This is a genomic window from Synechococcus sp. JA-2-3B'a(2-13) (assembly GCF_000013225.1).
Classification (GTDB): domain Bacteria; phylum Cyanobacteriota; class Cyanobacteriia; order Thermostichales; family Thermostichaceae; genus Thermostichus.
In genome coordinates this window covers 2393168-2617368 of sequence record NC_007776.1, presented here as the reverse complement: position 1 = coordinate 2617368, position 224201 = coordinate 2393168, and the positions used below count along the sequence as shown (strand labels likewise).

217 protein-coding genes, 5 tRNA genes, 6 pseudogenes and 1 riboswitch are annotated in these 224201 nt (G+C 58.8%); of the genes and pseudogenes, 101 read left to right on the top strand and 127 right to left on the bottom strand.

Features of this window, described 5'->3' with window-relative positions:
- The first annotated feature begins 109 nt into the window (after nucleotides 1–109).
- Together CYB_RS15725 and CYB_RS11970 are read left to right on the top strand one after the other, a co-directional pair.
- The gene (locus tag CYB_RS15725; protein WP_083757663.1) at nucleotides 110–406 is read left to right on the top strand and encodes an IS630 transposase-related protein; all 297 of its coding nucleotides are present in this window, start codon (nucleotides 110–112) and stop codon (nucleotides 404–406) included.
- 161 nt (nucleotides 407–567) lie between these two features.
- On the top strand, nucleotides 568–1491 hold the full coding sequence (locus CYB_RS11970; protein WP_011434078.1) for a fructosamine kinase family protein: 924 nt from the start codon (nucleotides 568–570) through the stop codon (nucleotides 1489–1491).
- A 72-nt stretch (nucleotides 1492–1563) separates the two neighbouring features.
- Here the strand turns inward: CYB_RS11970 and glyS are convergent, their stop codons facing one another.
- Nucleotides 1564–3756 carry a glycine--tRNA ligase subunit beta gene (glyS, locus tag CYB_RS11965; protein WP_011434077.1) on the bottom strand — a complete coding sequence of 731 codons (2193 nt, stop codon included), beginning with the start codon at nucleotides 3754–3756 and terminating at the stop codon, nucleotides 1564–1566.
- 179 nt (nucleotides 3757–3935) lie between these two features.
- The gene (locus CYB_RS11960) at nucleotides 3936–6014 is read right to left on the bottom strand and encodes a cation:proton antiporter (protein WP_011434076.1); all 2079 of its coding nucleotides are present in this window, start codon (nucleotides 6012–6014) and stop codon (nucleotides 3936–3938) included.
- Nucleotides 6015–6276: 262 nt separating this feature from the next.
- Between CYB_RS11960 and CYB_RS11955 the strand changes: the two genes are divergently transcribed.
- Nucleotides 6277–7920: a serine/threonine-protein kinase gene (locus CYB_RS11955; protein WP_011434075.1), complete on the top strand. Its 1644-nt coding sequence runs from the start codon at nucleotides 6277–6279 to the stop codon at nucleotides 7918–7920.
- A gap of 97 nt (nucleotides 7921–8017) precedes the next feature.
- Here CYB_RS11955 and CYB_RS11950 read toward each other — a convergent pair whose 3' ends face one another.
- From CYB_RS11950 to CYB_RS11940, 3 genes are all read right to left on the bottom strand, one after another.
- Nucleotides 8018–8617, bottom strand: a complete 600-nt coding sequence (locus tag CYB_RS11950) for a superoxide dismutase (RefSeq protein WP_011434074.1) — start codon at nucleotides 8615–8617, stop codon at nucleotides 8018–8020.
- 263 nt (nucleotides 8618–8880) lie between these two features.
- Nucleotides 8881–9240: a hypothetical protein gene (locus tag CYB_RS11945; protein WP_011434073.1), complete on the bottom strand. Its 360-nt coding sequence runs from the start codon at nucleotides 9238–9240 to the stop codon at nucleotides 8881–8883.
- The gene (locus tag CYB_RS11940; protein ID WP_148202768.1) at nucleotides 9237–11225 is read right to left on the bottom strand and encodes a transglycosylase domain-containing protein; all 1989 of its coding nucleotides are present in this window, start codon (nucleotides 11223–11225) and stop codon (nucleotides 9237–9239) included. Before CYB_RS11940 ends, CYB_RS11945 begins: the two co-directional genes overlap by 4 nt.
- Nucleotides 11226–11472: 247 nt before the next feature.
- Between CYB_RS11940 and tyrS the strand changes: the two genes are divergently transcribed.
- Nucleotides 11473–12669, top strand: a complete 1197-nt coding sequence (tyrS, locus tag CYB_RS11935; RefSeq protein WP_369791775.1) for a tyrosine--tRNA ligase — start codon at nucleotides 11473–11475, stop codon at nucleotides 12667–12669.
- 39 nt (nucleotides 12670–12708) lie between these two features.
- Here tyrS and CYB_RS11930 read toward each other — a convergent pair whose 3' ends face one another.
- Nucleotides 12709–13419: a hypothetical protein gene (locus CYB_RS11930; RefSeq protein ID WP_011434070.1), complete on the bottom strand. Its 711-nt coding sequence runs from the start codon at nucleotides 13417–13419 to the stop codon at nucleotides 12709–12711.
- A gap of 447 nt (nucleotides 13420–13866) precedes the next feature.
- Here CYB_RS11930 and CYB_RS11925 point away from each other — a divergent pair, with 447 nt between their 5' ends.
- Together CYB_RS11925 and CYB_RS11920 are read left to right on the top strand one after the other, a co-directional pair.
- On the top strand, nucleotides 13867–14745 hold the full coding sequence (locus CYB_RS11925) for a vWA domain-containing protein (protein WP_187147239.1): 879 nt from the start codon (nucleotides 13867–13869) through the stop codon (nucleotides 14743–14745).
- An 891-nt stretch (nucleotides 14746–15636) separates the two neighbouring features.
- A complete protein-coding gene (locus tag CYB_RS11920; protein ID WP_011434067.1) occupies nucleotides 15637–16743 on the top strand; it encodes a peptidylprolyl isomerase in 1107 nt (368 codons plus the stop codon).
- On the opposite strand, the gene CYB_RS11915 is transcribed toward CYB_RS11920, so the two are convergent.
- The 3 genes from CYB_RS11915 to CYB_RS14135 form a co-directional block, all read right to left on the bottom strand.
- Nucleotides 16740–17771, bottom strand: coding sequence for a succinate dehydrogenase/fumarate reductase iron-sulfur subunit (locus CYB_RS11915; protein ID WP_011434066.1), 1032 nt, complete (start codon nucleotides 17769–17771; stop codon nucleotides 16740–16742). The genes CYB_RS11920 and CYB_RS11915 overlap by 4 nt on opposite strands.
- A gap of 86 nt (nucleotides 17772–17857) precedes the next feature.
- Nucleotides 17858–18625: an MlaE family lipid ABC transporter permease subunit gene (locus CYB_RS11910; RefSeq protein WP_041436771.1), complete on the bottom strand. Its 768-nt coding sequence runs from the start codon at nucleotides 18623–18625 to the stop codon at nucleotides 17858–17860.
- A gap of 10 nt (nucleotides 18626–18635) precedes the next feature.
- Nucleotides 18636–19298, bottom strand: a complete 663-nt coding sequence (locus CYB_RS14135) for a GerMN domain-containing protein (protein WP_011434063.1) — start codon at nucleotides 19296–19298, stop codon at nucleotides 18636–18638.
- Between the two features lie 184 nt (nucleotides 19299–19482).
- Between CYB_RS14135 and atpD the strand changes: the two genes are divergently transcribed.
- On the top strand, nucleotides 19483–20916 hold the full coding sequence (gene atpD / locus CYB_RS11900; protein WP_011434062.1) for a F0F1 ATP synthase subunit beta: 1434 nt from the start codon (nucleotides 19483–19485) through the stop codon (nucleotides 20914–20916).
- Between the two features lie 184 nt (nucleotides 20917–21100).
- On the opposite strand, the gene rppA is transcribed toward atpD, so the two are convergent.
- Both rppA and rsmI read right to left on the bottom strand, forming a co-directional pair.
- Nucleotides 21101–21802 (bottom strand): two-component system response regulator RppA, encoded by a 702-nt coding sequence (gene rppA / locus CYB_RS11895; protein WP_011434061.1) that lies wholly within the window; start codon nucleotides 21800–21802, stop codon nucleotides 21101–21103.
- 28 nt (nucleotides 21803–21830) lie between these two features.
- Nucleotides 21831–22820, bottom strand: coding sequence for a 16S rRNA (cytidine(1402)-2'-O)-methyltransferase (gene rsmI / locus CYB_RS11890; RefSeq protein ID WP_011434060.1), 990 nt, complete (start codon nucleotides 22818–22820; stop codon nucleotides 21831–21833).
- A gap of 278 nt (nucleotides 22821–23098) precedes the next feature.
- Here rsmI and CYB_RS11885 point away from each other — a divergent pair, with 278 nt between their 5' ends.
- From CYB_RS11885 to CYB_RS11870, 4 genes are all read left to right on the top strand, one after another.
- A complete protein-coding gene (locus CYB_RS11885) occupies nucleotides 23099–23554 on the top strand; it encodes an Rrf2 family transcriptional regulator (RefSeq protein ID WP_011434059.1) in 456 nt (151 codons plus the stop codon).
- Nucleotides 23544–24572, top strand: coding sequence for an adenosylcobinamide-phosphate synthase CbiB (gene cbiB / locus CYB_RS11880; protein ID WP_238376790.1), 1029 nt, complete (start codon nucleotides 23544–23546; stop codon nucleotides 24570–24572). The genes CYB_RS11885 and cbiB overlap by 11 nt, the downstream gene beginning before the upstream one ends.
- Nucleotides 24573–24896: 324 nt before the next feature.
- Nucleotides 24897–25091, top strand: a complete 195-nt coding sequence (locus tag CYB_RS15720) for an IS630 transposase-related protein (protein ID WP_071818172.1) — start codon at nucleotides 24897–24899, stop codon at nucleotides 25089–25091.
- Between the two features lie 338 nt (nucleotides 25092–25429).
- Entirely contained in the window at nucleotides 25430–25954 is a 525-nt protein-coding gene (locus CYB_RS11870; RefSeq protein WP_041436767.1) for a YIP1 family protein, read from the top strand.
- Nucleotides 25955–26152: 198 nt separating this feature from the next.
- On the opposite strand, the gene CYB_RS11865 is transcribed toward CYB_RS11870, so the two are convergent.
- The 4 genes from CYB_RS11865 to CYB_RS11845 all read right to left on the bottom strand — a co-directional run bounded on the left by CYB_RS11865 (nucleotide 26153) and on the right by CYB_RS11845 (nucleotide 29239).
- The gene (locus CYB_RS11865) at nucleotides 26153–26380 is read right to left on the bottom strand and encodes an indolepyruvate ferredoxin oxidoreductase subunit alpha (protein WP_011434056.1); all 228 of its coding nucleotides are present in this window, start codon (nucleotides 26378–26380) and stop codon (nucleotides 26153–26155) included.
- 388 nt (nucleotides 26381–26768) lie between these two features.
- Nucleotides 26769–27413 (bottom strand): rod shape-determining protein MreD, encoded by a 645-nt coding sequence (gene mreD, locus CYB_RS11855; protein ID WP_011434054.1) that lies wholly within the window; start codon nucleotides 27411–27413, stop codon nucleotides 26769–26771.
- The gene (mreC, locus tag CYB_RS11850) at nucleotides 27391–28143 is read right to left on the bottom strand and encodes a rod shape-determining protein MreC (RefSeq protein WP_011434053.1); all 753 of its coding nucleotides are present in this window, start codon (nucleotides 28141–28143) and stop codon (nucleotides 27391–27393) included. The genes mreD and mreC overlap by 23 nt, the downstream gene beginning before the upstream one ends.
- A 67-nt stretch (nucleotides 28144–28210) precedes the next feature.
- Nucleotides 28211–29239, bottom strand: coding sequence for a rod shape-determining protein (locus CYB_RS11845; RefSeq protein WP_011434052.1), 1029 nt, complete (start codon nucleotides 29237–29239; stop codon nucleotides 28211–28213).
- A gap of 456 nt (nucleotides 29240–29695) precedes the next feature.
- On the opposite strand from CYB_RS11845, the gene CYB_RS11840 reads away from it, so the two are divergent.
- On the top strand, nucleotides 29696–30109 hold the full coding sequence (locus tag CYB_RS11840) for a VOC family protein (protein ID WP_041436762.1): 414 nt from the start codon (nucleotides 29696–29698) through the stop codon (nucleotides 30107–30109).
- On the opposite strand, the gene CYB_RS11835 is transcribed toward CYB_RS11840, so the two are convergent.
- The 8 genes from CYB_RS11835 to CYB_RS15555 form a co-directional block, all read right to left on the bottom strand.
- Entirely contained in the window at nucleotides 30106–30699 is a 594-nt protein-coding gene (locus tag CYB_RS11835) for an SAM-dependent methyltransferase (protein ID WP_011434050.1), read from the bottom strand. The genes CYB_RS11840 and CYB_RS11835 overlap by 4 nt on opposite strands.
- Before the next feature lie 367 nt (nucleotides 30700–31066).
- Entirely contained in the window at nucleotides 31067–31834 is a 768-nt protein-coding gene (locus tag CYB_RS11830) for an RNA polymerase sigma factor SigF (RefSeq protein WP_041436760.1), read from the bottom strand.
- The gene (locus tag CYB_RS15565) at nucleotides 31824–31958 is read right to left on the bottom strand and encodes a hypothetical protein (protein WP_255344540.1); all 135 of its coding nucleotides are present in this window, start codon (nucleotides 31956–31958) and stop codon (nucleotides 31824–31826) included. Before CYB_RS15565 ends, CYB_RS11830 begins: the two co-directional genes overlap by 11 nt.
- A gap of 440 nt (nucleotides 31959–32398) precedes the next feature.
- Nucleotides 32399–33577 (bottom strand): tetratricopeptide repeat protein, encoded by a 1179-nt coding sequence (locus CYB_RS11820; RefSeq protein ID WP_011434048.1) that lies wholly within the window; start codon nucleotides 33575–33577, stop codon nucleotides 32399–32401.
- Nucleotides 33578–33604: 27 nt separating this feature from the next.
- Nucleotides 33605–33910, bottom strand: a complete 306-nt coding sequence (locus CYB_RS11815) for a hypothetical protein (protein ID WP_011434047.1) — start codon at nucleotides 33908–33910, stop codon at nucleotides 33605–33607.
- Between the two features lie 28 nt (nucleotides 33911–33938).
- A complete protein-coding gene (locus tag CYB_RS11810; protein WP_187147238.1) occupies nucleotides 33939–34796 on the bottom strand; it encodes a hypothetical protein in 858 nt (285 codons plus the stop codon).
- A 38-nt stretch (nucleotides 34797–34834) separates the two neighbouring features.
- Entirely contained in the window at nucleotides 34835–35188 is a 354-nt protein-coding gene (locus CYB_RS15560) for an RNA-guided endonuclease InsQ/TnpB family protein (RefSeq protein WP_255344553.1), read from the bottom strand.
- A 101-nt stretch (nucleotides 35189–35289) separates the two neighbouring features.
- On the bottom strand, nucleotides 35290–36063 hold the full coding sequence (locus CYB_RS15555; RefSeq protein WP_011434044.1) for an RNA-guided endonuclease InsQ/TnpB family protein: 774 nt from the start codon (nucleotides 36061–36063) through the stop codon (nucleotides 35290–35292).
- Between the two features lie 174 nt (nucleotides 36064–36237).
- Here CYB_RS15555 and nadC point away from each other — a divergent pair, with 174 nt between their 5' ends.
- From nadC to CYB_RS11790, 3 genes are all read left to right on the top strand, one after another.
- Nucleotides 36238–37095 carry a carboxylating nicotinate-nucleotide diphosphorylase gene (gene nadC / locus CYB_RS11800; RefSeq protein WP_011434043.1) on the top strand — a complete coding sequence of 286 codons (858 nt, stop codon included), beginning with the start codon at nucleotides 36238–36240 and terminating at the stop codon, nucleotides 37093–37095.
- Between the two features lie 198 nt (nucleotides 37096–37293).
- Entirely contained in the window at nucleotides 37294–38382 is a 1089-nt protein-coding gene (gene nadA, locus CYB_RS11795) for a quinolinate synthase NadA (protein ID WP_011434042.1), read from the top strand.
- A gap of 29 nt (nucleotides 38383–38411) precedes the next feature.
- Nucleotides 38412–39905, top strand: coding sequence for an L-aspartate oxidase (locus CYB_RS11790; protein ID WP_011434041.1), 1494 nt, complete (start codon nucleotides 38412–38414; stop codon nucleotides 39903–39905).
- On the opposite strand, the gene gndA is transcribed toward CYB_RS11790, so the two are convergent.
- The 4 genes from gndA to CYB_RS11770 all read right to left on the bottom strand — a co-directional run bounded on the left by gndA (nucleotide 39902) and on the right by CYB_RS11770 (nucleotide 44693).
- Entirely contained in the window at nucleotides 39902–41320 is a 1419-nt protein-coding gene (gene gndA / locus CYB_RS11785; RefSeq protein ID WP_011434040.1) for an NADP-dependent phosphogluconate dehydrogenase, read from the bottom strand. The two genes, CYB_RS11790 and gndA, sit on opposite strands and share 4 nt — an antisense overlap.
- Nucleotides 41321–41413: 93 nt before the next feature.
- Entirely contained in the window at nucleotides 41414–41935 is a 522-nt protein-coding gene (locus tag CYB_RS11780) for a pentapeptide repeat-containing protein (RefSeq protein WP_011434039.1), read from the bottom strand.
- 91 nt (nucleotides 41936–42026) lie between these two features.
- Nucleotides 42027–43229, bottom strand: a complete 1203-nt coding sequence (locus CYB_RS11775) for a carbohydrate ABC transporter permease (RefSeq protein ID WP_238376789.1) — start codon at nucleotides 43227–43229, stop codon at nucleotides 42027–42029.
- A 111-nt stretch (nucleotides 43230–43340) separates the two neighbouring features.
- Nucleotides 43341–44693, bottom strand: coding sequence for an ABC transporter substrate-binding protein (locus CYB_RS11770; RefSeq protein WP_011434037.1), 1353 nt, complete (start codon nucleotides 44691–44693; stop codon nucleotides 43341–43343).
- 190 nt (nucleotides 44694–44883) lie between these two features.
- Between CYB_RS11770 and CYB_RS11765 the strand changes: the two genes are divergently transcribed.
- On the top strand, nucleotides 44884–45570 hold the full coding sequence (locus CYB_RS11765) for a hypothetical protein (protein WP_041436756.1): 687 nt from the start codon (nucleotides 44884–44886) through the stop codon (nucleotides 45568–45570).
- 50 nt (nucleotides 45571–45620) lie between these two features.
- On the opposite strand, the gene CYB_RS14575 is transcribed toward CYB_RS11765, so the two are convergent.
- The 3 genes from CYB_RS14575 to CYB_RS11745 form a co-directional block, all read right to left on the bottom strand.
- A protein-coding gene (locus tag CYB_RS14575) for an IS5-like element ISSoc13 family transposase (protein WP_148202668.1) occupies nucleotides 45621–46363 on the bottom strand; the annotation gives its coding sequence in 2 pieces (ribosomal slippage) (nucleotides 45621–46045 and nucleotides 46045–46363; 744 coding nt in all).
- Between the two features lie 71 nt (nucleotides 46364–46434).
- Nucleotides 46435–46505 (bottom strand) — tRNA-Gly (locus tag CYB_RS11750).
- A 120-nt stretch (nucleotides 46506–46625) separates the two neighbouring features.
- Nucleotides 46626–47069 (bottom strand): 2TM domain-containing protein, encoded by a 444-nt coding sequence (locus tag CYB_RS11745; protein WP_011434035.1) that lies wholly within the window; start codon nucleotides 47067–47069, stop codon nucleotides 46626–46628.
- A gap of 185 nt (nucleotides 47070–47254) precedes the next feature.
- On the opposite strand from CYB_RS11745, the pseudogene CYB_RS15425 reads away from it, so the two are divergent.
- Both CYB_RS15425 and CYB_RS11740 read left to right on the top strand, forming a co-directional pair.
- Nucleotides 47255–47647 (top strand): annotated as a pseudogene (locus CYB_RS15425) (DICT sensory domain-containing protein); the annotation flags it as partial.
- A gap of 18 nt (nucleotides 47648–47665) precedes the next feature.
- A complete protein-coding gene (locus tag CYB_RS11740; RefSeq protein WP_369791774.1) occupies nucleotides 47666–49243 on the top strand; it encodes a sensor histidine kinase in 1578 nt (525 codons plus the stop codon).
- A 192-nt stretch (nucleotides 49244–49435) separates the two neighbouring features.
- On the opposite strand, the gene CYB_RS11735 is transcribed toward CYB_RS11740, so the two are convergent.
- The 3 genes from CYB_RS11735 to CYB_RS11725 form a co-directional block, all read right to left on the bottom strand.
- A complete protein-coding gene (locus tag CYB_RS11735; RefSeq protein WP_011434033.1) occupies nucleotides 49436–50020 on the bottom strand; it encodes an SRPBCC family protein in 585 nt (194 codons plus the stop codon).
- A gap of 154 nt (nucleotides 50021–50174) precedes the next feature.
- On the bottom strand, nucleotides 50175–50420 hold the full coding sequence (locus CYB_RS11730) for a hypothetical protein (RefSeq protein WP_049749597.1): 246 nt from the start codon (nucleotides 50418–50420) through the stop codon (nucleotides 50175–50177).
- 65 nt (nucleotides 50421–50485) lie between these two features.
- Complete coding sequence (locus tag CYB_RS11725; RefSeq protein WP_011434031.1) at nucleotides 50486–51679, bottom strand: RNA-guided endonuclease InsQ/TnpB family protein; 1194 nt, start codon at nucleotides 51677–51679, stop codon at nucleotides 50486–50488.
- A gap of 170 nt (nucleotides 51680–51849) precedes the next feature.
- On the opposite strand from CYB_RS11725, the gene CYB_RS11720 reads away from it, so the two are divergent.
- Both CYB_RS11720 and CYB_RS14985 read left to right on the top strand, forming a co-directional pair.
- On the top strand, nucleotides 51850–51939 hold the full coding sequence (locus tag CYB_RS11720; RefSeq protein WP_041436753.1) for a cytochrome b6-f complex subunit PetN: 90 nt from the start codon (nucleotides 51850–51852) through the stop codon (nucleotides 51937–51939).
- Nucleotides 51940–52030: 91 nt separating this feature from the next.
- Nucleotides 52031–52192: a hypothetical protein gene (locus CYB_RS14985; RefSeq protein WP_011434030.1), complete on the top strand. Its 162-nt coding sequence runs from the start codon at nucleotides 52031–52033 to the stop codon at nucleotides 52190–52192.
- A gap of 23 nt (nucleotides 52193–52215) precedes the next feature.
- Here the strand turns inward: CYB_RS14985 and CYB_RS11715 are convergent, their stop codons facing one another.
- The 3 genes from CYB_RS11715 to CYB_RS11705 all read right to left on the bottom strand — a co-directional run bounded on the left by CYB_RS11715 (nucleotide 52216) and on the right by CYB_RS11705 (nucleotide 56124).
- Nucleotides 52216–52587: a DUF309 domain-containing protein gene (locus CYB_RS11715; protein WP_011434029.1), complete on the bottom strand. Its 372-nt coding sequence runs from the start codon at nucleotides 52585–52587 to the stop codon at nucleotides 52216–52218.
- A gap of 4 nt (nucleotides 52588–52591) precedes the next feature.
- On the bottom strand, nucleotides 52592–55096 hold the full coding sequence (locus CYB_RS11710; RefSeq protein ID WP_011434028.1) for a sensor histidine kinase: 2505 nt from the start codon (nucleotides 55094–55096) through the stop codon (nucleotides 52592–52594).
- 215 nt (nucleotides 55097–55311) lie between these two features.
- The gene (locus tag CYB_RS11705; protein WP_238376788.1) at nucleotides 55312–56124 is read right to left on the bottom strand and encodes a TatD family hydrolase; all 813 of its coding nucleotides are present in this window, start codon (nucleotides 56122–56124) and stop codon (nucleotides 55312–55314) included.
- 442 nt (nucleotides 56125–56566) lie between these two features.
- On the opposite strand from CYB_RS11705, the gene CYB_RS11700 reads away from it, so the two are divergent.
- The gene (locus tag CYB_RS11700) at nucleotides 56567–57154 is read left to right on the top strand and encodes a thioredoxin family protein (protein WP_041437584.1); all 588 of its coding nucleotides are present in this window, start codon (nucleotides 56567–56569) and stop codon (nucleotides 57152–57154) included.
- Here CYB_RS11700 and CYB_RS11695 read toward each other — a convergent pair.
- Nucleotides 57139–57987 carry an inositol monophosphatase family protein gene (locus CYB_RS11695; RefSeq protein ID WP_011434024.1) on the bottom strand — a complete coding sequence of 283 codons (849 nt, stop codon included), beginning with the start codon at nucleotides 57985–57987 and terminating at the stop codon, nucleotides 57139–57141. The genes CYB_RS11700 and CYB_RS11695 overlap by 16 nt on opposite strands.
- Nucleotides 57988–58010: 23 nt before the next feature.
- Here CYB_RS11695 and CYB_RS11690 point away from each other — a divergent pair, with 23 nt between their 5' ends.
- Nucleotides 58011–58655 carry a biotin transporter BioY gene (locus tag CYB_RS11690; RefSeq protein WP_011434023.1) on the top strand — a complete coding sequence of 215 codons (645 nt, stop codon included), beginning with the start codon at nucleotides 58011–58013 and terminating at the stop codon, nucleotides 58653–58655.
- A gap of 180 nt (nucleotides 58656–58835) precedes the next feature.
- On the top strand, nucleotides 58836–59276 hold the full coding sequence (locus CYB_RS11685; RefSeq protein ID WP_049749596.1) for a hypothetical protein: 441 nt from the start codon (nucleotides 58836–58838) through the stop codon (nucleotides 59274–59276).
- Between the two features lie 293 nt (nucleotides 59277–59569).
- Here CYB_RS11685 and CYB_RS11680 read toward each other — a convergent pair whose 3' ends face one another.
- On the bottom strand, nucleotides 59570–59686 hold the full coding sequence (locus CYB_RS11680) for a photosystem II reaction center protein I (RefSeq protein ID WP_011434021.1): 117 nt from the start codon (nucleotides 59684–59686) through the stop codon (nucleotides 59570–59572).
- 385 nt (nucleotides 59687–60071) lie between these two features.
- On the opposite strand from CYB_RS11680, the gene CYB_RS11675 reads away from it, so the two are divergent.
- Nucleotides 60072–61031 carry an alpha/beta hydrolase gene (locus CYB_RS11675; protein ID WP_148202764.1) on the top strand — a complete coding sequence of 320 codons (960 nt, stop codon included), beginning with the start codon at nucleotides 60072–60074 and terminating at the stop codon, nucleotides 61029–61031.
- A gap of 25 nt (nucleotides 61032–61056) precedes the next feature.
- Nucleotides 61057–62043 carry a porphobilinogen synthase gene (hemB, locus tag CYB_RS11670; protein WP_011434019.1) on the top strand — a complete coding sequence of 329 codons (987 nt, stop codon included), beginning with the start codon at nucleotides 61057–61059 and terminating at the stop codon, nucleotides 62041–62043.
- A gap of 11 nt (nucleotides 62044–62054) precedes the next feature.
- Here the strand turns inward: hemB and CYB_RS11665 are convergent, their stop codons facing one another.
- Nucleotides 62055–62591 (bottom strand): hypothetical protein, encoded by a 537-nt coding sequence (locus tag CYB_RS11665; RefSeq protein WP_238376986.1) that lies wholly within the window; start codon nucleotides 62589–62591, stop codon nucleotides 62055–62057.
- 220 nt (nucleotides 62592–62811) lie between these two features.
- On the opposite strand from CYB_RS11665, the gene CYB_RS11660 reads away from it, so the two are divergent.
- Entirely contained in the window at nucleotides 62812–64005 is a 1194-nt protein-coding gene (locus CYB_RS11660; protein ID WP_011434017.1) for an RNA-guided endonuclease InsQ/TnpB family protein, read from the top strand.
- Between the two features lie 229 nt (nucleotides 64006–64234).
- Nucleotides 64235–65161, top strand: coding sequence for a thylakoid membrane protein ThyD (locus CYB_RS11655; protein WP_011434015.1), 927 nt, complete (start codon nucleotides 64235–64237; stop codon nucleotides 65159–65161).
- Between the two features lie 289 nt (nucleotides 65162–65450).
- Here CYB_RS11655 and secA read toward each other — a convergent pair whose 3' ends face one another.
- A complete protein-coding gene (gene secA, locus CYB_RS11645; RefSeq protein WP_011434014.1) occupies nucleotides 65451–68324 on the bottom strand; it encodes a preprotein translocase subunit SecA in 2874 nt (957 codons plus the stop codon).
- 216 nt (nucleotides 68325–68540) lie between these two features.
- Here secA and CYB_RS11640 point away from each other — a divergent pair, with 216 nt between their 5' ends.
- The 3 genes from CYB_RS11640 to purU all read left to right on the top strand — a co-directional run bounded on the left by CYB_RS11640 (nucleotide 68541) and on the right by purU (nucleotide 70062).
- A complete protein-coding gene (locus CYB_RS11640; RefSeq protein WP_011434012.1) occupies nucleotides 68541–68885 on the top strand; it encodes a TatA/E family twin arginine-targeting protein translocase in 345 nt (114 codons plus the stop codon).
- Nucleotides 68886–68888: 3 nt separating this feature from the next.
- A complete protein-coding gene (locus CYB_RS11635; protein ID WP_011434011.1) occupies nucleotides 68889–69149 on the top strand; it encodes a hypothetical protein in 261 nt (86 codons plus the stop codon).
- Between the two features lie 64 nt (nucleotides 69150–69213).
- Nucleotides 69214–70062 (top strand): formyltetrahydrofolate deformylase, encoded by an 849-nt coding sequence (gene purU, locus CYB_RS11630; protein ID WP_011434010.1) that lies wholly within the window; start codon nucleotides 69214–69216, stop codon nucleotides 70060–70062.
- Here purU and CYB_RS11625 read toward each other — a convergent pair.
- Together CYB_RS11625 and CYB_RS11620 are read right to left on the bottom strand one after the other, a co-directional pair.
- Nucleotides 70063–70497: pseudogene (locus tag CYB_RS11625) on the bottom strand (ABC transporter ATP-binding protein); the annotation flags it as partial.
- 201 nt (nucleotides 70498–70698) lie between these two features.
- Complete coding sequence (locus CYB_RS11620; RefSeq protein ID WP_238376787.1) at nucleotides 70699–71007, bottom strand: gas vesicle protein GvpV; 309 nt, start codon at nucleotides 71005–71007, stop codon at nucleotides 70699–70701.
- Nucleotides 71008–71107: 100 nt separating this feature from the next.
- On the opposite strand from CYB_RS11620, the gene CYB_RS11615 reads away from it, so the two are divergent.
- Nucleotides 71108–71602, top strand: a complete 495-nt coding sequence (locus tag CYB_RS11615; RefSeq protein WP_041436747.1) for a pentapeptide repeat-containing protein — start codon at nucleotides 71108–71110, stop codon at nucleotides 71600–71602.
- A gap of 14 nt (nucleotides 71603–71616) precedes the next feature.
- Here the strand turns inward: CYB_RS11615 and CYB_RS11610 are convergent, their stop codons facing one another.
- Nucleotides 71617–71925 (bottom strand): hypothetical protein, encoded by a 309-nt coding sequence (locus CYB_RS11610; RefSeq protein WP_011434006.1) that lies wholly within the window; start codon nucleotides 71923–71925, stop codon nucleotides 71617–71619.
- 194 nt (nucleotides 71926–72119) lie between these two features.
- On the opposite strand from CYB_RS11610, the gene CYB_RS11605 reads away from it, so the two are divergent.
- From CYB_RS11605 to tenA, 3 genes are all read left to right on the top strand, one after another.
- Nucleotides 72120–72851 carry an aldehyde oxygenase (deformylating) gene (locus CYB_RS11605; protein ID WP_041436745.1) on the top strand — a complete coding sequence of 244 codons (732 nt, stop codon included), beginning with the start codon at nucleotides 72120–72122 and terminating at the stop codon, nucleotides 72849–72851.
- 110 nt (nucleotides 72852–72961) lie between these two features.
- Nucleotides 72962–73987, top strand: a complete 1026-nt coding sequence (locus tag CYB_RS11600) for a long-chain acyl-[acyl-carrier-protein] reductase (RefSeq protein ID WP_011434004.1) — start codon at nucleotides 72962–72964, stop codon at nucleotides 73985–73987.
- Between the two features lie 320 nt (nucleotides 73988–74307).
- Complete coding sequence (tenA, locus tag CYB_RS11595; protein ID WP_011434003.1) at nucleotides 74308–74967, top strand: thiaminase II; 660 nt, start codon at nucleotides 74308–74310, stop codon at nucleotides 74965–74967.
- Here the strand turns inward: tenA and CYB_RS11590 are convergent.
- The 4 genes from CYB_RS11590 to rpoB all read right to left on the bottom strand — a co-directional run bounded on the left by CYB_RS11590 (nucleotide 74964) and on the right by rpoB (nucleotide 85053).
- Nucleotides 74964–75686, bottom strand: coding sequence for a uracil-DNA glycosylase (locus CYB_RS11590; RefSeq protein ID WP_011434002.1), 723 nt, complete (start codon nucleotides 75684–75686; stop codon nucleotides 74964–74966). The genes tenA and CYB_RS11590 overlap by 4 nt on opposite strands.
- Nucleotides 75667–79500 carry a DNA-directed RNA polymerase subunit beta' gene (locus CYB_RS11585; RefSeq protein WP_238376985.1) on the bottom strand — a complete coding sequence of 1278 codons (3834 nt, stop codon included), beginning with the start codon at nucleotides 79498–79500 and terminating at the stop codon, nucleotides 75667–75669. The genes CYB_RS11590 and CYB_RS11585 overlap by 20 nt, the downstream gene beginning before the upstream one ends.
- A gap of 134 nt (nucleotides 79501–79634) precedes the next feature.
- Nucleotides 79635–81518: a DNA-directed RNA polymerase subunit gamma gene (locus CYB_RS11580; protein ID WP_011434000.1), complete on the bottom strand. Its 1884-nt coding sequence runs from the start codon at nucleotides 81516–81518 to the stop codon at nucleotides 79635–79637.
- A 115-nt stretch (nucleotides 81519–81633) separates the two neighbouring features.
- Nucleotides 81634–85053: a DNA-directed RNA polymerase subunit beta gene (gene rpoB / locus CYB_RS11575; RefSeq protein ID WP_011433999.1), complete on the bottom strand. Its 3420-nt coding sequence runs from the start codon at nucleotides 85051–85053 to the stop codon at nucleotides 81634–81636.
- 593 nt (nucleotides 85054–85646) lie between these two features.
- Between rpoB and CYB_RS11570 the strand changes: the two genes are divergently transcribed.
- Nucleotides 85647–86360 (top strand): heme oxygenase (biliverdin-producing), encoded by a 714-nt coding sequence (locus CYB_RS11570; protein WP_011433998.1) that lies wholly within the window; start codon nucleotides 85647–85649, stop codon nucleotides 86358–86360.
- A gap of 84 nt (nucleotides 86361–86444) precedes the next feature.
- Here CYB_RS11570 and CYB_RS11565 read toward each other — a convergent pair whose 3' ends face one another.
- Nucleotides 86445–86975 (bottom strand): pentapeptide repeat-containing protein, encoded by a 531-nt coding sequence (locus CYB_RS11565; RefSeq protein ID WP_011433997.1) that lies wholly within the window; start codon nucleotides 86973–86975, stop codon nucleotides 86445–86447.
- 160 nt (nucleotides 86976–87135) lie between these two features.
- On the opposite strand from CYB_RS11565, the gene pyrR reads away from it, so the two are divergent.
- From pyrR to CYB_RS11550, 3 genes are all read left to right on the top strand, one after another.
- A complete protein-coding gene (gene pyrR / locus CYB_RS11560) occupies nucleotides 87136–87684 on the top strand; it encodes a bifunctional pyr operon transcriptional regulator/uracil phosphoribosyltransferase PyrR (RefSeq protein ID WP_011433996.1) in 549 nt (182 codons plus the stop codon).
- 12 nt (nucleotides 87685–87696) lie between these two features.
- On the top strand, nucleotides 87697–88707 hold the full coding sequence (locus CYB_RS11555; protein ID WP_238376785.1) for a putative 2-dehydropantoate 2-reductase: 1011 nt from the start codon (nucleotides 87697–87699) through the stop codon (nucleotides 88705–88707).
- 100 nt (nucleotides 88708–88807) lie between these two features.
- Entirely contained in the window at nucleotides 88808–89356 is a 549-nt protein-coding gene (locus tag CYB_RS11550; RefSeq protein WP_011433994.1) for a metal-binding protein, read from the top strand.
- A gap of 1158 nt (nucleotides 89357–90514) precedes the next feature.
- Here the strand turns inward: CYB_RS11550 and CYB_RS11545 are convergent.
- Nucleotides 90515–91270 (bottom strand): ankyrin repeat domain-containing protein, encoded by a 756-nt coding sequence (locus tag CYB_RS11545; RefSeq protein ID WP_011433993.1) that lies wholly within the window; start codon nucleotides 91268–91270, stop codon nucleotides 90515–90517.
- A 199-nt stretch (nucleotides 91271–91469) separates the two neighbouring features.
- Between CYB_RS11545 and CYB_RS11540 the strand changes: the two genes are divergently transcribed.
- On the top strand, nucleotides 91470–92105 hold the full coding sequence (locus CYB_RS11540) for a J domain-containing protein (protein WP_238376784.1): 636 nt from the start codon (nucleotides 91470–91472) through the stop codon (nucleotides 92103–92105).
- Here CYB_RS11540 and CYB_RS11535 read toward each other — a convergent pair.
- A complete protein-coding gene (locus CYB_RS11535; protein WP_011433990.1) occupies nucleotides 92102–93505 on the bottom strand; it encodes a 2-succinylbenzoate--CoA ligase in 1404 nt (467 codons plus the stop codon). The two genes, CYB_RS11540 and CYB_RS11535, sit on opposite strands and share 4 nt — an antisense overlap.
- A 146-nt stretch (nucleotides 93506–93651) precedes the next feature.
- On the opposite strand from CYB_RS11535, the gene petG reads away from it, so the two are divergent.
- From petG to CYB_RS11520, 4 genes are all read left to right on the top strand, one after another.
- Nucleotides 93652–93765 carry a cytochrome b6-f complex subunit V gene (petG, locus tag CYB_RS11530; protein WP_011433989.1) on the top strand — a complete coding sequence of 38 codons (114 nt, stop codon included), beginning with the start codon at nucleotides 93652–93654 and terminating at the stop codon, nucleotides 93763–93765.
- 63 nt (nucleotides 93766–93828) lie between these two features.
- Nucleotides 93829–95457, top strand: coding sequence for a bifunctional pantoate--beta-alanine ligase/(d)CMP kinase (locus tag CYB_RS11525; RefSeq protein WP_011433988.1), 1629 nt, complete (start codon nucleotides 93829–93831; stop codon nucleotides 95455–95457).
- 144 nt (nucleotides 95458–95601) lie between these two features.
- On the top strand, nucleotides 95602–95766 hold the full coding sequence (locus tag CYB_RS15235) for a hypothetical protein (protein ID WP_187147237.1): 165 nt from the start codon (nucleotides 95602–95604) through the stop codon (nucleotides 95764–95766).
- Nucleotides 95759–96796: a hemolysin family protein gene (locus CYB_RS11520; RefSeq protein WP_011433987.1), complete on the top strand. Its 1038-nt coding sequence runs from the start codon at nucleotides 95759–95761 to the stop codon at nucleotides 96794–96796. Before CYB_RS15235 ends, CYB_RS11520 begins: the two co-directional genes overlap by 8 nt.
- Before the next feature lie 35 nt (nucleotides 96797–96831).
- Here CYB_RS11520 and CYB_RS11515 read toward each other — a convergent pair whose 3' ends face one another.
- The 3 genes and pseudogenes from CYB_RS11515 to CYB_RS11505 all read right to left on the bottom strand — a co-directional run bounded on the left by CYB_RS11515 (nucleotide 96832) and on the right by CYB_RS11505 (nucleotide 99750).
- The gene (locus CYB_RS11515) at nucleotides 96832–97149 is read right to left on the bottom strand and encodes a hypothetical protein (RefSeq protein WP_011433986.1); all 318 of its coding nucleotides are present in this window, start codon (nucleotides 97147–97149) and stop codon (nucleotides 96832–96834) included.
- A gap of 15 nt (nucleotides 97150–97164) precedes the next feature.
- A pseudogene (locus CYB_RS11510) lies at nucleotides 97165–97434 on the bottom strand (DUF4126 family protein); the annotation flags it as partial.
- A gap of 315 nt (nucleotides 97435–97749) precedes the next feature.
- Nucleotides 97750–99750, bottom strand: coding sequence for a HAMP domain-containing sensor histidine kinase (locus CYB_RS11505; RefSeq protein WP_041437572.1), 2001 nt, complete (start codon nucleotides 99748–99750; stop codon nucleotides 97750–97752).
- A 369-nt stretch (nucleotides 99751–100119) separates the two neighbouring features.
- On the opposite strand from CYB_RS11505, the gene CYB_RS11500 reads away from it, so the two are divergent.
- Nucleotides 100120–101097, top strand: coding sequence for a deoxyhypusine synthase family protein (locus CYB_RS11500; RefSeq protein WP_041437570.1), 978 nt, complete (start codon nucleotides 100120–100122; stop codon nucleotides 101095–101097).
- 10 nt (nucleotides 101098–101107) lie between these two features.
- Here CYB_RS11500 and CYB_RS11495 read toward each other — a convergent pair whose 3' ends face one another.
- Genes CYB_RS11495 through CYB_RS11485 form a run of 3 tightly spaced genes read right to left on the bottom strand, consistent with a single transcriptional unit; the run spans nucleotide 101108 to nucleotide 103147 of the window.
- Complete coding sequence (locus CYB_RS11495; RefSeq protein WP_011433982.1) at nucleotides 101108–101674, bottom strand: ankyrin repeat domain-containing protein; 567 nt, start codon at nucleotides 101672–101674, stop codon at nucleotides 101108–101110.
- A 4-nt stretch (nucleotides 101675–101678) separates the two neighbouring features.
- On the bottom strand, nucleotides 101679–102497 hold the full coding sequence (locus CYB_RS11490; protein ID WP_041436742.1) for an MBL fold metallo-hydrolase: 819 nt from the start codon (nucleotides 102495–102497) through the stop codon (nucleotides 101679–101681).
- On the bottom strand, nucleotides 102494–103147 hold the full coding sequence (locus CYB_RS11485; protein WP_011433980.1) for an anthranilate synthase component II: 654 nt from the start codon (nucleotides 103145–103147) through the stop codon (nucleotides 102494–102496). Before CYB_RS11485 ends, CYB_RS11490 begins: the two co-directional genes overlap by 4 nt.
- A gap of 195 nt (nucleotides 103148–103342) precedes the next feature.
- On the opposite strand from CYB_RS11485, the gene CYB_RS11480 reads away from it, so the two are divergent.
- Complete coding sequence (locus CYB_RS11480) at nucleotides 103343–105751, top strand: DEAD/DEAH box helicase (protein WP_011433979.1); 2409 nt, start codon at nucleotides 103343–103345, stop codon at nucleotides 105749–105751.
- Nucleotides 105752–105791: 40 nt separating this feature from the next.
- Complete coding sequence (locus tag CYB_RS14125; RefSeq protein WP_011433978.1) at nucleotides 105792–106172, top strand: hypothetical protein; 381 nt, start codon at nucleotides 105792–105794, stop codon at nucleotides 106170–106172.
- Between the two features lie 346 nt (nucleotides 106173–106518).
- Here the strand turns inward: CYB_RS14125 and CYB_RS11470 are convergent.
- From CYB_RS11470 to CYB_RS11425, 9 genes and pseudogenes are all read right to left on the bottom strand, one after another.
- Nucleotides 106519–106603 (bottom strand) — tRNA-Ser (locus CYB_RS11470).
- A gap of 74 nt (nucleotides 106604–106677) precedes the next feature.
- Nucleotides 106678–107106 (bottom strand): DUF2358 domain-containing protein, encoded by a 429-nt coding sequence (locus CYB_RS11465; RefSeq protein WP_011433977.1) that lies wholly within the window; start codon nucleotides 107104–107106, stop codon nucleotides 106678–106680.
- A complete protein-coding gene (locus CYB_RS11460) occupies nucleotides 107103–107900 on the bottom strand; it encodes an MBL fold metallo-hydrolase (protein ID WP_011433976.1) in 798 nt (265 codons plus the stop codon). Before CYB_RS11460 ends, CYB_RS11465 begins: the two co-directional genes overlap by 4 nt.
- 15 nt (nucleotides 107901–107915) lie before the next feature.
- Complete coding sequence (locus CYB_RS11455; protein WP_011433975.1) at nucleotides 107916–109256, bottom strand: TldD/PmbA family protein; 1341 nt, start codon at nucleotides 109254–109256, stop codon at nucleotides 107916–107918.
- Between the two features lie 54 nt (nucleotides 109257–109310).
- Nucleotides 109311–110660, bottom strand: a pseudogene (locus CYB_RS11450) (RNA-guided endonuclease InsQ/TnpB family protein).
- A 4-nt stretch (nucleotides 110661–110664) separates the two neighbouring features.
- Nucleotides 110665–111078, bottom strand: coding sequence for a DUF4351 domain-containing protein (locus tag CYB_RS11445; RefSeq protein WP_238376783.1), 414 nt, complete (start codon nucleotides 111076–111078; stop codon nucleotides 110665–110667).
- A 47-nt stretch (nucleotides 111079–111125) separates the two neighbouring features.
- Nucleotides 111126–111868, bottom strand: a protein-coding gene (locus CYB_RS14570) for an IS5-like element ISSoc13 family transposase (protein WP_076611515.1) whose coding sequence is annotated in 2 segments (ribosomal slippage) — nucleotides 111126–111550 and nucleotides 111550–111868 — 744 coding nt in all. Because the reading frame shifts where the segments join, the coding sequence is not laid out codon by codon here.
- A 26-nt stretch (nucleotides 111869–111894) separates the two neighbouring features.
- Nucleotides 111895–112344: a hypothetical protein gene (locus CYB_RS11430; RefSeq protein ID WP_011433972.1), complete on the bottom strand. Its 450-nt coding sequence runs from the start codon at nucleotides 112342–112344 to the stop codon at nucleotides 111895–111897.
- 20 nt (nucleotides 112345–112364) lie between these two features.
- Nucleotides 112365–113825, bottom strand: coding sequence for a TldD/PmbA family protein (locus tag CYB_RS11425; protein WP_011433971.1), 1461 nt, complete (start codon nucleotides 113823–113825; stop codon nucleotides 112365–112367).
- Between the two features lie 280 nt (nucleotides 113826–114105).
- On the opposite strand from CYB_RS11425, the gene CYB_RS11420 reads away from it, so the two are divergent.
- The gene (locus tag CYB_RS11420) at nucleotides 114106–114726 is read left to right on the top strand and encodes a uracil-DNA glycosylase (RefSeq protein WP_011433970.1); all 621 of its coding nucleotides are present in this window, start codon (nucleotides 114106–114108) and stop codon (nucleotides 114724–114726) included.
- A 47-nt stretch (nucleotides 114727–114773) separates the two neighbouring features.
- Here CYB_RS11420 and CYB_RS11415 read toward each other — a convergent pair whose 3' ends face one another.
- A complete protein-coding gene (locus CYB_RS11415) occupies nucleotides 114774–115631 on the bottom strand; it encodes a methyltransferase domain-containing protein (protein ID WP_011433969.1) in 858 nt (285 codons plus the stop codon).
- A gap of 126 nt (nucleotides 115632–115757) precedes the next feature.
- The gene (locus CYB_RS11410; protein WP_202943701.1) at nucleotides 115758–116552 is read right to left on the bottom strand and encodes a CDP-alcohol phosphatidyltransferase family protein; all 795 of its coding nucleotides are present in this window, start codon (nucleotides 116550–116552) and stop codon (nucleotides 115758–115760) included.
- A gap of 16 nt (nucleotides 116553–116568) precedes the next feature.
- Between CYB_RS11410 and CYB_RS15230 the strand changes: the two genes are divergently transcribed.
- Nucleotides 116569–116718: a hypothetical protein gene (locus CYB_RS15230; RefSeq protein ID WP_187147236.1), complete on the top strand. Its 150-nt coding sequence runs from the start codon at nucleotides 116569–116571 to the stop codon at nucleotides 116716–116718.
- Between the two features lie 132 nt (nucleotides 116719–116850).
- Nucleotides 116851–117834: an ABC transporter ATP-binding protein gene (locus CYB_RS11405; protein ID WP_011433966.1), complete on the top strand. Its 984-nt coding sequence runs from the start codon at nucleotides 116851–116853 to the stop codon at nucleotides 117832–117834.
- Between the two features lie 95 nt (nucleotides 117835–117929).
- Here CYB_RS11405 and CYB_RS11400 read toward each other — a convergent pair whose 3' ends face one another.
- The 3 genes from CYB_RS11400 to CYB_RS11395 all read right to left on the bottom strand — a co-directional run bounded on the left by CYB_RS11400 (nucleotide 117930) and on the right by CYB_RS11395 (nucleotide 120188).
- Nucleotides 117930–119045, bottom strand: a complete 1116-nt coding sequence (locus CYB_RS11400; RefSeq protein WP_011433965.1) for a glycosyltransferase family 4 protein — start codon at nucleotides 119043–119045, stop codon at nucleotides 117930–117932.
- Nucleotides 119046–119184: 139 nt separating this feature from the next.
- Entirely contained in the window at nucleotides 119185–119325 is a 141-nt protein-coding gene (locus tag CYB_RS15225; RefSeq protein WP_011433964.1) for a hypothetical protein, read from the bottom strand.
- Between the two features lie 131 nt (nucleotides 119326–119456).
- Entirely contained in the window at nucleotides 119457–120188 is a 732-nt protein-coding gene (locus tag CYB_RS11395) for a M50 family metallopeptidase (RefSeq protein ID WP_041436739.1), read from the bottom strand.
- A gap of 176 nt (nucleotides 120189–120364) precedes the next feature.
- Here CYB_RS11395 and CYB_RS11390 point away from each other — a divergent pair, with 176 nt between their 5' ends.
- The gene (locus tag CYB_RS11390; protein ID WP_011433962.1) at nucleotides 120365–120997 is read left to right on the top strand and encodes a class I SAM-dependent methyltransferase; all 633 of its coding nucleotides are present in this window, start codon (nucleotides 120365–120367) and stop codon (nucleotides 120995–120997) included.
- Nucleotides 120998–121019: 22 nt separating this feature from the next.
- Here the strand turns inward: CYB_RS11390 and CYB_RS11385 are convergent, their stop codons facing one another.
- From CYB_RS11385 to CYB_RS11370, 4 genes are all read right to left on the bottom strand, one after another.
- Nucleotides 121020–121847 carry a thiazole synthase gene (locus CYB_RS11385; protein ID WP_041436737.1) on the bottom strand — a complete coding sequence of 276 codons (828 nt, stop codon included), beginning with the start codon at nucleotides 121845–121847 and terminating at the stop codon, nucleotides 121020–121022.
- Nucleotides 121848–121879: 32 nt separating this feature from the next.
- Nucleotides 121880–122077 carry a sulfur carrier protein ThiS gene (gene thiS / locus CYB_RS11380; protein WP_011433960.1) on the bottom strand — a complete coding sequence of 66 codons (198 nt, stop codon included), beginning with the start codon at nucleotides 122075–122077 and terminating at the stop codon, nucleotides 121880–121882.
- Nucleotides 122065–123333 (bottom strand): FAD-dependent oxidoreductase, encoded by a 1269-nt coding sequence (locus CYB_RS11375; protein ID WP_238376781.1) that lies wholly within the window; start codon nucleotides 123331–123333, stop codon nucleotides 122065–122067. The genes thiS and CYB_RS11375 overlap by 13 nt, the downstream gene beginning before the upstream one ends.
- A gap of 416 nt (nucleotides 123334–123749) precedes the next feature.
- On the bottom strand, nucleotides 123750–124826 hold the full coding sequence (locus tag CYB_RS11370) for an ABC transporter substrate-binding protein (RefSeq protein ID WP_011433957.1): 1077 nt from the start codon (nucleotides 124824–124826) through the stop codon (nucleotides 123750–123752).
- Between the two features lie 571 nt (nucleotides 124827–125397).
- Between CYB_RS11370 and upp the strand changes: the two genes are divergently transcribed.
- The 3 genes from upp to CYB_RS11355 all read left to right on the top strand — a co-directional run bounded on the left by upp (nucleotide 125398) and on the right by CYB_RS11355 (nucleotide 127936).
- A complete protein-coding gene (gene upp, locus CYB_RS11365; RefSeq protein ID WP_011433955.1) occupies nucleotides 125398–126087 on the top strand; it encodes a uracil phosphoribosyltransferase in 690 nt (229 codons plus the stop codon).
- Between the two features lie 270 nt (nucleotides 126088–126357).
- On the top strand, nucleotides 126358–127242 hold the full coding sequence (locus CYB_RS11360; protein WP_011433954.1) for a mannosyl-3-phosphoglycerate phosphatase: 885 nt from the start codon (nucleotides 126358–126360) through the stop codon (nucleotides 127240–127242).
- Nucleotides 127229–127936, top strand: a complete 708-nt coding sequence (locus tag CYB_RS11355) for a tetratricopeptide repeat protein (protein ID WP_238376780.1) — start codon at nucleotides 127229–127231, stop codon at nucleotides 127934–127936. The genes CYB_RS11360 and CYB_RS11355 overlap by 14 nt, the downstream gene beginning before the upstream one ends.
- Before the next feature lie 82 nt (nucleotides 127937–128018).
- Here CYB_RS11355 and CYB_RS15220 read toward each other — a convergent pair whose 3' ends face one another.
- Complete coding sequence (locus CYB_RS15220; protein ID WP_187147235.1) at nucleotides 128019–128165, bottom strand: hypothetical protein; 147 nt, start codon at nucleotides 128163–128165, stop codon at nucleotides 128019–128021.
- A gap of 63 nt (nucleotides 128166–128228) precedes the next feature.
- The gene (locus CYB_RS11350) at nucleotides 128229–129350 is read right to left on the bottom strand and encodes an LptF/LptG family permease (RefSeq protein ID WP_238376779.1); all 1122 of its coding nucleotides are present in this window, start codon (nucleotides 129348–129350) and stop codon (nucleotides 128229–128231) included.
- Nucleotides 129351–129604: 254 nt separating this feature from the next.
- Between CYB_RS11350 and CYB_RS11345 the strand changes: the two genes are divergently transcribed.
- Nucleotides 129605–131074 (top strand): pyruvate kinase, encoded by a 1470-nt coding sequence (locus CYB_RS11345; protein WP_041436732.1) that lies wholly within the window; start codon nucleotides 129605–129607, stop codon nucleotides 131072–131074.
- A gap of 12 nt (nucleotides 131075–131086) precedes the next feature.
- Here the strand turns inward: CYB_RS11345 and lptB are convergent, their stop codons facing one another.
- On the bottom strand, nucleotides 131087–131815 hold the full coding sequence (gene lptB, locus CYB_RS11340; RefSeq protein ID WP_011433949.1) for an LPS export ABC transporter ATP-binding protein: 729 nt from the start codon (nucleotides 131813–131815) through the stop codon (nucleotides 131087–131089).
- Between the two features lie 25 nt (nucleotides 131816–131840).
- Here lptB and CYB_RS15215 point away from each other — a divergent pair, with 25 nt between their 5' ends.
- From CYB_RS15215 to CYB_RS11330, 3 genes are all read left to right on the top strand, one after another.
- Nucleotides 131841–132014 (top strand): hypothetical protein, encoded by a 174-nt coding sequence (locus CYB_RS15215; protein WP_011433948.1) that lies wholly within the window; start codon nucleotides 131841–131843, stop codon nucleotides 132012–132014.
- A gap of 64 nt (nucleotides 132015–132078) precedes the next feature.
- Nucleotides 132079–132375: a hypothetical protein gene (locus CYB_RS11335; protein WP_011433947.1), complete on the top strand. Its 297-nt coding sequence runs from the start codon at nucleotides 132079–132081 to the stop codon at nucleotides 132373–132375.
- Nucleotides 132376–132542: 167 nt separating this feature from the next.
- Nucleotides 132543–133034, top strand: a complete 492-nt coding sequence (locus CYB_RS11330) for a pentapeptide repeat-containing protein (protein WP_041436730.1) — start codon at nucleotides 132543–132545, stop codon at nucleotides 133032–133034.
- A 76-nt stretch (nucleotides 133035–133110) separates the two neighbouring features.
- On the opposite strand, the gene CYB_RS11325 is transcribed toward CYB_RS11330, so the two are convergent.
- The 6 genes from CYB_RS11325 to CYB_RS11300 all read right to left on the bottom strand — a co-directional run bounded on the left by CYB_RS11325 (nucleotide 133111) and on the right by CYB_RS11300 (nucleotide 136420).
- Nucleotides 133111–133191 (bottom strand) — tRNA-Leu (locus CYB_RS11325).
- 90 nt (nucleotides 133192–133281) lie between these two features.
- Nucleotides 133282–134205 carry an NAD(+) kinase gene (locus tag CYB_RS11320; protein WP_011433945.1) on the bottom strand — a complete coding sequence of 308 codons (924 nt, stop codon included), beginning with the start codon at nucleotides 134203–134205 and terminating at the stop codon, nucleotides 133282–133284.
- 273 nt (nucleotides 134206–134478) lie between these two features.
- Nucleotides 134479–135051 carry a response regulator gene (locus tag CYB_RS11315; protein WP_187147234.1) on the bottom strand — a complete coding sequence of 191 codons (573 nt, stop codon included), beginning with the start codon at nucleotides 135049–135051 and terminating at the stop codon, nucleotides 134479–134481.
- A 266-nt stretch (nucleotides 135052–135317) separates the two neighbouring features.
- Complete coding sequence (locus CYB_RS11310) at nucleotides 135318–135653, bottom strand: DUF3007 family protein (protein WP_011433943.1); 336 nt, start codon at nucleotides 135651–135653, stop codon at nucleotides 135318–135320.
- A gap of 28 nt (nucleotides 135654–135681) precedes the next feature.
- Entirely contained in the window at nucleotides 135682–135903 is a 222-nt protein-coding gene (gene ndhL / locus CYB_RS11305) for an NAD(P)H-quinone oxidoreductase subunit L (protein WP_011433942.1), read from the bottom strand.
- 112 nt (nucleotides 135904–136015) lie between these two features.
- Nucleotides 136016–136420 (bottom strand): NIL domain-containing protein, encoded by a 405-nt coding sequence (locus tag CYB_RS11300; protein ID WP_011433941.1) that lies wholly within the window; start codon nucleotides 136418–136420, stop codon nucleotides 136016–136018.
- Between the two features lie 295 nt (nucleotides 136421–136715).
- On the opposite strand from CYB_RS11300, the gene CYB_RS15210 reads away from it, so the two are divergent.
- On the top strand, nucleotides 136716–136886 hold the full coding sequence (locus CYB_RS15210) for a hypothetical protein (RefSeq protein WP_187147233.1): 171 nt from the start codon (nucleotides 136716–136718) through the stop codon (nucleotides 136884–136886).
- A gap of 7 nt (nucleotides 136887–136893) precedes the next feature.
- A complete protein-coding gene (locus tag CYB_RS11295; protein ID WP_083757661.1) occupies nucleotides 136894–139329 on the top strand; it encodes an endonuclease MutS2 in 2436 nt (811 codons plus the stop codon).
- A gap of 95 nt (nucleotides 139330–139424) precedes the next feature.
- Here CYB_RS11295 and CYB_RS11290 read toward each other — a convergent pair whose 3' ends face one another.
- From CYB_RS11290 to CYB_RS11280, 3 genes are all read right to left on the bottom strand, one after another.
- Entirely contained in the window at nucleotides 139425–139679 is a 255-nt protein-coding gene (locus CYB_RS11290) for a hypothetical protein (RefSeq protein WP_011433939.1), read from the bottom strand.
- 121 nt (nucleotides 139680–139800) lie between these two features.
- On the bottom strand, nucleotides 139801–140175 hold the full coding sequence (locus CYB_RS11285; RefSeq protein WP_041437555.1) for an urease subunit beta: 375 nt from the start codon (nucleotides 140173–140175) through the stop codon (nucleotides 139801–139803).
- A gap of 97 nt (nucleotides 140176–140272) precedes the next feature.
- Nucleotides 140273–140575, bottom strand: coding sequence for an urease subunit gamma (locus CYB_RS11280; protein ID WP_011433938.1), 303 nt, complete (start codon nucleotides 140573–140575; stop codon nucleotides 140273–140275).
- Nucleotides 140576–141002: 427 nt separating this feature from the next.
- Here CYB_RS11280 and CYB_RS11275 point away from each other — a divergent pair, with 427 nt between their 5' ends.
- From CYB_RS11275 to CYB_RS14420, 3 genes are all read left to right on the top strand, one after another.
- Nucleotides 141003–142172, top strand: a complete 1170-nt coding sequence (locus CYB_RS11275; protein WP_011433937.1) for an HrcA family transcriptional regulator — start codon at nucleotides 141003–141005, stop codon at nucleotides 142170–142172.
- A gap of 53 nt (nucleotides 142173–142225) precedes the next feature.
- Complete coding sequence (tilS, locus tag CYB_RS11270; protein WP_011433936.1) at nucleotides 142226–143209, top strand: tRNA lysidine(34) synthetase TilS; 984 nt, start codon at nucleotides 142226–142228, stop codon at nucleotides 143207–143209.
- 215 nt (nucleotides 143210–143424) lie between these two features.
- Complete coding sequence (locus tag CYB_RS14420; protein ID WP_083757659.1) at nucleotides 143425–144321, top strand: T9SS type A sorting domain-containing protein; 897 nt, start codon at nucleotides 143425–143427, stop codon at nucleotides 144319–144321.
- 51 nt (nucleotides 144322–144372) lie between these two features.
- On the opposite strand, the gene CYB_RS14415 is transcribed toward CYB_RS14420, so the two are convergent.
- Both CYB_RS14415 and arsB read right to left on the bottom strand, forming a co-directional pair.
- Nucleotides 144373–144789, bottom strand: coding sequence for an arsenate reductase ArsC (locus tag CYB_RS14415; protein WP_011433934.1), 417 nt, complete (start codon nucleotides 144787–144789; stop codon nucleotides 144373–144375).
- Nucleotides 144790–145800, bottom strand: coding sequence for an ACR3 family arsenite efflux transporter (arsB, locus tag CYB_RS11260; RefSeq protein WP_011433933.1), 1011 nt, complete (start codon nucleotides 145798–145800; stop codon nucleotides 144790–144792).
- A gap of 504 nt (nucleotides 145801–146304) precedes the next feature.
- On the opposite strand from arsB, the gene grxD reads away from it, so the two are divergent.
- The 6 genes from grxD (at nucleotide 146305) to CYB_RS15205 (ending at nucleotide 150665) form a co-directional block, all read left to right on the top strand.
- Complete coding sequence (gene grxD / locus CYB_RS11255; RefSeq protein WP_041437553.1) at nucleotides 146305–146643, top strand: Grx4 family monothiol glutaredoxin; 339 nt, start codon at nucleotides 146305–146307, stop codon at nucleotides 146641–146643.
- Nucleotides 146644–146672: 29 nt separating this feature from the next.
- A complete protein-coding gene (locus CYB_RS11250; RefSeq protein ID WP_011433931.1) occupies nucleotides 146673–146963 on the top strand; it encodes a BolA family protein in 291 nt (96 codons plus the stop codon).
- A 44-nt stretch (nucleotides 146964–147007) separates the two neighbouring features.
- The gene (locus CYB_RS11245; protein ID WP_011433930.1) at nucleotides 147008–147364 is read left to right on the top strand and encodes a phage holin family protein; all 357 of its coding nucleotides are present in this window, start codon (nucleotides 147008–147010) and stop codon (nucleotides 147362–147364) included.
- 327 nt (nucleotides 147365–147691) lie between these two features.
- Nucleotides 147692–149248: a B12-binding domain-containing radical SAM protein gene (locus CYB_RS11240; RefSeq protein ID WP_011433929.1), complete on the top strand. Its 1557-nt coding sequence runs from the start codon at nucleotides 147692–147694 to the stop codon at nucleotides 149246–149248.
- Between the two features lie 51 nt (nucleotides 149249–149299).
- The gene (locus CYB_RS11235; protein ID WP_011433928.1) at nucleotides 149300–150460 is read left to right on the top strand and encodes a SpoIID/LytB domain-containing protein; all 1161 of its coding nucleotides are present in this window, start codon (nucleotides 149300–149302) and stop codon (nucleotides 150458–150460) included.
- Between the two features lie 37 nt (nucleotides 150461–150497).
- Nucleotides 150498–150665 carry a hypothetical protein gene (locus CYB_RS15205; RefSeq protein WP_011433927.1) on the top strand — a complete coding sequence of 56 codons (168 nt, stop codon included), beginning with the start codon at nucleotides 150498–150500 and terminating at the stop codon, nucleotides 150663–150665.
- Nucleotides 150666–150754: 89 nt separating this feature from the next.
- Here CYB_RS15205 and topA read toward each other — a convergent pair whose 3' ends face one another.
- Nucleotides 150755–153556 carry a type I DNA topoisomerase gene (topA, locus tag CYB_RS11230; protein ID WP_011433926.1) on the bottom strand — a complete coding sequence of 934 codons (2802 nt, stop codon included), beginning with the start codon at nucleotides 153554–153556 and terminating at the stop codon, nucleotides 150755–150757.
- A gap of 195 nt (nucleotides 153557–153751) precedes the next feature.
- On the opposite strand from topA, the gene CYB_RS11225 reads away from it, so the two are divergent.
- The 3 genes from CYB_RS11225 to CYB_RS15200 all read left to right on the top strand — a co-directional run bounded on the left by CYB_RS11225 (nucleotide 153752) and on the right by CYB_RS15200 (nucleotide 156284).
- Nucleotides 153752–154210 carry a VOC family protein gene (locus CYB_RS11225; RefSeq protein WP_011433925.1) on the top strand — a complete coding sequence of 153 codons (459 nt, stop codon included), beginning with the start codon at nucleotides 153752–153754 and terminating at the stop codon, nucleotides 154208–154210.
- Between the two features lie 166 nt (nucleotides 154211–154376).
- On the top strand, nucleotides 154377–155345 hold the full coding sequence (locus CYB_RS11220) for a CobW family GTP-binding protein (protein ID WP_011433924.1): 969 nt from the start codon (nucleotides 154377–154379) through the stop codon (nucleotides 155343–155345).
- Between the two features lie 54 nt (nucleotides 155346–155399).
- Nucleotides 155400–156284, top strand: coding sequence for a hypothetical protein (locus CYB_RS15200; RefSeq protein WP_011433922.1), 885 nt, complete (start codon nucleotides 155400–155402; stop codon nucleotides 156282–156284).
- A gap of 330 nt (nucleotides 156285–156614) precedes the next feature.
- Here CYB_RS15200 and CYB_RS11210 read toward each other — a convergent pair whose 3' ends face one another.
- A complete protein-coding gene (locus tag CYB_RS11210; RefSeq protein ID WP_011433921.1) occupies nucleotides 156615–157583 on the bottom strand; it encodes a 30S ribosomal protein S1 in 969 nt (322 codons plus the stop codon).
- A gap of 195 nt (nucleotides 157584–157778) precedes the next feature.
- Here CYB_RS11210 and obgE point away from each other — a divergent pair, with 195 nt between their 5' ends.
- The 4 genes from obgE to CYB_RS11190 are packed head-to-tail and all read left to right on the top strand — an operon-like array spanning nucleotide 157779 to nucleotide 160662.
- Complete coding sequence (gene obgE, locus CYB_RS11205; protein ID WP_011433920.1) at nucleotides 157779–158822, top strand: GTPase ObgE; 1044 nt, start codon at nucleotides 157779–157781, stop codon at nucleotides 158820–158822.
- Between the two features lie 60 nt (nucleotides 158823–158882).
- Nucleotides 158883–159257, top strand: coding sequence for a hypothetical protein (locus CYB_RS11200; RefSeq protein ID WP_238376778.1), 375 nt, complete (start codon nucleotides 158883–158885; stop codon nucleotides 159255–159257).
- An 18-nt stretch (nucleotides 159258–159275) separates the two neighbouring features.
- A complete protein-coding gene (locus CYB_RS11195) occupies nucleotides 159276–159989 on the top strand; it encodes an L-threonylcarbamoyladenylate synthase (RefSeq protein ID WP_011433918.1) in 714 nt (237 codons plus the stop codon).
- A 55-nt stretch (nucleotides 159990–160044) separates the two neighbouring features.
- Entirely contained in the window at nucleotides 160045–160662 is a 618-nt protein-coding gene (locus CYB_RS11190) for a PAP/fibrillin family protein (protein ID WP_011433917.1), read from the top strand.
- On the opposite strand, the gene CYB_RS11185 is transcribed toward CYB_RS11190, so the two are convergent.
- From CYB_RS11185 to trpC, 6 genes are all read right to left on the bottom strand, one after another.
- Nucleotides 160659–161558, bottom strand: a complete 900-nt coding sequence (locus tag CYB_RS11185; RefSeq protein ID WP_238376777.1) for a hypothetical protein — start codon at nucleotides 161556–161558, stop codon at nucleotides 160659–160661. The two genes, CYB_RS11190 and CYB_RS11185, sit on opposite strands and share 4 nt — an antisense overlap.
- A gap of 97 nt (nucleotides 161559–161655) precedes the next feature.
- On the bottom strand, nucleotides 161656–162696 hold the full coding sequence (locus tag CYB_RS11180) for a sirohydrochlorin chelatase (protein ID WP_369791773.1): 1041 nt from the start codon (nucleotides 162694–162696) through the stop codon (nucleotides 161656–161658).
- A gap of 32 nt (nucleotides 162697–162728) precedes the next feature.
- A riboswitch (cobalamin riboswitch) is annotated at nucleotides 162729–162865 on the bottom strand.
- Nucleotides 162866–162993: 128 nt separating this feature from the next.
- Nucleotides 162994–165309: a heavy metal translocating P-type ATPase gene (locus tag CYB_RS11175; protein WP_011433914.1), complete on the bottom strand. Its 2316-nt coding sequence runs from the start codon at nucleotides 165307–165309 to the stop codon at nucleotides 162994–162996.
- 112 nt (nucleotides 165310–165421) lie between these two features.
- Nucleotides 165422–165616, bottom strand: a complete 195-nt coding sequence (locus CYB_RS11170; RefSeq protein WP_011433913.1) for a heavy-metal-associated domain-containing protein — start codon at nucleotides 165614–165616, stop codon at nucleotides 165422–165424.
- Nucleotides 165617–165675: 59 nt separating this feature from the next.
- A complete protein-coding gene (locus tag CYB_RS11165) occupies nucleotides 165676–165915 on the bottom strand; it encodes a DUF5340 domain-containing protein (RefSeq protein ID WP_041436722.1) in 240 nt (79 codons plus the stop codon).
- A gap of 63 nt (nucleotides 165916–165978) precedes the next feature.
- Entirely contained in the window at nucleotides 165979–166899 is a 921-nt protein-coding gene (trpC, locus tag CYB_RS11160; protein WP_011433911.1) for an indole-3-glycerol phosphate synthase TrpC, read from the bottom strand.
- 263 nt (nucleotides 166900–167162) lie between these two features.
- Here trpC and hmpF point away from each other — a divergent pair, with 263 nt between their 5' ends.
- The 5 genes and pseudogenes from hmpF to CYB_RS15715 form a co-directional block, all read left to right on the top strand.
- On the top strand, nucleotides 167163–168890 hold the full coding sequence (gene hmpF / locus CYB_RS11155) for a pilus motility taxis protein HmpF (protein WP_011433910.1): 1728 nt from the start codon (nucleotides 167163–167165) through the stop codon (nucleotides 168888–168890).
- Between the two features lie 229 nt (nucleotides 168891–169119).
- Entirely contained in the window at nucleotides 169120–170223 is a 1104-nt protein-coding gene (gene plsX, locus CYB_RS11150; protein WP_238376983.1) for a phosphate acyltransferase PlsX, read from the top strand.
- Nucleotides 170210–171211: a beta-ketoacyl-ACP synthase III gene (locus CYB_RS11145; protein ID WP_011433908.1), complete on the top strand. Its 1002-nt coding sequence runs from the start codon at nucleotides 170210–170212 to the stop codon at nucleotides 171209–171211. The genes plsX and CYB_RS11145 overlap by 14 nt, the downstream gene beginning before the upstream one ends.
- Nucleotides 171212–171215: 4 nt before the next feature.
- A complete protein-coding gene (fabD, locus tag CYB_RS11140) occupies nucleotides 171216–172082 on the top strand; it encodes an ACP S-malonyltransferase (protein ID WP_011433907.1) in 867 nt (288 codons plus the stop codon).
- Nucleotides 172083–172151: 69 nt separating this feature from the next.
- A pseudogene (locus CYB_RS15715) lies at nucleotides 172152–172335 on the top strand (hypothetical protein); the annotation flags it as partial.
- A 47-nt stretch (nucleotides 172336–172382) separates the two neighbouring features.
- Here CYB_RS15715 and CYB_RS11135 read toward each other — a convergent pair.
- Nucleotides 172383–173885, bottom strand: a complete 1503-nt coding sequence (locus tag CYB_RS11135) for a glycoside hydrolase family 3 protein (RefSeq protein WP_049749595.1) — start codon at nucleotides 173883–173885, stop codon at nucleotides 172383–172385.
- Nucleotides 173886–174460: 575 nt separating this feature from the next.
- On the opposite strand from CYB_RS11135, the gene CYB_RS11130 reads away from it, so the two are divergent.
- Nucleotides 174461–175360, top strand: a complete 900-nt coding sequence (locus CYB_RS11130; RefSeq protein WP_238376776.1) for a hypothetical protein — start codon at nucleotides 174461–174463, stop codon at nucleotides 175358–175360.
- Between the two features lie 35 nt (nucleotides 175361–175395).
- On the opposite strand, the gene CYB_RS11125 is transcribed toward CYB_RS11130, so the two are convergent.
- The 6 genes from CYB_RS11125 to CYB_RS11105 form a co-directional block, all read right to left on the bottom strand.
- Nucleotides 175396–176679 (bottom strand): class I SAM-dependent methyltransferase, encoded by a 1284-nt coding sequence (locus CYB_RS11125; protein WP_238376775.1) that lies wholly within the window; start codon nucleotides 176677–176679, stop codon nucleotides 175396–175398.
- 7 nt (nucleotides 176680–176686) lie between these two features.
- Nucleotides 176687–176860, bottom strand: coding sequence for a hypothetical protein (locus CYB_RS15195; RefSeq protein WP_011433903.1), 174 nt, complete (start codon nucleotides 176858–176860; stop codon nucleotides 176687–176689).
- A 47-nt stretch (nucleotides 176861–176907) separates the two neighbouring features.
- The gene (locus CYB_RS11120; protein WP_011433902.1) at nucleotides 176908–177459 is read right to left on the bottom strand and encodes an NAD(P)H-quinone oxidoreductase subunit J; all 552 of its coding nucleotides are present in this window, start codon (nucleotides 177457–177459) and stop codon (nucleotides 176908–176910) included.
- Nucleotide 177460: 1 nt separating this feature from the next.
- Complete coding sequence (locus CYB_RS11115) at nucleotides 177461–178201, bottom strand: NADH dehydrogenase subunit K (protein WP_041436717.1); 741 nt, start codon at nucleotides 178199–178201, stop codon at nucleotides 177461–177463.
- Entirely contained in the window at nucleotides 178192–178554 is a 363-nt protein-coding gene (gene ndhC, locus CYB_RS11110) for a photosynthetic/respiratory NAD(P)H-quinone oxidoreductase subunit C (protein WP_011433900.1), read from the bottom strand. The genes CYB_RS11115 and ndhC overlap by 10 nt, the downstream gene beginning before the upstream one ends.
- A 100-nt stretch (nucleotides 178555–178654) precedes the next feature.
- On the bottom strand, nucleotides 178655–178903 hold the full coding sequence (locus CYB_RS11105) for a hypothetical protein (RefSeq protein WP_011433899.1): 249 nt from the start codon (nucleotides 178901–178903) through the stop codon (nucleotides 178655–178657).
- 642 nt (nucleotides 178904–179545) lie between these two features.
- Here CYB_RS11105 and CYB_RS11100 point away from each other — a divergent pair.
- The 3 genes from CYB_RS11100 (at nucleotide 179546) to CYB_RS11090 (ending at nucleotide 181804) form a co-directional block, all read left to right on the top strand.
- On the top strand, nucleotides 179546–180205 hold the full coding sequence (locus CYB_RS11100) for an XRE family transcriptional regulator (RefSeq protein ID WP_011433898.1): 660 nt from the start codon (nucleotides 179546–179548) through the stop codon (nucleotides 180203–180205).
- Between the two features lie 151 nt (nucleotides 180206–180356).
- Nucleotides 180357–181172 carry an OmpA family protein gene (locus CYB_RS11095; protein ID WP_083757656.1) on the top strand — a complete coding sequence of 272 codons (816 nt, stop codon included), beginning with the start codon at nucleotides 180357–180359 and terminating at the stop codon, nucleotides 181170–181172.
- A 119-nt stretch (nucleotides 181173–181291) separates the two neighbouring features.
- The gene (locus CYB_RS11090) at nucleotides 181292–181804 is read left to right on the top strand and encodes an ATP-binding protein (protein ID WP_011433896.1); all 513 of its coding nucleotides are present in this window, start codon (nucleotides 181292–181294) and stop codon (nucleotides 181802–181804) included.
- Here CYB_RS11090 and CYB_RS11085 read toward each other — a convergent pair.
- Nucleotides 181781–182911, bottom strand: coding sequence for a geranylgeranyl reductase family protein (locus tag CYB_RS11085; RefSeq protein WP_011433895.1), 1131 nt, complete (start codon nucleotides 182909–182911; stop codon nucleotides 181781–181783). The genes CYB_RS11090 and CYB_RS11085 overlap by 24 nt on opposite strands.
- A 110-nt stretch (nucleotides 182912–183021) precedes the next feature.
- Between CYB_RS11085 and CYB_RS11080 the strand changes: the two genes are divergently transcribed.
- The 3 genes from CYB_RS11080 to CYB_RS11070 all read left to right on the top strand — a co-directional run bounded on the left by CYB_RS11080 (nucleotide 183022) and on the right by CYB_RS11070 (nucleotide 184254).
- The gene (locus CYB_RS11080; protein WP_041436713.1) at nucleotides 183022–183342 is read left to right on the top strand and encodes a hypothetical protein; all 321 of its coding nucleotides are present in this window, start codon (nucleotides 183022–183024) and stop codon (nucleotides 183340–183342) included.
- 130 nt (nucleotides 183343–183472) lie between these two features.
- Entirely contained in the window at nucleotides 183473–183760 is a 288-nt protein-coding gene (locus tag CYB_RS11075) for a hypothetical protein (protein WP_011433893.1), read from the top strand.
- 182 nt (nucleotides 183761–183942) lie between these two features.
- Nucleotides 183943–184254, top strand: coding sequence for a hypothetical protein (locus CYB_RS11070; RefSeq protein ID WP_011433892.1), 312 nt, complete (start codon nucleotides 183943–183945; stop codon nucleotides 184252–184254).
- Nucleotides 184255–184477: 223 nt separating this feature from the next.
- On the opposite strand, the gene CYB_RS11065 is transcribed toward CYB_RS11070, so the two are convergent.
- Together CYB_RS11065 and CYB_RS11060 are read right to left on the bottom strand one after the other, a co-directional pair.
- Nucleotides 184478–184568: transfer RNA gene (locus CYB_RS11065), tRNA-Ser, on the bottom strand.
- Between the two features lie 155 nt (nucleotides 184569–184723).
- A complete protein-coding gene (locus CYB_RS11060) occupies nucleotides 184724–185272 on the bottom strand; it encodes a hypothetical protein (RefSeq protein ID WP_011433891.1) in 549 nt (182 codons plus the stop codon).
- A 555-nt stretch (nucleotides 185273–185827) separates the two neighbouring features.
- On the opposite strand from CYB_RS11060, the gene CYB_RS11055 reads away from it, so the two are divergent.
- Together CYB_RS11055 and CYB_RS11050 are read left to right on the top strand one after the other, a co-directional pair.
- Complete coding sequence (locus CYB_RS11055; RefSeq protein ID WP_011433889.1) at nucleotides 185828–186811, top strand: PhoH family protein; 984 nt, start codon at nucleotides 185828–185830, stop codon at nucleotides 186809–186811.
- Nucleotides 186808–187533 carry an HAD-IA family hydrolase gene (locus tag CYB_RS11050; protein WP_011433888.1) on the top strand — a complete coding sequence of 242 codons (726 nt, stop codon included), beginning with the start codon at nucleotides 186808–186810 and terminating at the stop codon, nucleotides 187531–187533. The genes CYB_RS11055 and CYB_RS11050 overlap by 4 nt, the downstream gene beginning before the upstream one ends.
- On the opposite strand, the gene CYB_RS11045 is transcribed toward CYB_RS11050, so the two are convergent.
- From CYB_RS11045 to CYB_RS11035, 3 genes are read right to left on the bottom strand one after another with little or no spacing between them, the layout of a single operon-like run.
- Nucleotides 187511–188326, bottom strand: coding sequence for an alpha/beta fold hydrolase (locus CYB_RS11045; protein ID WP_049749594.1), 816 nt, complete (start codon nucleotides 188324–188326; stop codon nucleotides 187511–187513). The two genes, CYB_RS11050 and CYB_RS11045, sit on opposite strands and share 23 nt — an antisense overlap.
- Complete coding sequence (locus CYB_RS11040) at nucleotides 188323–189072, bottom strand: lysophospholipid acyltransferase family protein (RefSeq protein ID WP_011433886.1); 750 nt, start codon at nucleotides 189070–189072, stop codon at nucleotides 188323–188325. Before CYB_RS11040 ends, CYB_RS11045 begins: the two co-directional genes overlap by 4 nt.
- The gene (locus tag CYB_RS11035) at nucleotides 189072–190220 is read right to left on the bottom strand and encodes a cob(I)yrinic acid a,c-diamide adenosyltransferase (RefSeq protein WP_041436711.1); all 1149 of its coding nucleotides are present in this window, start codon (nucleotides 190218–190220) and stop codon (nucleotides 189072–189074) included. The genes CYB_RS11040 and CYB_RS11035 overlap by 1 nt, the downstream gene beginning before the upstream one ends.
- A 168-nt stretch (nucleotides 190221–190388) precedes the next feature.
- On the opposite strand from CYB_RS11035, the gene CYB_RS11030 reads away from it, so the two are divergent.
- Nucleotides 190389–191333, top strand: coding sequence for a PLP-dependent cysteine synthase family protein (locus CYB_RS11030; RefSeq protein ID WP_148202762.1), 945 nt, complete (start codon nucleotides 190389–190391; stop codon nucleotides 191331–191333).
- A gap of 1031 nt (nucleotides 191334–192364) precedes the next feature.
- Here the strand turns inward: CYB_RS11030 and CYB_RS15710 are convergent.
- A pseudogene (locus CYB_RS15710) lies at nucleotides 192365–192484 on the bottom strand (IS200/IS605 family transposase); the annotation flags it as partial.
- Nucleotides 192485–192497: 13 nt separating this feature from the next.
- Here CYB_RS15710 and CYB_RS15550 point away from each other — a divergent pair.
- From CYB_RS15550 to CYB_RS11010, 5 genes are all read left to right on the top strand, one after another.
- A complete protein-coding gene (locus tag CYB_RS15550; RefSeq protein ID WP_011433882.1) occupies nucleotides 192498–193271 on the top strand; it encodes an RNA-guided endonuclease InsQ/TnpB family protein in 774 nt (257 codons plus the stop codon).
- A gap of 80 nt (nucleotides 193272–193351) precedes the next feature.
- Nucleotides 193352–193726, top strand: a complete 375-nt coding sequence (locus CYB_RS15545) for an RNA-guided endonuclease InsQ/TnpB family protein (RefSeq protein WP_083757655.1) — start codon at nucleotides 193352–193354, stop codon at nucleotides 193724–193726.
- Between the two features lie 76 nt (nucleotides 193727–193802).
- Nucleotides 193803–194573, top strand: coding sequence for a hypothetical protein (locus CYB_RS11020; protein ID WP_011433880.1), 771 nt, complete (start codon nucleotides 193803–193805; stop codon nucleotides 194571–194573).
- 215 nt (nucleotides 194574–194788) lie between these two features.
- Nucleotides 194789–195907, top strand: a complete 1119-nt coding sequence (cax, locus tag CYB_RS11015) for a calcium/proton exchanger (protein WP_011433879.1) — start codon at nucleotides 194789–194791, stop codon at nucleotides 195905–195907.
- A gap of 119 nt (nucleotides 195908–196026) precedes the next feature.
- Nucleotides 196027–197820 carry a mechanosensitive ion channel family protein gene (locus tag CYB_RS11010; RefSeq protein ID WP_049749593.1) on the top strand — a complete coding sequence of 598 codons (1794 nt, stop codon included), beginning with the start codon at nucleotides 196027–196029 and terminating at the stop codon, nucleotides 197818–197820.
- A 96-nt stretch (nucleotides 197821–197916) separates the two neighbouring features.
- Here CYB_RS11010 and CYB_RS11005 read toward each other — a convergent pair whose 3' ends face one another.
- Both CYB_RS11005 and CYB_RS11000 read right to left on the bottom strand, forming a co-directional pair.
- The gene (locus CYB_RS11005) at nucleotides 197917–198156 is read right to left on the bottom strand and encodes a DNA-directed RNA polymerase subunit omega (protein ID WP_011433877.1); all 240 of its coding nucleotides are present in this window, start codon (nucleotides 198154–198156) and stop codon (nucleotides 197917–197919) included.
- A 229-nt stretch (nucleotides 198157–198385) separates the two neighbouring features.
- Nucleotides 198386–199069, bottom strand: coding sequence for a DUF2232 domain-containing protein (locus tag CYB_RS11000; RefSeq protein WP_011433876.1), 684 nt, complete (start codon nucleotides 199067–199069; stop codon nucleotides 198386–198388).
- 226 nt (nucleotides 199070–199295) lie between these two features.
- Between CYB_RS11000 and CYB_RS10995 the strand changes: the two genes are divergently transcribed.
- From CYB_RS10995 to CYB_RS10985, 3 genes are all read left to right on the top strand, one after another.
- Nucleotides 199296–200306, top strand: coding sequence for an ArsJ-associated glyceraldehyde-3-phosphate dehydrogenase (locus tag CYB_RS10995; protein WP_011433875.1), 1011 nt, complete (start codon nucleotides 199296–199298; stop codon nucleotides 200304–200306).
- 25 nt (nucleotides 200307–200331) lie between these two features.
- Entirely contained in the window at nucleotides 200332–201618 is a 1287-nt protein-coding gene (arsJ, locus tag CYB_RS10990; RefSeq protein ID WP_011433874.1) for an organoarsenical effux MFS transporter ArsJ, read from the top strand.
- 139 nt (nucleotides 201619–201757) lie between these two features.
- Nucleotides 201758–203389 (top strand): alpha-D-glucose phosphate-specific phosphoglucomutase, encoded by a 1632-nt coding sequence (locus tag CYB_RS10985; protein WP_011433873.1) that lies wholly within the window; start codon nucleotides 201758–201760, stop codon nucleotides 203387–203389.
- 44 nt (nucleotides 203390–203433) lie between these two features.
- On the opposite strand, the gene CYB_RS10980 is transcribed toward CYB_RS10985, so the two are convergent.
- From CYB_RS10980 to menA, 4 genes are all read right to left on the bottom strand, one after another.
- Nucleotides 203434–206826, bottom strand: a complete 3393-nt coding sequence (locus CYB_RS10980) for a hypothetical protein (protein WP_238376774.1) — start codon at nucleotides 206824–206826, stop codon at nucleotides 203434–203436.
- A 44-nt stretch (nucleotides 206827–206870) separates the two neighbouring features.
- Nucleotides 206871–208049 (bottom strand): LptF/LptG family permease, encoded by a 1179-nt coding sequence (locus CYB_RS10975; protein ID WP_071818204.1) that lies wholly within the window; start codon nucleotides 208047–208049, stop codon nucleotides 206871–206873.
- A gap of 77 nt (nucleotides 208050–208126) precedes the next feature.
- Nucleotides 208127–209920 (bottom strand): LptA/OstA family protein, encoded by a 1794-nt coding sequence (locus tag CYB_RS10970; protein ID WP_011433870.1) that lies wholly within the window; start codon nucleotides 209918–209920, stop codon nucleotides 208127–208129.
- Nucleotides 209921–210074: 154 nt separating this feature from the next.
- Entirely contained in the window at nucleotides 210075–210941 is an 867-nt protein-coding gene (menA, locus tag CYB_RS10965) for a 2-carboxy-1,4-naphthoquinone phytyltransferase (RefSeq protein ID WP_049749652.1), read from the bottom strand.
- Nucleotides 210942–211287: 346 nt separating this feature from the next.
- Between menA and CYB_RS10960 the strand changes: the two genes are divergently transcribed.
- Together CYB_RS10960 and thrC are read left to right on the top strand one after the other, a co-directional pair.
- Nucleotides 211288–212934 (top strand): isochorismate synthase, encoded by a 1647-nt coding sequence (locus tag CYB_RS10960; RefSeq protein WP_011433868.1) that lies wholly within the window; start codon nucleotides 211288–211290, stop codon nucleotides 212932–212934.
- Between the two features lie 170 nt (nucleotides 212935–213104).
- Nucleotides 213105–214163: a threonine synthase gene (gene thrC, locus CYB_RS10955; RefSeq protein WP_011433867.1), complete on the top strand. Its 1059-nt coding sequence runs from the start codon at nucleotides 213105–213107 to the stop codon at nucleotides 214161–214163.
- A gap of 117 nt (nucleotides 214164–214280) precedes the next feature.
- Here the strand turns inward: thrC and CYB_RS10950 are convergent, their stop codons facing one another.
- The 9 genes from CYB_RS10950 to CYB_RS15705 all read right to left on the bottom strand — a co-directional run bounded on the left by CYB_RS10950 (nucleotide 214281) and on the right by CYB_RS15705 (nucleotide 222096).
- The gene (locus CYB_RS10950) at nucleotides 214281–215195 is read right to left on the bottom strand and encodes an alpha/beta fold hydrolase (RefSeq protein ID WP_238376773.1); all 915 of its coding nucleotides are present in this window, start codon (nucleotides 215193–215195) and stop codon (nucleotides 214281–214283) included.
- Between the two features lie 184 nt (nucleotides 215196–215379).
- The gene (locus tag CYB_RS10945) at nucleotides 215380–216330 is read right to left on the bottom strand and encodes a LysR substrate-binding domain-containing protein (RefSeq protein ID WP_011433865.1); all 951 of its coding nucleotides are present in this window, start codon (nucleotides 216328–216330) and stop codon (nucleotides 215380–215382) included.
- A 621-nt stretch (nucleotides 216331–216951) separates the two neighbouring features.
- Nucleotides 216952–217599 carry a thermonuclease family protein gene (locus tag CYB_RS10940; protein ID WP_011433864.1) on the bottom strand — a complete coding sequence of 216 codons (648 nt, stop codon included), beginning with the start codon at nucleotides 217597–217599 and terminating at the stop codon, nucleotides 216952–216954.
- Between the two features lie 450 nt (nucleotides 217600–218049).
- Entirely contained in the window at nucleotides 218050–218523 is a 474-nt protein-coding gene (locus CYB_RS10935) for a YqeG family HAD IIIA-type phosphatase (RefSeq protein WP_011433863.1), read from the bottom strand.
- An 11-nt stretch (nucleotides 218524–218534) separates the two neighbouring features.
- Nucleotides 218535–219782, bottom strand: a complete 1248-nt coding sequence (gene mltG, locus CYB_RS10930) for an endolytic transglycosylase MltG (protein ID WP_011433862.1) — start codon at nucleotides 219780–219782, stop codon at nucleotides 218535–218537.
- Nucleotides 219783–220038: 256 nt separating this feature from the next.
- Entirely contained in the window at nucleotides 220039–220800 is a 762-nt protein-coding gene (gene pyrH, locus CYB_RS10925; protein ID WP_011433861.1) for a UMP kinase, read from the bottom strand.
- 98 nt (nucleotides 220801–220898) lie between these two features.
- On the bottom strand, nucleotides 220899–221048 hold the full coding sequence (locus CYB_RS15190; protein WP_011433860.1) for a hypothetical protein: 150 nt from the start codon (nucleotides 221046–221048) through the stop codon (nucleotides 220899–220901).
- A 115-nt stretch (nucleotides 221049–221163) separates the two neighbouring features.
- Nucleotides 221164–221499: a TMEM165/GDT1 family protein gene (locus CYB_RS10920; RefSeq protein ID WP_011433859.1), complete on the bottom strand. Its 336-nt coding sequence runs from the start codon at nucleotides 221497–221499 to the stop codon at nucleotides 221164–221166.
- Between the two features lie 57 nt (nucleotides 221500–221556).
- Entirely contained in the window at nucleotides 221557–222096 is a 540-nt protein-coding gene (locus tag CYB_RS15705) for a TMEM165/GDT1 family protein (RefSeq protein ID WP_148202759.1), read from the bottom strand.
- A 98-nt stretch (nucleotides 222097–222194) separates the two neighbouring features.
- Between CYB_RS15705 and CYB_RS10910 the strand changes: the two genes are divergently transcribed.
- Nucleotides 222195–222267: transfer RNA gene (locus tag CYB_RS10910), tRNA-Ile, on the top strand.
- A gap of 56 nt (nucleotides 222268–222323) precedes the next feature.
- Here the strand turns inward: CYB_RS10910 and CYB_RS10905 are convergent.
- Nucleotides 222324–223538, bottom strand: a complete 1215-nt coding sequence (locus CYB_RS10905; RefSeq protein WP_238376771.1) for a D-alanyl-D-alanine carboxypeptidase — start codon at nucleotides 223536–223538, stop codon at nucleotides 222324–222326.
- Between the two features lie 189 nt (nucleotides 223539–223727).
- Nucleotides 223728–224108, bottom strand: coding sequence for a hypothetical protein (locus tag CYB_RS10900; RefSeq protein ID WP_011433856.1), 381 nt, complete (start codon nucleotides 224106–224108; stop codon nucleotides 223728–223730).
- Nucleotides 224109–224201: the final 93 nt, after the last annotated feature.

The window sequence follows — 224201 nt, the reverse complement described above, 5'->3', positions numbered from 1 at the left end:
CAGGTTAGGAACAGGGTCAATTCATTTAAGAATGAGACGGCCCTGCAGCTAAGAAGGCATGGAGGTAGACCTCAGGAGGAAGCTTAGACCTGAGAGAGAGTCATAGGGTATGTCCAGGAAGGGAGCAGTTGCACGGATGAACAAGGTTAGTCGTGCAACAGTTTATCGCTGGCTGAACCGAGAAGACCTGAGGCCGACAACAGTCAAGACCCGCAAGCGCAAGATAGACTCGGCTGCCCTGCAGCAAGACGGAGACCAGTACCCAGAAGCTCGACTGAAGGATAGAGCCCGGTCTGGCGTCCAACCCGTCCTGCCAGCGGGACGGAGTCCTCGCGCTATTGACTGTGCTCTTGAGAATGAGAAGGTGAAAGTAGCACAAAAAAAGAGTTATGGTCATTTCAATTAAACCAGGAGACTGCGCCCACACCTAAAACTTTGAATGCACGGGGCCATAGGGCTTTTCTCAATGGCCCAGGCAATGGCTCAGGCGTCTCACCCTAACCTGAAATGACTACCCGAAATGACCATAAGTACCTGTTTTTCTCCGACAATTGACTTTTGCTGCTGATGCAAACTCTTTGGCAGACCATCGCCCAGCACCTTTCAGAAGCAACAGGGGATCCCATCCAGCCCCTACAGTATCGTTCTGTGGGCGGAGGCAGCATCAACGTCACCTATCGGTTTTCCTGCGCTTCCCAAAGCCCTCTTGCAGAAGGGGTAAAAGACTACTTCGTCAAATTGGCCCGTGGGGGAGAAAGGGCGCTGGAGATGTTTGCAGCGGAAGCTGCGGGCTTGCAAACCCTAGCGGCTGCCCAGGCCATTCGCGTGCCCCAGCCCATCATCTGGGGATCCGTAGGAGAGCAGGCCTACTTGGTGCTGGAATACCTGGAGCTAACCTCGCCCCGTCCGCAGACTGCGGGTTTGTTGGGATCCCAGTTGGCCCAGTTGCACCGCACCCTATCCCCCAACGGCAGCTACGGTTGGGAGCGCGACAACACCATCGGCTCTACGCCTCAGATCAACAGTTGGCGGCAGAGCTGGCTGGACTTCTACCGGGATCAACGGCTGCTCTACCAGGTCAGGCTGGCTTGTCAGCGAGGCTACCGGGGTGAGTGGGTGGCTCACGCAGAGCGGGTGATGGCGGAGCTAGAAGCTTTTTTTCAGGATTACAGGCCAGAACCCGCTCTGTTGCATGGAGATCTGTGGGGCGGCAACTACGGGGCCTTGGCCGATGGATCCCCGGTGATTTTCGATCCGGCCACCTACTACGGGGATCGAGAGACGGATCTGGCGATGACAGAACTGTTTGGCGGCTTTCCGCCGGAGTTCTATCGGGCTTATCAGCAGACCTATCCTTTGGATAAGGGATATCCTCACCGCAAGCCCCTCTACCAGCTCTACCACTGGCTCAACCATCTCAACCTGTTTGGAGAGGGCTACCTAGGCTCGGTGCAGCGGGCTTTGCGGCAATGTCTGCGCTTCCTTGGATAATAGGTTGCATGTCCATTCCCAAGCTCCCGAGGGGCCGGGAGTGAGGGTTCCAAGCGTGTCTGGATTGGCCAGCTAGGAGGTCTTCTCCGGCGACGACTCCCCTGCCATGACCACAGCCCCCATGTCCCCCAACAGGCGCGACTGGTTGCGCAATACCCCCAGCAAATTGAGCCGGCTGGCCCGCCGACCAGGATCCGGATCCATCACCAGAACGGCTTCAAAAAACTGAGCTACCTGAGGGGCTGCTGCTTGCAGAGCTTCCACCAAGGGGACAAAGTCTCCCTGAAGGGCTGGCTCCACCCCCAGGCGATAGACCTTCTGGCAAGCCTCGTACAACTCCCTTTCTGCCGCCTCCTGCAACTGGTCGGGATCCACGGCGGCTGCCGGATCCACCACGGCGTAGTCCAAGTCCCCTTGGGCTGCTAGGCGGGCACAGCGATTGAGGGTGGGATAGAGATCCGCCAATTCCCCGGTGGCCCGCAGGTGTTGCAGGTACTCCGCCCGCAGCAAAGTCAAGGGCAGGTTGCCCAGGGCCCGCATGGTGAGCTCGGCCTTCTGGGGATCCTCGGTTTTGACGGACTCTGGATCCCCCACTACGGCCCTGACCAAGTCGTAATCAATCCGCTTTTCCTCCTGCAAAAGGGTCTGTATCCGTTGGGCCAAAAACTCCTGCAAGGCTCGCAAGGTGTGGACATCGCCAAAGGCATAGTCCTGCACCACGCTCTGCAACAGCAAGTTGAAGTCAAAAGTCCAGCCGGCATCCCAGGCAACCAGCACCAGGCTGTTGGCGGCCCGCCGCAGGGCAAAGCGATCCGAGGAGCCGGTGGGGATCCGCCCCAAGCGAAACATGCCCACCAAGGTATCCAGGCGATCTGCCCAGCCCACCACCCGCCCCGTCAGTGCTGTGGGCAAAGCGTCCCCCGCTCCCAAAGGCCAGTAGTGTTGCTCAATCCCCTCGGCTACCGCCTCCGGTTCCCCATCCTGCCGAGCGTAGTCGGCCCCCATGATCCCCTGCAGCTCGGGGAATTCGTACACCATTTGGGTAACCAGATCCGCCTTGCACAGGTAAGCCGTGCGCTCCACCAGCGCTTGTTCCTGGGCATCCAAGTTCAAGGCAGCAGCAATGAGGCGGCTGATGTGGCGGATGCGCTCCACCTTGTCCCGCATGGATCCCAGCCCTTCGGCAAAAGTAACCGCCTGCAGGCGTTCCACCCGCTGCGCCAAGGGGATCCGCCGATCCTCTTCGTAGAAAAAGCGGGCATCCGACAGGCGCGCCCGTACCACCCGGCTGTTGCCTGCCCCGATCCGCTCCGATTGCCCAGGGTCGCCATTGGAAATGGTGATGAAATAGGGCAGCAATTTCTGGGGATCCCGGCCATCCCGTACCGGGAAATAGCGTTGGTGGATGATCATCACCGTCTCAATCACCGCCGGCGGCAGGCGCAAAAATTCCGGCTCAAAACGCCCCAAAACCGCCGTCGGCCACTCCACCAACTGCACCACCTCCCGCAGCAGAGGGGCAGGGATCTGCGCTTCCCCATTCACCTGCCTGGCCAGCTTGGTTACCTCGGCCTGAATGTACGCTTCCCGCACTGCCGGATCGGGGCTGACCCCGGCCTCTTGCATTTGCTGAACGTAGCTCTCGGCCCGCTCCAGAGTGACCTGCTGGGATCCCAAAACGCGGTGCCCCCGGCTAACCCGCCCGGCCACCAAGCCCGGCATGGTATTGCCCTCGTGGGTCGGCAGCAGCAAAGGCAGCACCTGATCATCCCAAAGGGAAACCAGCCAGCGAATGGGGCGCGGAAACTTCAGATCCCCGCAGGCCCAGCGCATCAGCCGTTCCCCACTCAAGTTGGTAATCCAGGCGGGTGCCAATTCTTGGAGCACGGCTGCCGTCGGTCGGCCCCGCACCCGCTGCACCGCAAACACAAAGGATCCCTTGCCCACTTGCCGGATTTCCAGGCTGCCGGGATCCACCCCTTGTTTTTGGGCAAATTTTTCCCCGGCAGGGGTGAGCTGGCCATCTTGGTAGGCGACCTGAACCGGCGGCCCCTTCACCTCCAAAGTGCGATCCGGCTGCTGGGTGGGCAACCCCTGCAACAGAACCGCCAGGCGGCGCGGCGTACCGAAAAGCTGCATCTGCTCCGCTTGCAAATGGGCCTCCGCCAAAGAGGCCGGGATCCCGGTTCGCCACTGCTCCAGAGCCGAATCCACAAAACTGGCTGGGAGCTCTTCACAGCCGACTTCTAGCAAATAGGCAACCATACTCCTGTGCTCCGCAGGGCACTATCCCCACTTCCTCAATCAACATAGTCTATGGCTCTGGGCCTCCCTTCTGGCTCACGACTGCTCCGAACCTGGGGTATCCCAGTTTACCAGGGGAGCCGGGGCGTCGTTGAGACAAGAGCTCCAGTCCGCCAGACAACACCCCAATGCCATCCCTGTCAAGTGGGCTCTGCGGCCGCCAGAACCCCATCTCCTTGGCGCAAGGGATGAGCTGAATCCCGTGGCAAATGCACCACGATGATGGGAAGGCTGGGTCGGTTGCGGGCGATGGTCTCCGGCTCTCGGCCCAGACGCGACCGGTTGCCGGTTTCGCTGGGAACCAATACCAACACATCTCCTGGCTGCAGCGCTTTGAAGGCTTCCGCCACCACCCCCCCCTGCACCCGCTGAACCGGCAGGTGAGCATAGCTTTCTGCCGGCAAGGCTGGGGAGCTTTTCCGCCCAGGTCGGGTTTGCACCAGCAGGATCTGCAAACCCGCTTTCAATTCGCCGGCCAGCGTTTGCGCCAGCCCAATGGTCTGCTGCAGGGATCCGGGAGAGACCTCCGGCTCCGGTGCAACCAAGAGGATGCGGCGCGCCGTCTCGATGGGTACCGGAAACCGCGTAATCAAGACTGGGATCCCCACCTGCCGCACCACCGCGTCGATGATGCTGCCGAAAAAGTTCTCCGCATAGGTGGAGTAGCCCTTCCAGCCCAGGATCACCAAGGTTGCCTGCCGTTCCGCCGCCGAGCGAATGATCCCTTTTTCCACCGAGTCATCCACCCGCCGAATCGGCTCCACTCGGGTCACGGCGCTGTGGGCCAGAGCTTCTGCAAAGGTCAACAACTGCTCTTGCCGAGCCAGGGCTGCCGGCGAGATCCCAGCACGGTCAGACAAAACATGCAGCGGCAGCAGCGTTCCCCCATCTTTTTTGGCCAAAATCAACGCCAACTGCAGCAGGTTGCTTTCGGTATCCGGGTTGGCCACCGGCACCAAGACGCGAGCTCCCCAATCCGGCTTGGGCAATTCGGTGGACTCTGCGGCCACCTCGGTGGGCTGCATTTGCTCTCCCCAGCGGGCCACAATCCAAGGCGAGGCAACACAGGTCACGAGGATCATGGCAATGGTGCCGTTCACCGTCAGCTCATCCACCAACTCCACCTGAAAGGCCACCGTGATCGCCGCCAGGGTAGCCGCCGCCTGAGCCATCGACAAACCGAACATGATCATCGTGCTGGCAAAGCGCCAGCCAAACAGTTGGGCCGGGATCCAAGCGGCCAGAAACTTGCTCACCACCTCCGCTGCGATCATCACTCCGCCCACCAGCAGCGTGCGCGGCTCCCCCAAGAGAATACCGGGATTGATCAGCATCCCCACCGAGATCAAGAAGAAAGGCACAAACAGGGTGTTGCCGATAAACTGAATCCGGTTCATCAGGGGGCTGAGCTGGGGGATGATAGGGGTGATGGCCGTCCCGGCCAGAAAGGCTCCCACCACCGGCTCAATGCCGATCAACCCCGCTCCGTAGGCCACCACAAACAAAGTGGCGATCACGAAAGTAAACTCTGCTCCCTCGTCGTGACCAAAGCGTTGAAAGAACCAACTGCCCAGCTTAGGCACCCCCCACAGGGTGGCAAAGGTGTAGAGGGCAATGGAAGGGATCAACGTCAGCCAAAAGCGCAGCGACAGCTCCCCTTGGTGGGCGCGCACCACCACCGCCAGCACCAACAAAGCCAGGACATTCGTGATAAGGGTGGCCCCCAAAGTTGCCGTCACCGTCTGCAGGCGCATCAACCCCAGCTTCGAGATGATGGGCAGACCGATCAGGGTGTGAGAGGCAAAACAAGAGGCCACCAGCACCGCCGCCAGAAAGCCATACCCAATGGCCAACATGGCTGCTGTGCCGATGAGCATGGGCAACAGAAAGGTGAGCGCCCCGAAGAGGGTGGCCTTCCCGGCATTGAGCTTCAAATCTTCCAGACTGGTCTCCAGCCCCGCCATGAACATGAGAAACAACAGCCCCACCGTGCCCAGCAGGATGATGGTCTCGTCCCGCCGCAAGATGCCCAAGCCGTAGGGCCCCACCACCAGCCCAGCCAAGATTAACCCGATGATCCCCGGCAGGCGCAGCCGCTCAAATAGCAAGGGAGCCACCAGCATGATGGTCAGGATGATCAAAAACACCAGCACCGGATTCTCAACAGGGCCGATCAGGGCTAGAGGGATCCCCGAAATTTGCAGCCAGTTAGCCAGCATAAATCACCCGACAGACAGCTAATGAACAGACCCGGCAAAGCGCCCGCATGAGTCTATCAGATCCCTCCAGATCCAAGTAGCTCTCGATGCCCCACAGACTTTGTCCGGCCTTCAATTACTGGCAGGGCGTTTAATAAGTACTTAAAAGCACATCAAATACATTGGGAATGAAGACTGCTGGGCAGGGATGGCCGGAGAAAGGCAAGAGAAACTCCCGAGAAACACGCATTAGAATCAGAGGGTACATGCTCCTAGGCTGCCTATGCACCAGCTTGCTCCTGGAAAAGTAATCGGCCAGCGCTATCAACTGGTTCACAGCATTGCAGCAGGTGGCATGGGGCGGGTGTTCAAGGCTGTCGATACGCGCCTGTTCAACCGTCCGGTGGCGGTCAAGCTGTTGCACCAAAACTTAGCAGGCGATGACAACACCCGACGCCAGTTGCACAAACGTTTTCAGCAGGAAATTCGCATCAGCACGCTGCTGGGGGAGCACCCTGCCATTGTCAAGGTATTGGACTATGGCCTAGAGAACGACCAACCTTACCTGGTGATGGAATACCTGACGGGGCGCAGTTTGGGGGAGCTGATGCTCAAGCAGCCGGTGCTGCCGCCTCAACAGGTGGTGAGGATTGCCCGCCAAGTGTGTGCCGGTCTCTATTACGCCCACAACCTAGAGACCGAGCAGGATGGCCATCTCATCAAGGGGGTGATCCATCGCGACATCAAACCCAGCAACCTCTTCGTCCTGAAAGATGAAACCCTGGGGGAAACCGTCAAAATCTTGGATTTCGGCATTGCTAAGCTGCTCAGCGAGGTTTCCCTTGCCCTTGGCACCCAGACCACCGGCTTTTTGGGTACGGTGCGCTACGCCTCTCCCGAACAGGTGCGCGGGGAAGCCCTGGATGCCCGCTCGGATATCTACTCGTTTGGCGTGGTGCTCTACCGCATGTTGACCGGGCAACAACCTCTGCGACCCAAGAGCGATTCTTTCCCCGGCTGGTACGAGGCCCACAATTACCAACAGCCTCAGCCCTTCGATCGCTCGAATTTGCCCTATGAGATTCCGCTGGAGCTGGAACAGGTGGTGCTCTCCTGTCTGGCCAAAGATCCCGACCAGCGGCCCCAAGATATGAAGGTTCTCAGCGCCCAATTGGAGGGATCCCTGCACTCCCAGAGCGCTGCCAGCTCTTCCCTCGCGCCCCCCCCAACCGCACCCATCTTCTCCGAGCGCACCCTGGCGGCGGTGGATGCAGGGCAGTCGGGCACACACCTGCTCAGTACCCAGGCAGAGCCCGAGGCCAAGCCGTTTCCCCTCTGGGCTGGGATAGCCCTTTTTGTTGTCATTGCGGGGAGCACCTTCTGGGGCCTGCGTCTGCTGTTGGATCCGGGCCCAGGCAGCGAAAGACCGCCTGCTGCCCCCGAACGCCCCCTTCCAGTCGGCGGTGCAGAGCACCCTGAGCGGGATCCCTCAGCCACTCCTGAACCCCTGCTGGACTGGCTGCCGCGGGATCCGGAGGGCAAACCGGTGTTTGAGGATGATCCCGCCCCAGATCTGGGAATCGGTGAGTCCGCAAGCGAGCCCACACCCAGGCCAGCGGCAACTCCAGAGGCAGTGTCCTCTACCCCTCAGCCCCCTGCTCCAACTCAGCAGGTGTCACCTCCTCCTCCAGCCCCTGCTGTGCCTCCACCCCGACCGGTTGCAGTGCCCACACCCCCTGCTCCACCTTCTCCAGCCCCTGTCCCAGCCAAACCTCTCCCGCCGCAGCCCATCAATCAACCTTTGTTTCCCCAAGTGAACCGGGTTGCTCCAACTTCTGCTCCCCTTGCAGCCCCTCCAACCCAACCTCCCACCCCTGGCTTTCTGGAGCGATTGCGCGAGGAGCGAGAACGCTTGGGGAAAGACTAGGCGCAAAAAAGGGATCCCCAAGGATCCCTTCGCAAACAGAGACATAGGGCTAGTCTTCGATGGGATCCCCCGTCAAGGGATCCCAGAACAGGTGGAGTCAGGCGGCAGCCAGCCGGGCATTGGCGGCATCCCAGTTCACCAAGTGCTCCAGGTAGGCATTGATGAAGTCAGGCCGCCGGTTTTGGTAATCCAGGTAGTAGGCGTGCTCCCACACATCCAAGGTGAGCAGGGGCGTTTGACCGTGAACCAGCGGATTTTCGGCATTGGGGGTTTTGGTAACCTTCAGCGTGCCATCCTCCAGCACCAGCCAAGCCCAACCACTGCCAAACTGGGTGGCAGCCGCCGTCTTGAAAGCCTCGACAAACTTGTCGTAGCTGCCGAAATCGGCGTTGATCTTGTCGGCGATAGGCCCGGTAGGCGCACCTCCCCCGCCCGGCTTCATGGATTCCCAGAAAAAGGTGTGGTTCCAAACTTGGGCGGCATTGTTGAAGATACCCACTTTGTCAGGATCCCCAAAGGTGGCTTTGATGATCTCCTCCAGAGACTTGTTGGCCAGATCGGTGCCCTCGATGAGCTTGTTCAGGTTGGCTACGTAGGCCGCGTGGTGCTTGCCGTGGTGGAAGGAAAACGTTTCTGCCGACATGTAGGGCTTCAGCGCGTCGGCAGGATAGGGCAGAGCCGGGAGTTCAAAAGCCATAATCGTCTGTCCTCTGTGTCTTGTGCAAGGAATGCAAGAAAGAACGCGGTGAAGGGTCAGGAGAACCAGAAAAAGGCGTTACCTTTCTTTGCAGTTTTAGTGTAACTCAGAATCAGTACGCGCTGGGATCCCTTGGACACCTCGATTCCGGTTGGAACCCTGCTCGACCCCAGAGAGGTGGAATCGCGGCTGTCTCAGCGCAATTGCCGATAACCACTTGTTGGCCAGCGGTTGGAAAAGCGAGATGTCCCAGCTACAGAGGGCTAACGGGATCCCTCCCGCAGCAGCTCGATCAGCAGGGGAGCGACATCCCTGAGCAGGGGGATCAAAACAGCCGTGATGGCGGCGATGGTCACTACATTGCGGGTGAAGTTGAGGGTATCGCGGCTGAGCTGGAAAAACCGCTCGTCCCACCGTTTGACCTCGGCCTCCAGACGTTCTTCGGCGCCAGCAATGCGTTCCTCGGCTCTGGCAATGCGCTCCTCGGCCCTGGCAATGCGCTCCTCGGTGCCGGCAATGGTTTGCAGCACCTCTTGGTTCTGTCGGGTCAGTTGGGCGATGGCCTGGGCATTGGCCTCCACCGTGCGCTCGATACGCGCCAGCCGCTCTTCGCTGTAGGTCATGGTCGGGGAGGGGGAAATTGATGCGGGCTGGGGAAGTCCTGAGGTGGGATCCCTTGCAGAGCCTCGGTCATAAAGCGCTTCCAGGTGGGGGCAACAAAGGCCCCGCCGGCGGTGCCGGGCAGCATGGGAGAGTTGTTGTCGTTGCCGATCCAAATGGCGGTGGACAGTTGCGGCACGTAGCCGATGAACCAAGCGTCGCGGAAATCGGAGGTGGTGCCGGTTTTACCGGCCACGGGTCGCCCGTCATCCAAACGAGCCGCCGTCCCGGTGCCTTGGGTCACTACCCCTTTGAGGATTTGGTTGAGCGTAGCCACCGCCCAGGGATCCAAAACCCGCTGCGGCTGAGGCCTGGCCTCGAAGAGGATTTGGCCGTTGCGATCCACCACCTGGGCCAAGAGGGTCGGCTCCACCCGATATCCGCCATTGGCAAAGACCGCATAGCTGGCCGCCATCTCCAGGGGGCTGACGCTGGCCGAGCCCAGAGCTGTAGCCAAGTTGGGGAACATCTCGGCAGTAATACCCGTGGCCTGAGCCGCTGCAATGACGTTGCGGATCCCGACATCATCGGCCAACTTGACCGTGGGCACGTTGCGGGAGAGCTCCAAAGCCCGAGCAAAGGTGAGGGGGCCATAGAAGGTGTTGTCGTAGTTTTTCGGGCTGTAGGGTGGCGAGCCGGGATAGGTGACGGGGGTATCTTCCAAGATGCTGCCGGGTGAATAGCGCCCGCTGGCCAGAGCCGCGTAGTACACATAGGGCTTAAAGGTGGATCCCGTTTGGCGAAACGCCTGGGTGGCGCGGTTAAATTGGCCCCGCTGAGCGTTGATCCCGCCCACAATGGCTTTCACATAGCCGGTACGGGGATCCACTGCCGCCAAAGCCATTTGATCGGCACGACGAGCTGCCCCAATGCGGGGGCCATCTTCATTGACAATGCGCTGGGCAAGGCGCTGCAGACGCAGATCGATGGTGGACTGAACCCGCAGACCTCCTTGCATTAGAGCTTGTTCCCCATAGCGGCGCCGCAGCTCCGCCTCAATGGCGTCGGTAACTGCTGGGGCGTTACTTTGAAAGGAGGTAATGCGGCCTAAGGTCAGCTTTTGCTCCCGCGCCGCCTGGGCTTCCTCGGGGGTAATCCACTTCAGCTCCACCAGACGATCCAGCACCAGGTGTTGCCGCCGTTTGGCTCCCTCCAGGTTGCGAAAGGGGCTGAGGGTTTCCGGGGCCGGCAGGATCCCAGCCAACATCGCCGCTTCAGCCAAGTTCAGTTCAGACGCATCCTTGTTGAAGTAGCTGCGGGCCGCCGCCTGGATGCCGTAGAGATTGTGCCCCCAGTACACCTGGTTGAGGTACATCTCCAGGATCTCGTCTTTGCTGAAGACCTGTTCTAGGCGCACCGCCAACACGATCTCGGCGACTTTACGGCTGAGGGTACGCTCCGGCCTCAAAAACAGGTTCTTGACCAACTGCATTGTCAGGGTGGATCCCCCCCCCGCCGAGCCTATACCCCCCTCCACACTGCCTAGGATCGCCCGGCCCAAGCTGACCGGATTAATGCCTGGATGGGTGTAAAAGTGGCTGTCTTCAATGGCCAGCAAGGCCTTTTTCATCTCCGGCGAGACCTGTTCAAGGGAGATCACTTCCCGGTTGGCCTCCCCGTGTAGGCTGGCAATGGGCTCGCCCCGAATATCGACAATGTGGGTGGTGGCAATGGGCACGTAATCCCGCAATTGATGCACGTCCGGCAAGTTGCGAAAGCTAATGGCCAGCCCCACCAATCCGGCAGCCGTTGCCGTGGATCCCAAGAGCAGGGATCCCAGCAACAGATTGCCCACCACACCGGCAACCTGGGCAATCCGGGAGGGGCGGGTGGGTGGGGTATAGTCGGCATGCTCGTCAAACCCCGATCGGGAAAAGGGGGAATTGGAGAAACGCTCCAACCCCGGCTTTCTCGCCCGGCGGGCCAATGGTCTGCGACCGTAGGTCACGTCAAAAACCCTGTCACGTCCGTGTTGCAAAGCAACAACAAGCCAGACCCATTATAGGGCGGCGTCTATTGGGGCAGCAGGATGGCCAACCCTGCCCATCGACAACTCCAACCGGGCTAGGGGGAGAAGATCTTGAGTTGAGAATCGAGCATCTTTTGCGTGGGCTTAAAATGGCTCATGGGTTCAGCCGGAGGAGCAGGATTTGAGTATATCGTCAGCCTCAGTTTCGCCAGCGTACCGGGATCCGTTGATAGCCCAAATTGTTGAGCGGGGAGTGGCCGAGATCTTTCCAGGAGGAGCTGCTGCCCTGGCGGAGCGCTTGGCGCAAGCGGATCGTCCCCTGCGGGTGAAGCTGGGCATCGATCCCACCCGACCGGATCTGCACCTGGGGCATTCGGTGGTGTTGCGCAAGCTGCGGCAGTTTCAGGATGCGGGCCATGTGGCCATTTTGCTCATTGGGGACTTCACAGCTCTGGTAGGGGATCCCACCGGCCAATCGGAGGCCCGTCCCCGCCTCACCCCGGCAGAAGTGGAGGAAAACGCCCGCACCTACTTGGAGCAGGCCGGCAAGATCTTGGATTTTGAGACCCCTGGCCGGCTGGAGGTGCGCCGCAACAGCGAGTGGCTGGCCCACCTGACTCTCAGCGAGCTGATCGAACTCCAGGCCCAGATGACGGTGGGGCAGATGCTGGCCAAAGAAGACTTTGCCCAGCGCTACCAAGCCGGGACGCCGGTATACTTGCACGAATTTCTCTATCCCCTCCTGCAGGGCTACGACTCGGTGGCTCTGGCAGCCGACGTAGAACTGGGGGGAACCGACCAGCGCTTTAACCTGCTCACCGGTCGGGATCTGCAAATTTGGAAGGGCCAAGCGCCGCAGTTTTGCCTGACGGTGCCGCTTTTGGAGGGGCTGGACGGGTACCAGAAAATGTCCAAGTCCAAAAACAACTACGTGGGGCTGACTGAGGATCCCCTCACCATGTACTCCAAGCTGGAGAAGGTGCCGGATCACCTGGTGGAGCGCTACTTTGAGTTGCTCACCTCAGTGCCCCTTGCCGAGCTGCCGCAGGATCCCCGCCAGCGGCAGATCCTCCTAGCCAAGACCCTAGTGGCCCAGTTTCACTCCCCTGCAGCGGCAGAAGAGGCCCAGCGCACCGCCCAAGCCCTGGTGCTAGACGGTATTCTTGCCGAAACGGGATCCATCCCCACCTTTGCCATCGATGGGTTGTCTTACCCTGTTAAACTCAGCTACATCCTGCGTGAGTGTGGCCTGTGCAAGAGTGCCGCCGAGGCCCGTCGGCAGATTCAAGGGGGCGCCGTGCGGCTGGATGGGCAAAAGGTGGAGGATCCCGACCTGGAGTTTGCCCATGCCTCGGAGCTGGCCGGGCGGATTTTGCAGGTGGGCAAAAAGGCCTTTCGTCGGCTAGTGAAAGGCGCAGATTAGTCTTCCCCTCTCCCTGCGGGAAAGGGGTGAGGGGATCCATCAACGGGCAGGCTTGAAGCCGAGTCCGGTTTTTTTCTGCCTGGTCTTGGCTGGGGGATCGGACAGAGGAGAAGCTGACGAAGTTGGCGGGAAAACGGGCTCCGGTTTGGGCCGGATCGAGCCCGCCTCGGCTACTGCCTCAGAGAGCTTTTGCCGCACCAGCTCCTGAGTCTCCAAAATGTTGGGATCCGCCGCCCATTCCGGGGCCTCTCGAACGGGATCATCCTCGGAGGTGAACTCCAGATCGTAGGTCTCGGCGCGGTAATCGGGGCTGAAGCATTCCCAAGCTCGCAAACTGTAAAAATAGGGGAACAAACGCACAATGCGCTCAATATCCAGGTGCTCGGCAAAGCGACGAAAAGCCTCTTCTTCAGACACCGGAAAAGGGGCGTAATGTTCTGAAACAAACCACCGCAAGAACTTCCGCGCCTCTGGGATGATCTGCTGGGCAGGCAGGGATCCCAGTGCTCCTGCATTAAAACAGTTCACCAGCAGATGCTCCAGCATTACCGCGTTGTACTCGGCAAAGCAGGTTTGCTCGCGGCTTTCCACCGGCTGCCAGGGCATGTTGCCGTTGGCGGCAATGAGCAGGTGAACCAGGTCATGGGAGGGGTTGGTTTGGATGTAGCCGTGCCCCTCCAACTTGGCGCCATCGCAGCTAAAGAGCTGGTGTTGGGGGCTCCAATAGAACTTGAGTTGCTTTGCCGCCATGTTCAGTTCTCCTCCTCACCCAGGGGATCCTTTTAGAGCTTACACCTGCACTGATGAGCTGCTATGAACTATAGGCCACGGAGGAGAGCGCCGGCTTATTTGACAATTGGTCAGCGAGAACGCTTGCCACAAGTGGCAAAACAAAGGGGTCTTTATCTCGAAGCAATTCTCGGAGCAGACAGGCTTTAGCCGCCCTACTAGGCTCAAAGCTGAGACCCGCTGTGCTCGCATTGTGAAAAAAGATGAACTCGAGATCCTCTAACTGCAGTAAAAATCTCTACGCCTACACCAAGCGCTACAGTAGCTTTCGGAATTACTGGGTGGTATTGTAACTCCCTACTTTCATGCCACCCCACTATGCTTGCACTGGCAGCTGCAATGACTGTAAAAATACAGCCCGGTCAAGTAAAAAGCCAAAAAGCTGGTTGGCTGCTTCTCCTGGTGCTCGTGGGAAGCTGCCTTGTCGGCTGTGGCTCTTCCGGCGGTACAGGCATTGATCCGTCTGCTGTGGGATCCCAAGCTCGCCTGACGTTCAATGGGGCTCTGACCCGCTCCTTTTCTGGCACACAAGGGGAAATGGAGTTCAACATCGCCCTCTTGCAAGGCGGGGATCCGCCCCAACCAATAACCCAGCTCTCTGCCAGTCAGGTCAGCCTGCAGGTAAACCGGGTAACCGATTTGCTAGGGATCCCGCAGCCGGTAACCTTGACCCTGACACCCACCCGGATCGAGAACCCCCCGCCGGATCTGCCTCAGCGGCCTTTGCTCATGGCAGTGCTGATGGATGGCTCAGGCAGCTTGCTGGTTTTGGATCCCCAATCTCGGCGCTTCCTGGCTGTTTTTCGGCTCTTGGATCAATTTCGCCCTGCACCCCTGGATCTGGGCGCCATTCTGCGCTTTGACAACCGGGGGGCAGGTTTTGGCCTTACAGCCCTGGGGCAGCCTCTGCGCACAGCTCAGCTATTGCAGGACTTCACCGGCGACAAAGAGCTGCTGAGACGAGGCGTTTTGCGCGCTGTTCCGGGGGGGAACACTGCCCTCTACGATGCCACGGTAGAAGCCGGGCGTTTCTTGAGCGACTTTCGGCCCACCGAGCGTTTCAACCGCCGCTTGGTGGTATTCACCGATGGGATTGACAACGAAAGCACCCGCTCCATCAACCAAGCTACTCAGGAGCTGACAACTTTGGCCAGAGAGCGAGGACAAAAACTCACCGTGTATGTGGTTGGGTTGGGGGTCGATTTGAATCTTCTGGAGTTACAGCGTCTGGCTGCAGCTACTGAGGGGACTTTTGTGCTGGCACGGTTTGCGGATCAACTTAGCTAAACCGCCGGGAAGCCCCGCACTCTCTGCAACAGCAGGAGGGTCGGGATGAAAGGCGTATATATCCTGTGCCATAATCAACATGGCTGTACAAAACGGCGTTGCCGGAATCTGGTACAGCTACGCGGTGGGACATCCCGTGTCTGCGCGTGGAGGGTTCTTGCAGTAGCTCCCCGATGAAGCGCGAAGCCCACGCTGTACCTGTAGGGTCAGTGATGGGAGTATGTCACTTTTAATCAGCTTCGCTTTGTGGAAGATCTCATTCGCGTTTGCTATGCCCCAGAAGGCGATCAATCGGATCAACCCTGCCGCCTCCGCATTCCGGTGCCTCTACCTCCTGCACCGACGGACTTTCCGACACCTCGACCCACTCCTGCCTCTACCCCGACACTAACACCGACGCCAACACCGACGCCAACCAACTAGGTAGGAGCATGCCTCTAACCCCCAAAACCCTGAACTTTGCTGAATTTACTGAGCTTTAGGCGGTTTGGCAAAAGTCATTGAGAGGGATATAGTAGACCAAGTTTCCCCCTGATCCTTGAGTCCACCGCAACGGTTGCCGGGAAGTGAAGGGGGAAAGCGCTCGGGGGGTATTCCTCAGGGCTTTGCGGGATACCGCCTTCCTGCTCAGAGATAGGCAGGATGCGATCGCTTCTTTCCTGAACCATGTTCAGGGGAGTTCAGCGTGAATGTATCAGAGCCGTGTAGCCATGCCCTTGGAGAAGTTGGTCCCGCTATTGCGGTCGCAAAAGCGTTGCGTAGCGATGACGGCTTTCCCCCAGGTGGAGTGAGCCAGTCGTGGAGATATCTATCGAGGTTTGACAGCGCTTGCCGCCTGTGACGGTGGGATGTCAGGCTGAGACAGGAGTGGTTTTGCAGTCGGTAGGAACCATGACGCAGCGTGCCCAAGGATTTTGGCAATGGGGATCCCTTTGCCGGATTGGCCTCTACGTAGCTGCTCTGCTCTGCGGGGTGGCGCTCTGGGGGATCCCGGCCTTGGCTCTGCCCCAGGGGGATGCCATTACCGATCCACGTACCCTCTTGCGGCGGGCGCTACCCATCTCAGAAACGAAGCTGCTGGAGGTTGATGAAGCCATCTCCAAAATCGACGCCGACCTGAAGTACAACCGCTGGTCGGCAGTGCGGGGAGATGTGCGCCAGGTAGAGCACCTCTTGGATCGCCATGGAGATTCCCTGCTGGCCAGCTTGCCTCCGGATCGGGTGACCCCAGCCTCTGAACAGATGGCTGCGCTGCGGGAGCAGTTGCGGGTGATCGGCCAAGCCAGCGAGCGCAAATCCAAAGGCAAAGAAGAGGCCCGCGCTGCCTACGACCGTCTAGTGGACGAGTTGGGATCCCTCGAAAACAACTGGGTGGGGGCTTTCCCCTACACAGTGCCTGCTGAGTATGCCGACAAACCTCAGCTCTTGGGGCGGGCAGAGGTGGAGCTAAACACCACCGCTGGGCGCATGGTGATCACCTTGGATGGCTACAGCGCCCCCCTCACTGCCGGCAACTTCGCCGACTTGGTGCAGCGGGGCTTCTACGATGGCCTGACCTTTGACCGGGTGGAGACCTTCTTCCTGGCGCAGGCCGGGGATCCCCCTGGCCCTGCCGATGGCTATGTGGATCCCGCCACCGGAAAAATTCGCACCATTCCTATGGAGATTCGCGCCAAAGGCGAGGTGATGCCCCGCTACGGCCAAACTTTTGATCAGATGGGCCTGTGGGATGTGGAGCCGGCCTTGCCTTTTTCTGCCGAAGGGACGGTGGCCATGGCCCGCTATCCCGACGATCCCAACAGCGCTTCTTCCCAGTTTTTCATCTTCATGGCCGAACCGGATCTCACCCCCGCTGGGCTCAACCTGATGGATGGCCGCTATGCGGTGTTCGGCTACGTTACCGAGGGAACGGAGGTGCTGCGCCACATCAAAGTGGGGGATCGGATTTTGAGTGCCAGATTGATTTCCGGCCAAGACAACCTCAAAACTGGAGCCTAGAGGGGATCCCTTCCTTCCTGCCTAACTGTGTCGATAAGCCGCCGTACCGTCGCCGCCCCTGAAGAGGGCTGGAAGCGAAAGGGAAATTTGCCCCTGACCAACAGGCGCAGCCCCAGAGGCACCAAGCTGAGCAGCCCTTTGGGATCCCGGCCCACCACCTGCAGGGCAAAGCGGCGCTCATCTATCCAACCACCGGAGCGCACCAGTTGCACCAGAGTCTTGCGGTGGCGGATGGCTATGGGCAAGGACTCCGTCCGAATAGCGCGAACAGCGTGCTGGCGGGAACGGTCGGTGGGCAGAGCAGCGGTCTTGTCTACAGGGCGGGAGAGGATCCCCTGTTTGAGTTCGGTGATTTGATCCAGAGGTGCCACGCCCATCGGGCAGACGCTGTTGCAGTTCCAGCAGCGGGTACAGCCCCAGACACCAGCCAAGCTATCCAGAGCCTGCAGGCGTTGTTCCCGTTGGCTGTCGCGGCTGTCTTGGACGAGGCGGTTGGCTCTGGCCAGAGCATGGGGGCCGACAAACTCTGGGTTCACCTCTTTGGCATTGCAATCGGAATAGCAGGCTCCGCAGAGAATACAGCCACCGGCAGCGTTGAGATGCTCCCGTTCGGCAGGCAGCTGTAAAAACTCTCGCTCCGGGATGCGTCGCCCCGCCGTGCTGACAAAGGGATCCACCCGGCTGAGATCGTTCCAGAAGGGCTGCATATCCACCACCAGATCCCGCAGAACGGGCAGGTTTCCCAGAGGGCCGATGCGAATAGGCTGCGGCTGGGGGCTGCGGGGATCCAGCTCTTCGCCCACATGTCGGCCACAAGCCAAGGCTGCCCTACCGTTGATGCGCATGGCGCAACTGCCACAGATGGTGTTGCGGCAGTTTTTGCGGAAGGCCAAGCTGCCATCCTGCTCCCACTTGATCTGGTTGAGGCAATCGAGAATGGTGGCGCCAGGGGATGTCTCCAGCCAGAAGGACTGCCAGCGGGGCGGCTCCGGCGGCAACTGTCGGAAAATCTGAAATTCTACTCGCAAAGTGCTCTGCACCGCTGAAGGGAAAGGGGATCCCATCCTAGCTCTCTCCCTATTGCTCCGCAACGCTAACGGGACAGCAGAAGTGGCTACAACGCGCGGCTGAGGGCGCTCCCCGGCCCCTGAAACAACAGCCAAGAAATAAGGAAGTTGGTGACAAACACGCCCAGCAGCGCCGTAACCACTGCATCGGTGGTGGAGCGACCCACCCCCTTGGCTCCCCCGCTGGTGGAAAGGCCCCAGTTGGAGCCGACAATGGCGATCAAAGACCCAAACACCATCGCCTTCAAACAACAGACGAGCAAATCCCAGGAGCTCAGAAGGGTTTGCGCCGAGTTGAGAAACACTGCAGGAGAGATGTTGTAGGCCGAAGCGCAGATGATCATCCCCCCCACCAGCCCCGTCAGCAGGGAGAGGATGGTGAGCACCGGCAGCATCAGCCCCGCAGCCAGCACCCGCGGGATCACCAGATAATCCACCGGATCGGTGCGTAACAACAGCAGAGCGTCGATCTGCTCCGTGACCTTCATGGTGCCCAGCTCGGCGGCAAAGGCGGATCCCACCCGTCCGGCCAAGATCACGGCCGTCACCACCGGTGTCAGCTCGCGGGCAAGGGCAATCGCCAAAACCCCCCCAATTAGCGAGGAAGCGCCAAAGTTGATGAACTCCCGCGCCAACTGGATGGTGAAAACACCGCTGATCACCACCGCCGTAATCAAAACAATCAGCAGCGACTCCAGACCCACCGCCGAAAGCTGATCCAGGGTGTTGCGGCGATGGATACGACCCCGCATCAGATGCAAAATCACCTGGCCGGCCAGGAGAAAACTGCTGCCCACCCGCTGCAACCAGCTCATGGTTTCCGTCTCAAGAAGCCGTTATCGCTAGGCGACGCTTTGGCGACCCCGTTAGGGGGGCGGAGTCCTTCGGGGTTGCCGGCTCCGCTGGCAGCTGAAAGCTGGGCACAAACGAGGCCCGTGTCAGGGGTTGATCCAGGATCAGCCCCTCTCCCCCCAGCACTTCTAGGGCACGGCCTTCCACCGAGATCCAAACCCGGGCGCCGGGGTTTTGGCTGGTGGCGGTGTAGAGCACCTGCGTGACCCGGCTCATCATTGCCGTGGCTCCCCCCCCCTGGGTAAACTCTGGGGAAAAATTGAGAAAAATATCGTCACCTTCCACCCGCACATCCAACACCCGCGTCTGGGGTGGAATGGCGCTGGTAAGGTGGGGATCCCTGGGGCCGGCAATCAGCTCCTCCAGAGCCAGGCGGATGGCTTCCTGAGCGTCGAAGGCGCGAACCGTGCGCTCTTGCTGCACATAGTAAATGGAGTTGTCGGCACTGGTCAGCCAATACAAGGAAAGCGTCTGCCGCGGCCCAATGGTGTACCACCAGGCTGCCCCCATCGCCCCCAGCCCCAGCAAAAAGCCGAGGATCCCCAGTTGTAGGGCCCGGCCCCGACGCGGGCGGGAACGCCGTCCTCCCAACCTAACGGAGCTGAGCTGTGCAATACGGCCTCCGTAGTGGCTCATCGCTGGCAACCCCCTGTCTTACCTAGCTCTAGGGTAGCGAAGAAAAGCCCACTCTGCCGGGGATCCCCCATAGGCTGGACAGGCAAAAGTGCGGCAGCAACTGGGATCCCTTGTATGATGATAATGATTTACACCCGGCATTGCTGAGTCGATAACTGAGCACACAAGGAGCTGAGCCTCAATCATGGTTACTGCCACCGCTACTGCCACCAATGTTGGCTACATCACTCAGGTCATTGGGCCTGTGATCGACGCCGAGTTTCCCAGCGGCAAGCTGCCCGAAATCTACAATGCCCTCAAGGTGGAGGGCACAACCGAAAGCGGCCTGAAGGTTAACGTCACCTTTGAGGTGCAGCAGCTTTTGGGGGATAACCGCGTGCGTGCGGTGGCCATGTCCTCGACCGACGGCCTGGTGCGGGGCATGCCGGTGGTGGATACGGGCGCTCCGATTACTGTGCCGGTCGGGCAGCCCACCCTGGGGCGCATTTTCAATGTGCTGGGAGAGCCGGTTGACCAAGGAGAGCCCGTTCAAGCCCAAGAATTTGCCCCCATCCACCGCAGTGCGCCTCCACTTGTCGATTTGACGATTAAGCCAGAGCCCTTTGAAACCGGCATCAAGGTGATTGACCTGCTGGCCCCCTTCAAAAAGGGGGGCAAGGTGGGCCTGTTTGGCGGTGCCGGCGTCGGCAAGACGGTGCTCATCCAGGAGCTGATCCACAACATCGCTGAGGAGCACTCTGGCCTATCGGTGTTTGCGGGCGTGGGAGAGCGCACCCGCGAGGGCAATGACCTCTACAACGAGATGAAAGAATCCGGCGTGCTGGATAAGGTGGCGCTGGTCTATGGCCAGATGAACGAGCCACCGGGTGCCCGCATGCGGGTTGGCCTGACTGCCCTGACCATGGCAGAGTACTTCCGCGACGTTAACAAGCAGGACGTGCTGCTGTTCATCGACAATATCTTCCGCTTTGTGCAGGCCGGGTCGGAAGTGTCGGCGCTGTTGGGCCGCATGCCCTCGGCGGTGGGTTACCAGCCCACCTTGGCTACCGAAATGGGCAACCTGCAAGAGCGCATCACCTCTACCAAGCAGGGATCCATCACCTCGGTGCAGGCGGTGTATGTGCCTGCTGACGACTTGACGGATCCGGCCCCAGCAACCACCTTTGCCCACCTTGACTCGACGGTGGTATTGTCCCGCAGCTTGGCAGCCAAGGGTATCTATCCGGCGGTGGATCCCCTGGATTCCTCTTCCACCATCCTGCAGGCGGACATTGTGGGCGAAGAGCACTACAACACCGCCCGGGCAGTGAAGCAAACGCTGCAGCGCTACAAAGAGCTGCAAGATATCATCGCCATCCTGGGGCTGGACGAGCTGTCGGAAGAGGACAAGCTGGTGGTGGCCCGCGCCCGCCGCATCGAGCGTTTCCTGTCCCAGCCGTTCTTCGTGGCGGAGGTATTCACTGGCTCCCCCGGCAAGTATGTGAAATTGGCAGACACCATCAAGGGCTTCCAGCGCATTTTGTCGGGGGAATTGGACAATCTGCCGGAGCAAGCCTTCTACTTGGTGGGCACCATCGAAGAGGCCATCGAGAAAGCGGAGAAGCTCAAGTCCAAGTGATCCCTCACCCCCAGCCCCTTTCCCACAGGAGGAGAGGGGAGTTGCCGATAGCGCGGCGACTGGGCTCCCCAGGGTTGAAGGGGGGAACGCCCTGGTGGCATTGCTGACTGAAAGCGCTCCCCAGACCCGGCAGGGCTCCTTCTTTTCGGGGGAGCCTTGGTTTTATCTACAGGTGGGACGGCTGCTAGGGATCCCCGGCGACAGGCCCGAAGCGATAGCCCTTGCCGTAGACGGCGTGGATCAATTCTGCTGCCCCGGGCAACCTGAGGCGGCGCCGCAGCAGGCGCACCTGGGCTGCCAAGACGTTGCTGCTGGGGGGATCCTCTCCGGCCCACACCTGCTCGTAGATCTGGTCGTGGGTGAGCAACTGGCCGGGGTGGGTCATGAAGTACTCCAGCAGGCGAAACTCTTTTTGGGAGAGGTGGATCATCCGCCCCTGCCGGTAGGCCACCTGGTTCTCCCGATCCAGCTCCAAATCCCCTATCTGTAGGCGAGGGATCCCTTCTCCAGTACCTGTGGTTCGCCGCAAGAGGGCCCGCACCCGCGCCAGCAGTTCCCGCAGCTCGAACGGCTTCACCAAGTAATCATCTGCCCCGGCATCCAGCCCTTCCACCCGGTCGTCTAGGGTATCTTTGGCCGTCAGAAACAGGATAGGGGTGGTGCAATCCACCTGCCGTACCCGCTGACAGAGGGAAAGCCCGGAGAGCTCCGGCAACATCCAATCCAAGACCAGCAGATTGTAGGGCAGGGATCCCGTCTTTTGCAGCAGTTCCCAGGCTCGCCCCCCCGTGTAGGCCACGTCCACCGTGTAGCCCTCTCGCCTCAGTTGCTGGGCCAGAGAATCGGCCAACTCCACTTCATCGTCCACCAATAAAATCCGTGCCATAGGACTCCGTCCCGCTAACGCGAACACCTCAGGACTCGGTCTCGCTGTTGTCTTGGAAACAATGTGGAGCGCTGACGTACTCAGAAAAGGACTCCGTCCCGCCAGAACTGGGGAGCGGCTCAAGCTGCAAGGATAGATTGTAAAGGCGGCGCCGCGTCCAGATGGGGGATCCCTGCAGACGCTGGGCCAACCGGCGGCTGGCTGCAGACCGGGACAGGCCTTCGGCCAGCAATCGGGCCATTTCTTGACGAATTTCCGCTTCCGATTCACTGTCTCCCCGCCCATTCAAGGACTCCGTCCCGCCTCTGGCAGGGTTAGGGCTGGGAACGGCACCCACATATCCCTCAAGCAAGAGGGTGAACTCCCCTCGGGGCGGCTGAGCAGCGCAGTGCTCCAGAGCTGCTGCCAGGGATCCCCGCCAGAAGGACTCATACAGCTTGGTCAGCTCCCGCGCCAGCACGATCTGCCGCTCTGGGCCGCAGTGATCCAGCAGATCCTGCAGAGTTTGGCGCAGGCGATGGGGGGCTTCATAGAGAACGACGGTGCGCTCTTCTTGGGCCAACTGCCGCAGGCGGGCTTGTCGTTGGCTGGGTTTAAGAGGTAAAAATCCCTCGAACACGAATCGTCCTGTAGGCAGGCCCGAAGCGGTCAAGGCGGCAACAGCAGCTACCGGCCCCGGCACAGGGATCACCGGGATCCCGGCTTGAATGCAGGCACGCACCAGCTCTTCTCCCGGATCGGAAATGGCGGGGGTGCCGGCATCGCTGATCAGGGCCACCGACTGGCCCGCCGACAGATACTTCAGGAGTTGCGGGATCCGCTGGGCAGCGTTGTGCTCGTGATAGCTGATGAGGCGGGCGGAGATTTGAAAATGTTTAAGAAGCTGGCCGGAGTGGCGAGTATCTTCTGCCGCCACCCAGTCCACTTCCCGCAAAACCCGCAGCGCCCGCAGGGTGATGTCTTCGCGGTTGCCGATGGGGGTAGCCACCAAATAAAGGCTGGCGGTGGGGTGTTCCATCCCGAGCTCCAAGGCTGAGCTGCCGATAACCAGACAATAGCCAATTAGAGCAATTAGAGATCGCCTCGGATCCCCAGATTAACCTCTCTTGGCCGGTGCCCCGATACCCAAGCATCTGCCTTTCGCGGTAGCGGGACGGAGTCCTTTCGCGGTAGCGGGACGGAGTCCTTTCGCGGTAGCGGGACGGAGTCCTTTCGCGGTAGCGGGACGGAGTCCTTTCGCGGTAGCGGGACGGAGTCCTATGGCAGGATCGAGAAGTGCTGCGGAGAGGGATCCCGGTGCGCTTGACAACGCGGGCCACCTATAGCATCAAAGCTTTGTTGGATCTGGCGATGCTCGGCTCCGGGCAAATGGCTTCGGTGCGGGCCATTGCTCAGCGACAGGGGATCCCAGCTCCCTACCTGGAAAAGTTGCTGATTGAGTTGCGCCAGGCCGGCTTGGTTTGTTCCCAACGGGGGGCCCAGGGAGGCTACCGGTTGGCACGGGCGCCGCGGCGGATCCCGATCAGCGCCATTTTGGCGGCAGTGGGAGAATCCTTGGATCCTCTTGTGGAGAGTTCTGACGCCACAGCCGTGTATTCGGCGGAGCGGCTGGACTGGGTGACGGAAGCCCTGTGGAAGCGGATCGCTCGGCAAGTGCAGCAGGTGCTGGAGGAAACCACCTTGGAAGATCTGTATTTTGATGTTCGGAGCTGGCAGGCGGCTCAGGATCAGGAGAGTGGATTTGTGGTTTGAGCCTGCTGGCGGGATGGAGTCATCGCTGTTTTTCCCGGCCCAACCGACTGCCGGGCTGGTGCTGGCGGCAGCTTTGGCTTTGGATTATCTGCTGGCGGATCCCTGGGGTTGGCCTCATCCAGTGCGGGTGATGGGGGCTGTTATTGCCTGGGGGCAAGGCTATATCCTCAAGCACTGCTCAACTCCGCGAGCACAACAGTGGGGCGGGGCAGTTCTCACCCTAACTTTGGTGGGGGGATCCTACGGCATAGGCTGGGGGCTGGTCGCCATCGGCAATGCCATCCATCCCTGGGCAGGGATCCTCATGCAGGTAACCCTCATGGCCAGTTGTCTGGGAGGGCGCAGCCTGCGCTTTGCTACGTTGGAGGTGTTGGATCCCTTGGAAAAAGAGGATCTGCCGGAGGCCCGTCAACGTCTCAGCCGCTACGTGGGGCGGGATACAGAGCACCTGACGGCATCGGAGATTTTGCGGGCGCTGATTGAGACGGTGGCCGAAAATACTCCCGACGGAGCAACTGCCCCTCTGTTCTACGCCTTCTTGGGAGGGGCGCCCTTGGCCCTAGCCTACAAGGCCAGCAGCACGCTGGATTCTATGGTGGGCTACCGCCACCCCCCTTTCACCCATTTGGGCACGGTGCCGGCCCGCTGTGAGGATGGGCTGACTTGGCTGCCCTGCCGCCTGACGGTGCTCACGCTGGCGCTGCTCAGCCGGGATCCTTGGGGGTTCTGGCAGCGGTGTCGTCAGGACGCGCAAGCGGATCCCAGCCCCAATTCCGGGTGGAGCGAAGCGGCTTTTGCCTGGCGGCTGCAGATCCAATTGGGGGGAACCAATTTCTATCAGGGGATCCCGAAGGTGAAACCCAAATTGGGGATCCCAGCTCGCCCCTTGACCCCGCAAGTGGTGCGGGAAAGCTTGGGACTGCTGCGACAGGTTGTATGGATTTGGGGGAGTTTGATGGTGGGAGCAACTCTCCTGTTGACCGTTCTGCAACTCATGGTCGTTTATTTCACCCCCTAGGATGAACTAAACAACCGGTTGCTTCCTGCTTCTACGACCCTTACCTAGCTGAGCTTTTGACTCAACCCCGGCAGAGGAATCTCCACAGGCGCAACTTCCCCCAGAACTTGAGGTAGAGTTAGCAAAGCTAACTAGATCGGCGGCAACAAAAACCGTAGCTGCTGTCAACCTGCCGTGAACCTAGAACCGCTGAAATAAACGATGATAAAAACAGCAGCTGCTACAGATATCAAGCACAGGGCGGTGGGGCATCCCGTCCTTTTCGCGTCAGCGGGACGGAGTCCTTGAAGCTCGCACTCTCTCGCTTTAGCGGCGCGGAGCGCTTTGCGTCAGCATGAGTGCGGGAGTTATGTCACTTGTGCAACCGTTTATCGCTGGCTGAGCCGAGCAGACCTCACGACAACAAAAGTCAAGACCCGCAAGCGAAAGACAGACTTGGCTGCCCTGCAGCAAGACGTAGACCAGTGCCCAGAAGCTCGACTAAAGGATGGAGCCCAGCGCCAGAGCAATACCCATTAACTGCAGCATTGACAATATCCGACAATATCCAAACAACAAAAAGGCCCCCTTTCGAGGGCTTTTTTGAGGATACTGTTGCGCCGTTTTACCGTGGTTTTCGACCTGGAAAATCCAGTATAGGATACCGGGGATGATTGTCGATAGTTTCCAAATCAAGTTTGGCCTACTGCTCTCACATCCACTTCCCATCCTAATTGTCGAAGGGTATAGATCGCAAAAACATAACGGCAGTCACCAACGCCGCAGAATCCTCTCCCAATCATACCCCATTTTTGGGGTGTGCCCGTCAAGTGCTCACCAAGGGCTAGGATAAAAGACAGCTTGACGGGTTGCTGGCCATGCTTGGTTCCTGGTTAGACAACATCTACGGCGCTTGGTTTCTGCCGGAGCGCACCTTTCGGGCGTTGCGGGAACAGCCTGTTCTCTGGCAAGCCTTTGGGGTGGTGGGGCTGCTCAACGTCCTGGATGCGATTCGCCGCTCTGGGGTAAGCCTGCCGAGCATGGTGCTGGCGGTGCTGATGGGATCCCTGGGCTGGGTGGGTTTGGCGGCTGTGTTGCAATTGCTGGCCTTTTGTTTGGGTCGGGCTGTCCCTTCCTTTTCAGCGCTGCTGTGCTTGACGGGGTTTGCCGGTTTGCCGTGGCTGCTGCTGGGGCCTGCTCAATCGTTGGGTGGGGTGGTGGGATCCCTGCTGGGCTTGTCAGCTCTGCTGTGGTTTGTGGTTTGGCAGGTGCGGGCAGTAGCTGTAGCGCTGGATTTGGAGTGGTGGCGGCTGCTGGGCCTGATCCCATTGGCTTTCCTGGGGGGGATCTTGGCCCTGAGCTGGCTGACCAGCAGCGTCGTTGCTTTGGCTTCCTTGGGCTAAAGCTTATAGTTGTTTCAGGTTAGGGTGAGACGCCTGGGCTACCAAGAAAAGCCTTCTGGTTCTGCGTATTGTTGCTCCGCAACGCTGACGCGACGATGCGACCAGGGCTTTAGGTGTGGGTGCAGCGTCCTGGTTGGAATTGAAATGATTGTAATTCTCGTTGAATCCCGGCGTGTGGCCAGGGATGCTTCCCTGGAATTAGCGGGGCACTCGCTGCAGATGCGGCTTTTCCTCCGGCAGAATAGCGCCCTCTACGGGGCAGACCTGTAAACAGATGCCACAGTCGATGCAGGTGGAAAACTCAATCCAAAAGTAGTCGGTGCCTTTGGCATTTTTGGTATCGCCGGGGTGGATGCAGGCAACAGGGCAAGCCTCTACACAGTCGGCCACACCTTCACAGATATCGGTGACAATTGTATGCGGCATGGATCCCTCCCAATGATTGCTCTAAGTCAAATTCTAAGTGCAGTTGCCACAAGGTCAGCCTTGACGTCGCCTGCGCTTCCTATGCTTTTGACTTTTTGATTGAGATGCGCGACATTAGCCCAAAGCTGTCTGAAAAAGATGGGGCTTATATCCCAGTCCTGGGGTTCATTTTAGGCCAAAATTGCTCCCCCCCGACGAGAAGTTTTCCAGATCGTCGCTTTTTCTGACCAGCGCAGCGCCAATGCAAAAGAAGTAGAATGCCGGAGCGAGCCGGCAAATGGGCTCCCACCGCCTCGAGAGTTCTCTCTTGCCAAAAATGGCAAGGGACATACTCTGCTGTGACCTGGGTTTTAACCGAAAGATAGGATGATTTGGCATAAAACAGGGGCTAAATCTCTCTGGGATCCCGCTCTTGAGACTGCCACCAACGGCTGAGGGGCCAATACAAAGCGGGTGCCCAGAGGCTACTTAAAATAGCAGACGTGAGGGCATTGCGTTGATGGTTCCACCAGATGCTCTCCAGAGAACGGGGGCCATCGCCACCAATGTTGCCGAAAAACCGAAGGGAGTTCTCCAATCCATCCAGCAAGGTTTGCGTTCCTGCTGGATCCAGGTCATCGGATCCCTGCGAGGCCACGAGCCACATCCATTGCAGTGCCATCAAGGTTTCGGCGATCACCACCATACCAAAAACGATCAAGGCCACCGAGATAAAGTCTTCTTGCATGTAGCGTTGTTTTTGCAACTTGGCGGTGAGGATCCCGACTACGGCCAGCCCCAGCGCATGGGTAGGACAAGGGCTGGTCAGCGCATCTTGCAGAAAACCCAGGGTGACCCCGGCAACAGCTCCCTGCCAAGCTTTACGCCGCACACTCCAGCACACCACCCAGATCAAGGGCCAATCTGGGGTTAAGCCTGCCAGCTCCAAGCCCGGCCCGCGCCACCAAGGGGCCACTGCTGCCAGCAATCCTGATAGGGCAGTCACCACCCAGTTGAGGTGAGACTTGAGCTTAAGAATCAGAGGGTTGAGCATAGCGGTAGATCAAGGCCCATTCCAAGAGGCCCAGCGGCGCCGACAGTTCGACAGTGGCTTGGGGGGCAGGGCTGGCATCCAAGTTGACCGCTCGAACCGTTCCCACCACCACCCCGGCTGGGTAAAAGCTGCTCAGGCCCGAGGTCACCACCACATCCCCCACCTCTACTTTGGGAGCCTTGTCGAAAAAATCCAAAATGGCGCTCTGGGTGCCCGTACCCCTCAGGATGCCCATGTGTCGGCTGCGACTCAACATCACCCCAACACGGCTGGTGGGATCGCTGATCAGGAGCACTCGGCTGGTGTTGGGCGTGACCGACTCGACTCGCCCGATCAACCCGCCCGGCGCCATGACTACATCTCCCACCCTGACTCCATGCCGGCTGCCGCGGCTGAGGGTGAGCTGTTGCCACCAGTGATCGGCGCTGCGACCCACCACGGCTGCCGGGATCCCCGCTTGGGGCATTTGCTCGGTAAATTGCAGCAGTCGCTTCAGCTCGCGGTTTTGGTACTGCAACTCGGCTACCAGGGCTTGCAGCTCACGGTTAGCGGCCTGGCTGAGCACCGCAGCGGGATCCACAGGCGGACGGGCTGGAGCAGTGATCCAACTGTACAATTCCACCAATAGGGATCCCTGGGTTTGGCGCAGGCCCAATGCTACCCCCATCGCCAAAGCAGACAGGAGTAACCCCAAGCCGTAGCGCCTCCACCATTGGCGTAGCCGATTCAAGCAATACCTCTCCGACCCACTCGACTCACACCTCAAATCAGGAAATCAGGGAGAGGGAGAAGCGCCTCTAGCCCTTGAAGCTGCCGCTCAACACTCGACCCAAGGTTTTGAAATCCTCTAGAACTCGCCCTGTACCCAGCACCACACAACTGAGGGGATCCGGGGCAATGTGAACCAAGATCCCGGTTTCATGGCTGATCAGGGCATCCAGACCCTTGAGCAAGGCTCCTCCCCCGGCCAGCATGATGCCTCGGTCGATGATGTCGGCAGCCAATTCCGGTGGAGTGCGCTCCAGGGTGCGCTTAATGGCTTCCACAATCACCGAGAGGGGCTCGGCCATGCTCTCGCGAATTTCGGTGCTCTTCACCGTGACGGTACGGGGTAAACCCGAGAGCAGGTGTAACCCGCGCACTTCCATGGTCAGTTCCTCTTGAATTGGGTAGGCGGAGCCAATCCGAATCTTGATCTCTTCAGCGGTGCGCTCCCCGATGGTGAGGTTGTGAACCTTTTTCATGTACTGGGCGATGGCCTCGCTCAGCTCATCTCCCGCTACCCGCACGGACTCGCTCAGCACGATCCCCTGCAAACTGAGGACGGCTACCTCAGTGGTGCCGCCGCCAATGTCGATGATCATGTTCCCAGTGGGCTCTTGCACCGGCAGCCCGGCCCCGATTGCTGCTGCCACCGGCTCATCCACCAAATACACCTCCCGCGACCCAGCTTGGAGAGCGGCTTCCATCACCGCCCGTCGCTCCACCCCGGTCACACCGCTGGGGATCCCAATCACAATGCGGGGAGCAATCAGGTACCGGCCCTCGTGTACGCGGTGGATGAAGTGTTTTAGCATCATCTCCGCCGTGTCGAAATCGGCAATCACCCCATCTCGCAGAGGACGCACCGCTACAATGTTGCCGGGGGTACGGCCCAACATTTTTTTGGCATCTTCCCCCACAGCCAGGGGTTGCTTGGTGTTTTGGTCGATGGCGACCACAGAGGGCTCTTGCAGGACAATGCCTCGCCCGGCCACGTAGACCAGCGTGTTGGCAGTGCCCAAATCAATGCCCATATCACGGGAAAATCGGCTGAAGAACCCCACGGTAAGTCGCTCCAGTCTTGATTTGGGAAGAAGCAGCAAGCTTTGGTACCTACTATAGTCTAGTTCTGCAAGAGAATCTCCCCCGAAGAGTGGGAATCTGCTCCAGAGAAACCGGCTATGGCTGTATCCCAGCCAGCTGTGGAAGATCGAATTCGCCGCTAAGGTGCAATCCTGTTGTGATTCGGGATCCCTCGTGCCTAAGGTTGCCATTGCTCCAGCCGGCTATCCGGCCATCGCCCCCTATTCTCCCGGCGTGAAGGTGGGCAAAATACCCTCTACATCTCGGGCACATTGGCCCTGGATCCGGAGGGCAAGACGGTGGATCCGACATCGCCACCCAGACTCGCGTGGTGTTGGAGCTGAGTGACATCCTCCCGACGCTCACCCTGCGGGTACAGCGCGGGGCTTCTCGGCAGTTTAGCTAAGATAGACCAACCCGGTCTTTTGGCGGTTGCGATGCAGCTCTCTGGTGCCTTGGTTAGCGTGGCTACCCTGGACTTGCCTCGTCTACAACGCTTCTATCGGGATCTCTTGGGGATCTCTCCCCAAGTCCAGCTCCCGACAGAGGGGGATCCGGTGTACGTAGAGTTTCGTCTGCCGGGGTTGCGGCTGGGCCTCTATCGCAGCCGTCATCTCGATGGTGGTGCCCAAGCCGCAGCGGTGAGCCTCTGCCTGCAGGTGCAAGATTTACAGGGATCCCTGACAACACTGGAGGGGTTGGCGGAAGCTTATCAGATCTCCATTTCCCCTCTGCGACAAGCCTTTCACGGACAGGAGGTGGATTTTCGGGATCCCGATGGCAACCGGATTGTACTGCACCAGCCTTCTGCTGCTTTTGGGGAAGCGACAGCCTGGGATCCCCAGGGTTAGATCCGCCAAAGGTAGATGGTGTAGGTGTTGATGACATCCGATACGGTGGTGGTGGCGGTGGGGGGCCAATCCCCCATGTCGAAGGAGTGGGTGACCAGACGAGCGCCGGGCCGAAGCTGGGAGCGCAACTTGTCTCGGATCAGCAGGTGGGAGCTGGGCAGCAAATAACAACTCACCACCGTCGCCGGGGTTAAGTCCAGAGTGAGCAGATCCTGCTGGAGAAAGGTGACTCGATCCTGAACTTGGGCTTCTTGGGCCCGCTGTTGGGCTTCCAGGATGCGCTCCGGGTCGATATCCACCCCCACGCCCCGCGTGCCAAAGCGCTGTGCCGCCCGGATGAGAATGCGGCCATCCCCACAGCCCAAGTCGTAGAGAGTATCCTCGCTCCCCACCTGGGCCAAATCCAGCATGGCATCCACAACCAAGGGCAAGGTGCGCACATAGGGGGCTAAGCGGATTCCCTCTGGACTTTGCCGGTTGGACTGGCGTTGGAAGAAGGGATCCCTGCCCACCGAGTTCTGACCCAGCTTAGGTTTGAAACCGCGGGGCACCAAGGGTTGATTCCGAGAAGAGCGGTTTTCTCTGTTCATCAAATATTCTCATCAATTTCCCATCAGTCTATCAACCTGTCGCAGTACAGAGCCCCTGCCGTTCTACTGGGTGGAAAGTCACCGCCAATTGCGTCGGCTCAAGTACAGTCTACTAAGGGGTTATGGGATACACCTGTATGGTCATTTTCAACAGGAATGAAACATCTCCGTTCCATTGCTCTCTAACTCCCCTCTCCCTCTGGAGGGGCTGGGGGAAGCGGCGCGGAGCGTCTGGGCAGCGGCGGGAGTATCTCAATCGAGTCTGGAATGACTATGAACCTGCTTGTTCTAAACCTCACTGGGGTCAAGCCTCGGAAACACGATTTTTATACCCTTTTATATCCCTTAATTTGTAACGGGCTGTATCTCAAAAAATATCTTGATTCAACAACTTAGCCAGGCGTTCCAGCCCCTTTTTGACTTGGCGGGAAACGGTAACGGCACTGATCCCTAGCCGCTCTGCCGTTTCTTTTTGCGTGAGGTCATAGAAGAAGACAAATTCCAAAATCTTGCGGGTACGTTCCTCCAGCTGAGCCAAGGCATGTTGTAGGCGAATACGATCTTCTTCAGCCAGTTGAAAACTGCGGTAGCGCTGATCCGGAACGACCTCCCCCAGAGCAACACTGTCTTCCTCAGTTTGAATCGGAGCATCCAGGCTGAGCAAAAGGCTGTTTTGTTGGGCCAGCTCCAGCTCTCGCCATTCCTGCTCCGTCAGTTGCAGGGCTTCCCTCACCTCGGCCTCAGAGGGAGAACGGCCCAACTCTTGCCGCAGACGGGCAATCACCTTCTTGGCTTGTCTTTGCAGGGTCGTCCAGCGGCGTGGGATCCGCATGGTGGGGCTTTTGTCCCGCAGGTAGTGTTGAATTTCTCCGCGAATGTAGGGCAGGGCAAAGGAGCTAAAAGCCAGGCCTCGGCTGATGTCAAAGCGTTCGATAGCTTGAATCAAACCCAAACAGCCAACTTGCACCAGGTCGTCGTACCCCTCATTGCATTGGTTGCGCCAGTGGTGGGCCTCTTTGCGCACCAAGCCCAAGTTCATTTCCACCAGCCGGTTGCGCAGGGCTGGATCGCGATTCTGGTGGTACAGCCGCAACAGTTCGGCAGTTCGGGCTTTAACATCCTCACTAGATGCCATAGATCCACATGCGGCTGGGAATCCGGTCTTGGCCAAAGGCAATGGAGGGGGGGCCGCCGGTCGCCTCAGGGAGACGGAGTTCTTGGGAGAGGTCAGGCGAGGGGCCGTTATCATAGACAACCACTTTACCGATTTGCCGAAAATAACTGTAGAACAAGCACTCAAGGAACTCGAAAACCATTCAAAGGTTGAGGATCCCACCCATAACCAACACCCATCCAGTCAAGAGACGCTTTTGCCCAGCCAGACCCTGCGCAAGCAGGTGCTACAGGGCTACAGGGATGGCGTTAGAAGCACAACCGGACACTGTTGAGATTTGCCAAGAGCTGGAACGTTCTTAGTTTGACCAGGTTTCTTGACCCAAGCAACAGCATCTCCACGGAAAATCGGCGGGTTTCATCGGCAAAAGAGCGCAATTTTCCCGTAAGACCCCCCGTAAGACCCAACGAAATTGCCGGATTTCTGTTGTTGGCGTGCTCTCGTGGTTATTGGTGATTGGGTCAGGTTGGCGGTGAAACAGCCTGTGCATTCCAGCCTCTCCTCTCCTTCTGGGAGGTGAGAACGTCAAGAGGCTGTTCGTGACAGCGGCGGGGGGTTCTTGGGGGGATCCGTGCCGGCAAGGGCTGCCAAAAAGGATGCAAAACTCGGCTCCTCGCGAATGAGGTCGAAATAGGGCTCAGAGGAGAGCAAGGGGCGGTAGCGTTCCGGCTCCAGGCGTAGGGCTTGCTCCAAAGCTTGTAGGGCCTGAGGCACTTGGCCTTCCCAGGCGTAGCAGCAGGCTTTGGCGTAGTGAGCCTCGGCATTGCTGGGATCCATCTGCAGGGCCCGATCAAAACTCTGGATGGCCAGCTCGTAGAGGTTCAAGTCCATCAGCACCAGGCCGCGCTGCACCCAGATCTGAGGGCGTTTGGGATCCTGCGCCAGGGCACGGTCATAGCTGTTGAGGGCCTCCATCGGGTTGCCGAGGCGGTGGTGGGCAAGGGCATGGCCGGCCCAGAGAGAGGCCGATTCGGAGCCCAGTTGCAGGGCTCGTTCGTAGCTGGCCAGAGCATCGACGTAGCGCTCTAGGTGAAACAGAGCCAGGCCCCGACTCTGCCAAACTTGGGCATTGACGGGGTTGATGGCGAGGGCTTTCTCGTAGCTGATTAGGGATCCCTGCCACCGTCCCAGAGAGGCTAAGGTTAGCCCGTGCAGGTACCACGTTTCCGGGCTGTCGGGGCTGAGGGCAAGGGCCCGTTCGTAGGCACGTAGGGCTTCTTCGTAGCGGCCCAATTGCCGCAGCGTGTTGGCCTGGTTAAAGCGGGCCTCAAAAAAATCCGGTTTCAGCCGCAGAGCCCGCTCATAGCTGGCCAGAGCTTCTTGATGGCGACCGAGATCGTCCAGCAGAGAACCACGGTTGTTCCAGGCTTCGGGGAAGTCCGGCTTCAGCTCCAGGGCGCGGTCGTAGCTGGCCAGGGCAGCTTGGGCTTGCCCCAGGTGGTCGAGGGTGGTGGCGCGGTTGTACCAGGCAATGGGATCCTGCGGCTGATCTCCCACCGCCTGCTCGAAGGGCTGTAGTTGAGCCGCCTGTTCCGCCGAAAGGGCAGATGGGTCAACCGCCGGGGCCGGCGAAACGGCTGTAGATTCTGGGGAGGCAGCACGCTTCTGCCGCCGCAGCCACCAGGCCCAACCCCCGGCCAAAAGCAACAGGCTCGCCCCCAGCACCAGCACGCCCACGTCGGTCGGGGCAATCACAAACGGCATGACCCACTTCCTCTTTTCTGCGCGCCTCTACATCATCACCAAAAACGGCAGGGGATCGCTGGGCCCTGCCGGCGAGATCAGCTCAATGCGCTTTTCGCCAGGGTAGGTGCTGGGATCGATCTCAAAGGTAACCGTCAGCGCCTCGGCGTTGGCCTGCACCGGTTCCTTAGAGCGTCCCAAGGGATCCCCAAAGCTGACTCGGATCCCTTTACCCGCCGGGCTGACTCGGATTTCCGTCACCTGATCCAGATGGGATCCCTCTAGGGTACAGACGATTACATCCCCGACAAAGGCCTCCAGAGGCCAGCCCCGCCGCACCACCGGTTTGGACATGGTTGTCGCTCCCACAGGCTTCTGCATCTCAGTTTAATTTTTCATTTTCCCCTCCCTGCTCCAGCCCAAAACGGCTTTGGTGGCAGAGAGGCTCTCCCCCCTTGGGCCGGATCTCCTGCCACCCCTGTAGAGAAGAGGGAGTTGGGGAAAGGGCAACGGCAGGCGCTCGCAGCAACACCTGGCGGTCTGGGCCCACGCTCACCAAGCGGGGCATCTCTCCAAGGCTATCGGCCACCGCAAACAGCACCCGCTCTCGCGCCTGGGGATCCCAGCCCAGCAGCTCAGCATACCCCAGCGCCGGCGGCGGATCCCAGATTTGCACCGGTGGGATCCCTGTCGAGCCAGTGGGCAAAGGCCAGACCACCGCCCGATCCCAGCTCAAATCGGTCTGGAACCAGCCTTCGTACTCCCGCGCCAGCAAAGTGTTCCCCTGCCAGGCTAGAGGCAGGATCATGGCAAAATCCAATGCCTCAACGGGGTCGTATACCGACCCTGAGGCTTGATAGATAACCTGCAAGGCCCGAGTACGGGTGTTCTCGGCAAACAACACACTGGTCAACCGACCAGCCTGAGGCGTGGCCACCAAATCTAGCCGTGTGTACACCTGCCACTGGGGATCCGGCGCCGGCAAGGGATCGCTGCGCAACAGGCCAACCAATGTGCATTGCCGCTGCCGGGCTTGCTCCTGCAAGTCGTACACCCATTCCCAAGGGATGGGCAAAGTAGGGGGAGAGGAGACTCCAGGGGCAGCCGGCGCCATGTCCCTCGCCCAGGCAGCGCTCCCCTCCGCCCAGCCGATCCAAACAGCCACAAGGGCTCTCCCCAGTTGCCACAGCCAGTTTTGCCTGAGCCAGCCCCCCATCTGCCTCACCTTCCGTCGTGACATACTCCCGCACTCATGCTGATGCAAAGCGCTCCGCGCCGCTAGCGCGAAAAGGACGTTTCCTGCGCTTGAGGACTACGTCCCGCTGACGCGAAAAGAACGGGATGCCCCACCGCCCTGTGCTTGATGTTGATGGCCGCATGGTGGTCGCGCTCTAGTTCTAGCCCACAATGGGAACAAGAATGCCACCTGTCTTGAATCGCTTTCGGTACTCTTTGACCACACCGAGAGCAGTTTTGACTGCTGCCGTTGGGATTCACTGCAATCGCCCTCAGCCCAGCTCTTTCAGCCTTGACTGCCAGCATTTGCAGAAATTGTCCCCACCCAGCATCATAGGTGGATTTTGCTAGCTTCGTCCTCGCAATACCTTTGATATTCAGGGCTTCGTACCCAATATGCTTGCCCTTGCTTACCAGCCAGTTCGCTGTTTTGTCATGAAAATCTTTGCGCTGAGATAGTGGTTAGTGGATAGTCACTATTCACTATCCACTGGTCACTATCCACTAGTCACTAGCCATAGGCGGTTTGACCCTTTCTTCTTGCGAGACACTGCCCGCTGCAGTCTCTTTAACCGCTTTTGGGCTCTGCGGTAATACTGGGGAACTGGAACAGACTCCCCCGCATCGGTCACCAAAAAGGAGTCCAGTCCCACGTCGATCCCCATCGTGTTCTCCAGTGTTGCAGGCTCAGGAGTAAACTCAGGGACGGACGAATCTTGCAGGCTCAAGGTCACATACCACCCGTCTGCCTTGCGGGTGATGGCAGCGGTCTTAATCACAAAGCCCTCAGGCAAAGGACGGTGCTGAATTATCCGAACAGCACCGATTTTGGGCAGATGGATAAACTGCCCGCAAATGCAGTCTTGTTTCATCGGGGGGAAAGTGAAGAAGCGATACCGCCCAGCTCCCTTAAATCTGGGTTTCCCTGCCCGCTTGCCGTTACCGTCACCCTTCAGCCAGCGGTCGAATGCTTTGTGCACTCGCTCTATGCAGTTTTGCAGGACTTGCGAATGGACTGCTCTGTACTGCGGAAACAGGGCTTTCGTCTTCACCAAATCCCGTTTCTGGGAGTAGAAATCGGGATTGTCTTTCAGCTTGGGCAAGTGACAGATTAAGGGACAAGCATTGATATCACAGCGATTGTGTTCCCACCACGCAAAGCGCTCTGCCAAGCGGTAGTTGTACTGCTTGCGTAACAAGTCTAGCCATTGGTCCATCAGAGCAACTTGGCTAGAAGTAGGGCGTAAGCGATACTGGTAAGCAGTTCTCATGATGAGCGTATAAAATCCTGCTACGCCGGTCATAGCACCAGTAAGGACGAAGCATCGTGTCCTCGCCTTTTATCCCGACCCTCACCCTGGATAGTGGTGAGTGGATAGTGACCAGCCACTAGTCACTAACAGAAGGCGGGGCTTCCCGGCGGTCTAGCTAAAACCAAACCGAAAATGGAAGAAGTTTACTTACCAGAGGAGACCCTTTGCGCTTGGCTGTGGGAAGACCTGGGGCACGGCGACCTCACCACAGAGCTGACCCTACCCCCAGGACTGGAGGGTGAGGCGGTAATCCTGGCCAAGGAGACAGGGATCCTGGCCGGCCTGGAGATTGCCAAGCGGGTTTTTCGGCTGGCGGATCCCCAGGTGGAGTTCATCCCTGGAGTGGAGGAAGGGGCCAGGGTGGCTGTCCGTCAAGAGGTGGCCCACCTCAAGGGATCCCTGAAGGGCATTCTGGCGGGGGAGAGGCTGGCGCTCAATCTTCTCCAAAGGCTGTCCGGCATTGCCACCCTCACCCGCACCTATGTAGAGGCTCTCCGGGGAACCTCAACCCAGCTTCTGGACACCCGCAAGACCACTCCCGGCCTGCGCGCCCTGGAGAAGTATGCTGTACGGGTAGGGGGCGGCAAAAACCACCGCTTTGGGCTGTTCGACGGCATTTTGATCAAGGAAAACCACATCATTGCCACGCAACGCTGTTGCGACCGCGGCGCGGGAGGCGTTTTGGCAGCCGTCAAGCGGGCCAAGGAAGGTGCTCCCCACCACCTCAAGGTGGAGGTGGAGGTGCGGGATCTCCAGGAACTGGAAGAGGCTTTGGCAGCAGGAGCCGATCTCATCCTTCTGGACAACTTCACCCTGGAAGAAACCCAGGCCGCCGTCCAACGGGTGGGAGGGAGAGTTCCCCTGGAGGCCAGCGGCAACATGACCCCAGAACGGGCCAGGCAAGTGGCCGAGGCAGGCGTGAATTACGTCAGCGTCGGGGCGCTCACCCACTCGGCCAAGGCTTTGGATCTCTCTTTGCTGGTGGTGTGACCCTGAGCCAAGTCCTCGCTGGACACTGCTTTATTGCTACGCAACGCTGTTGCGACTGATGCTACTTTGAGAAGACAACCTAAGCCCAGCTCCAGCTCAACCGGGCGCCGCGAAAGGCTTCGCCGGGCATCTGGGTTGGGGGTTGCTTCTCTTGCCGGCTCAGATACCCCCCAAAGCAGAGTCGACCAACTCCAGGAGATGGGCTTTCCGTTATTGCTGCGCGCTGCTCCTGCAAACGCATTAGCGGGACAAAGTCCTCAGATCGTGTCCAGCCTCCAGAGGAACAAAACCGTTATTGCTACGCAACGCTGTCGCGACAAGAAGTCGAAAATGAAGGGAGAAACCCCATTGCTACACAACACTGCCACAATCGTCCAGGAGATTGCCCGGCTCAAACAGGAAAGGCAGGCAGTTATCCTCGCGCATTCGTATCAGCTCCCCGAAGTTCAAGAGGTGGCGGACTTTGTGGGAGACTCCTTAGGACTGGCTCGGGAGGCTCAAAAGACGAGCGCCCAGGTGATCGTCTTTGCGGGCGTGCATTTTATGGCGGAGACGGCTGCCATCCTTAACCCGGAAAAGACGGTGCTGCTGCCGGATCTGGAGGCGGGCTGTTCCTTGGCCGACAGCATTCGCCCAGAAGATGTGCTGCGGTGGAAGGCAGCCTGCCCTGAGGGCTTGGTGGTGGCCTACGTCAACACCGCTGCCGAGATCAAGGCTCTGGCAGATGTCTGCGTAACCAGCGCCAACGCAGTTCAAGTGGTGGCCAGCCTGCCCCCGGATCGCCCCATCTTCTTCGTGCCGGATATGTTTCTGGGAGCCCACGTTGCTCAAGTAACCGGAAGGGAGCTGGATCTCTTTCCGGGAGAGTGCCACGTGCATGTTGGCATCCGGGAAGAGCACCTCAAGGCGATGGTGGAAGAGCACCCTGGAGCAGAGTTCCTCATTCACCCGGAGTGCAGTTGCGGCTCTAGCTGTCTCTTTCTCAAACCGGATGCCAAGCTGCTCTCTACCGAGGGCATGGTGCGCTACGCCAAAGCTTCAGAAAGCCGCGAGTTTGTGGTGGCCACCGAGGTGGGCATTCTTCACCGGCTCAAGAAAGAAGCTCCAGACAAAACGTTCATCCCTGTCAAGGCAGAAGCCGTCTGCGAGTACATGAAGAAGATTACCTTGGAAAAGATTTACCGCTCCCTGCAGGAGATGCGCTACGTGATCCAGGTGCCCCAGGAGGTGGCTGAGAAGGCTCGCCGTTCCATCCTGGCCATGCTGGCAGTGCCCGCCGGAGCCTAGAGGTGGAGGGGAAGAACGGGGCGCCGCCCTTGTTAGAAACAGACCTGTTGATCCTGGGAGCAGGGGTGGCGGGGGTGTACGCAGCCCTGTGGGCCGAAGCCCAGGGGGCGACAACTCTGGTGGTAAGCAAGGATCCCCTTCCCTCTGGCTCTACCCCTTGGGCGCAGGGTGGGGTGGCTTTTCCTGCGGATGAGGCGGACGTAGAAGCCCATATCCAAGACACCTTGCAAGCGGGCCGCGGCCTGGTGGAAGAAAAGGTGGCTCGCTCCATTGTGGAGGAAGCACCCTTGCACCTGGAGAGACTTTTGCGCTGGGGCCTTCCTTTCCATCCCCAACCCGTCCGGGAAGGGGGCCACTCCCAAGCGCGGGTACGCCATCTGGGGGGGGATCGGAGCGGACTGTGGCTTCTGAGAGGTTTGCTGGCTCGCCTCAACAGGCTGCCTTTGCAGGGCTACACAGCCCTCAGCTTTTTGCTGGCGGGGGACAGGGTGGCGGGGGCCTTGCTGCTTGGCCCTGAAGGGCCGGTGGAGGTGAGGGCCGGGGCAGTTCTCCTGGCTACGGGAGGATTTGGCAGCCTCTTCCCCGTCTCGACAGCTCCCTCGGGGGCCACCGGCGACGGAATGGTGCTGGCTTGGCGGGCAGGGGCCACTCTCAGGGATCTGGAGTTTGTGCAATTTCACCCCACGGCTTTGCCCAATGGAGCGCTGGTGAGCGAGGCAGTAAGAGGAGAAGGGGCTGTTCTCCTCAACGCCTTGGGGGAGCGTTTTATGCCTCGCTATGCGGAGCTGGGAGAGCTGGCGCCGCGGGATGTGGTAGCTCGAGCCGTTTTCTGGGAGCGGCAGCAGACAGGGGGAACCTACCTGGATCTGCGGGTCGTCGAACATCTGGAGGAGCGCTTTCCCACCGTTGTTGCCTCTGCCCGCGCCTTGGGGCTGGATCCCACCAAGGATCTGCTCCCGGTTGTTCCCGCCGCTCACTACGTGATGGGTGGGATCCGAACGGACGCTTTCGGCTTCACCGGCCTGCCGGGCCTTTATGCTGCTGGGGAGGTGGCTTCCACGGGTCTGCACGGAGCCAATCGCTTGGCTTCCAACAGCCTTTTGGAAGGGCTGGTCATGGGCAAGCGGGCCGCCTTGGCTGCCTTGCAAGATTTGGGAGAGGTGAGCTTTCCCCGACAGCTGCAGAGGCTACCCGTTCTGGCGACGTCTCCCGACATCCTGCCGGCTCTCAGGCAGCGAGTTGGGGAAGCTTTGGGCGTTGTGCGGGAGGGAACACGGCTGCGGGCTTTTCTGACCTTTGTCAAGGCACTTCCCCTGCAGGAAAAGCCTTGGGCCACCCGGGAAGAGGCCGAGGCAGGCAGTCTGCTTTTGCTGGCCCGTCTGGTAGCTCAGGGGGCGCTGCTGCGGGAGGAAAGCCGCGGGGCCCATTTCCGCGAGGATTTTCCTCAGGAAGGGGAGCCTTTCCATACGGAGGTGCGCGGTTCAACTTTTTTCCGGAGACCTCTTGATGCTACGCATTGCTAACGGCAACAGGCATTCCACTCATGGTGAAAGACGCCCGGCCTGTCGATGCGCTCGAAGGTGTGGGCCCCGAAGAAGTCCCGCTGGGCTTGGGTGAGGTTCTGGGGCAGGTTGGCGGTACGGTAGCTGTCGTAGTAGGCCAAAGAAGCGCTGATGGCCGGGATCGGGATCCCCAGCGCAGCCGCCGTGGACACCACCCGCCGCCAGGATCCCTGCCGCTCCCGGATGGCCTGCTCGAATTCCTCATCCAACAGCAGGTTCACCAGCTCTGGATCCCGTTTGTAGGCCGACTGGATCTCGCCCAGGAAGCGGGCGCGGATGATACAGCCCCCCTTCCAAATCCGCGGAATCTCACTGAAGGTGTAGACGTAGCCGTGGGCAACAGTGGCTCTTTTGAGCAGGGCCATCCCCTGCGCATAGGAGCAGATTTTGGAGCAGTAGAGGGCGGCGCGCAGATCTTGGATAAAGCAGTCGGGATCCCCTGCAAAAGTTGCGTCGGGCCCCTTCAACTGGGCAGAGGCAGCCACCCGTTCCTCTTTCATCGACGAGAGGATGCGAGCTTGCACCGCCGCTTCAATGGTGGGCACTGGTACCCCCAGATCTAGAGCGTCCTTGACTGTCCACAAACCGGTGCCTTTTTGCCCAGCCTTATCCAGAATGAGATCCACCAACGGCTTGCCGGTTTCCGGATCCAGGGTTTGGAAAATCTTGGCGGTAATTTCAATTAGGAAAGATTCCAGCTCTGTTTCATTCCAAGCCTGAAAAATCTCCTGCATCTGCGAGGCCGACAGCTTCAAAGCCCTGCGCATTAGGTCGTAGACCTCGGCGATCAGCTGCATATCGCCGTATTCGATGCCGTTGTGTACCATCTTCACGTAGTGCCCGCCCCCTTTGGGCCCCAGGTAGGTGACACAGGGGCCGTCTGGCACTTGAGCGGCAATTTTGGCCAAGATGGGCTCCAGTTGTTGGTAGGCCTCTGGGCTGCAGCCGGGCATGAGGCTGGGGCCGTTCAGGGCTCCCTCTTCCCCGCCGCTCACTCCCATGCCGACAAAGTGGATCCCGGTGGGGGCGAGGGCTTCGGCACGGCGATCGGTGTCGGTGTAGAGGGAGTTGCCGCCGTCGATGATGATATCCCCCGGATCCAGCAGGGGTTTAAGCTCGTCAATCACCGCGTCTACCGGCGCACCCGCCTTGACCATGATCAAGAATTTGCGGGGCCGCTCCATCAGTTGCACCAATTCCGGCAGGCTGTAGGCGGGGGTGATCCGTTTGCCTTGGGCTCGCTCCCGCATGAACTGGTCGGTTTTGGAGCTGGTGCGGTTGTAGACGGCAACCGGGAAGCCATTGCGCTCGACGTTGAGGGCCAAGTTTTCCCCCATCACCGCCAGGCCGATCACCGCAAAGCTGGGCTTGCTCATAGTTGGGCACTATCGACACCTCACCCAATCTAGAGGCCAATCTGACCGACGGGGCTCAGGGATCCTGTTTTCTTCACCTTTGCCGGCCCTGATTCAAGGGCAGCCCAAACTCTCACGGGTGGTTACGCCGGTTATCGGGTGGGATCCCTCAGCTCGCTCACACAACTGCCGCTTTGCCGCCCGATCCACATAGGCTTCGCTGAAATCGGCGCCGGCAATCTGCGCTCCTTGCCAAACCGCCCGTGCGGCAATGGCTCCCGTGAGCTTGGCCCCTCTGAGATCGGCTCCTGCCAAATTGGCCAGATCCAAAAGGCTATTGCTCAAATCGGCACCGGATAGGTTGGCCCCCGCCAGATTGGCCTTGGTGAATGCCGCCCCCGCAAGGTTGGCCCCGTGCAGATCGGCGCCCTGCAGGTTGGCGCTGACAAAGCTGCTGCCCCGCCAATCTTGGCCGGATAGATCTTGACCTTGCAGATCGGCGTTGTTGAAGTTGAGACGGGCTTGGCTGCCCGCTATGGAGCCCCAGAGGAGCCAAAGCAGCAGAGTGGCCGCCAGCAGCATGCCCAGCTTCCCGAAGTCGCGCCAGCAAGTCGAGGCGTTGGATTTTGGGGCCATCGAGGATCCCTAGATTCTCTACCCCCATTCTTGCCGATTTTCCCCTTGCCCACTGAGAACTGGGATCATTGCGTTGCAGCAGAGACAGCCGTTATCCGCCGTAGGTTACATTCCGCTCGGTGGTGCGAAATTGCAGGATCGTCAGCCCCACCACAATGAGAAACAGGACGATGGATTGCGCGGCAGCCCTACCCAAATTGCCTGAAGACACTCCGATTTTGTAGATCTCGTAGATCAACACCGAGGTGGATCCGGAAGGGCCCCCAGCAGTCAGCAAGTCAATGGTGCCAAAGATATCGAAAAACGCATAGGTCATGTTGGTAATCACCAAAAAGAAGGTGATGGGAGAAAGCAGCGGTAGGGTGATGGCAAAAAAGCGACGCACTGCCCCGGCCCCGTCGATGGCAGCCGCTTCCAGCAAATCCTTGGGCAGGTTTTGCAGGCCGGCAAGGTAAAACAAAATGTTGTAGCCCATCTGCTTCCAAACGCTGGCAAAAATCACCACCCAAGGGGCCAAGTTGGGATCGCTGAGCCAGTTTAAACGGGGGATCCCCACCAGGCCCAGCAAATGGTTGGCCACCCCTCCCAAGGGGTTGAACATGATAAAGAAGATGATCCCGGCCACCGCTGGAGAAATGGCGTAGGGCCAGATCAGCAACACCCGATAAATCGCCGCCCCTCGAATCGGCTGGTAGGCCAGCGTGGCAATCAACAGGGATCCGCTCAACCCCAGCACCACAATGGCCGCCGAAATGGCAAAGGTAATGCCGAGGCTATGCAAATAGGTAGCATCCGTCAGCAGACCGGTGAAATTGTCCACACAGACGAAGCGGCTGCGCGGCGCCCCCACAAATGTGAGCAGGGTGGAAAGGCGGAAAGTATCCAACCCCGGATAGTAGAGAAACACCACCAAGATCGTGAAGGTGGGCAACAAGAGCAGCCACGCCAGCCACCACTGCTTAAAGATGCCCCTCTCCTGAACAGCTGGGCCGGGGATCCCCAGGCGGCGCTCCTGCTCCTTCTGCGTCCACGCCAACAGCGGCCAGAGGGGAATGGCCATGCCCGCCAGCACCAGCCCCACGCCAAAGGCCATGTCGATGGCCTTGCGCTCCGGCTCAAAAGTGCAAAAATCCAGGGGCGCCATAAAAATCAGGGATCCCAGCCCTCCTGCTAGGCCCCCCAGCACTGCCCCCACCGGCACAGGCCACTCGATGCGTCGAAAACGGAGCCCCATCCAGAGGGATCCCAGCAACCCCGCCAACAGCGGCACCAACACTTGGACGAATCCCAACATGCCTCTCACCTCGGCTTTGCTCTTCACAAGAGCCTTATCAAAGCCCGGAAAGGGGCAGGCTGCCGCCCACCCCCATCCCTCAATGACACCGTCAGCCCATCGACACTGGGGCTACTGGTAAAGGGAGTTGTACTCGGCCAGAAGGCGGTTGGCCTCCTGGTTGGCCTTGGCCATAGCCTGGGCTGGATCCCCGCCCTTCACCATGAGATCCTCCATGGTTTGGGTTACCACGTTGCGAATCTCAGGGAAGGCCCCCAGCAGCGCCCCCCGAGTGGCAGGGGTCACCTTGGAATTGTTGATTTGGTCGCTGGCGGTGAAGAAGTTGGGGTTTTCCTTGAACCAGCCCTTCGACTCCAGCAAGGCTACCGAGCTTTTCCGAATGGGCAAGTAGCCGGTCACTTGGTGCCACTCGGCAGCATTTTCGGTGTTATTGAGCCACAGCATGAAGGTCAGCGCCCCCTCTTCCACCTCCTTGGGCAGATCCTTCACCAGCCAGAGGCTGGCTCCCCCGATCAAGTTCCCCGTCCAACCCTTGTCGGCGTTGTAGGGCATGCGGGTGGTGACCAGCTCGATGTTGTTTTGCTTGGCAGCGTTGGTGATGTTGGCGGCATCGGCGCTGCTGGTGATGGCCATGGCGACGGTACCGGTCTGGATGGCCTGCTCGGTGGCTGCCCAATCCCGCTGCTTGCCGCTGTAGATGTAGTAGCCTTTGTCATACATCCCTTTCCACCAGGTGGCGATGGCAATTGACGGCTCCGAGTCCAAAAAGACCTGGGTGGCACGGGCGGCACGGCCATTGTCGTTGTTGGCCAAGAGGGCATTCTGCTGGGCCATCCACTGCTCGTAGAACCAGCCGTGATTGGGCCAGGTCACACAGCCCTGGGGAGCGTCGGGGAGGGCCATGATCTTTTGACAAGCAGCCTCCAGCTCTTGCCAGGTGGCCGGCGGCTTTTCGATCCCTGCCTTCTTCAAGATGGCCGTGTTGGAGTAGAGAATGGGGCTGGAGCTGTTCCAGGGCATGGAGGTAAATTTGCCATCCAGGGTGTAGTAGCTCACCACCGGCTCGATAAAATCGTCGAAATTCACTGGGATCCCGTTCACTTCGGTGCGATTGCCCAGAGCCTCGGCAATGGACTTGAAGTAACCAAAATCCCGTGCCCGTTGGGTGCCCACCTCAAACCACTGCACCACCGAAGGAGCAGCATTTTGTTGAATGGCCAGGTCGGTGGCTTGCTGAATTTCTTCGTAGTTGCCGTAGCCTTCGACCGTAACTTTGTATTGAGGAAATTGCTTGTTGAATTCTTCCGCTTTTCCGCGGGCCCAATCCAGGCGGTTATCGGTAAAGGCAATCCAAACTTTGACTTCGGCAGGAGACTGAGCAAAGCTGTCGGCAGCCAGAAGAGCAGCAGCAGACGCAGCCACCAGGCCAGCCGCAACAGCCAGGAAAGTACGACGGGTATTCATAGAAAAATGCAGTCGCATTCGCTAAAGGCACCTCTGAGATTACAGCACCGACATTAAGAGCAGGTTATGTCTGGCTGGGATCCCCTCGGGAGGTGAACCCTCAGGCCGAAGTCAGAGTCAGATGAGGTGAGCACCTAGCCTGGGTCATGATTGGCAATTTCTCAAGGGGTCTCGAAAAATGAGAATGAAAATGAAAACCGCAAGCTTTTGCCTGTTGTTGGCTATTGCCCTCCTGATGGCGCTTGCTCCCTTTGCGCAGGCTCGCCCCCGTCAACGCACTGCCACAGCCACCACGCCAACGGCTGGATCCCTGACCCCGAGCGGTGAGCGCACCTTCACTCACTCCGGCACCTACACTCGCACCGGGCCAAGTGGCAGATCGGGTAGTGGCACCTATTCCGGCCAGGGATCCCGGCAATTCATTCCCGGTCAGGGGGTGGAAGGAGACTATTCCGGCCAAGTCACTACCCAACAAGGTCAGACCTGGAACCTGAACCATCAGCACACCACTACTCACACACATGAGGGTTGGCAACGGCAGGGCAGCACCACCCTGCAAAACGCCGAGGGCAAGACGGTGGGCAGCAGCTCGAGCCTTATCGAGGGCCAAGCGGGGCAAGGCTGGCAGCACAGCGGCCAATTCAACAATGCTCGCGGCCAAACCTACACCACCGAGTCGAGCAGCACACCGACCGGGCCAGGACACTGGCAGCGGGAAACTCGCGTCTTCAATGCCCAAGGGGATCTGCTCGGTGGCTCTGATACCGATGTGCAGTACCGATTTGTACCAGGGCAAGGCTGGGTGAAAACAGTAGAAGGCAAGACTCTAAAGGGTCAACCCATCCGCCGCACCACCACGATCGGCCCCAACCTGTGAAGAAGAATCTGAAGGGCACTTTAAGGGATCCCTTAGGTTGTGTTGATCTTTCATTTGAGCCAAAAGAGAGCACTGACGAGATAGAGAAAACTCAAGAAGTTCCTGGCCAATTTGTCAAAACGAGAACATAGATGCCGGTACTGCTTTAACTTATGAAAAAAGCATTCGATTAAATGCCTCTCTTGATACAGATGCTTGTCATAATGCCGCTGCGTCTTTCTATTCCTTTTAGGCGGAATAACCGCTTGAGCTTCCCCTATCTTCTCAATCAACTTATCCGCATCATATCCTTTATCCCCAATTACTTTGGTATCCTTTCTCTGCCAGCCCTCTATCAATTCTTCCCCTTGAGTAATATCGCTCTTTTCTCCGCCAGTTATTCTCAATTCCAGCGGATTTCCCAACCCATCTACACTCACATGAATCTTGGTGCTGTATCCCCCTCGGCTTCTCCCCAAAGCTTGCTCCCCTTTTTTCCGGCAGCACAGGAGTGCGCTCGAACCATGGTTGAATCAATAATGAGATGCTCTAAATCAGGGTCGTCAATAAAATACTTGAACATCCGTTCCCACACTCCAAAACGACTCCACCGGTGGAATCTTTGATAGATGGTGTACCATTTGCCATATCCTTCTGGGAGGTAGCGCCAAGGAGCACCGGAACGGGCTATCCAAAGAACTGCTTCAATAAACTGTTTGCAGTTTGCTTCTTTCCCAATGTTAACTCTCTCTTCTGTCTGTAAAAAAGCCAATATCTTCTGCCATTTGTTTTCATCTAAAAAAACCAACTTCATCCTCTTTCCTCTATAAATCATTCTCTCTATCCTAACATAAGATCAACACGACCTAGGATTTTGTGGGAGGAAGCGGGCGGACGGAATCGAACCGACAACAGCAGTTTGGAAGACTGCGGTTTTACCATTAAACTACGCCCGCACGGGCATTCAGCGATGCTGAATATCTATGGTAGCATCTCTCGGCGGTGCCCCTTCCCACTCAGAGTTTGGAGAAAAATCCATCTCCATCAGCGGGACAGACTTCTCCGGTAGGCTGGGCTTACTTGCTCTGGAGATCTTTCTGGCGTTTCCTTTGCCATTGGCGAAACTCTTTCTCGTAGCGTTCACCCTCCGTTTGGTAGGCGTTCCAGCCCTTGAGGGCAACGGTCAAGCCCCACCCCATGAGTATAAACAGCGACCAAGATAGCCCTCCACCGGAGAGCCAGTCTAAGCCCAGCAAAAAGCTGTTGACAATTCCATAGCGGCCCAGCAGTTGGTAAAACTGCCGACGGCGGTAGCGCTGGAATTCTCGGTGTTGGCTGTTCAGCTCTTGCCAGGCCTTCCATTCCTGCTCGGCCAAGTCCAGCTCTTGGGGGGAGATCCCCAGTTCGGCAGCCATCTCCTGCAGTTGGGAGCGGGTGAACTCGCCCAGGCGTGGCTGGCGGGCAATGGCCCGCTGGAGGATCTGCTGCACGTCCTCTTGGCTGTACCGGGATCCCGACATTTGGCTGACTTACATATAACTTCGTAAACTTTATATCTCTTAGTTTGGGCTAGCTGGATCTTGCGCCTTATGAAGCTCCCTCCGCCGCGGGATCCCAACCGTTAGACTAAACCTAGACTGCGAGCCTCCTTCTCTGGGGTTAAGTGTCCCTGTACTGCCTGTGATCTGTGCTTGCCAGTAGGGTTATGGCCTCCACCCGCTCTAGATCTTACCTTCGCCAGAGTCGTACCTCCCTATTGAGCGATCTGCTGCAGGCTTTGCCGCACCTGCGCCCACAACTGTATTTCAAATCCTCTTTGGTTGCCCTCAGCCACGCCATTGAGGATCAGGTGCTGCAAGGGCAGGGATCCCCGTGAGTATTCGCTAACTTTCAAAAGGAGCGCTACTACCGCCAGGAGGCACGGCGCTACCAGCGCATCAGCGCAATGGCCCAAGACGTGTTTGTGTTGGCGACCCCAGAAAAGGATTTTGCTCAGACAGACCTGCCCTACCACACCATTCCCTTGGATCCAGAGGATCCCTTGGTGCAGGAGTGGCACTTGATCGTCATCGATGCCCACTATGCCACCTGCCTCGTGTGTCGAGAACGCTTGCAGATGCAGCGGGAGCGTCCTTGGCAAAGCAGCGATATGGATGCAGCTCGCCAATTTGATGGGATCTGGTCATTTGATCGTCAGATTACAGTCCAAGCGGCTTTGGCCCTGTTGCCCAAGATCCTCAGTTACCGACCGGATCTGGAACCTCGCCTTGAGCCCCTTCGCCAGTACCTCAAGGGATCCCCGCAAAACTCCGCCAGCCAACTGAATCCAGGCCCCTTTACCGAGCGGCTGATCACCTATCTCCAGGCAGGGCAATACAAACTGCAGCGGGCCTACCGCACCATTCGGGTGCAAGAGCGCAAAGAGCATCTGATCAACCGCATCAGCAGTGCCATTCGCCAGTCTTTGGATCCCGGCGAGATTTTGGCAATTGCTGTGCAGGAGCTGGGGCAGGTGGCAGAGGTGGGGCGATGTTTGATCTACCGTTACGATGGCCAGGCCCCTGCTGTTCAGATTGAGCAGGAGTACCGCACCCTAACGATGGGCAGCCTTAAGGGATCCCTGTGGCCTCTTCCCAGCAACCCTTTTTTGCGGGAGGCAGTAGCCTCGGCACAAGCGGTGTGCTGCGAGGATACCCAAAAGGATCCCCGCCTGCAGCGAGTGCCGGAGCTGTGGCAGCCGGCCCAAATTCGGGCTTGGGTGGCCATGCCGATTCTCTATCAAGGGCGGTTGCTGGGCCTATTGGAGCTACACCACGAACACCCTCACCGCTGGCAGCCGGCCACTCTGGAGTTGGCAGAAGCCATTGCCAACCAAGTGGGGGTAGCCCTCTTGCAGGCAGAAGCCTATCAGCACCTAGAAGAGCTCAATCGCCAGTTGGCAGCTCTGGATCAGGCCAAATCAGAGCTGATTGCCGTGACCGGACACGAGCTGCGCACCCCGCTGTCCACCATTCAGGTGTGTTTGGAGTCTTTGGCCAGCGACCCCGACATGCCCCTGGAGATGCGCCAGGAAATGTTGAACACAGCCCTGCAAGATGCCGATCGGCTGCGGGAGTTGGTGCAGGACTTTCTCACCCTCTCCAAGCTGGAAAGTGGTCGCGTTCGCTGGCATATCGAGCCGTTGTCTGCTCAAGAATGTGTGGAGCTGGCCCTGAGCAATGTCAAAGCGCGACGGCGGCACGAAGACTTGCCCACCATCGAGCAGGTGCTGCCCAAACGGCTGCCAATGGTTAGGGCGGATGGGGAGTGGCTGGTGGAGGTGTTGCGTAAGCTGCTGGACAATGCCTGCAAATTTACCCCTTCCACCGGACGGATCTGGATTCGGGCAGAAGTGGAGCCACCAGCCGGTGGATCGACGGGGGCGATGGTGAAGTTCACTGTTGCCGACACCGGGCGCGGCATTGAGCCAGACCGGTTGCAAGCCATCTTCGAGCGGTTTTATCAAGCAGAGGGATCCCTGCGGCGCTCGGTGGGTGGGACGGGCTTGGGGCTAGCCATTTGCCGACTGATCATTGAGGCCATGGGGGGGCGCATCTGGGCAGAATCGGGGGGGATCAATCAGGGCAGTGCCTTCCACTTCACCCTGCCGATAGCGCACCCACACACCCAAGGACAGCCCTCGATCGCTGCTTGAGACTCGAAAGGTGAAGGACCACCGGCCCACTTTGCCTCTGGGATCCACCTGGCAAATTCCAGCTCGAATATCAAATCCCACAAATGGCAATAAAGCTGTTCCCCAGCCCCCCTCTTCTTTGGCAGAAGGGCTGAGAGTGGTCGCGTCAGCGGCGCGGAGCGCTTGGGGAACGAGGTACCTATTGGGCGCGCCTCAAACGGGCTTGGAATGATCCGACAAACTCAGGCAGTGCTCCCGAATGGCTTGTAAGTTCAGGGCCAAATCTTGGCAAATGCGGCGCTCCACCAGACCGACAGGCATTCTGCGGGGAGGCTTGACCTGCAGGTGGTAGGTGAGCAAGGTTTGATGGGCCGACCAATCGGCCAGATCCCAAAACCCCTCGAAGATAAGAAAATCCCCTTGTGTTTTTTGGAAGCGAAGCTGCTGAGGAAAGATCTCCTCGATAGCCAGCACCACCGCAGCAGAAAATTGGGCAAATAAAACCTTTTGGGATCCCACTTGACGTACCAGTGTGCGGCCATTCTCACGGCCAATGACGCGACTTTCCACCAAGTTGGGAATAAACTCCGCCAGATGGTCGTAGTCGGTCAAAACCTGCCAGACCTGCTGCCGCTCCACCGGAATCAGGACGCGACCTCGCACTTGGCAGCGGCGCTCCCCCAAATCCTCCACCTCCACCTGGATGTCTGAGGACTCCGTCCCGCTGACGCCAGCAGGAATGGGGATCCCATCTTCTGGGGTGGGGTCTTGGGGATCCCATTCAGGGTCAGAAGGCATGGCGAGAACTTCAGTCGCGTAGGCGCTGTAGGGCAGTGCGGAAACCGGAGAGGGAATCGATTTTTGACTGGACAAACCATTCGCCAGCAGTTCCAATAGGCTGCCCCCCTGTGTTTTCTATTGTATCAGGGAACTGTATAGCAGATAACGAACTCTAGGGGAGAAGGGCCTGGAACCAACCGACGATCACCTGCCAAACCTGTTCTAGAAGGGCAAAGGGATCCCGCAACTCCTGCAGCACCTGCCGCGGGCCAATTCTAAAGACCACGTACAACACGGCCAAGATGATTACAATCCCCACCGTTGTCCAGATGGCCTCTCGAACCACCCGCACCCAAAAAACCAGCATAAAAATGGCGATGGCTACAGCGGCAACCAGCGGCAATGTGTCCAGTACCATCGGATCCCACCTCGTTTGGCTCAGACGTTTCAGATTTAACTCCACTGTAGCCAGCTTGAAGTAAACTACCCGACCCTGACTACTTCGCAGTACAGGGCGGGCTTTCGGTAGCCCTGCAGTTGGCAAGCCAACCACGGACCTCTAGGCTGGTTTACGGCAGCCCCAAGTTTGGCAATCATGTTGGCCCCATTCCAGTCCGCATCCCCTTCCCATCCACAGTGCCCACACTTGAACTGCTTCCCACTGCGATAGGATTGCGCAGGGTCGGGATGAATGTGCAAACACCGGTGGCAGGTCTGCGACGTGTAGGCAGGCGGAACCAGTACTACAGGTACTCCGGCGATGGCAGCCTTGTAGACCACAAACATCCTAAGCTGGTAGAACGCCCAGTTATTGGTTCTGCGCCGCTCAGCTTTGCTGCGTGGCTGTTGATTGACCCTTTCCCGGATCCCTGTCAGGTCTTCCAGGGCGATAGCGCTGTTTGTGGTCTTTGCCCTAGAGACAATAGCTTTGGAGATGCGATGATTGACCCACGCCTGAAAGCGCCTCTCCTTGCCAGACAGCCGTTGCAACAGTTCTCTGCATCTGCGCCGCGAACTGCGGGTGCCCTTACTGGCTTTGCGTTGAAGTACCGCCCTCAACCGCGAGTGATGGTCTCGGACTTTGTTCAACTGCTGTCCATTCCAGTTATCTCCTTCCGATGTATGAGCAATATCCGTCCTTCCCAAATCCACCCCCAGCACTCTGCCCGTGCGTTGCGGTGGGGATGGCTCCGCTTCCACACAGATTTGAATAGAGTAGGAGCCGTCTTTACGCTTGACCAGAGTGGCAGATTTGGGATTGGAGCCTGCCAGCTGTTCTCTCTGGTAGCGGCCAATCGCCAGCTCAAAGCGCTCCCGACCCTCCACCGTGGTCAGCGACACCGTCCAGTCTTTCTCGCGAAACGAAAAGATACGGGCATCGTAGGTCGCAAAGCCTCTCTTGAACGCTTTGACCGGACGGTTTTTCTGTCGGGCAACTTTACGGGCACCGGCCAGCCGTCTGCAGACCTGCTGAGCCAAGTTACTGGACAAGCCAAACCGAGCGCGAATCTGGTAATAGCAAAGGGACTGGAGTTTGACTGCGTTGACTACTTTTTCTGGTGTGTTTTGGTTGACCCAGTTCAACGCCTGCACAAAGGCATCCATTGTCGCATCCAACTTTGCGGCTTGCGACTGGGACACCTTGAGCTTGCAGGAGACGGTCAGGACTTGGGTCATGGTTCTATCATAACTTCCGCATTCCTCCCGACACTGACCCTACGGGTACAGTGCGGGGCTCCTGCGATTTCTAGCTGAAAACAGGTGTTCGTAGATGTCCGTTGACAAGGGATCTCCTCTCGTAAAATGGGATCACCTCGAGATAACCCCTCTTTAGCTGGGCTAGACCTATGGACATCATCACCCTTGGCTGGATTGCCGTCCCCATCTTCTTCGTTCTTTCCATTGCCCTGGTGGTCTGGGGGCGCAACGGCATGTAATTTGTCATGCCTGGATTGAGCCTCACATCCATCTTGCATCCATCTTGTTGTCCCTGTCGCCGATATTGACAGGGCTACCCCCACTCAAGCCATGGAAACCGATCTTCCCTTGGTCGCCCGCATCGCCTACGGAAGCATCTTTTTGCTGTTGACAGCCGTAACCCTGGGCGTTGGCTACATTACCTTCATCGACTGGCGGGATCGGCGGCGACGCAACGAAGTTGAGCGCAAAGCCCGTCGCTCCAAGCGCTAGCGCCGCTGTTGGGCCTGCTCAGGTCAGTCTTCAACCCAACTCAGGGTGGGGATGGCCAGGTAAGGCAGGGGATCCTGGGGTTGCAGTTGAGAAAGATGCCGCAGGATGCCCTGGTTAGCCTGCCACAGGGCTTGCACATCCCATCCGGCGTAGGTGGGCAGAAAGTCCGCCAGCTTGCGGTTGGCCTCCCCCAACAGGATCATGCAGCCGCGGCGGTTGCCGTTTTGCAGGTGATAGTAGGCCACGGCGGTTTGCAAAAGCCCCTGGTAGAAGCGCCGCTCTGGATCCACTGCCTCCATCCACAGGGCCTCTAGGGTGTCGTGGCAGGCGTAAAATTCCCCCCGGTTAAACTGCTCGGCGGCCAAACGCAACGCTTCTGAGTGGGCATTGCTCATGTGGCTAGGCACAGTTGTGGGCTAGGGGTGAGGTCTGCACAGGCAGGGATCCCTGCGGCAACACCAGGGTAAAGCAGGTTTTGCCTTGAGAGCTCTCCACTGAGACGCTGCCCCCCAACCGCTGCATCCACTGCTTGACCAAAGCCAGGCCCAGGCCGGTGCCGCCCCGTTTCCAGGGATCCCCGCTGGGAATGCGGTAGAACTTCTCGAAGATGCGCTCCTGCTCGGCAGGGGAAATTTCCACCCCCTCGTTGATCACCCGGATTTCCACCTGCTGCGGGCCGGGCCGCTGCGCTGTTACCCAGATGCTGCACCCTGGGGGAGTATACTTGCAGGCGTTGTTGACCAGCTCCTGCACCACCCGCTCCAGGCCACCTTGATCGGTGAGCACCTTGCCCACATTCGGCGCGATCTGCCACTGCAACCGTTGCTGGTTGACCTGGGCCCGCTGTAGAAACGGCTCCAGCACGCTGGGCAGCCAGGTTGCCAGCGGCACTTCTTCCAGATGGAGCGTTTTGGATCCCTGCTCCAACCGCTGCAGATCCAGCAGGTCGTTCACCAATTCCGCCTCCCGCTCACACTCCTGCTCCAAGATCTTGAGATATTGCTCTCGTTTTTGGGGGGCGCGGGCGGTTTTCAGCAGTTGGATGGCCATCCTCATGTTGGTGATGGGGGTGCGCAGCTCGTGGGAGACGGTGCTCAAAAAATCATCTTTGAGGCGGTTGAGGCGCTCCAGCTCACCAATTTGCTGCACAGAAGCCTGGTAGAGGCGGGCCTGGCGGATGGCAATGGCGCAGTGATCCGCCACCTGCTGCACCACCTGCACCTCCAGTTCATCAAAGCACTTGGCTGCCGGCTTCGCCAGCCAGAGATCCCCCAGCACCCCTTGGTCATCCCGCAGCGGGCACACCAGCAGGGTCAGCCCTTCCCGACGGGGGATCCAGCCCTGCCCAGGCAAGTGGCAGAATTGCACCGCTTGACCCCCTTGCAGGTGCCGGTAAAGATCGGGGTAGTCGGCCAAGGTCAGGGTGATCCCACCGGCAGGTGGTAGAGCAGAGGTGTATTCATAGCGCACCGTCGCCTGGCCAGATGCCCAATCGTAGAGACAGAGATCGCAACCTTGAATGGGCAACCCCAGAGCCAATTCTTGCACCACTGCCCGCAGGATCTGGGCTTCCTCCAAACTGCTGCGCACCTGGTCGGTGACCCGCTGCAAGAGGGCATCCATAGCCAGAGATCGCTGCAGGGCCGCCGTCCGCTCCTGCACCTCCTGCTCCAGACGGGCGTTGAGGGTTTGCAACTGCCGGTAGAGCTGATTTTGCGTAATGGACAGGGCCAAATGTACCCCGACCCGACTCATCAGCTCTTGCTCTGCAGCTGACCAAGCCTTAGGCTCGTCAATTTTCAGCTCCCGCCAGGCAGCAAAAGAGATCAAAGGCAGTTCTTGTCTGGGATCCCCCTGGGTAAACCAACGGTAGCCCGCCCAGTGGGTTTCTTGGTAAACGGCCCCGCGAAACACGCTCAGCCAGCCCACCGGCTGGTCATTCCAGGCGAGCTGGGCCACCAGCAGGCCACGAATGGGTGTCTGCTTCATCTGCTCTTGCAGCTCCGGCCATTTCTCCAAGTGGGAGAGCGACCACATCTTGACCCAGCCCCCCGCTCCTCCGGCCCTTCCGAGCTGCTCCTGTAGCCAGGTGTCGTAGCTGGCCGGGGGTTGCACGCCATGACAACAGAGGGTGTCTGCGCCCATAAAGTGGATCCGCAGCCGTGCCCCGATCCCCTGCAAACCGGCAGCAAGCTGCTCCAGCACCGTGGTCAAGGTCGTCTCCGGGTGTAGGGGCGAATAAACCAGGGCAGCAATTTGGTTGATTAGGCGTTCCTGCTGCGCCTTTTGCCGCGCTTGCTCCAGCAATTCCGCCTGAGCAATGGCAATGGAAACTTGATCCGCCAGCAACTGCACCACCTGCAGCTCTTCTTGGGAGTAGGGACGAGGCTCAGCATGATGGGAGACCAACAGCCCCCATAGCTCCTGGTGATGCATCAGGGGAACCACCAAGGAAGAGGCCACCCCCATGGATTTCAAATAGTGAACATGGCAGGGATCCACGGGCCGCTGCAGCGGCTCGCCCAGAGGAACCCTAGCAGACAACCCCCAAGACTCCGGCTGGCTGATGGAACGGCTCTGCGCCTCTACATCCACAATCACCCGCACCTGAGCTAGGCGAAACAACCGCCGCGCCTCCTCGGGAATGTCCCCTGCCGGAAAAGTCAGCCCCAAGAGCGAGGGCAGCCGCTCCCCGCCTCGTGCTTCCGCCACCACCGTCCCATGCCCTTCCGGGTCGAAGCGGTACACCTTCACCCGATCCGTACCCAAAAAGGCGCGCACCTCCTCCACCGTCGCCCTCAGGATCTGATCCAGCTCCAGGGATTGCCGAATCTGGTGGGTGATGCGGTTGATGAGGGCATCTCGGCTGGGTCGAGCTGCGGCAGCCCACGTTTCAGTATCCATAGTTGCAAGCCCCTAGCCCCTGGAATTAGCGGAAAGTACCTAAAAATACATCCCTTTTTTCCAGCATAGGATGCCCTTGAGAAGAGCAGTCGGAGTTCAAAAGAAAAGTTAAAGAAAAAGTTAAAAACGGTAACTCAGGGTTTCCCGGGTTGGAATCGCCTGAGATCTGGAGCCGGGAATGGCCTACGGCTCACCCGCGCCCTCGGAAAGCAGAGCTAGGGGAGAGGCAACCGAAACAGGCGAGCAGCGTTCTGGCTGGTTTCTTCTGCCAGTTTTTCCGGCGGGATTCCCAACAGCTCCGCCAAGGTTTGGGCCACCCGCTGCACATAGGCCGGCTCATTGCGTTTGCCGCGGAAGGGGGTGGGAGCCAGAAAAGGGCAATCGGTTTCCACCAAAAGCTGGGATAGGGGCACCTCCAAGGCCGACCGGCGGACAGTCTCGGCGTTCTTGAAAGTAACAATGCCGCTGAAGCTGATGTAGCAGCCCAGCTCCACAAACTGCCGGGTTTCCACCGGGGATCCGCTCCAGCAATGCATCACCGCCCGCACTGGCCCCCCCGTGGCCATGGCCTCCTTGAGGATGGCGTAGGTGGCTGCTGCCGCCTCGCGGCAATGGACGATCAACGCCAGATCCTGCGCTTGGGCAATGGCAATCTGGGCCCAGAAGGATTCTTTTTGCCGCTCGATATCCGCCGGGTTGGACTTGTAGAAATCCAGGCCCGTCTCCCCGATAGCCACCACTCGCTCGTCGCTGGCGGCCAGGTGGGCGATCTTTTCGGCCAAATCGGGCTGCCACTGGCCCGCCTCCAAAGGGTGCAGCCCCACCGACAAAAATACTTCCGGATACTGGTCGGCAATGGCCTGCAACTGGGGGAATTCTGCCGGTGTTACACAAGAATGCACCAAACGCCGGATCCCCGTCTGACGCCAGCGCTCGGCCACTTGGGGCAGATCCGCGGCAAAATCGGGGTAGTTGAGGTGGACGTGAGTATCCACCAAAGGAGCAGCAGGTAAGACGGCGGTGCTCAAGGCTCAGCTCCCCAACAATCTTGTTGCCAACCTTATCCAATTGTAAAAGCTGTCCCCGGCCTGCTTGGGATCCCTTCCGGCGCTCCCGTTTGCCGGCAAGATCCCCTTGCGACGGCTCCTGTGGGAGCATGCCTCTAACCCCCAAAACCCTGAACTTTGCTGAATTTACTGAGCTTTAGGCGGTTTGGCAAAAGTCATTGAGAGGGATATAGTAGACCAAGTTTCCCCCTGATCCTTGAGTCCACCGCAACGGTTGCCGGGAAGTGAAGGGGGAAAGCGCTCGGGGGGTATTCCTCAGGGCTTTGCGGGATACCGCCTTCCTGCTCAGAGATAGGCAGGATGCGATCGCTTCTTTCCTGAACCATGTTCAGGAGAGTTCAGCGTGAATGTATCAGCAGGATGATCCACAATGATTGAGGAAACCTTACGCCGGAGGTTTGTTATGGCCCGTACCCCCTCAACCATGCTGCCTTTGGGCACCCCAGCCCCTGACTTCAGCCTGCCGGATGTGGTGAGCGGCCAAACCATCTCCCTCTCCACCTTTGCCGACAAGCCGGCCCTGCTGGTGATGTTCATCTGCCAGCACTGTCCCTATGTGAAGCACGTGCAAGAGGAGCTGGCCCGCCTTGGCAGAGATTACAAGGATCGCGGCGTTGGCATTGTAGCCATCAGCGCCAACGATGTGGAGAAATACCCGGATGACAGCCCAGAGAACTTGAAGAAGATGGCCGAGACCTTGGGCTTTACCTTCCCCTTCTGCTACGACGAAACCCAAGAGGTGGCCAAAGCCTTCACCGCCGCCTGCACCCCCGACTTTTTCTTGTTCGACGCGGATCGCAAGTTGGTCTATCGGGGTCAACTGGACGACAGCCGTCCCAGCCTGACCGATGTGCCGGTGACGGGCAAAGATTTGCGGGCGGCGCTGGATAACCTTCTGGCCGGCAAGCCCATCGATCCCGACCAAAAGCCCAGCCTGGGCTGCAACATCAAGTGGAAACCTGGCAATGAGCCTGCTTATTTCGCTGGGTAGATCCCGCTTTTTTGAATCGCGGCCAGGGCCTGTCGATGCAAGCTGGGGTTGGCTGCCGCCAACACTTCTCCCGTGGAGGTGCGGGTTAAGGGATCCCCTCGCCAATCGGTAATCACGCCACCGGATCCCTCAATCACCGGCACAAGGGCAGCAAAATCGTAGAGGGCAAGGCCACACTCCATCACCAGATCCACACAGCCGCTGGCCAGCAGGCCGTACTGGTAGCCATCGCCCCCATAGGAGGTAATGTGAACTGCTTGGCTGAGCCCCTGGAAGCACCGTTGTTGGTCGGGTTGGGTGAACAAATCAGGGGTGGTACAGCTCAAGTAGGCGCGGCTGAGGTCGGTATTGGCCTTGGCTCGGACGGCTTGCCGGTGGGAGGGGGTTATCCATTGAGTGGGCTGTCCCCGTACCCCCAGCCAGCGTTCGCGCAACACCGGCTGATCGATGATGCCCAAAATGGGGCGGTCTTCTTCCAAGAGGGCAATCAAAGTGGCAAAGGTGGGCTTGCCGGTGGAAAAGGCGATGGTGCCATCCAAGGGATCCAGAACCCAAGTGTAGAGGGATCCCGTCTGGTGAAAACCAAACTCTTCGCCAAGGATGCTGTGTTCTGGCACTTGGGCCATCAGCAAAGCTCGCATGGCCCGCTCTGCCTCCCGGTCGGCCACCGTCACAATTGGGGAGCGGGCCTCTTTGTATTCGGCTTGCAGTTCTCCGCGAAACAGGGGGCGAATCACCGCTCCGGCAGCATCGGCCAGGGCCTGGGCCAGTTCAATCCACTCTGCCTTGACCACCTTTTGCCCACCCCATCTGCCCCTTCCCTTTCTTAGCATAGGGAAAAATTTCCTCTCGGTTTATGCGGTCTGGCTTGCTCTTAACTCCTCTGGAATGGCTTTGGACGGCGATTGGGGTCCTCCTGACCATTTTGGGCACCCTAACCCATTTGAGTTTTCCGCCCGGGCTGCCTGGGTTGGGGGGATACAGCTTTTCGCTGCAAATTGGGGGCGTGTTGCTGACGGCTTGTTTGGCGGGGCCGGTGGCGGCGGTGTGCGCCCAGATCGTCTATCTGGGGCTGGGGCTGGCAGGGCTACAGGTGTTTGCCCAAGGGGGAGGGTGGCAGTACCTATACCAGCCTGCCTTTGGCTACTTGCTGGGGTTTCTGCCAGGAGCTTGGGCCTGCGGGACAATTGCTTTTCCGCAACGGGATCCTTATCCACCCCCTTCTCCTCTGGCCCGCCAACGTGCCGTCGATGGGAAGCGGTTGGCAGGAGGGATCCCTGACTCCCCGGTGGGCCTCCAAGAGTTGGGATCCGGCAGCTTGGTGGCTTTGGCCTTGGTTCACCTGACCGGGATTCTCTACCTTTTGGCCACACAACCCTGGAATGGGGAGTTGCTGAGGTTGATAGGGCTTTACTCCGGCTATACTCTGCCGGGACAGATCATCGTGGCCAGCTTTGTTGCGGTGATAGCGTTGCTGTTGCGGCGCTTGCTGCTGCTCTGAAGCGGAGGAACCAACTGTGCGCAAAGGCCCATGCAGATTTGGGTCGGGGCGCATCTTTTCTCAAGCTGCAGAGGCAGAAAGTAACTTAGAAAAGTAACTTAGAGCTGTGCCGCTCAAGCGGTGGTACAGATTCTGGTCAAGTCTTGCCAGGATGGATGGGTTTGCGTGAGGAACTGCGGGATGCAACGGACTGCTCTCACCCTTTTGGCCACCGGCTTTTTGGCAACCGGGCTGGCTGCCTGTGGAGATGGCGGCAGCTCAGGGGGTTCGATCCTGCCCCCACCCCAAGGCCCAACGGTTTCGTTTATCAATGCGCCCACCTCGGTGCGGGTGGGCACCTCCACGCCGGCCTTCACGGTGCAGGTGAGTGTGCCGGGTGGTGCTCGTCCAACGCAGTTCCTCGAGCTGGAAACTTTCAACCCCAGTGGCGTGCGCGTGCAAAGGGAATTCTTCAGCCCACAGCAGGCCGGCTGTAACCCTGGGGCCACCTTTTGTAGCTTCAGTACCGATTTCCGCGTTGCCCTCGGGGATCCCATCGGCGTTTGGCAGTTCCGGATTACCGCGTTTGACCAACAGAATCGCTCCGGATCCCAGACATTGCTGATTACCGCCTTCCAGTGAGCCAGCCGAGTTGCCAGCTCTGAGGCGAGGCCATTCACTCCAGAGGGGAATGGCCGCCACAGGTCGTGCCAGCGGGACGGAGTTGCAACAAGACTGAATCTCGCTCACCGCTGCTGCAACCCATGACCAGCAGCAACTTTGTCGCTACCCCGCCAGCAGGAGCTCCCTGGGCATCCGTTCTCCCATAGCTAGGGCAACCAGCAAGGTTCGGCAAAAACAGGGCCAGAGGCATGCTCCCTCAAGCGATGAGCCAGTTATCACTGGAGTTCGCAAGCTGCCCAAGGCGGGATCCCCTACTCCAGGTCTCGACGGTTGGGGTTACGGGAGGGATCGTTGCTCAAAAAACCAAACACAAAAAGCCCCACAAAAAAGATGACAACCGCGTAAACAGAGATTTTCAGTAACAGCATAGTTTCAGCAACCCGTTTCCGACTGAGTGAACTGATGAAGCGATAAGGCAATCGTAAAACAAGGGTGAACCACCCCAGAGAGGGGATCCCGTCAAACCTGAGACCCCGCAAAACTTCTTCACAACATCATACCTCTCAGAGGGCCTTTTTCCCGCAAATGGCCCCAGTCTCCCCCCGAGAGATCCTTTCATCCCATCCTCAGAAAAGGCTGCAAAGCCCGGCATGTCGGGGATCCCCGGCAAGAGCAGAGATTGTTAAGAAATATTTTGGACTGGAAACAAAGATTGCCGCTCCTCAGCGGCGGCAGCGCTCGCGGGCGACCGGGACATAGGAAGATATAATTTGCGGCTTTGCCGGTCTTGCCGGACGTGTGTTGGATTTGCCCATGCCTTTTGATCGGTTAGGCCACTCAGAGGTTCTGGATGGGCGGTCGGGAGCTCAGCCGCAACCTTCGTCGGGGATCTATCGGCCCCAGGAGTTGCTGCTTTCCGATGGGATCCCGGCTTTTCTGCACCACTGGCCCCAGGGATCCCCTTGTGGAAGGGTGTTGCTTTTGCACGGCAAAGGGGATCACGGCGGCGGGTTTTGCCCTTTGGCCGGCGAGTTGGCTGCTCAAGGGTGGGAGGTTTTGGCGCCTGACATGCGGGGATTTGGTCGCTCCGGCGGGATCCGCTGCTGGATCGACCGCTTCAGCCAATATCAAGCCGATCTGGAGAGGATCACGCAGCAGATTTGGCCGCAGAAAGGGATCCCGCAGATCTGGTGTGGGTATAGCGCGGGGGCCAACTGGGTTACGGAATATGCCCTTGCCCATCCCGGCCAGGTGCAGGGCCTGATCCTCATCTCTCCCGCTTTTCGCATCGACCACTATTTCACCCCTTTGACCCACGCCCTTTTGCAAGTTTTGGACAGGGTTGCTCCCCAGCTGGCCTTGACCGGCCTCTACGAGCCGGCGCGGGTGACTTCCCTACCCGAGCAGCAAGCCGCCTTTGCGGCGGATCCCTACATGTGCGGTGTGACGCGGGCCAGATTTACAGCCGAACTGGTGCGCAGTGGACAGCGCTGCCTTGATCAAGCCCATCGGCTCTGCCTGCCGGTTTTGCTGCTTTACACCTCCGCCGATATCGTCGTCAATCCTGCGGGAGCTGTGGATTTTGCCCGTCGGCTGCCCCAGGGAGAAATCCACGATTTTCCCCGGTCGCGCCACGATCTTTTGCACGACTGCCAAGCCGAAGCGGTAAAAGAGACCCTTCGCCGCTGGCTGGCTCGGCATTTTCCCTCTGCCCCGGATGTCGCCTCTCGCCGGACGACCAGCTCAGCCCCTACCGACCTCATGGCAAAATAGAAACGCCCTCTTTCCCCCTGCTCTCATGAGCCAAGACCTGATCTACCGTCCCCGTCGGCTGCGGCGCACAGAGGCCTTCCGCCAGATGGTGCAGGAAACCCACCTGCGGGTGCAGGATCTGATCTATCCCCTGTTTGTCATGGAGGGGGAGAACCAGCGGCAGGAAGTGGAGTCGATGCCCGGCTGCTACCGCTACACCCTAGACCTGCTGCTAAAGGAGGTGGAAGAAGCCGCTCAACTGGGGATCCCGGCGGTGGCCCTGTTCCCGGTGGTGCCGGAAGAGAAAAAGGATCCCACCGGGCAGGAGTGCTTCAACCCGGAAGGCTTGATCCAGCGGGCGGTGCGGCGGATTAAACAGGAAATTCCCGAGATCTTGGTGGTAACCGATGTGGCCTTGGATCCTTACAACAGCGACGGCCACGACGGCATTGTGCGGGATGGGGTGATCCTCAACGACGAGACGGTGGAAGTTTTGGTCAAGCAAGCCCTCTCCCAAGCAGAGGCGGGAACCGACATTGTGGCCCCCTCGGACATGATGGACGGTCGTGTCGGCGCCATTCGGGAGGCCCTGGACGACCAAGGCTATACCGATGTGGCGATCCTGGCCTACTCTGCCAAATATGCCTCTGCCTTCTACGGTCCCTTCCGCGATGCCCTGGGATCCGCGCCCAAATCGGGAGACAAGAAAAGCTATCAAATGGATCCCGCCAATGCTCGGGAAGCCATCAAAGAGGTGGAGCTGGACGAGGCCGAGGGGGCGGACATGGTGATGGTGAAGCCGGCCCTGGCCTACCTGGACATCATCTACCGAGTTAAGGAATCGACGGATCTGCCCGTGGCTGCCTACAACGTCAGCGGCGAGTACGCCATGATCAAAGCCGCCGAACAAAAAGGCTGGATCGACGGCAAAAAAGTGATGTTGGAATCCCTGCTGGCCATGAAGCGGGCTGGCGCCGATATCATCCTCACCTACTTTGCCAAAGAGGTGGCCTTGCTTCTCAAACAAGCCTAGGCAGAGGCAGCCTACGGCCTGGCAGACGGCTGGGTGGACTGCCCGATCCAGGAAGGGTGGGTGTTCTTCTCGTCGTCCGCCACCCAGGTACTGGGATCCACCAAACGCACCTGAATTTGATTGCGTGGCACCCGATTCAGCCGTTCCTTGATCAGGGCCTCCTGCTGCAAGGGATCCATACCTCGATCCACCCCCTCCTGCAGCCGAGAAATCCGAGTGGACAAGACCTCGATATGCCGCTCCAGAACCTGGAGCCGGTGATGCTGGGCCAACTGCACCGGCAAGAGGCGATACAAACCACTGAGGGCAGCCGCCGTAAACAAGACATTCACCCCGATGTGACAGGCCATCTCCCAGACTTGAGGCTCGTGGCCAGGTTCTTGCCGTCCGCGCCGGCGGGAGCGCTGGACAGGGATCGTCCGCCGACCGGAAATTGGGAGAGAGGAGGGAAACCCTGCCCGAACCAGGGATCCCTGCCCTTGGGAGCGATGCACTCGTGGAGCAACAGAGATGTCCAGCCGCGGCCCAGCAACCTGCTCTGCACGCATAGACACGTGGCGAGCCGGGGTACGGGAAGAAGACTTGGGTGTCACGGGTGAAGGGAAGAAAATAGGGGGACGATGAACCACCTCTGCTGCCAAGAAGCGCAGCTAGGGCCTATTGAAGCCGATTTTTCCAGGTGTGTCAGCTTACTAGCGCAGGAGCCCCGCACTGTACCCGTAGGGTCAGTGTCGGGAGGAATGCGCTTTGATGAAGTACAATGAACCTATGAGCCAAGTCCTGACCATCTCCTGCAAGCTCAAGGTGTCCCAGTCGCAAGCCGCTAAATTGGACGCGACGATGGATGCCTTTGTGCAGGCACTGAACTGGGTCAACCAGAACACGCCGGAGAAGATCGTCAATGCGGTCAAACTGCAATCCCTTTGCTACTACGAGATTCGCGCCCGATTCGGCTTGTCTAGCAACTTGGCCCAGCAGGCCTGCAGACGGGTGGCAGGCGCTCGCAAAGTGGCGAGACAGCACAACCGTCCAGTTAAAGAGTTCAAGCGTAGGTTCGTTACCTACGACGCACGTATCTTCTCGTTCCGCGAGAAAGACTGGACGGTGTCGCTGACCACGGTGGAAGGGCGAGAGCGCTTTGGACTGGCCATTGGCAACTACCAGCGTGGAATACTGGCTGGTTCCAACCCCAAAGCCGCCACCCTGGTCAAGCGGGAGGACGGCTCCTATTACATCCAGATTTGCGTAGAGGAGAAGCCACCCAAGCAACAAGATGCCGACAAGGTGATCGGGGTGGACTTTGGAAGGACGGATATCGCTCATACCTCAGAAGGGGACAACTGGAATGGACAGCAGTTGAGCCGAGTTCGAGACCACTACTCCCGATTGAGGGCGGCACTCCAACGCAAAGCCAGTAAGGGCACACGCAGTTCGCGGCGCAGATGCAGAGAACTGTTGCAACGGCTGTCTGGCAAGGAGAGACGCTTTCAAACGTGGGTCAATCATCGCATCTCCAAAGCCGTTGTCTCTAGGGCAAAAGCTACCAACAGCGCTATCGCTCTGGAAGACCTGACGGGGATCCGGGAAAGGGTCAATCAACAGCCACGCAGCAAGACAGAGCGTAGGCGGGCCAACAGTTGGGCGTTCTACCAACTGAGGCAGTTTCTGGAATACAAGGCGAGAGTTGCGGGGGTGACTGTGGTGCTGGTGCCGCCCGCCTACACCAGCCAGACCTGCCACAAGTGCCTGCACATCCATCCCGACCCTGCGCAATCCTACCGCAGTGGTAAGTCGTTCAAGTGTGGACACTGTGGATGGGAAGGGGATGCGGACTTTAATGGTGCGAATGTGATTGCGCTTTTGGGGGCTGTCGTAAACCAGCCTAGAGGTTCGGGCCTGTTTTGTTCTCTGGTAGAGCAAAGCAGGCTCAGGGCTGCTGAAAGCCCGCTCCGTACCGCTTAGCGGTCGGAGTCGGGTAGTTTACGCTTTGCCGCAAAACATTTTTATTCTTGGGCTTTCTTGGGCTCTGCCACTTCGCCAAGCTCAGCAAACGGATGGCGGGATCCCAGGCAATGGCCAACGCGGGGCAGGAAACGCGCTAGGCTAGAGGTTCGAATAGCGGAAAGGCTCTGCACCGTTCAAAGGACAAGGGCGGCACAGGGCTTGTGCAGATGCAAGTCGGATCCACATCATGCGCATTGTCATCACGGGTGGAAGTGGTTTTATCGGGCGTCGCTTGGTGGCCCGTCTGCTGGAGCAAGGGGATCAGGTTTTGGTCTTGACCCGCCGCCTGGAGCAGGCCCGCCGCATTTTGGGGGAATCCCCCAACCTCAAGCTGCTGCCCTACGATCCCTACCAACCGCAAGCCTGGGCAGCCGCCCTGGAAGGGTACGAGGGGATTGTCAACTTGGCCGGAGAGCCTTTGGCTTCTTCTCGCTGGACAGAGACCAAGAAAAAAGAAATCCGTCGTAGCCGTGTGGAAACCACCCAGGCCCTTGTCCAAGCCCTCGCCTCCCTCAACCAAAAGCCCCAGGTGATGATCAGCAGCTCGGCGGTGGGTTACTACGGATCCCATCCGGCAGGAGAACCCTTAACAGAGACGGATCCCCCGGCCCAAGATTTTCTGGCAGAAGTCTGTCAAGCTTGGGAAGCTGCCGCCCGGCCGGTTGAGGAATTGGGGATCCGTTTGGCCATCCTGCGCACGGGGATTGTGTTGGGTCCGGATGGAGGAGCGCTGGGGCAGATGCTGGCCCCCTTTCAGTTCTTTATCGGCGGAACGATCGGCTCCGGCAAACAATGGCTGTCTTGGATCCACCGCGAGGATTGGGTGAGCTTGGTCTGCTTCCTGCTGGAGCAGGGATCCGGAGTGTTCAACGCCACCGCTCCCAACCCGGTGCAGATGGAAGAGTTTTGCCGAACCTTAGGCCAGGTCTTGGGTCGCCCCTCTTGGTTGCCTGTGCCGGAGCTGGCGTTGGAACTGCTGTTGGGCGAGGCAGCTCAAGTGGTTTTGACGGGGCAGAAAGTGATCCCGCAAGCGGCTTTGCAGATGGGCTTTACCTTCCAGTACCCACAACTGAAAGAGGCATTACGACAGATCCTCCTGATACATTTACGCTGAACACTGCTGAACATCACTGTTCAACTATGCAGCGATAGCATTCTGTTTGTTTCCAAACAGAATGGCGGTATCCCGCAAAGCTTTGAGTAGAATACCCAAAGCGCAGTTTCCGTGTCGTCTTACTACCAATTTTCTGCTTTGCTTTGGCTACCATGTTGGCAGACTCGAAAGTAAACAGAAAGATCAACTGGTAGTAATCCGTACTGAACATATTATACATTATTTTCAGTATAGTTGAGCTTATCATTGACTAGAGTCATGCTCCCCCGCTGACTTCTCTCTACGCCAATTATTCTTCCGTGAAATCGGCTTCCACCACCCCTGAAGCAGAGCTGGGATCAGGGCTGGCAGCCGCAGTGGGTGCCGGAGCCGGTCGCGATGCCTGGGGCACTTGCACAATTTGGGGAGTAAAGATGAATAGGTTGTACACCGTGTTGCGGCGGATGTTGTCCATCATCTCCAGGAACAGCTCGTAGCCCTCGTTCTTGTACTCGATCAGGGGATCCTTCTGACCGTAGCCTCGCAGGCCCACAGCTTCCCGCAGCGCCTCCATCTGCTGCAGGTGTTCCCGCCAGAGGGTGTCCACCTGTTGCAACAGGAAAAAGCGCTCTGCCTTGCGCATCAAACCGGGCTCAAAGGTATCCAGAAAAGCCTCTTTGGCCTCATAGGCCAGCTCTGCCTGCTTGATCAGGTAGTCCAAGATCTGCTCGTAGGAGAGATCCTGCAGGTCTTCAACCTTGAGGTTTTGCTTCAGGAGCGGCACAAACTCCTGCATCTTGGCGGTCAGCTTGTCAATTTCCCACTCTTCCGGGGGCAGCTCTGGGTTGACATGCGCTCGCACGATCTCGCCAACGGTTTTGCGCACATAGTCAAGGATCTTGGTCTTGAGGTTTTCCCCCTCCAAGATGCGCCGCCGCTCTGAGTAGATGGCCCGCCGCTGGTTGTTCATCACCTCGTCATACTCGAACACCTGCTTGCGCATGTCGAAGTAGTATACTTCCACTTTTCTCTGCGCATTCTCCAGGCTGCTGCTGAGCAGCGGGTGCTCGATGGGCATATCCTCCTCCACCCGGAACATGTCCATGAGCTTGGCTACCCGCTCGCCACCGAAAATCTTGAGCAGGTTGTCTTCCAAGCTGAGGAAAAACCGCGAGGAGCCGGGATCCCCTTGTCGCCCGGCGCGGCCCCGCAGCTGGTTGTCGATACGGCGGGATTCATGGCGCTCCGTACCGATCACATGCAGGCCCCCCAGCCTCACCACCTCTTCGTGCTCGGCCTCAGTAATTTTTTCGTACTCGGCTTTGATGCTGTTGTAAACCTCCCGCAGTTGCAAAATTAGCGGATCCTGCACCGGCGCTTTCTCGGAAGCTACTGCGATGAGATCCTCCACCACCAGCTCTGGCAGACGGTTCAGCCCATACTTGGTCACGGCTGCTGCCACCACTTCGTCTAAAGCTTGGTTGGTGCGGGCCGACAGCTCACAGGGGTAAAAATTGGGGGAGACCACCGTCCAGGATTTTTTCGGCTTGGGTGCTGTCCCACCAAATCCCTGGCCACCCCCCCGTCCCACCATCTGAACGGATCCCAAGGGGTTGTCGGCGTCCAATTGAGCCAGCTTGGGCATCAGCCGTTCCCGCAGCTTGAGGCGGGCCATGTACTCCGCATTGCCTCCCAAGATGATGTCCGTGCCTCGACCGGCCATGTTGGTAGCAATGGTTACAGCGCCTTTTCGCCCCGCCTGGGCAATGATCTCCGCCTCCCGCTCCACGTTTTCTGGCTTGGCGTTGAGGAGGTTGTGGGGGATCCCCATTTCCTTGAGCATGGCCGAGAGGCGTTCGGATTTTTCCACGCTGGTGGTGCCCACAAGGACGGGGCGCCCCTGGGCGTGCATGTGGGCAATTTCCTCGGCAACCGCCTGCCACTTGCCCCTTTCGGTCTTGTACACCAAGTCGGGGGCATCTTTGCGGCGGATGGGTCGGTTGGTGGGGATCACCGTAACTTCCAGGTTGTAGGTTTTGCCGAACTCGGCCTCCTCAGTGCGAGCCGTGCCCGTCATGCCGGAAAGCTTGGGATAGAGCAGAAAAAGGTTTTGGTAGGTGATGGTGGCCAGGGTTTGGCTCTCGCTTTGAATCGGCACCCCCTCTTTGGCCTCCACCGCCTGGTGCAGCCCATCAGACCAGCGGCGGCCGGGGAGCACCCGCCCGGTGAACTCGTCCACGATCACCACCTCTTGATTGCGGACGATGTAGTGGACATCCTTGATGAAGAGCTCTTTGGCCTTCACGGCGTTGAAGACAAAGTGCGCCCAGGGATCCTTGGGATCAAACAGGTCAGAGACCCCCAGCAACCGCTCGGCGGCTTCAAACCCCTCGTCGGTAAGGATGACGTTGCGGGCTTTTTCATCCACCTCATAGTGTTCATCTCGGATCAGCTCCCGCGCCACCTGGGCTGCCCGCAGGTATTTTTCGGAGGGGCGAGCCACCTGACCGGAGATGATCAGGGGAGTGCGGGCCTCGTCGATAAGGATTGAGTCCACCTCGTCGATGATGCAGTAGTTAAAGGGCCGTTGCATCACCTCCTTGATATCGGTGGCCATGTTGTCCCGCAGGTAGTCGAAGCCCAGCTCGCTGTTGGTGCAGTAGGTAATGTCGCAGTTGTAGCTGCGGCGCTTTTCTTCGGGTGACATGCCCTCTTGCACTAGACCGACCGTCAGGCCCAAGAAACGGTGCACCTGCCCCATCCACTCCGAGTCCCGACGGGCCAAGTAGCCGTTGACGGTAACGATGTGAACCCCCTTCCCAGTCAGGCCGTTCAAGTAGGCAGGCAGGGTGGCGACCAGGGTTTTCCCCTCGCCGGTTTTCATTTCGGCAATCTGGCCTTCGTGCAGCACCATGCCGCCGATGAGCTGTACGTCGTAATGGCGCAAGTTCAAAACTCGCTTGGCGGCCTCCCGCACCACGGCAAACGCCTCCGGCAAGAGATCGTCCAGAGATTCTCCTCTGTCCAAGCGCTGGCGAAACTCTGTGGTCTTGGCCTTGAGCTCCGCATCCGAAAGAGAGGCGATCTCGATCTCCAGCGAGTTGATCAACTTGACGACAGGACGGTACTGCCGGATCTTCCGATCGTTAGGATCCCCGAGGAGCTTTTGTAGGGTTTGGAGCATGGGCAAGCCTAGGCCAATGAAGGACATTGATTGATTAACGATGCAATTCTACCATTTTGACTTGGCCGGCCAGGGAGAGGTTGGCCTGGATGAGCTGAGAGCAAAACACCAGAGCCATCGGATAGATGAGGAGAGCCGGCAGTTACTTGCAGTCCGCGGCGAGAAAATGTCAGTCTAGGGAAGGGATCCCGACCAAACCGTACTCTGCCGAGGCTCATGAATTTTTTGGGTGTTGGACTGCCGGAAATGTTGGTCATCTTTGCGGTGGCTCTCTTGGTTTTTGGGCCCCGCAAACTGCCGGAGATTGGTCGCACGCTGGCCAAAACCCTGCGCAGCCTGCAGGATGCTTCCAGAGAGTTCGAGGCGCAACTGAACAAAGAGGCCCAAGAGCTGGAGAAAGCCACCCGCGGGACAACGGCTGCTGCCACTCCCAAGGCTTCCCGAACAGCAGCCGCGGCTGAGCCCAAAGCCGAGTCGGTCGCCACAGCCGATACACCCACCTCAGAGATGGCTCCCCCCCCATCCGCAGCCGACGACGCTCAAACAGCAGACGCTGCCTAACCTATGGCCCGCTTCAACCCCCTTTGCTTCGGCCTGGAAATCACGCGCCTGTTCGAGCAAGGGCAGTCCTACTTTGCTCCTGCTAAGGTGGAGACCTGGCTGCGGCAGCATGGCCAAAACCCGTCTGACTATGAGATCTCGTTTCACCAGGAACTGCCCCCTGCCGGCTCTTCTGCGGCGATGGGGATTCGCATCGACCTAAAGCGTTGGGATGGCCAGCCGGTGGATCCCTGGCTATTGGAAGAGATCAACCGGGTAGATTGAAAACGGCTTGCTCCGCAGTAAAACCCAGCCCTACGGTAAGAAGGTTGAGGCTTTTTGTCCACCTATGCCCAGTGCCACCCTGTTGGTATCTTGCCCCGATCAAAAAGGGCTGGTAGCCAAGCTCTCCAGCTTCATCTACAGCTACGGCGGCAACATCATTCACGCCGATCACCATACGGATCCCGAGGCAGGACTGTTCTTGAGCCGCATCGAGTGGGACTTGGAGGGCTTCCAACTGGAGCGAGGGGAAATTGTCCCCGCCTTTTCGGGTATTGCCCGTGGGATCCAAGCCAACTGGGAACTGCATTTCTCCGACACTCGCCGTCGCATTGCGTTGTGGGCCAGCAAGCAAAGCCACTGCCTTTTGGATCTGATCTGGCGGCAAAGGGCGGGAGAACTGCCCGCCGAGATCCCCTTGATCATCAGCAATCACCCCGACCTGGAATCGGTGGCCCGCTCCTTCGGTATCGATTACTACCACATCCCCGTTTCTCCAGAGGGCAAAGCCGCAGCCGAAGCCCGTCAGCTCGCTCTCCTGCAGGAATATCGAATTGACCTGGTGGTGTTGGCCAAGTACATGCAGGTCTTGAGTGGGTCGCTGCTCCGCCAAGCCCCGCCGGTCATCAACATTCACCATTCCACCCTGCCCGCCTTTGCCGGAGCCAACCCCTACCACCGCGCCCATCAACGGGGGGTGAAGATCATCGGCGCGACTGCCCACTATGCCACCGAAGATCTGGACGAAGGGCCGATCATCGAGCAAGACGTGGTGCGGGTCAGTCACCGCGATACCGTTGCCGACATCGTCCGCAAAGGCCGCGACATGGAACGCCTAGTCCTGGCACGGGCAGTGCGGTATCACCTGGAGAATCGGGTGCTGGTGTACCACAACAAAACAGTGGTGTTTGCCTGATCAGCCCGCGGGCGCAGCGTCGCTCAACGGGATCCCTTTCTGTTCTCGCAGGAGAGCCAAGATCTCGTCCTTCACCTCTTGGAAGGAAGAAGTGCGCTTGAGACTGTAGTCGCGCCGACTGGGGAAATCAACCCGGAGCTCCCGTTTCACCCGCCCAGGATGGGACGTGAGTACATAGATGCGCTGGGCCAGAAAGACGGCCTCTTCCACATCGTGGGTAATCATCAAAATTGAGGTGCGCGTGCGCTGCCAGAGATCCAGCAAAAACTCCTGCATCGTCTCCTTGGTTTGCACGTCCAAAGCGCCAAAAGGCTCATCCATGAGCAAAATCTTCGGCTGGGCCGCCAGAGCTCGGGCAATGGCCACCCGCTGCTGCATACCGCCCGAAAGTTGCCTGGGCAGGGCCTTAGCAAAACGCTCTAGACCGACGATATCTGACGATATCTGGGGAGAAGAAGTCATAAGCCCTGAAGTTCAGGTAACTGTGCAGCCAGCTTGAGAACAGCTGTTCGCTGGCCCAGATTCTGGAGTCGGGTTGAGGTAAGCAGCAAATAGTTAAGTTGGCTACAGAATCCCCTGACTTGTTGCTTAGGTCTGCTTTGAATCTTGGGTCTTCTTTGAGATTTATAGGATCCCTCAATACTCGAAGGTCATGGGCGGGAAGCGGGAAGGGCGGGATCTGAGCTGGGCGGGTTCAGAGGCAGGAGCGGGATCCCGGAAGGCTTTTGCCTCCTGCTGAAGGTGCTGCATGGCCTGCTCGATTTCCTGGAGTCGCGCGTGGATTTGCCCTTGCCGCTCTCGAATAAACTCTAGCTCTTGGTTGAGCCGCTGCTTTTCGACAGTGAGCTGCTGCATTTCGGCATAGAGGGCGGATTCGGTTTGGCGGCGAGGGATCGAGCGCAGCTTGGGGCGAGGTCGAGTTCGGGGCACACGGGGCAAGCTCATAAGGGGGGATCCCGGAAAACGGCTTGCGCCTATCCTAGCGTGCTCTTGGCGGCCCTTCTATTCCTAGGTAGGATCCATTCGTCCGGTGTGGAAAACAGCGATGGTGGAAACTGGAGCAGACCTATTGCAACGCTACGGCAGCGGTGAGCGGGACTTCAGCAACAGCCAACTGGCCGGAGCTGATCTGGCCGGGGCCGACTTGGCCGGGATCGACTTGGGGGGATCCATTCTCCGCCAGGCAAAGCTGGCCTCTGCCAACCTGGAGCGGGCCTACCTGAGCGGCGCCGACCTCAGCCAAGCGGATCTGCAGGGATCCAACCTGCGGCTGGCCAACCTAGAAAAAGCTAAACTGCAGGGATCCCGATTGCAAGGAGCCAACTTGCGTGGGGCCAACCTGGCCGAAGCGGACTTGAGCGAAGCCGATCTCAGCCAAGCGGACCTGGCAGGGGCCAATCTCACCGGGGCCAACTTGAGAGGAGCCCTTCTTGCCCAGTGCAAACTCAAGCTGGCCAACCTGCGAGGGGCTTGCTACGACGCCACCACTCAGATGGAAGCGGGTGTTACACCGGTGGAGCTGGGCATGGTTCAAGCCTAGAGGGGGAAATGGGGCTAGTCCTCCGGCTCCAAGTCCAGGATCTCCTGAATTTCGGCATCGGTATAGCCCACCGCCCGCAACTTCTCCGATACCGTCTGAATCTCCCCTGGAGACAAATCCTGCTGCCGTACCCGATCCCAGAGATTGGCCACAATCTGCAGCAGCAAACCGCTGCTCTCCGCCTCAAACAGCTCAAAAGCCGTGGCTAGCTCGATCGCCTGTAGCACCTCTTCGGCACTGCCAACCGGCTGATCGAGGGATCGTTCCTCCAGCTCCACCAGCAACTGGCGCAGTTGGTTCAGGCCATCCCCAAGAGCAGACATACAGCAGGCTCCACAACGGCACTCGAACCCTCACCCTAGCAGACCCCTATCATTCCGCAAAAGGAATCCCGCCAATTCTGCGGCAGCTACAGCTATTCTGATTAAGAGAGCGATTCAACTGCAATCGAGGCGATTGTCGAGTCAGCATAGACAATCAACAACACCCAAACAACACCGAGAGGAGATGCATGAGTATGGCCCCAGTGAACGTCCTGCCCAATACCCCCCAGCCTTTAGCCGATGAGGGTGGCACCACCTTGGACTATGGCAGCGCGGTTTACCGGCAGGCCTACTCTCGCATCAACGGCATTGTGATCGAAGGGGAACAAGAAGCCCACGACAACTACCTCAAGCTGGCCGAGATGTTGCCGGAAGGGGCAGAGGAGCTGCACAAGCTGGCCAAGATGGAATTGCGGCACATGAAAGGCTTTCAATCCTGCGGCAAAAACCTGCAGGTAGAGCCGGATAGGGAGTTTGCCCGCACTTTCTTCGCCCCTTTGCGCAACAATTTCCAAAAAGCGGCAGCAGCCGGAGACCTAGTTACCTGCTTGGTCATTCAGTCGCTGATCATCGAATGCTTTGCCATTGCCGCCTACAACATCTACATCCCCGTCGCCGATGAGTTTGCCCGCAAGATCACCGAGGGGGTGGTCAAGGATGAATATCTGCACCTCAATTTTGGAGAGCGCTGGCTAGGGGAGCATTTTGGCGAGGTCAAAGGGCAGATCGAAGCGGCCAACGCCCAGAACCTGCCCTTGGTCTGGCAGATGCTGCAGCAGGTGGACCAGGATGTAGAAGCCATCTATATGGATCGCGAGGCCATCGTCGAGGATTTTATGATTGCCTATGGAGAGGCGCTGGCCAACATCGGCTTCAGCACCCGCGAGGTGATGCGCCTCTCAGCCCAGGGTTTGCGGGCAGCATGACCCACCTCAGCATTCATCCTCTGCCGGCGGACTGCAGTTCTAGGCTGGCTACAGGCGGGTATGGACATGTTTTGATGGGATCCATCAGTTATCCAAGCGGGTAAACCTTTATGTTCGGCCTGATTGGGCACTTGACCAGCCTGGCCCATGCGAAGCGGGTGGCAGACAAGCTGGGTTATTCCGAATATGCGGAGAGCGACCTGGAGTTCTGGTGCATGGCTCCCCCTCAGGTGGTGGACGAGATCACGGTAACCAGCATCACCGGCCAAAAGATTTATGGGCAGTACGTCGAATCCTGTTTCTTGCCGGAGATGTTGGCGGGGGGACGGGTGAAGGCAGCTTGTCGGAAAGTGTTGAATGCCATGGCCCTAGCCCAGCGGCGCGGCTTGAACATTACGGCTTTGGGGGGATTTAGCAGCATCATTTTTGAGACTTTTCGCCTCGACAGTCTCCGGCGAGTCCGCAACATCGACTTGGAGATCCAACGCTTTACCACCGGCAATACCCACACGGCCTACATCATCTGTCAGCAACTGCAGTTGGCGGCCCAGCGCTACGCCATGGACTTGGCAGCCGCTACGGTTGCGGTGGTGGGGGCGACCGGAGATATCGGCAGCGCCATTTGTCAATGGTTGGTGGCCCACACTCACTTGGGCAAATTGTTGCTCATCGCCCGAGAGCGACGGCGTCTGGAGGAATTGCAGGCCAAGCTCAAGCAGGGGGAGATCTCTTCGCTGGAAGAGGCCCTGCCCCGCGCTGACTTTATCGTTTGGGTGGCCAGCATGAGCCAGGGCATGGCCCTCGATCCCCAAGTTTTGCCGGATCCCTGTGTCATCATCGACGGTGGCTACCCAAAGAACATCGCCTCCAGCTTGCAGCGAAAGGGACTCTACGTCATTGACGGGGGGATGGTGGAGCACTCTTTGGATATTGAATGGAACATCATGCAGTTTTTGAATGTGGCCAACCCGGCCCGTCAGCTTTTTGCCTGCTTTGCTGAATCCATGCTGCTGGAGTTTGAGGGGCTGTACACCAATTTCAGTTGGGGCCGTAATTTGATCACCCTTGAGAAATTGGATCTGATCGGGCAGCTTTCCCGCAAGCATGGGTTTCGCCCCCTCATGCCCGAAGCCTAATTGAGATTCAAAATGAAGAAAGCCTCAGCCCCAGCAGAGGTGCTGGCCCTGGTCAGGCCAATCACCAATCGAGTAAACTACCCGACACCAACCGCTAGGCGGTACGGAGCGGGCTTTTAGTAGCCCTGCAGTTAGCAAGCCAACCACGAGCCTCTGGGGTGGTTTACTGCACCCCCAATCGACCGTTACCAGTGCCTTAAAAAGACCGTTTCTGGTGCCCGCAGTATTATTATAGCATTCCTCCCAACACTGACTTTATAGGTACAGTGCGGGGCTCCTGCAATTTCTAGCTGAAGACCAAACGCCGAGAGACGGTCGCCATGCCCCAGTCCTTTACTGCCCACCTTTGGCAAGCCATTCAGCCCATCTACAAGCAAATCCTCGATCACCCCTTCAACCGAGAGTTGGCAGCGGGCAGCCTATCGCGGCAGCGGTTCCAGTTTTATTTGCAGCAAGATGCTCTTTATCTCACGGATTTTGCCCGCGCCCTGGCCTTGATTGGAGCTCGTTCCGAAGGGGCTGAGCAGGTGGTGAGTTTCTTGAACTTTGCCCTGGGAGCCATTGTGGCCGAACGCAGCCTGCACGAAAGCTATTTTCGCCTCTACGACATTCAACCCGAAACAGCCTATGCCCCTGCCTGCTTCGCCTATACCCGTTTTTTGTTGGCTGCGGCGGCTGTGGATCCCTATGAGGTGGCCATTGCCGCTGTGCTGCCCTGCTTTTGGATCTACCGAGAGGTGGGATCCGCCATCTATCGCACCGCACAGCCCGACAATCCCTACCAACAGTGGATCGACACCTACGCCGGGGAAGAATTTGCCCAAGTGGTGCAGCAGGCTTTGGACATCACCGACTCCGTCGCTCAGCAGGCTACAGAGCCGCTGCGGGAAAAGATGAGGGCAGCTTTTGTCACTGCCTCCCGGTTGGAATGGCTGTTTTGGGACAGTGCCTATCGCCTCGAATCTTGGCAACCCGCCTAATGCTCACCCGGTCGGGCTGGCTTACCAGACAGCAACTGCTGGGCTTGCGCGAAAACGGCATCCAACATCGGCTCCGTCAGCAGCCGTGTGGCGGTGTTGCGCCGGCTGGGATGGTAAGACGCCAGCAAATAGCGACCCTCTGCCAAAGGAATAACGCAATTGTGGCCAAAGCGGGGACGGGGCCTGAGAGGTGGCAAGAGCGTCAGAGCGTGTTGGAAGGCAAAATGCCCCAACGTCAGGATCACTCGCACCTGGGTTAGCAGCTCCAGCTCTTGCTTCAGGTAGCCCAGGCAGGTCTTGGCTTCTATGGCGGTGGGGCGGTTCTCCGGGGGCACACAGCGCACCACTGCCGAGATGTAGCAATCCTGCAATTGCAGGCCATCCTCTCGGTGGGTAGAGGTGGGCTGATTGGCAAACCCGGCTCGGTACAGGGCGCGAAACAGCCAGTCCCCGCTGGGATCCCCGGTAAACACGCGCCCGGTGCGGTTGCCCCCATGGGCTGCCGGCGCCAACCCGATCACCCACAGCCGCGCCTGCGGATCCCCGAACCCTGGCACCGGTCGGCCCCAGTAGAGCTGGTCGCGAAAACGGGCCACCTTCTGAAGGGCGACTGACTCTCGCCAGGCCACCAAGCGGGGGCAGCGGCAGCAACTGACGATTTCAGTTTGCAAAGTGGCCCAATCCTGGAGACCCAGCGCCTCACTCCTCCTCGTCGTCATCCTCCTCTAGCTCGTCGAAGGCAGGGGTGGAATCGTCGATCAATTGATCATCTTCCAAGATCAAACGAGGCGGCAGCTCCGGCAACACCGCAGGCTCTTCCTCCTCTTCGTCAGGCTCCGGCTCGGCGGCAATCTCCTCGTAGGTGGTGAAGCCCGTGCCTGCCGGGATCAAGCGCCCGATGATTACGTTTTCCTTCAAGCCGCGCAGCCAGTCGGATTTGCCCTCGATGGCCGCCTCTGTAAGCACGCGGGTGGTTTCCTGGAAGCTGGCCGCTGAGATGAAGCTGTCGGTATTCAAGCTGGCCTTGGTGATCCCCAGCAGGACGGGCGTGTATTTGGCCGGCGCTCCTCCAGTAATGGCCATGGTGGCATTGATCTGCTGGATTTCCCGCAACTCCACCAGCTCGCCCGGCAGCAGGATGGTGTCGCCGCCATCATCCACCCGCACCTTGGAGGTCATCTGGCGCACCACGATCTCGATGTGTTTGTCGGAGATCTCCACCCCCTGGGAGCGGTAGACGTTCTGCACTTCGTTGACAAAGAAGCGCTGCACCTCCCGCAGAGCCAACCGTGCGGCTTGGTCATCTCCCAAGGTTTGGCGATGGTACTCGTAGTAGATCTCCAAGAGGTCGTGGGGGTTGGCAGGGCCATCGGTTAGGGGATCCCCCACCCCCACCGGCTGTCCATCTACCACGATCAAGCTCTGCCCCGGCAGCACAGAATAGTCTCTAACCGTGCCATCGGCTTCGATGACCTTGAGATCTGGCTCTTCTCCCCGCCAGCTCAGTTGAACGGTGCCGGGCCGCTTGGCCAGAACACACATTTCCTTGGGCTTGCGGGCCTCCAGCAGCTCCTCAATCCGCGGCAGACCCTGGATGATGTCCCCTGTCTTGGCCCGCTCGAACACCAGGAGGGCCAGAGAATCCCCCCGCTGCACCAGATCGCCATTCCGTACCTGCAGGATGGCACCCGCAGAAACCAAGTAGGGCCGCGCCATCCGCAACAGGACTTGGCCGTCCGTTATCTGCATCACCTGTCCTGACTGTGGAGAAGGGATCCCGGGAGCAAGCTCGTCCCCAACCCGCACCAGCGCCCCCACTTCCACATTGGCTGGGCCCGTCAGGGGCACCTGCACCAGATCGTCGTCGGTAATCACCAGCACCCGCCGTACCACCTCCGCTCCCTCGCGGATCCCTTGGACGATCCCGGCCTTTTTGGCTTGGATTTCGGTGCGGGCGATAACATCTCCGCTGGCGATGGAGTCTCCTTCCTTCACCAACAGCCGCGTGTGGGTACTCCCCTGCGTCAGATCCGCTTCCACGTCGCGGCGCAGCAACAGGGTTTCCAGAATCACCAGTTGCAGGCGGCGAATATCTGGATCCTTCTCATCTTGGATCAGCTCGATATCGGCCTTCAGTTGTGGGGCGTCGGTATCGATTTCCAGCACCAGTTGGGTGCGCAGGAGCTCTACAGGGCCTACCGACTTCACCCGCTCCCCATCTTTGAAGGGAACCCGCTGCACCGCCCGCAGACGAATGGAGCGACCGGACTCGCTGGTGGACTCTTGAGTGGGCACCAAGGGCCGGTCGGGGATCTCGTACTCCTGCACCGGACGCAGCAGCAAGCCTGGGCCTTCGGGAGTTTCCACGTGTTCCAGGTAGACCAGTCGGTCGGGAACGATGCTGCTGAGCACCGGTTGCCCTGGCTGGATTAGGGTGCCACTTTTCACTTCCAAGTCGGCGGGGTTGTCCACCAGATGCAGGGATCCCGGCTTGATGACAATCTCCCGCAGAATGTCGTTCTTCTGGATGACTTCGACAACACCGGCATTCTGGCAAAAGATGTCTTTCACCACCTCAGTGCCTGCTTCCACATACTGGCCATCGTCCACGTTCAGCAGGGAGATGTCCTTGTTCACCTCGTGGGTCTCTTCTGGGATCCACAGCAGGGTGCCGCCCTGGATGACTTCGTAACCTTGCTTGGCCTTGCCGCGCCGTGCCACCTCAATGCCGGCGAACTTCACCAAGCCTCCCGTCTGACTGCGGAAGTGGTTGTCGATCAGCTCCGCCACCACCTCGTCGTTGCCTACTTTGGTGCCCGGAGTGGCCTTGAGGACGAAGGTCTGCCCACTAGAAGTGTCCAGCAAAAACTGCTCCCGCCCCTGGTGGGATTCCACCCGTACCCGTGCTTCCCGCAACACCACCGAAGCGTTGATGATCTCCACCTCGCGCCCACTTCTGGTGTCGCTGCGCTCCGGTAGCCGCACAATGCCGCCATGCTCCGTCACCAGCGAGGTTTCGGCGATCACATCCCCCGCCTGCACCCGATCCCCGTTTTTCACCACCGGCTCGGCCCCCGGAGGCAGGTTGTACACCTGTCCAGACATCACCCAGATCAATCCCTGCCGCTGGGCAGTGTAGGTGGTGTTACCCTGGCGGTCAGTCTTCTCCTCGATGGGCAGATCGGCAAAGCGAATTTCTCCAGCCAGGTCGGCCACCACCTCTTTCTGGGCTTTCTCGGTGCTCTTACGGCTGGCCTTGGCCAGGGACACCTCTGCAATCAACTGATCCCGCTGCACCTGGGCTCCGTCCCGCACCAGCAGGGTGGATCCCTGAGTCATGTCGAAGGACTCCCGTTGACCGTCTGGGCCTTCCAAGATGATTTGGTTGTTTACCTCCACTTGTAGAGCATCGTCGCCGTGGCGGGTACGGAAGGGGCGGGTGCGCAGATTTTTCGGGAACCGCACCACACCCGCAAAGGGGGCGCGAATTTGGCGGGCCACCTCCCCTGTAAACACGCCTCCCGTGTGGAAGGTGCGCATCGTCAACTGGGTGCCCGGCTCCCCAATCGATTGGGCGGCGATGATCCCGACCGCTTCCCCCAGATCCACCAAGCGGGAATGGGCCAAGCTCCAGCCGTAGCACATCCGGCACACGGAGCGGTTGGCTTCACAGGTGAGGGGAGAACGCACCATCACCTGGCGGATGCCAGCCTCTGCAATGGTTCTAGCCAAGTCGTGATCCACTTCTTGGTTGCGGCGGGCGAGGATCTCCTGGGTTTGTGGATGCACCACGTCGCGCGCCAACACTCGGCCCACCAAGCGCTCCTCCAGAGACACCACCACCTTGTCCCCGTCCATCAGGTATTCCAGAAGGATGCCCTGCTCAGTGCCGCAGTCGGATTCCCGCACGATCACATCCTGAGACACGTCCACCAAGCGGCGGGTGAGGTAGCCGGAGTCGGCGGTGCGCAGGGCCGTATCCACTAAACCCTTGCGGGCCCCATAGGAAGAGATGATGTATTCGGTAACGGTCAGGCCCTCGCGGAAATTGGTTTTGATGGGCAAATCGATGATCCTCCCCTGGGGGTTGGCCATCAGGCCGCGCATGCCCACCAACTGGCGCACCTGGGAGACGTTCCCCCTTGCCCCCGAGTTGGCCATCATGTAAACGGAGTTGAGGGGATCGTTCTGCCGGAAGTTGTTGAGCATCTCCTCTTTGATCTGGTCGTTGATCTGGTTCCAGGTGTCGATCACCTTTTGGTAGCGCTCCACCTCTGTGATTTCTCCACGGGTATAGCGCTCGGTGGCCGCCTCGATCTCGGCTTCCGCTTGTGCCAACAACTGCCGCTTGCTGGGGGGAACGCGCAGATCTTCGACGCTGATGGAGACGGCTGCCTGGGTGGCGTATTTGAAGCCCAGGGTCTTCAGAGCATCCGCCATCTGAGCGGTGCGGGCTGTGCCGTAGCGGGCAAAAGACCAAGCAATTAGGTTGCGCAGCTCTTTTTTGCCAATTTGATAGTTGCGAAAGGGCACAGGGGGCAAAGGGGCGTCGGCTTTGTTGCCGTCGGCAGCCTGCCGCGACAGGCCAGCGGAAAATCGTCCTTTTTCGCTCATGATGCCTCGCTAGAGAGAAGGGGAGAGAAGAGCCGTCCTACGGCAGAGGGTAACTACGCAGACAAAATATCCTGCACGGTCTTGTTAAAAATGATCCGGCCCGGCGTGGTGCGAATGTACTGGCTGATCACGTTGCCGTTTTGATCTTCGCGGATACGGCGGTAGTTGGTGATCTTGAGGCGGATGCCGCCCGCTTCTTCGATAATTTGCGGCTCGGACTCTTTTTCGCCCTTGCCCAACTCCATCGGGCCGTGGTAGCGCACCCAGACCTTGCTGTGCAGGCCGATGGCGCCGCGGTCGTAGGCGATGAGAGCATCTTCCAAGCTGGCGAAGAAGCGATCGCCAATATCTGGCGCGTGGGGGTTGTCCGCCGTCAGGTAGTAGCACCCCAACACCATATCTTGGCTGGGGGTGATGATAGGGGCGCCAGTGGCAGGGGAGAGGATGTTGTTGGTGGCCAGCATCAGCAGGCGAGCTTCCGCCTGAGCTTCCAGAGAAAGGGGCACATGCACCGCCATCTGGTCGCCGTCGAAGTCAGCATTGAAGGCGGGGCAAACCAGAGGGTGAAGTTGAATCGCCCTTCCCTCCACCAGGATTGGCTCAAAAGCTTGGATCCCCAGGCGGTGCAGGGTGGGGGCACGGTTGAGCAAGACGGGGTGGCCGTCGATCACCTCTTCCAGCACATCCCAAATCTGTGGGTCATTGCTCTGGATCATCTTTTTGGCAGCCTTGATGTTGTTGACAATGCCCCGCTTGATCAATTTGTGGATGACAAAGGGCTGGAACAGCTCGATGGCCATCTCTTTGGGCAGGCCACACTGGTGCATGCGCAGGTTGGGCCCCACCACGATCACCGAACGTCCGGAGTAGTCCACCCGTTTGCCCAACAGGTTTTGCCGGAAGCGCCCCTGTTTGCCTTCGATGATGTCGGAGAGGGACTTGAGGGGACGGTTGTTGGCCCCCGCCACCACGCGCCCCCGCCGACCGTTGTCGATCAGCGCGTCCACCGCCTCCTGGAGCATGCGCTTTTCGTTGCGCACAATGATCTCCGGCGCCATGATCTCCTGCAGCCGGGCCAGGCGGTTGTTGCGGTTGATCACACGACGGTAGAGATCGTTGAGGTCGCTGGTGGCAAAGCGGCCCCCATCCAACTGCACCATGGGGCGCAGATCCGGCGGGATCACCGGCAGCACCCGCAACACCATCCACTCCGGACGGGATCCGGTGGCGATGAAGTTGTCGATTACCCGCAGCCGCTTGATCAGGCGCGCCCGCTTTTGGCCGCGAGCACTGGTGATCTCCTCCCGCAGTTGCTCCGCCTCTTTTTCCAGGTCGATATCCTTGAGCAGGCGCTCGATGGCCTCCGCCCCGATCATCGCCCAGTTCTCCGGCAGTTGCAGTTCGGATCCCTCCTCGTACATCTGATCTTCGATCTCGAGGAATTGATCCTCCGTCAACAGTTGTTTGTAGGAGAGATTCTGGGCATTGCCCGGATCCACCACTACGTAGGCGTTGAAGTACACCACTTGCTCCACATCCCGCAGCGGCATGTCCAACAGGGTGGCGATGTGGCTGGGGATCCCTTTCAAATACCAAACGTGGGTGACCGGAGCGGCCAACTTGATGTAGCCCATGCGGTGGCGGCGCACCCGCGACTCGGTCACCTCCACCCCACAGCGCTCGCAGACGATCCCCCGATGCCGTACTCGCTTGTACTTACCGCAGTGGCATTCCCAGTCTTTGGCCGGCCCAAAGATGCGCTCACAGAAAAGACCATCCATCTCCGGCTTGAGGGTGCGGTAATTGATGGTCTCGGGCTTGGTGACTTCCCCCACCACTTGACCATTCGGCAGGGTGCGCTGGCCCCACTCCATGATCCGTTCTGGAGAAGCCAAGCCGATTTTGACATAGTCAAAGCGTTGCTCTGTTTTGGCCATCGCCGTTTTCCTCCTGGCTTGCTGAACCCAAAGGAGAGGGAAGCCCCACCCTCCTTCGTGGGTTGAATGGGATCCCCGTCACGTTCGCGTCAGGGGTGGGGAGCGCTCTCAACCCTCAAAAGTCCTCTTCCTCCTCCTCGTCCTCATCTTCCTCAAGGCTGCGGCTGGCATTCGCGTCAGCGGTGCGGAGCACTCTGGTAAAGGCTGGTGATGGCGAGAGATCCTCAGACGTAACCGATTCATAAGTGGGTCGAGAGGGAGTATGACGGTTGGAGGTATCGGCCATCAGATCCACTTCCACATCGTGGGTTTGCCCTTCGCTGTCCACCTCCACCTTGTGTACCGACACATCCAGGCAGAGGGACTGCAGCTCCCGCACCAGCACCTTGAAGGACTCCGGCGTGCCGGGTCGAGGGATGGGCTTGCCCTTGACGATGGCGTTGAGAGCCTCGTTGCGCCCCACCATGTCGTCGGACTTGACGGTGAGCAACTCCTGCAGGATGTAGGCTGCCCCAAACGCCTCCAAAGCCCACACCTCCATCTCCCCAAAGCGCTGGCCGCCCTGCTGCGCCTTGCCCCCCAGCGGTTGCTGGGTCACCAAAGAATAGGGGCCGGTGGAGCGGGCATGGATCTTGTCATCCACCAAGTGCACCAGCTTCAACATGTAGGCGCGGCCCACCGTAACAGGCTGGTCAAAGGGTTCTCCGGTGCGACCGTCAAACACCTGGATTTTGCCGCAGTACTTGCCTTCCGGGTTAAAAATCCAGTCCTTGCCGGTCTTCTCTCGGGCTTCCCTCAGCTTGGCCTCCACCGTCAGACGGGAGGCTTCCAAACCGTGCATCTCGTCGAAGGGCATCAGCTTGAAGCGCACCCCCAGATGTTCTGCTGCCCAGCCCAGCAGGCACTCGTACACTTGGCCCACGTTCATGCGAGAGGGCACCCCCAAGGGGTTGAGCACCACATCCACCGGTGTGCCGTCCGCCAGGTAGGGCATGTCCTCAATCGGCAAGATGCGGGAGATGATACCCTTGTTGCCGTGACGGCCCGCGATCTTGTCCCCCACCTGGATTTTGCGCTTGAGGGCAATGTAGACCCGCACCACCATGTTGGCGCCGGGAGGCAGCTCATCCCCCTGTTCGCGGGTAAAGATGCGTACATCCACCACCCGACCGCGCTCGCCGTTGGGCACCCGCAGCGAGTTGTCCCGCACATCCCGAGCCTTTTCCCCGAAAATGGCCCGCAATAGCCGCTCTTCTGGGGGCTGATCCGACTCCCCTTTGGGGGTGACTTTGCCCACCAAAATGTCGCCGGCCTCCACCCAAGCCCCAATGCGCACAATGCCGTTCTCATCCAGGTCCCGCAGGGCATCTTCCCCCACGTTGGGGATCTCGCGGGTGATCTCTTCCGGGCCTAGCTTGGTTTGCCGGGCCTCGATCTCGTGCTTCTCGATGTGTACCGAGGTAAAGACATCGTCGTAGACCAGCCGCTCGCTGATCAAGATGGCATCTTCGTAGTTGTAGCCCTCCCAGGGCATGTAGGCCACCAACACGTTTTGGCCCAAAGCCAACTCGCCCCCTTCGGTCGCCGGGCCATCCGCCAGCACCTGGCCAGCCACCACCCGATCCCCCGTATAGACAAGGGGACGCTGGTTGAGGCAGGTGTCTTGGTTGGAGCGCTGGTATTTCTGCAGGCGATAGACAATTGGATCCCCGCCGTCGTCTGGCCGCACCACGATTTCGTCGGCAGAGACATAGGTCACCACGCCATTGGTGCGCGACACCACCACCATGCCGGAGTCGCGTGCCGCCTGGGCTTCCAGGCCAGTGCCCACATAGGGCCGATCCGGCTTAAGCAGGGGTACCGCCTGCCGCTGCATGTTTGCTCCCATCAAGGCACGGTTGGCGTCATCGTGCTCCAGGAAGGGGATCAAGGAGGTGGCCACCGAGATGACCTGCACCGGCGCCACTTGGACGTAGTGCACTTCTGTGGGGTGGGCGGTGGTGAACTCTTGGCGGTAGCGCACCGGCACCAAGTCGGCAGTGATGCGGCCCTCGGCATCCACCGGCACATCCCCCGGGGCCACGCGGTACTCGTCCTCTTCGTCAGCGGTGAGGTAGACCATGCCCAGATCTTTGCGCACCACGCCGTTCTCGACCCGGTAATAGGGGCTTTCGATAAAGCCGTACTGGTTGACGCGGGCGTGGGTGGCCAGGGATCCAATCAACCCGGCGTTGGGGCCTTCTGGAGTTTCGATGGGGCAGATGCGGCCGTAGTGGCTGGGGTGGATATCCCGCACCGCAAAGCCGGCCCGTTCCCGACTTAGGCCGCCGGGGCCCAGGGCAGATAACCGGCGCTTGTGGGTCAGCTCCGCCAGGGGATTGGTCTGATCCATGAACTGGGAGAGCTGGCTGGAGCCGAAGAACTCCTTAATGGCCGCCACCAAGGGTTTGGGGTTGACCAAAGAGGCCGGGGTGAGGTTTTCCGACTCGGAGACTGTCATCCGTTCTCGGATGATCCGCTCCAGGCGATTCAGGCCCACCCGCACCTGGTTTTGCAGCAGCTCGCCCACGGAGCGCACGCGGCGGTTGCCCAGGTGGTCGATGTCGTCCACATGGCCGATGTCGTACTCCAAATTGATCAGGTAGTCGATGACGGCCAAAATGTCGGTGACGGTAAGCACCCGCACACTTTCGGCTACGTTCAAATTTAACTTTTTGTTCAGCTTGTAGCGCCCTACCCGGCCCAAATCGTAGCGTTTGGGGTCGAAGAAGCGGGATTCCAGCAACTGCTGGCCACCCGATACAGTGGGGGGTTCCCCGGGCCGCAACTTGCGGTACAGCTCCATTAGGGCTTCTTCTTCGGTGTAGGGCCCCTCTTTCTCCATGGTTTTCTGGAAGAATTCGGGGTGGCGCAGGTTGTCGTAAATCTCGGAGTCGCTCAGGCCCAAGGCTTTCAGCAGAACTGCCGCCGAGAGCTTGCGGGTTTTGTCGATGCGCACCCACACCAGGCCGTTTTTGTCGGTCTCGAACTTCAGCCAGGCGCCGCGGTTGGGGATGAGGCTGGCGCTGTAGGTGCGACGCCCGTTTTTGTCCAGCTCCGATTTGTAATAGACGCCGGGGCTGCGCACAATTTGGTTGACGATCACCCGCTCGGCGCCGTTGATGATGAAGGTGCCCCGATCCGTCATCAAGGGTAGTTCGCCGATGAAGACGTCCATGTCTTTAATCTCGCCGGTCTCTTTGTTGATCAGGCGAGTGGGCACCCGGATCTGCGCTTGATAGGTGGCATCCCGCCGCTTGGCCTCCTCAGGGTCGTAGCGGGGGCGGTTGATCTTGTACCCTTTGGAGGGATCCCCAGGGCGATATTCAGGCAGGAAGTGCAGCTCTAGCTTACCAGTGTAATCGATGATGGGGGAAAAGCTGAGAAGCTCCTCTTCAAACCCTTCTCGCAAAAACCACAAGAAACTCTCCCGCTGAATCTCCACCAGGTCAGGAAAGGTAGGAGCGACAGGGGATGGCACTGCTAATTGTGTCATGCGTTGCTCGGGAGGGGTCGCGCTGCAGTCAGGCCTTCCATTATAGAAACCCCGCCAACGATCGTCAACGAACGTTACAAAGGTCGAGGGGCTGTCCGGATCCCTTGAGGGCTCACTTGGAAAATCTCGGCAAAACCGCTGGGGATCCCCTTTTGGCTGCCGGAGCAGGGACGATTCCCACCGTGCCTTAAGGATTGTTCACATCCATTCACACTCAGGCAGATTATTCTAATCTTTGACCGTTTTTACGGATCATCCGCTGCTCCAGCTCGGATTTCCGGTCGACCGTGGGGATCGGAGGGGTGGCTCTGACAGGCTCAGCCGGTCGCCAGGGTGGACGCGGCGCCGGTCTTTGTCGCTTTTGAGATGCACGCTGTTGATGCAGGCTAGGGGGCAAGACGCGGAGCCATCAATCATGAGAAAGGATCGGGAATGGGTTTACAAAGCTTCTCAGGCTGGGGGAACCTCGGGATGGCTTGCGGGTGATCTGCGGGTGATCTAATGAAGCACAGTTTGTTGGCGAGGAGGGTTTTGTGAGTCAAAGTCAGAACAATCAGAATAAAAAAAGTGATCTGTATAACCGGGACCACAGCTTGTCGGCCCAGTTGCGAGAGAGCACCAAGCAGTCCCACACCATGGCCGAGAACATGGCCTTTATCAAGTGTTTCCTGAAGGGAGTGGTGGATAAACGGGCCTACAGCCGCTACCTGGGCAATTTCTACTTTGTCTACAGTGCTCTGGAAGAGGGCTTTGCCCAACTGCGAGAGCACCCCCTGGTGGGCCGGCTCTACTACCCAGAGCTGTGGCGCAAGGCCAGCCTGGAGAAGGATTTAAATTATTTTGTTGGCCCCAACTGGCGCTCTTTGGTCAAGCCCTCCCCTGCCTGCCAGGTCTATGTCAACCGCATTCGGGAAGTGGTGGAAAAAGATCCGCTTCTGCTGATCGCTCACGCCTACACCCGCTACATCGGTGACTTGTCGGGTGGCCAAATCCTCAAAAACATCGCCCGCCGGGCCATGGGCTTGCCGCCAGGGGAAGGAACAGCTTTTTACGATTTCGAGCAGATCCCCCACGAGGGCAAGTTCAAGCAGCGCTACCGTGCCCAGATGGATGCATTGGGGCTGGATCAAGCCACCATCGACCGCATTGTGGCAGAGGCCAATTATGCCTTCAAGCTGAACATGGACTTGTTTAGGGAGTTGGAGGGGAATTGGCTGTTGTCGATGGCCCGCTTGGCCTGGAATTCGCTGCTCAGCCAGTTTCAACGCAAGCCCACCCGTTCTGAGGCAGCCGCTCCCAGCTCCTAAAATCCGGATTCCAGAGGGCAGTGAGGCGATGGGTTCTGCTGCCTATCTCCCCTCTCCCTCTGGGAGAAGAGCCGGGGGTGAGGATCAGTCACATTCAAGAGTGTCGCGGGTGGCCCGACCGGTTACAGGGTTAACGCCGGTGGCCCGTTCGCAAAGGATGGAGAGGGCGTCTTGCCGTATCAACGCATTGGTGAAATCCGCCCCATCAATTTGGATCCCTTCGACTCGGGCCAGCCACATCATGCTGTCCTGCAGTTGCGCTTCTCGCAGATCCGCACCCTGTAGGTTGGCCATGTCCAAAGTGGCCCCGCGCAAGTCGGCTCCGCGCAAGTTGGCTTTGCTGAGATTGGCCCCGAACAGGTTCGCCCCTGCCGCCTTCACATGGCTGAGATCGCTTTGGCGCAGGTTGGCCTTGAGAAACTTCCAGCCGCTCAGGTCTTGCCCTGCAAAGCTCACCCCCTGTAGATCTCGTTTGGTGTAGTCTTCGGCGTGGGCCGGGGATCCCAGCGGAGTAACCCCCAGGCAGAGTATCAGCCCGCAAAGCACCATCCCCCGCAGGAAACGGCTCAGCCAAGACCGCCTCGCCAGAACCGAAGCCAGCCAAGCAACAGACATCGTGGATCCCTCCCTCAAGGAAACCTCCATGGCTTGGGAATTGCTTCTGGTTTTATCTTACCGGATAGGGATCCCGCCGGCAGGTTGGGCTATCTTAAAGTCTTCTACTAAAGTCTTCTACAGACCAGATCCGCGATTGGCGAGGGGGCGACAGGGATCCATGTCCGAGATCGAGGTCTTCGATGCGGAGCAGTTGGCCGGGCTGATCGAGGGTCTGGCAGAGGCGATCGGCAGGGATCATCCCCACCTCCAAAAGTTGACGTTGATCGGCATTCGCACCCGGGGAGTTCCCCTGGCCTACCGCCTGCGGGATCGGATTGCCACTCTGCTGGGGATCCCGCCCCAAGTGGGGGAGCTGGACATCACTTTTTTCCGCGACGATTTGAGCGCCGGCGGGTTGCGCACCCCCGATCGCAGCGAAATGCCGCGTGACCTGACCGGCCAAGAAGTGGTGCTGGTAGATGATGTGATCTTTCGCGGTCGCACCGTGCGAGCAGCTTTGGAGGCTCTAAACCACTTTGGGCGACCGGAACGGGTGCGATTGGCGGTGTTGATCGACCGGGGTCACCGGCAGTTCCCCATCCAGCCCGATTACTGCGGTTGTCAGCTTTCCACAGAACCGGAGCAAACGGTGAGAGTCCATCTGCGGGAAACCGATGCAGAAGAGCGGGTGCTGTTGATAGACAAAACGGCAAAGATCAAGTCCTGAGCCGGCGCTGGGGTGCGGTATTTTGGGGATGACCTGCTAAAACTTGCCGCCATGCCTCGGTTGCCGGAAACCCGCCGCTACGCTGTTTTGGGCACGGGCGCTTTGGGAGGATTTTATGGGGCGAAATTGCAACAGGCGGGCTTTTCGGTGCATTTTCTGCTGCACAGCGACTATGACCATGTTCGCCAAAGCGGCCTCTGGGTGCAGTCCTGCTGGGGGGATTTTCATTTGCCCCAGGTGAATGCCTACGCAGCCGTGGAGGACATGCCCGCTTGCGAAGGGGTGATCGTGGCTTTGAAAGCCACCCAAAATGCGCTTCTGCCGCACTTGATCCCGCCTGTGTTGGCCGAGAATGGCGTGGTGATCTTGTTGCAAAACGGGCTGGGGGTGGAACCCGAGATTGCCGATTGCGTTGGCCCAGAGCGGGTCATGGGGGGCCTCTGCTTCATCAGCTCCAATAAGGTTGGCCCCGGCCACATTCACCATCTGGATTACGGTTCGGTGCTGCTGGCAGAGTACGGCCCTGGCTATGCCCCCCAAGGGATCACGCCCCGCCTTCAACAAGTTCAAGCCGATTTTCAACGGGCAGGGATCCCGACTTCGCTCTCACCAGATTTGATGTTGGCCCGCTGGCAGAAACTGGTCTGGAATATTCCCTTCAACGGCCTCTCGGTGGTGTTCAATGCCGATACTCAGCAAATGATTCGAGACCCTGAGGCCCGTGCTTTGGCGGAAACGCTGATGCAGGAGGTGATACAGGGAGCTGCAGCTTGTGATCGCCTGCTTCCCGACTCCCTGATCCAAGAAATGCTCATCAATACCGAGAAAATGGCCCCCTACCGCACCAGCATGAAAATCGACTATGAGCGCAAACGTCCTCTGGAACTGCAGGTGATCTTCGGCAACCCACTGCAGTACGCTCGACAAGCTGGGATCCATCTACCACGGGTTGAAATGCTCTATCGGCAGTTGCAGGTGTTGGATCGCCTGAATCGAGGGATCCCTGGGGAGCAGCAGGCTTAGGTTTTTCAAGATCCGGCGGAGCGATCCCAGGGCTGGACCAGGCTTTCTTCTTGGCTTGTGGGTAAACTGAGCCGCAGTCCTGTACCGTTGCTCCGGCTTTATGCCCCTGGGATCCACCCACGATCGCATCACCCTCTGGACAGCCCCCGGCATCACCTTAGCCGCCGGTTTGCTGGGGAACAGCACCACGGTTGCTCTGGCCGTGGGATCGGCCTATCTATTCAGCGGCCTGATGTTTTCTGGAGATCTGGACACCTGTTCCCGACAGTATCAACGCTGGCTGTTCTTGTGCTGGATTTGGCTGCCCTACCGCAAGTGGATGCGGCATCGCTCCTTTTGGTCTCATGGGCCCATCGTGGGCACTGCCGTGCGGGTGCTGTACTTGAGCCTATGGGCAGGAGGAGTTGGCCTGCTGGGGGCTTGGCTGGGATCCCAGTTGGGCTGGTGGATGTGGCAACCCTGGGTGTGGGGCAGCGATCTCTGGCAATTGCTGCAAGTTCACGCCGAGATGCTCTTTTGGATTGGGATGGGGTTGGAACTGGGATCGGTGAACCACAGCCTGAGCGACTGGACGATCTCCCGCTGGAAACGCTGGCGCAAACGCCGTCAGGCTCGATCTCCTGCCAGGCGACTCAGCTATCGTCGCTAGGGATCCATTGGGCCAAGGTTTGATTTTTCGCCCGCCACGGCATTTGAATGGCAGTGAGGTTACCTACTGTTCCGCAACGCGTAGTCATTTATCTCACCGTCAAGGTGAAACAAACGACCGGTTGCTTCCTGCTAAGGCCTCCGGCCCGCTACGCGAGCAGTTGAATAAGAACCACGACTGCTATCAGCCCCTCACCCCCCCTTGAACCTGTGCTGTGCCCACAACTCCGCGACCTATCCTCTCGAGAGGGCTGAAACTGCGAATCTTGGCCAATTACCCTTTAGCCCAGGTACTCTGCTTGTGGCCATTTCGATTCAAACTGGGACACTGCACCCATACCTAAAGCCTTGAATACAGGGAATCAGAAGGCTCTCCTCAGTAGCCCAAGCGTCTCACCCTAACTTGAAAAGACTACTTGAAGCAGTTTTGTCAAGAACATTTCCTCTTACGTTGGCTAGGTATTGCAATTCAATCTCAATAAAGCTATGCTGTTACTCAGTTGAGTGGTGGAGTCATATCCATCAGTCTTCCTCTCTTGTCTTGGATGTGGCAGGGATCCTGTGCTGGCAGAGCTGGCCATCTGCGTCAGCAGGGATCCCTTTTTCTCCTCTCCAAGGCTAAGCAAGGTTCTGTGCTAATGAGAGTCAGAATCAGTTGATAGAGAGATTTTTTGCTTGCTCATGTCAATCTGTGGAGGTGGCAGTGTAAAGGAGCAACAGCGGCTGAGGGTTATGGCTTTGGAAGGGGGCAATCTGGCTTCGGGAACCGGAAGACAAGACCGAATACAAAGATTGCTGCTCTAGTTTCCTTTGCAAACTTGTCAGAAGCTAAGGAAAAAGACCAACCTTTTGGGACAAACTGTCTGTCCTATGTCTTGTTTTGTCGTTCAAAAATTTATGTTGGGCTCAAGAGAAACTCTAGAAAAAAGTTGAATCAGGTGGAAGAATCAGTTAGAATCTAGCTGGCGTTAACGCTAACCGCGACGAAGAGACTGGAGGGAGGAAAGCCTAACAGCCTCTCTCCTTTTTTCTGTAGGGGTTACCCTCACTCTCAAACCCCATCTCATGAGAAGGGAGGAAGACCAAATACCCTATGACTTGAAATAGCAGCATTTTCATTAACTTTTGTTTTACTCTCTATGCCAAACTTGATACTAAGCTAAAGAGTTGCTCCTCGATCTTGTAACCATTGAGCAGCCAGCCTGTGTTGGCGTTTTTGTGCATAGGCTAAGGGGGTATGCCCATCTTCATTGCGAGGGTTTAGTTCGGCTCCATTTTCCAGCAAAAGCTCCAGGATTTCGATGTGTCCTTCCCAAGCAGCCCAGTGCATCGGTGTCGCCCCGAATCGGTTGCGCGCATTGGCATTGGCCCCGTACAAGAGCAGAAAGCGAGCGATGCCCAAATCCCCTCGGGTGGCGGCTTCATGCAGAGGGGTTCGGCCTGTTTCGTCAGTGGCATCCACCGGCGCTCCCTTGGATAGTAGGCGGGCCAGAATGCTTTTTCGACCGGTGGCTGTGGCCCAGTGGAGAACACGACCGGTGTTGGCTCCCTTCTGGATGAGCAGACCGATTACCTCCGCCTGATCGGTTAAAGCAGCCCGCTGGAGAGGGGTATAGCCATGGTTATCTGGGAGATCGATATCGCTGCCTGCCCTCAAAAGACGCTCCACCAGCTTGACCTGGCCGACGGCAGCAGCCAAATGGAGAGGGGTGGCACCTGTGGGATCCAAGGCATTGGGAGAAGCGCCATGGGCCAAGAGCAAATCCAACAGTTCCAAATCGCCAAGGAGTGTCGCTTTATGAAGCAAAGTCATTCCCTGAGCATCGACAGCATTCACATCTTCCCCCCGCTGCAAATGGGCCAATAATTGTTTTAGATCTCGATTGGCAAGAGCTTGATGAAGCGCTTCACTCATAACAGATAGAAATAAAAAAGCCAAGTTGCAATGAAGTTGGGCAACAGGAAGGGATCCTCGATAGGCCGGAATGGAGGCTCCAAACAACTTGGGCAAAGTCTAACACTGGATCCCTGCTGCTGAGGGAAGCGGGAGAACCAAGCGCTTGGTGGGATCCCTTGGTCAAGCCGGGGCCGCAGCGATAGACTAGAGCTGGTTTTTGGCCAGGTCTTTTCCCGATCCCTTAGTTGCGCCACCGTTTATGGATTACTACGCGATCCTGAACCTATCTCCTGCAGCGGACATTGAAGAGATTAAACAGGCGTTTCGACGGTTGGCGCGGCAGTTTCACCCTGATGTGGCAGGGGAGGGATCCCGAGAGCGTTTCCAACAAATCCACCAAGCCTACCAAGTGCTGAGCGACCCTGAGCAGCGGCGGCGCTACGATGCACAACGTCAATCTGCACAACGTCAATCTCCACCCAGCTCTCCTGCTGCCGGCGAAAGGCGGGTGGTCATTCGCAGCATAGGCCCCTCATCGGCAGAGCAGCCCAATCCGGAAGGGCTCAAGGAGGGGATTGCCCGCGTCAAGGCAGCCTGGCGGGAGCGGAAGTTGCCCACGGCGGTGGCCCAGGCGGAGGCGCTGCTGAAACGGTTTCCCAACTCCAGCGAGGCCATCCACATCTTGGCGTTGGCCTACCAGCGCTTCGGCAACCATTTGATCTACGAGGGGCGCTATCAGCAGGCGGAAGCCTACTTGAGAAAAGCTTTGGCCACGGAGCCGCACAACCGAGAATTGGCCTTTGAAATCAAGCGAGATTTAGCCCGTCTGGGCATTCGGGAGGGATCCCGCTAACTTGCCTGCGTTGGGATCCCCAACGTCTGAGCTGCCCACTGCCGGAGTTGTTGGCGGTTGACTTTGCCCTGAGGGTTGCGCGGGATCCCCGTACACCACAGCCAGTGCTTGGGGTGCTTGAAGGGACTCAGTTGGCGGCTTAGGTGTTGCTTCAGGTGCATTTCCAGCTCTTTGGGGATCCCCGTTTTGGGGACGACCACCGCCACAACCCGCTGCCCCCATTCGGCATCCGGTAGGCCCAACACGCACACATCTTCCACCCAGCCGCTGGCTCGGATCTCCCCTTCCACTTCTGCAGCCATCACCTTTTCCCCGCCGGTTAGGATTAGGTCATCGGCTCGACCTAACCAATAGAGGGATCCCTGTCGGTCTAGATAGCCCAAATCGCCGGGGGTAAAGCCTTGCTGTTGCCCTTCGCGTAAGCGGTGCGTAGCACTTAGGTGCGGGTAGTAGCCCAGTGCCAGCGACTCTGCCTGAATGTGAATGTAGCCCACAGCATGGCTGGGCAGGGGATCCCCTTTTTCGCTGCGGATCTGGAGCGTGGCGTGGGGCAGAGGCCGACCCAGACTGTCGCTCCCTTGCCAAAAGGCTTCTGGCAGCAACGTACACACCTGGGAGGCGGTCTCGGTCATACCGTAGGTGAGGGCAAGGGGAAGGTGAAGTTGCCGGGCCTGTTGCCGCAAGCTGGGCCAGGTGGGGCCACCGCCGACCAAAATGGCCCGAAATTGGCGCAGGCTCTCCAAAACTCCCGGATGGGCGCTGAGCAACAGCCGTTGCAACTGAGTGGGCACCAGCGATAGAAAGCTCCCCGGCAAAGGGGGATCCCAAGCCTTGGCCTGCTGTTGCCGTTTCCAATCCCAGACAACCCACTGCCCACCGCTCAGCCAGGAGCGGACTGCCTGCATCAAGCCGCTGACGTGGTACAAGGGCAGAAGGCAATAGCTGTGTACAGGCCCGACGGCAAAGTGCTGTTGGTGGGCTTTGGCCGAGGCACTGAGGGTCAGCCAAGAGTGCATGGCCCATTTTATCTGGCCGCCGGAGCCACCGGTGGGGATGCCGATCAACGGCCAATGGGAGCTGGGCAAAACTTCCCGCAACTCTCGCAGGCGCGGATTCAAGGGGGCGGGATCCCCTTCCAGTCGGCCCTGGCGCCAGCACCAGCCGGATCCCATATCCGCCAAAGCCTGTCCCCATTCCCGTTCTCCCCAGTGGGGATTACCCAGGAACAGCGGGATCCCCAAGCGTTGGCAGGTCAAAACTGCCGCCCACACCTGCACTGGATGCGAGTCCGCCACCAGCAGGGGAACGGCCTTGTCTGCCAAAGGGCGCAGTTGCTCTTCCAGTTTGGACAGGCACTCCTTCAAGTCTCCGCCATCCCCGGACAAGACAATTGACCTCATGGGCTATGGGTATGCCATCTCAACGGCTTCGCGGATCCCCTGCATTTTATTAGGGGATCCCCCCTCGATTTCCTTGGCAAGGAACGGTGAGGATAGGTTTGGGCTTGGCTTATCATGATCTAGGTTTGAACTGGGAGGTCTGTGTTGTGATCGAGCCGATTTTGTTGGGGATCGTCTTGGGCATGGTGGTGGTCACCTTGGCGGGCTTATTCGTGGCAGCCTACAGGCAATATCAACGCAGCAACAAGATCGGCCTGTAGGAGCAGCCTTTGGGGGGGTTGGAGAAAACCCATAGGGGAGAGAGAGATTGAGGTGGCATGGCGATGCACTGGCTGCGCACAGTTGCTGCTTTGCGGGAGCAGGTAGCCGATTGGCGGGGATCCACAGTTGGCTTGGTGCCCACGATGGGATCCCTGCATGAGGGCCATCTCAGCCTAATCCGCCGCTGCCGGCAAGAGTGTGACCACACGGTGGTCAGCATTTTCGTCAATCCGCTGCAATTTGGCCCCAACGAAGACTGGGATCGCTATCCCCGCGACGAGGAGGGGGACCGAGCTTTGTGCGAGGCAGCAGGTGTGGATGTGGTCTTTGCCCCTGACCCGCAAGAGATGGGAGCCGACCCCGCAACCGGAAGCGACCGCACCTGGGTCATGCCCCCCGAATCCCTTCTGCAGACCCTCTGCGCCCCCCACCGACCTGGCCACTTTCGCGGTGTAGCCACCATTGTGCTGCAACTGCTGAACCTGGTGCAGCCGCAGCGGGCCTACTTCGGCCAAAAAGACGCCCAGCAACTGGCGATCATTCAGCGTTTGGTTCGGGATCTGCAAATACCCACCACGATTGTTCCCTGCTCCACGGTGCGAGAAGCCGATGGCCTCGCCTGTAGCTCCCGCAACCGCTACCTTTCTGCTGCTGAACGACAGGTGGCTGCCGGGCTGTACCGGGCCTTGCGTCGGGGATATGACCATTGGCAGGCCGGGGATCCCTCAGCAGAAGGGATCCTTGCCGCCGCCCGTGCTGAGCTGGAGCATACCCCAGAGCTGCAACTGCAATACCTGGAATTGGTGGATCCCCAAACGCTACAGCCGCTGCCGCGGGTGGAAGACAAGGGCCTGCTGGCCATTGCTGCCTATGTGGGGCAGACTCGCCTGATCGACAACCTGCTCCTTTCCCCAGAGCAAGGGGATCCCTTGCCGGAGAGAGTCCAGCATGCGGCACCCCCTTCTTCCGGCACGACTTCTCCCCCGCGTCGCCCGCTGATTGCCATTGACGGCCCGGCTGGAGCCGGAAAATCCACCGTGGCGCGGGCAGTAGCCGCCCAGCTGCAGCTTTTGTACTTGGACACGGGGGCCATGTATCGAGCCATCACCTGGCTGGCACTGCAACGGGGGATCCCTTTGGACGATGCCGAGCAACTCACCCAACTGGCCGCCCAAACCCAGCTCACCCTGCAAAGTGGCACCTCTTCGACAGAGCCGACCCGCATCTGGGCCGATGGCGAAGAAATTACCCAGGCCATTCGCTCTCCGGAAGTGACCCGCTGGGTCTCTCACGTGGCGGCAGTGCCGGGAGTACGCCAGGAGCTGGTGAAGCGGCAACGCAGCATTGGCCGGGATGGCGGTGCTGTCTTGGAGGGGCGGGATATCGGCACCCACGTCTTTCCTGATGCAGAGCTGAAGGTTTTCTTGACCGCTTCTGTTGGGGAGCGGGCGCAGCGTCGGCAACACCAACTCCAAGCCCAAGGGCAAATGGTGCCTCTCGAAGAATTGAAAGCGCAAATCGAGCAGCGGGATCGCCGCGACAGCGAACGGCTCATCTCTCCCTTGCGGCCTGCCCCCGATGCCATCTTGATCGACACAGATCACCTGAGCCAATCCGAGGTGCAAGACAAGATTGTCATGTTGTACCGGCAACTTTTGGAGCGATCTGGCCCGGCCCGTTTAGATCAGTAGCTTTGACTCAATCAAGACTAAATCAACGGGACAAGTCAGATTTCCGCATGATTTTCAGGGAGCTGGCCGGTTTGAACAGCTTGATCCCTCTCTCATTTCTCATTGAAGATTTTCGTTGAAGATGCAGTTGATGAGGGGGCACGGATGCCGAGCTATGGGTTGAGTGATGAACTTTGGCAAAACCACCGAGGTGTTGAGGTGCCGGAGGGGATCCCGTTGATGATGGAAATAGGCCGACCCGCTTTTCTCTCGATGAGCCAATGCTACCTGTATCCCGTTCCGCCGTCGCGAACGGAGCGCTATGGTTAATGTCTTTCTCTTAGCCTTTCTGCTGCTCCTCTCAGGAGCTTGCTCTGGGGCCGAAACCGCCATCACGGCCATGGACAACCTGCGCCTGGAATCTCTGATCGAAGAACAAGGGGATCCGCAGGGCTTGTATCGACTGGCCCAACAACAGCGCTCGCGGCTGATCACCACCCTGTTGCTGGTGAACAACTTTGTCAACATCGGCATTGCCGCTTTGGCCACAACCCTCTCTATTGAACTGTTGGGAACCCAGATTGGAGCTTTGGCCGCCACCGTGCCCACCACAATTGTGGTGCTCCTCTTTGGAGAAGTAGCCCCAAAGTCCTTGGCGGTGAGCCATCCACTGGGGGTATTCCGCTGGGTGGTGCGGCCCGTCCACATCCTATCGCTGCTGTTGCGCCCTTTTAGCGACGCTTTTGAGTGGGTTGTCAGCAGGCTCTTCAACCTATTGGAGTTCTCCCCCCTGACGGCCACCGCTTCTCTCAAGGATTTGGAGCTGTTGATCGATGTGTTGGGGCAACGGGGGCTGCTGGATTGGCAAAAACGGCGGCTGTTCCGTGGGGCCTTGGCTTTGGACTTGCTGCAGGCGCGGGACGTGGCCAAGCCCAGAGTTAAAATGGAGACCATCTCCCACGACAAAACACTGCAGGATGTGGTGAAGCTCTGTTTGGAAACGGGCTACTCGCGCATCCCCGTGCAGGGAGAATCCAAGGACGAGATCGTCGGCATTATCCACCTCAAGCAAGCCTTGCGCTATCTCGATCAAAAAGGCAATGCCGAAGTGACCCAGGCGATGGCACCGCCTTTTTTTGTGCCGGACACCAAGCGGGTCAGCTTGTTGCTCAAGGAAATGCTGCGCTCTCGCCAACACCTAGGGATTGTGGTGGATGAGTTCGGCGGCACCACCGGCCTGATCACGCTGGAGGACATTTTGGAGGAGCTGGTGGGGGATATTTACGACGAGAGCGACCTCTCCCCCCTGCTGCTGCAGCGACAACGACGACCAGGTGGAGCTTCTACCTCCCCTGGCTGAGAACAGGAGCAAGGGGATCATCCCCTCTCTAAGTCCTAGCTGGCTCTGGAGGGATCCGTCTCCGCGGCTGTTGGGTTTTCGTGCGCGCCGGGAGTGAGCTCCCCAAAGCCGGCCTCGACGGGATAGCGGGCCACAAAAAAGATCCAGAAGCTGTGGATCCCTAGCCCCAAAGCCCACCAGCCCAACAGGGGCACCAGCCACGGCCAATCCGCGCGGTACAGTTGCTGAAAAAACACCAGCCCAGACCCGCTACAGAGGAAAACAGACAGGTGGGCGGCATAGGTATAGCGATCATCCAGCTTGCGAAATTCGGGATCCCGACGGGAGGGCTTCCGGGGCCAGCGAGGCGGCATGGCAAAACCATCCAGTTAAAACCTTCTCCAGTGTAGAACAGCCGTCGGCGGGGATCCCTGAGACTTGGGATCGACATTTCTGCTGCGGAACCCCAGTTTCAACGCCCGTTTGCCCAGCCAGTACACCAGCAAACCCATCAGCAGCACTGCCAGCCAAGGGGCCAGCACCGCCACCACCGCCAGCAGCAGAGAAGTGACGTTTTCGCCGGTGGCCAACAGCGGGTTGCCCAGCCCCCCTGTGGTGGTGGTAGAGGTCACCAGTGTGGCACAAAAATGCGAAACTGAGGCCCAACCCCCAAAAAATGGCCGGTATGCCCTTCATATCCTCAGCGTTGATGGGAGTGCTGATACATTCACGCTGAACTCTCCTGAACATGGTTCAGGAAAGAAGCGATCGCATCCTGCCTATCTCTGTTCGCGTCAGCGGGACGGAGTCCAAGCAGGAAGGCGGTATCCCGCAAAGCCCTGAGGAATACCCCCCGAGCGCTTTCCCCCTTCACTTCCCGGCAACCGTTGCGGTGGACTCAAGGATCAGGGGGAAACTTGGTCTACTATATCCCTCTCAATGACTTTTGCCAAACCGCCTAAAGCTCAGTAAATTCAGCAAAGTTCAGGGTTTTGGGGGTTAGAGGCATGCTCCCGCCAGCAGCAACTGGGGGGATCCGTCTCGGCTGGCTGAACCTCGAACTCCAGCGGTCCCTCTTCAGTGTACAGGTGCAGGTCGAACCAGAAGGTGGATCCCTGTTCTAGCTTGCTCTCCAGGCAGATGCGGGTTCGATGTTTCTCCAGGATGTTGCGCACGATGGCCAACCCCAGGCCGGTGCCCTCTAGGGTGTGGACCCGGTTCTCGACACGGAAAAAGCGGTCGAAAATCCGCTCCTGATCTTCTGGGGCAATGCCAATGCCTGTATCGGCCACCGCCACCCGCACTGCCTGCGGGGATCCATCCGCCTGAACCACCAGGTGGGCATGTACCGTCACCAGGCCCCCTGAGGGAGTGAACTTGAGGGCATTGCCCAGGAGATTGGTCATCACCTGCAAGAGCAGATCGTAGTTGCCCCACACCAAAGGCAGATCGGGATCAACGAATTTGCGCAGCTGGATCCCTTTGTCGCGGGCCTGCAGTTGGTGGGTGCGCAAAGTCTGCTCGATCACTGCCGCGATGTCGACACCTTCAAAGTGGTACTGCTTGCCCGATTCCAGACGAGACAAATCCAAAACATCGTTGACCAGGCGGGTGAGGCGATCGGTTTCGCGGTTGGCAATTTCCAGGTAGTCCAGCCGCTCCGCCGAGGACATCTGCTCGCCGTACTCGTAGAGGGTCTCGATAAAAGACTTGATGCTGAAGAGGGGGGTGCGCAGCTCGTGGCTGATGTTGCTGATGAATTGAGCCTTGGCTTCGTTGAGCTCCACCTCGCGGGTGATGTCCTGCACCGTCATCACGATCCCCTTGAGATTTTGCCGCCGCGGATCCGACACCGGTGAAAGCAGAATGCGAATGACGCGCTTGGTAGGGCCGGTGAGGTTGACGCGAACTTCCTCTGCCTCTTGATCCCCGCGGGCAATTTGCATCAGGGGGCGGGCCAGTTGCTGCTGCAGATCCTCCGGCAACAGCTCCGGCAGGGGTTTGCCCAAAACGGGATCCCCTTCCCAGCCAAACATGCGGGAGGCGGCAGGGTTGAGCAGCAGCACCCGCAACTCGGCATCCAGCAAAATGGCAGCATCGACGATGGAGAAGACCAAGGTCTCCAACTTGGCTTTGGCTGCAGCCAGTTCCTCGATGTTTTGCTCTTCGTAGCTTTGCAGCCGCTCCGCCATCTCGTTAAAGCTGTCGATGAGCTGGGCCAGCTCTCCCCCGAAGGGCAGGTCGATGCGCTGCTTGAAGTTACCTTTGGTGATCTCCTGGACACCTTTGACCAGCTCTTTGATGGGATAGGTGATGGTGAGGGCATTGACCACCGCTCCCAGGATGGCCAAGACCCACACCGCCAAAAACACCCCAATCGAGACCTCCCGCGCCAGCTGGGTGGAGCGCACCAGGGCGGGATTGGGATTGATGCCCAAGCCGAGGGTGCCCAAAAAGCGGCCCTGATGGTAGATGCCGACGAAAATATCCGTCACCCGCCCGGCAGGAGTGAGGTGGGTGCGCACCAGCGGTTGGCCCTCAGCAGGGGGGCGATTGTCCGGCAGTTGCATGCGACGGGTAAGGCTGAGGGAGGTTTTCACCTCCTGATTGGAGAACGGGATCCCGTAGTAGATGTTTCCTTCGGGATCGGCGTAGAGCAAATAGCGGATGCTGCTGGTGCTCTCAAAGTACTGGCGGGACAGTTGCGCTACTTCGCCAATGCGATCTTCCGCAATCAGGGGGGCGACATTGGCGGCCAAGAGCAGCCCCAGATCTCGGCCAAAGCGGGCTTCGTTGAAGCGAGCATCCTGCTGCACGGTGCTGACGGCCCAGAAGGTGAAACTGCTCACCACCAAGGAGACCACCAGCGTGGCCACAAAGAGCAGCTGGGTCTCCAGGCGCAGCTTTTGTTTCCAGCGCGCCCACCAGCGCCGCAGGGATCCCATAGAGATCCCGGTCGTTGTTGGCACTGACATGTCCACAGCGCCAGGCAATGGCTCGGCAGGAGAAGAAGCCAGCTCAGGAGATTGGACTTCGGCAATGGGCTCGGCTGGCTCGACAGTGCTGACAGGAGGCATGAACCCAACGTGAACAGATAGCGTGAACGGATATAGGGCGGTGATTCGCCACCATTCTGACATGGGCAGGCGATCCCTTTGTCTCAGCCAAGGCCGGGTGAGAACCGGTATGGGATCCCGGCTTCGCAACGCAACCTGCTCCAGCCGACCTGCAGGGGAATGGTTGCCAATACCGATAAAGGTATCCCCAAGCAAAGCTTGTCAGCGCCCCTAAAGTTGATAGACTAGAAAACCGTGCTTCACCAGGTCAGAGTGACCGGAAAAATCGTGACCAACAGCCCCGTCAGCCAATTTATCCAACATCATTTTCGCCACTTCAACGCCGCCGCGCTGGTGGATGCGGCCAAGGGCTACTGTGCTCACCTGGAAAAGGGCGGCAAGATGATGGTGACCTTGGCCGGTGCCATGAGCACAGCAGAGCTGGGCCTTTCCCTAGCTGAGATGATCCGGCAGGGTAAGGTTCACGCCATCTCCTGCACCGGCGCCAACCTAGAAGAGGACATCTTTAACCTCATCGCCCATGAGTTCTACGAGCGGGTGCCCCACTACCGCGATCTTAGCCCGCAGCAGGAGCAGGAGCTGCTGGAGCGGCACCTGAACCGGGTAACCGATACCTGCATTCCCGAAGAGGAGGCGATGCGGCGCCTAGAAAAAGCCCTCTTGGAAGAGTGGATCAGCACCGATCAGGCGGGCGAGCGCTATTTTCCCCATGAGTTTCTCTACCGGATTCTGCGCAGTGGCCGGCTGGAGCCCTACTACCAGATCAATCCGCGGGACTCTTGGGTTTACGCGGCTATGGAGGCCAACTTGCCCATCTATGTGCCGGGATGGGAAGACTCCACCACCGGCAACATGTATGCCGCCCACTGCATCACGGGTGAGATCCGCAATGTACACACCGTCCGCACAGGGATCGAGTACATGATCCACCTGGCGGACTGGTACACGCACACCTCGGCGGAGTGCTCCATTGGCTTCTTTCAAATTGGCGGCGGCATTGCTGGGGATTTCCCCATTTGTGTGGTGCCCATGCTCCATCAAGATCTGGGTCGCCAGGGCGTACCCCTGTGGGGCTATTTCTGCCAGATCAGCGACTCCACCACCAGCTACGGTTCCTACTCGGGGGCAGTGCCCAATGAGAAGATCACCTGGGGCAAATTGGGGATCGACACCCCCAAATTTGTCATCGAGTCGGATGCCACCATCGTGGCGCCTTTGATCTTCGCCTCGGTGCTGGGGTGGTAGAGAAGGGGAATCAATCTGTATGCCCGTCGGTTGAGGCGGAGCGGGGCCAGCGGGACAACAGGGTTGCAGCTTCCCAGCGGCGCAGATCCTGGGCAATGCGCAGGGGCGTGAGGCCGTAGCCGTCCGGCTCGTCGATCTCGGAGCCATGTTCCAGCAGCAGCCGAACGACCTCGGGGTTGCCGGACCAAGCGGCAAAATGCAGGGGAAGGCCACCGGCGCCAAAACGAGCGTTCACCTCGGCCCCTCCCTGGAGCAGGGCTTTCGTAACCTCAGGGTTGCCCAGGCGAGCCGCTTGGTGCAGTGGGCTAGCTCCCCCATGGTCTAGTTGATTGGGATCCGCCCCCGCTGCCAGCAAAAGACGAGCGTTGAGGCCGCTCTCCACGAAAAACAGGGCTGTCTTGCCCCGCTCATCGACAGCGTTGGCGTCTTTCCCCAGCCAGAGAGCCAGTTGCAGCCGCAGCGGGTTGGCTTGGGCCAAGGCTTGTGGATCTTCTGGTAGGGAGTATCCATAGAATCCCAGACCCCCCACTAGCAGGGATCCCAGTCCGACAGCGATTTTTAGGACCTGACCTCGCATAGCCCTATTCCTCAAAGAAAAGGATGGCGAGCCCCTGCCTGGGCAGAGCCTGGGCCGAGAGCAGCAACGGGTTGCTGAGGGCAGGTTGCGGGGCAGCAGCGGGGAAGAGACGCAAAAACTCCTGCAGCGGCAGCAGCTCGCATTGGGATTCCTCGGCGGCGGCCGTGCGATACATGGTGGGGATGACCAGCTTGGGCTGCAGCGCCTCAATGGCCGCCTTGGCCCCGGCAGGATCGTAATTTTTCGGCCCACCCCCCACTGGCACCAGCAACAGGTCGGGACGAGCAAGCAGGATGGACTGCTCCCGCGTAATTGGCTGCAGCGCCCCTCCCAAATGGACAATGTCGATCCCAGCCATGCGCCAGCGCCAACCCACGTTTACGCCAAAGCGAGGGCCACGGGGCATGCGTACTCCTTGCACCCGGATCCCGTCAATCAGATAGTCTCCCGGCTGAAACAGCACCTTGGGGTTGCCGGGCACCACATCCAAAGCACCCTCATCCAACAAGCGGCTGCTGAGCAACACCAGATCGGCAGCAACTCGTGGGGCAGGATAGCCAGCCGTACAGCCCGCCGGCCGAAACGGGTTGACCAGAAACCGTTGGCCCTCCCCCTCGAACAAAACACAACTGTGGTGCAGCCAAGTCAGTTGCAGCCCCTGCGAGCTGGAGCCGGGAGTGAACTCTATAGACCCTGGGGTTGTTGGCGTTTCCGAACCTTGTGCCGGCGCTGTCTGAGCGCCCGCTTTGCGCCCTCTGGCCAGGTTCACGGCCATCGATCCCAGTAGCCCAGCGCTGGCTTGCAGAAGCTGGCGACGCTTCATGGAGTGGGGATCCCTGATGTAACAACGGCAACGGTTTCCTGAGGTTTCTGCGAAACATTGGGCTGAGCAGCAGTTGAGGCTTTGGCGCTGCGCAGGAAGTTGCTCAACAAGCGCTTGCCCTCTGCAGTCAAGATGCTCTCCGGGTGGAACTGCACGCCCTGAACGTGGGGATAGCGGCGGTGGCGTACCCCCATGATGATCCCATCGCCTGTTTGAGCCGTCACCTCCAGCTCGTCAGGACACGTAGAAGGCTCGATCACCAAGCTGTGGTAGCGGGTGGCCGTGAAAGGCTGGCTCAACCCCTCAAACACCCCCACCCCTCGATGGTAAATGAGCGAGGTTTTGCCATGCATCAGCTCAGGTGCGCGCACGATCTGACCACCATAGACCTGGCCAATGCACTGGTGCCCCAGACAAACCCCCAAAATCGGCAGCTCTGGCCCCAGCTCCCGAATCAACTCCAGCGAGATCCCAGCATCTTCTGGCCGCCCTGGCCCAGGAGAGATAACTACAGCTTGCGGCTGCATTCGGCGCAGGTCGTCAACGGAGAGCTGGTCATTGCGAAAAACCTGAAGCTGAGCTCCCAACTCCCCCAGGTACTGCACCAAGTTGTAGGTAAAGCTGTCGTAGTTGTCGATGACGACCAGCACGATAGCATCCGGCAACGGCACCCCATTTTAGCACTTGCTTGAGCTGCTGTTCTTGATCCAAAGAAGCAGAGTAACTGGCGCTTTTTGCAGGGGAGCAGTCGACGCCCCAAGAAAGCTTGTATCCTAGAAGGTACAACCCACAGGAAGCAGTGAATTGGGCGGGTTTCCAGGTTTCCCAATGTTGATTTGGATCCCATGAGTGCGCTTCTCCCCCCGGCAACCGATTTGCTGGACGAGTTGCGGCAGCTTTTCCCCTTCGAGCTGGACGACTTTCAGATCCGAGCCATTCAGGTTCTGGCTGCTGGGGAATCGGTGGTGGTTTGTGCTCCCACGGGATCCGGCAAGACCCTGATTGGAGAATATGCGATCTATCGAGCCTTATCCCAGGGCAAGCGGGTTTTCTATACAACGCCCCTGAAGGCCCTCTCCAACCAAAAGTTCCGGGATTTTGGCCAGCAATTTGGCCCGGAACGGGTTGGCCTGCTCACCGGCGACATTTCCATCAACCGGGATGCACCGGTCTTGGTGATGACCACCGAGATCTTCCGCAACATGCTCTACGGCACACCGATATCCTTGGCAGTGCAAAGGTATGCCTACGGCGAACGCGATGACGGCACAGAATTCTCAGAGGGCGAGGTGGATCCCTTGCGGGATGTGCAGGCGGTGATCTTGGACGAATGCCATTACATGAACGACCAGCAGCGGGGCACCGTCTGGGAAGAAGCAATCATCTACTGCCCCCCCACGATCCAGCTCATTGCCCTTTCTGCCACCCTGGCCAACAGCGACCAGCTCACCGATTGGATGAACCAGGTGCATGGCCCCACCCATCTGATCGACTCCAACCACCGCCCGGTGCCGCTGCAATTTCACTTTGCCAATCGCAAAGGGCTGTTCCCCCTGCTGGAGCAAACCGAGTCGGGGCAGTGGGTTCGCAACCGCCGCTTGAAAAGCAAACGGCCCAACTCCCACGAGCCCTCCTGGGCAGGAGTGCCGGACATAGCGCAGGTGTTGGAAAACTTGCGCCAGCGGGACATGCTGCCGGCCATCTATTTCATCTTCAGTCGCAAAGGCTGTGATATGGCCGTGGCCAGCGTAAGGGATCTGGACTTGGTAGCCAGCGAGGAAGAACGGCAGCAGTTGGCCGAGCAGATCGACCGCTTTTGTCGAGAAACGCCCGAAGCTGTCCGACGAGATCAGTTGGATGCCCTTTACCGGGGTATTGCCGCTCACCATGCCGGCATGTTGCCTGCCTGGAAGGGACTGGTGGAGCATCTGTTTCAGCAGGGGCTAGTGAAGCTGGTCTTCGCCACTGAGACTTTGGCCGCCGGGATCAACATGCCTGCGCGAACCACGGTGATCTCTTCCCTTTCCAAGCGCACCGACAACGGCCACCGCCTCTTGACCGCTTCCGAGTTCATGCAAATGTCGGGCCGAGCCGGACGGCGGGGCAAGGACATCATCGGCCATGTGGTGACGGTGCAATCCCCGTTTGAGGGGGCCCAAGAAGCTGCGCGGCTGGCCACCTCTGGAGCGGATCCCTTGGTGAGCCAGTTTACCCCCACCTATGGCATGGTGCTGAACCTGCTGCAAAAGCACTCTTTGGAAGCAGCACGGGATCTGATCAACCGCAGCTTCGGCCAGTATTTGCTCTCGTTGCAAAAGTTGCCCGAACAACAGGAGATCCTGCACACGCGCGCCGAGCTGGAGGAGATCGACCGTCTCTTGGGAGGCATTGCCGACGAAGATATCGCCCGCTATGAGAAGATGCAGGCGCAACGGCGGGAAGAACGACGCATTTTGCGCTACTTGCTCAAACAACGGGAAGCTGAGCCGGATCCCACCTTGCGGCTGTTGGCCTTTCCCCACATTCATGCCCAAGAGGAAAAAATCCGTGCCCTAGAAGCTCAAATCCGAGAGAACCCCGCTCACCAAGTGGGGAAAAAATTGCTGGGTTTGCGAGAAAAACGCCAGCGCTTGCTCAAGCGCCTCGAGCACCTGGAGCGGCAAAGCGATTCCGTGCAGGAGTTGCGCTGGCAGCAATTTATGGCCTTGGTGGGGGTGTTGCAGGATTTCAACTGTCTGCAAGAGTATCAACCTACCGATAGCGGAGAGGTGGTGGCCGCGCTGCGGGGGGATAACGAGCTCTGGCTGGCGCTGGCTCTGCTCTCGGGTGAGTGTCAGGGCTGTGCTCCCCATCATTTGGCCGGAGTTGTGGCTGCCTTGGTCTCAGAGGCTCCCCGTTCAGGTACCTACAGCCGGCTGCGCACCTCGGGGCTGGTGGAGGATGTGCTGCACGGATTGCGGGGTTTACGGCGGCAGCTGTTCCGCAGCCAACGGCAACACCAGGTGTTTCATGTGCCGATTGGGTTTGAGCCCAGCTTGGCTGGGATCGTCGAACATTGGGCGCAAGGGATCCCTTGGGAAACCCTAGAAGCCAGCACCAACCTAGATGCCGGAGACTTGGTGCGCCTGATCCGCCGCACGCTGGATTTGCTTTCTCAGATCCCTTATGTTCCCCATCTGCCGGCGGAGTTACGGGAAAATGCCCGTCAAGCCCAAAAAATGCTGGATCGCTTCCCGGTGAGCGAGTTGATCTAGCGAGCTCAGACCGTTTGCTGTTCAGTGAGGTTGCAGCTCTATGATGCCCGCCGGTGAACCCACCCTCAGGGATGTGTTGAGTGTTATTGAAGAGATCCGGCAAGATGTGGAAGAGATCCGACAGGATGTGGAAGGACTACGGCAGGATGTCTCCAGAACCAACGAGCGGCTAGAAGCCCTGGCAGCCGATCAAGCAAAGCGCTGGGCCGAGCAGGAAAGACGTTGGGCTGAGCAGGAGAGACGTTGGGCCGAGCAGGAGAGACGTTGGGCCGAGCAGGGGATAGAAAACCGGGTGATCCTAGAACGAATTGACACCTATCAAAAGGCTAGCGCCCAAGTGGTTAACCTGGCTTTTGCCTTGATTGGAGCTGCCACCGTAGCTCTTGTCGGCATCGTCCTACGGTTGGCCGTTAGTCTATAGTCTATAGTCAGCTGGTTCGGCAAAAACTTCGGCAGGCAGGATGGCCTTGCTTCTCTATTCGGCAACTGGTACGGCTTGTCCTTGAGTTTGGCATTCCGAATGGCCATCTCTGACAGGGCCATGTCCCACCCCGTCTGTTATATCCCCTATTGTGTCCCACTTTAGCCTGGATTACAGTGGGTTTCCCCGGTCTATCGTGGACACTAAAAAGCCCAGAAGCCTTGCTGGGTAAGAGCTTTCTGGACTTCAGTGGACGTTATCGGATTACGGAGAGAGTAGGATTCGGTCGCGCCAGCGGGCCGGATGGCCTTACCCACGGTGAGTTGCTCTGACAAACAAGTTCCAGCGGAGAGAGTGGGATTCGAACCCACGGTGAGTTGCCCCACACAGCATTTCCAGTGCTGCGCCTTCGACCACTCGGCCATCTCTCCAGATTGAGAACAGGGGCGACTTTCCAGGAGGGCTAAAAAGTCAGCTTTGTGATCCTAGCAAAGGATGGAAGCTATTAACGGGATCCTTTGGGATCCCCAGGCCGAAACATTTGCAGCAACACTTGCCGGCGAGAGCACCGCCAGTAATCAACATGGGATCCGATCAACCCCGTCTCATTGATCTGCATCTCTGTCCAGCCGGGGATGCACAGGCGGGGACGCCAAGGCAAAGCCAAAGCACCGCTCAGGATCCACTCGGTGCGGATCTGGTTGCCGGTTTGCCGAATATCCTGCAGATCGAGACGGATATCCTGTAGCCAACGCCCTATCCCCTCGATCATGCGGCGATAGCGATCCAAGCCGCGAAACTCGTTGAGGGGATCCCGGAAGTAAACCTGCGGGTCGTAGATCGCATAGGTCTGATCCCGGGGAAAGCGAGCGTAATCTGCCCGCAAGATGGCCACCAGATCGGCGCTAGGCGGGGCTTGGGAAGGAAGGCTCATGTCTTGGCCACGACAGAAAGAGACACCGTTTCCCCAGGGGCGGGGCAACACAACTGGATGGATTGGGACGTGGCGGCATTCAAGGCTGCCAGCTTTTCTCGAAACTCCTGCAGGCTGCCCAAGGGGCGGATCTGGGCGGCAAACCACCCGTGGTAGTCCACCTCTCCCATCGCCGTAGGGATCACCTGCTGGGGGCGTAGGGCTGCCACCACCTCCAGGGCCCGCTCTGGCCCCATGATCACCTCTCCCAAGAGGGGAAAGATCTGCCCCACCACCGGAATCAGTAGGGTATGGATGGAGCCAAACTCCTGCTGCAGCCGCGGGCGGACATCCGGTTGGGAAAGATGAGGCTCGTAGTAAAGCCGTGTCTGAGAGGGCACCTCTTCCAGCAGATAGCCCAGCTCACGGACAGGCCCTAGGGGCGCACCGGGAATGGCCGTGACCCGCAGATCCCCCCAGCGAACAGACTGCCAGGGATCCAGAGCCTGAACCGTTGCAAATCCTAGACTCTTCACGACTCTGGCTGCAGCCGGCGAGGCCAAAACGGGGATCCGCTTATCCAGGCGCTGCAACGTTGGTGGGTGGCAGTGATCCGGCTGGGCTTGGCTGAGGAGGATCCCGTCGATTTTGGGCAAGGTCTCCGGCGTAAAAGGGAGCGGCTGGCGGTGCTCCAGGCGGATGAACCAGGGGATCCCCAGAAACACCAGGGGATCCACCAGCCACGGATCCAATAGGAAGGTTTGCTCCCGGGTGTGGATGAGCCAACTGTTGAGGTCGATGCGGGTCAGTTGCATGAGTTTGAAGTGAGGTTATTGCCCGGTAATGGAGAGATCGGCAACCCAGATGCGGGGACACAGCCCACCCGGTGTGACTTGCGGCTCGGGCTCGACGTAGAAAATCGACTTCAACAGCTCCAGGAAGTCTCCGGCCACCGTGGCCGCTTCGATGCTGATGCGTTCTCCTTGGCGTACCCACCACCCCTGAAACGGCAGCGAGAAGGATCCCTGTAGGGGCTTAACGCCGGCATGAAGCGCTTGCAGCTCATCGATCCAAACTACATTTTCAGCCGTAGCCAAGTCATAGGTGCTCTCCGGCGGTGCCCCGGCAAATACATGGTAGTAGTGGGCGGCAACTGTGACCTTGGCGCCGATGTTGGCATGGCCAGTGGGCTTGGCTCCTAGGCGCTTAGCCGTACCGGCGCTGTGCAAAAAGTGGGTCAAGACCCCATTGGTGATGAGAGGGACACGGCGGGTGGGGGTGCCTTCTCCATCAAAGCTGATCGCTCCCACATTGGTCGGGTGCAGGGCATCGTCACACACCGACAGAAGAGGTGAGGCAATGGTCTTGCCCAGGGATTCTGGGGTGGACAGGCTTTGGTTGTCCAAAATGTTTTGGGCATTGAACACATTGGAGAAGGCGCCCAACAAACTCAAAAAGGCTTCTCCTGAAAAGACCACTGTGTATTTTCCAGAAGGGATCCGCTCGTACTCCAGATGGCTAATCAGTTTCTCAGCAGCTTCCTGCACACAACCCTGGATATCCAACTCATCCAGGCTGCGAGCCACTCGCATGGCTCCGGCGCTGCGGGGTTTGCGACCTTCTTGCTCTGCCTTGCTGTAGAGAAAAACCGAAGCGAGGGTATGCTCCTCTTGTCGCAGGGCTTGGTGGCTGTTGAGGTAGAAGCGGTTGATTTGCCGCTGCGCTAGGCCGTTGTAGGGCACCCCCTGAATGGCGGGATGGGATCCCAGGAGTGCCTTTTCAGCAGCCACCAACTGTTCCAACAAGTCGCCAGCCAAAGCCAACGGCCCTTTGTCGTTACAAGGCTGGGCAATGGGCAGAGTGGCTTCCGGGCTGAATTGAGGGGCATGTTCCCGCACGCCAAAATGGCTGGCTTCAAAGGCCGTTTGCAGGGCCAGTTCCAGCCCCGCCTCATCCACATCGGTGGTGGAAGTTACTCCCACCTGCCCTTGGTCGTTCCAGGCCCGCACCGTCACGCTGCAGCGGTGGGAAGCCTTGACCTGGCGAGGTTCCCCATGATCTACCTGCACGCTGGTTTCATCCACTTGAGCCCCGTAGAGATCAAACTGAGGGATCCCCAGCCGCCGGGCACAGCTTTGTGTCTGTTCTGCCAACACCTCGACTTGCACCATTGCCACTCCCCAAGTTCCTGTTGCCATCCAGCGCCTCTAGTAAACTACCCGCACTCATGCTGACGCAGAGCGCTCCGCACCGCTAAAGCGAAAGAGTGCAGGCTTTCGGTAGCCCTGTAGTTGGCAAGCCAACCACGGACCTCTAGGCTGGTTTACAGCAGCCCCAAGTTTGGCAATCATGTTGGCCCCATTCCAGTCCGCATCCCCTTCCCATCCACAGTGCCCACACTTAAACTGCTTCCCACTGCGATTTTGCTACGCAACGCTGACGCGACAGGATTGCGCAGGGTCGGGATGGATGTGCAAACACTTGTGACAGGTCTGCGAGGTATAAGCAGGCGGAACAAGGATTAGAGAAACCCCTGCAACTCTCGCCTTGTATTCCAGAAACTGCCTCAGTTGGTAGAACGCCCAACTGTTGGCCCTGCGCCGCTCGGCTTTGCTGCGGGGTTGTTGGTTGATACGCTCCCGTATCCCTGTCAAGTCCTCTAAAGCAATAGCGCTATTTGTGGCCTTTGCCCTAGAAACAATAGCTTTAGAGATGCGATGATTGACCCACGTTTTTGCTACGCAACGCTGACGCGACTGAAAGCGTCTCTCCTTACCAGACAGCCGTTGCAACAGTTCTCTGCATCTGCGCCGCGAACTGCGTGTGCCCTTACTGGCTTTGCGTTGGAGTACCGCCCTCAACCGGGAGTAGTGGTCTCGGACTCTGTTCAACTGCTGTCCATTCCAGTTGTCCCCCTCTGACGTATGGGCAATATCTGTCCTTCCCAAGTCCACGCCTACCACCTGAGCGGTGTTCTGCTGTTCCGGTAACTTTGCTTCCACGCAAATCTGGATGGAGTAGGAACCGTCTTTGCGCTTGACCAGAGTGGCCGTTCGCGTCAGCGGACCGGAGGTCTTTTTGGGATTGGAGCCTGCCAACTGTTCTCTCTGGTAATGACCAATCGCCAGCTCAAAGCGTTCTCGACCCTCCACCGTGGTGAGCGACACCGTCCAGTCTTTCTCGCGAAACGAAAAGATACGAGCGTCGTAGGTAGCGAAGCCACCCTTGTTCGCGTTAGCGTCGCGTAGCGACAACGCTTTGACCGGGCGGTTTTTCTGTTGTGCCACCTTGCGAGCAGACGCTACCCGTCTGCATATCTGTTGGTCGCGTAAGCGGGACGTAGTCCTTGCCAAATTACTGGACAAGCCGAAACGGGCACGGATTTCGTAGTAGCACAGGGATTGGAGTTTCAGTGGGTTGACGACTTTCTCGGGTGTGTTTTGGTTGACCCAGTTCAAGGCTTGGCCGTTCGCGTTAGCGTCGCGTAGCGACAAAGCATCCAATGTCTCGTCCAATTTGGCGGCTTGCGACTGGGACACCTTGAGCTTGCAAGAAACGGTCAGGACTTGGGTCATAGCCTTATTGCATTTTACTCACATTCCTCCCGACCCTTGCCCTGTGGGCAGAGAGCGGGGCTCCTGCGGTTTCTAGCTGACGGGCTAGCCAGGCAGTTAAATCCTCCAAGCTGTTGAAGTCCAACAGAGCTTCCCCCAGCGCCTCCAGTTGTGACGTTGACAAAGCCCAAATCTTATTCTCAAGGGCCGGGTCAAGGGATCCCAACTTCCGCCTGAGCAGCCGCAAAACCAGCGTTGCTTCCCCGTGTTGCAATCCCTGTTGTAATCCTTGTTGCAATCCTTGTTGTAGCCCTTGTTGCAGGCCCAGTTGTAGTCCTTCTCTGCGTCCTTCTTTGCGCCCTTCTTCCAGCCCCTCTCGCAGAGCTTCTGCCCGCCACTCTTGGTAGATCACCGATTCCCTCATATCCAAAGACCTCATGATTTGTCGAATCAAACCCCGATCCAATGCTAGGTTGTGTTGATCTTTCATTTGAGCCAAAAGAGAGCACTGACGAGATAGAGAAAACTCAAGAAGTTCCTGGCCAATTTGTCAAAACGAGAAAATAGATGCCGGTACTGCTTTAACTTATGAAAAAAGCATTCGATTAAATGCCTCTCTTTATACAGATGCTTGTCATAATGCCGCTGCGTCTTTCTATTCCTTTTAGGCGGAATAACCGCTTGAGCTTCCCCTATCTTCTCAATCAACTTATCCGCATCATATCCTTTATCCCCAATTACTTTGGTATCCTTTCTCTGCCAGCCCTCTATCAATTCTTCCCCTTGAGTAATATCGCTCTTTTCCCCGCCAGTTATTCTCAATTCCAGCGGATTTCCCAACCCATCTACACTCACATGAATCTTGGTGCTGTATCCGCCTCGGCTTCTCCCCAAAGCTTGCTCCCCTTTTTTCCGGCAGCACAGGAGTGCGCTCGAACCATGGTTGAATCAATAATGAGATGCTCTAAATCAGGGTCGTCAATAAAATACTTGAACATCCGTTCCCACACTCCAAAACGACTCCACCGGTGGAATCTTTGATAGATGGTGTACCATTTGCCATATCCTTCTGGGAGGTAGCGCCAAGGAGCACCGGAACGGGCTATCCAAAGAACTGCTTCAATAAACTGTTTGCAGTTTGCTTCTTTCCCAATGTTAACTCTCTCTTCTGTCTGTAAAAAAGCCAATATCTTCTGCCATTTGTTTTCATCTAAAAAAACCAACTTCATCCTCTTTCCTCTATAAATTATTCCCTCTATCCTAACATAAGATCAACACGACCTAGTCCCGCCAAGACGGCTGTTGCGGCTGCCAATTCCCTTCTCTCACTGGGGTCTGCCAAGCTCTCTAGCTCACTGACCACCTCTCGCAAGGTTTCTGCTGGATCTTCCACCTGGCTTAGAACCCGAAACGGTAGCAGGGCTTGCCGATCCGCTCCGGCCCTCAAATCGCATTCCCACAGGCGGACAACATCGAACTCATGGCTCAGCCTCTCTAGACGAAAAGAGGTCTGGAAAACTCCCTCCGACCCCGTTTTGCGCAAGTCAATCGCGTTAGCGGTGCGGAGCACCTTGACCACCTGCTGCACCGATAGGTGAGGATACCTCCGATAGAGTCGGAGCCGAGCCACTTCTCCCATGAGCCAGCGGGCAAACTGCTCTGGGAAACGCTCGGCCAGATATTTGCAGACGTTGTCATAGGCCATGTCGAGGTGGATCCCTGGAATTAGCGACCGCCCACGGTAATGGAATCTACCTTGATGTGAGGCTGCCCCACCGTCACATAAATGCTGCCGCTGACGGAGCCACAGAACCCAGCTGCCAAGCTGAGGTCTTTGGAACACATGGAGATTTTGGTCAAGATGTCTTTGGCTTCTCCGATCAGGGTGGCTCCCTTGAGGGGTTTGGTAATCTTGCCGTTTTCGATGAGATAGGCTTCTTCGACGGCGAAGTTAAATTGCCCAGTGGGGCCGACGCTCCCTCCCCCCATACGCTTGCAGTAAATGCCTTTGTCGATAGAAGCAAAAAGATCGTCCAGTTCTGCATCTCCGGGGGCAATGTAGGTATTGCGCATACGGCTGGCGGGGGCAAAGGTGTAGTTCTGTCGGCGACCGCTGCCGGTGCGAGGGTGGCCGGTGCGCATTGAGCCAGCCCGATCCGCCAAGAAGTTTTTCAAAATGCCCTTCTCGATCAGCAGAGTGCGCTGGACGGGCATCCCCTCGTCATCCACATCCAGGCTGCCAAAGGCCCCTTCAGAGAGACCTTCATCCCAGGCGGTGAGGTTTTTGTGGGCAATTTTCTGGCCTTTTTTGTCGGCAAAGGGAGTGGTTTTGCGCTCAATCTGGGTGGTTTCCAACAGATGCCCGCAGGCTTCGTGGAAAATGACGCCGCCAAAGGCGTTGGACATCACAATCGGGTAGGTGCCGGATTCCACATAGTCGGCATAGAGCATCTGGCCGGCAGCTTCTGCCAGCTCCCGGCTGTGGGCCTCCAGATCCCAACGGCGCAAAAAGTTGGGATCCCCCGTACCGCCGGAGCGTTGACTGACAGAGGCGCGATGGGATCCATCGGCACAGAGCAGCGTAGAGCTCACGGATTGGGTGAGGCGCACATCCCGCACAAAGGTGCCATCGCTGCAGGCCACCAGAATCTCTTGCCAATCGCGGAAATAGGTGGTGCGGCGGGACTGCACATGGCGGGCTTGGCGACCCAGTTGCTCGTTGGCTTTGAGCAGGATCTCCCCCATCTCCGCAATGGGGCTACATTCCTTCAACCAGCCATCTTTGCGGCGACGCTCGCCGTAGTCCTGCAGCATCTCCAGGTTGATGGCAGAAACCAGCGCTGTGGGGCCGGGAGGGGTGAGGCCCATCAGCGAAAGGCCCTTCTCCAGAGCAGCCTTGAGACCGGCAAAGGACAGATCGTTGGTGCTGACGTAGCAGTCGGCCAAGCCGCGAAACACCCGCACGCCGGCCCCGGTGGAGAGCCGTGGGGTGATGCTGGTGATGGCGTCATCTTCGGCCAGGCAACTGATGGAATTGCCCCGTTCTAGAAAAATCTCCACCAAATCGGCACCGGCAGCCCGACCCCAACCCAACAGGGCAGAGAGGGGATCCCGCCAATCCTCGTCGAAGCGCTGTAGAGTATGACGGTAGTTCAGGTTGGGCAGTTCTTTGGACAAAAGCAGCATGGCAGGCTCAGGGAGTAGAGACGAGCTAAGGCCGGCGCAAGTTTTCGTTTTCTCAGTTTAACAAGGAGTAAAGGTTCTCCCCTGCCGGCAGGTTGGCCTTGAGCTTGACAAGGGCGGGGGAGCAATCGAAGATCGCTGCACAAGGAAACCTCGACTTGCAATGGCTGCCAAGAAAAAACCGCCGGAGCTTCAGCCCAGCCTGTTTGACGATCCCATCGAGCCGCCAGCCCCGGCGGAGGAGACACTCCCCCAGTGGGATCAGATCCCCCTGTCGGCCCAGGTGTCCATCCCCCCCGGCACTTACAGGGATTTGGAGCAACTGAAGCAGCATTGTTTGGTATGCCAGCGCTGCGACTTGGCAGCCAGCCGTACCCATGTGGTGGTGCATCGGGGCAACCCCAAGGCAAGGATTTTAATCATCGGAGAGGGGCCAGGGGAAAGCGAAGACCTGCAGGGGCTGCCTTTTGTGGGCAAGTCGGGACAATTGCTGGATAAAATCCTGGCTTCGGTGGGGCTGGATCCCGAGCAGGACACCTACATCTGTAATGTGGTCAAGTGCCGCCCCCCTAACAACCGCGTGCCCACCCAGGAGGAGATGGACGCCTGCCGTCCCTATCTGTTGGAGCAGATTCGCCTGGTGGATCCCTGGATTATTCTGCTCACGGGGGCCACCTCGGTGCGCTCCCTTTTGGGCGAGAAGCGAGGGATCACCAAGATCCGCGGGGAATGGATCCAGTGGCAGGGGCGCTGGTGTATGCCCATCTTTCACCCGGCTTATCTGCTGCGCAACCCAGACCGCACCCCCGGCAGCCCCAAGTGGTTGATGTGGCAGGACATCCAGGCGGTGAAGCAAAAGTATCTGGAACTCAACGGCACAACGCCACCTCAGCCGGACTTTTGAGCCCATTTTCCCAAGCGCCCCTTCTCCCAAAGGGGAGCAAGGGATCCCTACCTTGGCTGATCCCCAGGTTTGAACCCAGTCAAGAGGCCAAAGCGGAGCAAGCCGGTGGCATAAGCCTGACGCATCAGGCCCAGCCCCAGCGCCCCGCGAACGGTAACCCAGCCGCTGCGCAGCAAAGCCCAGATCCAGCGCCAGTCGCGGGCAGAAGCGATCACCTCATCCCAGAAAGGGGCCACTCGCTCCGACCAGTCGGCGCTGCGCACCTGCTCAAAGCCCACCTGTTGGGCCAGAACCTCGTAGCCGGAGAGGCTGATCACATAGGGTAGGCAGTACACCTCGTAGATTTTCTGCAAAAGCTGTTGATCCTGCCGACTCAGGGATCCCTCGCGGTGGCACCAGGTCACCACCATCAACTGCCCGCCCGGTTGCAAGACCCGCCAGCATTCGGCCAGAAACCGCTGCTTATCCGGCATGTGCTCGCCGCTTTCCAAAGACCACACCAAATCGAAGGTGTCGGCTGCAAAGGGCATCTCCAGAGCATCGGCCACCTGAAATTGCACCATGCTGCTCAGGCCGGCCTCTTGGGCGCGCTCCCCGGCCCGCTTGGCTTGGACGGGGCTGAGGGTAATGCCCGTAACCTGTGCCCCGAAGCGCTGGGCTAATTCCAAACTGCTCCCCCCAATGCCACAGCCAAGATCAAGAATGTGCTGGGGAGGGCAGGGATCCCCGATCTGGCCCCACTGGATAACCCTATCAATCAAGTCAATCTGAGCTTGGCGGCGATCCTTACCGGTTTGGCCCGGCTCGTAATAGCCATGGTGCATGTGCTCCCCCCACACCCGCTCCCAGAGGCCGGAGGAGGCATCGTAGAAGTGGCGAATGCGTTGGTTGAGGGTGGAGGTCACGGCGGCAGATCTCGGTCTATGGCTTTCTCATTTTGGATCCTCTTGCCCGGTGGGGCTTGATGGGGAGGTCTTGAAACCCGATTCGCGTCAGCTGGACGGAGCCATAGGGACAGACTCCTTCCGAACTCACCTTGGAGCAGAAAGCGATCCCAGCGCCCAAACCAACCGCTGCACAGCACTCAAGAGCACCAGAATCGCCATCAGCCCAAACAAGCCCACCATGTACTCCGGGAAAAGGAAAAACAAGCCGTAGAAAAAGATGGTTTCGCTGCCCTCGATAAGCCCCGACGGCATACTTAAGCTGGTCAGTTCATCCAGGGATCCCGCCCCGCCGGAACCATCTGTCCTCATTGACCCGCAACGCTGTCGCGAACGCCGTTTTTCCAACAGCCCTGCCAAATACATCCAGGAGCAAAGGTTGATGTAAAAGCTGGCCAGCATCAGAGCCAGAGAAGCATAGCCCAGCAGGGATCCCTGGTGAAAGGCCAGCCCCAGGGGAACGACTGCGTAGACCACCACGTCCAGCAGCATATCCAGGTAGCCCCCCAGATCGCTTTGCCGTCCCTGCAGACGAGCCAACGTGCCGTCCAGCCCGTCCATAAACCGGTTCAGCAACCACAGGCCCAGCCCCCACCCGTAGGCCCCGTAAGCTGCCGCTGTCCCAGAGGCCAGGCCCATGGCAAACCCTGACAGGGTAATGGCTAGGGGATGCACCTGTTGGAGAGGGGTTTGCAGCACTGGAGCCAACAGCCGCTCCTTCCACTGCCTAAGCACCTTATCCAGCAAGAAACACTCCTTTCTTATTGCTCTGCAACGCTGTTGCCGATGATCACCACCGGCTGGGATCCCAGAGGCCAGAGGCACAAAACCTCTGGATTCAATTTTCTTGCTCCGCACCGCCAACGCGATGGAAATCATCATCCCAGAATCATCCCAGATGATGAGAATGCTACTGAAGGGAGGTCAGAGCAAAGTGCTGTGCCTACGGCAAAGGAACCGCACCGCTGTTGCGAATGAAGCGGATACCTACGCGGAGTATGTTTGCTCTGGCCCCTTTCCTCTACCGGAAGTGCTGCGGCAAGCCTAGGCTGGGACAAAGCCTGTGGGTAAACTAAAGGTTAGGCTGGGTAGCCTATCGCCTGGCGGACTGTGTGCTCCTTAACTCGGTGTTCGCGGCACCTTTTTCTCCCTCAACTCCAACATACCTACGAGCGAGTCCATGAGCGAGACCCCCACTTCCCCAGCAGAAGCGTTCGCGGCACCAGAGCCGGTCATTGCCATCACCGGCCTGACCAAAACCTATCGCACAGGATTTTGGCTGAACAAGGTGGTCAGCCCCCTCAAAGATTTTTCTCTGACTGTGGCCCGCGGAGAAACCTTTGGGCTGCTGGGGCCCAACGGGGCCGGGAAAACCACCACCATCAAATGCCTACTGGGCATTGTGGAGCCCACCCGCGGCAGCGGCACTTTGCTGGGCAAACCCCTGGGGGATCGCTCCATCAAGCAACAGGTGGGATATTTGCCGGAGAACCCCTATTTTTACGATTACTTGACGGCATGGGAGTTTCTCCAGTTTGCCGGCAAGGTGTTTGGTCTGCCCAATAGCCTGTTGAAGGAGCGGATCCCGCAACTGCTGGAGCTGGTGGGGCTTTCTATAGATACGGCCCGCAAAAAACAACTGCGCACCTACTCCAAGGGCATGCTGCAGCGCACTGGCATGGCCCAAGCGCTGATCAACGACCCAGAGCTGGTTTTTCTGGATGAGCCGATGTCGGGACTGGATCCCATGGGCCGCTATCAAATGCGCGAGATCATTCTGTCCCTCAAGCAGCAGGGCAAAACGGTGTTTTTCAACAGCCATATCCTGGCGGATGTGGAAGTTATCTGCAACCGAGTCGGCCTGATCATCGGCGGCAAATTGGTGCATCAGGGAACTTTGGATGACTTGCTGGGAGAGAGCAAAAGCTATCGGGTACAGGGGCACGGTGGCGCCGTCGAACAGTTCCGCGACCGCCTAGAGCACTTCTCGATTCAGGGATCCCATTGGTCGGGGGAATGGAGTGGATCCCTACCGGAGTTGCTGGCCCTTTTGAACCAAGCGGGGGCACTGGTCACCGACTTGCATTGGCAACGGCAATCCCTAGAAGAATTCTTTGTGGAGCAAGTGCGGGCCATTGAAGGGGATCATCCGGTCTCTGCCTAGGCTGGCCGTTCGCACTGGTGCTATGGAGAACCCCGAGAGCAGGACGGAGTTCTGCCCTGAGTATTTCCCAGTAGGGGACTCTGTGCTCCGCACCGCTAATCGGCGGCAATAACAGCCCGGTAGTAGCCTTCCAACTGTTGGGTGGCTGCCGACCAGCTCCAGCGTTCTGCCTCTTGGCGGGCTTGCTGTCGGAAGAGCTGTCGCTGCCCGACGCTGCTCAGGAGTTGCTGGGTAACCTGGACAAAGTCGCTATCCGAATTGGGATCGAACAGAAAGCCATTGCGCCCACTGTCCACCACATCGGTAATGCCGCCGCAGCGGGGGGCGATCACCGGACAACCGGCAGCCATGGCTTCCAACAGAACCAGCCCCAAGGTCTCGGTGCGGGAGGGGAACACGAACAAATCCGCCGAAGCAAAGGCCGCTGCCAGAGACTCTCCCTGTAGGTAGCCCGTAAACACCACATCGTGGCCGGCAAAATGTTGCTCCAGGGATCCCCGCTCTGGCCCATCCCCCACAATAGCTAGGCGCGCCTGTGGGATCCGCTCTAGCAACACCCGGATCCGCCCTACTTCCTTCTCAGCCGAAAGCCGCCCCACATAGAGCAAAAGAGGCCGTTCCGGTTGCCCTGCGGTGAGCCGAGCCCGCATTTCTGAACTGGCCGCCTGGGGATGAAACAACTCCGTATCCACTCCTCGCTGCCACAGCTGCACCCGCTCAATGCCGTGGGCGCTCAGCTCCTGCATCATGGCCGTCGAGGTGCAAAGATTGACCCGCGCCAAATTGTGCCCCAGCTTCAGGAGATTCCACAAAACCCCCTCCAGAAAGCCCAGCCCATAATGCTGCAGATACTTCGGCAGATGGGTATGGTAGGAGGCCACCAGCGGGATCCCCATCGTCTGGCTGTAGTAGAGGCCCCCCAATCCCAAAACTGCCGGGTTCACCACGTGGATCACATCCGGTCGGAAACGGCTGAGCAACTTGCCGATGGCCGGGCCGGGGGCAGCCAGCTTCAACTCTGGATACAGAGGCAGCGGCATCCCCGGGATCCCGTAGACCCGTGCCCGTGCAAACCGCCGGGGGGCTCCCCGGGGCGCGACGATGAGCACCGAGTTGCCTCGAGCGGTTAGGTGACGCACCGTGTGGCAGAGGCGGGTAACGATGCCATCCACCTTGGGCAGAAACGTCTCCGTAAACAGGGCTATGCGCATCAGGGATCCCAAGCCTACTGTTATTGCTCCGCAACGCTGCTGCGACCGCGCTACTCGGACGGAGCCCTTAAAGACTCTAGAATGAGTGTTGCACAAAACGACAACGCCGCTACGACTTCCGTCAGCAGACTTGAGTACCTCACTCCACCGGAAAAGAATGGGGCGTTGGCTCAGGTTCGGTGAAAGTCTGCACCTGGCTTTGGCCAAGCGTATCTGCGGCGGTTTTGCTGATCAACAGTAGGGTCGCCGCCAGGGCCAGCCCAATAACATCCCGCCACATGCTCCACTCCTCAACTCCTCACTCCTCTTGCCCATTACTGTAGCGGCGGTTTTCTCGACTTGGCAGGGATAGAGGACGGATTTTTACATAACACGAACCACTGCCAAAATTGCGGCTTTGCCCCCTGCCGGCTAGTCCCGGAACGTCAGCTGCAAGCTGGTTATCAGCAGCACCAAAGAAGAGACCGCCATCACCCCTCCCCAAAACCAGTAGGGCAAGAACAAGTTTTGGGCAATCTGGCTGGAATCGGAGTGGATCACCTGACCATTGATCACGGCAGAGGCCGTAAATAAGTAGTCAAGCTGGTGGTAGGTGCTCACACAGGCCTGCACCCCCAAAAATTGTGCAGCGAAGCCCCGCAGCCAGGGGGAGGCCCAGCGAGCTACCGCCAGGATCCCCAAACCCATACCCAAGAGGAACAGGAGGCCAAAGGGAGAGCGAACCCAGAGCAGCGTCGATAGCAACAGCAGGGATCCCAGAAGTACCAGCCCCAACCGAGTTGTGCTGTGGCGGCGGGAGGCAAGGATGAACAGGGCCCCAGCCAGCGGCGGCCCCATCGGCCCAGCAGCGGCCACCAAAGCTTGCCCCACCCGTCCCAAAAACAGCTCGCCACTGTGAATGGCCAGCCCCGAGCCGTCGGGATAGATCTCCAGACGATGAAACTCCCCACCCAACAGCACTGCCGTCAAGCCGTGGCCCATCTCATGAAACCAGGTGGCCAGAATCGTAAAGGGGTAGAGGATATAGTTGCCCCAGGGGAGCTGCCAGAGCAAGACCGTCAGACCTGCAGCAGCCACCAACCAAACCAAGCTGTGCCGGCCAGGTTTCTCGGAAGGGGAGGGAGGCAGCTCAAACTGAGTCATAGAGCAGCAGTGGGTAGACAGAAAAAAGCCTAAAACGCCTCGTCTTCTTAGACGACTGCCGGCAGAGGAGAGTTCCAAGCCAACCCCGAGAAAATCCAGAAAAACATATGTCTCAAACCAGTTTGCAATGGATGTAGGTCAGGTAGGCTGAAAAAGACTCTGAGGGATCCCTGTCTGTGGCCACCTTCCTGCGCGACTGGAGCTACCGCTTTCCCTGGCTTTACCGCAGCATCAGCCGCGGGGCTGCTCTGGCGGTGGGGGGATACGAGCGGTTGCGGAGATTGCCCATGCAAGGGATCCAGATTCATCCCCAGGAGCGGGTGTTGGATCTCTGCTGTGGCCCGGCTGAAGTGACCCCACTGTTGGCGGAGCTGAGCCAGCAGGTTATTGGGTTGGATGCTTCACCAAGAGCCCTGGCAGCGGCCCGCAAACGCCTCCCCAAGGTGGAATTTGTGGAAGCCTTTGCCCAGGATATGCCCTTTCCCAATGCCAGCTTTGATTGGGTGCATACCAGCTTAGCCCTGCACGAATTGTCCTTCGCAGATTTGGAGCAGGTGCTGCGGGAAGTGTGGCGGGTGCTCAAGCCGGGGGGAGGACTCTTGATTCTGGATCTGCACGCGCCTCGACAACCCTTGATCTGGCCTGGGCTGGCCCTCTTTTTGGCCCTGTTTGAAACCGAGACCGCCTGGGAGCTACTCAAGCTGGACTTGCCCGAGCATTTGCAGCAGCAGGGGTGGCAATCCATCCGGCAGACCCTCCACGCTGGGGGAGCTCTGCAGGTTATCCAGGCGCGAAAGCCTGCCGCCTGAGCTGCACCCCTGAGAGCGGCAGTCAGCCCTGGTGCCAAAAGGGAGTGCCGAGGACAGGCGTACTGGGCTGAGCTGTTTCCTGAGGGATCATGGCCCCGGCCAGGTAGGCTCGGCGGCCTGAGCGCACCGCTTCTGCAAAGGCCTCGGCCATGGCCACCGGATCCCGGGCCAAGGCCACCGCCGTGTTTAGCAGCACCCCGTCGAAGCCCCACTCCATCACCTGGCAGGCATGGGAGGGCAGGCCCAAGCCGGCATCCACGATCAGCGGCGCCTCGATCCGCTCCCGCAGCAGGCGCAAGTTGTAGGGGTTGAGAGGGCCTTTGCCGGTGCCGATGGGGGCCGCCCAGGGCATCACCACCTCACAGCCAGCATCCAAAAGCCGCTGGCAGAGCACCAGGTCGTCGGTGCTATAGGGCAGCACCTTAAAGCCGCGCCGGACCAGCTCAGCAGCAGCAGTGGGCAGTTGCACGGGATCCGGCTGCAGCGTGTAGTCATCCCCAATCAACTCCAGCTTGATCCAGTCGGTGCCGAACACCTCCCGCGCCATCTCCGCCGTTGTGATCACCTCCTGCACGCTGTGGCAGCCGGCGGTGTTGGGCAGAACTGGGATCCCCATCTTCTGCAACAGAGCCCAGAACCTCTGGGAAGTTTCTGGCCCCAGTGCCCCTTGCCGCCGCAGAGAAACCGTCAACAAACAGGGCTGCGCGCGCGCCACCGCCTGCTCCAAAATGGCCGGCGAAGGGTAGCGAGCCGTACCCAACATCAGACGGCTGGGTAACGGTTGGCCGTAGAGAACCAAAGGATCCTCATCGGCCAGAGTTGAGGGAGAGCAATGGAGAAGGGTGGACATGGCTGAGGCAGATAGAAAAGCGGACTTGAGCGCTAGCCGCCGGCAACCGGAGTGACGATCTCCACCTGGTCGCCTTCTTGCAGACGGGTTTGCTCGTATTGGGCACGCGGCACAAACTTCAGATTAACCGCTACCGCAAAAGGGCCGCTGGCCCCCACCTGAGCCACTGCCTCGGCCAAAGTGGTGCCTTCCGGCAAATCGTAAGGCTTTTGGTTGATCAAGACACGCATGGCGACAGGGACTCACCGGCAAGAGGGGCAGCCTGCACCTGAAAGGGGATCCCAAGCTGCTGCGCCAAGCGGCAACTGCCGTGGTGGAGGTACTCCAAAACGGCATCGTGAATGGCGGGGGAGATGAGGAAACCATGGCGGTAGAGGCCGTTGATCTGCAACAGCCGCGGGGAGCGCTCCACCACTGCGGGGAGATGATCTGCCAAGGTGGGGCGACATTGGCTGCCTAACTCCAGGATACGCGCTTCGGCAAAGGCAGGATGCACGGCGTAGGCGGCGCTGAGCAGCTCCAGAGCCGAGCGGACACTCACCGGCGAGCGATCTTCAGATTCGATTTCGGTAGCTCCCACCACAAACAGGTGCCCCGGCTTGGGAGCGATGTAGATCGGGTAGCGGGGGTGCAACAGCCGGGTCGGGCGCCGCAAAGATACTTCCGGGGCATACAGACGTACCACTTCGCCCCTAACTCCCCGCAGCGGTGCCTGTCCGCCCCATTCTTTTCGGGATCCCAGGCCGCGGCAGTCCAAAACCCACCCGCCGGTTTGCTCCTGCCAAGCTCGCGCCTGCTCCAGATCCCAGGGGCGGCCCCACTCCACCTCCACCCCGTGCTGGCGCAATTTGGCCAGCAAAGCAGCCAGCAGTTGGCGGTTGTCCAGTTGGCCCTCCTGGGGAAGATACAGGCCCTGCGCAAATCGCCCGGCTACCGATGGCTCCAGCTCGGCCAGAGCCTGAGCATCCAGAGGCTGGGGCTTAGGGAGAGCGGGAAGGCGCTCCACCACAGCGGCCAGCAGGGACGAGAAACGTCTGGCTTCCCCGGCATCTTGGCGGTGCCAGAGGATCAAAGTGCCCTCCTGCTGAAAGAAAACCGGCTCTGGCAGGCTGGCCAGAAGGGCGGGCCAGCGGGAGAGGGCATAGTACCCCTGGGCCACCACACTGGCTTCGGCGACGGCGGACTCGGCCAAAGGAGCTAGCATAGCAGCGGCAAAATGGGCAGCGCTGCTCTCAACAGCAGCAGCAGGAGCCGCCTCCACAATGCGGACGGGATGCCCAACCTCGACAAGGCTGGCGGCCAACAAACGCCCCATCAGCCCAGCCCCGAGGACAAGGATGGGATCCCGCTGCGCTGCCCAAGGCAAAGTGATCCCTACTGCTGACGCAGCAGCGGATGGGCCCGTCAGGCTGGCTGCCGGATTTGTCAGAGAAGAGGAGGGTGGAAGGGTTAAAGTGCCCCGCACCACTGGCACGATGGATTCCATACTGGATCCCATGATAGGCTTTCCAGCTCGGCGATGAATCTGCTCCCACCTGTGCCTGCATTTGTTGATGGAGTGCTGGGCCAAGCTTCGCTGGAACGCCTTTTCACTTGGAGCTTTTTGTTTGATCTCGCTGTTGGTCTCCGGGATCCGTCTGGGGGTGCCGGTGTTGCTGGCGATGTTGGGGGAGGTGATCACGCAGTGTTCTGGCATTCTCAATTAAACCGGAATGAAACATTTCCCTCTAGCCCCCTTCTCCCCCTGAGAGAAGGAATGGGGGTGAGGGCAGTGGCGCGGAGCGTTTAGGGGGTGTCTCAATCTAGTTTGAAATGACTATAGTTCCCCTCTCCCTTGGTGGAAGAGGGGCTGGGGGCGAGGGGGGATCCCTTGGGCTGAGAAGCGCCAAGGGTGGAAGTCCGTCAGGCAGTGTAGTAGGCAGTGCCTTTATTGACGAAGTCCAGCGTATAGGCAGCCCGGTAGTTGATGGTTGGCTCAAATACGCCGGCCACCGTCATGCTGTCGAAGAAGTCTTGCCAGCGTTTGTCGGTCATGGCGCCAATGCCTTTTTCCAACGCATCGCCGGACAAGATGATGCCGTACTCCTGCAATTTCTCGAAGCTGTAGGCCAACTGGGCATCGGTCATCTCCGGGTTGTCCTGCTTGATCAAGCGATAGGCCGGACGGGGATCCTCCAAGAAGCTGTACCAGCCTTTGATAGAGGCATCCACGAATCGCTCCACCAAGTCGGGCTTGGTTTCCACCAGTTGGCGACGGGTTTCGATGGTGGTGGCATAGGGTTTGTAGCCCAAATCCGCCAGGAGGAAGACCACCGGCTCAAATCCCCCTTCCCGTTGGATGGCAAAAGGCTCGGATGTCAGATAGCCTTGCTGAGCTGAGCTGGGATCCGCCAAAAAGGGGCCGGGGTTGAAGTTGTAGGGACGAACCTGATCGTCGGTGAAGCCAAAGCGGGCCTTTAGGTAGGGCCAGTAGGTGGCAAGCCCCCCTTTCGAGACGAAAATGGGCCGGCCCTTGAGCTCTTCAAAGCGCTGGGTGCCGGGGTGGGTCATGATGATCTGCGGGTCTTTTTGAAAAATGGCCGCCACGCACACCAAGGGGATCCCTTCTCGCACAGCATTGATCACCCCTGTGCTTCCCCCCATGGCAAACTCGGCAGCTCCACCGGCCAAAACTTGGGTGATGTTGATGCCAGGGCCACCCATCTTGATGGTCACATCCAGGCCATGCTCGCGGTAGATGCCGGTCGCCACCGCCTGATAGAAGCCCCCATGTTCCGCCTGAGCATACCAGTTGGTAGCATAGGAAACGCGATCCAGGCCGGATCCCTGAGCCACGATCAGGGTGGGAGAGGGTTTGCGCTGAGCTTGGGCACCCCCTGCCGCCAACAGACCGCCCCCAAGGGCTGCGGCCCCCACTTTGAGAAGCTGACGGCGGCTCAGAGCCTTGGTGTTCGAGTCAGAGGGTTGAGACGAAGCCATAATCCATTCTCCCTAAGCTAATCCTTGCAAGGTGTGAGGGGGCCAAAGATGCAGGTACAGCCTATTGAGGGGCTACGGATACGGTTGTAAACCTACTTGTTCTAAACCTCATCGGAGTCAAGCCTCAGAAACACGATGTTTTGTATCCCTTAAGTTTTGTATCCCTTAATTTGTGAACAGGCTGTAACTTGCGACACCCCATTAAGCCAGAAACCCTTGGACAGAGCGGTATCTCCGGCTACCGGTACTTGCAGACGAGATCCGCCGGCATTGGGTTCCATCGGCGGGAGGCCAAGCTGCCCTGGGGCCAGCACCTCAGTTCGCAAATGGCAAGAGGAACAAAACCCGAAACCAGCCTTGCCCTGGTCTATCCCAAACCTGTAGCCACCGAACATGACCGGCGCTCGAAGTAGCCTGCAGATCTCATTCTGCCGCAATCTTGCTGGGTCAAAGAGCCCCACCCCTTGAGCATTTGCCGGAGCTGTTGGCAATTTATCCCCGGTCGGGATGGAGTTGCGGCCAATTGGAGAGCTTGCTTTCTAGAGCTTGCTTTCTGCTAAGGCAACCCGCTATGCTACCGCCCAGATTGAGGCATTCTCCCGTGGCAAGTCAGCAGCTTCGTGTCTATGTCCCCCCTCACCCGCTCATTAAGCACTGGCTAACCGTGGCTCGGGATGCGGAGACGCCCATGCCCCTGTTTCGCACGGCCATGTCGGAGCTGGGCCGCTGGCTAACCTATGAGGCGATGCGGGAGTGGATCCCCACCCAAACCGTTCAGGTGCAAACCCCTTTGGAACCCGTTGCCGCAGAGGTCATCGCGCCGGATACCCTGCTGGGCATTGTGCCTGTATTGCGGGCTGGCTTGGCGATGCTGGAAGGCTGTCAGGCCCTTTTGCCCCAGGCGCGGATCTTTCACATTGGCATGGTGCGGGATGAGGAAACGCTGCAGGCCAGTTGCTACCTCAATCGCCTTCCAGAGCGGATCCCTGAACAGATGCGCATTCTCATTCCCGAGCCGATGTTGGCCACCGGGGGCACGCTGCTCTGGGTTTTGGATGAGCTAAAAAAACGGGGGGCGGATCCCAGCTTGGTTAGAATTGTCAGCGCATTGGCAGCGCCCCCAGGGTTACAGCGGTTGGGATCCCACTACCCGATGGTGCAAATCTTCTGCGCCATGATTGACGAGCGGCTGAACGATCGAGGATTTATCTTGCCCGGGCTGGGGGATGCAGGGGATCGTGCCTTTGGCACAGAAAACTAGCCACTGACCCACTCAATCTGTCTGTCTTCTCTGCTGCTGGTTTTTGAGCCAAGATCTTCGGCGACACACGCATTCTGTAGTGCTCAATCGAGCTTTTACCACTTCTGGCGCACGGATTGCCCATTCACCCAGATGCTTTGAGGGAGAGCATTTGGGGCTAACCCCCCTCAGGTTGGTCAAGCTATTGGATCATAGGTACTGTAGGACGCTTCAGCCGGTCGTGCTGCTTGAAATTTTGACGGGGCCAGCGCCTTTCCCTTTCCTGCGCCTATGCGACTTGTCCTTACCAGTTTGGATGGCAGCTTGCTGGATCTAGAGTTCAACAGCTATGGTGCTGCCCGACAAGCCTTGGCTGCCCTAGAGCGCCGCTCCATTCCCTTGGTGCTCTACAGCCTGCGCACCCGCGCTCAACTGGAACATGTGCGGCGGCAGTTGCGCCTGGAGCATCCGTTCATCTGTGAGGATGGCTCTGCCGTTTACGTTCCCGAGCATTACTTCCCGGCGGGCATCCTAGACGAGCAGTGGCAACACCGACCGCCCTACTACGTGTATGCTTTGGGTCTGCCCTATTCTCGCCTGCGCAGCATCCTGCAACAGGTGCGTCAAGAGTCCCACTTGGATTTGATCGGGTTTGGGGATTGGACTGCCTCTGAGCTGGCCGCTGCCACTGGGATCCCTTTGGAAGAGGCAGAGCGGGCGCAGCAGCGAGAGTACAGTGAGATTTTCAGCTATTCCGGGGATCCCGAAACCCTGCGGGAAGCTTTTGCCCAGCAAGAAGCCAACCTCACCCAACATCTGCTGCGGGTGCGTCAGCTTCACTTCTCTAGCCTGCCGCAATGGTATCTGACCGGATGGATGCAGCCAACGATGGCCGCAGAACCCAATTGGTTACCGGGGGAACAGGCGGTGCAGCGGCTGCTGGATTGCTACCAACGGCATCTGGGCCCTATCAAAGCTTTGGGCATTGGGTGTTCCCCGCCAGATGTGGCCTTTTTGCGATGGTCGGAACAAAAAGTGGTGCTTCCCAGCCCCATTGCGGATAGTCTCTGGAGTGAGGCCCTGCCTCAATGGCAATTGGCTCAGCTCCCCGGCCCAGAGGGGTGGAATGAAGTGGTGTTGATGTGGTTGGAGGAAACAGATCATGGTGATGAATAGGCAGCAGATTGGTCGTCAGGCTGTACCCTTAGGCCTGAAAACGGTGGGGTGCCTGCTGAGCTTGGCGGTGGCCATGCCTGCCCACGCGCAACCGCCCATGACCCTACTGACAGGGGAGCCGACGGTCGCCCAACTGAAGGAAGACGGAGCTCGCTATCTGCAGATGGGCTTCCATACCTTGGCCATCAACGCCTACCGGAGCGCAATTGAACTGGAAGAAAAAACCTTGGTGCTGCCCAGCGAACGGGATCCCGACGTGCCTTTCAACCTCGACTTGATCTATGCCCGTCAAGGCAAGCTGGCGGAGGCCCGCGCCGCCTTTCAGCGCTCGGTGGAGGTGGATCCCAGTGGCTTTAAGGCTCGCTATCAACTGGCCTTGGTGGATCTCAAGCTGGGGAACCTGGTCGCTGCCAAAGAGCAGCTCACCCTCTTGGCCCATGCCGCCAGCAACCATCCCGAAACCCACAGCCATATTCAAGCTCTGCTGGCCACTCTGGAGTCTGTTCCCTTGCCCGGCCAACAAGGGGAGAACCCGGCTCGCCCTCCAGCCGTTGAGTCAGAAGCCGCCAAGCTTTTGCTCGAACCTCAGAAAACAGAAACAGCCGCCCTGCCCACCGCAGCTGAGCAAAAACCGCCAGAGGAGACAAAACCTCTCTCGACTCTGCAGCGGCTACGTCAACGGGAGCGGGACTAGAGCCCCCTCTAGTTTTAACTATTTCTTAAGGCATGGGGCCGGCTGCCAGGGATCCCACTGGTCACCGGGCCTTGGGCTAGGCTCACCCCTTTTTGGGATCCGACTGAGAATCTTCGGGCTGGGGCCCTTTGGTGGTGAACACCGTGGTGAACATCATCAGCATGCCTCCCCCCAAAATCAGCAGGGCCAATCCTCCGAACATCCAATTCATCCAGGCTTGGATTTCCATGGGGGGCTCTCCAGAATGCATAGGCAACCCTGATCCTACATCTGGAAAAACGGTGCCCAGCAGCTATTGATTGGCTCGGTGAAGCAACCCCAGTCCTACGACGGCACAGATGAAGTTGGGCAACCAAGCCGCCGTTGCCGGCCCCAGCGTCCCAATTTGTCCCAGCGCCTGGGTGATGAACAGCAGCACATAGAAGGCAAAGATAATCAGCACACTGATGCCCAACCCCAAAGAGGAACCGGTGCGCTGCGGGCGCAGCCCCAAAGGCACCCCAATCAGGGTAAACGCCAGACACGCGAAAGGAATGGCATACTTTTGGTTGAGGCTGACCTGCAGACGGCGCACCCGTTGCAGATCTCCAGAACTGGCGATCACCTCGATGTAATGCTTCAGCTCCCGAATGTTCATTTCCTCAGGGCTGCGAATCTCCTGAGCCAGCTCCAGCGGCGCGCGAGGCAGACGCAACTCCTGCCGGCTGAAGGTGGCAATGTTGCTGTAGGTGCCATCCGGAGAAACGATGTAGTTGGTGCCATCCTCAAACACCCAAAGATTCTCTTGGGGATCCCAGCGCCCCCGCTGGGCCAGCAGAATTTGGTTGAGCGCCTCGTTGGAAAAATCCAGGACGATAATGCCGCGCATTTGCTTTCCATCGAAGCTGCGGGCGTAGAACTGACGGGTTAGCCCTTGTCGCCGGGAAAAGGTGCCGTCCGGCTCAGGCATGAGGATCTCGCCAAATTCTTGGTAGAGGATATTCTCCCGCCGGAAGTCCGGATCCCGATTTAAAGCTCGATTCAAAGTCGTGGCCGCTTGGCGATTGCTCACCGGCACCACCAGCTCATTGAACAGAAACGTTAACGTCGTCACCAGCAAGCTGAGGACGAGGGCAGGCACCATGAGGCGGTAAAGGCTCACCCCGCATCCGCGCAAGGCCGTGATCTCGTTGTCGGCAGACAAGCGCCCATAGGCCAGCAACGTCGCCAGCAACATGGACATCGGGAACGTCAAAACGATGATCCCCGGCGCCCGCAACACAAACACCTGTAACGCCGCCGAAAGCGACAGACCCGCTTCCACCACCAGGCGCACCAGCTCAAACAGGGATCCCACCGCCATCACCAAGGTTGTGAAAGCTCCCACCCCAAAGAGAAACGGCAGCAGCATCTCCGAGAGGACATAGCGATCCATCAGGCCCACCGCGCAAACGAGGGAGAGCCTGTGGTCAGGCCGCTCGCGGGAACGGGCAGGAGGGAGAGAATGAAGTTTCACGCAACCCAAGGAAGTAGTAGGCAGGACAGCCGAAGGCTGTTAACGACTCTAGACCGGAACACTGGGCAATGAAAGGCTATCGCCTTCCTTTCTCAACCTAACCCGCCTATGATCGACCCCAAGTAAGCTCAGGCATAGAATTGGGCCGGGTTTGTCTTGGGAAGACTTTCGACATGGTTTCCTCCTCTTCCCCCTCCTGCAATCTTAGGAGTTTGCTGGAGCGGCTCCTGGAGCTGCGGCAGCAGGTTGTAGAGGGATCCCAGAAATACTTGGCCGCTTGGGGCTGCCTTACGAGCCCTCCTGCGGCCATCCACAACCTGGCGCGCTACCTGGCGCTGCGCCAACAGGATCTGCGCAGCTTGCAACTGGAGCTGGCGGCTGCGGGGCTGTCCTCGCTGGGGCGCTGTGAGTCGCGGGTTCTGGAGAGCCTGGATGCGGTGATTGCTATTTTGGCAGCCACCCAGGGTTTGACCCATACGGCACCCAGCTATGAAGAGTTTTACGCCGGGGATACGGCACTAGAGCAGCACGCCGAGGCGCTGTTTGGCCCCCCTTCTCCCCATCGCCGCGCGCGCATCATGGTGACCCTGCCCAGCGAAGCCGCCGAGCAGCCGGAGCTGTTGCTGCAGTTGTTGGAGCGGGGCATGAACGTGGCCCGCATCAACTGCGCCCACGACGAGCCCTCGGTGTGGGAGAAAATGGTGGCCCACTTGCGCCAGGCCGAAGCCCAGACCCAACGGCGTTGCAAGATTTTGCTGGACCTGGCCGGCCCCAAGATCCGCACCGGCCCAGTGGCCATGCCCCCCGGCAAAACCAAGGTGTACCGCGGGGATCGCATCCTGCTCACCGCGAAGGTTCCTGAGGCCAGCGCCGATATCTCCTGCCAGGTGACCTGCAGCCTGCCGGAGGTTTTGGCGCACCTGCAAGTGGGGGCAACCGTTTGGATCGACGACGGCAAAATCGGCGCCCGCGTGGTAAGGATCGAGCCGGCAGGCGTGGTGCTGGAGGTGGACAAAGTTGCCCCTCAGGGCAAGAAGTTGCGAGCAGAAAAAGGCCTCAATTTTCCTGACAGTCAGCTCCAGATCCGTTCCCTTACCGACAAAGACTGCCAAGACCTGGACTTTGTGGTGCGGCATGCCGACTTAGTGGGCTATTCCTTTGTCCAGCAGCCCGCGGACTTGCAGTTGCTGGTTTCTGAGCTGGAGCGGCGGCAGGCTCGCCCCGATTTGGGCTTGATCCTCAAGATGGAAACGCAGCGGGCGGTAAAAAATCTGCCGGCCTTGATCGCGACCGTTGCCGGCTGCCGGCCCCTGGGGGTGATGATTGCCCGCGGCGATCTGGCCGTGGAGATCGGTTGGCTGCGCTTGGGCGAGATCCAGGAGGAACTGCTGTGGATCTGCGAGGCAGCCCAGGTGCCGGTGGTCTGGGCTACCCAGGTGCTGGATCAGCTCACCAAGGAGGGCTTGCCCTCGCGGCCTGAGCTTTCCGATGCGGTGATGTCTGCCCGCGCCGAATGTGTGATGCTCAACAAGGGCCCCTACCTGCTGGAGGCGGTTGCCCTCCTGGACGAGCTGCTGGCTCGGATGCAGACCCACCAGCACAAGAAAAGCCAACGCCTGCGAGCTCTGTACTCCTGGAGGTGACCTGGAGCTGCCCTAGAGACGGAACTTCTCCCCCAGGTAATACTTGCGCACCAAGGGATCCGCCGCCAGCTCCGCCGCCGTGCCCTTGGCCAAAATGGCCCCGTCGTTGAGGATATAGGCCCGGTCGGTGATCTCCAGCGTCTCCCGCACGTTGTGGTCAGTAATCAAAACACCGATGCCCCGTTGCTTGAGCTTGGCCACCACCTCCTGAATATCCGCCACCGCGATGGGATCCACCCCCGCAAAGGGCTCATCCAGCAGCAGAAATTTCGGCCCGTGGATCCCAGCGGCCAAGGCACGGGCGATCTCCGCTCGGCGACGCTCCCCCCCCGATACCTGCAGGCCCAGGCTGTGGGCCACGTGGGCGATGCGAAACTCCTCCAGCAGTTGGTTGAGCCGCTGCTGCCAGAGGCGGCGAGGCACCCCCGTTTGCTCCATGATCAGCAGCAGGTTGTCTTGGATGCTGAGGCGACGAAAAATACTCGGCTCCTGGGCCAGGTAGCCGATCCCCAATTGGGCCCGGCGATGCATGGGCAGGTGGGTGATGTCTTGGTCATCCAACCAGACATGGCCGCGGTTGGGCTGGATCAGGCCAGTCATGATGTAGAACGTGGTGGTTTTCCCCGCCCCATTGGGGCCCAGGAGCCCCACGATTTCCCCCTGCTGAATGTTCAGGCTAACGTCGCTCACCACCTCACGGCGGCCATAGCGCTTACAGATGTTTTCTAAGTAGATCTGCATAGGGCCGGCACAGGGCTGCTGATCAATGCTTACTGATTCTGTAGGGCTGATTCTCTCCAACCGACAGGGATCCCGGCTGCCGCAGCGCACAGGCTACTTCCTCAAAGATGCCCCAAACCCCGCCCACAATCCAGGGGAGTGTAGGCAAAGTGGATCCCTCTCAAGCCAACTGGAGGGATCCCTAATGGGGTTCTCATAGCTCACGGCAACTGCTCGCCCCCCTCAAAATGGGATCATTTCACTAGGGGATCCCTGGCCTTCCCATGCTTCGCTGCCCAGCTTGCTACTGGCTCAACTCCAACTCCGATTATCGCTGTCGTCGCTGTGGGCACTTTTTGCGCCATCGCCCGCTTCCTGTTGCCGAGAAACTCAACCCAAGAAGGCCAACAACCAGCCCTGCCGGCTGGCGGGAAATCCGCTGGGATCGCGTCCTGACTTCCTCGGCAATACTCGGGGTTTTGGTGGGGTTGGGGCAACTGTCTTGGCATTGGGTGCAGCCGCTGCTCAAAGATCCACCCCTTCCCAGTGTTGGCAACGGCCCGGCAGCTTCGGGACGATAGGACTCCAAACGTCATCCCGCCCTGAGAGAGCCTGCTATCAGGTGGGCCAGACAGACCTGCGGAGTGGCCGAAGCCAGAAGATGCCACTATCATGTGACCAGCGCAGAACCATCCCCCTCTGCTGTGTCCCTTCACGTAAACCTTCAAAATTGTGAGGCTTGGTAACCATGAACCTCAATCTCAAAGTTCCCGCCATTTGGGCACTACTGGCCACGGCAGCCTTGGCTTCCTCTGCCGCAGCCACAACCTACAACTCTTGTTTTATGCGCTACCTCATGGCTTCCCGCACCTGTCCCAACTGCCGCCTGGGATCCATTGAGCTGAGCAATCTGGATTTGGCGGAGGCCAATTTCAGCGGTTCCGATCTCATCGAGGCCAATCTGGAGCGCACCATCTTGACGGGCGCCGATCTCAGCCAGTCTTACCTGGTGGGGGCCAATTTGCGGCGGGCTCAATTGGGGGGAGCCAACCTGAGTGGCGCTTACCTGGAGGGGGCAGACTTGCGGGGGGCCAACCTGCGGGGGGCCGATCTCTCTTCTGCATCCCTGTACGGCGCCGACTTGCGGGGGGCCGATCTACGCGACGCCAACCTGGTTGGGGCTGACCTGCGCTTTGCTCGCACCTGGGGCGCACGCCTGCAGGGTGCCGTTCGGGAATAGTGCCAAAGGCCGAAGCCAGCTTCCCCTCTCCCTCTCTGGGAGAGGGACTAATGAATAACGCGTACTAATTGCGTAATGCGGATGGCGAGACTCGAACTCGCAAGGCAAAGCCACACGCCCCTCAAACGTGCGCGTATACCAATTCCGCCACATCCGCTTCCGAGCCTAACCATCATAGCGACAGAGGGGTGGAGTTGTTAAGGGCATTGGCCATTTTGCAGCTATGGCTTGTCCTGCCTCGGCAAAGTTAAGGCAACTCCACCGACGTGGGCTTGGAAGCGTGGGGCAGTCCCCACCCCAACTTCTCTCGCATAACCCGGAAAAATTCCGGTCGGCGCAGGCGCATCAAATCTGTCCAATAGGGGGCACGTACCACCCGAATCTGGTCTTCCGGCATGATGTAGCAGCCGGCATTTCCATCTACCACCAAAACCAGTGGCTGAGGGGTAACGGGGCTAATCCATACCTCCTCCGAATCGGGGAAGACCAAGGCCCGCGACGCCATGGAATGGGGGCAGATGGGAATCAGCTGCAAAACCGGCACCCCCGGTGTGATCACCGGCCCACCCGCCGAGAGGGCATAGGCCGTCGAGCCGGTGGGAGTAGCCAAGATGACTCCGTCGGCAGCCACATCCAGAGGTGAGTGATCCCCGATGGTGATCTCGAAGTGGCACATGCTGGTCAAAGGCTCGCGGTGCAGCACCATCTCGTTTAAGCTCAAGACCTCCCAGCGCAATTCTTGCCCTCGGTAGGCTTGCACCAGCAACATGCTGCGGCGATCCAGGGTGTATTCCCCGGCAATGGCGGCACTGGCTGCCTCTTCTAGGTGAGGAAGGTAGGTCTCCGTCAGAAAGCCCAGATGGCCCGTATTCACCGCCAACAAGGGGATCCCTTTGGGGGCCAGTTGCCGTGCTGCTGCCAAGACGGTGCCATCTCCCCCCAACACCACCGCAAACTTCATGGTTTGATCAAATCCAGCCGGGGCCAGGCTATCTACTTTGGTCAGGCAGATGGGGCTGTCGGGCTTGGCATAACCGAGGATACCGCCCCAGTTGGGGGCCACACAGACTTCCCAGCCCTGCTCCTGAAACCAGCGGGCTAGGGTTTCGCTGCTGCGTTTGGCGGCGGGTTTGGCGTCGTTGTAGAGGATCCCGGCTTTGGGCTTGGTCATGGGCAATGGGAAGGCAGAGGTGCCAAAACTCTATCAGTTCTGCAGGCCCCTCTGCTGGCCAGGTGATCCATTCCACAATTTCTGCCAGCAGACTTCGCTGATACATTGACGCTGAACAAGACGGGTAGCTTGCATGGCGAGGCCATACACTGCTGCCCGGGGCTGCAGCGATTGCATCCTGCTCGTTGCCAATCGGCAGCTCAACCCTGGCAGGGCAAGAAGCTACGAGAAGCTACGAGGAAAAACGAGTGACGGCAGGTTGGAACGAGTACCTCAATCGACAGGGCGACCCCGGTACATCAGTCGGTACTTCACCTGCGGGGTCAAGTCTTTTTGCCCTGGATCCCCTTCCGCGGTGATGGGTTGTGGAGGGGCGGTGGGAGAGTGGGCGCTCGGCTGCGGGGGAGGGGTGGAAGAAGATGTACGGCTGACCTCCGCCGGCCATAAGCCCGCTTGCTTCAGAGCCCTGTGGAGCGCCTCCGTGTCAATAGGCAAAAACCACCTGGCAGCCTCGTAAATCCGTTCGAGGGAGTGGAGAAGGTCGCCGGCCTCCGCCAAGCCAGGGATCACATCTGCTGCCCCCTGGTAGATTGCCCAGCGCCGCTCTGCGGGCTCGATGTGGCGGCGGGGGTGATGAGTCAGGATAACAGGGATGTTGGGCAGCTTGCTTTGACACTCTCGACAAAAGGCATAGGGGTTAAACAGCCCCGTCGTCATGTCCACCACCATCAGATCCAAATCCAGAGGCTGACTTGCTGCCACCTCCAGCAGATCTTCACGTGGGGAAATCGGCACCACAGAGTGCCCCTGAGACTCCAGCCCCAACTGCCAGAGATGAGATTGCAAGGGCTGGCCCTGAGCTAGCAGTATGGTTTTTCTCACAGTGGATGGAGATATGCGAGTAGAAGGAAAGGCAAAGGCTTGCACCACTTAATAATCCGTCGTACGCCAGAATCTTGTGCGGGGCGCAATGTAGCATTCTTAGGGGAAGCAAATGGTAACCGGATATACAGATATACAAGTATTGCGGTTTAAGCCCGACGCTCCATACCCTTAAACCTGGATCCCCAGCAGCCGACAGCCCATTTCTGGGTGCGGCCTGTCCAATGGCCTCAATGTTTCTCCTGCTCAACCCAATCTGGGATCCCTTCTTTCTCGCTTTCCAATTCAGCTTGCAGGGCCTGCAACTCTTCTGGGGAGAGGGAGCGGAGCCTCTCTTGAATCTGCTGGGTCTCGAAGCTGGCCCATTGAGCCTTCAGGGTCATTTCCCCACGCAGCACCCGCTTCAGGTAGCCAAAAGTCCACCCCAAGCAGGCCAATAGAAGCACCACGCTCGATATCTGCTGCGCGGCCCTCGTATCCAAGCCCGCCCAAAGCAGCAGGCCATAGAGGATCCCTCCCCCCAACAGCAGGGCTAAGCCTATAGCAAGAACATCCAATCTGCGCATGGCTCAGTGAACCGACAAACGGCTGACCTTACAGCGACCGGGGCTTGGGCCGAAACGTCATGAAGGGAGCCAAGAGCACCATGCCGGGAAAGAAAAACAAGACCAAGAAAAACATCAGCACCTTTTCCCAAGCACTGCCTGAAGTCCAGCGTTTGTCCACGTACAGCAGAGACAACAGAGGCAGCACCAGCAGATAGAGAACAGCCAAACCGGCATAAGTTAACCCGATCAACGATGGAGTAGAAGCCATGTCGAGTGCGTCCTGCAGCTATTTGACCTGTGTCCAACAAGTCTAACAGCATTGTTAACGGCATTGTGAAGAGATTTGTCGGCTGAAGGAAGTCGGTAACTCGGCCAACTGACTACAAACTGGTGCTGATCGCCCCAACGGGGCAGGTGGCAACACACTGTTCGCACATGACACAGCGGTTGCGAGAGAACTCCAGCTTCCAGTTGGGAGCAGAAATCTTCAAGGCCTCGGTTGGGCAAACTCCCGTACACAATCCACAGTCCACGCACAAGTCTGGGTCGATTTGAATTTCCTTGGCCCGTTCAGTCACCTCAATGCCCAAAGACTGTACCCATTCCAATCCTGCTTCCACCTGGTCGATATCCCCCGACAGCTCCACCACCAAAGTACCCACTTCGTTGGGGGCTACCCTGGCGCGCACGATATTGGCAGCCACATCGAAGTCTTTGGCCAACCGATAGGTGAGAGGCACATTCACCAAATGGCGGGGGAAAATGAGGGTGACTCGTTTGCGCACGGATCTTGAGTGTTTTGAGTGCAGCAACTTCCTTCAGTATGGCAGGCTTGTGAGGTTCAGTTTGGCCGTGAATGCAGCTCACTTCCACCCTCCACAGGACACCCAAGGCGAACCCCACAGCGGTAGGGCGGGGCTTTGAACCCAGTTTTTCGGTGAGCTCAGCTTCTTGGGAAGATCACCAGAGGCAGCGCGTGAGACAACGGCGCCATTATCAGCGTGCCCCTCTCACCAAAAGCTATCTGTGGAAGCCGACCCAGAGCCTGCCACAATAGGATGGAGAGCGTCCCCGATCCCTATGAACCCATCTTTTGCTCAGCCCCGTCTCAACTCAGAGCAGTACCGCCAGATGCTGGTGCGGGATGGCGAACGTCGCTTCCGCGAGTGGCACACTGCCTTCCTCAAGTATCAACAGCAGTTTTTGCAAGAGATGAAGCAACTGCGTCTCCAGGGTTCCTTGCATCGCTGAATGGTTAATGCCCACCGTCCCCACCTTGCACCCGCTGCCAGTCTTCTCCAAGCCCGATCCCTCCCCAAGGCCTACGGCCTGCCAAGGCGAACGGCAAGAAACCTTGGAATTGCTGGAGTGGCCCCGCCTTTGTCAGCACTTGGCCACCTTTGCGGCCACACCCTTGGGCCGCCGCGCCTGCTTGGAGCTGGATCCCTGGCAGAGCCGCGCCGACAGCGAAGCCTACCTTGAGCAGACGGAAGAGGCGATCCGCCTCGATCGCACACAGGCCGGGGGACTTTCTATGGCAGGGATCCACAACTTGCTGCCGGCTTTGGAACGGGCCGAACGGGGGGGGATCCTGAGCGGGGAAGAGCTGGTGCAGATCGCTACAACTCTGGGGGCAGCCCGCCGCATCCGCCGCCTGATCGACGACCACGACCATCTGCCACGCTTGCAAACTTGGGTGAGCACCCTGCGCACCTACCCGGAGCTGGAGCAGGAGATCTTCCGCTGCCTGGAGGAACATGGCGAGGTGCGGGACAGCGCCAGCCCTACCCTTGCGGATCTGCGCCAGCAGCAGCGGCGGCAACGCAGCCAGATCCAAGAGCAGCTGCAACAATTGATGAGCCAGTATCCCCAGGCGCTGCAGGATACCCTGATTGGCCAGCGGCAGGGGCGGTTTGTCCTGATGGTCAAGGCCACCCATCGGGATCTCATCCGCGGCATTGTGCATGACAGCTCTGCCAGTGGGGCCACCCTCTATGTGGAGCCCTACGCCGTGGTGGAACTGGGCAACCGCTGGCGAGAAACCCAAGTTCAGATTCAGGCGGAGGAAGAGCGGATCTTAGCCGCGCTCTCGGCTCAGGTGGCAGCCGTGGCCACCGATCTGGAGCATCTGCAGGGGGTGATGGTGGGGTTGGATGTGGCTCTGGCTCGGGGTCGCTACAGCCTCTGGCTGGAGGGCAATCGTCCCCAGTTTGTCTCGGCAGGATTGCGCCTGCGTCAGGCCAAGCACCCCCTGCTGCTCTGGCAGTCCCGCGCCGCCGCCCCTTCGGAGGGTCAAGGCTCTGCCGTTGTCCCTATCGACTTCACCCTCGCGGACTCCATTCGTGTCGTGGTTATCACCGGCCCCAACACCGGCGGCAAAACCGTTGCCCTGAAAACCCTGGGCCTGCTGGTGCTCATGGCCAAGGCGGGGATCTTCCTGCCGGCTCAGGATCCGCCCCAGCTGCCTTGGTTCGACGGGGTTTACGCCGACATTGGGGACGAGCAGTCGCTGCAACAAAATCTCTCCACCTTTTCGGGGCACATCCGCCGCATCAGCCGCATCGTGCAGGCCCTGCAGTCTGCTCCGGAGCCGGCCCTTGTCCTGTTGGATGAGGTGGGGGCGGGCACGGATCCCACCGAAGGCGCTGCCCTGGCGGCTGGGCTATTGGAGTACCTCTCGGAAAGGGCACTGCTCACCCTGGCTACCACCCACTACGGCGAGCTAAAGGCCCTGAAATACCAACATCCCTGCTTTGAAAATGCCTCGGTGGAGTTCGACGAGGTCACCCTGGCCCCCACCTATCGCCTCTTGTGGGGGATCCCAGGCCGCTCCAACGCCTTGGCCATTGCCCAACGGCTGCAGTTGGATCCAGAGATTCTGCGGCGGGCCCAGCGGCACCTGCAAGGGGAAAGCCAGGTGGATAGGGTCATTGCCGGCCTGGAAGCGCAGCGGGCTCAATTGGAAGAGCGGGCGGCCCAGGTGGGATCCCTGCATCGAGAGCTGGAGAGCCTATATCAACAAATGCAACAGCGTAGCCGCCAAATCGCCGAGCGAGAAGCCCGGCTGGAGCAGAAGCAAAACCAAGAACTGCAAGCCCTGTTGGCTGCTGCCCGTCAGGAAGTGGCTGCCGCCATCCGCAGATTGCAGCAGGGAGAGGATCCCCAACGCATTACTGCCGAGCTGGCGCAAATCCAGCAGCGCTACTCTCCCCCACCGCCGCCCGTGGATATGGAGTTTGTGCCAGAGGTGGGAGATCGGGTGCGGCTGAGAGGCTTGGGTCAGACGGGGGAAGTGATCGCCATCGAAGGGGATGTGTATGTGGTGCGCAGCGGCATCCTCAAATTCACAGTGCCACGGGGGCAGTTGGATCCCATTGACGAACACCAGGCTAAGCAACGCCAACGCCCCAAAGCCCCACCTCCCTCCCCTGCAGCCACCGCTCCCCTGAACCTGCGCACCAGCCAGAACACCCTCGATCTGAGGGGGAAAACCGTTGCTGATGCTGAGGCCATTCTGGAACAGCACTTTGCCCAAGCTCCTCCCGGCCCGGTTTGGATCATCCACGGCCACGGCACAGGGCGCCTGAAAGCCGGCGTCCAGGCTTATCTCCAAAATCACCCGCGCGTTCAGCGTTTTTCAGCCGCTGATCCCGAAGACGGCGGTACTGGAGTGACCGTGGCTCATTTACAGTGAGGCTTGTACAGTGAGGCTTGCCAGTGCCAGAAGGGAGTAGGGGTGGTCGCGTTGGCATTCTCGAGTCGGAGACCGGACAAGTGCCGGGCAATGTCTCAAGCTTGACTGTGGAGCACTGCCGCTGCTGAGCTGACGGGCTGGGATCCCTTCTGTTGCCGCTGGCTTTGCCAGAGCCAGTAGCCCCGCACCAGTTGGCTATCCCCAATGAGCTTCAACATCACCGCCACCGTTGCACCTGTCCAACTGAGAGGCCCAAAGGCGGCGCCTGCTGCTGCCAACAGCGCCAACCCAGAAAGATTTAGCCCCAAGCCTTGCACCCACATCCACAAGACAGTCTCGCGCTCTGACATCTGTCAGCTCCTAGAGGAGAAATAGGATAGCCCTACTGTCCTGAATCTGAGCAGAGACGGGGATGGGGTTGAACCTTGGCACGGCTGCCCAAAGCTGCACACTTGGGGGGGGCGGTACTCCCTAGGGATTGGCTGCTTGACCCATCCACTCCTGCAATCGGGCCAGGGCCAGCCGCTTTTGGGCGGCAGAGCGTACCGTACCCTCCGTGAGCCGATTGAAGCCATGCACCAACCCCTTGCCCCCCAAAGCCACCAGCGTCACCCGATGGGTTTGGCCTGGCTCAAAACGCACCGCATTGCCGGAAGGGATGTTGAGGCGCATGCCAAAGCTGGCGGCGCGATCGAAAACCAGGGCTCGGTTCACCTCAAAAAAGTGAAAATGGGATCCCACCTGAATGGGCCGATCCCCTCGGTTGGTAACCTCCAGGGTCACGGTGGCCCGTCCGACGTTGGCTTGGATGGGATCCTCTGCCAGCAACAGTTCCCCTGGGATCAGGGCCGGCTCTGCGTTGGCAGCAGGGTTGGTTCTGGATTGGCGAGCCATGGGGACGACCTCCTGAAGTCTCTGGGTCTTTGGAGCATCTGGGGGATCCCTAGCGAATGGGATGGTGTAGGGTAACCAGCTTGGTTCCGTCGGGGAAAGTAGCCTCCACTTGAATTTCCGGGATCATCTCTGGGATCCCGGGCATTACGTCCTCGCGGGTCAGCCACGTCAGCCCCTCGCTCATCAATTGGGCGACTGTTTTCCCCTCCCGCGCCCCTTCCAAGACTGCTGCGCTCAAGTAGGCCACCGCCTCAGGGTAATTGAGTTTGAGGCCCCGCTGCCGCCGATCCCGAGCCAACTGGGCAGCCAGGTAGATCAACAACTTGTCTTTCTCCTGGGGGGATAAGTACATGGGGCAACCTCAAAGATAAAAAAGGATACAAAGAGGACAGCAGCAGGCCCAGTTGGCCTAGAGTTGACCGAACTCATGCGCAGAAATCCCCAGTCTTGGCGCAGCGGACTGTTGCTACGCAACAAGGTGGCTAGCCGTAGTTCATCTTCTACCACCTCTGGGCAAAAAAGGGGAGCCCAGGCTACAAGAGATTTCACTCTCTCCTGCACAAGCAGCAGTCTCAACCTCTTCCGACATCGGGTTTTGCAACTTCCTTCCTAGGCAACCCGCTATATAAAGAGTAACAATAGATGCATATAGATTAGAAGATGTAAAAGTCTGTCTGGATTCCTATCTCAGCTCTGAGTTGGTTTATCCTGGAGCAATTTACCGGCTCTGTATTAACAGTTTCCTTTGATAGGCGTTGACTGGGTTCTTTTGATCGGCTATGAAACTCGAACTGACTCCCCGCCAGCGGAAGATTCTCTGGGCGACAGTGCGTAGCTACATTGCTACAGCTGAACCTGTCGGTTCCAAAACCTTGGCCCAGTCCTACAACTTTGGGGTAAGCACGGCCACCATTCGCAACGACTTGGCCACCCTTGAGCAAGTGGGATTGCTGTTTCAGCCTCACACCTCCGCCGGACGGGTTCCTTCCGACTTTGGCTATCGGGTTTATGTCAACGATTTGTTGACCTCTGCCAACAGCGGTGGGATCCCCCACGATGCTCCTCAGCCGGATCCCCATCCCGCTCTGCAACAGTTGATGGATCAGCTTGGCCGTGAGCTGGGAGACGACCTAGACAGCCTCCTGCAAAGGGTAGCTCAGCTTTTGGCCCATCTGAGCGGTTGCATTGCTCTCATTACTCCTCCTCAGGGGCCGGTGGTAGCCATTCATCATGTGCAGTTGGTGTCGGTAGCGCCAGGGCGGGTGATGGTGTTGGTGGTAACCGACTCCTATCAAACCCATTCAGCTCTGGTCAGCCCCCCCGACTGGCCCAGCGACTCCCGAGAGGATTTGGAAGATGAATTGCAATTGCTCAGCAACTTTCTCACCCTGAAGCTGCGGGGCAAAACCTTTGCCGAGTTGCAGGATCTGAGCTGGCTGAAACTGGATGAAGAATTTCGTACCTACGGCCATTGGCTCCAGCAACTGCTGCGCTCGGTGGTGCAACGCTGTCTACAGCCCTCTCTGGGGCAGGTGTTCAGTGCCGGTATGGCCGAGTTGATGCGTCAGCCGGAGTTTTCCCAGGCCCGGCAGGTGCAGGCAGTGATGCAGTTGATCGAGGAGGGAGCCAAGCAACTTCAGGGGATGATTGGGCTCCATTTTGCCGATGGGGGTGATCCGCAGTTGGCGTATCTGCCTCCTCTGCCGAGCTCAACGGAGATGGATCAAGAGTCAGGACAGTCTGCCCGCAAGACCCCGGTGATCATCTACATTGGCAGCGAGAATCCACTGGAGTCTCTGCACCACTGCACGGTTATCGCCTCCACTTACCACCGTCGCTCGGCTCCTCTGGGTACGGTCACCTTGCTGGGGCCGACCCGAATGGCCTACGAGCGCAGCATTGCTGCTGTGCAGGCGGTGGCCTCTCATCTGACCCGAGCTCTTGCCTAAGGGATCCCATGAAGGCAGGCAGGGTCTGGGTTGCACCTGAGCAATAACAAGCTGTGGCCAGGCTCTCTCCTCTCCACCTGCGGGTACAGTGCGCCATTCGGCAGCAGCAACTTCTTCACCCTGGCCAGCGACTGCTGGTGGCTTTTTCGGGCGGGCAAGATTCTTTTTGCCTGCTCCAGATCTTGCGGGATTTGCAGCCTCGCTGGGGCTGGCAGATATTTGTTCTGCATTGTGATCACCGCTGGTCGGCAGATGAAACGGAGTGTGCCCGCTTTTTGCAGGGGTGGCTGCAGCAGCAGGGACTACCTCATGCCGTTGAGACTGCGGATCCCATCCGCCGAGACGAAGCAGGGGCCAGGGCTTGGCGCTACCAACAACTGGAGAAATGGGCCCGCACCTGGGACTGCAGCGCCGTGGTGATGGGGCATACGGCCAGCGACCGGGCCGAGACATTTTTATGGAACTTGCTGCGAGGGACAGGAGCCGCCGGGCTGAGCAGCCTGGATTGGCAGCGGCACCTAGACGACCGGGATCCCACCTCTGCCCAGGTGGTGCGACCCCTGCTGGGTCTATACCGTTGGGAAACCGAACAATTTTGCCAGCAGCACCAATTGCCGGTCTGGCCGGATCGCAGCAACCAAGATCTGGCCCATGGCCGCAACCGTCTCCGCCTGGAGGTGATGCCTTACTTGAAACAGCACTTCAACCCGCAACTGGAAGCGGCCCTGAATCGGGCTGCCACACTGCTGCAAGCAGAACATGAGCTGGTGGTAGCTCAAGCAGCTCAGCTATGGCCACAGGTATATGAGCCCGCTTTGCCAGGGCTGCGACGGGATCCCTTGCGGGCTGCCCCCTTGGCTCTGCAGCGGCAGGTAATGTTCCAGTTTTTGTCCCTGGTGTTGCCCCACCACCCCACCTTTGAACAGGTAGAAGCCGGGATCCAGCTCTTAAAAGCAGACCGAGGCAGCCGTAGCCCCGATTATCCAGGTGGGCACTGGCTGGAAGTGAAAGGGGATCACTTGGTTTGTTTCCATTAATTTTTCCATTAATTCCACTTCCCCGAAGGGAAGCAACCACTCGATCCGTCATCTCTCCCCTCTCCACCTTCCAGTTTCCATTAATTCCACTTCCCCGAAGGGAAGCGACTGATTCATTAATAGTAAGTATCACCACTGATTGTGGCAATACTTGGATACGATTAGCATCTTATGGTAATAATACAGGCCCGAGTCCATTGGCTACAGCACCTGATATGACCACTGCATTTGTACCTACCCCATCACAATGGGCAACCAAGACAATAGATTTAAGCCCGTATGCTTCTCAAACCGCCGCCGGAATCAGATTCCAATTGCGAAGTGGATGGGGAAATGTTACTTATCTGGATGATATAAACATTAGTGCTGCAACCAATACACCACCAAGCGCTTCTTTTAATGTTTCATCAACTAACATCTGTGCAGGGCAAAGTATTACATTTACCAATACATCTACCAATGCTACTTCCTATAGCTGGTCCTTCCCCGGCGGAACTCCTTCAACAAGTACGGCTGCCAGTCCTACTGTAACATTTAATTCAGCGGGGACATATACTGTAACATTAACAGCTAGCAATTTAAACGGAACAAACACGGCAACAGCCAGTATTGTGGTGAATCCTTTGCCCACACCTACTATAAGTGGTGGCGGTACTATTTGTCAGGGAAGCTCTGTAAATCTTACTGCTTCTGGTGGTAATAGTTTTACTTGGAATACAGGTGCTAATACTGCTTCCATCAATGTAAGCCCTGCATCCACTACTACCTATACCGTTACAGCCACAGCTACTAACGGATGTACAGCAACTGCCACTGCATCGGTTACAGTACTTAACTGTTCTTCGCTGGATGAAGTGATGAATACCTCCAACTTTTTGGTGTATCCCAATCCGGCTACTGATATGATTACCATTGCTCTGCAATTGGCTTCTGCCGAACCGTTGAAAGGAGAACTGATGACAACACTGGGTCAGGTGTTGCAGCAATTTACCATTGCTCCATCTCAGCAGCAAATAACTTTGATCACAGACGGATTGTCTTCTGGAATTTATCTTCTTAGAATATCTGACGGAAAACAAGCGATAACACAACGCATCATGGTTGTAAAATAAATCAGAAAGCCCCGGTTACGGGGCTTTTTTGTTTGTGTTTTCTTACTAGGATTAAGCAATGATAGTCTTTGAAAATTCTTCGCAGAATGTGCGTATCTCATTTCGAACCATACGAAATGCATGCATAATTTCTTCTTCACTTCCGGTTGCTTTGTCAGGATCAGAAAAACTATGATGTATGCGAATGGAATTACCTGGTATGTACGGACAGTTTTCTCTGGCATGATCACATACCGTGATGATGTAATCAAAGGGTATGTTTAAGTATTCATTTACATGGTTGCTGGTATGATGACTGATATCAATTCCATCTTCCTTCATGATTTGTATGGCTCTCGGATTTACGCCATGTATCTCAATACCGGCACTGTAAATATGAGCTTTACCTTGTAACAGATTTTCTAAATAACCATGTACCATTTGACTACGGCAGCTATTACCTGTGCATAAAACCAAGATTTTTTTCATTTAATACCTCCAACTGTTAGCGATGGCTACCAACGATAACATGATGGGTACTTCTATGAGTACACCAACCACCGTGGCTAACGACGCACCTGAATTAAGACCAAAAAGTGATATGGCCACGGCAACTGCGAGTTCAAAAAAATTACTGGCACCAATCATCGCAGCCGGTGCACAAACCGGATGTGATAAACGGAGCAATTTTCCACCCAGCCAGGTTATAAAGAATATGAAGTAGGTTTGAATGGTCAGTGGTATGGCTATCAACAAAATGGTGTATGGATGATCCAGTATGTGTTCGCCCTGAAAGGCAAAGAGTAAAACCAGGGTTGAAAGCAATGCTAGTATGGAAACAGGACGAAGTGCCGGAAGAAATTTTTGTTCAAACCAATCCTTTCCTTTTCGTTGAAGCAATATCCGATTGGTCAGATAACCCGTAGTTAGCGGTATAACAACAAAAACAACCACCGAAGTAATCAGTAGTTCATACGGTATCTGTATGTTGGTTACTCCCAGCAGCCATTTTACAATGGGTACAAATGCAACCGGCAGAATAAGATCGTTGACTGAAACTTGTATTAACGTATAATTGGCATCGCCTCTTACCAAATAACTCCACACAAACACCATGGCTGTGCAGGGTGCGGCACCCAGCAGAATGGCGCCTGCCAGGTACTGGTCTGCATCTTCCGGAGTGATCCAGGTAGCATACAGATTTTTAAAGAAAATCCATCCAAACAATGCCATGGTGAAAGGTTTGATCAGCCAGTTTACAGTAACTGTCAGCGCCAGCCCTTTCCAATTTTTTGAAACACCGCCTATCGATGAAAAATCAATCTGTACCATCATCGGGTAGATCATCATCCAAACCAACACCGCTACCGGAATGTTGATGGTATATATCTGCCAGCTTTCAAGCACCGAAACAGAATTCCCCAGTATTTTCCCAAGACCAATGCCTGCAGCAATGCATAGCGAGACCCAAACGGTAAGGTATTTTTCAAAAAACTTCATGGGTTGAAATTTAATTACAGCGTTTCCATTAATTCCACTTCCCCGAAGGGAAGCGACTCCCCCCGATTATAACCCTTGCCCAGAGCGGGATCCAGGGGCCTAGATCGACAGGGTCTCGTTTAAGGACTCCGTCCCGCTGGCGCGAACGGCTGCAATTTCCCCTTATTTTTCTCCGCCGAGGGGCCTGAAACCCTTGCCCAGAGCGGGATCGACCGGGTCAACGGAAGAATCAGGGTTTGAGGTTTGTCGCCGACCCTGTCGCTAACCATGTTGGTGTAGAAATTAACATGGATCCTGGGGTCGCTGCCTGGATAGGTTGGGGGCTTGGGCCAGCCCTGGGCAATGGGGCTTGCTGGTGGCGTCCGTAGAACAGAGTCTATGAGAGAATCTCTCGGCCCAACCGCGGGAAAAGTGTCGAGCATGTTAAAAGTAGACGAAAATGAGATCTCGATAGGATGCCAGTTTGCCTATCGACTGTTGTCGCTATAGTGGCTGAACACCATGCTGGATCCCCTTTTGGAAGAGAAAATCCGTGAGCAAATCCGCACCCACAAGGTGCTCATCTACATGAAGGGCACCCCGGAAATGCCCCAATGTGGGTTTTCCTATGCCGCCGTTCGTGTGCTGGATAGTTTGGGCTTCCCCTACACGGCGATTAACGTACTCGAGGATCCTGAGATCCGCCAGGGGATTAAAGAGTTTTCCAACTGGCCTACTATCCCGCAGATTTATATTGATGGGGAGTTTGTGGGCGGTTGCGACATCATCCAAGAGATGCACGCCCGCAACGAGCTGCGTCCGCTGGTCGAGGCAGCCTTTGCTAAGGCCACGGCTCAATCTTAAGGGATCCCATCTCATCCAGAGGGGTTGCCATGCTTACCCCCGACTACCTTCGGCAGCACCTGATGGAGAAGCTGCAGGCTCTTCATGTGCAGGTGGAGGATGAGTCCCACCTTCACATCGGCCACGGGGGCGGGACAGGAGGGCACTACCGAGTTCAAGTGGTGTCGCCTCTGTTTGTCGGCAAAACGACCCTACAGCGACATCGCCTGGTGTATGCCGCTCTGGCGGAACACATGGGGCGGAGCATTCATGCTTTGGCCCTGCAAACTTACAGCCCTGAAGAGGTTTCTGCGCAAGGGATCCCTGAGGAGATCAGCTAGCATAGAGGGCAAAATCGCGGCCCCATCAGGGCAGAGGAGGGAGCATGGCAACTCTTTTGGCCACCTGGCTGATGTCAGCCTTGAGTGTAATGATCCTGGCTTGGCTTTTGCCCGGGATCCACGTCTCCGGGTTTGGCGGGGCTTTGGTGGCGGCTCTGGCCATTGGTCTGGTCAATGGTTTGGTTAGGCCGATTCTCCGGCTGATCACCCTGCCGATTACGGTTCTTACCCTGGGTTTGTTTTGGCTGATTTTGAACGGCATTTGTCTAGCCATTGCCGATAAGCTGGCCGGGAATGCTTTCAACATCGATAATTTCGGCTGGGCGTTTATCGGCGCAATTGTACTTTCCATCGTCAGCGGCTTGGTTCAGCAGGTTTTTGAGCAAGGTGCGCCGAACTGACTTCGTCCCCAGCCGTGAGAGGGCAGGGTTTGGTTCAAGATTGCAGGGGGTACGCTAGGGGAACGTCAACACTCAGCCCGACGATAACCAAAACCAACTTTAAGGGATCCCGATAAGCTTTACTCCATTGGCCCTGCCCGCTAAGTTTTTGCCGCAGAACCATAGGATTCTCCACAGATAGCCTGCACAAGATCTGCCAATGGCTAACATCAGCAGGATATTGCGAGCAGGCGTTTGATCTGTGGCTGCTTTATCTAAGCCTAGCAAATCGATGGGAAACCAGTAGGGGATCAAGTTGGTCGATCTGCAACTCAGGAGCTGGTTGGTATGAAGGCGTTGCTGCTCTATCCGCGTTTTCCTCAATCATTCTGGTCTTACAATCGCACCATTAAGATGGTGGGGCTAAAAGCGCTAATGCCACCTCTTGGCTTGATCACCGTTGCTGCTTTGCTGCCCCAACACTGGGAGATTCGCTTTGTGGATCGCAATGTAGCTGATGAAACAGAAGCCGATTGGCAGTGGTGCGATCTGGTGATCTTGTCAGCCATGTTGGTGCAGAAGCAGGATTTCCACGCCCTCATTCGCAAAGCGGTGCAGTTGGGCAAAAAAGTAGCTGTGGGCGGACCCTATCCAACTTCTGTGCCACAGGATGCCCTGGAATCTGGTGCTCACTATTTGGTTTTGGATGAAGGGGAAGTGACCATACCGGCCTTTGTCAAGGCTCTAGAAGCTGGGCAAGAGTCGGGCATTTTTCGGGCTGCGGAAAAACCGGATGTAACCCAAAGTCCTTTGCCAAGGTTTGATCTGCTGCCCATGGATCAATACTTCATGATGTCAGTCCAGTTTTCACAAGGTTGCCCCTTTAATTGTGAGTTTTGCGATATCATCTCTCTTTACGGACGCAAGCCAAGAACCAAAGAGCCAAGTCAAATGCTAGCTGAGCTACAGGCCCTCTATGACTTGGGCTGGCGGGGTTCGGTATTTGTAGTGGATGACAATTTTATCGGCAATCAGCGCAACGTCAAGCGATTTTTGCGAGAGCTGATCCCTTGGAGCCAAAAGCGCAATTACCCATTTACCTTTATGACAGAGGCTTCGGTTAACCTGGCCGAAGACGAAGAACTGATGAGGTTAATGGTAGAGGCGGGTTTCTATGCGGTCTTTTTGGGCATTGAGACTCCAGACCAAGACAGCCTACAGATGACCCAAAAGCTCCAGAATACCCGCCACCCTTTGGTGGAGGCCTGTCGCAAGATCAACGATGCTGGACTGCTGATCTATGCTGGGTTTATTCTGGGCTTTGATGGAGAGCGGCCAGGAGCAGGGGATCGCATCCAGGCTTTTGTCGAGCAAACCGGTATTCCTCAGCCGATGCTGGGCATTTTACAGGCTTTGCCAAACACGCAACTCTGGAATCGCTTGAAGAAAGAGGAACGGTTGCTGGAAGGGATCGGCGTGACTGAGTTCGGCGATCAAAATACGCTGATGAATTTCATTCCCACCCGTTCTCTATCGGAGATTGCCCGAGAGTATCTGGAAAGTTTTTGGAAACTGTATGATCCTGCGCGATATTTATCTCGCTGCCTGCAACAGTGCCTGAATATCGGCATCAAAGATGGCCGACGGCAAATGATGAAGCTGCCCCTTCGCAAAGGGATCCACCTGCTTCTACAACTCATCTGGCGGCAAGGGATCCTTCATCCCGAAATCCGCGCCCAATTTTGGCGGCAGCTATGGACGATTTGGCGGCGCAAGCCCAGCCTGCTGAACTTGTATTTGGGCCTCTGCGCTGCAGGAGAACACTTTTGGGAATATCGGGAATTGGCCCGCGCCCGGCTTACCCAGCAACTGGGATACAATCCTTTGCTGGCCAGCTCATCTTGACAGTATTTCTGGGGGAATGGTCTATCGATAGAGGATGCCCGGATGGGGCCTATGCGGCGACGACAGTTGGGGGCGATGGTGCTGGGATCCCTGTGGGCTGTTTGGGGAGGCTCTCGGCAGGCCCAAACGTCCGGGCGCGGAGATTGGCTGGCCGTGGAGCTGTTCAGCCGCTGGAGTGCGGATCCCTTGGTCGAGTTGGAGCTGATGGGCCCTTTTGTTTTGAATCAGCAGCCTTTTCCAACAGGCACCTGGAAGTTACAGGTTCGCCGCCAAGAGCTCCTGCTGACCGGGCCGGGACATCCTCGTCGCTACCAGGGATCCCTTTGGCTACAGGGGGGAGCTCTGCGCTCCCTCGCAGGGGAGGAGCGTCGCTATCGGGGCTGGGTACAGATTCGTCCCAAGGGTTTAGGTCGCCTGCATCTGGTGAATTGGGTGAAGTTGGAAGACTATCTGCTGGCTTTGGTGCCCAGCGAAATGCCCGCCGATTGGCCAGCTGCCGCCTTGCAGGCGCAAGCCATCTTGGCCCGTACCTTGGCCGTTCCCCATCTGTGCCCCGGCCCCAGAAGAGAATGGCCCTCTGCCCCGATAAGGCCATTGCAAGACTCCACCGCCCACCAGTTCTATGGTGGCCTGGCCTATGAGACGGCGGCGACCACTGCTGCGGTGCGGGCAACCCGAGGGCAGATCCTAACCCATGCCGGCCAGCCGATAGAGGTTCTGTTTCACTCCACCTGCGGCGGTCACACCAGTGCCAACCAGGATATTTTTGCCCCACCCGCCCGCCCCTACCTACAAGGGGTGATCTGTGACGGGTGTCGCGCCTCTCCCTTCTATGGCCCTCACAGCGTCCGGCTCAGCCGACGGGAGTTGGAGCCAGCCTTGGGCAACGGCGATCTGGAGATTGTGCAGTCGGATCCCTGGGGTCGCCCCCTGCGCATCCGCGTTGGATCCCAACTGTTGACTGGCCAAGAGTTTGTGCTGCGCCTTGGCCAAACCCTGGGTTGGGGGATCCTCCCCAGCAACCGCTTCACGTGGGAACGTCTCCAGCCAAAGGCCGGCCAGCAGGAAGTGTACCTTTTTACCTATCGCGGAGCCGGGCATGGGGTGGGACTGTGTCAGTGGGGATCCCGTGGCTTGGCCGAGAAGGGCTACACAGCGCCGCAAATTCTCAATCACTACTTCCCCGGCACCCAGGTGATAACGTTGAGCTGAAGGCTGTTGGCCCCGACTCCAACTCTCATTTACTCCCGTGTCCCTTGCACACCCCCATCGTCGCCATCCTGCCTACTGCTACTGCAGTGAGCTGGAACACGCCCAGATTCCCAAGCGCCAGCAGCAGGATCCCTTGCCGTTTGCAGAAGCAATGGGTTGCATTGCCAATCAGGAAGCCGCCGTGGCCGCTGCTTGCGGCCCTTGAAGCAGTTGTGTCGTCAGCAAAACTGTTACATGGCTAACCCCTAAGCCACCCTGAGCAGGCGACCTTGGGCTGTGGCAGAAAAGCTGACTTCAGGCGCGAGCTTTGGGCGTGATCCTCACAATAGTGGGACGGGATCCCACCTGGGCTGACCCATTCGCTTGGGCTTGCGGCTCTTTGGCCATCCCGCTGCCAGTGGAAGTGGTTTGCGCTTTACGCCGCTTCTGCGGCACAGCATTTCCGGCCTGCTGGGCTGTATGGCTGCTGGAGGCAGTTTTGGCTTGGGTTTTACTGACCGAGGAGCCCGCTTTGCCGGTCGAGCGGCTTTTCCCCTTGACCTCTGCAGAAGAGCCTTCCTTTTCGGCCAGCACCTGCAGAGCCATTTCCAGGGTAACCGCTTCGGCAGGGATCCCTTTGGGCAAAGAGGCATTGACCTTGCCATGTTTGACATACAGCCCGTAGGGGCCGTCGTGCAGATTGACCGGCTCACCATCCTCAGGATGGGATCCCAGCTCCCGCAGCGGCTTGGCCGAGGCGCGCCCACGGCTTTTCTTGGGCTGGGCCAACAACTCCAGCGCCCGCTCCAGGCTGATGGTCAGCACATCCTCATCGGCGGGCAGAGAGCGAAAATCGCCATCGCAGACCACGTAGGGGCCGAAGCGGCCAATGCCGGCCTGCACTTTTTTCCCCGATTCCGGGTGTTCCCCCAAGGTGCGGGGCAAGCTCAGCAACCCCAAGGCGATCTCTGGCGTAACCTGATCCGGTTTCAGCCCTTTGGGCAGAGAGGTGCGCTTGGGTTTTTTGTTGTCCTCAGAAACTTCCCCCAACTGCACATAGGGGCCATAGGGGCCCTGCGGGATCACGTAGATGGGCTCTTGGGTTTCCGGGTGAAAGGCAATGGGCTTGGGGCCTTCCTGCTTCCGCTGGATCAGCTCCGCGATGTGTTCTGCGCTCAGATCGGCGGGGGGAATATCCTCCGGCAGGTTGGCGCGCACCTCTCCGGACTCGGTTTCGACCGCCACATAGGGGCCATAGGGGCCAATGCCGATCTTGACAGGCAGGTTCTCCAGATGGATGGAGCGGGCCAGGCCGGAATCAATTTCCAGCTCGCGCGCCTTCACCTGTCCCTCGAGACCCTGCTCGCCCAAGAAGAAATGGCGCAGATAGGGCAACCACTCCGCCTGTCCAGAAGCAATGTCGTCCAGCGTTTGCTCCATCTCGGCGGTGAAGCGGGTATTCACCAGGTTGGGAAAGTATTTTTCCAGTAGCTCGGTGACTGCAAAAGCCGTGTAGGTGGGCACGAGGGCACTTCCCATCGGCCTGACGTAGCCACGGCTCATGATCGTATTCAAGATGGTGGCGTAGGTGCTGGGGCGGCCAATGCCCTCACTTTCCAACACCTTGACCAAGGAGGCTTCCGTATATCGGGCCGGGGGCTGGGTTTCGTGGGCAACGGGTTCCAGCTTCTGGCAGCGGAGGGGATCCCCCTGCCGCAACAGAGGCAGATGCACCTCCCGATCTTCCAAAGCCGCCTCTGGGTCGTCGGATCCCTCCACATAGGCGCGGAAAAAGCCGGGAAAATCGATGCGCTTGCCGCTGGCCCGGAACACCGCATCGTCTACGGCGATGAGTACGATGGTGTAGGTCTGCCGCGCCTCAGCCATTTGGCTGGCGACGGTGCGCTTCCAGATCAGGTCGTAGAGGGCCAGCTCCTGGCCGGAGAGGGGGGTTTGGCTGGGCAGGCGAAACTCTGATCCAGCAGGACGAATGGCCTCGTGGGCTTCTTGCGCCCCTTTGGTTTTGGTGGTGTACTGACGGGGCTCGGGGCTGAGATATTCTCTGCCGTACATCGACTCCACGCAGGCGCGGGCAGCGCGGATGGCCTGCTCCGACAGGTGGACCGAATCGGTGCGCATGTAGGTGATGTAGCCCTCTTCGTAGAGCTTTTGGGCAATGCGCATCGTCTGCTGGGCCGACAGGTGCAGCTTGCGGTTGGCCTCCTGCTGCAGGGTGGAGGTGGTAAAGGGAGGGGCAGGTTTGCGGGTGGAGGGGCGCTCTTCCACAGAGCTGACGATCCAGGCTTTTCCCAGCAAGCGATCCCGCAGGGCCTCGGCCTGGGCCTGATCCAACAACACCACATCCCGCCCGGCAATGAGCTGGCCGGTGCTGGGATCGAAGTCTTGCCCATTGGCCAGGCGTTTGCCACCCAAGCTCACCAGCTCTGCTGGAAAGACAGCCTGCTGGCCGGCGACGGTCGTTTTGGGCTGCAGCTCCGCTTTGAGATCCCAGTAGGAGGCTTTTCTGAAGGCGCGCCGCTCCCGCTCTCGATCCACCAAAAGCTTGACCGCCACCGACTGCACCCGCCCTGCCGAGAGTTTGGGGGCAATTTTTTTCCACAGCAGCGGCGACAGGGTATAGCCCACCAGGCGATCCAAGATGCGGCGGGTCTCCTGGGCACGCACCAGTTGTTCATCCACCTCACGGCAGTTTTGCAGCGCCTCCTGAATGGCCTCGCGGGTAATCTCGTGGAACACCATGCGGCGGGTGGGCACTTTGGGTTGCAGCACCTGCTGCAAGTGCCAGCTAATGCTTTCCCCTTCGCGGTCTTCGTCGGTGGCCAGGATCAGCTCGTCCGCCTTCTTGAGCGCTTCCTTCAGCTCCTTGACCACCTTTCTTTTGTCCTTGGGGATGACGTAGAGGGGCTCAAAGTCGGCGTGGACATTGACCCCCAGGCGGCTCCACTCTTCTCCTTTCAATTCTTCTGGAATTTCAGATGCCGAATCGGGAAGATCCCGCACATGTCCCATCGAGGCCTGAACCTCATACCCCGCAGGCAAGAACCCACGGATGGTACGGGCTTTGGTGGGAGATTCGACAATGACCAGCTTAGGCATAATTGAGGTTGGCAGCAATCGGCTTAGGTTGTCGCATTTCCCGCCCCAAGGATTGGGCGGGCCAGCATACACTGCAAGAGGTGCTTAAGATAGACAGCCTACTTTTCTGGAGCGTAGCAAGTCTACCTGCGCTTGACCAGCCGTCATCGGCGATGATCCGAGCGGTCTGGCCCCATCTGGCTGCTTTGCAGGACGATGAAACTACACCATTTTTCCATTCGCACCGCCGATATCTTCCGCTCCATCGCTTTTTACGAGGGGCTGGGCTTTGCGGTGGAAGAACGCTTTACTGCCGGGATCACGCTGGCCTGCTGGATGCGCGGCCCCTGGGGGCGTTTGGAGCTGATGCAAGTGCCGCAGCCCCATCCTGCCCCGGATCCCTTTGGGGATCCCCACTATGTGGGCTACTATCACCCCGCTTTTGAGGTGGGCCCCGAATGGGGATCCCTGGCCAACTACCTAGAACATTTGCGAGCGCAAGTGCCCCTTACCCTGCTGCTGCCGCCCCAGCTCCAGCAAATTGGGGGCCAGGTCTATGAAGTGGCGTTCATCGCCGATCCCGATGGCCTACCGATCGAGCTCATTCGTCCCCAGGGATCCTCAGGAGAGAGTCTGCCCCAACGCCCAGAGGACATTAATGACATTAATAAATAAATAGTTGGATAACTAGTTGATGGGTTAGAGGATCTAATTTGGGTGGGAGCGGTCGTTCCCCCTTGTCCAGATCCTGGAGAGCCAACCCTAAAGCTAAGCTAGTAGAGCTTCTGGGGAACTTGAGAGAAGGGTTTGTTGGCCGCTTGTCAGTTCAGCCTCACCTGATATGAAAGCTCAGCTTCCGGTGACGATTTTGACAGGTTTTTTGGGCAGTGGCAAAACCACGCTGCTCAAGCGCATCTTGGAAGAGGAGCATGGGTTGCGCATTGGGGTTATCCTCAACGAGTTTGGCGAGATTTCCATCGATGGCGAGTTGGTCAACATGCCCGAGGGGGGGCTGATGCAGCTCAACAATGGTTGCCTCTGCTGCACGGTGCGAGAGGATTTTGAACGGGCGGCCCGCCAGCTGCTCCAGCATGCCCAGGCGTTGGACTATCTGGTGGTGGAAACCAGCGGCGTGGCGGATCCCAGGCAGGTGACCGAGCTATTTGTGCAGAGGGTCTTTCATGAGGAGTTGCGCCTGGATGGCGTGGTGACGTTGGTGGATGGGGCCGAATACTGGCGCAATTTCCAGCGCTCGCAAACCGCCGCCCACCAGATCGGCAGCGCTGACATTTTGTTGCTCAATAAGGTGGATTTGATCGACGAAGCCGAACGAGAGCGGATCCTCCTGGATCTGCGCCGCTACAACCCCGCCGCCCCTTGCCTGCTCACTACCCATGCCCAGGTGCCTCTGGCCCGCATCTTGGATGTGCATGCCTTCCGCCCAGAATTGTGGGATCCCAGGCTCCCCAATGCAGAGACTGAGGCCCACCATAGCCATCACCTCGAGGAAGACGGGATCCAATCGGTGAGCTTTCAACTGCAGCAGCCGCTGGATTTGGCGGCTTTTCGCGATTGGCTACAAGACATGCCCGAGACCCTTTTTCGCGCCAAGGGGGTGCTGTGGGTTGTGGATGAGCCGCAGCGGGTTATCTTTCATCAGGTGGGCCAGCGGCAAACCCTTTTTCTGGAACGGGACTGGGATCCCGAGGAGCCCCGCTTGTCCAAAATTGTGTTGATCGGCAAGGGGCTGGAGCCGGAACAGCTGGCTGCCGGCCTCAGCCGGGTGTGCGGGGCAACCGCCGCTGGCTAGAGATCCTCTTCACCACTGCCTATTTCTTTCAATTTCTAGATTGGGTGACCTGGGATGGCTCGCAGCAAACTTTCAGAGCAAGAACAACAGCAAATTGTTAGCGCCTACCGCGGCTCGGCAGCGACCGCCGTCGAATTGGCGGAGCAATTTCAGGTGAGCATCACCACCATCACCCGCGTGTTGAAGGAAAATATCGCCGCCGATGAGTACCAGCGGTTGATCCATCTCAAACGCTCGGCTGCCCGCCGCAAAGACATGGGGGAAAAAGCTGTTGTTGGCAGGATCCCAGCCTTGGAGCAGCAGATCTTGCCGCTGGAACCGGAGTTGCCTTCTCCATCTCCCTTGCCGGAGCCCCCCGCAGAGCCGAACGCAAACGAGGAAGGCGAGGATAACACTGCTGGAACGGAGTCTCTGACAGAACTGCCCCCAGAAGAACTGCAGTTGGCGGCTGAGCTTCAGGAAGATGTGGAGGATGTCGGGGAAGAGGATGAGGAAGAGACCGAAGAAGACCGTGACCTCGAAGACGAGGATGAGGACGACCCTGACTATCTCCTAGAAGATGAAGATGGGCCAGAAAAGGATCCCCTCACCGATCCCGGCTATCAAATTCAGGTATTACCCCTGGAAGAGCTCACCCTACCGGAAACCTGCTATGTCGTTGTTGACCGCTACCAAGAACTGACCACCCGCCCTCTCAAAGAATTCTTTGGCTCGGGATCCCTGCCCATCGAAGGGATCGACAACGCCAATACGCTGCCCATTTTCGACAACCACAAGGTGGCCCGTCGCTTTTCCGAAATGAGCCGTCGGGGCAGCAACACCTACCCACCCTACCGGGTAATCCAGTTTCCCGGCTACATTCTGGAGATTGTGCGCACCCAACTGCAAAAGAAAGGCATCACCCATCTGCTCATGGATGGGCAGATCTACAGTCTTTGACAGGATCCTCAAGCTCAGAAGTGGGGGACTCCTGTTACTGGCGCAGGTTGGCAACACTACGTGAACGCCAGCCGCACTTCCTGTTTTAGCCTACCTCGCCACAGCAGCAGTACCCGTCTCTTCGGACATTTGGACTGCCCCCGCCCCCACGGGCTTATGGATCGCTCCTCAGCTCCCCACTTACACTGATGGAACCAAAGGCTCATGCCGTGACATACTCCCGCACTCATGCTGATGCAAAGCGCTCCGCGCCGCTAAAGCGAGAGAGGGCGGGGCTTCTCGGCGGCCTAGCTAAGCCTTGTAGCAGGCAGAAATACGCAAAGTTTGTGATCATTCCACAGCCGTCGCCGCGTATTCCAGCTCCTCTTCCACCACTTCCGGTGGAGCCTCTGCCGCTTGTCCTTGCTTAGCGGCCAGCAGTTGCTCACGGTACTTGGCTGCCATTTCCTCAGCCTTCTCGTAAACCAGTTTGGGATCCCGAATCATGTCGCCGGGATTGGGCTCCAGTTGCTTGGTGGACAGCGAGATCCGCCCCCGCTCCGCATCCAGATCGATGATCATCACCTTCACTTCGTCGTTGACGTTGAAGACGCTGTGGGGCGTGTCAACATGATCGTGGGAGATCTCGGAAATGTGCAGCAGGCCGGAGACGCCGCCAATATCGATAAAGGCACCATAGGGCTTGATGCCCCGCACCGTGCCAACCACCACCTCGCCCACTTCCAGCTTGTTCATCTTCCGCTCCACCAAGGCGCGGCGATGGCTCAACACCAGGCGGTTGCGGTCTTCGTCCACCTCTAAAAACTTCAGGGGCAGCTCTTCGCCCACCAGCTCTTCTTTTGGCTTGCGGGTGCTGATGTGGGATCCGGGGATAAAGCCCCGCAGCCCCTCAATCCGCACCAGGGCTCCACCTCGGTTGGTGGCAAAAATGGTTGAGCGAACGGTGGCATCTTCTTTCTGGAGCTGCCGTACCCGTTCCCAGGCCCGCATGTACTCGATGCGGCGGATGGAGAGGGTCAGCTGTCCCTCTTCGTTTTCTTCGGTGAGGATAAAAAACTCGCGGGTTTCTCCCGGCTGCAGCATCTCGTGCGGGTCTTCCAGGCGGCTAATCGACATCTCCTGGAGCGGCAGAAAGGCAGCCGTTTTGGCCCCAATATCGATCAAAGCACCGCGTGGCTCCACCGAGAATACTGTACCCGCCACAATTTCGCCAGGGCTGAAGTGATAGTCGTACTTATCCAGAAGGGCGGCAAAGTCTTCAGTGGTAAAACCTACATCGGCAGCAGTGAATCGACTCATAGGGGTGCAGTAACAGATCAGTTGCGCGGGATAAAGGGTAGAAGGCCAATCGAGTTTGGCAGGATCCCACTTCCACTTTCCCACCTGGGGAGGATGTGGCTGGGAAATACCATCGTAGCTTAGAGGAGCGTCTTTTGTGGCAAGTTTCCCGGCATCTTGCCAAGCTGGAAGATAGAAGATTTGGGAGAAGAACGATTGCACTTTATCGACCAAGCCGAAATTGAAGTGCAAGGGGGAAATGGCGGGGATGGCATCGTTGCCTTCCGCCGTGAGAAGTATGTGCCGGCTGGGGGGCCATCCGGCGGCAATGGAGGGCGGGGCGGCTCAGTGATCCTGGTGGCAGATCCTGGCCTGCAAACTCTGTTGGATTTTCGCTTTCAACCGGTGATCAAGGCGGAACACGGGGCCAAAGGGGGGCCCAACCATCGCAGCGGGGCCAGTGGTGCGGATCGGCTGGTGCGGGTGCCCTGCGGTACTGTGGTGTTCAATGCGGAGACGGGGGAATTGTTGGGCGATCTGGTGGGCAAGGGGGATCAATTGCTGGTAGCCCGTGGGGGCAAAGGCGGCTTAGGCAATGCCCATTTTTTGAGCAACCACAATCGCGCCCCCCGCCAATTCACCAAGGGCGAAGCGGGAGAACGGGTGCGCCTGCGCCTGGAGCTGAAGTTGATTGCCGAGGTGGGCATTGTCGGCCTGCCCAATGCGGGCAAGTCCACTCTGATTTCGGTGGTCTCCTCTGCCCGGCCCAAGATTGCTGACTACCCCTTCACCACGTTGCAGCCCAATTTGGGGGTGGTGCCCCATCCATCGGGAGATGGGGTGGTGTTTGCCGATATTCCGGGGCTGATCGAGGGGGCGCACTTGGGGGTGGGGCTGGGCCATGAGTTTTTGCGCCATGTGGAGCGTACCAGGGTACTGATTCATTTGGTGGATGGCACGGCGGCGGATCCCGTCAAGGATTACCAGGTTATTCAGCAGGAGCTGCGCGCCTACGGCCACGGGTTAATCGATAAGCCACAAATCCTGGTTTTGAACAAGATCGATGTTCTGGATCCCCAGCAGGTTGCCGAGCGCGCCCAGAGGCTGTCTGCTGCTGCCGGCACTTCGGTGGTGACCATTTCTGCGATTGCCAAGCAGGGGCTGGATCCCCTCTTGCAGCGGGTGTGGCAGTGCCTGGGTCGGGGATCCCAACAGCCTGCGCAGTTGGATCTTGTGGGGGCAAAATCCATCCAGTCCTAGGGCAGAAGAATCTTAGAATGGGAAAGCCCCTGCCTTCCCAGAACCCAGAGACGAGTGGCTATGTATATCTCGGCGGAGGATCTGCCACCGGATTTGCGTCAGATCATGTTGGCTGTTGAACAGGCGGCCCAGGCGAGGGCGGGAGCGTGTGTGGAGCTGCTGATGCTCCTGCGGCTGCTGGAGGAGTTGCACCGCGCGATCCTGGAAGGTGCCTTTCGGGAGTCTTTGCCCAACACCCGTCAAGCTCTGTATCGGGTGCTTCAGGATTTGGAAGAAGCCGGCGACTGGCCCTATCTGCCCCGTCTGCACATCCAAGCCCTGATGCAACAACTGAAGGACTGGCCCGAATCTCAGGGATCCCCGCCCGCGTCGGTGCCACCGACCCCCCGCCCTCTTGTGGAAAACCCCCTGGGGGGTAGCTGCTCCCAGTCTTGACCTCTTCCCATCTGCCCGATGGCCGAGTACTTTAAGCTGCATCCGCAACAGCCCCAGGCCCGTTCCATCCGGCGGATTGCGGCGGCTTTGCGGGAGGGGGCGGTGATGCTTTACCCCACCGATACGGTTTACGCCATTGGCTGCGACGCGACCCACAAACAAGCAGTGGAGCGGGTACGCCGTATCAAGCAGCTCTCCAACGACAAGCCTCTTACCTTTTTGTGCCCTTCTCTCTCACGCATTGCCCACTATGCCCAGGTAACCGATTCGGCCTATCGGCTGATGCGGCGGCTGATCCCGGGCCCGTTTACGTTTCTGTTGCCGGCCACCAAGCTGGTGCCCAAGTTGGTGATGGAGCCCAAACGGAAAACCACCGGCATCCGCGTGCCCGACTCGGCCATTTGTCAGGCTTTGCTGGAAGAGTTGGGCAATCCAATTGTCTCCACCTCTGCCAAGCTGGGGGGGGATCCCGTCGGATCCCTGGACTTAAGTTCTGGGCAAGCCTGGGAGTGGGAGAGCGACCCCTGGGATGAGGGTGGGATCTTTGCGGCTGAAGAGATGCGGCAGTTGGAAAAACAGGTGGATCTGGTGCTGGATGACGATGCCCCCCGTCGGGCCAAGGTCTCTACGGTAATTGACTTGACGGGATCCGAGCCGCTGGTGGTGCGGGCCGGGCTGGGGTATGAGCAGGTGGCAGATCTGAACCTGAAACTGGTGGGAGAAGACGGTTAAGGGCAGAGGGATCCCGCGTTCTCTAAAATAGGGTCAGTGCCTTCGGAGTGTGCCCATGTCTGAGGCCCTGGCTCAGCAAAAATCGGCTCTGCTGCACCTACTGGAGGCGACCGACCGGGGCCGGAAAGTTTCCCCTGACCAAAAAGCCCAGATTTTGTCTCAAATTGCCGTCCTAGAAGCGCTCAACCCCACCCCCAAGCCAACATCGGCTCCTGAAGGGTTGGAGGGGAACTGGCTCACCCTATTTACCACGAGCACAGCTCTGCTGCGGCTGGCACAGTTGCCTTTTTTGACCACCGGCGAGATCTACCAGTGTATTCGGGCCAAGGCTGGACGGGTCTTCAACGTGGCGGAGATCCAGGGATCCGGCTGGCTGGGGGCTTGGGTGCCACGGGGAATCTTGGCGGTATCGGCACGCTTTTACCCCGAATCGGAGCGTCGGGTGAGGGTGATTTTCGAGCGATTGGTGTTCGGATCCCAAGCTTTGATGAGCTACGAGATCGAGAGTTTTCTCGATTTGCTCGAGCAGGCTCCGGAGCGGATCCCGGCTATTCAAATCGATATTCGCCGCCGCGAGCCAACGGGTTGGCTGGATATCACCTATTTAGATGAAGACTTGCGGCTGGGTCGGGGCAGCGAGGGGAGTGTATTTGTTCTAAAGCGGGTCGGCTAGTCGGAGGATCCAGAGGACTCCGTTTCCGCCCTTTCGTGAGATGGGTTTTGGGTTAGGGTGAAGCCTATTTCCTGGAGAACTTGCAAGGCGCGGTAGGACTCTCGCAAAGTTTGCAGCTCCTGTTGAGTTTGCTCCAGTTGCCGGGCCCATTCTGCCTGTTGGGAGCGCAACTCTCGATTTTCCAATTTTTTGCGCTGCAGGATGCGCTTGAGTTTTTGCTGCTGCTGCTGGAGTTGAGCCCGCTCTGCTTCTGCGTGTTGCAGTTGGGTCCTTTGGCGTTCCAATTCTATTTTCAGGGTGGTGACCTGGGATTGAAGTTGGCGGAGCTTTTGGCGCAGCGCTTGCTCTGGCGTGGGTTTGGTCGACTCGGAGCTTGGAGAAGGGGAAGATGTTTGTAGGTTTTGCAGATGCTGTTGTAACTGTTGGGCTTGGGCCTGCAGGACTCGAGACCGTTGCTGCTCGCTGCGCAGTTGGGCTTGGGCGCGTTCACAGGTCTGGATTTCGGCTTTCACCCGCTGCTTGATGCGGTCAAGGATCTTTTGATGGCGGAGCTGGGTTTGCCGGATCTCCTGAGCCACCTGCCAAGGGCGAGGATCCCCCTTAGGTTGTCGTGGCTCGCCGCCGTGGTCGGCAGGATCAAAGGGAGATAGGGTCGCCACCAGCGATTCTCGAAAGTCGCTCCAGGAAGCCGATTGCAGACCCATCTGAACCACCCGCCAGGCCCCATAGGAGGCCCCAGCGGCAGCCAGGATCCCAGGGATCCCGGCCAGGGAGAGGGAAACCTTGGGCAGGGTGGGCAGGATCTGATCCAGCAGCCCCACCACCAGGGCGAAAACAAAGATCCCGCTCCCCACGGCAGCGGCACCTGAAACCCAAGAGGAGCGGGAGAGCATCATCGTTTTTTCGTCATCACAACCGCTAGAGCGGGAAAACCAGGTTCAAAAATTGCCTGTCTGCACTCAGTTTATCCCGCCAGCAGCCTCTGTTTCCCTCTTAGGGCACCTGCCATGCCCGTTGGTGGTAGCCCTCTAATTGGGCCCAGGGATCCCCAGCCGCTGCGTGGGTGTGGCCGTGCTGAGGGTGATGGTGAGAATGAGGGTGGTGATGGGATCCATGCCCGTGATGGTGGTCATGAGGCTCGTGAGGGTGGTGATGGCTGGATCCAGCTCTGACCTCTGCGCTCACGGCCAGGCGAAACTTGCACAGGTGGCAGTTCATCGGGGTTTGGCCCTGCAGGGCTTCCTGCTCCAGTTGCTGCAGGCTGTGCAGCACCGTGTCCACAAGGCCCAATTCCGGCAGCATCAGCCAGTCGATTTCCGGCTGTCGTTGTCGTTGTTGTTCCACTGCCGCCTCAATTTTTTTCACCAGCACTCCGGTAAACAGGAAGTAGGGCAGCACGATCACCCGGCGCGGATGCCAGGACAAGGCCCGCTCCAATCCCACGGGCAGGCGGGGATGGGTAATGCCGATAAAGCAAGTTTCCACAGCGGCAAACCCAGATCCTTCCCAAAGCAACCGGGCCAGTTTACAGGCTTCGGCATTGGCCTCGGGATCGCTGGAGCCGCGACCCACAAACAGGAGCACGGTTTCTGCTTCTGGGATCCGCTGCGGTTGGGCGGCCATCAAAGCGGCCAATCGGTCTCGCAGCAGTTGCAGGATCTCGATGCGGATCCCCAACGGCCCACCGTAATGAATGCGCAACTGGGGATAGAGGGTCTGCAGGAGATCCAATTCCATCGTCACATCGAACTTGTTGTGGCGGGCCCCAAACAGCAACAGCGGCAGGACCACAATCTCTTGCCACCCTTGGGCCAAGCACTGCTCTACCCCCTGGGCAATGGTTGGCTGGGTCAGCTCCAGAAAGCAGGGGATCACCGGTCGATGGGGGGTGAGAGCTTGGTAAGCCTGGGCTAGCTCCAGAAAGGCTTGCTGCCCTTGGGGGTCGCGGGATCCGTGGCCGATGAGCAACAGGGGCAGGGGGACAACAGGAGACTGCCCAACCGCAAGCGGAGGGGAAACACTGAGGGTATTCAACACAAAAAACTCCGTTCCTTGTGAATCGCAAGGGGTACAGGACAACGGCAGGTGGGTGTTCTGGCTGAGGGAGGGATCCCATCACAGTTGCGTCACAGTGGCGGACTTGCACCGCGCTTTCCCCAGTCTGCCTGAGCCTTTTAGGTTAGCTTGCCGCTTGTCGTTCACCAAGCCCCCTGGGGGGGATGTCCTTGTCTGCCAGAAGATAGCCCTGAGGCATGAGCGGTACGGCAGACTCATGCTCAAAGGGCAGCAAAACTGTTGCCGCGCTAATCCCCCTTGCCCCTGGGAGAGGGCCTAACGCCGGCCCGCTGGTCTGGGGGGCTGAAAGTGTCGCAGGCGCAGGGCATTGGCGACCACCGAAACGGAACTCAGGGCCATGGCTGCCCCCGCCAGCATAGGGTTGAGCAACCAGCCTGTAAAGGGATAGAGCGCCCCAGCGGCAATCGGGATCCCCAGCGTATTGTAGATAAAGGCGAAGAAGAGGTTCTGGCGGATGTTGTTGAGGGTGGCCCGGCTGAGTTGAATGGCTGTGGCGACTCCGCGCAGATCTCCCGACATGAGGGTAATATCGCTGGCGGCCATCGCCACATCCGTACCCGTACCGATGGCGATCCCCACATCCGCTTCTGCCAGAGCCGGAGCATCGTTAATGCCATCTCCCACCATCGCCACCCGCCGTCGCGGTTGTCTTAGGCTGCGTATGTAAGCTGCCTTCTGATCCGGACGGACTTGGGCAATTACCCGCTGAATGCCTGCTTGCCGAGCAACCGCTTGGGCCGTGGTGGGGTTATCCCCGGTTAGCAGGATCACCTCTAGACCCATCTGTTGCAGCTGTTGCACTGCCTCAGGAGAGGTGGGTTTGAGCGGATCGGCAATGGCCAACAGCCCCACCAGGCTCTGGGATTGGGCTACGCCGATCACCGTTTTGCCCTGGCTTTCCCAGGTCTGAACCCGCTCTGACCAAGAGGGATCCCAAGGGATCCCCATCTCCTGTAGCCAGCTCAGCCGACCGATGCAGATCCACTGGTCTTCCACCCAGGCTTCTGCCCCACTGCCTATCCTTGCCTGAAAATGCTGGGCAGGAGGGATCACAATTTTTTCGGCTTCGGCTTTCTGCACTACCGCCTGGGCCAAAGGATGTTCCGAGTGCCGCTCCACCGCCGCTGCCAGGCGCAACACCGCCAGGGGAGAGGAGCCGTGGGCCCAAATATCGGTGACGGTAGGGCGACCTTCGGTCAGGGTGCCGGTTTTGTCCAAGACCACCGTGCGCAAGTGGTGGGCCAATTCCAGGCTGTCGCCACTTTTCACCAGGATCCCCAATTCTGCCCCTCGTCCCGTGGCCACCAGGATCGAGGTGGGGGTTGCCAACCCCAGCGCACAAGGGCAGGCGATGATCAGCACCCCAATCGTGTTCACCAAGGCCAGCGTCAGGTTGTCCGCCAACACCCACCAGAGCACGAAAGTTAGAACTGCCACCCCGATCACTGCCGGCACAAACCAGGCAGTCACCCGATCCGCCACCTGTTGAATTGGGGCTTTGGATCCCTGGGCTTCCTGCACCAGGCGCACGATCTGGGCCAGAACCGTGTCTTTGCCCACCCGCCGCGCCTCCATCACAAAGCTGCCCGTCCGATTCAGCGTTGCCCCAATCACCTCATCCCCCGCCGACTTGAGTACAGGCAGGCTCTCGCCGGTCACCATGGACTCGTCGAGGGTGGAGGATCCCTCTAGGATTACCCCATCCACCGGCACCTTCTCTCCGGGGCGCACTCGGATCCGATCCCCCACCTGCACTTCCCGAATCGGAATATCCTGCTCCACCCCATGGCGAATTACCCTTGCCGTTTTCGGTTGCAGCCCGATCAGCTTGCGAATGGCTTCGGAGGTTTGCCCCTTAGCCCGTTGCTCCATCCACTTGCCCACCAGAATCAGGGTGGTGACCACCGCCGACACCTCATAATAGACATCCGGGTGCAGTCCTTGCCGGTGAAAATAGTCGGGGAAAACCGTTGGGAAAACAGAATAGAAAAAAGCCGCGCTCGTCCCTAAGGCCACCAGCGTGTTCATATCCGCCGAGCGCCGTTGCCAAGCGGCCCAAGCGCCTCGATAAAAATGCTTGCCCACCCAAAACTGCACCGGAGCCGTCAGCAGCAACTGCAACCCAGGATTGTGCAGCCACATGGGAAAGCCCGGGATGTCCATCCCCAGCATCATCGGCAGGGATCCGATCACCAGCACCGTGCTGATGCCCACCCCTATCGCCACCTTGAGCTTCAGTTCCCGTTCTGCGGCCCGTTGGGCGATCCGCTCTGGATCCGACAGATCGTCCAGCTGCCAATCCTCCTGGATAAGGCGCGCCCGATACCCCGCCCGCTCCACCGCCCGAATCAGCGCCTGCGGATCCACCAGCCTGGGATCCCCTTTGACGGTGGCCTGCTCACTGGCAAAATTCACTGATCCGTGGGACACCCCCTGCACCTGAGCGAGGGCCTGTTCGATGCTGCGGGCGCAGGAGGCACAGCTCATCCCTTGTAAGGCCAACTGCCAAGTGCCCTCAGGAGAAGGCGCAGAGGCCGATAGTGCAGCCGATGACCCTTTATGGGCAGACATGGCAACACCTTGTTGATGAAACGACAGCTACTCTCCACCCTGGGCAGGGCGAAGGCAGCCATCTGTACAGAAATTCAAAACAGACACCCGACCGTTCCCGGCCCAAAATTGACTAGGCCGGGGGATATCCCACCTGGGTGAGGGCCTGCCGCAAATCGCCCACAGGCCGCTCAGAAGTAATCCGCACCTGTTTGGTTTTGGGATCCCCTTCCACCTGGGCCTGGGGATCCAGTTGCCGCACCGCTTGCGCAATGGTGTCCACGCAAGCCCCACAGGCCAGCTTGGGCACCGTCAAAACAACCTGCATCTTGGAAACCCCCCCCAATGCCACTGAAAGGATGCTAAACCTTACAGTGGGCTGGAAGGTCAAGAGGGAGGCTGAGGCTCGTCCATATTCCAGCGGTAGTCCACCTGATAGCCCCGCTGTCGCCACTCTTCCTCCAGTTGCACCTGTTGGGTGAGGGCTTTGCGCAGGGAGTTGATCAGCTCTTGCGTGCGGCCTCGGTTGCCAAAATCCTGTTCCTCTACTGCCGGAAAGGTTTGCCGCTCCAACACCCGCAGCAGAAATTCGTAGTGGATATGAGCCGGCACAGGAATACGTTTCATCGATCCAAGCAATCCTTAGAGATCAATTGTTCTCGCAGAGATCCATTGATAAATGGTTTTCATTCACTGAGATGACAACAGGTGGCGCACAGCTTGGCCGGGATCCGGCTGGGTCACCAGCGCTTCCCCCACGAGCACAGAGCGCACCCCCCAGGCCCGCAACTGCTGCAGATCGGCGGGGGTATGGATGCCGGACTCGCTGACCACAGGCAGATCGCCAAGGAGCTCCGAGTGGGCGGCCAACAGGTTGCGCGTTGTGTTTAAGTCCACCGCAAAGGTTCTCAGATCGCGATTGTTGATGCCAATGAGCACCTGCCCCCTGGAGTCTTGCAGTTGGGGCAAACGCAACACCCGCTGCAACTCTTGGGAGGTGTGCACCTCCAGCAGAGCCGCCATGCCCAATTGCCGAATCAGCTTGAGAAAGTAGCCCAAATCCGCATCGGAGAGAATGGCGGCAATCAAGAGCACCGCATCTGCCCCCAGGCTGCGGGCCCAGAGGATTTGGTAGGGGTAGAGGATGAACTCCTTGCAGAGGATGGGGATCCCTACTGCCTGACGGATCCGGCGCAGATACTCGCCGCTGCCCTGAAAGAACCGCTCATCTGTGAGCACCGAGAGGCAACTGGCCCCACCGGCCTCATAGCTCTGGGCAATGGCCACCGGGTCAAAGGGATCCCGGAGAACGCCGCGGCTGGGAGAGGCTTTTTTGACCTCGGCAATCACAGAGATAGGGTGAGGCGACTGGGTGAGGGCCGCCACAAAATCCCGCACCGGCGGGGCTTGATCCAGTTGCCGTTGCAATTCCTTGAGGGGAAGCTGCTCCCGTTGGCGCTCCACCTCCTGCTCTTTATGCCAGACGATCGCTTCCAAAATGTGGCGCGGTTTGGCTTCCGGCGCTGTTGTCTGGTACACCTGAGAGGCTACGACCACCGGCGGGGCAGGAGAACGCCGACGAATAGAAAGCGGCTCACCTTGCAGCTCCATACAAACCCTGAGCGGAACCCTACACCACACCCTAGACTACCTTAGTGCTCCGCCACCGGTTTGAATAGCTACCCCGGACATCCCCAAAACTCATCTGGCGAAGGCGTTTTTTTTACCCTATGGTTGAGTCTAGAAAGGTGGTGTAGTCTTTATGCGCCTCGGCGAGCCATGTTCTGGCGGCCGTCCATTTTTCCCCGGCCAGGGGCAATGGCTCGGTGGGGTCAAGGCTGGTGCTGTCCATGCTGTTTTAGAGGAGTTCAGGCGTGCTGTACCTAGCAGAGCTATCCAAGCCGATTGGATTTGCCAAGTCGTCTCTGCAATTGCTGGCCAAGCAGCAGCAGGACAATACCTGGGTGGCCGTGAACGAAGAATCCATTACTTTGGAAGGCCGCATCGCCCAGGAGGCTGGGCGCTTCAAGGATGGGTCATTGGTGCTGGCGGAAATCTCCGGCAACCGTCAGGTCGCCCGCATCAGCGAAGCCGCTCGCCAACTGGTGACCTATCTGCAAAACTTCAGCCAACTTCAGCTCAGAGCCCGCAGCCAGGAGGAGGAGATCGAGGTTTGGAAACAGTCCCTCACCTTTCAGGCCCATGAGCTTAAACGCCGCGAGATGGATCTGGCAGCCCAAGAAGAAGAGGTGCAGCGGCTGTATGAGCAATACAAGAGTGTGGAGGAAGATCGCAAACTTCTGGACAGCCTCAAAGAGGAACTGGCAGCCCAGCAAGCTTACTTAGCTGAACAACAGCGCCTGATCGGAGAGCAGCGGGAAGCTCTGAATCGGCAGCGGCAAGAGTTGGAAGCCCAGTTGCAAGAAGCTCGCTCCAGCCGCTTGGGGGAGGCAGAAGCAGCGCAGCTACAGGCTTTGATGCAACAGCTCCAGGAGAGTCTGCATCCGGCTGGGGATCCCTTGGCGCTTCTGCAAAGCTTGAAAAGCCACATTCAGCAGCAGCAGGAGCACTTGAATCAACAGATTGCCCAACTGGAAGCAGAACGTCAGCAGGCCCAGATCCGGCAAGACGAGCTGGATCGGGACTACCGCGCTTGGCAAGAACGCCACACCGCTTGGTGGGGATCCCGACAATCCCTGGAGCAAAGCCAAGCAGAGTGGCAAACTCGACAGGGATCCCTGCGAGCCCATCAAGAGCACCTGCAGAGGATTCTCCAGCAGCTGCAATCTCAAGAGAGCCTATACCAGAAAGCCTCTCGTCTGGTGCAGGAGTACGACTTTATCGTCGATGGCAGCAGCAACGGCAGGGCTGGGGAGCCGGCGATCTCGGTCGAGGAGCTGGCGGCTTTGGTCAGCCAACTGCGCCGAGATTACGAGCAGCGGGCGGCCCAGGTCAGCCAGCAGCGGGCCGAACTGGAGCAAAACCGGCAAACCCTGCGGGAGCTGCAAGAGCGGCTGGCCAGCGCCTCTCCAGAGGAGCGGTTTGACATCGAGATGGATATCGACTATGCCCAGTCTGCCTGCAGTGCTTTGGAAGAAGCCCTGCTGCCTCAGGAAAAAAACCTGCAGCGAGAGTATGAAGAGTTGACCCGCCAGGAAGCCCGCCTTAGACAGCTGCAAAATCAAGCTGCTGCCCCGGTTCAGGTCGATATTGGGCCGCTCCTGGAACAGATCGGCAGCCAGAAGCAGGATCTTCTCCAAGAAAAAGGTCGTCTGCAAACCCTCATTCAACAACTGGAATCGTCCTTGCCTTCTCAGCAGGAGCAGCTCGCCCGCCAACGGCAGGAATTGGAGCAGCAGTGGCAACACCTGGAGCAAGAGGAGGGATCCCTGCGGGCGCGCGCCCAGGCCATGGCAGAAACCTGGGGTCGCCTCAATCACCTGCAGGCCACCCTCTACCCAGAGCGGGATCGGTGGGCAGCGTTGGCAGGAGAATTGGCGCAGTTGGAGACGGAGCTGAGCCAACACCAAGCCAGAAACTCCACCGCACGCGACCACGTCCAGCAGGTACACTCTCTCTTGGCTACCCTCGCGCAGGCGTGAGGGAGTTCACGTTTCCTGTGGGGGGTGGGGAGAACCGGCGCAAGGGGAACTGCGGCCTTAATTGAGGAAAACAAATCTGGTAAAATTCGCTAGCACCCTGCAGCCACTGGGGCTCCCAATTCTCGGGCGAGGGGACTGCAGAGGTTAGTGCGTTTTGCCCCGCTTCCTGCTTGCAGTTGCCAAGGATATTCCAGTGTGAGGTCAGCTTGTGCGAATTGCGGTCGATGCGATGGGGGGTGACTACGCTCCCGAAGAGATCATCAAGGGCGCCCTGCTGGCCCATCGGCAGCTCCGGGTCGGGATTGCACTAGTCGGTCGTCCAGATTCCCTCAAGCCCTTTCTGCCCCAACCCTTGCCTGCTGGGATCACCATCGTGCCTGCCGAAGAGGATGTGGGCATGGCGGAAGAGCCGCTGATGGTGCGCAAAAAGCCCAAAGCCTCCATCAACATCTCGATGCAACAGGTGCGCTCCAACCAAGCGGATGCCGTGGTGGCCGCCGGGAATACCGGAGCAGCGATGGCTGCGGCCTACCTGAATTTGGGCCGGCTGGCAGGGATCGATCGCCCGGCCATTGGCGCTCTTTTGCCCACTTTGAAAGGCAAGCCGGTGCTGCTGCTGGATGTGGGGGCCAATGTGGATTGCCGGCCCCGCTTTTTGGAGCAGTTTGCCCGCATGGGATCCCTCTACTGCCAGTGCGTGCTGGGGATCGAGAAGCCGCGGGTGGGCCTGCTCAACATCGGCGAGGAGCCCAACAAGGGCAATGATTTGGCTCTGGCCACCCACCAGCGTCTGGCCCAGTTGCCAGGGATCCATTTCGCCGGCAATGCCGAGGGGCGGGATGTGCTGACCGGGGAGTTTGATGTGGTGGTGTGTGACGGCTTTGTGGGCAATGCCCTCCTCAAGTTTGCCGAAAGTGTTGGCCAGGTGATCACCCAGGTGCTGCGGGAGGAGCTGCCCCGCGGCTGGCGCGGCAAGTTGGGCTGCTGGCTGCTCCGGCCCAACCTCAAGCAGGTAAAGCGGCGCATGGACTACGTGGAGTATGGCGGTGCTTTGCTGCTCGGCGTCAACGGCATCTGCGTGATTACCCACGGCAGCTCCAAGGCGCCGATGGTCTACCACGCCATTCGCCTGGCCAAAGAGGCGGCAGAACAGAAAATCCTACAGCGGCTGCAGGCGGAAATGGTTGACCCTCGCGAACCTGAATCCAACCCCAGGCGGCGCACCCGGCCCCTTCAGGTCTACTCTGGCTCTGGCCCGGAAGTGTTGCCGTTGGGATCCCTGGAAAGGACTTCCTCCCGCTGTCCCGAACCCGTGGAAGATGCCCAGCCATAGCCTCCCGACCGTGCGGCTGGTGGGGGCAGGGGCTGCCCTGCCGGATCCCTGCCTGAGCAACGACGATCTCGGCCAGATCGTCGAAACTTCCGACGAATGGATCTGGCCCCGCACCGGCATTCGTCAGCGGCGCATTCTGCCCCCTGAGCTGAGCTTGGTGGATTTGGCGGTCCAGGCAGCCAAGGCCGCTTTGGCTCAGGCCGGGATCTTGCCTCAAGACCTGGATTTGATCCTGCTGGCCACTTCCACCGGTGTCGATCGGTTTGGCTCGGCCCCTCAGGTGCAGGCAGCTCTGGGAGCAACGCGGGCGGTGGCTTTTGATCTGACGGCAGCCTGCACGGGCTTTGTCTTTGCAGTGGCCACGGCAGCGCAGTTTTTGCAAACCGGGCTGTATCGGCGGGCCTTGGTGGTGGCGGCGGATGTGCTCTCCCGTACGGTGGACTGGGCAGATCGCACCACCTGTGTCTTGTTTGGAGATGGGGCCGGGGCGGTGGTTCTAGAGGCGGGGGAAACCGGCGGGATCCTCAGCATTGAGCTGCGCAGCGATGGCAGTGGCAGCGAGCTACTCAGCTTGTCCATGGCTACAGAGGCCAAGCCCCTGGTGGGATCCCTGCAGGTGGGGCAGTATCGCTGCTGCCCCATCACCATGAATGGCCGCGAGGTGTACAAGTTTGCCGTCCAGGCGGTGCCGGAGATCATCGAGAAGGCTCTCTTTCGGGCCGGGATCCCGGCGGAGGCGGTGCAGGGATATTTTATTCATCAGGCCAACCAGCGCATTCTCGATGCGGTAGCCAAGCGCCTGCAGCTGGATCCGCAGCGGGTGGCCAGCGTCTTAGAGCATTACGGCAACACCTCGGGCGCTTCGGTGCCGATTGCCTTGGCCACTTGGATCGAGCAGGGACGCTTTGGCGCCGGCGATCTGGGGGTGATGGCGGGCTTTGGCGCCGGCCTTACCTGGGGGGCGATTGTGTTTCGTTGGGGGAAATGAATTGATGACCGTTGCCTGGATCTATCCCGGCCAGGGATCCCAAGCGGTGGGCATGGGAAGGGACTTGCGGAACTGGCAGGGAGCAGGCCAGAAGTTGGCTTTGGCCCGTGAGATGTTGGGATGGGATCCCTTAGCTCTGTCGGAAGACCAGATCCACCAGACCGGCTACACACAACCGGCTTTGTTCACCGTATCGGCCCTGTTGACGGACTATCTCTACGCCCAGGGACAGGCTCCTGCCTGCACTGCCGGCCACAGTCTGGGCGAATACAGCGCCCTCTACGCTGCCGGCGTGTTTGATTTCGAAACCGGCCTACGGCTGGTGGCGCTGCGGGGCCAACTGATGGAAGCCGCAGGGGATCCCCCGGGCAGCATGGCGGCAGTGATGGGGTTTGACCGCGACAAGCTGGAGCACCTGTGCCAGATGATCCCCGACGTCACCCTTGCCAACGACAACAGCCCGGATCAGGTGGTGATCAGCGGCTCAGTGGAGGGGGTGCGGGCCGTCTGCGAGCAGTTGCAGGCCAAGCGCACCGTTCCCCTCAAGGTGAGCGGCGCCTTTCACTCGCCCTTTATGCAGGCTGCTGCCGAGGAGTTTGCCCACACCTTGCGTGCTGTTGACTTTCAGCCGCCGCGAGTGCCCGTCTACAGCAACTGCACTGCCACCGCCAGCCGGGATCCGCAAGCCCTTAAGCAGGCGCTGCTGGCCCAGATGACTGCCCCTGTCCGCTGGCGAGAAACCGTGTTGCAGATGGCCGCCGACGGCATCCAAGAGGTGTGGGAAATCGGCCCCGGCAACGTGCTGACGGGCTTGGTGAGGCGAACGGTGCCGACCCTGACGCGGTGCAATTTCAGCAACCTCAGCAGCTAGGGGATCTGCTATGGAGCATGACTCTAGTCAATAATAAGCTCAACTATACTGAAAATAATGTATAATATGTTCAGTACGGATTACTACCAGTTGATCTTTCTGTTTACTTTCGAGTCTGCCAACATGGTAGCCAAAGCAAAGCAGAAAATTGGTAGTAAGACGACACGGAAACTGCGCTTTGGGTATTCTACTCAAAGCTTTGCGGGATACCGCCATTCTGGTTGGAAACAAACAGAATGCTATCGCTGCATAGTTGAACAGTGATGTTCAGCAGTGTTCAGCGTAAATGTATCAGCTCCGCTAACGCGACCAGGATCCCTCCAAGTGGGATCCAACCGGCAAGCGACCCTGGGCCGGGATCTGTCCCAACAACACCTGCAGCAACGCCTGTAGAGAGACGGGGGTAGTGCCGTAGCAGGCCAAATAGACCGGGATCTGGGGCAGGGCAAAGGCGTCGTAGGGGGATCCCAAAGCCAACCCAATCACCTTTTCCGGCGGAAGGGATCCCAGCAGCAACCTCTGCGCCGGATGCCGCCACGTCTCCAGGGATCCCACCAGCACCTGCGCAGCCCTTTGAGCCCCTTCTTGGGCAATCCGCTGCTGTTCGGGGGTGGGATCCAGAGGGATGGAGAACACTTGGGCAGCGGGACAGGCTTTTTGCAGCAGCTCCCCCAACAAAGGTACAGGGGTGATAAGCAGCGGGTCAGGGGCCAAGGGAGGCAGGGATCCCCGTACTAGGGTGATGCTGTCTTGGGCGATTTGGCGGGCCAGTGCCCGGTGGTTTTCCAAGCCGGCAGGGGGGAAAGGGGGGCAGGGGGATCCCAATCCGTAGCGCCGCTTCAAGGTCAAAATTCGCTCCACTGACCGATCCAACTGCTCAACCGACAAACGACCGGCACGGAACTCCCGCAGCAGATGGGCATAGGCTTCTTTTTGGATGGCCGGGCTAAAGCCGGGATCTGCCCCAAACACCAGCACATCGGCCCCTGCCCTAAAGGCCAGTTCTGCCGCTTCGGGAATGCCGTAGGTGCGGGCAATGGCCCCCATGGTCAGGGAATCTGTCAGGACGAGACCCTGGAAACCCAGCCTCTGCCGCAGCCAGCCCGACACCACCTCAGGGGCCAGCGTTGCCGGTCGCACGGATCCCAGAGCCGGCATCACTACATGCGCCGTCATCACCGCCTCTGCCCCTGCCTGGATCAAAGCCTGAAACGGGCGCAATTCCGTGGTTTGTAGCGCCTCCAGGGGACGATCCACCCGCGGCAACCCCAGGTGGGAATCGATATCGGTGTCCCCATGACCGGGAAAATGTTTGGGCGTGCAGAGGATCCCGGCTTGCCGATAGCCGCGCCACAGAGCGAGGCCGTAATCTGTCACCTGTTTCGGGTCTGACCCAAAGGCTCGGATGCCGATGATGGGGTTGTGGGGGTTGCTGTTCACGTCCACAACAGGGGCGAAGTTGAGGTTAAACCCCAAACTTTTCAGCTCCGTTCCCACCGCACGGGCCATAGCTTCCGCCTTTGCCAGGGATCCCGCTGCTGCCACTGCCATGGCGCTGGGGAACACCGTCACCCCCTCGGTAAGGCGCACCACCGGCCCCCCCTCTTGATCAATGGCTATCCACAGGGGGACAAGGGCTTGTGCCTGAGCCGCGGCAATGAGCTGGGCCACCTGAGGCAACGTTTGAATGTTGCCGGCAATCGAATAGAAGATCAGCCCGCCCACGTGGTAGTCCCGGATCATCTCCTCGAGAGCGGAGGAAAACTCAGCTCCCTCAAAATAAACCAGAAACAGTTGCCCCACTTTCTCCTCAAGGCTCCAAGCCCTGGGATCCACTGCGGCAGCGAGACGGGGTCCTTTCGCGTCAGCGGGACGGAGTCCTATCGAGCATGTCAAAGCAGATGTCCTTGGGCGTCGCTGCCAAGAAAGCCGGTCAGGATGAGCGTAAACTACCCGACATCAACCGCTAGGCGGTACGGAGCGGGCTTTTAGTAGCCCTGCAGTTAGCAAGCCAACCACGAGCCTCTGGGGTGGTTTACAGCACCCCCAATCGACCGTTACCAGTGCCTTAAACAACCGTTTCTGGTGTCCGCAGTATTATTATAGCATTCCTCCCGACACCGACCCTACGGGTACAGTGCGGGGCTCCTGCAATTTCTAGCTGAAGTGGCTCTTGCAGGTTTAGAGTGGCGATTGACTTGTAGTTGTGGCCATACTGGAGGGATGGCGTAAAGAACTGTAACCTCAGCAGTACACCAGAGTCATCTTGAAGTGCAGTGATGAAGTGCAGTGAAATAGTGCAGTAAAATTGTCTCTAAGGCGTTCTTTGTTCTTTGTGTTGGTTCTAGCTCCCCTTTCTCCTTAAAAAAAGAGGAGTTGTGAGTGAGAGAAAACCTACCCAAACATTACCTATGGTCAAAACAATCTTCAAGACAATCTCCTCTTCCACCCTGGGGTCGATGATGTTGCCTTTCTCCTGCCGCCAGCTTTGGATAACTGCCTTTCCCGCGTTGGCTGGAGTTACGGTGGCTATTGGCGGCCTTGGGGCGGGAGGATCCCTGTGGCAGGCAGGAGCAGCAGGTTTGGCCACGGGGATGACGGGCTATGTGGCTTCTGCTCTATCTGGAAGCGAGGCCAAAGCCAAAATCCAGCTTCTGCAGCACCTCGAAAATCGACAGAAGCAAAACGAAATCACTCCTTCAGACCTACAGCAACTGCAAAGCGAACTGGCCAACCTGCGTGCTGCCCTTGAAGATTGGGCAAAAGTCCAGCAGAAGGGGGTGGCTGCTGCCCAACCTTATGATGAGGCTCGTTCGCAAGCTCAAACTCCTCAGCTTCATTTTGAAACAGAGATCCAGATCCAATCTCAAGAAGAACGACTTCCTCAGTTACGCGCAGAAGAGCAAAGTCTGAAAGCCTCGATTGGAGATTTACAAGCCAAGAAACAGAAACTCATTCAGTCCCTTAAGGAGGGCATAGCCAAGGTAGAACAACTCCAATCAAAACAGAATCTCCTGAAGCAGGATATTGCCCGCTTAACCCAGGCTTGTCGGTCAACAGGCTCTAGTAACTCCATTAAACGGTCACCTATGCCCGCGAAAGGATCTTCAGACGTATCTCTTGGCTCGGTCCGCATGACCAAAACTGCCGCCGGCGTCGCATGGGCCGACAAATATGACGAAGTCTTTGCAACCCTCGAGGAGCGAATCGACAACCTGGAAGATAGCGCCAGAGCAATGGCAGAACTGGCATCGATGGAAGGCAACGGTAGCCGGTAGGGGCAGACATCCCATCCCAATAGCACCGAAACGGTTCACAGCTCTGGCTCGCCAAAGCCCCGCAGAGGATGAGCATATTCTGAGGGGGTCAGGCCCTTAGCCTGCACCAATACTCCAAAGCCCCCCAACCCCATGGGATCCAGCAGCGCATGAAGAGCGGATCGCCGCCGCAAAACTTGGCCCACATCCACAGCTTCGCCATCAACCGGGTTCCCCATTTGGCTAAGGGCGGCCAGCCGCTCGGTCAATCCCAGGTTCACCAAAAAGCTGCTTTGCCGGGTGAACCCCAGACATCTTAGCCCCAGAGATTCTCCCACTTGCTCTAGGGTCGTAAAGTCCACATGAGCGGTGAGATCCTGGGATCCCACCCGAACATAGGGGTCCGTATAGCTGCCGTGCTGTCGGTAGGCCAAGAGCGTACCTTGGGCGCGGTGGGGGCTGTAGTAGCGCTGGGCGGTGTGGCCATAATCGATGGTGAGCACGTAGCCTCGCCGGAGCTTGCGGGCCAGGAGCTGCAGCCACTCCAAGGCTTTTAGGTTCACCTCGGTTTGGTAACCGGACGGATAAGTTTCTACAGGGATCCCCAAGCGGGCAAAATACTCCCTCAGCTCAGGAGTGGACAGATCCCCCAGCACTTCCCGGAAGTCGGCTTCTGCAGCCTCGCTGCAATCGACATAGATTTCCCGCAAAGCCCCATCCTGTACCTGCACCCGATGCACCGGAAAAGCATCCACCAGCTCATTGGAGAAGAAACAGCCTGTGACCGACTCATCCGGGATCCCGTCCCAATCCAACCAGCGCACCTTCTCCCCAAAAGGAGCCAATCGCTCCTGTTGGAGCCGCCGCAGGTGGGCAGAACGCTCCAGGATCCCATAGTCCAGCGCCTGCCAAAAAGAGGGCTGTTCGCGTAAGCGGGCCGCAGGCCTTGCAGAGCGCACGTAGGTCAGCCAATCCTGGGCCAGGCGACCGCTGCCCGCCCCCATCTCGATCACCTTGAAGTCAGGGGGGGATCCCAAAATGTGCCAGAACTGAAGGATCTGCTCCGCCAACAGTTGGGCAAAGTCCGCCGCCAGGTGGGGAGAGGTGAGGTAGTCGGGGCCAATCGGGGATCCCTGCTCGTAATAGCCCAACCCTGGCTCGTAGAGAGCCCACTCCATAAACTGGGCAAAGGTCACCGGTCCCTGAGCGCGAATGCGGCTGACAATCAACTCCCGCAACTTCTGCGTGGCCTGAGGTGTCGATAGAGAAAGACTCGGGTCGCGTAGGTGTTGCTCAGGAGCGATCACAGGTGAGGATTCCAGGGATCCAGACTTACTCAACTCAAACTTACTTGTTCAGGGGACGACGCCAATTTTGGCGAAACTGACGGTTTGAGAGCAGCAGCACCGGCCAGAGGGCCGATACCAGCCACTTCCCGGAGCCCGAATAGATGCGATCCGCCTTGCGGGCCGAGTACCAAACTCCTCCTGCGTAGATTGCCAAGAGCAAAAAAGGCCACATCTCAACCCATCCTGTTCAACGCTGCTCACCAGGTCAGGGATCCCCAATCAGTAGGCATCCTGCAGCTCATAGAAATCAGGCGTGATGTAGTCCTTGCGCAGGGGCCAACCTATCCAGTCTTCCGGCATTAAAATCCGCTTCAGGTTCGGGTGTCCCTCGAAAACAATGCCGTACATGTCGTAGGTTTCCCGTTCCTGCCAATCCGCCGACTTCCAAATCCAGTATACGGAAGGTAGGCGTGGATCCTGGCGAGGCAACTTCACCTGGAGCCGCACCTCCTGAGGGCGATCCGCCCCGTCTGACAGCTTGATCAGGTGGTAAAGGCTGACCAGTGGCTGCCCTGCCCCCAGGTCATATCCGCACTGACACTCCAGGTAGTTAAAGCCGTAGGCATAGAGGGCGGTACACAAGGGTAGGAGAAAGTCCCGCTCCACCTCCAACAGCTCTACCCCCGCTGCGTCTCTCCCCAAATACTGGTGCTCGAAGCCGTTGTCGGCCAGAAACTGGGAAACCGGGCCCCGCTCCAACGTCACCAAGGGTTCCGACTGCTCGCCTGCGGATGGCGGCGCTTGTTTTTCCTGGGCATTTTCCTCTGCCATCTCACACTCCTCCCTGCAAGGCTTTGAGCTGCTGTTCCGCCTGCTTAAAGTCGGCAGTTTGCAAAGCCGGGGGCACTGGCAAGCCAATGGCCGCAGCCAGTTCTGGCGGGGGAGCTTGGCGGGTCTCGCTCTCCAGATACTTGCCGGTGATGATCTCCGGCACAGGCTTGAGGTTGTGCTTAACCGTGTAGTAGCGGTGGGTTTGCTGCAGACGGCCTCGTTCCCGCATGTCCTCGGCGGCGATCTTCTTGCGCAGCTTGACAATGGCATCCATGATCGCCTCTGGACGAGGGGGGCAGCCGGGAATGTACACATCCACCGGGATCAGCTTGTCCACCCCCCGCACTGCCGTGTAGGAATCGGAGCTGAACATGCCACCGCTGATGGTGCAGGCCCCCATGGCAATCACGTACTTCGGCTCAGCCATTTGCTGGTAAAGCTTGACCAACGCCGGAGCCATCTTCATGGTGACCGTGCCCGCCGTGATGATCAAATCAGCGGTGCGTGGCGAAGAACGAGGCAACAGGCCAAAGCGGTCGAAGTCGAAGCGGGATCCCAGCATGGCAGCAAACTCGATGAAGCAACAGGCAGTGCCGTAGAGCAGCGGCCAGAGGCTGGACATCTTGGCCCAGTTGTACAGGTCGTTCACCGTCGTCAGAACGACGTTGTTGGAGAGGTCGGTAGTCACCTGGGGGGCAGCCCCCGGAAACAAGACTTGCGATTTCTCAGACGTCATGACCATTCCAATGCTCCTTTTCTCCAGGCGTACACAAGACCCACCACAAGGATGGCGATGAAAATCAGGGCCTCCACAAAGGCCAACAGCCCCAAGCGGTGAAACGCCACTGCCCAGGGATAGAGGAACACCGTCTCTACGTCGAAAATGACGAAGACCAGTGCGAACATGTAGTAGCGAATGTTGAACTGGATCCAGGCTTGCCCAAACGGCTCCATGCCCGACTCGTAAGTGCTGCGCCGCAGGGATCCCCGCCGCTTTGGCGCTAAGAGTGCGGAAGCCCCCAGAGCCAAAATCGGCAGCAGAGAGCAGACGATTAGAAAAACCAGCAAATACTCGTAGCCGGACAGAACAAACACGACGCCAGACTGCCTCAGGTGCTCAACATTTAGATACGTTTCCAGTATAGAGCCAGTCTGGGGCTCCCCTGCGCCACGGGATCTTCAGTTCTGTTGATGATCATGATTGTTGGGAGCGGCGTTTTTCCAGCCAGCCCCACACTCCGCTCACCACCGCCCCGGCCATCAGGATCCCCAAAGCCGGCTGAAACAAAGGCAGCCAGAGCCGCATCCAAAGTTTGTAGCCCAGTGGGATCCCAAGAAAAGCCCCGGTTACGGAAAAGACAAACCAGACAAACCCGGCGAACACCAGAAAGACAACGGCAATCAGGAAGTTATCCAGCCAGCGCTTGAGGTCAGAGGAAACCATAGGGATTGAGGCAGAACAGCTTGAAGTAGACCCAGAGGCAATCTGGGAACCGAACCTTTTGGGCCGCTAATGCCGATATCTCAGCTAGAAATCGCAGGAGCCCCGCACTGTACTCATAAAGTCAGTGTTGGGAGGAATGCGTGACTTTATTTGTTTTATGTTATAATAATAATGCGGACACCAGAAACGGCTTTTTAGGGCACTGGTAACGGTCGATTGGGGTTGTCGTAAACCAGCCCAGAGGTCCGTGGTTAGTTTACTAACTGCAGGGCTACTGAAAGCCCGCTCCGTATCGCTTTAGCGGTCTGAGTCGGGTAGTTTACCATCTTTCACCCAGACAGACTGCCGGAATAAGTTCAACAGACAGGGTAGCTTACCCCAGCACTTGGTGAAGATCCCACGTGCACCTTTTTGGGTAGAGTAAGCTGTGCCGGCCCGCTGCTGACCCGCTGTGAACACAACCCAAAACCACGGTAGCGCCAGTAGGATTCCCCAGCCAGCCTGCTAACAATAAGTGAGATTTCCCTTCTGCCGCTTGGTCAGCTCAGGTTGAAGATTGTCCCCAAATGGCTGCACCGGTTGTTGACTTGTCAAGATATAGTGGCAAAAATCTACTTATACACAATATGTAGCGTTAAGCCGATGTCCATCTCCTCTGGCTCTTCTTTTGCAGACCGCTTGCGATGGGTGATTGGCGATGAAGCCGTCTATGCGTTTGGGCGACGGGCCGGAATTAGCGATACGGCCTTGCGCAGCTACCTGAAGGGATCCGTGCCCAGCATTGACAAGGCCGTGAAAATTGCCCAAGTGGGCCAGGTCAACCTCAATTGGCTGATTACAGGGGAGGGATCCCCGCAGTTGCATCCCGACGCGAAAGCAGAGTATGTGTATGTGCCTTTTGTCGATGTGGCCGCCTCTGCCGGAGCGGGGGCGTTGGTGCGCGAAGAATCGATCGAATCGGTGATTGCTTTTGAGCGAAACTGGCTGCGGACGCACTTGAAGGGAAATCCTGCCGAGCTGAGCCTGATTCGGGTGCAGGGGGATAGCATGTCTCCCACGTTGGAGGATGGCGACTGGATCTTTGTGGAGCGGCAAGAGGGTGGAGACCTGGGCTGTGAAGGCATTTACGTCTTTCAGATGGATGGGGATCTGTTGGTCAAACGGCTGCAGCGCCTGCCTGGGTCCCAGGTGAAGGTGATCAGCGACAATCCCCGCTTTCCCCCTTTTGTGGCGGATTTGGCGGATCCCATCAACGGCCTAACCCTCATAGGGCGTTATCGAGGTCGCATCAGTTTTGATTAGCCTCCCACAGCAGATGGCGGGAAGTGGCAGTTGGACCGACCGAGAATCCCCTTGGCGAGATCGGGTCGCCGGTTAGGATGGGTCTTGAGGGTTGAGTTGAGAGGAGTTCCTGCTCCTTGCCTGCGCCCATCCAGCCGGAGGTTTGCCTGCAATGGCTCGTTCGTCCCAGCTCCTAACAGTCGCTCTCCATTCCCTAAGCGGGATCCTCTTGGTCAGCAGCGGAATCTGGGTCGGGATGGTGCTTCCCCAGCAGGCCCAACCTCAGCCCCAGCCGGAGACCAACATCTCTCCCACTCAACCCGCTTCTCCCACACCACCGATCCTGCCCACCTTGGCTCCGCCCCAGGCCAATCCTCCGGTGGCCAGCCCAACAGCAGATGCAGATCCAGAGGAAAATCATGAGAGCCCCACGGATCTGGAGGCAGAGATTCGGGAGATCCGCCAGCAGGTGATCCAGCTCTTGATCAGAATTGAGGAATTGGAGTCGCGGCTGCAACGGCTGCGTTCTCAAACAGCCCCTGAGCCTGTCAGGGAATCTTCCACTGCTGCCGAGATCGTCCCAGGAGAAGAAAGCACCCCAGCCCCGACCAAAACGCTGACCTCTTTTCAGGTGGGAACCCAAACCATCAGCCTGCCGGGCGATTTGCTGTTCGATTTTGACAAAGCCGAGATTCGACCTGAAGCAGCCTCGCTGTTGGCCCAGGTGGCCAAGTCCTTGGAAGCTATGCCCGGCGCCCGCGTTCAAGTGAATGGCCACACCGATAACATCGGGCCCTTAAACTACAACTTGGCCCTTTCTCTGCGCCGCGCCAATGCGGTTAAGGACTATTTGACGAAGCTGCTGCCGGAAGGCCATCCCATCAGTTGGACAACCTCTGGCTTTGGTCCCACCTTGCCCGTTGCCGATAACGACACAGAAGCCGGACGGCAGCGGAACCGCCGTGTGGATTTGGTCATCGCTCCCTAGCTGCACCCCCCAAAGTGGGGGATGACACGTTCTAGCAGGGCTCTGGTCTAGAATCTGGTAGGGTCAATCCGGCCAGGATTGATGGGCTTGAGTTCAATCCTCATCGTTGGGGTTCGGTTTTGAACGCGGCAGGGATCCCTCTGGACAAGAGGCAAACGTTTGCGCTGAGGGTTGACACAACCCTGGACGCGCTTGACCAGGTTTTGACCTGGTTTGAGTCTTTCCGAAATGCGGGCATCCCGGATCCCATTTGGGCGGAATGTCAGTTGGCTTTGGTAGAGGGGTTTACCAACGCCGTTCGCCACGCCCACCGCGCTCTGCCGGAAAGTACGCCCATCGACATTGAGCTGCTGCTGATGCCGCAAGGGCTGGAGTTGCGCATCTGGGATCAGGGGCAGGAGTTTGATCTGGAGGAATTTGCTCGGAACTTGTCGGATCCCACATCGCCCAACGCCAATCTTGAGTCCGAGGGGGGACGGGGTATTTTGCTGATGAAAGCTCTCTCTACTCACCTCAGCTACAGCCGCCAAGCGGATGGTCGCAACTGCCTGGTGATCGGCAAGCGCTTCGACGATCCTGGATCTCGCCCGCGTCTGTCGGTGCCGGGCTTAGGCGAGCAGACCACCGCTTAACTTGCGAATGGCCGAGCTGGCCACATCGCTGTAGCGCAGTTCACCGGCCAAGATCTGGCCCATGCGCCGAGTGGCTCCCGGTCGTTTGACGCCCACCCTGTAGCCCACGCCCGGAAAGCGATAGAACAACGCCGCAATCCGCTTAGCCCAGCGCATTTCTGAGCCCCATTCCTGCTGCACGCGGGCAGAGTAGTTCGCCAGAGCTTCTGTATCCCCGCCTAGAGCTTGATCGATGGCCTGGGCCGCCAACATGCCGGTGAGAAGGGAAGGGCGGATCCCTTCAGCGGTAAACGGATCGATAACGCAGGCGGCATCTCCCACCAAGAGGGCATTTTGGGTGTGAAGCGGTTGATCTTCGTCCCAGAGGCAGATGGGATGGCCAAACGGCTTGACCGACTTCAAGTCTACGCCAAAGCTTTGGGCATATTGGGCGGCAATTTCCCGCAGGTTTTGTTTTTCTCCACCCCGAAAGGTGCCGGCTCCAATCGAGTAGCCATCAGCCTTGGGGAAGTTCCAAATGTAGCCATTGCTGACGGCGCCGAAGTCAAAATGGGCGGCTGCAGTTTGCGGCTGCAGGAGAGGCACTTCTGCTTCCAAGGCGGCAGCCAAGCGACGGCGGCGTTCCTGAAAGCCCAGCCACTTGGCCATTGAGCCTTTTGCCCCATCGGCCCCGATCACGTACCGACCCCAGACCGGGCCGGCGGTTGTCATCACTTGCCAGCGGTCGCTTTGCCACTCAAGGCCGGAGACAGGGCATTCTGCCTGGAGCGCTGCCCCTTGCTTTTGCGCTTGCTGAATCAGGTAGTGGTCGAAAACATCCCGCCGCACCATCCAAACGGGCTCTTTCAAATCCAAATCGACCACCACCGGATCGCCGCCGCGCCAGGTGTAGCGGATTTGCCGGATCTTGAGGGAAATGGCGGGGCCAAAGTCGAAGTCAAACCAAGCCGCCACCATAGGAGAAACGCCGCCCCCACAGGGTTTGTAGCGGGGCAAGGGATCCTTTTCCAGAACCAGCACCGAGCGTCCCCGCTTGGCCAGATGGTAGGCGGCAGATCCTCCAGCAGGGCCGGCGCCGACGATGACACAGTCGTAGAGTTGCGGCATGGTTTTCGATACTCCAGGCCCCCCCATCCTGGGTTCTGCTCACCAGCTTCTAGCCTATTATGGCTGCAGCGAATTGCCTGCACGTTGCTTGCCTTTTTGTCGGGAAGACCATGCGAATTCGCTGGCAGCGCCTTGCCAACCAGCCCTCAGCTTGCTACTGTGCCGCCTGCGGAAAGCGTTTTGCGGGCGGGAAGCGAGTTCGTTGCCTTTTCAACGATAGGGGTCTGAATCTCGGCCCTATTTGCCCAGAGTGCTTTGCCCTTCCCCCAGTTCAGTTGCGAGAACAGATCCACCGCTATGCCTATTTGATGCGCCTGAATCGTCTGCGGGATCCCGGCAGCCAAGACCACGCCCATCATCTGGAGCAAGCGGCCCGGGAGCGCTCCATTCGTTATCCGGGCCTGTGGGGCTGGCTGCGGCAGTGGTGGTAGCGTTGGCAAGGGGATTGGGCATTCTGGAAAAGATGCAGGAAAATCAGGAGAGGTTGCCTTCGGGATCCCAGATCCATCTCGATTTTCCAGACCCGTTGGCTTGTTTGCTCTCGTTGGTTGAGGAGCCCCCATGCACGACCTGGACAGTTTGCCAGAACCAGTAGCCGATGCCTTGATCAAAAGCCTGCTTACGGACGTGGAGCGGCTGATCAACCAGCACGGACTGTCAGAGGTTCTGGTGGGGTTGGCCATGTATTGCAACGTGCAGTTCAAGGCCAAGTTCAATAAGCCCAACCGCACGGAGAAGGATGAGGAGTTGGGGTTTTATTTCCGCGACGCCGCCAAAGCTCTAGAGGTGGCTGCCAGCCTCACCTATCGCACCATCGACCGCTCTCAATCTGCCCGGCCCAGCACCTAGCCGCCGGGATCCCTTTTTGGCCTCCACCCCCAAGCCCCTCTCCCAGGGGGAGAGGGGGGCAGGCATTTAACCAGCAAACCGTTTCACCGCAATGGGAAGGGAAGGAACGCGGCATCTTGGGGTGGCAAGGGATCCCCCTGGGTTTTTATGCTGGTGGGCAACAAGTTGCATTGAGGCTGAGCGTGAGAATCGTCTGGGAACGCAGCATTTACGGGGGCAATGGCCGAGTGCCCTGCATTATCTGTGGGGGATGGGCCAACCCCATCCAGAAAAAAGGGCACCAAGTGTTGCTGGCGGTGGTCTATAACGACCGCGGGCAAATCTACGGGGAAGTCTGCCGCAGCTGCCTCGGTTTGGGGGCCAAAGGCATCAAAGAGTGCCTGCAAGAGCGGATCGCCCGTTTGCGCAAGCAACTGGAAGATTTGGAAGAGCTGGAGCAGGGAGAGGTGCAACTGCCTACATTGGAGCAGGAGTTGAGCGCCTATTTGGATTGAGGACTACACCCCTCTGAAAAACTTACGAAACCCCAATAGGAGGTGACGTCTCTGATTTCTTCCTGCTTCCACGACCCATGACTGGTAGCGGAGTTGGCCTCTATGGTCGTTTCAGGTTAGTCTGAGACGCCCGAGCTACTGAGAAAAGCCCCGCCCTACCGCTATGGGGAAGTAAGCTAACGGCGCGCAGAGGACGTCAACAACCTTGGTCAGCAAATATGGACGGAGAGGGAGGGATTCGAACCCTCGACGGAGCTTTTGGGCCCCGTAACTTCTTAGCAGGAAGCCGCTTTCGACCACTCAGCCACCTCTCCAGGGCCAGGAAGGGCAATGGCAAGCTGGGATCCAGCCACCAGTTCACTCATTGTAGGGGATGGGATCCCACCCGGCAACTGCCCCCTGACCCGCCCTGCAAAGACTCCGTCCCGCTATCGCGATCAGCCGGGATCCCTCCTGGGGTTGGGTGAGTCTAGCTCACCACCTGCAGGTAAATATCGAAGCTGCCGCTATTGTCGCCGTAGCTGCCCTTGGCGTCATTGATGTTGAAGGCAATATCCAGGTTGGGATCCAGATCCACCTCTTGGGGCTGCTCTGGCGAGGACTCGAAAACCTGATGGGCCACCAGTTGGGCGTTGGGTTGAAACAGCACAATCCCGTAGCGGCAGAGGCCCGGGTAGCGCCACTCCTCAGGGGTCGGGATCCCTTTGCCAAGGGGCGAGCGAATGCTGGTGGAAAATGAGAAGCCATAGCGCCAAGCCACATTCCTGGGGAAAAAGCGGATACGGCTGGCCCGCAACGGACGCCCTTGCCAGCGTAAAATGTTGCCCGCCTCTTGGTTCACCCGCAGGTCACGGAAAGCCATCCAAGCCTGTAAAGCTTCTTCTTCAGGTTGGATCCCTTCGATGGCCAGGGCCTGGCTCCAATCCAAGTCACTGCCATCGCAGGTGATCTGCCGCGGAATTTGCGCCAAATCCAGTTGTGCCAACCCCAGGGTATCAGACGCAGATTGGGTAAACATCTATCTCTCCTTTTTCCATCTGATTTTTCAAAGTGACTCCAGAAGGGATGAGCCTCTTGCTCAGAAATTGAGGAGTCACAGGGATCCTCAAGAGGAGCCTGGGGAAAGGTTGTAAGAGACCCCCATCCACATCCCTGCTGCTGGATGGAGAATGTCAGATGCACGATGACCAACGGAGTTGAAAACCTCAAGCTCTTGCCCGACCGACGAGAGACTGGGAGTTCAAGCTCCTTTAGCAGATAGATCAACGTTACTTGATGAATAAAAGCTATTCCCGAAAAGATAGCCCTTTGCAATACTTTTTTAGGGAACCTTAGGGAGTTGTTAATTCCCTGTGACTCGGCTGCGAATGAAGGCCAGAACCCAAATCCAGGTTTGCTGCAGATCTTCCAGAAGCTTGTATTTTGGAACACATTAATGGTGTAATCGCCTGTTAAGCACTCTTGCGCTCGACCCCTGGGCTCTGCAGCGGCTTTCCACAGCCCAGAGCGCCCTGACAAGCGTTTTTGGTAAGATCACCCCTACAGGTCTCCCAGGGTGCCCGGCGCCCACGGCATGCACGACAACCCTACTTCCCTCTCTTCTGATTTCGAAGTCATCTCTCTGTCCAATCCTCAACAGGCCATGTCTTTGGCGGGCACTCAGGAGGCCAACCTGAGGTGGATCAGTCGCTCCAGCGGTGCTTCTGTAACGCTGCGCGGACAAGACCTGTACCTGAAAGGCACTCCCCAACAGCGGCAGCAGGTGCGGCAATGGCTAGAATTGCTGAGGCCGCTTTGGCAAACTGGGCACCCCGTCACTGTGATCGATGCAGAGCAAGCTTTTCGCGCCCTCTCCGGACAAGAGGTTGCCGCCTACCAGCAAGCACAAGCAGGGATTTTGGCCCGCACCCGCAAAGGGGAGCTTATCCGACCGAAAACGCCCCGCCAACAGGAGTACGTGCGAGCCATTCGCACCCACGACCTCTGCTTTGGCATTGGACCGGCGGGCACAGGAAAAACCTATCTGGCTGCCGTTGTGGCCATTGCTGCCCTACAAAACCGGGAGTACGAGCGTTTGATCTTGACTCGCCCGGCTGTGGAGGCGGGAGAAAAACTGGGGTTTTTGCCGGGGGATCTGGTGGAAAAGGTGGATCCCTATCTGCGGCCCCTTTACGATGCCCTGTTCGAGTTTATCGACCCGGCCAAGCTGCCGCAGTTGATGGAGCAGGGGGTGATCGAGGTGGCGCCGCTGGCCTATATGCGAGGCCGTACTTTGAGCAATGCCTTCATCATTTTGGACGAAGCCCAGAACACCACCCCCGAGCAGATGAAGATGGCCCTCACGCGGCTGGGATTCCGGTCGCGTATGGTGGTTACCGGGGATCTCACCCAAACGGATCTGGGCAAACATCGCATGTCCGGCCTGGCAGCGGCAGAGCGTATTCTGACAGGGGTAGAGGGGGTTGCCTTTTGCTACTTCGACCAGCGGGATGTGGTGCGCCACCCTCTGGTGCAGCGGATTGTCGATGCCTACGCCCGCTACGAGGGGCAGTCGTGAAGCTGAGGGTGCTCTTTTTCGACGCTGTGGGCACTTTGTTTCGGGTGCGGGGCAGCGTGGGCCAGGTTTACAGCCAGGTGGCAGCGGAGTATGGGGTAAGGGTGGATCCCCAGGCCTTGGATCGCGCTTTTGGCCAAGTTTTTGCCCAGGCTCCAGCCCCGGCCTGCCCAGGATTGACGGGATCCCCTTTGCGGGAGTGGGAGCGGACCTGGTGGCGCCAGGTGGTGCGGGAGACTTTTGCCCGGGTGGGATCCCTGGCTGCCTTCGGAGAGCACCGGTTTGAAGACTTTTTCGCCCAATTGTTTGAGCACTTTGCCGGGGCGGATCCCTGGGAGCTGTATCCCGAGACGCTGCCGGCTTTGCGGGCCCTGCAGCAGGAAGGGATCCGGTTGGGGGTGATCTCCAACTTCGACAGCCGCTTGCCCAGGGTGCTGCAGCAGTTGCAGTTGGATCCCTACTTTTCCACCCTCACCCTCTCCACCCAAGTGGGCTATGCCAAGCCCGATCCCCGCATCTTCCAAGCTGCCCTGGCAGCCCACGGGATCCCCCCCGCAGCCGCCGGCCACATTGGCGACAGCCGCCGCGACGATTATCAGGGGGCAAAAGCAGCAGGCTTGCGAGCCCTTTGGCTGGATCGAGAGGGGAAGGATAGCTCCTGCCCAGAGCGGATAGAAGATCTGTGGGGATCCCTGTCCATGCTCAATGGGCCGAAGCAGAATTGAGCAGCAGAGGGGCAAAAAGGCCATCCGGCTTGAGCAGGTAACGCCGCAGGTTCATCCGCCGCTCCAGCAGGCAAGCGTGGCCGCTCTGGGGCGAGATTTCTACCTGCGCCTGGGGCAGCCGTTCCGCCAGCCAGCCCACCTCCTGCACCGAGGGCAACAGGCGATCCCGGCCCCCTGCCACCAGCAAAGTCGGCAGGGTCATCAACTCCAGAGGCAGCTTCTCCACAACAAAGGATCCCAGCAAAGCCAAGCGCTGGGCAGCCACTGTGGGTTCAACACTGTGAACTGCCTGGCGCAGCCGCTCCCGATCCGGCGGCTCCATTTGGCTGAGCTCCGCCAAAGCCCCCAACCCTCGCTCCGACAACTGCTGATAGAGCCCCGGCGGCAAAAAAGGCAGGAGAACATGCCCTGCCCACCACCAGGGCCTGCGTCGCAGCGACGAGGCCGGATTGACCAAAATGAGGCCACGGCACCGTTCCGGCCATTGGGCAGCCACCAACAAGGCCAGGCAGGCCCCGAAAGATTCCCCACACAAATACGCCCCCGCTTCTAGCTGGGATCCCACCCAATCGGCCAGGGTTTCCCAGCTATCCCCCGCTTCCGGGTGGTTCAAACTCAGGGGGCGAATGCGAAACTCCCGCTGCAGAGCCTGCGCCTGCCGGTAAAACAACGTACCTGTGCCATCCATACCGGGCAAATACAGCAGCAGGGGCCGCTCCTGACCGACCGCTCCCGTTGCCGGGCTGACCAAGCTAGAGGCAGATGCTACCGGCTCGCCACTCAACTTTCTCATCTCTCTGCCAATCCCAATCGCACCTGTTCTCGGGCCGCTGCAGTTAGCTCTTGAATGACCTGCATTCGCTCGCGTCGGGATCCCTGGCGCTGCTTCCTGCCCACCCAAAGGGGGGATCCCACCCTGAGCACCACCCGCCGATACAACACCACCGGATGTCCCCCTTCCTGTTGAAATCGGGGTTCAGTGGGGTCAAACCAGCGGAAAAAAGCCATGGGAATATCCATCCCCCGCCATTCTTCCTGCGCCCACACCGCCACCGGCAGAATCGGCAAGGGATCCACCGCTGCCGCCAGCGCCAGGTGGGCAAAACCCGGCTGAAACCGCCCCACCTCCCCAGGCGAGGTCTCACGGGTGATCTGCTCCGCCCCTTCTGGGAAGATCCCCACACCCACCCCCGCTGCCAAACTGGCCTGCGCCTGGCGAAAAAAATGGATTTGCTGCCGGGATCCCTGCTTGAGGGGAATGCAGTCCAAAGCCAGGGCGATTTCCCGCAGCAGCGGCACCTGAGCCAGGTAGTAATGGCAGGCAAAGCGAATCGGTCGGTCCAACCCCGCGATCAGCACCGGCGCATCCAGAAAACTGCGGTGATTGCTCACCACCACCAGCGGGCCGGCGGGAACGTGCTCCTTGCCCTCCACCCACACTTCCGTCTGGAAAAGGGTGAGCAACAACTGGGCCAGAGTCCTGGGGTCTGGAGGCCAAGAGAGAGCAGAATTGGCTGAGAACGCTGCGAAGGATCCCATCAATAGTCCACCCCGCGCCGCAGATCGGCCCCCTGCTCGGCATAGTGCTTGTGGCTCACCATTTCCGAGTGGACAGAGGCCAGCTCAAAGTAAGGTAAGGGGGCATGGCACCGCCCCGTGATGATGATCTCCGTGTCCCGCGGCTTGCGCAGCAAAGCCTGGACAATCGGCTCCACGTCCAGCAGCTCCAGATCCACCGTCGGGTTCAACTCATCCAAGATGATGGTTTTGTACAGGCCAGAAGCGATGGCCGCCCGTGCCAACTCCCAGCCCCGCTCCGCTTCTACATAGTCGATTTCCTGTTGTTTGCCCCGCCAGACAATGGCGTCCCGACCGCAACGCTGGTGATCCACCAAATCGGGGTAGCTTTCCCGCAGGGCCCGAATGGCTGCATCCTCGGTGTAGCCCGTTCCCCCCTTCAGCCATTGCATGATCAGTACACGATGGGAGAGATCCTTACTGATGCCGCGTCCAATCGCCTGCAGAGCCCGCCCCAGAGCGCTGGTGGATTTTCCCTTGCCGTTGCCGGTGTAGATCTCGATGCCGCTGCAAGGGGGTTGGCCGTTTTGGGGATCCGTCGCCCGCCGGACACTGCGCATTTCCGAGTGCAAATCCGCCAGGTCGATAATTTCCTTGGGAGCGCCGCGCCCGGTGATGATCACCTCCATGGCCTCCGGCTTTTGCTTGAGGGTACTGACCACCTCCTCCACAGGCAACAGGCCCAGATCCAGCACCGGGTTGAGCTCATCCAGCACCACCACCGAGTAAAACCCCGACGCCAAAGCCCCTTTGGCCACATCCCAACCGCGGCGGGCCTCCTGACGGTCAAACTTGGTGATCTCATCTGGGCCGAAAAACTCTCCCCGCCCGGTGCGCAATTGATCGATGAGATGGGGGAAGCCTCGCTGCAGAGCCGCAATGGCCGCATCCTCAGCATAGGTTCGGCCTGGCCCCTTGAGAAACCGCACCAGCAACACCCGGCTGGGGGCCGCCTTTTCGATCCCCAAGCCAATGGAACGCAGCACAACCCCTAGGGCCGCCTGGGACTTGCCTTTGCCCTCGCCGTCGTAGACATGGATCTGGCCCCGTCGCCGATCAAACTGCTGGGCAGTCACAATCCCAATTTCTGCCATGCCCCTCCGCGTCATCCTGCTGTTGGAAAATCCCGCTTTTCTACCCCCATCTTAGAGCCTACTTGGAGCCTAGCCAGAACTTGGGCAGGAGGGGGAAACTAAAAAGCTCCCAAGAGGCCGGAAAGACCGGGGTAAGATGAGCAATGGTTGTCCAGCCGATGCCTGTCTAGCGAGGGATCCCCCTTGTATCCGACTGCATTTTCTTCTCGCCCGTTACTCCCTGCTGTGGATAGCCCTATTGAGCTGGTGGGGGGGACGCCGCTGATCCGTCTGCGGCGGGTTGCTGCCGATTTGCCGGAATCGGTACGGGTATATGGCAAGGCAGAGTGGTACAACCCTGGGGGTTCAGTCAAGGATCGCCCGGCCCTCAACATGATTCGCGCTGGCGAACGCCAGGGCAAGCTTACCCCCGGCAAGATCATCCTCGATGCCACCAGCGGTAACACCGGCATCGCCTATGCCTGGATCGGGGCCGCCTTGGGCTACAAGGTCAAGCTGGCTCTTCCCGCCAACGCCAGCCCGGAGCGCAAGAAGATCCTGGCTGCCTATGGCGTGGACTTGGTTCTGACGGATCCCGCTCTGGGATCCGATGGGGCCATCGAGAAAGCCCGCGCCCTCTATGCGGAAAACCCCGAGCTTTATTTCTACCCTGACCAGTACAGCAACCCCGCCAACTGGCAAGCCCACTACGAAACCACTGGGGTGGAGATTTGGGAGCAAACCCAGGGGCAGGTCACCCATTTTGTTACCGGGCTAGGCACCAGCGGCACCTGTATGGGGGTGGGGCGGCGCCTGCGAGAGTATCGCCCGGATATCCAAATCATTGCCATGCAGCCCGACTCTCCCTTCCATGGCCTGGAAGGGCTCAAGCACATGGCCACAGCTCTAAAACCCGAGATTTACGATCCCACCCTGCCTGACCAGCACATTGAGATCTCCACAGAAGCAGCCCAGAAAATGGTCAAGCGCTTGGCGTTGGAAGAAGGCCTGCTGGTGGGCATCTCTGCCGGCGCCAATGTGGTGGCAGCCCTAGAGGTGGCCCGTCAGCTCTCCTCTGGAGTGGTGGTGACCATCTTTTGCGACGGGGCTGACAAATATCTTTCCGAGCGTTTCTGGACAGAGGAGTGACATCCTCCCGGCGCTCGTCCTGTGGACAGAGCGCGGGCTACTCTTCCTGTCAGCGGGACGGAGTCCTTACCTCGCAGTTGGGCATTCCTGCCCCACGCCACTTGCCTGGGTCTACAACCCCCGACAAAACAACTGGACAGGCGGTTCTCCTTCCCCAGCCTCCCTGGCTACTGCCAGCTCGCAAAACAACCTCTAATCCACCCAGCACAGTTCCCAAGGCTGAGTCCCGATGCACCCGGTACCGGCATTCAGGGCACTGAGGCCCCCCGACAGCCCAGCTGTTGCTAACCGTCCCTCAGCACTTGCAACCGACTCGACGCACTCCTTGGGCAACATCCCCCTTGCCCAGCCCTTGGCCTTGAGGTCTTCCACAAAGAAAAGATAAAGATAAAGATAAAGAGGGTCTGCCCTCGGTCCTAACGCCAATGGGCCCTCTGGAAATGGAACTTTTGGCAACCATTGGCAATGCCCTGCTGCATCCTGGCAACCTGCAGTGGTGCTCTCTTCCAGTGGCAAGACCCCTGCTGTTTTCTCGCCCCCCTGGGTTGCAGCCTTCTCAGCTGGCCTTGCAGGGCTTTGAAACCCTTGGGCCGTTCCCGGCAGACGCTGTCTGGCAAGGGGTTCTGCTGACGGTAATCAGAAGGGAAGGGTGCATCGGCAGGCAGGATGGACTCCTGCAGCAAGGAACCCCTGTCCAGTGGCCAAGAGCAAGATTCTACCCACTCCTTAGATTTCTGGCAAAGCGTAGTTGTATACGCGCCGGCCAATCTCCAGCCACGTCAACAGCGAGGACTCTGTCCCGCTAACGCGAGCGGCTTGCTGGGAGGCATCTGGATCAATCCGGTGCTTGTAGGGTACGCCAGCACAGGTACGTTTTACTACAGATTTTGCTCAGGGGTATGGCGGGGATCCATGTATCCCGGTGCTCACCCTGCGGGCAGGGCGCGGGACTGATTGCCCCTGCACCCCGTTAGCTACACCGCTGGGAAGCCCCGCCCTCTATATAGTGGCTAGTCACTATCCACTCACCACTATCCAGGGTGAGGGTCGGGATGAAAGGCGGGGACACTTTGGTTTTCAATGGACTGGCCTAAAACCGAGACGGTAACCCCACCGCATGAAGCAATAAGGTAGGATTCATTCCAGTAGATTACCCTTGCCTCAATGAGAACTGCTTACCAGTACCGTTTGCGACCTACGCCCAGCCAGATTGCTTTGATGAGCGAGTGGCTAGACTTGTTACGGAAGCAGTACAACTACCGCTTGGCAGAGCGCTTTGCGTGGTGGGAACACAATCGCTGTGACATCAATGCTTGTCCCCTAGTCTGTCATTTGCCCCAGCTGAAAGACAAGCCCGATTTCTACTCCCAGAAACGGGACTTGGTGAGCACGAAAGCCCTGTTTCCGGAGTACAGAGCAGTCCATTCGCAAGTCCTGCAAAACTGCATAGAGCGAGTGCACAAAGCATTCGACCGCTGGCTGAAGGGGGACTGTAACGGCAAGCGGGCAGGGAAACCCAGATTTAAGGGAGCTGGGCGGTATCGCTCCTTCAGTTTCCCCCAGATGAAACAAGACTGCATTTGCGGGCAGTTTATCCATCTGCCCAAAATCGGTGCTGTTCGGATAATTCAGCACCGTCCTTTGCCTGACGGTTTTGTCATCAAGACTGCTACCATCACCCGCAAGGCAGACGGGTGGTATGTGACCTTGAGCCTGCAAGATTCATCTGTCCCCGTATTTACCCCTGACCCGCCAACACTGGAGAACACGATGGGGATCGACGTGGGACTGGACTCCTTTTTGGTGACCGACGCGGGGGAGTCTGTTCCAGTTCCCCAGTATTACCGCAGAGCCCAAAAGCGGTTAAAGAGACTGCAGCGGGCAGTGTCTCGCAAGAAGAAAGGGTCAAACCGCCTATGGCTAGTGACTAGTGGATAGTGACCAGTGGATAGTGAATAGTGACTATCCACTAACCACTATCTCAGCGCAAAGATTTTCATGACAAAACAGCGAACTGGCTGGTAAGCAAGGGCAAACATATTGGGTACGAAGCCCTGAATATCAAAGGTGTTGCTAGAACCCGACTAGCAAAATCTACCTATGATGCTGGGTGGGGACAATTTCTGCAAATGCTGGCAGTCAAGGCTGAAAGAGCTGGGCTGAGGGCGATTGCAGTGAATCCCAACGGCAGCAGTCAAAACTGCTCTCGGTGCGGTCAAAGAGTACCGAAAGCGATTCAAGACAGATGGCATTCTTGTTCCCATTGTGGGCTAGAACTAGGACGCGACCACCATGCGGCCATCAACATCAAGCACAGGGCGGTGGGGCATCCCGTTCTTTTCGCGTCAGCGGGACGTAGTCCTCAAGCGCAGGAAACGTCCTTTTCGCGCTAGCGGCGCGGAGCGCTTTGCGTCAGCATGAGTGTGGGAGTATGTCACGTACCTTTAAGGCTGAGCGCAGAGGGATCCCATGGCGATCATCGTCCTGAAAGCCTGGTATTTGGATTCGGTGTTGTCTGCTTCCCAAGTCCAACAGAGGGCCCCCGACCTGCGCCTGAGCCGTACCGGCCTCTTGAAAACGGCGATGCGGGCCGACTTTCTCGACGATGTGGAGCAGGTGAAGGCTTCCCTGTGGTGGCAGCGCTACCTGGAAGGAGAGCTGGTGGAGTTTTACATCGAGGGCAGCGGTGCCTACAGCATCTCCAACCTCGATTTAATTAGCCGCGAGATCTACTTTAATAAGCGGGCCACTCTGAACATGACCGAGCCGGTCATCTACTTCTGCGGCCAATCGGATTACCCCGACTCCAGCGCCACTCTGCACCGGGCATTGCAAGCCGTGGTAGAGACCCTCAATCGCAACCACGGGCCGGTTGTGCCCCTACAGCTTCAGGGATCCCTTCCCGCTGAGGCTGAGACCCCGCTCATCGATGCGGCCTTGATTCGCAAGCTCAAGCACGCGCTGCTGGTGGTGGCCGATGTAACCCCTGTGCAGGTGAATGGCCGGGGGCGTCCCCTACCCAGCCCTCAGGTCTGTCTGGAGTTGGGCTATGCCCTGCAATCGAAGCGCCCCGAACAATTGCTGCTGGTACAACTCCCCCGCGACGGCATCGAGGGATCCTTTCCCTTTGAGGTAGAGGGCAGCAGTTTTTTGAAAATCGCCGATCCCCAGCATCTGTCCGATCAATTGGGAGCCGAGATCGCCCGGCAGTTGCAGCGCAACCGGGTTATCTCCCTCTAGCCAGCAGCACCTATCCAACCTCCCCTCGCAGCCGCTAGACTCTTGGAGATGGCCTCATGGTGGCCGCCTCTGGCCATAGGGGGCGCGGATCCCCGAAACCCAAACAGCCTCGCTACCTTATTTTCCCCTTGTGAACCATGACCCTGGCTAACGCAAATCCTTTGGTTTCGCCGGATCGCTCTGCATCAGGTTGGCAGAGAGGTCTGAACAGCATAATGTTCCTGCTGCTGTTGGGGGTTCCCCTATCTTGGGTGGGGCACTTCCGGGGCTGGGATCCCAACCTGGTCTTCCTCTGTGCGGCTTTGGCGGTGGTGGCCTTGGCAAAGTTTATGGGTCAGGCCACGGAAGAGATTGCAGCCTTGACAGGGCCGACAGTCGGGGGGCTGATCAACGCCACCTTTGGCAATGCGGCGGAGTTAATCATCGGCTTGGTGGCACTGCGGGCGGGGCTGGTGGATGTGGTAAAAGCCTCCGTCACCGGCGCGATCATCAGTAACCTGCTCCTGGTGGCCGGCTTGGCCATGTTTTTGGGCGGGATCAAGTTTCGAGAGCAGAGCTTTCGACCCGAGGTGGCCCGCATGAATGCCTCGGTGATGAACCTGGCGGTGGTGGCCTTGATCTTGCCCAGCGTGGTCACCTATGCCGATGCCAACTTGGGGGAGATCTCCATCCAAGAGCTATCCACGGCAGTAGCCCTGGTGCTGATTGGGGTTTACGGTCTCACTTTGCTGTTTTCCCTCAAAACCCACAGTTACCTCTACGCCCTTCACGAAGCAGAAGCCGCAGAAGATGAGGCGGCCAATCGCCTGGCCCCCAATCCGGTTTTGCAGGCGGAAGGATCCATTCCCCAAGTGCTGACGGCTCCGCCCGAGGGAGCCGGTTTGGGGTTTTGGGTGCTGGCCCTCTTGGGGTTGACGGTGTTGGTGGCGCTGGAGTCGGAACTGTTGGTGAGCACTCTAGAGGACACGCTGGAACACTTTCACATGACGCCGCTGTTTATGGGGGTGGTTTTGTTGCCGATCATCGGCAACGCGGCAGAGCATGCGACGGCGATCACGGTGGCCATGAAAGACAAGATGGATCTCTCCTTCTCGGTGGCGCTGGGCTCGACGATGCAGATTGCCCTGTTTGTGGCACCTCTGCTGGTGCTGGCCGGGGATGTGCTGCATCAGCCCATGAACTTCAACTTCGGCATGGTGGAGTTGGTGGCCATTGCCGTCTCGGTGCTGCTGATCAATTCCGTTAGCAGCGATGGGCGCTCCAACTGGCTGGAAGGGCTACTGCTCTTGGCCACCTATGCCATCCTCGGGATTGCTTTCTTCTTTCTGGAGTGAGGCGTTAAAGTGTTCTGCACCGCTGACGCAAACGGCTCATGCTGCGAAGCTGCGAATGGTGCCCCGCACCGCTGACGGGAACGGTAGGCAGGCCGAAGCCGAGGAAAACGGGATCCCTGTTGTGGCCTCTCCTTTTCGGTGCATCTTTTGCCCTATCCCCCATAGGCGGGCCCGCATGGGGGCAGGAAACTGCTGAAAACAACGGCACCGCCCCCAACCTGCCTTTGCTCAACCGTTTGGATGCCCTAGAAGAGCTGCGGCAAGCGCTTAGCCTCCCCACCTCCTCTGTCCAGGCGGAGGCCGTGACGCTGGATGGGCGGCGTTTGTTCGTGGTTACCGCACCGCAGGGGGATCCCGGCAGCCTGCCTCCGGTGTTGCAGCGGGTGCGCTCCATTGAACAAACCCTGCACCAGTTGGCCAGCGCCGGATTCGATCCAGAGGCGCTGCAGGTTGAAGTCACCCTGGACGGCCAGACCAACCAGCCTGTTATCCGGGTGAATGGGCGACATTTGCTGACCATCACCTCCCTCGATGCTCAATTCCAGGGCGCCCAACCCATGGACTGGGCTGAGCAGGTAGCCGGCATTGTTGAGGAAGCGCTGCGCACTTCGCAACGGGAGCGGCAGCCTCAATTTTTGCGCCGCCAAGCGGTGATTGCCCTCGGCATCCTGGCTGTGGTAGGGAGCCTGAGCCAGCTCTGCCAGCGAAAACGGCGACGGCTGCAGCAAAAACGCGATGCCCTGCAGACGGAATACCAGGCCATCCAAGCAGAGGTACAGGAGCACCTAGCGGGGGAAGAGCAGTCGGGTGTGGATCCCGTCTTGGTCGAACAACAGGCCGGACGCAAACGGCAGGAATCCTACTTGGAGCTGCAAATTCGCCTGCTACGCCTGGTGCAAATTAGCCTGTGGGTGGGCGGAGTCGGGGTGAGCTTGGGCCTTTTCCCGCAAACGCGACCCCTGCAAAGGTTTTTCCTGGTTTCCCTGCGCGGCCCTCTGTTGCGGTTGGTAGGGGTGGGTCTGGCCACCTATGGCAGTGTCTGGCTGAGTGGACTGGTGCTGGATAACCTCTTTGCTGCCCTGCGCCAAGAGCAAAATGCCCCCACCTATCGCCTCAGCAAACGTCTCAGCACCTTTGCCAGCGTCTCTAAAGGAGTTGCAGCCACTACCTTGGTCTTGCTCGGATCCCTGGCTGGCCTGGCCTCGGTGGGGGTCAATATTGGCCCCTTAGTGGCCAGCCTAGGCTTTATTGGGCTGGGGATTTCCCTGGCTGCTCAGGATCTGATTAAGGACGTGATCAATGGGCTGTTGATTTTGATCGAAGATCAATTTGCCGAAGGGGATGTGATCGTGGTGGACGGGCGGGGCGGCCTCGTGGAACACATGGATCTGCGGCTAACCCAGTTGCGCAACACCGAAGGCAGCTTGATCTCCATTCCCAACAGTGCCATCCGGGTGGTGGAGAACCTCTCCAACGGCTGGTCACGGGTGGATCTGGGGATTGTGATCGCCTATGAAAACGATCTGGAACAGGCAATACGCATCACCGAGCAGGTGGCTCTGCAGATGTACCGGGAGCCAGCTTGGCGGGAAAAAATCCTCGAGCCCCCCGAAATGCACGGTGTCGATGATCTGGGGGAGCGGGGGATCACGTTGCGCATTTGGATCAAGGTGCAGCCCCTGCAGCAGTGGAGGGTGGCGCGGGAATACCGCCGTCGCCTCAAGCACGCCTTCGATCAAGCAGGGATCCAGATTCCTTTCCCACAGCAGACCCTCTGGTTCCACAGCCCCTTGGAGATGCGCATCCAGGGTCTCAGCCCAGAGGAGACCCACCGCCTGCTGCACCTGATGGAATCGCGGCTCGAGGCTCGCCTGCGGGAAAGGGATCCCGTTGCAAACGACTTGACAAATTGACAAAATAGGCGGCTGCCGAAAGCTTCTACCCTTAGCCGCTCAGCCGGCTAGCAGTTTCAACAGGGCGGTCGCGCCAGCAGGCCGCAAGTCTAGTGACTACTCATCGCCGATGATTTCCGGCTCAGTCAGTTCATCCGACATTTCGATGACGGCGCGGCGGATCGGCTTCATCCAGCCATCTTCTATATCATCCGGATCCTCGTAGCGGCGGCGCTTGGCGCGGTTGGCCACCTGTACCGTGATGCGATAGCGATTTTTGGAAGCGTTGATCAGAGCCTCTACCCGACGCATCAGCTCGTCATTGTCAATAGCCAGTTGATTCTTGCGGGAAGCCATAATCGCAGTCTTAAATCGCCACCAGGATCCCAACGAGACTCCGTCCCGCTAACGCGAAAGGACTCCGTCCCGCTACCGCGATCCTAGCAGAGAACCTTCCAGTTCTTGCATTCCTGTAGCGTTGCATGGCAATAGGGTGGGACTTTTGCCAAGAACTCATTTGTCAAGATTTGTCAAGAACTCATTTGTAGAGCAGCTTGCTCTGCTCTTGTACAACTCACAGGGGCTGCTAATCCAGCAAAAACTGTACCCACTTCGGCGGGGGTGGCAGCGGGCAACGAAAGTGCTCCATCACCAGGGCGGCCACCAAATGCACCGTGAATACGTAGATGAGGGAATTGAAGGCAATAAATCCCACCACCACCACCTGAACCATCCAGGGTTCTGCCACCCAGTAGACGCCCCATCGGCTGAGGGACACATCCAGGAGCCAGTTGGTTAGGCCGGTAAGTTGAATGGTTACGTAGATCCAGAGGTTTTCCCCCACCAGTAGGGAGGAAAGCACCAACTGAAAGATCAAGCCCAGGGCGCTGAGCACAGCCCCGCTCACCACCGAGACGTACCAGGAAAGACGCTGCTGCCACAGGCGGGCACACCAATAGCCCAGCAGACCATAGGGAATGACATAGAGAATGCTGCGCGTGGGCCCTATCAGCACCGTCAGCAACAGGCCGGAGACCACCAGGGCCATTGCCCCTGTGCGGGGATCCCAGCGCATCACCGCCAGCGCCACCGGAATGGGGAAAAACAGACGTATAAAGGGGGCCAGCGGCGTGTAGCTCAGGATCCAGATCAAGGCCGCGGTACTGGCCAAAAAAGCCGTTTCCACCACCCTCAAAGCCGGAGAACGGGGAGGTGGGGGGGGTAAGGGAGGAAAGTCATCCTGCACAGAAGGCTGAGGCGGCGGGGGCACATCCAGAAAAGCACAACTTTTCCCAGCTTAGGCCACCGGTTGCCGGGCTGGGCGCAATTGTTGCTTGGAGGTGTGGATTTGGACTGCAAACCGACCCCCATCGGCCAGTCTCTCCTGACCCTACCCATCAACTTGTCTTGAAACGACTAGGGCGTTCTGATAAAGTTGAGGCGGGATTTGCCCTGAGAGAGCGGGATCCCTTCTGGACAAGTCTAGGGTCAATGCTATGGCAGTGCGGGTGGGCATCAACGGTTTTGGCCGCATCGGACGGCTGGTGTTGCGGGCTGCTTGGGGCTGGGAAGAGCTGGAATTCGCCCACATCAACGAGATCAAAGGGGGAGCTGCGACGGCGGCCCACCTGTTGAAGTTTGACTCGGTGCAGGGCCGCTGGGCTATCGACATTGAGGGATCCGATAACCGGCTGCGCATTCAGGACAAAACCCTCACCTTTAGCGAACACAAGTCTCCTGGTGAAGTGCCCTGGGCAGAGTTGGGGATCGAGCTAGTGCTGGAATGCTCGGGCAAATTTGTCAAGGCAGCGGAGCTGGATGCCTACTTCAAAGCGGGGGTGCGCAAGGTGATTGTGGCTGCCCCTGTCAAGGACGAAGAGGCCCTCAACATTGTTATGGGCGTCAACGATCACCTGTACGACCCGGCCCGGCACCATTTGCTGACGGCGGCTTCCTGCACCACCAACTGCCTGGCTCCTTTGGTGAAGGTCATCCACGAGGGGATCGGCATTGTTCACGGGGTGATCACCACCATCCATGACGTTACCAATACCCAAACCATGGTGGATGCCCCCCACAAAGACCTGCGGCGGGCCCGCTCCGCTCTGCTGTCTCTGGTGCCCACCACCACCGGCTCGGCTACGGCCATTGGTCTGATTTACCCCGAACTCAACGGCAAATTAAACGGCATTGCGGTGCGTGTTCCTCTCTTGAACGCTTCCCTGACCGATGCGGTGTTCGAAGTCAGGCGGCCCACCACCGTGGAAGAAGTCAATCACCTCTTAAAAACGGCAGCCGAGGGCGAACTCAAGGGGATCCTCGGCTACGAGGAGCTGCCCCTGGTCTCGGTGGATTTCAAAGGGGATCCCCGTTCCAGCATTGTGGATGCGCCCTCGACGATGGTGGTGGATGGCGCCCAGGTGAAGATCCTGGCCTGGTACGACAACGAATGGGGCTATGCCAACCGCATGGCGGAACTGGCCCGCAAAGTGGCCCGCAGTCTATAGAAACATCTCCCTTGGAGACCTGCCCATGACTTCTGTTTCGACAGCTCAAGCCTCTGCGGTTCGCAACTACGCCCTGGTTACAGCGGCCTATTGGGGGTTCACCATCACCGATGGCGCCATCCGCATGTTGGTGCTGCTGCACTTCCACAAGTTGGGCTTTACCCCGATCCAAATTGCCATGCTGTTTCTCTTCTACGAGATCTTCGGGGTGATCACCAACTTCCTGGGCGGCTGGATTGGATCCCTGTTTGGCCTGCGGCTGACCCTGTATGGGGGCATTGCCATCCAGATCTTCGGTTTGGTGATGCTGGGGGTGATCAACCTGCAGTGGCCGGTCTGGAGTCAGGTGGCCTACGTGATGACCGCCCAAGCTCTGGCCGGGATCGCCAAAGATCTCACCAAGATGAGCTCCAAAAGCGCCATCCGCCTGGTGGTGCCCAAAGAAGCGGAATCCCGCCTGTTTCGTTGGGTGGCTATGCTCACCGGATCCAAAAACGCCCTCAAGGGGGTGGGGTTCTTTGTGGGAGCGGCCCTGCTGCAGATCTTCACCGAAATCTACGGGGATCCCATGGGCTTCCGCATGGCCAACTTTGTCCAGGCGGGGGCGTTGGCTTTGATCTTCTGTTCGGGGGCGCTGCTGCCGGCAGACATGGGCAAAATCAAGGCCAAGATCCCCTTCAAGCGGCTGTTTTCCAAGAGCAGAGAGATCAACATCCTCTCGGCAGCTCGCTTTTTCCTGTTTGGGTCGCGGGATGTGTGGTTTGTGGTGGCCCTGCCGGTGTTTCTCTACGACGAGCTGGGCTGGACTTTTATGCAGGTGGGCAGTTACATGGCCATCTGGGTGATTGGCTATGGGTTCATTCAGTTTGTAGCGCCGCAACTGCTGGGTGGGGGTCGCCCTGGCCGTGCTCCCAAGGCCCGCACCATCCAGATTTGGACCTTCGTGCTGACGGCGGTGCCGGCGATCATTGCCACAGCCTTCATGGCCGGGCTGGCACCGGAGCTGGTGATCACCGGCGGCTTGATCCTGTTCGGGATCGTCTTTGCCTTCAATTCGGCAGTGCATTCCTACCTGGTGCTGGCCTACACGGAAGACGACGACGTAGCCCTCAATGTGGGCTTTTATTACATGGCTAATTCCGGCGGGCGGCTGTTGGGGACGGTAACTTCTGGGATCCTCTTCCAGTTCTACGGATTGGAGGGCTGTCTTTGGTTTTCCACCCTCTTGATCTTGGCGGCGGGGCTGTTCTCGTTGAAATTGCCGGATCCCAGCAAAACCCCGGTGGAGTGGGTGGTTAAGCCAGGGGATTGAAGATGGAGGGCTACCAGCGGAGATCGATGCATCCATTCAACCCATCCACAAATGGGTGGAGGGGAAAGAACTCTGCTCAGCACAAACGAGAGGCCCAACGATGAGATAGTAGAGGAGCAAGCAGCTTTTCCGGCAGCCTATGAGCCTGCGCATTGTTCCCACGACGCCCTTCCCTGGCCAGAGACCCGGCACCTCTGGCCTGCGCAAGCCGGTATCGGTGTTTCAGCAGCCCCACTACCTGGAAAACTTCGTCCAATCCATTTTTGATGTCCTAGAGGGATCCGCCGGCCAAACCCTGGTGGTGGGGGGGGATGGCCGCTACTACAACCGCGAGGCCATTCAGATCCTGCTCAAGATGGCGGCGGCCAACGGCATCGGGCGAGTCCTGGTGGGCCAAGGAGGGATCCTCTCCACGCCGGCGGTTTCCTGTCTCATCCGCAAGTACGGCGCCTACGGGGGGATCATCTTCTCTGCCAGCCACAACCCCGGCGGCCCCCAGGGGGATTTCGGCATCAAGTACAACATCGGCAACGGTGGCCCTGCCCCGGAGAAGGTGACCGAGGCCATTTACGCCCGCACCCAGCAGATCCGGGAGTACCGCATCCTGGAAGCTCCCGATGTCGATCTGGATCGCTTGGGCGAGCAACGGCTGGAATCCCTGACGGTGTCCGTCATCGACCCGGTGGCCGATTACTTGGGCCTGATGCAGCGTCTGTTCGATTTCGAGGCCATCCGCGACTACCTGGCTTCCGGGATCCGCATTGCCTTCGACGCCATGCACGCCGTCACCGGCCCCTATGCCCACGCCATTTTGCAGGGATCCCTGGGAGCACCAGAGGGCAGTGTGCTCAACGGGCAGCCCCTGCCGGATTTTGGCGGCGGACACCCGGATCCCAACCTGGTGCATGCCCGCTCGTTGGTGGAACTGTTGTTTCGGGAAGATGGGCCGGACTTTGGGGCCGCTTCCGATGGGGATGGGGATCGCAACCTGATCCTGGGCCGCCAATTTTACGTGACCCCCAGCGACAGCTTGGCAGTGCTGGCAGCCAATGCCCACCGGGTACCCGGCTACCGAGAAGGGCTGGCGGGAATTGCCCGCTCCATGCCCACCAGCCAGGCAGCAGATCGGGTGGCGGCCAAGCTGGGGATCCCTTGCTATGAGACCCCCACCGGCTGGAAATTCTTCGGCAACCTGCTGGATGCGGGCAAAGTTACCCTCTGCGGGGAAGAGAGCTTCGGCACCGGATCTCACCACATCCGGGAAAAAGACGGGCTCTGGGCCGTCCTGTTTTGGCTGAACATTTTGGCCGTTCGACGGCAGCCGGTGCGGCAGATCGTGGAAGAGCACTGGCGCACCTATGGGCGCAACGTCTACTCCCGTCACGACTACGAGGGACTGCCGGTGGAGGTGGCCGAGGCGCTGATGGAAGACTTGCGACGCTCCCTGCCTGGGTGGGTGGGCCAGCGCTTGGGATCCCACACAGTGGCTTATGCCGATGACTTCAGCTACACCGATCCCGTGGACGGCAGCACCACCAGCCACCAAGGGATCCGCATCGGCTTTGAGGATGGATCCCGCATCATCTACCGGCTTTCGGGAACCGGCACCCACGGAGCCACCCTGCGGGTGTACCTGGAGCGATTGGAGCTGGATCCCGCCCGGCATGGCCTGGATCCCCAAGTGGCCTTGGCCGAACAGATTCAACTGGCCGATCACCTTGCCCAGATTCGCGCCCGCACCGGTCGGCAGCAGCCAGACGTCATCACCTAGCCCGTCGCAACAGTGGACAGGGAGCCTTCCCAGGGAAGCGGGGATCAGGGCCTGAGGCCATCCCAGCCGGTCGCGTCGGCGTCGCGGAGCAGAAAGGTGCCGATAGGGGAGGTGATGGGAGAGGTCAGTTGAAAATCTCCCCGCTCTTGGGTGAGGCCCACCGGGCGACTGGGGAAAGCCACCAGGATCCCTTCCAGGCGCAGCGACTCGGCTACCGGATCGTAGGCCAGGCGCAGCTCAAAATCCCGCAGGTCGCGGCGAACTTCCACCCGGCGGATCCCTGCTTCCGTCAGGCCCAAGCGCAGCCGCCAGTGATTTTGCCATCGCGTGCCGAGGGTGGCATCCAGCTCCAGGCCATAGGTAGAGATCTGGCCCAACCGGGGATCGTAAACCGCCTGCAGCGCATAGCTGATCCCCGGCTCATACACATCCAGGCCGGAGCGTTGATCCCGGTTAAATGTGGTGCTGCTGCGCCCCCGATACTCCAGACGAACGGGTTGGAGCTGTCCCTGGTTCAGGTCGTAGGCCGTCTGCAACTGAATGTTGAACAGATCAGGGGCGGTGCTCCAGGTGAAGTTGGCGTTGAGGGTATCCCACTTCTGGGTGATGAAGTCGTAGCCAAGGCTGGTGTCCAGGCGCACCAGGTTTTTCACCTCTGCCTGCAGCTCCTGCAAGTTGCGGGAGGCAATCGCTGCCAAATCCTCCGGGGTATCGTCGGGGAAGGTCAGGGCTATCGGCAGCTCGCCGGGCAGGTCATCTTCAAAGGCAATGTAGCCTGGGGGCACATCGGGTAGGGGATCGCGGGGCGTAAAGAAGCTGATGTTGGCATTGATGCGATCCACATCTTTAGGGCTGGTGGAGAGGGTTTGGAAGGGCACAGAATTGTTGCCGTAGAAGGTGCGGCTGTAGCGCAGGTCGATGGTATTCCAGTCGGCAGGTCTGAGACTGAGGCGAGGGTTGAGGCTGACGGTAGACTCCTGGTCAGGAGTGGAGTAGAGGACTTGGGTGTAATCGATAGAACCCGGCATGAAGGTGATCCAGGGAGCCGGTTGAATATCGTTGAACTGGAGGCTGGAGCGCAGCTCGTAGCGATTGAAAAAGTGGAGACCTGCCCCCACCTCTTGATCCGGCTGTTGCTCTTGAGTCAGGGTGAGGGCGCTGCTGAGGGCAATATCGGGCGTGATGCGAATGAGGTCGGGGTTAAAGGCCAGCTCGAAGTTGCGACGCGGCTCGTTGTCGCCATTGGAACTGCTGTAGGCACGGTAGGCTAGGCGATAGGTACCTCCCCAACCGGGTGGGGTCAGTTGAGTGCCCAGCGTCAACCGCGCATCGGCAAAGTCGGGGCCATCTTTGACGCTCACCCGCTGGTTGTAGTCCAAGCGCAGATCCGATTGCAGCCAATGCACGCCCCCGTAGCGCTGAGTGTGGCTGAGGGTGAGGGGGAAGCTGTAGATGCCCCGCTCCTGGGATCCGGTGCGGCTGATGTTGAGGGTGGTAGTGGAGAGATCCCCCTGAAAGGTGGCGTTGAGGCGGAGATCGGCGTTGTCGTTGCGCCCGCCGGCAGGACGGTAGGTGTTGTCCAGGTTGAGGTTGAGCTGCCCCCGCAGTTGGCCTTCCTGCCCAAAGAGGTTGGCAGCGTAAAAGTCGAAGTTGTGGTCGATGCGGAAACGGCTGGAGAAGCGCTGTTGGTCGGCTTCGGTAACCAAGTAAAACTGGGCTCGCCCGTAGTTGACACTGTCCGGGATGGGCAGGATGTAGTCATGCAAGAAACCAATGCCCACCCCTTTTTTCTGGATGGCATCCAGCCGCAGGCCGCCGAAGTTGTATTCGTCGAAGCGGTAGGCCCAACTGGATTTGACAAACACCCCCTCTGTCTCGCTGCGCCCCGGCAGCACCCATTGGTGATCTCGCAGGCTGTAGATGAACAGGGGGAAATAGGCGATCTGAAGGCCCGCCCGCAGATCCCCTGCTTCTGTCAGCTCGCCGCCGGCAAACACGCGGGCGTCGTAGACGATCACCCGGTCATCGGGAAACACCTCCACCCGATCCCCTTGCACGTAGTGGGTGATGGGTGGCTCTGGCGAGGTGGTGACGGTGGCTTTCTCGAAAAAGATCTGATCCCCCAAAATGGCAGTGGTCTCTTGGCTGCGCACAAAGACCTTGGTGCCCGGCTCCTCCCCCGGCAGAATGACCAGCGAGCTCTCAAATTGGGCGGTGCGACCGGGGATATCCAGATCCAAATTTCGCCCTTCGATTTGCCGGATCCCGCGCCCTTGGGGGCCAGGGGGCTGCTCCATGCGAAAAGGGCCCTCGCTGCGCAGGCGTCGCTCCCGCCGATAAAACAGCAGCCGGTCGCCGGTGATGCGGGTGCCGTCGGCCAGTTGGATCAAGGCGTTCCCCTCGGCAATGCCCAGGTCTTGTTCGGCGATGTAGCTGAGCACATCCCCACTCACGTTGATTTGATCCGGGTCAAGGGGAATTTGCCGCTGCGCGGTGGCCGAGAGCTGCTGGCGGATTTGGGATCCCTGGCTAACGTTCCCTGTCGCCGAGACGGCATCTGCCCCGGTGCCCAGATCCCGCAAAAGGGGGAACTGCTCCAGCAGTTGAGGAGCCAGGGGTGAGCCAGCGGTGGGGATAAAGGCTTCCGTTCCCCTTGGAGGGGATCCCGTCAGCCCCGACCCAGGGGTGGCCTCTGCCAACAGGACACCGCCCAAATCCAAGCTCCCACCGGCTTGGGAGATCAAGGGAGGAACCGTCGAAGCTGGGATCCGGTGCAACCTTGCCTCTGAACCAGCTCCACCTTGCAGTTGGGCCGTAGCCCGGTTTTCGCCATTGGATTCCGATCGCGTTAGCGGGACGGAGTCCTTGGTGGGGCGCAGCCAGGGTTGCTCTTCCACTCGCAGGGCCTCAGCCTGAGAAGTCATGGGCTGGGAAAGCCGAAGGGAGTCCAGGGTGGGAACTGCTGCAGTGGGCGTCGCCGGTGAAGGGGGTTGGGGAGAAGGTGTTGCCTGGGCCTGCTGCGCCTGTCGCCGAGCATGGGCTGCTGCCCCTTCGGCCAACAGCCGTTGTAGCCGCTGTCGGTTCAGTTCTTCTGGCGTGAGGGGCTTTTCAGGAGAGTTGGCAAGGGGAGGGGATCCAAAGTCTGAAACCGGGGCCGTAGGGGGTGGGGTTGCCGCAGTCAAGGCTGTAGCAGGCAGAGAAGATTGCGCCTCGGCCAAGGTGATGGGCTCCTCATCGGCGGCAGCCATCGGTTCTGGGCTGGAAGCCCGGCGGGCCAGTTGCAGGCGCTGAGCAAGTGTTTGCGCTGACCGAAAGCGCTGGTAGCCCTCCAGAGAGAACTCCGTCCCGCCGACGCCAACAGTGGGCAGGGGGTCCAACTGGGCGAAGACGGCCTCCCCCGTCCCCAACCACAGGGAGCCGCCCCAGCAAAGAGCCAACCACTTTGCCCAAGGGCTGAAGTCAGGGGGGAAGTTGCAGGATTTCACCGTAAAAACCGCCACAGTAAAGAGAAGCCCACCCCACCGAAAATCATATTCGGCAACCAGGCAGCCAGCCAGGGATCGATGTGCTCAACTCGACCCATCGCTCGTCCCAGGCTCATCAGTACATAGTAAATAAACACCAGAACAATCGCTAGCGCCACGCCGCCGTAGCGCCCCGTTTGCCGCACCGTTTGCAGGCCCAAGGGGGCAGCCACCAAGATGGCGAAAAAGCTGGCCAAAGGAATGGCGAACTTGAGGTGGTATTCCGTCAGGCAGCGAGCCACATCGGCAGAAGGACGTTGCTCCGCTCGATATCGCTGGCACTGCTCCCACAGCTCCCCCGCCCGTTGCTCTTGGGGCACCTTTTCCGCGTACACCAGGCCCACCAGTTTGTTGACGATGTTGAGCTGCATTTCTTCCACCTGGCCTTCATAGTAGGTGCGCCCCTGCTCGTCATAACGGCGGATCACCACATCTCGCAGTTGCCACGATTGGCCCACCTGCTGCGCGGTTTGAGCGGAGATCACCTGCGGATAGCGCAGGTGGCCGGTCTCAGCTTTGCGATCCAGGATCAACAAATCCTGCATCAAGCCGGTCTTCGGGTCAATCGATCCGACATGAAACCAGAGATCATCATCCACCCGCACGATCTCTTCTGGATTAAACAAAAGAGCATCTTGAGCCAAGATGAGGTTCTTGTTCAGGATTTTCACCTTTTGGTTGGTTTCCGGCACAATCACTTCATTGGTCAACAGCGCCAAGCCGCTGATCAGCAGGCCAATACAGAGCACGGGGATAAACACTTTGCGATAGGGGATCCCAGCAGCACGCAGGGCGGTGATCTCGCTGTCGGCTCCCATTTTGCCCAGGGTGAGCAAGGTGGTAAAGAGGCCGGCAATGGGAAAGGTGACCACCAAAATGGCGGGCAAATTGAGGAGGAGAATGTGCAAAATGGTCAGGGGAGGGGCGCCCTTTTTCACCAGCAGATCGGTGTAGATAAACAGCTGGTTGCCCAGCATCATCACCGTCCCCCCGGCCACCCCCAGAAAGAAGGGGCGGATCATCTCTTTGAAGAGATAAAACTCCAAAAAGGCAGCTCCCAATCTCAGGGATCCCCAAAAGCTGCCCGCTTGAGCAGGGGTTCTGCGCAGTTTGCCCTCGGCGAGTGGAGCCGTCATGACATCACCTCGGATCACAACCTCAGCCAAACCTGGACGATCAAAAACCACAGATGGCTCCCCGAGGGGGGATCCCATCAGAGGGCGTCGGTGATGCGAAACTGAAACATGCCCTGCTGTTGCCTGTCCCCTTCGACGGTGTATTCATCTTGTTTTATGTTCAGGGTAACCAGCTTGCCACTGAGGCGATTGGCGCCCCGGCACATCTGATCCAGCGCGTTGCGGCCCGGCAGAGCTTGGGTGCTCTCCCCGGGAAGGCGGCCGACCTCTCCCCGATCGCAGAGCACCACAGGAGCCTGTTCGGCGCTGATTTTGAAAATTTGTTCTCGGTCAAAGTAATCGGCGCGATCCCCTTCGATGGCGCGGTTGGCCTGCACAATAACCACATTGCCAAAGAAGCGGGCATCGCTGCTGGCTTGGTCGATCTCCACCCGGTCGGCGTAGATCACCGTCGGCTGATCCACATCGGCCTGGGTCTCCGGGTTTTGTAGCCGCCGCGCCAGCCACTCCCCCTCGATCTGCTCGATCACCACCTCTCCCCGCAGCTCCACTTTCTCAGGGGTGATGGTGGCCTGGTTGGCCTTGGCCCTGCGCCCCCGCTGGATGAACTCGACGGCATCGCTAAACTCGGAAGTGCCGGTGCGGGAGTTGTAAACCAGGCGGGCAGCCCGCACCTCGGTTTCGGCTTGGCGCAGCTCCTCTGTCAGGGATCCCTCGCTGGGCGCCGGAGTGGAGGTAGCCATCTGCCGGTAGAGGACGTTGTCTTCAAAGAGGAAGATCTTGTCGCGGTGGTTGCCCTCCAGGCGGGCGGAGGTGAGCACCCGTCCGGGCTCTTCCAGGGTGACCCCTCCGGTCAACAAACTTTGGGATTCGCGGCGGCGGTAGGTGCCCTGGGCCGACCGGATGATGGTTTCCCCCTGCTGGATCTCCAGGTTGCCTTCCCCTTGGGCAATTTGCGTGTTGCGGTCGTACGTGAGGCGGTCGGCAATGATGGTGACTTCTTGATCCTGTTGGTCTGGGGTCGCCTCCGGGCCGGGAGAGGCCTGGGCCAAGCGCAGATCCGCCAACAAGGGATCCCGGCTGCTGTCGCCGGCCACCTCCTGTAACACCACACCGCCGGAGAGAATGCTTTGGGCCTGCTGGCGCAGGTAGGTGCCTTGGGGAGCGCGAATCTCGATGCCGCGTTCGCGAATGCGCAGGTTCCCTTTCCCCTCGGCCACCTGGTTGGTGCGGTCGTAGGTGATCTGGTCGGCGGTGATGGTGGTGGAGGTGGGTGCCGAGCCGTTTGGGGGCAACACTATCAGCTTGCCCTGCTCGGCCCTGAGAAGGGCAAATTGAAAGTTAAACGAGCCAGAGCGGCCCTGCAACACCATTTCCCGGCCTTTGAGGGTGAACTCCGCGGCCACCTCGATGCGTTCTTCGGGGGTGACTCTCAGGGCGCTGGTCAAGAGCAGGCTGCCGTCGTCGCTCCTCACCTCCACCTCGCCATCCAAATACAGCTCGTCGGCGGTGGCATTGTAGCGGGCTCGCTTGGCCCGCCAAGTCATCTGCTCGCTGCTATCAAAAAAGGGATCCGGCACCCCTTTTTGCCGGTCAGCACCTTCTCCGTAGAAGTAGCCGTGTGCCCCCTGTTCAAATACCTGTTGCCCAGCTGCCAGATCCACCTGCTCGGCAATCAACCGCCAACGCTGATGGCCTCCCCGACGACCCAAGATGTCTACCCTGCGGCTGACCGAGAGGGGCTGATCGGGGGAAGGAGACTCCACCTTCACTTCCTCGATGTCGATCGACAAGGCCCAGCCCACCAAAGCAGCCAAGATGCTGCTCCCCAACAGCGCCACTCCCAGGTTGGAATTGAAGAATCGCCCCATCCTATTCTTGCTGCCGCCTCACCTCGACCCGAACTGACCACTCCCCTTGGAGCCAACGCTCTGAGCTAGCACTCTAGGCTGTAGCTTATCCCATTTTGCCGGCTGCACCGGGGGGATCCCGCGCACACCTAGCCTTAAGCCGACTTTTCAGCCTTCAGCCATAGCGGCTGAGGATGAACCCTAGCCCCAGAAACAGCCCCAGCCAAAAATGGAGACTGACGGCGATGAACTTGGAGTGGCTAATCCGCTGCGGCTGATCGTGATAGGTACCCAGCAGGCGGGAAAGCCGCACTGCAAACGGGATCCCCGCCAAACTCAGCAGTGTCCAAGCCGGAAAGATCCCCAGCCCCACAAACAGCAGCATCAGGCCAAAAAGGCTGCCGCAGAGCCAGGGGATGAGGCGGGCCGAGCGCAAGGTTCCCAGGCGGGCCACCGGCGAGCGCTTGCCACAGGCTAAGTCATCCTGCACTTGATGGAAATGGGAACAAAACAAAATCAAGCTGGTCGCCATTCCCACCACCAGTGAGGCCGCTAACCCCGGCAGCGACCAAGTCTGGCTTTGGCTGTAGTGGGCAGCCGAGACCGCCAGCGGCCCAAAGCTGAAAAAGCAGAGGATCTCCCCCAGGCCCTGGTAGCCCAGGCGCAGGGGCGGCCCTTGGTAGGCATAGCCCAGCCCACAGGCCACCAGCACCAACAGCAGCACCGTCGGATCCCATTGCCGCCAGCTCAGCCACAGGATCCCCAGCAGACCCAGGGCCAAAAAGGCATTCCCCACCCAAAACACCTGCCCCGGCTTGCCCGTCAGGTTGACCAGCGAGTGGAGTTTGTTTTTGTCCACCCCTGTCTGGGCATCGAACACGTCGTTGCTGAGGTTGACCCAGGCCAAGATGCAGATGGCAGCTCCCCAAAACACCCCCAAAACCCCCAAGTCCAGCACCCCTGACTGGGCGTAGGCAATGGCGGATCCCACCCAGATGGGCATGATCGCCACACTGTACATGGGGGGCTTGAGGGCAGCCATCCACAATTGCCGGCGAGAGCGGTTGCTCCATGCGGCCTCTGCTGCTGGCTGCACTTGGCTGACATCTGGATGCATGCGAATTCTCCTTGGGGAGCAAGCCTGCTCTGGGGCCTGTCTCTGGATCTGTCTACAACCATCTGCTCTGTAGGGTAGAGCGCCTGAGAAAGCATCCCCCAGGATGCTAAGAAACTTTGCAGTCCGTGAAGAAGCTCCTCAGATCTGGCCCCCAGAAGCTCAGGCTGCCGGCCCTTCTCCTAATCTCTTATCCTAAAGTCATCTTCTGCCGGTCTCCATCGACGGGTGTCCTGTTTTCGGCCAAGGTGGGATCGTCTTCTTTTTCTTGCGCATGACCTCTTCTCTTTCCCCTTGGAATGCCCACGGTACGCTTGAGTGCCTGGAGTGGCCGAGAGCATGGCCGCCGACTCGCACTTCTACCTGGACGGACGAGGCGAGGGATCGGCGCCACTGGGATCCCTTCCTAGCCGCCTGCCAACAGATGGCGCGGGCGCGGGGCGTGCCCCAAATCCTCAGCTTGTCGCAGCCCATCCCAGAGCTGGATCCGCTGGCGGTGCTGGCCCAGAGGCTGGGTTCGCTCCCCACGAACCGATTCCCGAGCTACTGTTATTTCTCCCACAAGGCCCACGGGGAAAGGGTGCGGGTGTTGGGATGGGGATCCCTGCGGCAGGTTGATCTCGCGGGAGAAGGGGGCTTGCGGGCGGCACGGAGCTTTGTAGAAGAGCTGCAGCCCCACGTCCATGCCGCTTGCATTGGCAGAACGGAGCCCTCGGAAGTGGGAAGATTCCCAGACAGCCGGCAGGAACGCCCTCTGTGTTTCTGTCGCCTCAGTTTCAGCCCCAGGAGTGATGGGGGGGCGGCGCTGGTGCTGCCGCGCTGGCAACTGTTGCAGGTACCAGGCTCCTGGAGATCTCTGGCGGTGGCGCGGCTCAATCTGGAAATCGACCCCGAGAGCGACCTAGCGGCTTTGGCCGGGCAGATCACCGCCTTTTTTGCCCAAATGGAGCGCCTTTCTCGATCCCCCTTGCCCTCGTGGGAATTGCAAGCTCCTGTGCCAGTGAACTTGGAGGAAGCCCCCCTCTTGGCGCGCATCCAAAAAGCCCTGCAGGTGATTCAGGCGGGATCCCTGGAGAAAGTGGTGCTGGCCGAAGCCGTGGATCTGCACTTGCCTGTCCCGCCGTCAATCCCGTCCCTGCTGGCCTACCTGGAAAAAGATCATCCCGATTGCAGCATCTTTGCCTTTGCCGCTGGCGTCAGCGGGCCGAAGTCCTTGGAGGCAGATGCTCGGGGGAATTTGCCGGCCAGGCCTCTCCCCCTGGTCCAAGAGGGGGCCTTTCCCCAGGTTTTCTTGGGGGCCACCCCGGAGCGCTTGCTTTCCGTGTGGCAAGGCCGGGTGCAGATCGATGCCTTAGCCGGCTCCGCCGCCCGCGGCGCCACCCCTGTCCAGGATCGCCAGTTGGCCGAGGAGCTGCTCCGCAGCCCCAAAGACCGCCGCGAACACCAGTGGGTGGTGCGCTCGATCCAGGAGGCTCTGGGTCGGTTGGGGATGGATCCCTGCATTTCCCCGCAACCGCGGCTGCTCCGTCTAGCCAACATCCAGCATCTGCAAACCTTGATCGAGGCGGAGCTCCCCGCCGATGTACATCTGTTCGATCTGCTGGCCCAGCTCCACCCGACGGCAGCGGTGGGAGGGTATCCCCAACAGGCGGCGCTGCAGTGGCTAGAGCGGTTGGAACCCTTTGATCGCTCCAGCTATGCCGCTCCCTTGGGCTGGGTAGACTTACAGGGCAATGGCGAGTTTGTGGTGGGGATCCGCTCCGCCCTAATTCGGGGGAATTGGGCCCGCTTGTATGCCGGTGCCGGGATTGTGGCTGACTCCAACCCAGAGCAAGAGCTGGCCGAGATTCGTCTGAAGTTGCGCTCTCTGGTGCAGGCTCTGGCCTTGCGACCTGCAGCTCCTCTGCTCCCCAGCTTCTGAAGAGAGGGGATCAGGAAGATGTTTCTGCCGCCGCTGCGGGAGGTGGATACGAACCCCTCCACGAACAGCTACAGTGAGAAAGCTGGTCTTTGATTAGCCTCGGTGTCCTCTGCGGCATGGCGACCCTGAATCCCACCCATCCCCCTCGTATAGCCGGATCCCGCGCGCAAGTGGGGCTTTGGCCCGGCCTGATCCAGCACTATCGGGAATGGCTCCCCGTCAGCGCCAGCACACCTGTGGTCACGCTACATGAGGGCAACACGCCTCTGGTGCCTTCCCCGGCTTTGAGCCAACGGCTGGGGCGAGACTGTCAAGTTTACCTGAAGTTGGAGGGCCTCAACCCCACCGGTAGTTTCAAGGATCGGGGTATGACGATGGCCGTGTCCAAGGCCAAAGAGGCAGGGGCAGAGGCGATCATCTGCGCCAGCACCGGCAACACCTCGGCGGCGGCTGCTGCCTTTGCGGCCAAAGGAGGTCTGCGGGCCTATGTGCTGATCCCCGATGGCTACGTGGCCAAAGGCAAACTGGCCCAAACCCTGATGTACGGGGCGGAGATCATCGCCGTTCAAGGCAACTTCGACCAAGCGCTGGCTATGGTGCGGCAGCTGGCGGAAACCTACCCAGTGGCCCTGGTGAACTCGGTCAACCGCTTCCGCTTGGAAGGGCAGAAAACCGCCGCCTTCGAGGTGGTGGATGCTTTGGGGGATGCCCCCGATTGGCTCTGTATTCCGGTGGGCAACGCGGGCAACATCACGGCTTATTGGATGGGGTTTTGCCAGTACCGCCAGCAGGGCAAGGCTACCCGTCGCCCTCGTCTCTACGGCTTCGAGGCTGCCGGTGCTGCCCCCATGGTGTTGAACCGGGTGGTGGAACACCCAGAGACGGTGGCCACGGCCATTCGCATCGGCAATCCTGCCAGTTGGGTGAAGGCCAAGGCGGCAGTGCAGGTGAGCGGCGGTCAGGTGGATAGCGTCACCGACGAGGAGATTCTGGCAGCCTATCGTCTCCTGGCATCCGAAGAAGGGATCTTTTGCGAGCCGGCCAGCGCGGCCTCGGTGGCAGGATTGCTGAAATGGCGAGAGCAGGTGCCTGCTGGAGCACAGGTGGTGTGCGTGCTGACGGGCAATGGCCTTAAGGATCCGGACACGGCCAGCCACCAGGGATCCGCTCCTATCCACACCGGCGTTGTCCCTGAGCTGTCCGCTGTTGCTCGTCTGATGGGTTTCTAGCAGAAACCGCCCGCTGGTTAGGGTCAGGCGTTCCCCTTGGGCGGCGCTCCGTCGCCTATCGGGCATCGCCATCTGGCAAGCGGCATTCCTCTCTCGGCCATACGCTACAGCCCCAGCTCAAAGCCCGCATTGTGCGGAAAGGGCTGTGTCGAGAAATTCCCGAATTAGGGGCAGCACCTGTTCCCCATGCAAGGCAGGGATGGCGTGGCCGGCCCCGGCCAGGATCTTGAGCTGAGCCCCAGGGATCCCTTCGGCATAGGTTTGGCAGTGCCAGAGGGGAATGGTGTCGTCCTGTTCGGCGGCGATCACCAGTGTGGGGGCCTGAATGTGTTGGAGATAACGTTCAACCGTATCGACGGCAGCTTGCGGGCGCAGACGTTGTCGAAGAAATTGCCGAGCGACTGGCTGTTGGCGCAGGGATCCGCGCAACCACAAGAGCTGGGCCAGTTGGTCTTCCCAATGCCACCAGCGGGCCAAGGGGGTGATCGCCCGCAGCAACCAATCTACCCAAGCGCTTTCCCAAAGCAAGGGCCGCAAATGGTTGTAGCGTCTCACAAAGCCGTCGTCGCGGATCCCGGCAGGAGCCAACAAGACCAATCCCCTCAGCGGATACCGTACTGCATAGGCCGCTGCCACCCATCCCCCAAAGGAATGGCCCACCAAAACCGGAGCAGGTAGGCCCAGCGTTTGGACAAATCCGCGCACAAACTCCACTTCTGCAGCGATGTCGTAGCGCAAGGCCGGTTGGCCAGACTGCCCGAACCCCAGCAAATCTAAGGCAATGCAGCGATATTCGTCTCCCAACCCTTGCATCAGCGGCCACCAGTTGGCGTGAGTGGCCATAAAGCCATGCAGAAACAGCAGTGGGATCCCTTTTCCCCAGTCTCGATAGGCAGCCCAGCAGGACTCTGCCCCTGCGATGTTCAACCCTTCCAATTTCACCCTGTGCAGCGGGATCTCTTGAACGCGGGCCTGTAACTCCGCCAAGCGCTTGGCCAGGGGGAGTCGTTCCAACAGCGTTTGCCTGGTCATCGGCTTGGGGTCAGTAGACACAGACAGATTCAGCAGATGCAGTTTCTTCCGGAGCAGCATTGGCTACAGCGAATGCACCTATACGGAAATATCTCTCGTATCTCTTTGAACAGGGATCCTGCTCAATCCACCGGAATCTACCTGGGATCCCATCAACTCGGAAAAGGCCGTAACGCATCGCAACTTAGCCGATCAACTGCAAATGGGGCGGGGGAGTTTTCAGCCAGTCTTGGCGGGTCAGCAGCCCTTGGAGGAAGCGGGTGGCTGCCTGCGATTGATAGCGCTCCGGGTTAAAAGCCAGCCAGAGGGTACGCCGTATCTGTAGCCCTTCCACCGCCAGCTTCCGGAACCGCCCCTGTTCCACATCGGATCCCACTGCCACCGTAGACAAAAAGGCCACCCCCAAACCCGCCTGGACAGCATTTTTGATTGCTTCAATCGAGCTGAGTTCCAGCCGCACGTTCAATTGGGCCGGGTTAATGCCGTGGCGGTTCAGCACCCGATCGATGGTTTGCCGAGTGGAAGACTGGGGATCCAAGGTGATGAAGGGCAAAGCCAGCAGATCCACAAGAGCCGGAGAGTCGATGGCACACCCGGGAGCACCGACCAACACATATTCATCTTCCGCCAGAGCCATCACCTTCAAGTGCCGCTGCAGCTCAAAGGGGATCTCCCCGCCAACAATGGCCACGTCCAACTGGCCGTCCACCAATTTCTGGGCAATTCGCCGCGTGGATTGCACCAAGAGCTGTACGGAAATTTGTGGATAGCGGCGGTGATATTGGGCGATCAAAGAAGGCATGACATAGGTGCCCACCGTTTGGCTGGCCCCCAGAACCAGATGCCCCCCCTCCATTTTCTGCAAATCCGCTAGGGCCTCGACGGCCTCACGGCACAGCTTGAGGATGCGCTCGCTGTACTGCAGCACCACTTTCCCGGCATCCGTCAGCTCCACCTTGCGCCCACTGCGGTCGAACAGCACCACCCCCAACTGTCGCTCCAGGTTCTGTACTTGCAAGCTGACGGCAGGCTGGGAGACAAACAGGCTATCGGCAGCACGGCGAAAGCTACCCTGCTGGGCAATTGCCCGCACAATGAGGAGCTGATCTAAGGTAAATGGCAACTCATCCGCCATAGGGAACTCCAAACCCCACAGTGGGATCCCTTACGTTTCCCTGAAAAGCTGGGCAGCCCGCGTTTGGAAACCCACACGAGATCATCATAAACAAGCGAGAAATCCCAAGAGAGCAGCTCAACCCTTTCCCGGCAGCTCGGCTCTGGGGGGTGACCAGCCAAGAGTGGAGAGGAGAGCTCAGAATCTTCGGGCTGTTTCTCTGCCATTCGGAGCAGCTATGCCCACAATACCTACCTGATACATTTACGCTGAACACTGCTGAACATCACTGTTCAACTATGCAGCGATAGCATTCTGTTTGTTTCCATTCGCGTTAGCGGGACGGAGTCCAAACAGAATGGCGGTATCCCGCAAAGCTTTGAGTAGAATACCCAAAGCGCAGTTTCCGTGTCGTCTTACTACCAATTTTCTGCTTTGCTTTGGCTACCATGTTGGCAGACTCGAAAGTAAACAGAAAGATCAACTGGTAGTAATCCGTACTGAACATATTATACATTATTTTCAGTATAGTTGAGCTTATTATTGACTAGAGTCATGCTCTCACCGACCGGCGGAAGATGGCTGTTGAGATTATTCTCAACAAACAGGCTGGCAATTCCAGCTCTGGGTTTGGCTTGGTCTCTAGCGAGGGCCGTAGGTTGTCCAATAGCCGCGTCCTTGTCTTTTGGCTGCATCGGCAGCTTCAGTAAGAATGGGGCCGTACTTCAAGCCATCGGTTTGTGGCGACAACAGGCCGTGCCCCAAAAACAGCATTTCCTGGTTGATGAGGGTGTTGGCTTGCCAAACGTAGGCAGGCAAGGTGGGAGCAGGGGCTAGGGCAGGATCCAACTCCAAAAACACCTCACGTCCCAGCAGAGCAGTCTGCAGATATTGGCCGGCATTGTAAACTGCCAGAGGGGTTTGTCCGCGCAACTCCGTCCAGTTGGGGTTGATCGGGTCAGGCAAGGGATCGATCCCAATCAGTTGCACCAGCCGCAAATCCAAATCCCCTTCAAGCTGAACAACCAGGGTGTTGTAGTTGACCACCCGAAACACGGTTGCACGTTTGAGGTCGCGCAGATCTGGACGCGCCATCACTGTTAAAGCCCAAGCGGGCAATGTCGAGAATATCAAAGGCAAGGCCAGAAAGCTGCCCAGCTTGATCAGGCTCCGTCCATTGGATACAAGCGAGGATCTGGAGCCGGGGGAAGTCGGAGCAGAACGCAGGGATTTTTGCAGCATGGACTTTAGCCGTTGCATGGCGGACTTGACAATAGGGATGGTTCGCATGCTTGACCTTTGGATCTCACACCGCCCTCACACCGCCGCCTACTGGGCTTCAACGCGGGATCCGGCTCACCTGCCGTCACTCTACAAAAAATTGGGGCAGATGGGTCAGGTCTGGAAAATCTCTCTCGATTTTTGTCTTGATTTTTAGATGTGCTACCCATCCGGTCAGCAGTTGTCAGCGCTGACAACCTGTGGTTGGTCATTTCGATTCAAACTGGGACACTGTACCCACACCTAAAACATGCATGAAACATGCATGGGGCCACAGGGCTTTTCTCAGCTGCCCAGGCGTCTCACCCTAAACTGAAGTGACTAAGTCCTTCCGAGCAGCAGGATTGTCTTTTGGTCTTCTCTCTTTGCGAAGGAAAGGGGGAGTGCTTGGAAACCTTTTCAATTCAGTTTGAAACAATTACAGTTGTCCAACTCTCAAATCTCTCAAAAGCGCAGCCCCTAGAGGGTAGCAGGGTTCTTTTCGACTGCTTCGGACAAGAGGGAGTTGACCAGCACGGTTACCAACCCCAGTCGATTGCCCGCCAAAATATCCGTCAACAGGCGGTCTCCCACCATAGCCACTGCTTCTACCGGCAAGCCCATCTGGGCTACGGCCCGCCGCAAGGCCCGCCGTGAGGGTTTCCCAGCGCGGTGAATGTAAGGCAGATCCAGGCTTTCTCCGATTTGTTGAATCCGGTTGCGATTGAGGTTGTTGCTCACCAGCCAAATTTGAAAGTGCGGACGCAACTGCTCCAGCCAAGCAGCCACAGCGGGATCCACCTCAACCTGTCGGCTCGGCACCAGTGTACCGTCTACGTCAAAGATGATGCCTTTTACCTGCCAGGCCCACAGGTCTTCTGCCCGCAACTTTAAGACAGTGCCGGCCACCACCAGATCCGGTTGCAGGAGCTTGAACCAAGGTTTGTGTACCATCCGCTCCTCGGCTAAGGACTGGGTTGAGGACTATGGTGGGATCCCTGGGCAGCTTGCCGACGCTCTTGAATAATTTGCAATTGGGCTGCCTCGTGCTCTGCTAGGGTTTTGCTGAAAACGTGGGTGCCATCGTAGCGGGCCACAAAGTAGAGATAGTCGGTTTGCTCAGGCTGCAAAACGGCTTTTAGGCTGGCCAAGCCCGGACTGGCGATGGGGCCGGGGGGCAAGCCCGGGTTGAGGTAGGTGTTGTAGGGAGAGGGGGTGCGCACCTCCGTAAGGGTGAGGCGGCGATCTGGGGTTTGCCGGATATTCAAGGCATACTCCAGCGTCGGATCGGCTCCCAGGGGGATCCCTTTCTTAAGCCGGTTCAGAAAGACACCTGCAATCAAAGCGCGTTCTTCCGGCACCACGGCCTCCCGCTCCACAATGCTGGCCAGGGTAACCCACTCGTGCAGAGACAGGGAAGTGGTGTGCTGGCGAAACAGGGGCAGGGCCACCGCGACAAATCGCTGCAGCATGGCGTCGACCACCATCTGGGCCTTTTCCCGATCCGGCAGGGATCCCTCCACCTGTTCGATGGGGAAAAGATAGGTGTCTGGGAACAGGTAGCCTTCTAGTGAGCTCAAGTTGGGGGGCAGCCAGTCGAGGGGGGGAATCACCCGGGTCACGGCAATGAAGGCATCGGCTGCCAGCCAGTTGCGCTGGGCCAGAGCCTCTGCCATTTGCTCGATGCGCCAACCCTCCGGGATGGTCAGACGTCTTTGCAGGATCCTTCCCTGCCGCAGTTGCTGGGCCACGGCCAGCATGTCCTGGTTGGGATCCAAAGCGTAGGTGCCCGCCTGAAACACCCAATCCCGTCCGAAGGTGCGGCTCCACAGCTCCCAAGCCAGAGCTGAGCGAATCACCCCTGCTTGGCGCAGTTTTTGCCCGATCAGACGGCTGCTGCTGCCCGGCTGGATTGTTACTTGGATCGGTTCTGGGCCGCCCACCGGCTGTAGCCAGGTCTGCCACTGCCAGTAGCCCAATCCCCCGACCAGAACCAACAGGAAAATCAAGCTCTGCAAAAGACGCCGACCCCAGCGTTCGCGTAAGCGTTGCGTAGCAACATGGGGTGACCTGGGTATAGCGCCTTGGGCAGCAGAGCATTTGGGCAAGACGGGATCCTTTTGGGCCGAATGCTGAACGTAAACTACCCGACACCAACCGCTAGGCGGTACGGAGCGGGCTTTTAGTAGCCCTGCAGTTAGCAAGCCAACCACGAGCCTCTGGGGTGGTTTACAGCACCCCCAATCGACCGTTACCAGTGCCTTAAACAACCGTTTCTGGTGTCCGCAGTATTGTTATAGCATTCCTCCCGACACCGACCCTACGGGTACAGTGCGGGGCTCCTGCAATTTCTAGCTGATCTGTCATTGCCTTTCCCTCCAAACGGCCTGAGCACACCCTTGAGCCAGGCTATCCTTCGGACTCAATCCTGGCTAGGGCGTCGCCGGACTCTCAAGGCCGATTTCCCCCCTAACTTGGGATCAACTCTCCTGGGCTGGGGATCCCGTTGTTCTCGACCGTCCGCTGTCCGATCCAAGTGCCGATGGGTTCTCCCTGCACCACTCGATAAATATTGCCAGGGGTAGTCAGGTCAAAGACCACGATGGGCAATTGATTTTCCTTGCAGAGGGCGATGGCGGTGCTGTCCATAACCCGCAGATCGCGGTTCAGCACATCCTGATAGCTGAGGACATCGTAGCGGCGGGCCTGAGGGTGAGTCTTGGGATCCGCATCGTAAACTCCGTCCACCTTGGTGGCTTTGAAAATCACCTCGGCATCGATCTCCGCCGCCCGCAAGGCCGCAGTGGTATCGGTGGTGAAGAAGGGGTTGCCAGATCCTGCCCCAAAAATCACCACCCGCCCCTTTTCCAGGTGACGAATGGCGCGGCGACGAATATAGGGCTCCGCCACCTCCTGCATGGCGATGGCCGTCTGCACCCGGGTGGGGATCCCGGCTCGCTCAATGGCATCCTGCAGGGTTAAGGCGTTGATGACGGTGGCCAGCATCCCTACGTAGTCGGCAGAAGCCTGATCCATCCCTTGGGCAGCCGCCTCTTTGCGCCCGCGCCAGATGTTACCCCCTCCCACCACAATCGCCACCTGCACACCGGCCCGCACCACCGAGGCCACTTCGCCGGCAATGGACTTCAAGACCTCGGGGTCGATCCCGTAGGGGCGCTCCCCCATCAGGGCTTCACCACTCAACTTCAGTAGAATCCGTCGATATTTCATGCTTATCCGCTCCGGCCCACCCCTGCATACGATAGCAGGTTTGTTGAACTAGCTCCGCTCACAGGATTGACCGACAGAGCATCTCGACAAAAACAACCTTACTGCTGTTCTTCGCCAGCGCTGGCCTCATTGTCGCGGGGGGCAGAACGGAAGCGGCGGCCATTGCGAGCACGACTTTTTTGGAACTGTTTGGCATATTCGCGGTTGCGCTCGGCTTTTTCCCGCTTCAGATTGCGTTTTTTGGCCATGCTGGTTTTCCTGACCGGTTGTCCGGACTCAAGTGAAGGTCCTCAGTTTGAAGTGTCAAAGTGAGGCGCTCTTAATCCTATCACGCTTTGCCGAGGCCATCCTGAAGCCCTCTGCTCAGCCGGCTATGGGCAGGGATCCCCACAACAAGACTAGGCCCATCACAACAAACCCCACGCCTGCCAGGGTTTTGATCCAGCGAGGTGGGATCAGGCGGGCCACCCAAGCTCCTGCCCACACCCCAATTAGGCTGGTGCTGATCAAAGCAGCAGCAGCGCCCAAAAAGATTACCCCAGCGTTTTGCGAGCGGGCACTGAGGAGCAGGGTCGCCAATTGGGTTTTATCGCCCATTTCGGCCAGCAGAATCGAGCCAAAGCTCACTAGGGCGGCCCGTCCGGCCATTTGCCGCAGCAAAAAAGACGGGGTTCGGCTGTCGTTGTCTTGGATCAACACGTTCCTCGGTTGTTCTCCACTCTGTCCTGCCGGGTTGGCATCGGCTGCTCAGGGAGGCTAGCCCTCTGGGAGCTTGTTCCCCCGCCACTCCTGCCATAATACATAGCCCCCGATCACCAGGAACCCTGCACCCGCCAACCATTGTAGCCAGCCTGGGGGAATGACTTGCCCCAGACCTTCTCCCAGCACCACGCTGAAAAAACTGGCGGTCACCAAGGCACCGGCGGAACCGAAAAAGATCGCCCAAGGAGATTGGGATTGGGCACTCATGAGCAAGGTTGCCAACTGGGTTTTGTCGCCCATTTCCGCCACAAACACGGTTAAAAAAGTAACAAGCCAGAGCTGCAGCGGGGATCCCTCTGGGAGATTGCCGTCGGAAGAGGGGGGGTTAGGGAGGGGCGGTGTCGTCGGAAGTCCAATCTCGGGGGCGGAAGACAAGGCCAAACTCTCCCCGGCAGGCTGGAAATCCACAGCGGATCCATCCCCGTAGAGATAGTGCTGCCCAACGGCCAAGAAGCCAAAACAGAGAGCCGAGGACAAGGCAATCAACCCCAAGCCCAGGGCCATTTGCCCCTGCCAAGAACGCGGCGCAGCCATGGCGTCAGATCCTAACCACCGACATGCAGCTTATCCTGTTTTCAGCCGCTTCTGGAGGAGACAAGGGCGCTAGAGTAAACGCTAGAGTAAAAGAATCAGGGGCGTTGGCCGAGCGGTTTAGGCAGCAAACTCATAATTTGCCTTACACAGGTTCGATCCCTGTACGCCCCATGGGGAGGATCCCTGCCGGACGAGGTTTCTGGGTTGAGGGCTGTTGACGCCCAGTTTCAAAGACGGGGGTTCAGCTCCGTGCGGGATCCCGTATCCCCAGAGCGAGGGATCCAACGCTCAGGCAAGGTGGCAGGGGATCCCCATTGGGACTGGAGCTGGCTGAGGAATTGTCCCTGCTGGGTGCGAAAGCCGACCAGATCGGATCCGCCATTCATCAGGGCAAACCAGATGTCCCCCTGCTCGGTTGGCAATACACCCGCCAAGGTGCTGACGCTCCTCAAGGTGCCCGACTTGGCAATTAGGATCCCTGGCAACAGACGCCGCTCCAACACTCCCACATCTTGGCCAACGACGGCAAAAGCATCGGCAAGAGAGAGCCCCTGCTCCTCCAGAAGAGACTGGATGGCTCGAAGCAAAGCTACATTGGCCCGCGGAGAAATGCGGTTTTCCACCCCCAACCCGGAACCATTGATCAGGTGTAGCTCTTCGGGCGGGATCCCGGCGATGGCCCGGGCGATTTGGGCCACCTGGTCAGCACCCCCCACCGCATCGGCCAACATCTCGGCCATGGAGTTGTTGCTGTAGAGGTTCATCAGCTTGACCAGGTGAATGAGGGGGGGGGACTCATGTCTGAGCAAAACCTGAGCGCCGGGCGGGATCTGCTGGGCAACCCGCACCGAACCCAAGATCTCCACCTGCGGTCTGGGTGTGCCGGGGGGTAAGGTTTGAAATTGGGCCTCCGCCTCTGGCGGCCAGCGCCGCGCATCCAGCCCCTGCCGCAACAGGGATCCCGATTGCGCCACATCCCGGGAAAAGTTCATGTAAAAGCGGCCCACCACCACCAGATCCCCGCGCACCTGGCGGATCCCATGAGCATTGAGCAGGTTGCCGACGGAGAAGGCTTCCTCCCAGACAAACAAGGGATCCTCCCCCCCCACCACCCAGAGATCCCCCTGCAGCACCCCGTCGGCTGTTGGCGAGCCGGTGGTCAGCCAAGGGGTTACAAAGCGATGTTGTGGGCCAAAGTGCTGCAAAGCGGCCAGTGTCGTTGCCACCTTGGTCAAAGAAGCTGCCGGCAAGGGTGTGGATCCCTGATGCTGTCCCAAAACAAGGATTCTGTCCCGCTGAGGCGAAGGATCCTCCATCTGCAGCCAAACCCCCTGAGCTGTGGGCGAAAACCCCCGACCGGCCAACTGAGCCAGATAAGTTTCCACCTGAGGTTGCAGGGATCCCTGCTCCGTCGCCTGGGAATGGGGAGACAAACCCAGCAACAGAATTGCCGCCGAGAACAGTCCAACCCAGCTCGAAACCAGCCGCCTACCGGGCCAGCCCCACAGATGTCGTTCGTGCCGTGGCGTCAGCGTTGCGGAGCAACAGTGTTGTGTAGCACCATGGGGTGCCGCAGGCATAGCACTTTTCACGGAAAACACCCTCTAAACATCCCGGCAACCGAGGGGGCATCAGCTCGTCAATTCCCAGCCACCCTCTTCCACAGGCTCTACATCGATGGTGCCGGGGGGTGTTTGCCGATAAAAACGTCCGTCTGCAACAAACAGCGGCTCTCCACAATTGGGGCAAAAGAAATGGCTGCCCTCAATGGCTTGCGATTCTGACCCACACACCGGGCAGCGATCGGTGGTAATCCAGCGGCGCGCCCACCAGCGAAAGGCCAGGAGCACCAACACCGGCAAGGACAGCAAAAACAGCAACAGAGCCACCAATCCAGTGACCAGCCACCCCAGCCCGACACTGGTCAGCAAAGCTGCCAACGCCAGGGATCCCAGCCAGAACCCCCAGCCACCCAGAGAAATGGAATAGGTTTTGGGCTGCTCAAACCGCATTTTCGTTTTCCTTCCCCGATCACTACGCTCGCTAACGCCGTCAGGATGCCGCGGGCCTTTTCTTGAGTATGTTAGCCTAGGCGCGCCCGAACA

Excerpts from the sequence above, each read along its gene's own strand:
- CYB_RS15725 (WP_083757663.1), top strand. The coding sequence starts at position 110 with ATGTCCAGGAAGGGAGCAGTTGCACGGATGAACAAGGTTAGTCGTGCA.
- CYB_RS11970 (WP_011434078.1), top strand. The coding sequence starts at position 568 with ATGCAAACTCTTTGGCAGACCATCGCCCAGCACCTTTCAGAAGCAACA.
- glyS (WP_011434077.1), bottom strand. The coding sequence starts at position 3,756 with ATGGTTGCCTATTTGCTAGAAGTCGGCTGTGAAGAGCTCCCAGCCAGT.
- CYB_RS11960 (WP_011434076.1), bottom strand. The coding sequence starts at position 6,014 with ATGCTGGCTAACTGGCTGCAAATTTCGGGGATCCCTCTAGCCCTGATC.
- CYB_RS11955 (WP_011434075.1), top strand. The coding sequence starts at position 6,277 with ATGCACCAGCTTGCTCCTGGAAAAGTAATCGGCCAGCGCTATCAACTG.
- CYB_RS11950 (WP_011434074.1), bottom strand. The coding sequence starts at position 8,617 with ATGGCTTTTGAACTCCCGGCTCTGCCCTATCCTGCCGACGCGCTGAAG.
- CYB_RS11945 (WP_011434073.1), bottom strand. The coding sequence starts at position 9,240 with ATGACCTACAGCGAAGAGCGGCTGGCGCGTATCGAGCGCACGGTGGAG.
- CYB_RS11930 (WP_011434070.1), bottom strand. The coding sequence starts at position 13,419 with ATGGCGGCAAAGCAACTCAAGTTCTATTGGAGCCCCCAACACCAGCTC.
- CYB_RS11920 (WP_011434067.1), top strand. The coding sequence starts at position 15,637 with ATGACGCAGCGTGCCCAAGGATTTTGGCAATGGGGATCCCTTTGCCGG.
- CYB_RS11910 (WP_041436771.1), bottom strand. The coding sequence starts at position 18,625 with ATGAGCTGGTTGCAGCGGGTGGGCAGCAGTTTTCTCCTGGCCGGCCAG.
- CYB_RS14135 (WP_011434063.1), bottom strand. The coding sequence starts at position 19,298 with ATGAGCCACTACGGAGGCCGTATTGCACAGCTCAGCTCCGTTAGGTTG.
- atpD (WP_011434062.1), top strand. The coding sequence starts at position 19,483 with ATGGTTACTGCCACCGCTACTGCCACCAATGTTGGCTACATCACTCAG.
- rppA (WP_011434061.1), bottom strand. The coding sequence starts at position 21,802 with ATGGCACGGATTTTATTGGTGGACGATGAAGTGGAGTTGGCCGATTCT.
- rsmI (WP_011434060.1), bottom strand. The coding sequence starts at position 22,820 with ATGGAACACCCCACCGCCAGCCTTTATTTGGTGGCTACCCCCATCGGC.
- CYB_RS11870 (WP_041436767.1), top strand. The coding sequence starts at position 25,430 with ATGCTTGGTTCCTGGTTAGACAACATCTACGGCGCTTGGTTTCTGCCG.
- CYB_RS11865 (WP_011434056.1), bottom strand. The coding sequence starts at position 26,380 with ATGCCGCATACAATTGTCACCGATATCTGTGAAGGTGTGGCCGACTGT.
- mreD (WP_011434054.1), bottom strand. The coding sequence starts at position 27,413 with ATGCTCAACCCTCTGATTCTTAAGCTCAAGTCTCACCTCAACTGGGTG.
- CYB_RS11840 (WP_041436762.1), top strand. The coding sequence starts at position 29,696 with ATGCAGCTCTCTGGTGCCTTGGTTAGCGTGGCTACCCTGGACTTGCCT.
- CYB_RS11835 (WP_011434050.1), bottom strand. The coding sequence starts at position 30,699 with ATGAACAGAGAAAACCGCTCTTCTCGGAATCAACCCTTGGTGCCCCGC.
- CYB_RS11830 (WP_041436760.1), bottom strand. The coding sequence starts at position 31,834 with ATGGCATCTAGTGAGGATGTTAAAGCCCGAACTGCCGAACTGTTGCGG.
- CYB_RS11820 (WP_011434048.1), bottom strand. The coding sequence starts at position 33,577 with ATGCCGTTTGTGATTGCCCCGACCGACGTGGGCGTGCTGGTGCTGGGG.
- CYB_RS11815 (WP_011434047.1), bottom strand. The coding sequence starts at position 33,910 with ATGTCCAAACCGGTGGTGCGGCGGGGCTGGCCTCTGGAGGCCTTTGTC.
- CYB_RS11810 (WP_187147238.1), bottom strand. The coding sequence starts at position 34,796 with ATGTCACGACGGAAGGTGAGGCAGATGGGGGGCTGGCTCAGGCAAAAC.
- CYB_RS15555 (WP_011434044.1), bottom strand. The coding sequence starts at position 36,063 with ATGAGAACTGCTTACCAGTATCGCTTACGCCCTACTTCTAGCCAAGTT.
- nadC (WP_011434043.1), top strand. The coding sequence starts at position 36,238 with ATGGAAGAAGTTTACTTACCAGAGGAGACCCTTTGCGCTTGGCTGTGG.
- nadA (WP_011434042.1), top strand. The coding sequence starts at position 37,294 with ATGGGCTTTCCGTTATTGCTGCGCGCTGCTCCTGCAAACGCATTAGCG.
- gndA (WP_011434040.1), bottom strand. The coding sequence starts at position 41,320 with ATGAGCAAGCCCAGCTTTGCGGTGATCGGCCTGGCGGTGATGGGGGAA.
- CYB_RS11780 (WP_011434039.1), bottom strand. The coding sequence starts at position 41,935 with ATGGCCCCAAAATCCAACGCCTCGACTTGCTGGCGCGACTTCGGGAAG.
- CYB_RS11775 (WP_238376789.1), bottom strand. The coding sequence starts at position 43,229 with ATGTTGGGATTCGTCCAAGTGTTGGTGCCGCTGTTGGCGGGGTTGCTG.
- CYB_RS11770 (WP_011434037.1), bottom strand. The coding sequence starts at position 44,693 with ATGAATACCCGTCGTACTTTCCTGGCTGTTGCGGCTGGCCTGGTGGCT.
- CYB_RS11765 (WP_041436756.1), top strand. The coding sequence starts at position 44,884 with ATGAAAACCGCAAGCTTTTGCCTGTTGTTGGCTATTGCCCTCCTGATG.
- CYB_RS11745 (WP_011434035.1), bottom strand. The coding sequence starts at position 47,069 with ATGTCGGGATCCCGGTACAGCCAAGAGGACGTGCAGCAGATCCTCCAG.
- CYB_RS11740 (WP_369791774.1), top strand. The coding sequence starts at position 47,666 with ATGCAGCGGGAGCGTCCTTGGCAAAGCAGCGATATGGATGCAGCTCGC.
- CYB_RS11735 (WP_011434033.1), bottom strand. The coding sequence starts at position 50,020 with ATGCCTTCTGACCCTGAATGGGATCCCCAAGACCCCACCCCAGAAGAT.
- CYB_RS11730 (WP_049749597.1), bottom strand. The coding sequence starts at position 50,420 with ATGGTACTGGACACATTGCCGCTGGTTGCCGCTGTAGCCATCGCCATT.
- CYB_RS11725 (WP_011434031.1), bottom strand. The coding sequence starts at position 51,679 with ATGACCCAAGTCCTGACCGTCTCCTGCAAGCTCAAGGTGTCCCAGTCG.
- CYB_RS11720 (WP_041436753.1), top strand. The coding sequence starts at position 51,850 with ATGGACATCATCACCCTTGGCTGGATTGCCGTCCCCATCTTCTTCGTT.
- CYB_RS14985 (WP_011434030.1), top strand. The coding sequence starts at position 52,031 with ATGGAAACCGATCTTCCCTTGGTCGCCCGCATCGCCTACGGAAGCATC.
- CYB_RS11715 (WP_011434029.1), bottom strand. The coding sequence starts at position 52,587 with ATGAGCAATGCCCACTCAGAAGCGTTGCGTTTGGCCGCCGAGCAGTTT.
- CYB_RS11710 (WP_011434028.1), bottom strand. The coding sequence starts at position 55,096 with ATGGATACTGAAACGTGGGCTGCCGCAGCTCGACCCAGCCGAGATGCC.
- CYB_RS11700 (WP_041437584.1), top strand. The coding sequence starts at position 56,567 with ATGGCCCGTACCCCCTCAACCATGCTGCCTTTGGGCACCCCAGCCCCT.
- CYB_RS11695 (WP_011434024.1), bottom strand. The coding sequence starts at position 57,987 with ATGCTAAGAAAGGGAAGGGGCAGATGGGGTGGGCAAAAGGTGGTCAAG.
- CYB_RS11690 (WP_011434023.1), top strand. The coding sequence starts at position 58,011 with ATGCGGTCTGGCTTGCTCTTAACTCCTCTGGAATGGCTTTGGACGGCG.
- CYB_RS11685 (WP_049749596.1), top strand. The coding sequence starts at position 58,836 with ATGCAACGGACTGCTCTCACCCTTTTGGCCACCGGCTTTTTGGCAACC.
- CYB_RS11680 (WP_011434021.1), bottom strand. The coding sequence starts at position 59,686 with ATGCTGTTACTGAAAATCTCTGTTTACGCGGTTGTCATCTTTTTTGTG.
- CYB_RS11675 (WP_148202764.1), top strand. The coding sequence starts at position 60,072 with ATGCCTTTTGATCGGTTAGGCCACTCAGAGGTTCTGGATGGGCGGTCG.
- hemB (WP_011434019.1), top strand. The coding sequence starts at position 61,057 with ATGAGCCAAGACCTGATCTACCGTCCCCGTCGGCTGCGGCGCACAGAG.
- CYB_RS11665 (WP_238376986.1), bottom strand. The coding sequence starts at position 62,591 with ATGCGTGCAGAGCAGGTTGCTGGGCCGCGGCTGGACATCTCTGTTGCT.
- CYB_RS11660 (WP_011434017.1), top strand. The coding sequence starts at position 62,812 with ATGAGCCAAGTCCTGACCATCTCCTGCAAGCTCAAGGTGTCCCAGTCG.
- CYB_RS11655 (WP_011434015.1), top strand. The coding sequence starts at position 64,235 with ATGCGCATTGTCATCACGGGTGGAAGTGGTTTTATCGGGCGTCGCTTG.
- secA (WP_011434014.1), bottom strand. The coding sequence starts at position 68,324 with ATGCTCCAAACCCTACAAAAGCTCCTCGGGGATCCTAACGATCGGAAG.
- CYB_RS11640 (WP_011434012.1), top strand. The coding sequence starts at position 68,541 with ATGAATTTTTTGGGTGTTGGACTGCCGGAAATGTTGGTCATCTTTGCG.
- CYB_RS11635 (WP_011434011.1), top strand. The coding sequence starts at position 68,889 with ATGGCCCGCTTCAACCCCCTTTGCTTCGGCCTGGAAATCACGCGCCTG.
- purU (WP_011434010.1), top strand. The coding sequence starts at position 69,214 with ATGCCCAGTGCCACCCTGTTGGTATCTTGCCCCGATCAAAAAGGGCTG.
- CYB_RS11620 (WP_238376787.1), bottom strand. The coding sequence starts at position 71,007 with ATGAGCTTGCCCCGTGTGCCCCGAACTCGACCTCGCCCCAAGCTGCGC.
- CYB_RS11615 (WP_041436747.1), top strand. The coding sequence starts at position 71,108 with ATGGTGGAAACTGGAGCAGACCTATTGCAACGCTACGGCAGCGGTGAG.
- CYB_RS11610 (WP_011434006.1), bottom strand. The coding sequence starts at position 71,925 with ATGTCTGCTCTTGGGGATGGCCTGAACCAACTGCGCCAGTTGCTGGTG.
- CYB_RS11605 (WP_041436745.1), top strand. The coding sequence starts at position 72,120 with ATGGCCCCAGTGAACGTCCTGCCCAATACCCCCCAGCCTTTAGCCGAT.
- CYB_RS11600 (WP_011434004.1), top strand. The coding sequence starts at position 72,962 with ATGTTCGGCCTGATTGGGCACTTGACCAGCCTGGCCCATGCGAAGCGG.
- tenA (WP_011434003.1), top strand. The coding sequence starts at position 74,308 with ATGCCCCAGTCCTTTACTGCCCACCTTTGGCAAGCCATTCAGCCCATC.
- CYB_RS11590 (WP_011434002.1), bottom strand. The coding sequence starts at position 75,686 with ATGACGACGAGGAGGAGTGAGGCGCTGGGTCTCCAGGATTGGGCCACT.
- CYB_RS11580 (WP_011434000.1), bottom strand. The coding sequence starts at position 81,518 with ATGGCCAAAACAGAGCAACGCTTTGACTATGTCAAAATCGGCTTGGCT.
- rpoB (WP_011433999.1), bottom strand. The coding sequence starts at position 85,053 with ATGACACAATTAGCAGTGCCATCCCCTGTCGCTCCTACCTTTCCTGAC.
- CYB_RS11565 (WP_011433997.1), bottom strand. The coding sequence starts at position 86,975 with ATGTCTGTTGCTTGGCTGGCTTCGGTTCTGGCGAGGCGGTCTTGGCTG.
- pyrR (WP_011433996.1), top strand. The coding sequence starts at position 87,136 with ATGTCCGAGATCGAGGTCTTCGATGCGGAGCAGTTGGCCGGGCTGATC.
- CYB_RS11550 (WP_011433994.1), top strand. The coding sequence starts at position 88,808 with ATGCCCCTGGGATCCACCCACGATCGCATCACCCTCTGGACAGCCCCC.
- CYB_RS11545 (WP_011433993.1), bottom strand. The coding sequence starts at position 91,270 with ATGAGTGAAGCGCTTCATCAAGCTCTTGCCAATCGAGATCTAAAACAA.
- CYB_RS11535 (WP_011433990.1), bottom strand. The coding sequence starts at position 93,505 with ATGAGGTCAATTGTCTTGTCCGGGGATGGCGGAGACTTGAAGGAGTGC.
- CYB_RS11525 (WP_011433988.1), top strand. The coding sequence starts at position 93,829 with ATGCACTGGCTGCGCACAGTTGCTGCTTTGCGGGAGCAGGTAGCCGAT.
- CYB_RS15235 (WP_187147237.1), top strand. The coding sequence starts at position 95,602 with ATGCCGAGCTATGGGTTGAGTGATGAACTTTGGCAAAACCACCGAGGT.
- CYB_RS11520 (WP_011433987.1), top strand. The coding sequence starts at position 95,759 with ATGGTTAATGTCTTTCTCTTAGCCTTTCTGCTGCTCCTCTCAGGAGCT.
- CYB_RS11515 (WP_011433986.1), bottom strand. The coding sequence starts at position 97,149 with ATGCCGCCTCGCTGGCCCCGGAAGCCCTCCCGTCGGGATCCCGAATTT.
- CYB_RS11505 (WP_041437572.1), bottom strand. The coding sequence starts at position 99,750 with ATGTCAGTGCCAACAACGACCGGGATCTCTATGGGATCCCTGCGGCGC.
- CYB_RS11495 (WP_011433982.1), bottom strand. The coding sequence starts at position 101,674 with ATGCGAGGTCAGGTCCTAAAAATCGCTGTCGGACTGGGATCCCTGCTA.
- CYB_RS11490 (WP_041436742.1), bottom strand. The coding sequence starts at position 102,497 with ATGAAGCGTCGCCAGCTTCTGCAAGCCAGCGCTGGGCTACTGGGATCG.
- CYB_RS11480 (WP_011433979.1), top strand. The coding sequence starts at position 103,343 with ATGAGTGCGCTTCTCCCCCCGGCAACCGATTTGCTGGACGAGTTGCGG.
- CYB_RS14125 (WP_011433978.1), top strand. The coding sequence starts at position 105,792 with ATGATGCCCGCCGGTGAACCCACCCTCAGGGATGTGTTGAGTGTTATT.
- CYB_RS11465 (WP_011433977.1), bottom strand. The coding sequence starts at position 107,106 with ATGAGCCTTCCTTCCCAAGCCCCGCCTAGCGCCGATCTGGTGGCCATC.
- CYB_RS11460 (WP_011433976.1), bottom strand. The coding sequence starts at position 107,900 with ATGCAACTGACCCGCATCGACCTCAACAGTTGGCTCATCCACACCCGG.
- CYB_RS11455 (WP_011433975.1), bottom strand. The coding sequence starts at position 109,256 with ATGGTGCAAGTCGAGGTGTTGGCAGAACAGACACAAAGCTGTGCCCGG.
- CYB_RS11445 (WP_238376783.1), bottom strand. The coding sequence starts at position 111,078 with ATGAGGTCTTTGGATATGAGGGAATCGGTGATCTACCAAGAGTGGCGG.
- CYB_RS11430 (WP_011433972.1), bottom strand. The coding sequence starts at position 112,344 with ATGGCCTATGACAACGTCTGCAAATATCTGGCCGAGCGTTTCCCAGAG.
- CYB_RS11425 (WP_011433971.1), bottom strand. The coding sequence starts at position 113,825 with ATGCTGCTTTTGTCCAAAGAACTGCCCAACCTGAACTACCGTCATACT.
- CYB_RS11410 (WP_202943701.1), bottom strand. The coding sequence starts at position 116,552 with ATGATGATTTCCATCGCGTTGGCGGTGCGGAGCAAGAAAATTGAATCC.
- CYB_RS15230 (WP_187147236.1), top strand. The coding sequence starts at position 116,569 with ATGATGAGAATGCTACTGAAGGGAGGTCAGAGCAAAGTGCTGTGCCTA.
- CYB_RS11405 (WP_011433966.1), top strand. The coding sequence starts at position 116,851 with ATGAGCGAGACCCCCACTTCCCCAGCAGAAGCGTTCGCGGCACCAGAG.
- CYB_RS11400 (WP_011433965.1), bottom strand. The coding sequence starts at position 119,045 with ATGCGCATAGCCCTGTTTACGGAGACGTTTCTGCCCAAGGTGGATGGC.
- CYB_RS15225 (WP_011433964.1), bottom strand. The coding sequence starts at position 119,325 with ATGTGGCGGGATGTTATTGGGCTGGCCCTGGCGGCGACCCTACTGTTG.
- CYB_RS11395 (WP_041436739.1), bottom strand. The coding sequence starts at position 120,188 with ATGACTCAGTTTGAGCTGCCTCCCTCCCCTTCCGAGAAACCTGGCCGG.
- CYB_RS11385 (WP_041436737.1), bottom strand. The coding sequence starts at position 121,847 with ATGTCCACCCTTCTCCATTGCTCTCCCTCAACTCTGGCCGATGAGGAT.
- thiS (WP_011433960.1), bottom strand. The coding sequence starts at position 122,077 with ATGCGTGTCTTGATCAACCAAAAGCCTTACGATTTGCCGGAAGGCACC.
- CYB_RS11375 (WP_238376781.1), bottom strand. The coding sequence starts at position 123,333 with ATGGAATCCATCGTGCCAGTGGTGCGGGGCACTTTAACCCTTCCACCC.
- CYB_RS11370 (WP_011433957.1), bottom strand. The coding sequence starts at position 124,826 with ATGGCTTCGTCTCAACCCTCTGACTCGAACACCAAGGCTCTGAGCCGC.
- upp (WP_011433955.1), top strand. The coding sequence starts at position 125,398 with ATGCTACCGCCCAGATTGAGGCATTCTCCCGTGGCAAGTCAGCAGCTT.
- CYB_RS11360 (WP_011433954.1), top strand. The coding sequence starts at position 126,358 with ATGCGACTTGTCCTTACCAGTTTGGATGGCAGCTTGCTGGATCTAGAG.
- CYB_RS11355 (WP_238376780.1), top strand. The coding sequence starts at position 127,229 with ATGGTGATGAATAGGCAGCAGATTGGTCGTCAGGCTGTACCCTTAGGC.
- CYB_RS15220 (WP_187147235.1), bottom strand. The coding sequence starts at position 128,165 with ATGGAAATCCAAGCCTGGATGAATTGGATGTTCGGAGGATTGGCCCTG.
- CYB_RS11350 (WP_238376779.1), bottom strand. The coding sequence starts at position 129,350 with ATGGATCGCTATGTCCTCTCGGAGATGCTGCTGCCGTTTCTCTTTGGG.
- CYB_RS11345 (WP_041436732.1), top strand. The coding sequence starts at position 129,605 with ATGGTTTCCTCCTCTTCCCCCTCCTGCAATCTTAGGAGTTTGCTGGAG.
- lptB (WP_011433949.1), bottom strand. The coding sequence starts at position 131,815 with ATGCAGATCTACTTAGAAAACATCTGTAAGCGCTATGGCCGCCGTGAG.
- CYB_RS15215 (WP_011433948.1), top strand. The coding sequence starts at position 131,841 with ATGCTTACTGATTCTGTAGGGCTGATTCTCTCCAACCGACAGGGATCC.
- CYB_RS11335 (WP_011433947.1), top strand. The coding sequence starts at position 132,079 with ATGCTTCGCTGCCCAGCTTGCTACTGGCTCAACTCCAACTCCGATTAT.
- CYB_RS11330 (WP_041436730.1), top strand. The coding sequence starts at position 132,543 with ATGAACCTCAATCTCAAAGTTCCCGCCATTTGGGCACTACTGGCCACG.
- CYB_RS11320 (WP_011433945.1), bottom strand. The coding sequence starts at position 134,205 with ATGACCAAGCCCAAAGCCGGGATCCTCTACAACGACGCCAAACCCGCC.
- CYB_RS11310 (WP_011433943.1), bottom strand. The coding sequence starts at position 135,653 with ATGCGCAGATTGGATGTTCTTGCTATAGGCTTAGCCCTGCTGTTGGGG.
- ndhL (WP_011433942.1), bottom strand. The coding sequence starts at position 135,903 with ATGGCTTCTACTCCATCGTTGATCGGGTTAACTTATGCCGGTTTGGCT.
- CYB_RS15210 (WP_187147233.1), top strand. The coding sequence starts at position 136,716 with ATGAACCCATCTTTTGCTCAGCCCCGTCTCAACTCAGAGCAGTACCGC.
- CYB_RS11295 (WP_083757661.1), top strand. The coding sequence starts at position 136,894 with ATGCCCACCGTCCCCACCTTGCACCCGCTGCCAGTCTTCTCCAAGCCC.
- CYB_RS11290 (WP_011433939.1), bottom strand. The coding sequence starts at position 139,679 with ATGTCAGAGCGCGAGACTGTCTTGTGGATGTGGGTGCAAGGCTTGGGG.
- CYB_RS11280 (WP_011433938.1), bottom strand. The coding sequence starts at position 140,575 with ATGTACTTATCCCCCCAGGAGAAAGACAAGTTGTTGATCTACCTGGCT.
- CYB_RS11275 (WP_011433937.1), top strand. The coding sequence starts at position 141,003 with ATGAAACTCGAACTGACTCCCCGCCAGCGGAAGATTCTCTGGGCGACA.
- CYB_RS14420 (WP_083757659.1), top strand. The coding sequence starts at position 143,425 with ATGACCACTGCATTTGTACCTACCCCATCACAATGGGCAACCAAGACA.
- CYB_RS14415 (WP_011433934.1), bottom strand. The coding sequence starts at position 144,789 with ATGAAAAAAATCTTGGTTTTATGCACAGGTAATAGCTGCCGTAGTCAA.
- arsB (WP_011433933.1), bottom strand. The coding sequence starts at position 145,800 with ATGAAGTTTTTTGAAAAATACCTTACCGTTTGGGTCTCGCTATGCATT.
- CYB_RS11250 (WP_011433931.1), top strand. The coding sequence starts at position 146,673 with ATGCTTACCCCCGACTACCTTCGGCAGCACCTGATGGAGAAGCTGCAG.
- CYB_RS11245 (WP_011433930.1), top strand. The coding sequence starts at position 147,008 with ATGGCAACTCTTTTGGCCACCTGGCTGATGTCAGCCTTGAGTGTAATG.
- CYB_RS11240 (WP_011433929.1), top strand. The coding sequence starts at position 147,692 with ATGAAGGCGTTGCTGCTCTATCCGCGTTTTCCTCAATCATTCTGGTCT.
- CYB_RS11235 (WP_011433928.1), top strand. The coding sequence starts at position 149,300 with ATGCGGCGACGACAGTTGGGGGCGATGGTGCTGGGATCCCTGTGGGCT.
- topA (WP_011433926.1), bottom strand. The coding sequence starts at position 153,556 with ATGCCTAAGCTGGTCATTGTCGAATCTCCCACCAAAGCCCGTACCATC.
- CYB_RS11225 (WP_011433925.1), top strand. The coding sequence starts at position 153,752 with ATGAAACTACACCATTTTTCCATTCGCACCGCCGATATCTTCCGCTCC.
- CYB_RS11220 (WP_011433924.1), top strand. The coding sequence starts at position 154,377 with ATGAAAGCTCAGCTTCCGGTGACGATTTTGACAGGTTTTTTGGGCAGT.
- CYB_RS15200 (WP_011433922.1), top strand. The coding sequence starts at position 155,400 with ATGGCTCGCAGCAAACTTTCAGAGCAAGAACAACAGCAAATTGTTAGC.
- CYB_RS11210 (WP_011433921.1), bottom strand. The coding sequence starts at position 157,583 with ATGAGTCGATTCACTGCTGCCGATGTAGGTTTTACCACTGAAGACTTT.
- CYB_RS11200 (WP_238376778.1), top strand. The coding sequence starts at position 158,883 with ATGTATATCTCGGCGGAGGATCTGCCACCGGATTTGCGTCAGATCATG.
- CYB_RS11195 (WP_011433918.1), top strand. The coding sequence starts at position 159,276 with ATGGCCGAGTACTTTAAGCTGCATCCGCAACAGCCCCAGGCCCGTTCC.
- CYB_RS11190 (WP_011433917.1), top strand. The coding sequence starts at position 160,045 with ATGTCTGAGGCCCTGGCTCAGCAAAAATCGGCTCTGCTGCACCTACTG.
- CYB_RS11185 (WP_238376777.1), bottom strand. The coding sequence starts at position 161,558 with ATGATGCTCTCCCGCTCCTCTTGGGTTTCAGGTGCCGCTGCCGTGGGG.
- CYB_RS11175 (WP_011433914.1), bottom strand. The coding sequence starts at position 165,309 with ATGTCTGCCCATAAAGGGTCATCGGCTGCACTATCGGCCTCTGCGCCT.
- CYB_RS11170 (WP_011433913.1), bottom strand. The coding sequence starts at position 165,616 with ATGCAGGTTGTTTTGACGGTGCCCAAGCTGGCCTGTGGGGCTTGCGTG.
- CYB_RS11165 (WP_041436722.1), bottom strand. The coding sequence starts at position 165,915 with ATGAAACGTATTCCTGTGCCGGCTCATATCCACTACGAATTTCTGCTG.
- trpC (WP_011433911.1), bottom strand. The coding sequence starts at position 166,899 with ATGGAGCTGCAAGGTGAGCCGCTTTCTATTCGTCGGCGTTCTCCTGCC.
- plsX (WP_238376983.1), top strand. The coding sequence starts at position 169,120 with ATGGGGGGTGACTACGCTCCCGAAGAGATCATCAAGGGCGCCCTGCTG.
- CYB_RS11145 (WP_011433908.1), top strand. The coding sequence starts at position 170,210 with ATGCCCAGCCATAGCCTCCCGACCGTGCGGCTGGTGGGGGCAGGGGCT.
- fabD (WP_011433907.1), top strand. The coding sequence starts at position 171,216 with ATGACCGTTGCCTGGATCTATCCCGGCCAGGGATCCCAAGCGGTGGGC.
- CYB_RS15195 (WP_011433903.1), bottom strand. The coding sequence starts at position 176,860 with ATGTGGCCTTTTTTGCTCTTGGCAATCTACGCAGGAGGAGTTTGGTAC.
- CYB_RS11120 (WP_011433902.1), bottom strand. The coding sequence starts at position 177,459 with ATGGCAGAGGAAAATGCCCAGGAAAAACAAGCGCCGCCATCCGCAGGC.
- CYB_RS11115 (WP_041436717.1), bottom strand. The coding sequence starts at position 178,201 with ATGGTCATGACGTCTGAGAAATCGCAAGTCTTGTTTCCGGGGGCTGCC.
- CYB_RS11105 (WP_011433899.1), bottom strand. The coding sequence starts at position 178,903 with ATGGTTTCCTCTGACCTCAAGCGCTGGCTGGATAACTTCCTGATTGCC.
- CYB_RS11100 (WP_011433898.1), top strand. The coding sequence starts at position 179,546 with ATGTCCATCTCCTCTGGCTCTTCTTTTGCAGACCGCTTGCGATGGGTG.
- CYB_RS11095 (WP_083757656.1), top strand. The coding sequence starts at position 180,357 with ATGGCTCGTTCGTCCCAGCTCCTAACAGTCGCTCTCCATTCCCTAAGC.
- CYB_RS11085 (WP_011433895.1), bottom strand. The coding sequence starts at position 182,911 with ATGCCGCAACTCTACGACTGTGTCATCGTCGGCGCCGGCCCTGCTGGA.
- CYB_RS11080 (WP_041436713.1), top strand. The coding sequence starts at position 183,022 with ATGCGAATTCGCTGGCAGCGCCTTGCCAACCAGCCCTCAGCTTGCTAC.
- CYB_RS11075 (WP_011433893.1), top strand. The coding sequence starts at position 183,473 with ATGCACGACCTGGACAGTTTGCCAGAACCAGTAGCCGATGCCTTGATC.
- CYB_RS11060 (WP_011433891.1), bottom strand. The coding sequence starts at position 185,272 with ATGTTTACCCAATCTGCGTCTGATACCCTGGGGTTGGCACAACTGGAT.
- CYB_RS11055 (WP_011433889.1), top strand. The coding sequence starts at position 185,828 with ATGCACGACAACCCTACTTCCCTCTCTTCTGATTTCGAAGTCATCTCT.
- CYB_RS11045 (WP_049749594.1), bottom strand. The coding sequence starts at position 188,326 with ATGAGAAAGTTGAGTGGCGAGCCGGTAGCATCTGCCTCTAGCTTGGTC.
- CYB_RS11040 (WP_011433886.1), bottom strand. The coding sequence starts at position 189,072 with ATGGGATCCTTCGCAGCGTTCTCAGCCAATTCTGCTCTCTCTTGGCCT.
- CYB_RS11035 (WP_041436711.1), bottom strand. The coding sequence starts at position 190,220 with ATGACGCGGAGGGGCATGGCAGAAATTGGGATTGTGACTGCCCAGCAG.
- CYB_RS15550 (WP_011433882.1), top strand. The coding sequence starts at position 192,498 with ATGAGAACTGCTTACCAGTACCGTTTGCGACCTACGCCCAGCCAGATT.
- CYB_RS11020 (WP_011433880.1), top strand. The coding sequence starts at position 193,803 with ATGGCGATCATCGTCCTGAAAGCCTGGTATTTGGATTCGGTGTTGTCT.
- cax (WP_011433879.1), top strand. The coding sequence starts at position 194,789 with ATGTTCCTGCTGCTGTTGGGGGTTCCCCTATCTTGGGTGGGGCACTTC.
- CYB_RS11005 (WP_011433877.1), bottom strand. The coding sequence starts at position 198,156 with ATGGCTTCCCGCAAGAATCAACTGGCTATTGACAATGACGAGCTGATG.
- CYB_RS10995 (WP_011433875.1), top strand. The coding sequence starts at position 199,296 with ATGGCAGTGCGGGTGGGCATCAACGGTTTTGGCCGCATCGGACGGCTG.
- arsJ (WP_011433874.1), top strand. The coding sequence starts at position 200,332 with ATGACTTCTGTTTCGACAGCTCAAGCCTCTGCGGTTCGCAACTACGCC.
- CYB_RS10985 (WP_011433873.1), top strand. The coding sequence starts at position 201,758 with ATGAGCCTGCGCATTGTTCCCACGACGCCCTTCCCTGGCCAGAGACCC.
- CYB_RS10975 (WP_071818204.1), bottom strand. The coding sequence starts at position 208,049 with ATGACGGCTCCACTCGCCGAGGGCAAACTGCGCAGAACCCCTGCTCAA.
- CYB_RS10970 (WP_011433870.1), bottom strand. The coding sequence starts at position 209,920 with ATGGGGCGATTCTTCAATTCCAACCTGGGAGTGGCGCTGTTGGGGAGC.
- menA (WP_049749652.1), bottom strand. The coding sequence starts at position 210,941 with ATGGCTGCCCTCAAGCCCCCCATGTACAGTGTGGCGATCATGCCCATC.
- CYB_RS10960 (WP_011433868.1), top strand. The coding sequence starts at position 211,288 with ATGACCTCTTCTCTTTCCCCTTGGAATGCCCACGGTACGCTTGAGTGC.
- CYB_RS10950 (WP_238376773.1), bottom strand. The coding sequence starts at position 215,195 with ATGACCAGGCAAACGCTGTTGGAACGACTCCCCCTGGCCAAGCGCTTG.
- CYB_RS10945 (WP_011433865.1), bottom strand. The coding sequence starts at position 216,330 with ATGGCGGATGAGTTGCCATTTACCTTAGATCAGCTCCTCATTGTGCGG.
- CYB_RS10940 (WP_011433864.1), bottom strand. The coding sequence starts at position 217,599 with ATGCGAACCATCCCTATTGTCAAGTCCGCCATGCAACGGCTAAAGTCC.
- CYB_RS10935 (WP_011433863.1), bottom strand. The coding sequence starts at position 218,523 with ATGGTACACAAACCTTGGTTCAAGCTCCTGCAACCGGATCTGGTGGTG.
- pyrH (WP_011433861.1), bottom strand. The coding sequence starts at position 220,800 with ATGAAATATCGACGGATTCTACTGAAGTTGAGTGGTGAAGCCCTGATG.
- CYB_RS15190 (WP_011433860.1), bottom strand. The coding sequence starts at position 221,048 with ATGGCCAAAAAACGCAATCTGAAGCGGGAAAAAGCCGAGCGCAACCGC.
- CYB_RS15705 (WP_148202759.1), bottom strand. The coding sequence starts at position 222,096 with ATGGCTGCGCCGCGTTCTTGGCAGGGGCAAATGGCCCTGGGCTTGGGG.
- CYB_RS10900 (WP_011433856.1), bottom strand. The coding sequence starts at position 224,108 with ATGCGGTTTGAGCAGCCCAAAACCTATTCCATTTCTCTGGGTGGCTGG.